Raw genomic sequence first — 225,444 nt, forward strand, 5'->3', positions numbered from 1 at the left:
GCGCAGGGCCTCCGGGGTGTTCACGTCGAGTGCCTTGCCGGCTTCCCGCTTGACGGCCCGTCCGGAGTCCGGGTCGGCGAGGATGCGGGCGATGGTGACGCGGTCGTCCTCGGCCTGGGCGAGGCGGTGGCCGGTCTCCAGGAAGGCGCGCAGGGCCTCCGGGGTGTTCACGTCGAGTGCCTTGCCGGCTTCCCGCTTGACGGCCCGTCCGGAGTCCGGGTCGGCGAGGATGCGGGCGATGGCGACGCGGTCGTCCTCGGCCTGGGCGAGACGGTAGCCGGTCTTCAGGAACTCCCGCATGTCCTCCACGGTCCCGTCGAGCGCCGCGTTGGCCTCACGGGTGACTCCGCGGCCGCTGTCCTCGTCGGCCAGGATGCGCAGGATCGCGATCCGGAGGTCGTGCTCGTCCATCTCGTCCACCGGCGTGCCGTCCGTCTGCGACGTCGCCGTCACCGCGGTGGACGGGGACGGCGTGCCGACGGCGAAGGCCGGGGCGGTGAGCAGGAGGGCCGGCGTCAGGGCGCCGGCGGCGACGATCAGGGCACCGCGGGTGAGTCTCATGTGTGAACCTGCCTTGGGTCGAGGGAATTCGGATGATCGGGGGGCACCGGACGGGTGCCGTGGCCGGGGGTGCGGGCGTGCTCGCCTTTCCGGGCCGGTGGATCACGGCCAGGGGCGGGCAGTGTTCGGGTTGTGCCGTTGCCGGGTCGTGGCCCGGGGCCTCCGGCACATCCGTCACTTCGCACTGCGCAGTGCCGCCCACGTTTCGGGTCCGACCTTGCCGTCGGGGCTCAGTCCCGCGGCACGCTGGAACTTCCGCACCGCCGTGTCGGTGCCCTTGCCGAACTGGCCGTCCACGCCCGTGCCGCCCAGGCCGTAGCCGCGTTCGGTCAGCATGCACTGCACCTGCACGACGCGCGGGCCGCGGTCGCCGCGCCGGGTGAGTTCGGTGCCGGAGTAGTGGGTGCACCGGGCGATCCAGGGCGGGGTGTCGGGTTTCGTCGCGGTCTGGGTGGGGGTGGGGGCCGGGGCGCTGCCGCCGCTGTCGGTGTCGCCGCCGTCGGAGGCCGCGGTGCCGCCGCCGTCGGGGGTCGCTCCTGCTGCGCCGGCACGCCCCGCTGACCCGGACGCGTCGCCGCCGGCGTCTTCCCGCGCCTGCTCCTTCACCTCCTCCGCGCCGGGCTTGCTCTCCTCTGTGGTGGAGGGCGAGGCGGCGGAGCCGGGCCGGACCGAGGCCGGTCCGTCGAGGTGGGTGACGTCGGTGGGGGCTGGCGGCGAGGCCGACGCGGTGTCGTCGAGGTCCGGGCGGGTGAGGAAGAAGGCGCCCGCGGCCACGACGGACACGGCGATGACGCAAGCGATGGCGAGATAGGACGCCTGTCGCTTACGGCGGTCGGCGTGCTCGCCGGTGGGGGCCGCGGCGGAGGGGGTGTCCTGAACGGGCGGCGTCGCCGGGCCGCCGTGCCCTGCCGGCGGTGTGGGCGCACGGACGTGGCCGGCCTCCTCGGCGGAGGAACGTTCCAGCAGCCGACAGCCCCGCTGCCGGGCGAACAGCCGGGTGGCCAGCGGTTCCTGCCAGGAAGAGGTGGGGCCGTGACCGGCCGCCGCGGCCGCGCCGATCAACTGCTGCGGGGTGGGCCGCCCGCCCGGGTCCTTGGCGAGGCAGGCGGACAGCAGCGCGGCCAACGCGGGATCCGCGGCCGTCAGTTCGGCCATGACGTCCTGCTTGGGCTCTTCGAAGGCGACCCGGTGCATGACGTCCACGCCCGTCCCGTCCCCGAAAGGGGCGTGCCCGGTGGCGGCGTAGACGATCGTGCACGCGAGAGAGAAGACGTCGGAGGCGGTGTCGCAGCGGCCCTCACGCAGGTACTCGGGCGCCATGTAGGCCGGCGTGCCGACCCGGTTGCCGCTGATGGTGATCGAGCTGCTGTCGACGGCCTGCGCGATGCCGAAGTCGATGACGTGCGCGCCCTGCGGCGACAGGATCACGTTGGACGGCTTGAGATCCCGGTGTACGACCCCGGCGGCGTCCAGCGCCGACAGCGCCCGCCCCAGCTCCGCCACCAGCCGCCACACTCCGGCCGGCTCGAGCGCGCCGCAGTCGCGGACGGCGTCGGCGAGGTTGAGGCCGGGCAGGTACCGGGTCGCCATCCACAGCAACTCGTCCTCGAACCCGCTGCCGAGCAGGGGTGGCGCGTGCGGCGTACGCAGCCGGGCGTGCACGGAGGCCTCCCGCTCGAAACGCCGCCGGAACCGGGGGTCTTCGGCGTACTCGGGGCGGATCACCTTGACGGCGGCGAGACCGGGGGTGTCGTCGGCGGGGCGGGCGAGGTAGACGCGGCCCATGCCGCCGCTGCCGAGCAGCCCGAGCGGTAAGTAGGGGCCGATCCGTCCCGGGTCCCTGGCACGTAATGGACTCGCGCCGGCCTGCTCCAACGCGGCGTCCCCGGACGCCGGAGAGTGCGGCGGCACAGGCCGTTGGTCTGACATGGCTCCCCCGATGTGCTGCGGTCTCGCAACGAGCAATCGCACGGCAGTTTGGCCGAAGGCTACCGTCCAGGGGAACGGCCCGCCGGACATCCGGCAGGCCGCAGATCACTTGTGCGCTCGGGCACTTGTGCCGTCAGCCGTGGACCGAGCCGGCCTGGTCCTCCTTGGAACCCAGGTCGCTCACGCAGCCCTTCGCGCTGTACCCCTTGGATCAGGTCAGTTCGCGCAGGTGGGTCAGCCGGCGGGGCGTGGCCGTCCCGGTGGGCAGGAACTTCAGCGCGGCCGCGGGCGGCAGTTCGGTGCCGTCACCGATGCGCCGGGCCGCGTACACGCTGCCGAAGGCGCCCGTCGCGATGGGCTCGCGCACCTCCCGGACGCCGACCCGGTAGCCCTTCGGTACGGGCACGGCGTAGGGCTCGGTCACCGGGTCACCGGGTCACCTCACCGGGCGGGACGGCCGGTACCGGGGCGCAGCGGTGGGCAACGTTGTCGGACGCGCTCCGGCCGAAGGTGGGGCGTTCGCCGGGCGCGAGTGGGATCCGGGTGCGGTTTCGCTCGTCCTCCGTGGTCGGCGGAGGTACCACGATGATGCTGTACAAGGTGCTCTCCCCGTGCCTGAACAGCTACCACCGTCAGACCAGGGCGACGCACCAGGGCCGTGCCCCCCCCTCGTACGGGTGAGACACGGCCCTTGGATGTGAATGGCGTGAACCGGTCCGGTCGGCCGGGACCGTTCAGTAGCGGGGGCGGTTGAACCAGGCCTTGCCGGCCGCGTTGCCGACGAAGACGGCCACCAGGATGGCGAGGATCGTGTGCACCAGGCCCACGATGACGAACGGGTAGATGCCGAGGACCGCCGTGATGATGGCGAAGACCAGGAGGGTGACCCGGGCGCCGTTGCCGCCGTTCTTGAACTTCGTCGCCAGGACGGCCGCGAACACCAGCCAGGCCAGGCCGAACACCACGTAGCCCCAGATCAGGCCGGTCGAGTCACCGACGAGGTCCTGGAAGGCGGTGTTGTCCTTGAGGGACTCGTCGTCCTTCGCGGCGTTGAGCGCGATGGCGGAGAAGGCGAAGATGGCCACGCCGACGACCTGCAGACCGACGATGACCCACATCATCACGCGGGCCGCGCTCACCGAGCCGGGCATCGTGGTCGGCGCGGCGGGGCCGCCGTAGGGGGAGACCGGAGGGGCCTGCGGGTAGCCGTAACCGGGAGCCTGCCCCTGGTCCTGCGGGTAACCGTAGCCCGGCTGCTGCGGCTGCTGTCCCTGGGGAGCGCCGTAGGGGTTGTTGGGGTCGCCGTAGCTCATGGGGGACTTTCCTCCGTTGGTCCGAGTGCGGGGACGACGCGTGACATCCGCACGGAGGAAAATCTTCAGTATTGCGACCGTCCCCCCGTTGAACTGCCCGCGGCACTTGTCGGGTCATCGTTCTTCACCACTGACCGGCTTGTCCAGCCGCATTCCCGATGTGTTGTGCAAGTGCAACATCGCTGATCATGGGCGGATACGGGAGGACGGGCCCCGCGGTGCCCGGATTGCGGTCGGATTGGAACCACGGCGGGGTCATCCGCGAGGATGGGGTCATGACCGCCCAGATTCTCGATGGCAAGGCCACCGCAGCCGCGATCAAGTCCGATCTGACCGCCCGCGTGGCGGCGCTGAAGGAGAAGGGCGTCACGCCCGGCCTCGGCACGATCCTGGTCGGGGAAGACCCCGGCAGCCAGAAGTACGTCGCCGGCAAGCACCGCGACTGCGCGCAGGTGGGTATCGCCTCCATCCAGCGCGAACTGCCCGCCACGGCGACCCAGGAGGAGATCGAGGCGGTCGTCCGCGAGCTGAACGAGGACCCGGCCTGCACCGGGTACATCGTGCAACTGCCGCTGCCCAGGGGCATCGACGAGAACCGCATCCTCGAGCTGATGGACCCGGACAAGGACGCGGACGGGCTGCACCCGATGAACCTCGGGCGCCTCGTCCTCAACGAGCCCGCCCCGCTGCCCTGCACCCCGAACGGCGTGCTGACGCTGCTGCGCCGCTACGGCGTGGAGATCAAGGGCGCCGAGGTTGTGGTCGTCGGACGCGGTGTGACCATCGGCCGGCCGATGCCGCTGCTGCTCACCCGCCGCAGCGAGAACGCGACCGTGACCCAGTGCCACACCGGCACGCGGGATCTGTCGGCGCACCTCAAGCGCGCCGACATCATCGTGGCCGCCGCCGGTTCCGCCCATCTGATCCGCGCCGAGGACGTGAAGCCCGGCGCGGCCGTCCTCGACGTCGGCGTCTCCCGGAGCGCCGAGGGCAAGATCGTGGGCGACGTCCACCCCGACGTGGCCGAGGTCGCCGGCTGGATCTCCCCGAACCCCGGCGGAGTCGGCCCGATGACCCGTGCCCAGCTGCTCGTGAACGTGGTCGAGGCGGCGGAGCGCAGTGTCGGCTGAGCACGGCGCCCCGAGCGAGCGGGAGACGCCGAGCGGGCAGGAGACCCCGAGCGGGCATGACTCGCCGGAGGGCCTCACCGTCCGCGACCCCATCAGCGCGCCCGACGCCCAGGGGCGGCCGCGGCGGGTCACCCGGCGCTTCCCGCTGTTCACCAAGGACACCGCGCGGCCCGAGGGCGGCGGCCGGGCCGCGTCCGGGGACGCGCCCGCGCCGGCGCGGCAGTGGCCCGTGCTCGCCGTGCTGGGTCTGGCCGGGCTCGGGCTGCTGGTGACCGCGTTCGGCCAGTTCCGGTTCGGGACGCTGTTGATCGGCGCCGCCCTGCTGGGCGGCGGCGCGATGCGCTGGCTGCTGCCGGACGTCGGCATGCTCGCCGTCCGCTCCCGCTTCACGGACATCGTCACCTGCGGCCTGCTGGGCACCGTGATCGTCCTGCTGGCGTTGATGGCGCAGCCGCATCCGCTGCTGCAGATCCCGTTCCTGAAGGACACCCTGCACTTCACGGTCACCAACGAGTGACGAGACGGCGGCCCGTCCCCTCCCCCGAGGAAGGACGGGCCGCCGTCACGCCCCACCCTCCAACACGGCGAACGGCCTGTTCAACGGCTGTCAGTGCGCTGTGGCACGGAAGTGACGGTTCCGCTACGTCCTGCATCCGATTCGGCATGAAGTGGTGCAAGCGCGGGGTTGGCGTGGACAATCGGGACGGTCCAGGGTGTATCGCGCGCGGTCACCATGCTCCTGTGCGCCCCCCGTCAGGGAACTGAGATCCTGAGTGGGCGCATCCCTGTGGGTATCCAGAACGGGGACTCGGCCGAGGCCGCCACGCGCGGGGCGAACAGCGCGAGAAATATCAGCACGTACCGGGGGGAAGAGGGGGAGCAATGCCTCGTTGGAAGGCCTTGCCGGATGAGCTCGATCCACAGATCAGGGAGTTCACCAGTCAGCTGCGCAGGCTCGTGGACCGCAGCGGCCTGAGCATCGCGTCGGTGGCGGACCGCACGGGCTACAGCAAGACGTCGTGGGAGCGTTACCTGAACGGCCGGCTGCTCGCGCCGAAGGGCGCGATCGTGGCCCTTGCCGAGGTCACCGGCACCAATCCGGTGCACCTGACCACCATGTGGGAGCTCGCCGAGCGTGCCTGGAGCCGCTCGGAGATGCGGCACGACATGACGATGGAGGCCATACGGATCTCCCAGGCGCGCGCCGCGCTCGGCGAGTTCGGCGGGCAGGACTTCACCGACCCCTCGGCCGGTGGCAGGACGTCCTCCTCGGGCGAGGGCAGAGCGGCCTCCGCGGGCAGCGGCAAGCCCGCCCGCCGCGGTGGCACCACCGTCACGCCGGGCATCGCGGGACCGGCCGGTGTGGCGCCGTCCGTGCCGCCGCAGCCGACGGCCCCCGAGGTCCAGGACTCCACCGGCGCGGGTGTGCGGGAGGAGAGCCGCGGCGCCGAGCCCGAGGTCAACTCGTGGGGGATGGCCGGGTACCAGGGCCCGTCGCCGACGGGCGGGCGCTCCGCCGGTCCCGGCACCGGCAGGGGCTCCCGGCCCGGCTCGGGGCCCGCTACCCCCGTCGGCTCGCCCGGCGGCCCCGGCCGGACCGGCGCGGGGGCGGGCTCGTACGGCGAACCGCAGGACGCCGTCCCGGCCCGGACCGGCCAAGCCGCCGGTGCCGGCGGTGCTTCCGGTGGTTCCGGCGGGACCCGTCGCGCCGCCTCCGCCTCCGCGGGCAAGAAGCGGACCGCGACTTTCCTCGCGGGTGTCGTGGGCGTGCTCGTGGTGATCGCCGGCGCGTTCTACCTCACCGGCGGCGGTGGCGGCGACGAGAACAAGGGCAGTGACACGTCGCCCTCGCCGACCGTCAGCGCCGACCCGAAGCTGCCGCCCGGCGTGAAGTGCAGCGGCGACGGCTGCACCGGCAAGGACGCGGAGGCCATGGGATGCAGCGGTGATCTGGTGACCACCGCGCAGACGGCGACCGTCGGCGTGGCCACGGTCGAGGTCCGCTACAGCAAGACCTGCAAGACGGCCTGGGGGCGCATCACCCAGGCGGCACAGGGCGACGAGGTGCAGATCAGCGCGGGCAAGGCCAAGCAGTCCGGCAGCATCACCGCGGCCGGGGACACGATCGCGTACACCCCGATGGTGGCTGTGAAGAGCGCCGCCGACGCCAAGGCCTGCGCGACGCTGGCGGCCGGGCAGAAGGGCTGCACCGAGTAGGCGCGTGGAGCGGCCCGCCCGGGCCCGGCGAGGATTTTCGGAAAGGGAGGAATGCCCACCGGAATCGGGGGCACGCGAACCGTACCCCCACGGGAGTCCGGCATGGTCGGTATCCCCCAGGCGGCCGCCTACGTCCTCCTCTCCCGGACGGGCGGCCGCCTCTCGCATGGGCAGGGAGCGGGGTTGTGGGCCGGGCCACACCGACCCGGACGTCCGGGATCCCGGATGCGCGATAGCCTGACCGCTGGATGGATCTCTTGACGCCAAGAGATCGATCAAACGTCCGGGGCAGGGACCCCGCCCCACCGCCAGCTGTCATACGGAGAACGCCATGACCCGCACTCCCGTGAACGTCACCGTCACCGGCGCGGCCGGCCAGATCGGTTACGCCCTGCTCTTCCGCATCGCCTCCGGTCAGCTGCTCGGCGCGGACGTGCCGGTGAAGCTGCGCCTGCTGGAGATCACGCCCGCCCTGAAGGCGGCCGAGGGCACGGCCATGGAGCTGGACGACTGCGCGTTCCCGCTCCTCCAGGGCATCGAGATCACCGACGACCCGAACGTCGCCTTCGACGGCGCCAACGTCGGCCTGCTCGTCGGCGCCCGCCCCCGCACCAAGGGCATGGAGCGCGGCGACCTGCTGGAGGCCAACGGCGGCATCTTCAAGCCGCAGGGCAAGGCCATCAACGACCACGCCGCGGACGACATCAAGGTCCTGGTCGTCGGCAACCCGGCCAACACCAACGCCCTGATCGCCCAGGCCGCGGCGCCGGACGTCCCCGCCGAGCGGTTCACGGCCATGACCCGCCTGGACCACAACCGCGCGCTGACCCAGCTCGCGAAGAAGACGGGTTCGACGGTCGCCGACATCAAGCGCCTGACCATCTGGGGCAACCACTCCGCCACCCAGTACCCCGACATCTTCCACGCCACGGTCGCCGGCAAGAACGCCGCCGAGGTCGTCAACGACGAGAAGTGGCTGGCCGAGGACTTCATCCCGACCGTCGCCAAGCGCGGCGCCGCCATCATCGAGGCCCGTGGCGCCTCGTCGGCCGCGTCCGCCGCCAACGCCGCGATCGACCACGTCTACAGCTGGGTCAACGGCACCGCCGACGGCGACTGGGTCTCCATGGGCATCCCGTCGGACGGCTCCTACGGCGTCCCGGAGGGTCTGATCTCCTCCTTCCCGGTCACCACCAAGGACGGCAAGTACGAGATCGTCCAGGGCCTGGAGATCAACGAGTTCTCCCGCGCCCGGATCGACGCCTCCGTCAAGGAGCTCGAGGAGGAGCGCGAGGCGGTCCGCGGCCTCGGCCTCATCTGACCGGAGTCTCTCCGCGTTCGCGCGCAGGCCTCGCACCGGTGGTTTCCGGTGCGGGGCCTGCGGGCTTTCCCGAGGTCTGCGGGGACCCGCCGTATCCGGCGAGAACCGCCGCCGTGGCGGCCAGGACGACCAGGCCGACCGTGCGCAGGGCCGGTGCCATGCCCGAGTGGAGGTCACCGTGGGAGGCCAGGACCGTGCCGGTGACCGCGACGCCGAGGGCCGCGCCGATCTCCCGGGCGGAGGTGCCGAGGCCGGAGCCCAGGCCCGCCTGGTGGGGCGGCAGGGAGGTGACGACGCCCAGGGTGAGGGCGGGCATGCACAGCCCGGTACCGGCCGAGATGACCAGCAGCCAGCAGGCGTACAGCGGGTAGGGCGTGCCCGCGCCGGCCGTGGACACCCCGAGCAGGCCGAGGCCTATGAGGGCCAGCCCGCCGCCGATGACCGGGCGGGGGCGATCCGCCCAGCGCGCCGCCAGCCTCGGCACGAGGGCCATGCCGACGATGAGCGGGACGATGGCGACACCGGCCCGGGCGGGGCCGTAGCCCTTGACGCCTTGCAGGTACTGCGAGTTGACGTAGAAGAGACCGAACAGACCGAAGAAGCCGGTCGCCATGCCGAGGCAGGCGGCGCGCAGCCGGGGGGCGGCGAAGACGCGCGGGTCGAACAGCGGGGTGCGCGAGCGCAGGGACCGGGCCGTGAACAGGGCGATGAGCAGCACGCCCGCGGCGAAGGCGAGCAGGATGCGCGGCGCGGTCCAGCCGTACTGCGGCCCTTCGATGATGCCGAAGAGGACGGCGACGAGCCCGGCGGTGAGCAGCAGGGTGCCGACCGGGGCGAGGTGGCTGTGCGGGGAGCGGTCCGTGCGCGGGGTGGTGACGACCACCGCGAGGGCGAGCAGCGCGGCCAGCGGGACCATGACGGCGAACAGGGCGCGCCAGGACAGGAACTGGCCGGCCAGCCCGCCGCCCAGGTTGCCGGCCAGCCCGCCCAGGCCGATCGCCAGCGTCCAGGAGGCCATGGCCCGGGCGCGCCCACCGGGTCCGGCGAGGTGCATCAGGATCGACATCGTCGCCGGTGTGATCAGCGCGGCTCCGGCTCCTGAGACACCGCGGCCGGCGATGAGCAGCGCCGGGTCCCGGGCGAGGGCGCTGAGGGCGGCGCCGACGGCGAACAGGGCGAGGCCGGTGAGCAGGGCGCCCTTGCGTCCGTAGCGGTCGCCGAGGGCGCCGGCCGGGATGAGGAGTCCGGCGAAGACGATGACGTAGGCGTCGACCGTCCACAGGATCTCACTGGACGAGGGGTGCAGGGACGACGCGCTCAGCTGGGGGATCAGCAGGTTGATCGCGGCGACCATGCTCTGGGCGACCAGGACGCAGGCGCACAGGGCGAGCAGGGTCGGCCGTTTCAGGGCGTGCGAGGGCACGGCTCCTCCCGGGAGCTCGGTGGATGGGGTTGCTCTGCCGACCGTAGGCTCGACGCGTACCTGCACTCCAGTGCAACCTTTGCAAGGGATGGATGCGTGTGACGCAATCAGGCGGGCTGGATCTGAATCTGCTGGTCGCGCTGGACGTGCTGCTGGAGGAGCAGAGCGTCGGCGGTGCGGCGCGGCGGCTGCATCTGTCCGAGCCGGCGATGAGCCGCACGCTGGGGCGGATCCGCAAGGCGCTGGGTGATCCGGTGCTGGTGCGGGCCGGGCGGCGGATGGTGCCGACGCCCCGTGCGCTCGCGGTGCGGGCCGAGGTGAGCGCGGTGGTGGAGCGGGCCCGGGCGTTGTTCGCGCCGGTCGGTGACACCGACCTGAGGACGGTGACGCGTACGTTCACCGTCCTCTGTCACGACGCCGTGGCCGCCGCGTGCGGCCCCGACCTGTTCACCCGGATCGCCCGTGACGCCCCCGGGCTCCGGCTCCGCTTCCTCACCGAGAGCCATGTGGACGCCCCGTTCCTTCGCGAGGGCACTGCCGACCTGGAGGTCGGGGTGATCGACACCGTCGCGCCCGAGGTGCGGGTGGAACCGCTGCACGAGGACCGGATGCTGGGGGTCGTACGGGCCGGGCACCCGCTGCTGGAGGGCGAATTGACGCCCGAGCGGTTCGCCCTGCGGGCCGATCACCTGACCGTCTCCCGCCGCGGCAGGCTGCACGGCCCGGTCGACGAGGCCCTCGCCGCGCTCGGGCTGAGCCGCCGGGTGGTGGGCTCGGTGGGCTCCTTCCCCGCGTCCCTCTTCGTCATCCGCTCCACCGACCTGGCCGGCCTGATCAGCTCCTGGAGCGTCCCCATGGCCCGGGCTCTGGGGCTGGTCACCTTCGAGGTCCCCCTCCCGCTGCCGCCGGTCGAGGTCGGGCTGGCGTGGCACCCGCGTCACGACGTGGATCCGGCGCACGCCTGGTTGCGCGGGGCGGTCGGGGACGTCCTCCGTGCCCGGCCGCGGGCGCAGTGACCCGCAGTGTGCCCACGCGGCTGGGGGGCGGTCGCGGACCGCACTCACCAACAGTGCGGTATGGGGGGATTTGACCGCATCTCCCGTGACACAGCGCACTTTCGGCCATCGGCGCGCATGCATCCGGGGGAGTCGGGCAGGCGAACTCGGTCTCTTAGTGACACGGATGTGACACAGGGGCGCTGATCAGGAACGGAAGGCGAACAGCGATCATGGCGGAAAGTACCGAACTTCAGGCACGTGAAACCATCCACGCGGGAGGAAAATGGCGCGCGGCCCTCTCCGGCGCCACGCGCGAGATCCTCGACCCCGCGGATGCCCTGCCCTTCGCCGTGGTCGCGGAGGGTGACGAGAAGGACACCGATCTGGCGATCGCCGCCGCCCGGCGCGCCTTCGACGAGGGGCCGTGGCCGCACACGCCGGCCACCGAGCGGGCCGCGCTGCTGAGGCGCGTCGCCGATCTCCTCGTGCGGGACCGCGAGAAGCTCGGCCGGCTGGAGGCCCAGGACGCGGGCAAGACCGTCGAGGAGGGCCGCGTCGACATCGACTGTGTCGCCGACGCCTTCCGCTACTTCGCCGACCTGGTCGCCGGCGAGGCGCCCGGCCGGGTCGTGGACGCCGGCTCGCCCGACATCCACAGCGTCGTCGTGCACGAGCCCGTCGGCGTCTGCGGGATGATCACGCCCTGGAACTACCCGCTGCTCCAGGCCAGCTGGAAGATCGCCCCCGCCCTCGCCGCCGGCAACACCTTCGTCATCAAGCCGAGCGAGATCACGCCGATGACGACGATCGCGGTCATCGAACTGCTCGTCGAGGCCGGACTCCCCGAAGGTGTCGCCAACATCGTCACCGGCCCGGGTCACTCCGTCGGCGCACGCCTGTCCGAGCACCCCGACGTCGACCTGGTCTCCTTCACCGGCGGCACGGTCAGCGGCATCAAGGTCGCCGAGGCCGCCGCCCCGACCGTCAAAAAGGTCGCCCTCGAACTCGGCGGCAAGAACCCCAACGTCGTCTTCGCCGACGCGTGCGCCACCGAGGAGGGCTTCGACACCGCCGTCGACCAGGCCCTCAACGCCGCCTTCATCCACAGCGGCCAGGTCTGCTCGGCCGGTGCCCGCCTCATCATCGAGGAGTCCGTCCGGGACCGCTTCGTCACCGAACTCGCCCGGCGCGCCGAGAAGATCCGCCTGGGCCGCGGCACCGAGGACGGCGTCGAGTGCGGCCCGCTCGTCTCGGAGCAGCAGCGCGCCAAGGTCGAGATGTACGTCGAGTCCGCCCTCAAGGAGGGCGCCGTGCTGCGCTCCGGCGGCAAGCGCCCCGAGCCGTCCGAGCAGCGTCCGGAGAACGGCTACTTCTACGAGCCGACCGTCCTCGACCACTGCCACCGCGAGATGCGCGTCGTACGGGAGGAGGTCTTCGGGCCGGTCGTCACCGTCGAGACCTTCCGGACCGAGGACGAGGCCGTCGCCCTCGCCAACGACACCGAGTACGGACTGGCGGGCGGCGTCTGGACCTCCGACGCGGGCCGCGCCCGCCGCGTGGCCGGGCGGCTGCGCCACGGCACCATCTGGATCAACGACTTCCACCCCTACCTGCCGCAGGCGGAGTGGGGCGGTTTCGGCAAGAGCGGAGTGGGCCGCGAACTCGGCCCGGCCGGACTCGCCGAATACCGGGAGACCAAGCACGTCTACCAGAACCTCGCTCCGAAGCCGGTGCGCTGGTTCGCGGGCTGACCCCCGCCCTTCGCCGGGCCGCCGACTCTCCATCCCGGGTTCACCCCCACATCCCGGGCTGATGTCCCCGTCCCCCGAGCCCGTTCACTTCATCCCCACTGGAGCAAGCACGTCATGTCCCACACCAGTCATGAGTACGACTATGTCGTGATAGGTGGCGGAACCGCAGGTTCCGTGATCGCCTCTCGCCTGACCGAGAACCCGGACGTCACCGTCGCCGTCATCGAGGGCGGCCCCAGTGACGTCGGCCGTGACGACGTACTGACCCTGCGCCGCTGGATGGGCCTGCTCGGCGGCGAGCTCGACTACGACTACCCCACCACCGAACAGCCACGCGGAAACTCGCATATCCGGCACAGCCGGGCCCGTGTCCTGGGCGGCTGCTCCTCGCACAACACCCTGATCGCCTTCAAGCCGCTGCCCGCCGACTGGGACGAGTGGGAGGCCGCCGGCGCCAAGGGCTGGGGCGCGGTGCAGATGGAGGCGTACTTCGCCCGGCTCCTCAACAACATCGTCCCGGTCGACGAGAAGGACCGGAACGCCATCGCCCGGGACTTCGTCGACGCCGCCCAGGAGGCGCTGGGTGTGCCGCGCGTCGAGGGCTTCAACAAGAAGCCGTTCACCGAGGGCGTCGGCTTCTTCGACCTCGCCTACCACCCCGAGAACAACAAGCGGTCCTCGGCGTCGGTGGCCTACCTCCACCCGGTGATGGACGAGCGGCCCAACCTGACGATCCTGCTGGAGACCTGGGCGTACAAGCTTCAGCTGGACGGCAATCGCGCCGAGGGCGTGCACGTGCGCACCAAGGACGGGGAGGAGATCCTCGTCAAGGCGCGGGGCGAGGTCCTGCTGTGCGCCGGCGCCGTCGACTCACCCCGGCTGCTGATGCACTCCGGCATCGGCCCCAAGGCCGACCTGGAGAAGCTCGGCATCCCCGTCACGCACGACCTGCCCGGTGTCGGCGAGAACCTGCTCGACCACCCCGAGTCGGTCATCGTGTGGGAGACCAACGGCCCCATCCCGGAGAACTCCGCGATGGACTCCGACGCGGGCCTGTTCGTGCGCCGCGACCCCGAACAGCCGCACCCCGACCTGATGTTCCACTTCTACCAGATCCCCTTCACGGACAACCCGGAGCGACTGGGCTACGAGCGGCCGGAGTTCGGCGTCTCCATGACACCGAACATCCCCAAGCCGAAGAGCCGCGGCCGGCTGTACCTGACCAGCGCCGACCCCGAGGTCAAGCCCGCGCTGGACTTCCGCTACTTCACCGACGAGGACGACTACGACGGCAAGACCCTCGTCGACGGCATCAAGATCGCCCGTGAGATAGCCAAGACCGAGCCCCTGGCCGGCTGGCTCAAGCGCGAGGTGGCCCCCGGCCCGCACGTCACCGGTGACGAGGAGCTCAGCGAGTACGCGCGCAAGGTCGCGCACACCGTCTACCACCCCGCCGGCACCTGCAAGATGGGCGACGCCGGCGACCCGAGCGCCGTCGTCGACCCCGAGCTGCGCATCCGCGGCCTGGAGGGCATCCGCATCGCCGACGCCTCCGTGTTCCCCACCATGACCACCGTCAACCCGATGATCGGCGTGCTCATGGTCGGGGAGAAGGCCGCCGAGCTGATCGGTGGTGGTTCCCGATGACCGCGACCCTCGAACCCCCCACGGAGCAGACCATGGACACCACCCCCGTCTTCTCGGTGGAGGGCCTGTGGAAGGTGTTCGGCCCCAAGGCCGAGCGCGTTCCCGCCGACCCCGAGCTCACCGCCCTCGACCCCGCCGAGCTGCGCTCCCGCACCGGCTGCACGGCCGCCGTCCGCGACGTCAGCTTCGACGTGCGCAAGGGCGAGGTCTTCGTCGTCATGGGCCTGTCCGGCTCCGGCAAGTCCACGCTGGTGCGCTGCCTGACCCGGCTGATCGAGCCGACCGCCGGCACCATCGCCATCGACGGCGAGGACGTCCGCGCCATGGACCGCTCCCGGCTGCGCGAACTGCGCCGCCACCGTGCCGCCATGGTGTTCCAGCACTTCGGCCTGCTGCCGCACCGCACGGTCCTCGACAACGTCGCCTACGGCCTGGAGATCCAGGGCATGGGCAAGGCCGAGCGGCGCGAACGGGCCGCCGAGGTGGTCGCCAAGGTCGGACTGGAAGGCATGGAGCACCGCCGCCCCGGCCAGCTCTCCGGCGGCCAGCGCCAGCGCGTCGGCCTGGCCCGCGCGCTCGCCGTCGACCCCGAAGTCCTGCTGTTCGACGAGCCGTTCAGCGCGCTCGACCCGCTGATCCGGCGCGACATGCAGGAGGAGGTCATCCGGCTGCACCGCGAGGAGGGCCGCACGATGGTCTTCATCACCCACGACCTCCAGGAGGCCCTCAAGCTGGGCGACCGCATCGCCCTGATGCGGGACGGCCGGGTCGTGCAGCTCGGCACGCCCGAGGAGATCGTGGGCTCGCCCGCCGACGACTACGTCCGCGAGTTCGTCCGGGACGTCCCGCGCGAGCAGGTCCTCACCGTCCGCTCGGCCATGCGCCGGCCCTCGACGGACCAGGACGGCAGCGGACCGGCGGTGCGGCCCGACGCGACGGTGTCCGAGGCGATCGAGGCGGTCGCCCGCGCCGGCGCTCCGGCCCGGGTCGTCGACAAGGGCCGGTGCGTGGGCGTGGTCGACTCCGACACGCTCCTCGGCGTCGTCGCCGGTACGGAGCAGCCTGCTCCACCGGGGACGGAGCAGCCCAAGGAGGCGGTGTGATGGCGACCATCACCGCGTCCCCGACGCGTATCGGCCTGCCCGCCTTCCTCAAGCACCACGCCGTCCGCAAGCTGCTGCTGCTCGGCCTCGCCGCCGCGATCCTCGTGCCGCTGGCCAACGCCCGCTGGGCGAGCGGCACCTGGCCGAACGCGCTGACCGTCGACTTCTCCGAGCCGCTCGCCAAGGCCAGCGACTGGATCATCGACAACCGCGACAGCCACCCGCTGTTCCTGTACTTCCTCGGCCACGTCAGCAACGTCGTCGTCATCGCCGTACGGGCCGTCTACCTCACCCTCCTGGCCGTCGGCTGGGCGGGCGTCACGGCCCTGGGCGCCCTGGTCGCCTGGCGTGTGGCGGGCGTGAAGCTGGCCCTCGGCACGGCCGCCGCGTTCCTCGCCTGCGGGCTGCTCGGCATGTGGGTGCCGACCATGCAGACACTCGCCCTCATGGTCGTCGCGGTCCTCGCGTCGGTCGCGGTGGGCGCGCTGCTCGGGCTCGCCGCCGGGCTGTCCGACCGGATGGACCGCATGCTGCGCCCGGTCCTGGACACCATGCAGGTGCTGCCGGCCTTCGCCTACCTGCTGCCGGTCGTGCTGATCTTCGGCATCGGCGTCCCGGCGGCGGTGCTGGCCACCGTCATCTACGCCGCACCCCCCATGGCCCGCCTGACCTCGCTCGGTCTGCGCGGTGCCGACAAGGAGGTGCTGGAGGCCGTCGAGTCGCTCGGCTCCACCGCACGCCAGCGCCTGCTGACGGCCCGCATCCCGCTGGCCCGCAAGGAACTCCTCCTCGGCCTCAACCAGACGATCATGATGGCGCTGTCCATGGCCGTCATCGCGGCCGTCATCGGCGCGGGCGGTCTCGGTGACCGCGTCTACCAGGCCCTGGCCTCGGTCGACGTCGGTGCCGCGCTCGCCGCCGGTATCCCGATCGTGCTGCTGGCCGTCGTCCTGGACCGCGTCACCGGCGCGGCGGGGGAGCGGCTCGGGGCCGAACCCGAGCCCCACAGCGGCCGTGGCTGGCTCTACGCCCTCGCCGGCGTCGTCGCCGTGGCGGTCGCCGGGCGGCTCGCCGGCCGCCTCGACTGGCCCGACACCTGGGTCGTCGGCATCGCCGAGCCCGTCAACCGTGCCGTCGACTGGATGACCGCGCACCTGTACTCGGGCGTCCCCGTCATCGGCGGCACCGCCGACTGGGCCGGCCACTTCACGACCTGGGTCCTCGACCCGATGCGGGACAGCCTGCAGGCGCTGCCGTGGTGGGGGGTCCTGCTGATCGTCGCCGCCCTGGCCTGGGTGATCGGCACCTGGCGCACCGCGCTCACCGCCGTCCTCGCCATGGCCGCGATCGGCGTCCTCGGCGTCTGGAAGCCCTCCCTCGACACCCTCTCCCAGGTCCTCGCGGCCGTCGCCGTCACCCTCGTCGTCGGGTTCGCCGTCGGTATCGCCGCGGCCCGCAGCGACCGCCTGGAGCGAGCCCTGCGCCCGGTCCTGGACGTGTTCCAGACGATGCCGCAGTTCGTGTACCTGATCCCGGTCGTCGCCCTGTTCGGCGTCGGCCGCGCCCCGGCCGTCGCCGCCGCGATCGTCTACGCGCTGCCGGCCGTCGTCCGCATCACCACCCAGGGCCTGCGCCAGGTCGACCCGGCCGCGCTGGAGGCCTCCGGCTCGCTCGGCGCGACCAGCTGGCAGCAGCTGAGGCAGGTACAGCTGCCGCTGGCCCGCCCGGCGCTGCTGCTCGCCGTCAACCAGGGCCTCGTCCTGGTCCTCGCCGTCGTCGTCATCGGCGGCCTGGTCGGCGGTGGCGCCCTCGGCTACGACGTCGTCTTCGGCCTCGCCCAGGGCGACCTGGCGACCGGTCTGGTGGCCGGCGCGGCGATCGTCTGCCTCGGCCTGATGCTCGACCGGGTGACCCAGCCCACCGAACGCCGCGCGAAGAAGGGAGCCTGACATGCGCGTCCGTACCACTGCCGCGGTCGCCGCGGTGAGCTCCCTGGCGTTGCTCACCGGCTGCGGTGCCGCCGACATGACCAAGCAGGCCTCGCCCTTCGCCAACGCGCAGGGCGCGAAGACGGTGACCCTGTCCGTGCAGTCGTGGGTGGGCGCCCAGTCCAACGTGGCCGTCGCCCAGTACATCCTGGAGCACGAGCTGGGCTACCGCGTCGACACCGTCCAGGTCGACGAGGTGCCCGCCTGGGACGCCCTCAGCCAGGGCCGCGTCGACGCGCTCCTGGAGGACTGGGGCCATCCCGAGCAGGAGCAGCGCTACGTCAAGGACAAGAAGACGATCGCGCGCGGCGGCGAACTCGGCGTCACCGGCCACATCGGCTGGTTCGTCCCGACGTACCTCGCCAAGCAGCACCCCGACATCACGAACTGGAAGAACCTCAACAAGTACGCCGACCTCTTCCGCACCCCGGAGAGCGGCAGCAAGGGCCAGCTGATGGACGGTTCGCCGTCCTACGTCACCAACGACAAGGCGCTGGTGAAGAACCTGAAGCTGGACTACCAGGTGGTGTTCGCCGGGTCCGAGGCGGCGCAGATCACGCAGATGCGGCAGTTCGCCAAGGAGAAGAAGCCCTTCCTCACCTACTGGTACTCGCCGCAGTGGCTCTTCAAGAAGGTCCCGATGACCGAGGTGAAGCTGCCGCCGTACAAGGAGGGCTGCGACGCCGACCCGGACAAGGTCGCCTGCGCCTACCCGCACACCCCGCTGCAGAAGTACCTCAACGCGGACTTCGCGAAGAACGGCGGCAAGGCGGCGGCCTTCCTGAAGAAGTTCAGGTGGACGACCGAGGACCAGAACGAGGTCTCCCTGATGATCGCCGACAAGAAGATGACGCCGGAGGACGCGGCGAAGAAGTGGGTGGACAGCCACAAGTCCACGTGGAAGAAGTGGCTGTCCTGACGTTCACCGGCCCAGTCGGTCGGCGATCTCCCGCAGGGCCCGCGTGGCCCGTCGCTGGAGCCCCGGCCCGAAGGTGATCCGGGTGGCCCCTCTCGCGCCGAGTTCGGCGGGCGAGGGGCCACCCTCCGTCGGGGCCCCCACGTTGATCGGCCCCTGGATCCCGGCCCGCAGCAGCGGCAGCACCTCCGGCGGGGCGCCGATCGGGTACACGCAGTCGGCGCCCGCGGCCACGTACAACGCGGCCCGCTCGATGGCCTGTCCGGGATCGCCGACCCCGCGGACGAAGGTGTCGATGCGCGCGTTGACGAACAGCCGGTCACCGGCCGCCTCGCGCACCTCGGCCAGCCAGCCGGCGTGCGCGCGGGGGTCCTTGAGCACCCCGTCCGCGGAATCCTCCAGGTTGCAGCCGACCACCCCCACCTCCAGCAGCCGCTCCACCAGTTCCTTCGGCGCGAGCCCGTATCCGCCCTCCACGTCCGCCGAGACGGGCACGTCGACGGCCCGGGCGATCCGGGCGACCGCCGCGAACATCTCGTCGGCCGGGACCTGCCCGTCCTCGTGGCCGAGGGAGGCGGCGACCCCGGCGCTGGGCGTGGCGAGCGCGGGGAACCCGGCCTCGGCGAACACCCGCGCACTGGCCGCGTCCCAGGGTCCGGGCAGCACCAGCGGATCACCCGGCGCCCGGTGGTGGTGCAGGGCGCGGAACGTCTCGACCTTGCTCACGGCGTGTATCCCCCTGGCGGAATCCGGCGAGCGACCATCACCCGGTTCCAGTTGTTGATGGCGACGACCAGACCGATCAGATGGGCCAGCCGCGTCTCGTCGAACTGCTTGGCCGCCTGCTCGTAGACCTCGGCCGGCACGAAGCCTTCCGTCAGGACCGTGATCGCCTCCGTCAGCGCCAGCGCGGCCCGCTCCCGCTCGTCGAAGACCTCCTCGGCCTCCTCCCACGCCGCCAGCAGGTCGAGCTGCCGCTCGCTCACCCCGTACTCGCGGGCGAGCGCGAGATGCATGTCGAGGCAGAACGCGCAGTGGTTGAGCTGCGAGGCGCGGATGACGACGAGTTCGGCGAGGGCCGGGTCGCCCAGGCCCTTCTTCGCGGTGGCGCTGAGAGCCGCCATGGCGCGGGCGACCGCCGGGTCCAGCAGCCGGGTGCGGGGCGTCACTTGTACTGGCCCGGCTGGTAGTGCCCGGGCGTCATACGGCAGGTCACCCCGAACCGGTTCCAGGCGTTGATGACCGTGATCGCCGCGATGAGCTGCGCCAGCTCCGCCTCCTCGAAGTGCTTGGCCGCGTTGTCGTAGACCTCGTCCGGCACGAACCCGTCCGTCAGGACCGTCACCGCCTCCGTCAGCTCCAGTGCCGCGATCTCCTTCGCGGTGTAGAAGTGCCGCGACTCCTCCCAGGCGCTGAGCTGCACGATCCGCTCGACGGTCTCGCCCGAGGCGAGGGCGTCCTTGGTGTGCATGTCGATGCAGAACGCGCAGTGGTTGATCTGGGAGGCGCGGATCTTCACCAGCTCGTACAGCTTGTGGTCGAGGCCCTTCCGGGCGGCGGTGTCCAGCCGGACCATCGCCTTGTAGACCTCGGGCGCGTGCTTGGTCCACTCCAGCCGCGCGGGCTGCTCGGGGGCGTACTCCACGGTCTTGGTGTCTTCGGTGTGCGTCGTCATGGCCTCGACCCTAAGAAGGAAGTCGCCCAGGAGTATGGTCCATTTCCATGGCGGAACCTTGGGCCACTCTGGGCATCGACCTGCATGTGGAGCCGACCGGGCCGGGCCTGCGCCGGGGGCTGACGGACGCCCTGCGCGAGGCGGTGCGCTCCGGCCGGCTGGCCCCCGGCACCCGGCTGCCCTCCTCCCGCGCGCTCGCCGCCGACCTGGGCATCGCCCGCAACACGGTCGCCGACGCCTACGCCGACCTGGTCGCCGAGGGCTGGCTCACCGCCCGGCAGGGCTCGGGCACCCGGGTCGCCGCGCGCGCGGTCGTCCCGCCGTCCGGCACGGCACCCAACCCCCGCGCGCACAGCCGCCCGGCCTACGATCTGCGCCCCGGCAGCCCCGACCTCGCCTCCTTCCCGCGCGCGGAGTGGCTCAAGGCCGCCCGCCGCGCCCTCGCCGCCGCCCCGTACCACGCCCTCGACTACGGCGACCCCCGTGGCCGCCCCGAGCTGCGGGCCGCGCTCGCCGCGTACCTCTCGCGCGCCCGGGGCGTGCGCGCCGCACCCGACCGGATCGTGGTGTGCGCCGGGTTCGCGCACGGCCTGAAACTGCTCGGCACGGTGCTGCGGGCGCGCGGAGCACGGATGGTCGCGGTCGAGTCGTACGGACTCGACGTGCACTGGAGCATCCTGGCCGGCTGCGGCCTGGACACCGCCCCGCTGCCCTTCGACCGGCGGGGCACCGACCCGGGCGGCCTGTCCGGGGCCGACGCGCTGCTGGTCACCCCCGCCCACCAGTTCCCCATGGGCGTGCCCCTGCACCGCGACCGCCGCGCGGCCGTCGTGGACTGGGCGCGGCGCACCGGCGGGCTGGTGCTGGAGGACGACTACGACGGCGAGTTCCGCTACGACCGGCAGCCCGTCGGCGCGCTCCAGGGCCTGGACCCCGACCGGGTGGTCTACCTGGGCACCGCGAGCAAGTCCCTCGCGCCCGGGCTGCGGCTGGCCTGGATGGTGCTGCCGCCGGGCCTCGCCGAGGAGGTCACGGCGGCGAAGGGCGGTGTCGACTCCTGCGGGGCGCTGGACCAGCTGACCCTGGCCGAGTTCCTCACCTCCGGCGCCTACGACCGGCACGTGCGCGCGACCCGCCTGCGCTACCGGCGCCGCCGGGACGCCCTGGTCGCCGCCGTGACGGCCCGGGCACCGGAGGCCCGCGTCACCGGCATCGCGGCCGGTCTGCACGTCCTGCTGCGGCTGCCGCCCGGCACCGAGCAGTCGGTGATCCAGGCGGCCCACTGGCGGGGCCTCGCGCTCCACGGACTCGCCCGCTACGGCAACCCCGCCGCGCGGGTCGAGCCGCTCGACGCCCTGGTCGTCGGATACGGGACACCCCCGGACCACGCGTGGTCCGGCGCGCTGGACGCGCTGTGCGCGGTACTGCCCGGGTGATCGCGCGCGTTCCCCCGCCCGGACAAGGCTCCGGTGGCCCACCAGGCAGCAGGAGGGCTCTCCGGAAGGTGAGGACTCTTCGCCGAGGGCACAGCCCTTCCGCTCACCGCGTCACCGCCGTGCGACGACGCTCTCCTCCGCCTCCACCGGCGCCTCCCCGAACCGCGACAACGCCAGCGCCCCCGCCACCGCCACCGCGAAACCGAGGATCGCCAGCCACCCCAGCCCCGGCCGCGTACGGTCCCCGAGCCACACCACACCGATCAGCGCGGGCGCCACGGTCTCCCCGAGCACCAGCCCGGCCGTCGCCGTGGTCACCGACCCGCGTTGCAGGGCCGAGGTCAGCAACAGGAACGCCGCCCCGCCGCCGAGCAGCAGCGCGTACGTCGCCGGATCGGGGAACAGCTCACCGGGGGACAGCCCGTCGATGAGCCGCACCGACACCTCCACCACGCCGAACCCGAGCCCCGCCCCCAGGCCGAGCGCCAGGGCCCGCCCCCGCTCGGGCAGCCGCCCGCCCGCCGCCCCGAGCAGCAGCACCCCGGCCGCCGCGCCGAGCATCGCCCACTGCAGCCAGGCCGGTCCGGCCTCGTCGCCCTCCGCGCCGGACGCCAGCCCCAGCAGCGCGAGCCCGGCGCACACCACCGCCACCGCCACCCACTCGACGCGGCTCAGCCGCACCTCGAGCAGCCGTGCCGCGACCACGGCCGTCACCGCGAGGCTCGCGGCCAGTGCCGCCCCGACGGCGTAGATCGGCACCGACCGCAGCGCGAGGATCTGGAGCACGAAACCGATCCCGTCGAGCGCGAGACCGGCCAGGTACCGCCACTGCCGCAGCGCCCGCCACAGCAGTGCGACGTCCCCGCCCGGGCCGGTCGCGGCCGCCGAGCGCGCGGCGATCGCCTGCAACACCGTCGCCGTACCGAAACAGACCGCCGCACCAAGGGCGCACAGCATTCCAAACATCACAAATCGACAGTAGGGGAACGGTCGTGGGCGGGGGGTCATGCGCGCCCGTTCACACCGATCTCTAGGCTGACCGTCTGTCAGTGCACAACGGGGAGACCGGGGGAGACACGCATATGGCTGAAACACGGCGAAAGCTGCGTTCGAGCACGGTGGTGCTGGGCGGCATGGGCGTCCTCGCGGCGGCCCTGTCCGCGTGCGGCTCCGATCCCGACCGCCGCTGTGTGGACCGGGACAGCTACGACTACATCAACGGCTACAAGATCGTCGCCGACAAGAACTGCTCGTCCGGCGCCTCCTCCTCCGGCAAGGGCCGCAAGAAGAGCGGCAAGACCAGGGCCACCGACGCCGACTGGTACTACGACGCCGACGTCAGCGGCGGCTACGCCGAGGACGGCACCTTCAGCCGCAGCGAGGCCGTCGACCGGGGCGGCTTCGGCTGCTCCGGCTCCGGCAGCGGCGGCGGCTGACCGGGCGGGCGCGACAGATGGAACGCCGGACCACCGAGCCCCGCCCCGGCTGGCAGCAGACCGTCGAGGAACAGGGTCTGATCTACCCCCTGACCCGCTACCCCGACGACTCCCTGCGCCCCTACTGGGACGAGAGCGCGTACTACGTCTTCTCCCTGGAGGAGATCGAGGCCCTCGAAGAGGTCGTCGAGGACCTCCACCGCATGTGCCTGGCGGCGGCCGACCACATCGTCACCGCGGACCGCTTCGCCGACCTGGGCATCACCGACCCCCGCGTGGCCGACGCGGTCGCCGAGGCCTGGCATCGCCGCGCCGAACTCCCCTCCGTCTACGGCCGTTTCGACCTCCGCTACGACGGCACCGGTCCGGCCAAGCTCCTGGAGTACAACGCCGACACCCCCACCTCACTGGTGGAGGCCGCGTCGCCCCAGTGGTTCTGGATGGAGGACCGTTTCCCCGGCGCCGACCAGTGGAACTCCCTCCACGAACGCCTCATCGACGCGTGGAAGAACCAGGCCGCCCTGCTCCCGCCCGGCAGCCCCCTCCACTTCGCGTACTCCTCCGCCGACGAACTCGGCGAGGACATGATGACGGTGGCCTACCTGAAGGAGACCGCCGAGCAGGCGGGCCTCGCCACCGACTGGATCTCCATGGAGGAGATCGGCTGGGACCGTCTCTCCGGCCGCTTCGTCGACCAGCGCCTGCGCTTCATCCGCAGCGTCTTCAAGCTCTACCCCTGGGAATGGCTCACCACCGACCGCTTCGCCGGCCACGTCCTGGACACCCTCGACAACGGCGGCGGCACGGGCTCCACGCTGTGGATAGAACCGGCCTGGAAGATGCTCCTCAGCAACAAGGCCCTGCTGGCCGTTCTCTGGGAGCTCTACCCCGGCCACCCCAACCTCCTCCCGGCCTACCTGGACGGCCCCCGGGACCTCACCACCACGGGCTGGGCGGCCAAGCCCCTCCTCGGCCGGGAGGGAGCGGGTGTCACGATCCACGAGCCCGGATCCGCCCCCGCCCTCCGCGACGAACCGTGCTGCTACCAGCAGCTGGCCCCCCTGCCCGACTTCGACGGCAACCGGGTGGTCCTGGGCGCGTGGGTGGTGGAGAACGAGTCGGCCGGCCTGGGCATCCGCGAGTCGTCGGGCCTGATCACGGACGAGTACGCGAGGTTCCTTCCCCACGTGATCCTCTAGAAGCGCTTGAGGGGAGTCGCCCCTCACCCGGTAGGCTGACCGAGGGCCGTGACTGGCGCGCTGGGATGGACGAACCATCGGGGAGCGGCCCGAAAGACGAGAGCCGTGCGCCTGGGCCGTACCGTGAACGCTGAACGCAACGTCCGGAGGTCCACACATGTCAGCCGCGCCCCTCTCCCCCGCTTCCACCGCCTACCGCGCCGCCCTCGACGTGATCCGCGCCGTCGAGCCCCGCGTGGCCGACGCCATCGGCCAGGAGGTCGCCGACCAGCGCGAGATGCTCAAGCTGATCGCCTCCGAGAACTACGCCTCCCCGGCCACGCTGCTGGCGATGGGCAACTGGTTCAGCGACAAGTACGCCGAGGGCACCATCGGCCGCCGCTTCTACGCCGGCTGCCGCAACGTCGACACCGTCGAGGGCCTCGCCGCCGAGCACGCCCGGGAACTCTTCGGCGCCCGCCACGCCTACGTCCAGCCGCACTCCGGCATCGACGCCAACCTGGTCGCCTTCTGGGCCGTCCTCGGCGCCCGCGTCGAGGTGCCCTTCCTGGAGAAGACCGGCGTCCGCCAGGTCAACGACCTGACCGACGCCGACTGGGCCGAGCTGCGCCAGGCCTTCGGCAACCAGCGCATGCTCGGCATGTCCCTGGACGCCGGCGGCCACCTCACCCACGGCTTCCGCCCGAACATCTCCGGCAAGATGTTCGACCAGCGCTCCTACGGCACGGACCCCGCCACGGGCCTCATCGACTACGAGGCCCTGCGCACCTCCGCCCGCGAGTTCAAGCCGCTGATCATCGTCGCCGGCTACTCCGCCTACCCCCGCCTGGTGAACTTCCGGATCATGCGCGAGATCGCCGACGAGGTCGGCGCGACGCTCATGGTCGACATGGCGCACTTCGCCGGCCTGGTCGCGGGCAAGGTCCTGACCGGCGACTTCGACCCGGTGCCGCACGCCCAGATCGTGACGACGACCACCCACAAGTCGCTGCGCGGCCCCCGCGGCGGCATGGTCCTGTGCGACGACTCCCTCAAGGACCAGGTCGACCGCGGCTGCCCGATGGTCCTCGGCGGCCCGCTGCCGCACGTCATGGCCGCCAAGGCCGTGGCCCTCGCGGAGGCCCGCCAGGAGTCCTTCCGGGACTACGCGCAGCGCATCGTGGACAACTCCCGCGCCCTCGCCGAAGGCCTCATGCGCCGCGGCGCGACCCTCGTGACCGGCGGCACGGACAACCACCTGAACCTCATCGACGTCGCCTCCTCCTACGGCCTCACCGGCCGCCAGGCCGAGGCCGCCCTGCTCGAGTCGGGCATCGTCACCAACCGCAACGCCATCCCCGCCGACCCGAACGGCGCCTGGTACACCTCCGGCATCCGCATCGGCACCCCCGCCCTGACCACGCGCGGCCTGGGCACCGCCGAGATGGACGAGGTCGCCGGCCTCATCGACCGCGTCCTCACCACCACGGAGCCGGGCACGACCAAGTCGGGCGCCCCCTCCAAGGCGGCCCACGTCCTCGACGCCAAGATCGCCGACGAGATCTCCCACCGCGCCACCGACCTCGTGGCCGGTTTCCCGCTGTACCCGGAGATCGACCTGGGCTGACGCCCTCGGCCCGTCACTCGTCCAGATCGATCAGCACCCGACGCGGCTCCTCCCGCGGCGGTCCGGCTTCCCGCCGAGCCGCCGCGCGGCGTATCAGCAGCGTGCCGCCGGCACCGGCCACGAGCCCCAGGGCCCCTCCCGCCACGGCCCACCGGACATCACCGCGCACCGGGCCGGTCAGGTCCGCCCCGGCCGTGCTCCCGAGGGTCCCGCCCTCCGGGTCACCGAGCAGCCGCGCCGTGTCCAGCCGCTCGAAGACCCACCGCGGGGCCCGGTGCCAGCGGATGTCGTCGTCCTCCACGGCGGGCGTCGGATCCGACCGCACCCAGGGAACGCCGTCCTCGGCCACGACCAGCTGGTCCTGCCGTTCGACGGCCACGTCCCCGCCCGGCGGCCGGTTCGTGCTGGGCCAGCCGCCGACCCCCGACAGCCCCCACACCACCGTGAGCCGCACCTGCGGGAAATCCCCCTCCGCCCAGTCCTCCGGCACCCGCTCCGTCCCCGTGTGCGTGGGCTGCAGCAGCTGCCACAGGCGGGCGAAGGCCGGATCGCCCGAGCGCACCGCCGTCGTCCGCCCCGTGCCCCCGGCGACGACCATCGCCACGTCCGGGACGTCCCGCCCCCGCGCCGGAAGGGCCGCGGCGGCCGTCGCCGTCGCACACCCGGCGAGAACGGCCGCCACCGCCACCCCCAGCACCCGCCGCACCACCCCGCCCCGGCCCGGCCCTCTCCCCGCCCCGCCTCGTGCCCGCATCGGTCCCCCTCCTCGTCCGCACCGCCCGGGGCACGGCCGGGGACAGCCCCCTCCCGTGTCCTCACACCCTTGTTACACCGCCGGGGCCGAACGGGGTCCCCCCTGTTCCCGACCCGTTCCGGATCGGGCCGCGAGACCTGAGAGAATGGTGAGCATGGCCTCTGACCGACCTCGCGTGCTCTCCGGGATCCAGCCCACCGCCGGCTCGTTCCACCTCGGCAACTACCTCGGCGCCGTCCGCCAGTGGGTGGCCCTCCAGGAGACCCACGACGCGTTCTACATGGTCGTCGACCTGCACGCGATCACCATCCCGCAGGACCCGAAGGACCTGCGCGCGAACACGCGGCTGGCCGCGGCCCAGCTCCTCGCTGCGGGTCTCGACCCGGACCGCTGCACGCTCTTCGTGCAGAGCCACGTCCCCGAGCACGCCCAGCTCGCCTGGATCATGAACTGCCTCACCGGCTTCGGCGAGGCCGGCCGGATGACCCAGTTCAAGGACAAGTCCGCCAAGCAGGGCGCCGAGCGCGCCTCGGTCGGCCTGTTCACCTACCCGATCCTCCAGGTCGCGGACATCCTGCTCTACCAGGCCCACGAGGTCCCGGTCGGCGAGGACCAGCGCCAGCACATCGAGCTCACCCGTGACCTCGCGGAGCGTTTCAACGGCCGGTTCGGCCCGACCTTCACCGTCCCGAAGCCGTACATCCTCAAGGAGACGGCGAAGATCTACGACCTTCAGGACCCGTCGATCAAGATGAGCAAGTCGGCGTCCACGCCGAAGGGCCTCATCAACCTCCTGGACGAGCCGAAGGCCACCGCCAAGAAGGTCAAGAGCGCCGTCACGGACACGGACACGGTGATCCGCTACGACGCCGAGAGCAAGCCGGGCGTCAGCAACCTCCTCACGATCTACTCGACCCTCACCGGCGAGAGCATCGCCGAGCTGGAGGAGAAGTACACCGGCAAGATGTACGGCGCGCTCAAGACGGACCTCGCCGAGGTCATGGTCGAGTTCGTGACGCCGTTCCGGGAGCGCACCCAGCAGTACCTGGACGACCCCGAGACGCTCGACTCGATCCTCGCCAAGGGCGCCGAGAAGGCCCGCGCGGTCGCCGCCGAGACCCTCGCGCAGGCGTACGACAAGGTCGGCTTCCTGCCCGCCAAGCACTGAAACCGCTCCCGCGCACAGCCGTACCACCGAACAGCGCTGTACATCACTCCGGTTGCGCCTGCCCGTAACCCGGCCGTGGCCGTACAGTCGATAACCGGGTGGTCGTATCAGCGGCCACACTGACACGACAGGAGACGACGTGGGGACCGTAACGATCGGTGTCTCGATCGCGGTCCCGGAGCCTCACGGCAGCGAGCTCCAGCAGCTGCGCGCGGGCTTCGGCGACGCCGCGGCTCACGGCATCCCCACGCACGTCACCCTGCTGCCGCCGACGGAGGTCGACGCGACCGCCCTGCCGGCCGTCGAGGAGCATCTGGCCGAGGTCGCCGCGGCCGGCCGCCCGTTCCCCATGCGGCTGTGCGGCACCGGCACCTTCCGGCCCCTGTCACCGGTGGTGTACGTCCGGGTCGTCTCGGGCGCGGAGGCCTGCACCCGGCTCCAGCAGCAGGTCCGCGACCCCGCCGGGCCGGCCGCGCGCGAACTGCAGTTCCCGTACCACCCGCACGTCACCGTGGCGCACGGCATCGACGAGGCGGCCATGGACCGTGCCTTCGAGGAGCTCGCCGGCTACGAGGCCGAGTGGCCCTGCACCGGCTTCGCCCTCTACGAGCAGGGCGCCGACGGCGTCTGGCGCAAGCTGCGCGATTTCCCCTTCGGCGGCTCAGTGGTCCCCCCGCAGGCCGGGCGGGTGGAGCGCGGCTCGGTCCCCACCCGCTGACCCGCCCGCGCCTCAGACTGGCAGCCGCCGGAACACCCCGCGCGGCAGGTGCCGCAGCGCCGCCATCACCACCCGCAGCGCCCCCGGCACCCACACCGTCTCCGTGCGGCGGCGCAGGCCCAGCTCCACGGCCGTCGCGACCGCCTCGGGCGTGGTCGCGAGCGGCGCCTCGGGCAGACCGGCGGTCATCCGCGTCCGGACGAAGCCGGGGCGCACCACCATGACGTGCACGCCCGTGCCGTGCAGCGCGTCGCCCAGGCCCTGCGCGAAGGCGTCGAGGCCGGCCTTGCTGGAGCCGTAGATGAAGTTGGCGCGGCGGGCCCGCTCGCCCGCGACGGAGGACATCACGACCAGCGAGCCGTGCCCCTGCGACTGGAGCGAGCGGGCGCACACCAGCCCCGCCGAGACCGCGCCGGTGTAATTGGTCTGCGCGACCCGCACCGCCGCCTCCGGCTCGCGCTCGTCGCGGGCCTGGTCGCCGAGCAGCCCGAAGGCGAGCAGCACCATGTCCACGTCGCCCTCGGCGAAGACCTTGCCGAGCACCGCCTCGTGGGAGGCCGGGTCGAGCGCGTCGAAGGCGACGGTGTGCACATCGGCCCCGAGCCCGCGCAGCTGCCCGGCGGCCTCCTCCAGGGCGGGGGAGGGGCGGCCCGCCAGCCAGACCGTGCGGGTGCGGCGGGCGATCAGCCGGCGGGCGGTGGCCAGCGCGATCTCGGACGTACCGCCGAGGACGAGCAGGGACTGGGGGAGGCCGAAGGCGTCCTTCATGACAGCAGCTCCTTGAGGTTGCTCACAGACTGAGGCGGCGGGCCAGGTCGGACACGAACACCCCGCGCGGATCCAGCGCGGCGCGCAGCTCGCGGAAGTCGTCGAGACGCGGATACATGGTCGCGAGCAGCTCCGGTCGCAGCCGGGCGTCCTTGGCGAGGTAGACGCGCCCGCCGGCGGCGGCGACCTCCTCGTCGAGTTCGTCGAGGAACGCGCCGAGGCCGGGCAGCCCCGCCGGGATGTCCAGCGCCAGCGTCCAGCCCGGCACGGGGAAGGACAGCCAGCCCGGGTCGGACTCCCCGAAGCGCTTGAGGACGGCCAGGAAGGACGGGCAGCGGCGTTCGGAGATGCGGCGCACGATGCGGCGCAGGGCGTCCTCCCGGCCGTAGCCGACGACGAACTGGTACTGCACGAAGCCGCCGCGGCCGTAGACGCGGTTCCAGTGCGGCACGCCGTCCAGGGGGTGGAAGAAGGCCGAGATCCGCTGGAGTCGGCCGGTCCGCGCGCGGGGGGCCTTGCGGTACCAGAATTCATTGAACAGGCCCACGGTCGTCCGGCTGAGCAGGCCCTCGGGGAGGATCGCGGGCGTCGCCGGCAGGCGGGGGGTGCGGAAGGCGAGCGGGTCCCGGCGCAGACGGGCGGGGAGCGCGTCCAGCGGCGCGTGGTCGCCGCGGGTGAGGACCGCGCGGCCGGTGGCGGCGCCTCGGGCCAGCAGGTCGATCCAGGCGACCGAGTAGCGGTAGCGGTGGTCGGTCGCCGCCAGCCGGGCCATCAGGTCGTCCAGGTCCGTCGCCCGCTCGGTGTCGACCGACATCAGCGACGTCTCGACGGGCTGGAGCCGGATGGTGGCGGTGAGGATCACGCCGGTCAGGCCCATGCCGCCCGCGGTGGCGTCGAAGAGCGGCGTGCCGGGGACGACCGTGCGGATCTCACCGTCGGCGGTGAGGAGTTCGAGGGCGAGCACATGGCGGGCGAAGGAGCCGGAGACATGGTGGTTCTTGCCGTGGATGTCGGCGCCGATCGCCCCGCCGACGGTGACGTAACGGGTGCCCGGGGTGACCGGCACGAACCAGCCGAGCGGCAGCAGCACCTCCATCAGCCGGTGCAGGGAGACGCCCGCGTCGCACAGCACGGTCCCGCCGTCGGCGTCGATCGCGTGCACACGGTCCAGGGCCGTCATGTCGAGCACGGAGCCGCCCGCGTTCTGCGCCGCGTCCCCGTACGCCCGCCCCAGGCCCCGGGGGATGCCGCCGCGGGCCCCGCAGTCCCGGACGGCCGCCGCGGCCTCCTCGTACGTCCGTGGGCGGATCAACCGGGCGGCGGTGGGGGCGGTGCGGCCCCAGCCCGTGACGGTGGTGTGGTCCAGGCCCATGACGTCCGGGTCGTAATCGGTGTCGGCAGACATGTTCGCGACCGTATCGCCCCACTGTGAGCGATTAGTTAGCGAACATGGCATCCCTCCCCGAAATGGGTGATTAATGGGATGTCGCTCAATATTGCCGGAGTTCAGGCCTGCTGGGCGTGAACAGTGAGTCCACATGGACGACCTCGACGACCTGCACGACATGGACCACCGGATCGTTTCGGCGCTCAGGGCGTGCGGTACCGACCCGCGCGTCGCCGGTGCCGCGCGTGCCCTGTCCTGGGCGGGGGAGCACGCGGCACTGTGGCTGGTGGCGGGGCTCGCCGGAGCCGCCGTCGACGGCGGCAGACGCGGCGTCTGGCTGCGCGGCACCGCCCTCACCGCCGGGGCGCACCTCGTCAGCATGGGGGTGAAACGGGTCGTGCGCAGGCCGCGCCCCGCGCACGTCGAGCCCCTGGTGCGCACCGCCGGCCGGCACTCTTTCCCCAGCTCGCACGCCACCTCGGCGGCGGCCGCCGCCGTCGCCTTCGGCGCCCTGGGGGCACACGCGATCCCGCCGCTCGCCGCCGCCGTGTGCGTCTCGCGCCTCGTGGCCGGTGTCCACTACCCCTCCGACGTCGCCGCGGGCGCGGCGCTGGGCGCCCTCACGGCCCGGCTCGGCGCCCGCTGGATGCGAGGAGGCGCCCACCATGGCTGAGACGGCCGTCCTGCGGCAGCGCACCCCTCAGGAGCGGCCGGCACCACCCCGCAAGGGCGGTCTCCCGGCCGGTCTCCTCAGGACCGCGCGCCCCAGACAATGGATCAAGAACGTTCTCGTGGTCGCCGCCCCGGCCGCCGCCGGCGAGCTCTTCTCCCGCCACGCCCTGATCCGACTCGCCCTGGTCTTCGTCCTCTTCACGGCCTGCGCCGCCGCCGTCTACCTCGTCAACGACGCCCGCGACGCCGACGCCGACCGCGCCCACCCCACCAAACGGCACCGCCCGGTCGCCGCCGGGCAGGTCCCGGTGCCCGTGGCCTACGCCGTCGGAGGCACCCTCGGCGTCCTCGCGCCCGCCGCCGCTGCCTGGCTGTGCGGTCCTGCCGTCGCCGCGCTGCTGACCGCGTACCTCGGCATGCAACTGGCCTACTGCATCAGCCTGAAGCACGTCCTCGTCGTCGATCTCGCCGTCGTCACCACCGGGTTCCTGATGCGGGCCATGATCGGCGGACTCGCCCTCGGCATCCCGCTGTCGCGCTGGTTCCTCATCACCACCGGCTTCGGCGCGCTGTTCATGGTGTCGGCCAAGCGCTACTCGGAAGCCGTCCAGATGGCCGGAAAGGCGGGCGCCACACGGGCGTTGCTCACCGAGTACACCACCGGCTACCTCCGCTTCGTCTGGCAGCTCGCGGCCGGTGTCGCCGTCCTCGGCTACTGCCTGTGGGCCATGGAGGAGGGCGGCGTCCCGCACACCAGCGTGCTGCCCTGGCGGCAGCTGTCCATGGTCGCCTTCATCCTCGCGATCCTCCGCTACGCCGTGTTCGCCGACCGCGGCACGGCCGGCGAACCCGAGGACGTCGTCCTGCGCGACCGCGCCCTCGCCCTCATCGGTGTGGTGTGGATGGCGATGTACGGCCTGGCAGTGGCCAATTGGTGACCACGCGCGCGGGGCGAAGCCCCGTGCTCCCGTGCCGCCGGGAACTGATCGGCTTCGCCACCGCCGGTCTCCTCGCCTACGCCGTCGACCTCGCCCTCTTCACGTACCTGCGGGGCCCCGCCGGACTCGACCCGCTCACCGCCAAGTCCGTGTCCTTCCTGGCCGCCTGCACGGTCGCCTACGCCGGCAACGCCCTCGGCACCTACCGGGCCACACGACGCCGGGGCCTGCGCCCGTACGCCGTGTTCTTCGCGGTGAACCTCGCCGGAGCGTGCGTACAACTGCTCTGCCTGGCCGTCAGCCACTACGGCCTCGGTCTCACCTCGCAGCGCGCAGACACCGTCTCCGGCGGAGTCGTCGGGATGGCGCTGGCCACAGTCCTGCGGTTCTGGGGTACCCGTACATGGGTGTTCCGGGCGGAGGGCAGAGTCGGATCATGGACTGGCTGAAAAGACTCCCGGTGGTCGGGCCGTGGGCGGAGCGGCTGATGATCACCCACGCGTGGCGGTCGTACGAGCGGCTGGACCGCGTGAAGTGGACGCGGCTGGCCGCCGCGATGACCTTCACGAGTTTCGTCGCGCTGTTCCCGCTGCTGACGGTGTCCGCCACCATCGCCGCCGCCACGCTCAGCACGGAGCAGGAGGACAAGCTGCGGGACAAGCTCGCCGAGCAGGTCCCCGGCATCTCCGACCAGTTGGACATCGCCGGTCTGGTGGACAACGCCGGCACGATCGGACTCATCGCGGGCGCCCTGCTGTTCTTCACCGGCGTCAGCTGGGCCGGCTCGATGCGCGAGTGCCTGCGGGCGGTGTGGGACTTGTCCGACGAGGAGGAGAACCCCGTCCTGCGCTACGGCAAGGACGCGGGTGTCCTGCTCGGCCTCGGCGGCGCCCTCCTCGTCACCATCGCCGCCTCCGCCGTCGCCTCCGCGCTGATCGGCTGGGTCACCCGGCAACTCGGTGTCGACGAAGGCGGCTGGGGCGGGGTCCTGCTGCACGTCGTCGCGTTCCTGGTCGCCGTGCTGGCGAACTTCCTGCTGCTGCTCTACGTCCTGACGCTGCTGCCCGGCGTCGAGCCGACGCGCCACCGCCTCATCGTGGCGGCGCTGACCGGCGCGATCGGCTTCGAACTGCTGAAACTGCTGCTCAGCGGCTATCTCCAGGGCGTGGCCGCGAAGAGCATGTACGGCGCGTTCGGGGTGCCCGTCGCGCTGCTGCTGTGGATCAACTTCACCTCGAAGCTGGTGCTGTTCTGTGCCGCCTGGACGGCCACGCAGAGCAAGGAGGACGAAGTCCCGGGTCTCACGGGCGAGTCCGGCGGCGCACCAGATCCGGCAGCGGCCAGCGGCGGTTGACCAGGAAGGCGCCGCCCGCGAGCAGCACCAGCACCCCGCCCACGATGCCGAGCGCCGTCCCCATGCCGCTGGAGCCGTCCGCGGCCGGGGCGCTGGCCACCGGCTTCGCACCGGTCCCTGCCGTGCCGCCGCCGTCCCCGGAGCCGCCGGCCTCGCCGGAGGGGTTCGCGCCGGGCTGCGCACTGGCCTGCGCGGCGCTCCTGGGCGGCACCAGCTCACCCACCGGCTGCACCTTCCCGGCCGCCTTGAAGCCCCAGTCGAACAGCCGGGCGGTCTCCTTGTAGACCTCGTTGTGCTCGGGCTTCTCCGGGTTCATCACCGTCACCAGCAGCACCTTGCCGCCGCGCTCGGCGACACCGGTGAAGGTGGCGCCCGCGTTGGTGGTGTTGCCGTTCTTGACGCCCGCGATGCCCTCGTAGACAGGCACGTCCAAGTCGCCGGCCAGCAGCCGGTTGGTGTTCTGGATCTCGAAGGACTCGCGGACCTTCTTGCCCTTCTTGCCCTTCTTCGTCTTCCCCGGGAACTTGGCGCTGACCGTCGAGGCGTACTCGCGGAAGTCCTTCTTCTGCATCCCGGAGCGGGCGATCAGCGTCAGGTCGTACGCCGAGGAGACCTGCCCCTCGGCGTCGTAACCGTCCGGGCTGACGACGTTCGTGTCGAGGGCCTGGAGCTCCTCGGCGTGCTCGTTCATCTCCTTGACGGTGTTCTCGACACCGTTGTTCATGGCGGACAGCACGTGCACGGCGTCGTTGCCGGAGCGCAGGAAGACGCCCAGCCACAGGTCGTGAACCGTGTACGTCTCCTCCTCCTTTATCCCGACCATGCTGGAGCCCGAGCCGATGCCGGCCAGGTCGGAGGGGACGACCTTGTGTTTGGTGTCCCTCGGGAACTTCGGCAGCAGCGTGTCCGCGAACAGCATCTTCAGGGTGCTCGCCGGGGCGAGGCGCCAGTGCGCGTTGTGCGCGGCCAGCACGTCGCCCGACTCGGCGTCGGCGACGATCCAGGAACGGGCGCTGACGTCCTTCGGCAGCACCGGGACGCCGCTCGCCAGATTCACCTGCGTCCCCGGCCTGCCGAGCCGGGCGCCGCCCACGCTCGACATCGACGCCGGGGGAGTGGCCGACGGGCTCGCCGAGGGACTGCCCGAAGGGCTGCCCGAGGGGCTCGGGGCGGCGACGGCGGCGGGCGCGGCCAGGGCGAGGGACGACAGGGCGGCGGTGGTGACCAGCAGGGATCGCCTGGTGGTCTTCTGCGGAGCGGGCACGGTCGGAAACGTACATGCCATACCGGAGGAAGTCCCGCCTGCGGCCCCACCCCGGGAACGGAACCGGACACGGCCTGGCGATACTGGGTGCATGAAGCTCAGCCGCCCCGTCTCCTGGTTCCTGCTCGCCTTCGGGGTGTGGAGCTGGGTCATCTGGATCACTTTCGTCAAGAACCTGGTCAAGGACGGCAGCGGGCTCGCCTTCGACGACGGTCGTCCCACGGCCTACTTCTGGGTGCACCTGCTGCTCGCCGTCGTTTCCTTCGTATTGGGGACGGTCATCGGGGCCATCGGGTTGCGTGGTCTGCGCGCACTGCGCCGGACGTCATAACGGCGATCGGGAGACACGACACCGTGGTCATCGTTTTCGTAGTCGTCGCCGTGCTGGTCCTGGCCGTCGTCGTGACGGCCAACTGGTACGTGTGGCGCCGCCTGTTCCGCGACACGACCAGCGGCCCGGGCCTCGTGCGCCGCGCGGGCGCGGTCCTGATCGCCGGCGGCTGGGTCCTGGCGATCACGGCCCTGGTCGCCGAACGCTCGGGCGCCCCGTTCCGGCTCCAGCAGGTCCTGGCCTGGCCGGGCTTCCTGTGGCTTGCGCTGTCGATATACCTGCTGCTGGCGGTGCTGGCGGGAGAGATCGTCCGCCCGCTCCTGCGCCGCTTCCTCGACCACCGCGCGAGACGAACGAACCAGGACCGGCGCCCGGCGGCCGCCGAGCAGTCCGCTGCCTCCGAGCCCGGCCCGCACGCCTCGGCCGGAGCCACGGCGCCGACCACGGCACCCGACTCACCCGCGGACCGCACCCCCACCGCGAGCGCCTCCCCGGGGGCGGACGGCCCCCAGGGCAACGGCAGCGGCGCCGGGACTCCGACGGCCGCGCCGCAGGAGAACGGCAGCGACGCGCCCACCGCACCCGCGACCGCCTCGCAGGCGGGCGGCTCCGGTGGAGAGGCTGCCTCCGGGACGGCGCCCGCGACCGCCTCGCAGCCCGGCCGCGCCCGTGGCGCGACCGCCCTTCACCCGCAGGCCGACCCCGCGCCGGACGCCCCCGAGGCCTCCCCCCAGCCGCCTGCCACCCCTCCCTCGCCCTCCCGTCGGCTCTTCGTCTCGCGGGTCGTCGCCGGGGCCGCCGCGGCCGCCGCCGTCGGGACCGTGGGGTACGGGACGTACGGCGTGCTGCGCGGGCCGCGGGTCAAGCGGGTCACCGTGCCCCTCGCCAAGCTGCCGCGCGCCGCGCACGGGTACCGGATCGCCGTGGTCAGTGACGTGCACCTCGGCCCGGTCCTGGGACGCGGCTTCGCGCAGAAGGTCGTCGACACGATCAACGCGACCCAGCCCGACCTGATCGCGGTCGTCGGCGACCTGGTCGACGGCAGTGTGAAGGACCTGGGACCCGCGGCGGCCCCGCTCGCCCAGCTGAGGGCCCGTCACGGGTCCTACTTCGTCACCGGCAACCACGAGTACTTCTCCGGCGCCGAGCAGTGGGTCGAGGAGGTCCGCCGCCTGGGCATCGACCCCCTGGAGAACGCCCGCCGGGAGATGCCGTACTTCGACCTCGCCGGAGTCAACGACGTCGCGGGCGAGGACGAGGGCCAGGGCCCCGACTTCGCGAAGGCGCTCGGTGACCGGGACACCGCACGCGCGTGCGTGCTGCTCGCCCACCAGCCCGTCCAGATCCACGACGCCGTCGAGCACGGCGTCGACCTCCAGCTCTCCGGCCACACCCACGGCGGCCAGCTCTGGCCCGGCAACCTCATCGCCTCCGGCGCGAACCCCACCCTCGCGGGCCTGGAGCGCTACGGCGACACCCAGCTCTACGTCTCGCGCGGCGCCGGCGCCTGGGGCCCGCCCACCCGGGTGGGAGCGCCGTCGGACATCACCGTGATCGAGCTCGCGTCGAAGCAGGCCTGAGCGCGCACACGCTGTGAGAGAGCTGTGAAACCGGACCGAAACGCGCATCGGTAAGAACTTCCCCAACTCATCGGATCTCCCTTCCCCCTGGTCAAAACCCTGTGATTGGGTGAGCCCGCCACGAAGGGTGTGGCATACGCACAAGGGCCCCAACGGGCCTCAAAGGGCCTGGGGAGGGCACAGCCGATGCGATCGGTTCGCATACGGATACTCGCGGGGCTGCTGGTCCTGGCCGCCGCGGGCGTGGGCGCCTGGCAGCTCCTGCCGTCGAAGGGCGACGGGAAGACCATCACGGTCGGCACGACGGACGGCGTCACCTCGCTCGACCCGGCCGGTGCCTACGACGCGGGCTCCTGGGCGCTGTTCAGCAACGTCTTCCAGTCGCTGCTGACCTTCGCGCCGGGCGGCACCGCCCCCGTGCCGGACGCGGCCAAGAGCTGCGCCTTCGCGCACGGCGACCTCACCACCTACCGCTGCGAGCTGCGCGAGGGTCTCACCTTCCCCAGCGGCCGCGCGATGGACGCCGAGGACGTGAAGTACTCCTTCGACCGGATCCTGAAGATCAAGGCCCCGGTCGGCCCGGCCTCCCTGCTGGGCACGCTCGGTTCCGTGGACGCCGACGGCATGACCGTCACCTTCCACCTGACCTCCCCGGACGCGACGTTCCCCTTCAAGGTGGCCACCGGCGCCGGCTCGATCGTCGACCACACCGCGTACCCGGCCGGGAAGCTGCGTACCGACACCGGCGTCGACGGCACCGGCCCGTACACCCTCACCTCGTACACCAAGGACCGCGACGCGGTCCTCACGCCCAGCCAGCACTACCGGGGGGCCGTCACCGGCGGCCCCGGACGGCCCGTCGACCTGCGCTACTACGCCACCCCCGAGGCCCTGGACACCGCCTGGAAGGACAAGCAGGTCGAGGTCGCGACCGACCAGCTGCCGCCCGGCGTCCTGGCCGGCCTCAACCCCAGCGACCCCGGCCAGCGCGTCTACGAGGCGGACGGCTCCGAGACCCGGAACCTGTACTTCAACACCCGCGCGGGCAACCCGCTGCACGAGGCGAAGGTCCGCCAGGCCATGGCCTGGCTGATCGACCGCGAACAACTGGCCGCCACCGTCTACGACGGCACCGTCGACCCGCTGTACTCCCTGATCCCCGCCGGCCTCACCGGGCACACCACCTCGTTCTTCGACGACTACCCGAAGCCCGACCCGAAGAAGGCCCGGCAGCTGCTCACCCAGGCCGGCGTCAGCCTGCCCGTGCACTTCACCTACGGCTACGCCAAGGGCCGCGGCGCCGGTGAGCAGGAGGCGGCCGAGATCAAGAAGGAGCTGGAGGCGAGCGGCCTGTTCCAGGTCACCCTCAAGGGCTACGAGTGGACCGCCTTCCAGAAGCAGTGGGCGACCGGCAAACTCGACGCGTACGCCGTCGGCTGGGTCGCCGACTTCCCCGACCCGGACACCTTCGGCGCCGCGCTCGTCGGCACCGGCAGCGCCATGAACACCGGCTACAGCAGCAAGACCGTCGACCGGCTCATCAAGGACAGCCGGCGCTTCGCCGAGCGGACCGAGGCCGACCAGGACTTCCGTTCGGTGCAGCAGACCGTCGCCGAGGACGTGCCGGTGCTGCCGCTGTGGCAGGCCAAGGAGTACGTCGTCACCACCGAGGACGTCGGCGGCGGCCAGTACCTGTCGGACGGCACGGGTGTGTTCCGCCTGTGGAGTCTCACCACCCTCTGAACCTCTGAACCCTGGACGACCCGCTCCGCTCGCCTCTCAGGGCTCGGAACGCCGCCGGGCCGCCGGATCCGGGATGGCGTGCGTCATCCCCGGCAGGAAGTCCGTGAACAGCTCGTGCACCTCGCGCACGAGCGGCCGCAGCACCCGGAAGCGGGCCAGGGCCACGCCCCGCGCGGTGAGCCGGGCACCGCGTTCGGCGAGCCGGTAGCTGCGCTCGCGGCCCTCGGTCCGGTCGAAGATCCAGTACAGGCACAGTCCCATCTGGGACAGCCACATCAACTCGGGCAGGATGTCGCGCAGTTCCTCGGGCACCTTGGTCTTCGTCGCCCCGGCCAGCACGTCCCGGTGGACGCTGATGGCCTCCTCGCGCGCGTGCTCCGACTCCGGGGAGAAGGGGCTGAGCGGGCTGTCGGGGTCGGCGGCGTTCTTGAAGAACTGCACCGCGAACTCGTGGTAGGGCGCGGCGATGTCCAGCCAGGCCCGCAGCACCCCCGCGAGCCGGGCCTCCAGGTCGGTCTCCCGGTCCAGGATCTCCCGGACCGCCACCTGGTGCTCGGCGGCGATCCGGTCGTAGAAGCCCTGGATCAGGTGCTCCTTGCCCGCGAAGTAGTAGTAGGCGTTGCCGACGGAGACCCCGGCCTCCTTGGCGATGGCCCGCATCGTGGTCTTGTCGTAGCCACGCTCCTGGAACAGCCGCATGGCCGTCTCCAGGATCAGGGCGCGGGTCTGCTCGGACTTGGTCGGGGTGGCGCCGTCGTCGGGGCCGTCGTTCTTCGCGGGCACGGGAAGAGAGCCTAACGTCAGTACCGGTGCGGTCACCGAGGGGCGCATCTGCCGTCGGCGCAGCCCGGCGCGGTGTAGCTCCAGCCGCTGTCCGGGGCGTACGACCATCCGTCCGCCCGCCGGTACACCCGGCCGCCCCACTGCGCCCCGCCGCGCTGCCCCCGGTGCCACTGCGCCCCGCGCCACTTGGCGGCGGCGAGCACCGCGCCCCTGGCGAGCAGAGCGCCGGACGGGGTGCTCAGCCGGTGGGCCAGCGGCCGGTGTTCGCGCAGCGCCCACAGGGTCACCACCCAGGCGGCGGGTCCCTGGTAGATCTGCCCGGCGTCACCGACGACGGTGATCTCGTCGAGGGTGGCGCCGTGGTCGAGGCCGGGAAAGCGCCGCCGGGCCTCCTCGGAGGCGGCCGGGACCAGCTCCAGCGGCACCAGCTTGGGCTGCCGCAGGAGCCAGTCGCGCAGGAACGCGCACAGGGAGCACTCGGCGTCGTACAGGACGGTGAGCCGGCGGAGCGGTGCGGGTGTGTCCATGCCGGTCGCGTCGGTGCCGGTGGCGTTCACCTGGGCCTCCGCTCAGGCCCGCGCCGACGGGGCGACCCAGCCCTGCGGCGGCACCGGCGGCACCTGCTCCCGCTCCATGGCCCCCCGGCGCCGGATCCGGTTCAGCACGTAGACGTTGGCCAGGTGCATCACACCGAGCACCAGCAGCACCACGCCGAGCTTCGTCGACAGGGCCTCGAAGATGCCGCGGGCGTCGGTGATGGTCCCGTCACCGCTCAGGTACAGCGCGACGAACCCGAGGTTGACCAGGTAGAAGCCGACCACCAGGAGGTGGTTGACGGCATCGGCGAGCTTCTCGTTGCCGTGCAGCACGTCGGCGAGGAAGACCCTGCCGTTCCGGCTGAGCGTGCGGGCCACCCAGACGGTCAGACCGATGCTGACCAGCAGGTAGATGACATAGGCGATGACCGTGCGGTCCATTGCCCCACCCTTCTTGAACACGTTCAAAACGCTGTCGGGGATGACTCTAGACCTACTTTTGAACATGTTCAACACAAGGTCCGGGGTGATTGTCAGTGGTGCCCCGTACTGTCCTCGGCATGGGAATCGTGACGTTCGTCGACGAGACGACGACGGGGGAGCGGCGCACGGCCTGGGGGCTGGAGATCGCCGAAGAGCGGCTGACCGTACGGGAACTGATCCGGCGCCGGGTGTTCCAGGAGGTCGCGGAGTACAACGCCCGCAGGCCGGAGGTCTTCCAGGGCCTGGTACAGCCGCAGGACACCGAGCGCGTGCTGAACGGGTACGCGGTGCGCACGCCCCGCCGCATCGACCCCGAGGCGCAGACGGCCCTGGCCGAGCGGGCCTTCGCGGGCAACGGCTTCCTGGTGCTGGTGGGAGACCGTCAGGTCACCGACCCGGACGAGGAGATCGAGCTGACGCTCGGCACCGAGGTCACGTTCCTGAAACTCGTCCCCCTGGTGGGTGGCTGATGAGCGCCTCCGGTACCCCCCGGTCGCACCTCGACCGGCTGCGCGACCCCATCGCCGGCGGCGACATGGAGCAGGTCGCCGACGAGGTCCTGAGCGTCCTGGACTCCCGCCGCGGCATCTGGGGCGGAGAGTGGGAGCAGGTGCTCGACCGGCTCCGCGAGCTGCCCGCCGACCGCCGCCGCGAGCTGCTGCACGCCCTGGCCGACCGCTTCCACCGGGCCGGTGACGACACGGAGGCCCGCTGCCGCCATCTCGTCCTGTGCGGCATGATCTCCGAGGGCCTCGCCGACGATCCGCTGGCCGCCGAGCGCCGCAAGGCCCTGGACGACCTCGGCCGGCGACAGTCCTTCTTCTACGCGTTGCGCTTCGAGGTCCTGATCCGCGCCGAACTGGCCGCCGGCCGCCCCCTGCCCGCGCCCGTCGTGGCCGTCGTCCGCCGCGCGGCCCTGGACGCCTACCGCGCGAGCGACCTCGTCGGGCTGGCCCGGCAGCTCACCGACCCCGTCCTCAGCGTCGGCGAGGCATGGGCCGATCAGGCCCTGAGCGACGCCACGACCCCCGACTGGCAGGCCCTCCTGCGGTACGCCATGACGGCCACCGCCTCCAAGCCGAACGCGAAGTGGGACAAGGGCGCGCTGGCCCTGCTGGACACCCTCGGCGCGGACGCCGTCCGCGAGACGGTCCTGACCTGGCTCGCGCTCGTCGGCCGCCCCCGCACGCTGCCGCTGGAGCGTCGCGAGTGGGAGACGGACGTCAACAACGCCTACGACCCGTACAACGCGACGGCCCTGCGCGGCCTGGCCTGGCTGCTCTCCCTGCTGCCGCCCCGGCCCGAGGTCGCGCGGGCCCTGGGCCTCCTGGTCGAGACCTCCCTGAAGAAGGTCGCGGGCATCGGCCCCCGCAACCCCAAGGTCGCCAACGCGGGTGTCGTCGCGCTGGCCCGCATCGACTCCGAAGCGGCCCTGGCCGAACTGGCCCGGCTGGGCACGCGGGTGACGTACAAGAACACGGCCAAGCTCCTCGACACGGCCCTGGAGGCCCGGGCCACCGCGCTCGGCCTCAGCCGCGAGGAGATCGAGGAACTGGCGGTCCCGGCGTACGGCCTGACGGAGGTCGGCCGGGCCACGCACCGCCTCGGCGAGGCGACGGCCCTGCTGGAGATCCACGGCACCCGGGCCGTGCTGAGCTGGCGCAACGCGGCCGGCAAGCCGGTCAAGAGCGTCCCGGCAGCGGTCAAGCGCGACCACCCCGACGCACTGAAGGACCTGAAGACCGCGGTCAAGGACATCGACAAGATGCTCTCGGCGCAGAGCGAGCGCCTGGACCGCCAGTTCCTGGCCCGCCGCGCCTGGCCGTACGCCGTCTGGCGCGAGCGCTACCTCGACCACCCCCTGGTCGGCACACTGGCCCGCCGCCTGCTGTGGACGATCGACGGCAGGCCGGCCGGCTACGCGGACGGGGAACTGCGCACCCTCGCCGACGACCCCCTCACGGAGGGCACGAGGGTCGAACTCTGGCATCCGGTCGGCCGCGAACCAGCCGAGATCGTCGCCTGGCGCGACTGGCTGGAGCGGCACGGCATCACCCAGCCGTTCAAACAGGCCCATCGCGAGATCTACCTGCTCACGGACGCCGAGCGGGCCACACGCACCTACTCCAACCGCTTCGCGGCGCACGTCCTGCGCCAGCACCAGTTCAACTCCCTGGCGGCGCTGCGCGGCTGGCGCAACAAGCTGCGCCTGTGCGTCGACGACTCGGCACCGCCCGCCACCCGCGAGCTGCCCCAGTGGGGCCTGCGCGCCGAGTACTGGATCGAGGGCGACGGCGAGGAGTACGGCATCGACACCACCGAGTCCGGCAGCTATCTGCGCCTGCGCACCGACCAGGTCCGCTTCTACCCGATCGACGCCCCGGAGAACTCCGCCCACTGCTGCGGCGGCGAGTACGCCATGTGGCTCCGCGACGGCCAGGAACCCGTCGAGCCGCTCCCCCTGGAGGACATCCCGCCCCTGGTCCTCTCCGAAGTCCTGCGCGACGTCGACCTGTTCGTCGGCGTCGCCAGCATCGGCAACGACCCGACCTGGCAGGACGGCGGCCCGGGCGGCCGCTTCCGGGAGTACTGGACGTCGTACGGCTTCGGCGAACTGAACGCGAGCGCCGAGACCCGCAGGCTCCTGCTCGAACGCCTCGTCCCGCGCCTGGCGATAGCCGACCGCTGCACCCTGGAGGGCCGCTTCCTCCACGTCCGCGGCGACCGCCACACCTACAAGATCCACCTCGGCTCAGGCAACATCCTCATGACCCCGAACGACCAGTACCTCTGCATCGTCCCGAAGTCCGACCCGACGGCTCGGGGGACGGGCTACCTCCCCTTCGAGGGCGACCGCATGCTGGCCGTCATCCTCAGCAAGGCGATGATGCTGGCGGCCGACACGAAGATCACGGACCCTACGATCCTGAGCCAGCTGTGAACGAAGCCGGGGTCGACTCTTCCGAAGCCGACCCCGGCTCATGGCGGCGTCACCCGATGTCTGTACGGGTCTTCCAGTAGTCGGCCCGGGCGATGACCTCCGTACCCGAGCCGCTCGGCGCGGTCTTGCTGCCCGCATGGAATCGAACCGATCCATCGGCCAGGACGGCCCAGATGTCAGGAATCGTGTCGCCGTTGGCGCTCGGCGTGCCCATCAGATGAGGCATGGCGCTGCTCGACCAGCCGGAGCCGCCGTATTCGTTGTCCTCACCGCCCGAAGAGTTCGCCGCTGTGGCCAGCGAGCTGAGATCGACAGGAGCAGTGGACGGCGTGGACATCAGGGTCATTTATGAACCTGCAACGGACCGAGTTGTGACCGGCTTCCCGTATCGACCCTGATGGAGGCGCAGTGGAAGCCGTAGAGTACGTCGCCAAGATCGAAGAACTGCTAGAGGAGTCTCCCATCACTGCGCCTTCAGTTGCAGTCGATGTGCGCGACCTTCTCGCCGCCGGAGAGTACGCCCTGGCTTTCGACACGATGTGCTCATGGATTTACGAAGACGAGTTGTCGATCAGCGAGGAGTATCACGAGCGGCTTGTTCGTCTGTCGGGAGACCTCGGATCTCGTGATCTAATCGCGCGAATGCGTGAGCTGGTAACGGGATAAGCGAGTGCGTGCGCTCCTGCCGCCGTTTCGGACAGGGGTGCGTCGTGATCGTCTGATGCAGACCGCGGCAATCGCAGAACGATGAACGAAGCAGGGTCTGCAGGAAATGCATGCGGCAGACCCTGCTGGTTGGGGTCGATCACGCCGGTTCCGTGCTCAGCCCTGACAGCCCCCCACCCGCCGCGTACTCAGCGCGATGTCGTCCATCCGCACCTCGTACGACGACGGGCTCGGGTCGGCCTGGTACAGCTGCCAGCCCAGCTTGAGCCGGTCGAAGGACGGGAAGACGAACGGGTCCGACGTGCCGCCGTGTTGGTCGGTGGAGACGGTCAGATCGGGCTGGGGCACGCCGTCGAAGTAGACGGTGACGCGGTTGTCGGTGGCGTCCAGATGGAACTCGACGCACTGCCAGACACCCGCCCGCGCGGGCGCCGAGGTCTTCCAGGACGTCCAGTCGCCGGTGGGGCCGAGATCAGAGCCGACGCCGTAGAAGTTGCCCTTGTCCGTGGGTGCGTACTGCCCGCCGAGCGGGCGGACCAGGGTGGGGGAGTCGGAACCGGACGCCTCCGCGAGGGTCCAGTGCGCCCAGTCGGGAGCGGTCGGGAAGGCGTCCACGCGCAGCCGCAGCCGGGCCCAGAAGCTGTTGCCGGGCGGCTTGAGGTCGGGGAAGACCAGGAAGGCGCGGCCGTTGCCCTGGGTGCGGATGCGGAGTTCGCGGCCGTGGCCGGACGACGAACGGGCGATCGTCAGCGTGCCGTCGGACGTGTCAGTGGTCCACCCGCGGCCTTCGGTGACCGGGCCGAGGGGAAGGCGGTCGAAGGTCTCGCGTGCGAGGACGGGGGAGGGGCTTGCCGAGGCTGTGGGGGATACCGGCAGCAGCGTGGCGGCCGTGGCCACGAGCGCGACGACGGCTTTCCTCAGGGGCGTCATGGGCGTCAGTCTGGCCACACCCGGCCACATCAGTCACAGGAGCCCTACGATGGGTGGCCGGAACCGGCCTGAATCTGGCCGGTTCCGAGGCCCCGCGACTCAGTCGCTCGTTCTCGCCTGGCCGGCCTTGAGAATCTCCGCCACGTCGAGGGTCACCTTCGCGCCGATGGAGTCCGGGAGAGTAACGAGCTCGCCGGAGGCGTGCGGGCGGTGGTTCTCGTAGGTGCTTCCGGCCGGGTCGGTCAGGACATGGAGGCGCTGGTGCTTGCGGTCCACGACGACGTAGACCGGGACCTTGGCCTCGGCGTAGGCGGCGACCTTGGTCTTCAGGTCGTCCTTCCAGTTGCCGGAGGTGACCTCGAGAACGAGACGGAAGCAGGCGGGGTCGTACGCGTTGTTCTCGACGAGGTGGTCGTCGATGTCGGCGTCCACCACCACGAGGTCGGGAATGGCGTAGTCCTCGCCACCGGTGGGGAGCCAGAGCCCGACGTTCTGGAGAACCTCGGTCTCGCCGTCGTCCAGCCCTGCTGCGATGAACGGGCGCATGAGTTTGGTCAGGGCACGGGCATGAGGTGCATCCGGGGACGGGGTCACGAGGAGATGGCCTCCGATGATCTCGACGCGGTAGCCCGGATGGCGCTCCATGATCTCGTCGGCGATGGTCGTCAGGGTGACCGGCTCTTCTTCGTGGAAGGGCTGCTCGACGGAAGCTGCGGACATCAGGTGCCTCCTGGGGGGCTGGTGTCGAGAGCATCATCGTAGGCAGGACGACGTCCGTGCGGCCCGTTCCGCCGCGTTCACCCGATGGTGTGGCATATGCCGGAGGGCCCTGTTTCCAGCGGAAACAGGGCCCTCAAGCGCAAGCGGCCGACCTCAGTAGCGGCGCGTGATCAGTGCACGCTTCACTTCCGCGATCGCCTTCGTGACCTCGATACCGCGCGGGCAGGCGTCCGTGCAGTTGAAGGTCGTGCGGCAGCGCCAGACGCCGTCGCGGTCGTTGAGGATCTCCAGGCGCTGCTCGCCGGCCTCGTCACGCGAGTCGAAGATGAAGCGGTGCGCGTTGACGATGGCGGCCGGGCCGAAGTACTGGCCGTCGTTCCAGAAGACCGGGCACGACGTGGTGCAGGCCGCGCAGAGGATGCACTTCGTCGTATCGTCGAAGCGCTCGCGGTCCTCGGCGGTCTGGAGACGCTCACGCGTCGGCTCGTTCGTGTCCTTCGTGATGAGGAAGGGCATGACGTCGCGGTACGCCTGGAAGAACGGCTCCATGTCGACCACGAGGTCCTTCAGGACCGTGAGGCCCTTGATGGCCTCGACCGTGATCGGCTTCTCGGGGTTGATGTCCTTGATCAGCGTCTTGCAGGCAAGGCGGTTCTTGCCGTTGATCCGCATGGCGTCCGAGCCGCAGATGCCGTGCGCGCAGGAACGGCGGAACGTCAGCGTGCCGTCCAGGTCCCACTTGATCTTGTGGAGTGCGTCGAGGACACGCTCCTTGGGGTCGATCTCCACCTGGAAGTCTTCCCACACCGCCTCCGCCGCGACCTCCGGGTTGAAGCGGCGGATGCGGAAGGTGACCGTGATGTAGGGGGAGTCGGCGAAACCGGGCTCGGGCTTGCCGGCCGCGTCTTCCTTGTCCAGAACAGGGGTAGCCATCAGTACTTACGCTCCATCGGCTGGTAGCGGGTCTGGACGACCGGCTTGTAGTCGAGACGGACGGTTTCGGAACCGTCGGCGCCGACCTCGCGGTACGCCATGGTGTGCCGCATGAAGTTGACGTCGTCGCGGTTCGGGTAGTCCTCGCGGTAGTGACCGCCGCGGGACTCCTTGCGGGCGAGCGCGGAGACGGCCATGACCTCGGCGAGGTCGAGCAGGTTGCCCAGCTCGATGGCCTCCAGCAGGTCCGTGTTGAACCGCTTGCCCTTGTCCTGGATCGACACGTTCCGGTAGCGCTCGCGCAGCTCCGCGATCTTCTCGACCGCCGTCTTGATCGTCTGCTCGGTGCGGAACACCATGACGTTGGCGTCCATGGTCTCCTGCAGCTCGCGCCGCAGCTCCGCCACCCGCTCGGTGCCGGTGGAGTCGCGCAGCCGCTCCACCTGCGAGATCACGAGCTCCGCCGGGTTCTCCGGCAGCTCGACGAACTCCGCCTTCTGCGCGTACTCCGCGGCGGCGATGCCCGCGCGCTTGCCGAAGACGTTGATGTCCAGCAGCGAGTTGGTGCCGAGGCGGTTGGCGCCGTGCACGGACACGCAGGCGACCTCGCCGGCCGCGTACAGGCCCGGGACGACGGTGGTGTTGTCCGCCAGGACCTCACCCTCGACGTTCGTCGGGATGCCGCCCATGGCGTAGTGCGCGGTGGGCTGGATCGGGATCGGGTCCGTGTAGGGCTCGATGCCGAGGTAGGTGCGGGCGAACTCCGTGATGTCCGGGAGCTTGGCGTCCAGCTGCTCCGGCGGGAGGTGGGTGAGGTCGAGGTAGACGTGGTCGCCCTCGGGACCGCAGCCGCGGCCCTCACGGATCTCCGTGTAGATGGAGCGGGACACGACGTCACGCGACGCCAGGTCCTTCATGACCGGCGCGTACTTCTCCATGAAGCGCTCGCCGTCCTTGTTGCGGAGGATGCCGCCCTCACCGCGGGCGCCCTCCGTCAGCAGGATGCCCATGCGCCAGATGCCGGTCGGGTGGAACTGGAAGAACTCCATGTCCTCCAGCGGCAGACCGCGGCGGTAGACCGCCGCCTGGCCGTCACCGGTCAGCGTGTGCGCGTTGGACGTCACCTTGAAGAACTTGCCGCAGCCGCCGGAGGCGTAGATCACGGACTTCGCGTGGAAGACATGGATCTCACCGGTGGCCAGCTCGTACGCCACGACACCGGCCGACTTCTTGACGCCGTCGACCTCGGTGATCAGCTGGTCCAGGACGTAGAACTCGTTGTAGAACTCCACGCCCTCCTTGACGCAGTTCTGGTACAGCGTCTGGAGGATCATGTGGCCGGTGCGGTCGGCCGCGTAGCAGGAGCGGCGGACCGGGGCCTCGCCGTGGTTGCGGCTGTGACCGCCGAAGCGGCGCTGGTCGATCGTGCCGTTCGGGGTGCGGTTGAACGGCAGGCCCATCTTCTCCAGGTCGAGGACGGAGTCGATGGCCTCCTTCGCCAGGATCTCGGCGGCGTCCTGGTCGACCAGGTAGTCACCGCCCTTGACCGTGTCGAAGGTGTGCCACTCCCAGTTGTCCTCCTCCACGTTGGCGAGCGCGGCGGCCATGCCGCCCTGCGCGGCGCCCGTGTGGGAGCGGGTGGGGTAGAGCTTGGTCAGGACGGCGGTGCGGCTGCGCTTCGTGGACTCGATGGCCGCGCGCATGCCCGCGCCACCGGCGCCGACGATGACGGTGTCGTACTTGTGGATCTTCATGATTCTCGCAGCCCCGTGCCTAGCGGATGTTCGGGTCGAAGGTGAAGATCACCAGCGTGCCCAGCAGGATGGTGAACACCGTGGCGGTGTAGAGCAGGCCCTTGAGCCACAGCCGGGTGTTCGCGCGCTCCGCGTAGTCGTTGATGACCGTGCGCAGGCCGTTGGCGCCGTGCAGCATGGCGAGCCACAGCATCAGCAGGTCCCAGACCTGCCAGAACGGGGACGCCCAGCGGCCCGCCACGAAGGCGAAGCCGATCTTGGATACGCCGCCGTCCAGCACGAGCTGGATCAGCAGGTGGCCGAGGACGAGCACGACCAGCACGACGCCCGACAGGCGCATGAACAGCCAGGCCGCCAGCTCGAAGTTGCCACGGGTGCTCTTCGGGCTCTTGCGGGTGCGCTGGCGCGGGGCCTCGATGAAGGGCGCCGGGTTGTCGACGGTGTAGACGGCGCCGCCCTCGACGGGGCCGACGCCGGCGGCGGTCTTCTCAGACGTGGACATTGGCGTCAGCTCCCGAAGAGTTCACGAGCGGCGTGGCCGAGGACGGGGTAGATGGCCCCGAGCATCAGCACGACCCACAGGGCGACGACGGTCCAGAGCATCTGCTTCTGGTAGCGGGCGCCCTTGATCCAGAAGTCGACAGCGATGACGCGCAGACCGTTGAGCGCGTGGAAGAGGATGGCGGCGACGAGGCCGTACTCCAGCAGCGCGACGATCGGCGTCTTGTACGTGGCCACGACGGTGTCGTAGGCCTCCGGGGACACACGGACGAGGGCGGTGTCCAGCACGTGAACGAACAGGAAGAAGAAGATGAGGACGCCGGTGACTCGGTGAGCCACCCAGGACCACATTCCTTCCCGGCCGCGGTACAGCGTTCCAGCCGGCACGGAAGTTTCCTCCGGGAGCGGGGATTGGGGCCGCGCCGGCTTGGTGTGTCGGTCGGGCCCGGCCGGGTACGGTCCACCGGCCCCCAGCATCGTAGCGATGCGCTGCCGCCGGGCTGAGCGGGGGTCCCCTGGTGTGATCAAACTGGCACGCAAAGAGGTACGGGTGGGCTAGTGCGGCCACAGGGGCGGGAGGTGTCTCCGGGACAGCGGGGTGCGGGCCGTCAGTGGTTGATCGCGCAGTTCCCCGCGCCTTTGAGGGCGTTCAGCAGCCGCCCCCTGGCGAGGCGCCGGAGCTCCTCCACCGTCACCACCCGCTCTTCCTCCGGATCGTTGGTCAATCGTGACCGGATGGCTGCGAGGAGACGGTCCAGGGTCTCGGACGGGGACAGGCCGTCCAGGCAGATGACGAACACGTGCCCGAAGCGGGCCTCGTAGGCGGCGTGGGCCGCGCTGAGGGCTGTATGGGCCGCGGAGTAGGCGTCCGGCGGAAGGGTGGGCAGCGGCTCCGCCGCCAGGGCCTCCGCGAGGTCGGGCCAGGTCAGGTCGTAGGCCGCCTCGTCCGCGGCGGCCAGCAGGGAGTCCAGGTCCGGGTAGGGGCGGTGCTCCGCGACACGCCGGGCCCAGCGGAGGCTGCGCAGGCAGGAGAGGAGGGCCTGCTCCAGGTCCTCCTCGGAGGCTGCGTTGAAGTGCTCCACCGGTATGGCGAGCCGACCGGGGAGATCTGGGAGACGGTGCGCAGGCAGCGTGGGTCCTCGTGGGCGTCACGTGTGTCGGCAGGGCAAGTTGTGAGAGATGTGACGTCACGCTATCGAGTACGACCATGACGTGTCCGAAGGATGCCTGAATTTCACCCGGGAGAGAGAGTTTCGGAACGCGTGGTGGACGCGCGCCATGGGGCCCCGGGTCTTAGGTTGGCCGTGTGAGTCAGCACAGGCGCCGGGCTTCGGCGAAGCAGGAGAGCAAGCGACAGGTGCTGGTCGTGGCCATGGCGGTAGCCCTGGTCGTGGTCGCGGCCGGGGTGAGTCTTGGGCTCTGGGCGGCCTCGGGCGGTGACGGCGGGTCCACGGGCCAGGAGGCAGGGGCCTCGCAGGGGGCCACCGCGGCGGCGCCCCCGGACAGAGCGCCGGAGGCGAGCCCGACCCCCAGCCCGACCCGCTCCTACCCCCTGTCCGAGGCGCCCCGCACCATCCCCGCCGTGCGCGAGCACGAGCCGGCGCGCGGCCCGGGCTGGCGTCCCGAGAAGGGCAACCGCGTGGTCGTGGACGACCCGGCGCTGGCCGACGAGGGGCGGCTGGTCGCCGGCGAGCTGGGGATGGCGTACGCGGGCGAGAAGGACGACCGGCGAGCCGGGGACCTGCGGCTGGCGCTCAACGACGGCAAGGGCGCGAACCCCGAGTCGTACGTGATGACCGTGCGCGACGGGCGGGTGGAGATCAAGGGGCCGTCCGACACCGGGGTCTTCTACGGCACCCGCACGCTCAAGCAGGAGACGCACGACGGCGGTACGGCGCCCGAGGGCGTCGTGAAGGACGAACCGGCCAAGGCGCAGCGCGGGTTCATGCTGGACATCGCGCGCAAGTACTTCACGGCCGGCTGGATCGAGGACCGGATCCGGGAACTGGGAGACCTGAAGTTCAACCAGCTGGGACTGCACTTCTCCGACGACCAGGGGTTCCGGATCGAGTCCAGCTCGCACCCCGAGATCGTGTCGCAGCAGCATCTGACCAAGGCGCAGGTGCGGAAGATCATCGACCTCGCGCGGAGCCGGCACATCACGATCGTGCCCGAGATCGACTCGCCCGGACACCTCGGCGCGGTCATCGACGCCCACCCCGACCTGCAGCTGCGCAGCGCGCAGGGGTCGGCGGTGCAGGGCGCCATCGACATCTCCAAGGCCGAGAGCGCCGACATCGTCGACGACCTGCTGAACGAGTACGCGGACCTCTTCCCCGGCGGGCCCTGGCACCTCGGCGGCGACGAGTACCAGGCACTGACCCGGTCGAACCCGGAGGCCTCGTTCCCGCAGCTGGCCGCCGCGGCCCGGGAGAAGTACGGCTCCGGCGCGACGGTCGCCGACCTCACCACCGGCTGGCTGAACGACCGGGCCGACACCGTCCGCAGGCATCAGCGCGTCCCGCGGGCGTGGAACGACGGCTTCTTCCGCGGCACCTCCGTCCAGGCCGCCAAGGACATCCAGGTCGCCTACTGGACCGGCAAGGAGATCGGCGCCCGGGCGCCCCTGGAGTACCTCCAGGCGGGCCGCAAGGTGATCAACTACAACGACGAGTTCCTGTACTACGTGCTCGGTGAGCCGCAGACCTTCGTCTATCCGACGGGGCAGCGCATCTACGAGCAGTGGACGCCGCGGGTGCTGCGCGGCACCGCGGCCGTCCCGGCGCGTTACGACGGCCAGATCCTCGGCGGGTCGTTCGCGGTGTGGTGCGACCTCGCGAACTCCCAGACGCAGGAGCAGGTGGCGGCCGGGATCCGGATGCCGCTGCGGGCGACCGTCCAGAAGCTGTGGGACCCGGACAAGCCCGAACTGTCCTGGGCGGAGTTCCGGACGCTGGCGGACAGGCTCGGCTGACCCGGCACGAATTGCCCCATACGGCTGCGAACTCCCGTACGACTGTGGTGGTGTTCTGACCGCAGCGGGAATCGAATATGCCGGGGGGAACCGGAACATGGGCTACTGGGGATACTTCGTCGTGGGCCGGGGGGAGCGGCCGCTGCCGGAGCTGGACGCGCTGGCGGGGGCCGCGGAGGGCCTCGTGCGGCACTCCTCCGCGCCGGGCGGCTGGCAGGTGTGGGAGTACCCGAGCGGCGACGGCGACATCGGGAACATGAACGCCCTCGCCCGGGAGACCGGGGCGCCCGCGCTCTTCGGGTACGTCATGAACAGCGAGTGCGTGGTGCTGGAGGCCGCGGCTCCCGAGAGCGGGGCGTGGACGACCTGCCTCGCGCGCTCCGCCATGGCCGGGTATCTGGGGGCGGGCCGCGAGGGCCTCACGCTGGAGGACTACTTCCTGGAACCCGGCGACGCCGCCGAGCGTGCCGTGCGCTGGGCCGCCGAGGCCGGGTGCGAAGTGAACGCCGAGTCGCTGCTGGACGTACTCACGTCAGACCCCGATCTCCTGGCCGAAAACCTGTTGTTCCGCTTCCTCGACAGGCTGGGCGTGGTGCCCCTGTGACACTCCGGGGCCGTTGCGCGCAGTAAGGGGAAGTGCGGGTTCCGTGAGGGGTGAAGGCCGGTAGCGGCCTGATCGGGCCCCCGAGACGGCCCGCGGAGGGAGACGTGGATGAGCCTGGTGGAGTTGATCGCACAGGCCGACGAACGCGGGCTGGCCGCGAGCGGGCTGGCTTGTTTGGATCGGTGCGTGCCCCTGCTGGGCGGCGACGACGAGATCCTGCGGCCGGTGTGGGCGAGCCTCGGCGACGGCGCGGACGCCGGTGAGTGGGGCGAGCGGCTGGAGCAGGTGCGCGCCAAGCTGGACGCGGCCGGCCCCGGCGACGAGGCCGCCGTGCTCGCCCACCGGATGCTCGAGGCCGCTCCCGCCGAGCGGTCCGCCGCCGGAGTGCGGGTGTGGGCCGACGCCTGCTCCGTCGCCTCGCTCCAGATCCACCGGCTCCTGGACACCGCCGAGGACGAGGCCTCGTCCGTCGACTCCCGCCGCGAGGGCCGGACGGAGGGCATGTCGCCCCTCGTCGCCGCCGAACTGCGCCGCCAGATCACCGTCCTGGAGGTCCTGGCCGGACACGGCCCGGCCGGTCTGCGCCGGGCGCTGGAGGTGTCGGTCGAGGGGCGTCGGGTGCTGCGCGCGGTGGTGTCCCGCCGGAGCCGCCGGCAGGGCTGAAGGTGCGACGGGCCGATGGGTCCCGACCGGCCTAAACCCGCTTCCTGGAAGAGTCCTGTGACTGTCCCTTGAGCGAGCTGGGGCGGTCCTGCGCCGCTTCGGGGGAGCCGCCGAATCCGGGTGACGAAACGCTTCGCCGCAGCGCTTTCCGGGATGTGACGACTCAAGCGGAGACCAGGCCATCGGCGGCTGCCAAGCCGCTGCGGTGGGCGGCGGACACGGTGGCGACGATGCGCGAGGGAGCACGGCTGCGCCTCGACTACTCGGCGCAGAGCCTGTGGAGCATCGACCGGATGATCGAGGGGATACGGCGGGAAGGAGCGCCCGACGCCGCCGTCCAGGAGGTACTGCGCGGCTTCGGCGCCTATGCCGGTGAGGTGATGGCGCGTCAGACCGGCGCCGAGTGGTGGGCGACCGGCGGCGACCACTGGATCCGCACCCCCGACGGGCGCCTGTGGGACCCCATCGAGGAGGCCCGCCGCTGCTACGCGGGCCATGGATCGCTGCGGTTGCTGTGCCGGGACGCGGGGAGAGCCGCGCCCCGGCGATAGCGTCAGCGCGCGAGCACGTCCACGTCCTCGCCCTCGTCCACGACCTCGTCCCAGAGTCCCGGTGGCTCCGGCGAGGTCACGGCGGGCTTGGCGGCGTTCGCGGCCAGGGTACGGATCTCGGGCAGGTCGTCGTAGAGGTGCTGCCCGGGGCACGCGGTCGGGTAGCCGTCGCGGTGGCCGGAGATGCGGGAGAACGTGACCTTCTGACCCAGCTTGTACTTGCCGTTGTCGGCACCGGAGGTCAGCACGACCGTCCCGGTCGGGTCGATGCCGTAGAGGCCGAGCTTCCAGGCCGCGACCTTCGCGACCGACTCGCGCACGACGGCATCGGTGGCGGCCGTGGAGTAGTCGCCGAGCACCGAGACGCTGCTGGTGGCGGTGTTGAACCCGTAGGTGTGTGCGCCGAGGACGGGCTTGTCGATGCCGCCCGCACGGCCCTCGAAGACGGTGCCGCACTTGTCGACGAGGAAGTGGTAGCCGATGTCGTTCCAGCCGTTGCTCTTCACGTGGTAGAGGAAGACGCCGCGCACGATCGACGCCGACTCGGAGCACGTGTAGTCGTTGGTGCCCGCCGTGTGGTGGACGAACATCGCCTGGGTGTCACCGGTGTAGGTGGGCGGGTCCTTCACCAGGGACTCGTCGGCGCCCCAGGAGGAGCGCGCGGTCACGACGGGCCGCTCGGCGGAGAGCGGACCGGCGGCCGGCCCGGCCTCCTCCGGCTCGACGACCGCGGTGTGCACGGCGCCCGACCCGGCCTCGGGGTCGACCAGTTCGACGCGCAGCCCCGCCGGCAGGCGCGAACCCGAGACCCGCACCTGGACGCCGTCCGAGGGTCCGGTCCACAGCGGCTGGGTGCTGCCGCGCACGCCGGCCCGGTCACGGTCGGGGCCGGCCTCGGGCGTACGGACGTCGGTCTCCAGGGGACGCCACGTGCTCCAGGCGCCGCTCTCGCGCGAGCGGGTGCGCACCTGTGCGGTGCCGTCCAGCGTCGCGTCCGGATCGTCCCAGGTGACCCCGACCAGGCTGAACGGTTCGGTGGTGCGCGGGGCGAGGGACCGCTCGTGCGGGTCGCCGTCCGGCACGCGGACGGTGTGCACACCGTCCGAGGAGGAGGCCCGGGCGGGCTGGTTCAGGCCGAGGGCACCGAGGGTCAGGACGGTGGCGACGGCGGTGCGCAGGAGGCGGGGTGTCATACGGCGCTCGCCTTTCGTGGGCGGTTGCATCGCGAGCAGAGCTCCCCGGTGCCGAACTCGGCCGAAACCTCCGCGGGGCCGGGCTCCCGAGGACGGCGGGCCGGGTTGACCCGAACGGTCGCGGGCCCCCGGCATCCGGCGCGCTGTGACACTTCCGCGCGGACCGGCGCTGATCACCGTGGGAGGGCGCGCACTCGGCACGGACGAGGACGGTACTTGGGTCAGGGAGCGGAACCCCGGCGCGGGCAGGCGTACGACGGGGAACTGGGCGCGGCCGTCGCGCGGGCCCAGCAGGGTGACGAGGCGGCCTTCGCGGTCGCCTACCGGTTCGTGCAGCCCGGGCTGCTCGGCTATCTGCGCGGCCTGGTCGGGGACGACGCGGAGGACGTGGCGTCCGACGCCTGGCTGGAGATCGCCCGGGACCTCGGCCGGTTCCGGGGCGACGGGGCCGGCTTCCGGGGCTGGACGGCGACCATCGCCCGGCACCGGGCGCTGGACCACCTGCGCCGTCAGCGGGTACGGCCCCGGTCGTCCGCGCTGGAGCAGGACGTCCTGGAACTGCCCGGGCCGCAGAGCACGCACGACCAGGCGCTGGAGGCCATGTCCACCGAGCGCGCCCTGGAGCTGGTCCGGGGGCTGCCGCGCGACCAGGCCGAGGCCGTGCTGCTGCGTGTCGTGGTCGGCCTCGACGGCCCGGCCGCCGCGCGGGTCCTGGGCAAGCGGCCGGGCGCGGTACGCACGGCCGCCTACCGGGGACTGAAACGCCTCGCCGGGCAGCTGGGCGTGGAGAGTGTGACGGATGAGGCCCCCCGGACGCTGGGTGAGTCGACATGAGCGGAACCGGCGGTTTCGCTCACGGTCCGGGCGGGTCGCGCGGACCCCGCGCCCTGAACAGGGCGGACCGGCGGGACGTACTGGTGGGACCTGGGGGCCCGGGCGGCGCCACCGGGGCGGACGGATCGATCGGATCGAGCAGGGACGGATACGGACATGGGTGAACGGCAGAGCGGCGGCGGGCTGTCCGGCCGTGGTTGCCGTCACACCCTCCTGGACTCCGACGTCGAGGCGCTGCTCATCGCCTCCCTCATCAGGGACGGTGTCGACGCCGAGGCCGAGCAGCGGGCCGTGGCCGCCTTCCGGGCCGCCCGGGACGCCGGGGCCCTGCGCACCCGCGGCCACCGCCGGGACGACTGGCGGTCCGGGGAGCGGCGGCACCGGGGCCGGTCCCTGAAGACCACGCTCTCCGTGCTGCTCGCCAGTCTCACGCTGGGCGGTGTCGCCGTGGCGGCGATCGGCGCGGCGGGGTCGCCGCAGGAGGGCACCACGGACGCCCCCGACCGCAAGCCCGCCCCGAGCAGCGCCCCGCACGACCCGGCCGGGAAACCTCCCCGTGGCAGCCACAGCCCCGGCTCCGGCACCGGCTCGGCCCCGGCCCACCCCGGCCGGCCGTCCCCCGCGCAGGACACCGAGGCCCACTGCCGCGCCTACGAGCGGGCCGGGAGGCACGGCGAGGCCATGGAAGCGACGGCCTGGCAGCGTCTGGTGACCGCCGCGGGTGGTGAGAGGAACGTCACGGCGTACTGCGCCGAACAACTGACCGAGCCCAAGAGCGGGAGCGGTGGCTCCGGGAACGGCGATCCCGACCGGGGCGGCGGCTCTTCCACGGCGGACAACGGCGGGGCGAACCAGCCCGGCCATGCCGGGAGCGGCGAGTCGGGCAACGGCGCGGGCAAGAACCGGAGCGACTCCAAGCGCTCCGAGCCCAAGGGCCGTCACCAGTAAGGGATTTCTGCGAGCGCCGGATGTCACCGCTCGGCGGTGCCGCGAGCCGGCGGTACCCGCCATGGCAACGGCCGGAGCCGCCACCCCCCACAGGAGAGGCCCCGGCCGTCGCGCGGCACGGGCCGCGCGGCGGCCCGTACTCCCTACAGCGCCCGGTGTGCGTTTTCTGTCACACCCCGCCGCGTCACGGCTTAGTTGCATCCCGGGCGGACATGGACGGGGAGTGGTTTCAGGTCGTAACGTGCCATTCGCGCCAACGGCGAAGGCGGCAAGACCACCGCAACCACCTGCGGCCTTGTAACCGCAACCACCAATTGAGCAACCACGACGGCGAGAACCCGGTCCGCGAAAGCGGCGCCGGTTTAGGCGCAGAAGGGCGCGCGGTGCTGGGGGACGACGCGGAGCTGACCGCCGCGGTGCGCGCGGCACAGGACGGAGACGAGAACGCGTTCCGGACTGTGTACCGCACCGTGCATCCGCGGCTGCTCGGGTACGTACGCACGCTGGTCGGCGACCCCGACGCCGAGGACGTGACGTCCGAGGCGTGGCTTCAGATAGCCCGCGATCTGGAGCGGTTCACCGGCGACGCGGACCGGTTCCGCGGCTGGGCCGCCCGGATCGCCCGCAACCGCGCGCTGGACCACATACGCATGCGCGGGCGCCGGCCCGCGATCGGCGGAGACGAGACCGAACTGACCGGCCGGGCCGCCGAGTCCGACACCGCCGGCGAGGCCATCGAGGCGCTCGCCACCGACGGCACGTTCTCCCTGATCTCCCGACTGCCCCAGGACCAGGCCGAGGCGGTCGTGCTGCGCGTGGTGGTGGGGCTCGACGCGAAGACCGCCGCCGAGACGCTCGGCAAGCGCCCGGGCGCGGTCCGCACGGCGGCGCACCGGGGTCTGAAGCGGCTCGCCGAACTGCTCGGCGACGATCCGCAGGCCGATCCGGAATCGGCCGGGGTGCTCGACGCCCTGCCGCCCCAGAGAGAACCGCGCGGCGGTGCCGTGACGTCCGCAGGTGTGACGCGTAGCGTTACGCGGACGCAGAAGGATGTGTGATGGCCGACGAGCAGTACAGGTGGCTGGACCGCGAAACAGCGGAGCGTTTGCTGAGCGGAGAGCCACTCGAAGCTGTTGACGGCGACGGCGGCGACCAGGCCGAACACCTCGCCAGAACCCTTGGCGCACTGTCCGCCACACCCCCGCTGACCAGCGATGAACTCCCCGGTGAGGCCGCGGCGGTGGCCGCTTTCCGCAAGGCCCGCGCGGAACGCGCCGACGCGGTCGCGGCCCGTGCGGCCACCGGCGGTCAGGACGCGCCCGGGGTCACCGACGCCGGCTTGGTCCGGATCGGGAGCCCCGGCGACGGCGGCACCGGCACCGCCCGGCGGCCTCGCCGGGCCCGTCCCGCGCGTCTCGCCCTGGCCGCCGTGCTGGCCGTGGGCATGGTCGGCGGGGTCGCCGTCGCGGCCGGAACCGGAGTCCTGGGGACACCGTTCGGCGGCGACGAACCCGACCCCGGCGCCTCCGTCTCGGCCGACGTCACTCCTCCCGAACGCCCGCTGGTGTCGCCCTCGCCGAACGACGACGCGCAGCGCGGAACCACCCCCGGGGACGTCCCGGACGGGAGCTCGACGGGCGGGGCGGACGCCCAGGGGCGCGAGGAGCCGGACGGCGAAGCGGACCGGAAGCCCGACTCCGGCGGCGGGGCGGACCGCCCCGGCGACGACCACGGCGCGATCGCCTCCGCCTGCCGCGACCTCCGCGACGGCAAGCGGCTGGACGCCGACCGCAGGCGCGCCCTGCGGGACGCGGCGGGCGGTGCGCGGGTGTGGAAGTACTGCGAGGGTGTCCTATCCTCGGCCGACTCCCGCTCGGGGCAGCGGAGGAACGACGAGCGCACGGACCAGGGCCGGCACCACGGCAACGGCAACGGCACCGGCAAGGGCGCGGGCCGGAGCGGCCACCACGACCGCGGCCAGGACCGCGAGCAGGACGAGGCCGACCGGAAGGCCGGCCAGCAGGCAGGCGAGCAGGGCGGGAAGAAGGGCGACAAGGCCGACGCGGACCGCGGCCGGTGACGGAGCTCCCGACACCGCTGTGACCTGCGGTTTCGCACGCTGCGAAAAACTCCTCGCCGAGGGTGTGACGTTTTCGGCGGCCCCGGCGCAGTAATGAGTGAGCCGACTGGTCATCGGCCGTCGCACAGAGCCGGGGTTCCCCCCGTACCTACGGCTCGTGCACCTGAGCGCGGGCGGGACACGTTCCCCCGGTCCCGCCCGCGCCCCTACCCTCTCTCCCGCCGTCACCAGGACACGACGACTCTGTCGCCGTTGCGGACCTGCGCGAACAGCTCGGCGATCGCCGCCTCGTCCCGTACGTTGACGCAGCCGTGCGAGGCGCCCGCGTAACCCCGGGCGGCGAAGTCCGCCGAGAAGTGCACGGCCTGGCCGCCGCTGAAGAACATCGCGTAGGGCATGGGCGAGTCGTAGAGCGTCGAGACGTGGTCGCGGGACTTCCAGTAGACGGAGAAGACGCCCTCCCGGGTCGGCGTGTACTGCGAGCCGAAGCGGACCGCCATCGTCGACACCGTCCGCCCGTCGACCATCCAGCGCAGCGTCCGGCTGGTCTTGTCGATGCACAGCACCCGGCCCGTTCGGCAGCGCGCGTCCGGCGGATCGGCCGGCTGGCCGCCCATCAGATACAGATCCCAGCGGCCCGGCTCCCGCGTCATGCGCAGCAGCCGCTGCCAGGTGACGGCGTCCGCCTTCCCGGTGCGCGGCAGCCCCCGCTTGCCCTGGAAGCCGCTGACCGCCCGCTCCGTCGGCTCGTCGTACGTTCCGGTCGGCCCCTCGAACAGCCAGGCGACCTGCCGCAGCCTGGCCTGGAGCTCCCGGACGTCCCGGCCGGTGTCACCGCGGGACCACAGCACGCGGGGCGGGGCGGGAGCGGCACGGGGCTTGTCGTCGCCCGACGGCGGCACGGAACGCGGCGTGGCGCCGCCACCGGCGGGCGTACGGCCCTGCGACGGGGTGCTGCCGGGCAGCTCGATGTGCACCGGCGAGCGGCCCTTCCCCTCACCGTCGGGGGCCTGCACCGTGCAGCCGGTCAGCGCGGCCACCACGGCGAGTCCCGCTGCGAACGCTCTCCCCATGCCCGTAGTACGCACACGGCCCCCCGCTCGTCTCACCGGTATGCCCGGACGTCACCTGAGATGCTTCCCCGGGCGTGACCCGCCGCGAACCAGGGGGCATGGTGGTGAGCGAGGTCACTGCTCTGCGGGAGGCAATCCACCATGGCGCGTGAGTCGGAGTCCGGACTGCCCATCGAGCCGGTCTACGGGCCGGGGGTCCTCGAGGGCTGGGATCCGGTGGAGAGGCTGGGGGAGCCGGGGGCGTACCCGTACACGCGGGGTGTGTATCCGTCGATGTACACGGGCCGTGCGTGGACGATGCGCCAGTATGCGGGGTTCGGTACGGCGGCGGAGTCCAATGCCCGTTACCGGCAGCTGATCGCGCACGGGACGACGGGTCTGTCGGTGGCGTTCGACCTGCCGACGCAGATGGGTCATGACTCCGATGCGGTGATCGCGCACGGTGAGGTCGGCAAGGTGGGGGTGGCGGTCGACTCGGTCGAGGACATGCGGGTGCTGTTCGGCGGGATTCCGCTGGACCAGGTGTCGACGTCGATGACGATCAACGCCCCGGCGGCGCTGCTGCTGCTGATGTACCAGCTGGTCGGCGAGGAGCAGGGCGTCAGTGCGGATCGGCTGACCGGGACGATCCAGAACGATGTGCTGAAGGAGTACATCGCGCGGGGGACGTACATCTTCCCGCCCAAGCCGTCGCTGCGGTTGACCGCGGACATCTTCGAGTACTGCCGGGCCGAGATCCCGAGGTGGAACACCATCTCGATCTCCGGCTACCACATGGCCGAGGCGGGGGCTTCGCCCGCGCAGGAGATCGCTTTCACCCTCGCCGACGGCATCGAGTACGTGCGCACGGCGGTCGCGGCCGGTATGGACGTCGACGACTTCGCGCCGCGGTTGTCGTTCTTCTTCGTGGCCCGCACCACGATCCTGGAGGAGGTCGCCAAGTTCCGTGCCGCGCGCCGTATCTGGGCACGGGTGATGCGCGAGGAGTTCGGCGCGACGAACCCGAAATCGCTGATGCTGCGTTTCCACACGCAGACGGCCGGGGTGCAGCTGACGGCCCAGCAGCCGGAGGTGAACCTGGTCCGGGTGGCGGTGCAGGGCCTGGCGGCGGTGCTGGGCGGTACGCAGTCGCTGCACACCAACTCCTTCGACGAGGCCATCGCCCTGCCCACCGACAAGTCCGCGCGCCTGGCGTTGCGCACCCAGCAGGTCCTCGCCCACGAAACCGACGTCACCGCCACCGTCGACCCGTTCGCCGGGTCCTACGCCGTCGAGAAGATGACCGACGACGTCGAGGCCGCCGCCGTGGAGCTGATGAGCAAGGTCGAGGAACTGGGCGGCGCCGTCGAGGCCATCGAGCGGGGCTTCCAGAAGAACGAGATCGAACGCAACGCCTACCGCATCGCCCAGCAGACCGACTCCGGCGAACGGGTCGTGGTCGGCGTCAACCGCTTCCGCCTCGACGAGGAGGAACCCTACGAACCCCTGCGCGTGGACCCCGCCATCGAAGCCCGCCAGGCCCAACGCCTGGCCACACTGCGCGCGGAACGCGACCAGCCGGCCGTCGACACCGCACTGGCCGCGATGAAGAAGGCCGCCGAAGGCGACGACAACGTCCTCTACCCGATGAAGGAGGCCCTGCGCGCCCGGGCCACCGTCGGCGAGGTCTGCAACGCACTGCGCGAGGTGTGGGGGACGCACGTCCCGTCGGACGCCTTCTGACCGGCGGGGAGCGTCCCGCACGCCCTACCCGGCTGTCGGACCCGCGTGCGACACTCCTTCGCATGCTCGGTGTCGTCGATCTGCCCACTTATTTGGCGGGCCTCGTCCTGATCATTCTGCTGCCCGGCCCCAACTCGCTGTACGTGCTGTCCGTGGCCGCCCGGCGCGGCGTGCGCGCCGGGTACACCGCCTCCGCCGGCGTCTGGTGCGGTGACGCGGTGCTGATGACGCTGTCCGCGGCCGGGGTGGCCTCGCTGCTGCAGGCGAACGCCGTGCTGTTCGCCGTGGTGAAGTACGCGGGGGCCGGATATCTGACGTGGCTGGCCATCGGCATGCTGCGGGCCGCGTGGGGCATGTGGCGGACGCGTGCCGAGCGGACCGCCGACGGTGAGGCTCCCGCGCCCGCCGAGGAGCGGCCCTTCCGCCGTGCCTTCGTCGTCAGCCTGTTCAACCCCAAGGCGATCCTGTTCTTCGTCGCCTTCTTCGTGCAGTTCGTGGATCCGCAGTACGCCTACCCCGCCTTGTCGTTCGTCGTCCTCGGCACCCTGGCCCAGCTCGCCAGCGTGCTCTACCTGAGCGCGCTGATCTTCGGCGGCACCCGGCTGGCCGCCGCCTTCCGCCGCCGCAGGCGCCTGTCGGCGGGGGCGACCTCGGCGGCGGGCGCGCTGTTCCTGGGCTTCGCGGTGAAGCTGTCCTTGGCGAGTTCGTAGGGCGGGCGCGCTAGCGCCGGCCGAAGCGGGCCAGGTAGTCCGGGAGTCCGGCCGGCGTGTCCCCCGCCCAGCCGACGTAGCCGTCGGGGCGGACGAGGTACAGGCCGGGCCCGTACGTCCCGGGTGCCGGGCCCCGGACGAGGCGCGTTCGCCCGTCGGGCTCCGGGGCCTCGACGTCCCCCAGGGCCAGCAGGGTCCAGTGCGGGCCGCGGAAGGCGTCGAAGAGACGGATCCCGGCCACCCTCGCGTCGGGAGCGCGGTCGCCCGCCCGGAGCGGGCCCGGGTGGGTCCGGGTCTCGCGGGTGAGCGGCGAGTCCCGGTAGCCGAGGCCGAGCTGGCGGGTCGCCTCGCCGCGCCTTGTCTCGCCGCGGTGCACCCGGGTGGACAGCCCGAGCATGTCGGCGGCGACGGGCCGCCGCTCCTCGTCGTAGGAGCCGAGCAGGGCCGCGTCCGCGCCGTCGCGCAGCACCGCGCCCAGCTTCCAGCCCAGGTTGTAGGCGTCCTGGACGCTGGTGTTGAGGCCCTGGCCGCCCGCGGGGGAGTGCACATGGGCCGCGTCGCCGGCGAGGAAGACCCGCCCGGAACGGAAGCGGTCCGCGAGGGCCGCACGGGGGCGGAAGTCCGAGGCCCAGCGCAGCTCCGTCACGGACTCCGGCGCGAGGTGTGAGCGGGCCGCGACGACCTTGCGCACGCCCTCAAGGGAGAGGTCCGGTGCCGTCGCCTCCGGGAACCGCGCCACCAGCTGGAAGTCCTCCGTGCCGGGCAGCGGGCAGATCGCGAGGTAGTCGTCGCCCGCACCGCCGGGCGGGAAGATGTGCCAGTTGTCCCGGTCCAGGCCGCTGATCCGGACGTCCGCCACCAGCGTCGGGTACGGGTCGACGGCCTCGCCCGTCATACCGATGCCGAGGAGCCTGCGCACGGTCGAGCGGCCGCCGTCCGCCGCGACGGCGTACCGGGCGGTGACCACCTCGCCCGAGGCGAACCGCGCGCGCACCCCGCCCTCGTCCTGGTCCAGGCCGACGACCTCCCGGCCGAAGGCCACCTTTCCGCCCAGTTCCTCCAGACGCGCCCGCAGGATCTGCTGCGTACGCCACTGCGGCACCATCCACGGCTCGGTGTACGGCGCGTCCTCGCTCGGCTCGACCGCGTCGAACATCCGGTACTCGCCGGTCCGCCTGCCGTCCTGCCAGAGCATCCCCACCGGGTAGAGCCCGCCCGCCGTCCGGATCGCGTCGAGCACGCCCAGGTCGTCGAAGACCTCCATCGTGCGCGGCTGGAGCCCTTTCCCGCGCGAGCCGGGGAACAACGCCTCCGCCCGCTCGACGACCAGCGCGGCCACGCCCCGCCGGGCGAGGTCGATGCCGAGCGCCAGACCCGTCGGGCCCGCGCCCACCACCAGCACATCCGTTTCCATCGGCCACCTCTCCTTAACGCTGTTAAGTAACTTCGTCCACGAGCGTGGCCTTAACGGTGTTAAGTTGTCAAGCGTGAGTACGGAACGACGCGAGCCCCTGGACCGCCGCCGGGTCGCGGACACCGCGCTGCGGCTGCTGAACGAGACCGGCCTGGACGGCCTGACCCTGCGCGCCATCGCCCGCGAACTGGACGTGAAGGCGCCCGCCCTCTACTGGCACTTCAAGGACAAGCAGGCGCTGCTCGACGAGATGGCGACGGAGATGTACCGCCGGATGGTCGCCGGTACCGCTCTCGAGGCGGCCGACACCTGGCGGGACCGGTTGCTGAAGGCCAACCGGGGTCTGCGCGCGGCCCTGCTCGGCTACCGGGACGGCGCGAAGGTGTTCAGCGGCTCACGCTTCACCGGCATCGAGCACGCCGCGCCGATGGAGGACAACCTGCGTCTGCTCACGGCCGCCGGCTTCACCCTCGCCCAGGCGGCCCGCGCGCTCACCACGGCGTACCTGTACACGCTGGGCTTCGTCACCGAGGAGCAGGGCGTCCAGCCGCTGCCCGGCGAGCGCCGCGAGGGCTACGACATGGACGAACGCGCCCGCCTGATGGCCGACTTTCCCTTGTCGGCCCAGGCGGGCGCGGAGATCTTCGAGGACTACGACCGGCACTTCGAGGAGGGACTCGCCCTCGTGATCGAGGGGATCGGGGCGCGCTACGGGGTCTCATGACGCCGTCCGGCGGATCAGGCCCGCTTCTTCGCGCGAGCCCGCCGCACGGCCCGGGTCACCAGGGGCGGCAGCAGGTCCTTGGCGAGCCGGCGGGCCCGGGACGGGGCGGGACGGGCCGGGCGCGCCGCACGCGACTCGCTGACCTCGGGACGGGCCTGCACGGGCACGGGCTCCACGTAGTGCCGTGAGCGCGGGAAGGACGGTGGCTTCATGCTCCGGGAACGGGCCCGGACCAGCCGGTGCCCGGCCGCCTCCTGCACGCTCAGCCCGACGTCCGTGCGCTGGCGCAGCATCTCCAGCAGTTCCTCCTGGAGCGGCTCGGGATCGCCCCAGGTGGCGTACATCTTCTGCGTACTGAGGCAGATCGGGCGCAGACCGCGGTTGAGGACCGCCTCCCAGGCGGCGACCGAGACACCCGGGGTGTGCTCGGAACGGAAGTCGTCGAGGACGACGACGCCCTCGGGCAGCAGGAGGTCGTGGGCCGCGCCGATGTCGCCGTAGACGTGCTCGTACAGGTGCGAGGCGTCGATGTGGACGAAGCGGCAGGTGCCGGGGGCCACCTTCCCGGACACCAGGGAGCTGGGGCCGGTGATCACCGTCGGCAGGGTGTCGTGGAAGGAGAGGTAGTTCCGCTCGAACGCCTGCTGGGTCAGCGAGGCGTACGACTTGGCGGCCTCCGCCTGGTTGGCCCCGTCCGGGGCGTCGCCCTCGAAGAGGTCGCAGACGGTGAACCGTTCACCGTCCTGGAGGTGGTGGCCGAGGAGGATCGCGCTCTTGCCCATGTAGACGCCGAGTTCCAGCAGGTCACCCTTTATCCCGGCCGTCTTCTGCCGGTCCAGGAACCAGGTGAACAGCATCTGGTCCAGTGCCGGGAACCAGCCGGGGACGTCGGCGAGTTCGCCGGGGTGCGTGTCGGTCGCTTGTGCGTTGGTCATGAGACGAGCCTTCTCTCTGAGCGTTGCCCGAACCGACGACCGGTTGAACGTCCGGTGAACGGATCAGCGGGCCTTCGCCAGCGCCGCCCGCAGCCGGGGCGTCAGCGGCTTCTCCACATATTTGTTCAGCAACCACGCCAGCAGCAGCATTGACGCCACCGTCAGCGCGAAGGTCACCCCGGACGCCAGTCCCAGACCGCGGTGCAGGGCGTGGATCACCACCCAGCCGAGGTGCTCGTGGACCAGGTAGAAGGGGTACGTCAGCGCCCCCGCGACCGTCAGCCACCGCCAGTTCACCCGGTCGAGCAGGCCCAGCGCGATCGCGGCGACCGCCACGAAGCCGAACGTCACCACGGCGATGATCCCGAACGCGGAGCGGTAGGAGAAGGCCTCCGGGTCGGGGGCGTGCCAGAGTCCCTGCACCGCGTAGTGCTGGCCGATCAGCCAGCTGACGGCCACGATGCCCCACCCGTAGACGTCCCGCCGGTCGCGGTGCACGAGGTAGAGGCCGACGCCGCCGATGAAGAAGGGCGCGTACTCGGGCATCAGGACGATGTCGAGCAGCGGCATGTCCGCGTTCTCGGCGATCACCGCCGCCAGCGTCCAGCCCGCGCAGAACATGATCACCCGGCGGCGGTTCGCCCCGGGCAGCACCACGCACAGCGCGAACAGGGCGTAGAAGCGGACCTCGGCCCACAGGGTCCAGCACACGCCGAGCACCCGGTCCACGCCGAGCGGCATCTGCAGCATGGTCAGGTTGACTAGGGCGTCGCTGGGCGAGACCGCCTCGTAGGCCACCACCGGCAGCGCGAACACCGCCGTGACGACGAGCACCGCCACCCAGTAGGCGGGCAGCAGCCGGGAGGCGCGGGAGGCGAAGAACGACTTCAGGGGCCGGCCCCAGCCGCTCATGCAGATCACGAACCCGCTGATCACGAAGAAGGCCTGGACGCCGAGGCAGCCGTAGGCGAACAGGGAGTGCAGGGTCGGGAACTGGTCCCTGGGCGAGGTGCCCCAGGCCTGGGCGACCTCACCGCCGCGCCCGCCGTAGTGGTACAGCGCCACCATCAGCGCGGCCACCAGCCGCAGTCCGTCGAGGGCGCGCAGCCGCCCGCCGGAGTCCTTTCCGCGCCGTGGGACGGTCGTGGCGCCCGGCGGTTCGACCAGCACGGCGACGCCGGGCCGGGGCTTACGGGTGCTGACGACCGTCTCGGTCACGCTGAAAACCTCTGTGTGGCTCGTATGTCCTTTGCCTGAGCCGCCTGTGGGCGGGCGCCTGTCACCCTAGGACGAGAGTTGACGCAATCACGTTCGATGGCGACAGGCTTCGCCCGCCGGTCTCCATGGGTTCATCTGGATGTCGCCGGGGGAGGGCGGGCCGCCGGGCGGACCGGCTCAGCGGCGTACCGCCTTGCGCAGCGCCCGGGCCCGCCGGACCACCCGGCGTGCCGTGGAGTTGCGCGGCAGGAACGCCAGCCGCTGCGGAATGCCGCCGGGCAGCCCGAGCGCGGTGAGACGGCGCTTCTTGAAGTAGCGCCGGGTGCGCGGGCCGAGATGCCGGGCGAGGAACTGCTCGGCCTGCGGGCGCAGATCCGGGTAGATCTGCGGCTGCATGGTGAACCCGAGGGCCGTGAGGAGCGCGGACAGCCGCTCGGCCGGCAGGAGGTCACCCTCCTTGCCGCTCTCCAGGTCGGGCAGCAGCGCGTCCGCCAGGGTGGTCGGCACCCGGTTGCTGTTCTGGTACGGCGTCAGCCGCTCCAGCAGCAGTTCGGTGCCGATGCGGGCGACCGGCAGGTCGTAGAAGACGGACGCCGTGAACAACGCGGTCGAGAAGCAGCCGACGACCAGTGCGGGCCGGGCCCGGTCGAACAGCACCTCGGCGAGCACCGGCGTGTCCAGCACCGTGAGCTCCACACCGAGCTGCTCGGCCTCGGCCTCCAGGGCGCGGCTGTAACGGGCCGGTGCGGTCGGGTGCGGTTTGAAGACGACCGTGCGGTGGCCGCGGGCTACGGCGCCCCGCATCATCCGCACGTGCAGGTCCTCCTCCTCCTCGGGGGAGAGGATGTTCAGCGCGGACAGGTACTGCCCGAGCAGCAGCGCCGAATCGTCGGGCAGGGCGGGCAGTTCGGGCACGGTCTCGGTGACCTCGTCGAGCACCTTCAGGAAGGCGGGCGTCGGCACCAGGTGCGCCGGCACGCCGAACTCGGTCAGCAGCATCGGCGTGAGCCCCGGCACCAGATCGAGATGCAGCAGCCGCCGCACGCGCGTGCCCACCAGCGGGTCGAGCTTGTTGCGGGTGGGGCCGTAGCTCATCAGCCCGTCGGCGTAGACGTCGATGGGCGCGTCGGTGAACAACTGCGCCACCGTCAGGGCGGGCGCCACCTGGATGGACTCCAGCACCAGGCTCACCCGGTCGTCGCCGAGGCCCCACAACAGCCGCAGATAACGCTCGAAGAGGGGGATGTCGTCGGCGCGCGGCGCCCAGGCCCCGGGGTGGAAGGGGCGGATGGCCTCGTTCCAGGACAGCACCTCGTCGAAGTGCTCGCGCAGCGGCGCGAAGCCCGGCATCTCGTCGAGGGCCGGAGCCGTCTCCGGAGTGGCGGTGTTGTTGAACACCAGCAGCACCCGGCGGTCCGGCTCCTCGAAGAAGCCGGAGTCGATCGCGGCGGCCAGGGTGGCGACGCCGTACAGCGTCGAGGCGCAGAAGATCTGAGTGGTCCCGGGCATCAGGCGGCCGCTCCCGTCGTGGTCACCCGGCGCCGCAGCCGCCGCAGCTTGGACGAGCGGTCCATGTCCATGGCCTCCAGTGCGTCGGCGAGTGCGTCCTGCGGCATGCGCCTGATGGCCGCCGCGCTCATCGACCGCAGCTGTCTGGCCACGGCCGGTTCGAACCGGTCCTCGTTGGAGAGGTGGTGGGCGATGATCGCGCAGTAGGTCCGCACCGCCTTGGGCAGCAGCCGGTCGGCGTCGCGGTCCGCGGCCGTCTCCTCGATCACCTGGTCGAAGGCGCGGATGAAGTCGAGCTGGCGGACATCGCCGATCTGCGTCAGGGACGAGGCGACCCCGCGCCGGTAGAACACGCCCAGCAGGCTCACCACGGCGAACGACTCCGCCTCACGGTGCAGTTTCCAGATCCACGGCCGGTCCTCGGCCGTGCGCAGCCCGTCGGTGAAGTGGAGCACGCCCTGGTCGACGAGGCGCCGGTGGTAGGCGCCGGCCCAGGCGTAGGCGTAGTCGACGGAGGTGGAGCGGTGGGCGGGGAGGATCGCCTCCCGCGGGTCGAACGCCTCCCAGCGGCGGCCGACCGGGACCCGGTGCACGGAACGGGCGCGCGCGGTGGCCTGCACATGGTCGGTGCGCACGAAGTCGCACCCCAGGTCGTCCATCGCGGCCACCAGTTCGGTGAGGTAGCCGGGGGCCAGCCAGTCGTCACCGTCCAGGAACGTCAGGTACTCGCCCTGCGCGGCGTCCAGGCCGGTGTTGCGCGCGGTGGCGAGCCCGCCGTTCCGCTCGTGGCGGATGTACCGCACCCGGGCGACATCCGAAAGCTCCTCTGCCGCTCGTTCGAGAATGGCCGGAGTTCCGTCCTTCGAATGGTCGTCGACCAGGATGAACTCGAAATCGCGGTCGGCGTTCAACCGCAGGCTTCTGAGGGTGTCCGGGGCATATTGCTGCACGTTGTAGAACGGCACGATCACGGAAAGCTTAGGCACCCGCAAAACGTTAGGAGGCGGCCCGGCAGCGGAACTTTCCGATGAAGGTACACCGGGTGAACTCCATGTGTCAGAACGGTGCACCCCGTGTACTTTCCGCCTTCCAGCAGGCCAGTTCGGCTCTCGGTGGGCTGTTGTTAACTTTTCGTTGAGTCGTGGTTCCGCCATACCTAGGATTCGCTTCCTAGCGTCTTCGGCGTGCCAGTAAGTACACCGAAGCGCCCGCGAATCGCGGTCCTCGCGGACAGCGACACCCGATGGAAATGGGGTGCGCTGACCGCCGACCGCATCGCCCCGCGACCGTCCATGGAAGCCGCACCGCGCGAAAGCGCGCAAGCCGGCCCCCTCCTCGACGGATTCCTCCTGCGCGGCCGGGCCACGCCCACCCCGCGCCAGCTGGAGGAAGTGGGCGTACGCGCCGACTCGCTGCGGGAGGTCACCGCCGTCGAGTTCCTGCGCGCCATGGCCGAAGGGTCCTACGACGTCCTGGTCCTCTCCCTGGTCGGCGGCGGTGTGCAGGCGATGCTCCACGGCCTGGCGCGCGTGTGGGAGAACCGCACCGAGCGGCCTGTCGTCGTCACCGGCTACGTCGGCGTCGTCTACGAGAAGCTCGCCGACGGCCTGCTGCTGCGGCACGGCGCGGACCTGGTCCTCGCCAACTCCCGCCAGGACGCGGAGCGTTTCCGCGCCGTCTACGAAGGAGTCGGCGCCGACGCCTCCGCGGTGACCGAGGTGGCCCTGCCGTTCCTCGGCGGTGCCCCCTACACCGGCGAGCACGACCCGTACACGGTCGTCTTCGCCGCCCAGCCCTCCGTCCCGGACAGCCGCAAGGACCGCACGTACCTGCTGGACCGGCTGGTGCGGCACGCCCGCAGGCACCCCGAGCGCGAGGTGCTGCTGAAGCTGCGCTCCAAGCCGGGCGAACACACCACCCACATCGAGGAGCTGCCGTACCAGAAGCTGGTGCAGCGCCTCGATCCGCCCGCCAACTTCCGTCTGGTGTACGGGAACATGGGCGAGGTCCTGGACCGCACCGACCTGCTGGTGACGGTCAGCTCCACGGCCGCCCTGGAGTCGCTGCACCGCCGCATCCCGACCGTCGTGCTGACCGACCTCGGCATCCGCGAGTCCCTCGGCAACCACCACTTCGTGGGCTCCGGCTGCCTCGCCTCCTGGGACCAGCTCGACGCCGGGCACCGGCCCGCGCCCGACGAGGAGTGGGTCTCCCGGCAGGGCGTCGTCGCGGGGGGCACCTCCCGGACGGAGTCCGGGGGAGGCTCCTACGACTCCGCCTTCGACACGGCACGCGAACGCATCACCGAGCTGCTCGACCGGCCCGGCGGCATGCCCCCGCTGACCCCGTACTACACCCCCGCCACCGCGCCCGGCTATCTGCCCGGGATCCTCGCCCGCCACCACCTCGGCCCGGACGGCACCCCGCTGCCCGGGGCGGCCGCCGCCGACAAGGAGCCCGGACCGGTCCGGCAGATCGTGCGCCGGGCGGCGCGCGGCGCCTACCGGCACGGCGTGCAGCGCGTGGCGCCCGTCATCCGGCGGATGGGCGAACTGTGAGCCCCCCCGAGACCCCTGCCCAAGGAGTAGACCCCATGTCCCACCCGGAAGCGGGCAAAGGCGCCTCGGTGCGCCGCGTGCTCGCGGTGATCCCCGCGCGCGGCGGCTCCAAGGGCGTGCCCGCCAAGAACCTCCTCCCCGTCGGCGGCGTCCCGCTGGTGGCGCGGGCGGTGCGCGAGTGCCGGGCCGCGCGGCTCGTGACGGACGTCGTGGTCTCCACCGACGACCAGGCCATCGCGGCCGCCGCCCGCCAGGCCGGTGCCGAGGTCGTCCTGCGTCCCGCCGCCATCGCCGGCGACACCGCCACCTCCGAGGCCGCCGTCCTGCACGCCATGGACGCCCACGAGGCCCTGCACGGCGCGCCGGTGGACGTGGTCCTGCTCGTGCAGTGCACCAGCCCCTTCATCGTCCGCGAGGACATCGACGGGGTGGCGGGCGCGATCGCCGAGAACGGCGCCGACACCGCGGTGACCGTGGCGCCCTTCCACGGGTTCATCTGGCGGGACGCCGAGTCCGCCGAGGCCGGCACGGCCGTCGGCGGCGGCTACGGCGTCAACCACGACAAGTCCTTCCGGCCCCGCCGCCAGGACCGTCCCCAGGACCTGCTGGAGACCGGCGCCGCCTACGCCATGGAGGCGACCGGCTTCCGCAAGCACCAGCACCGCTTCTTCGGCCGCATCGAGCTGGTCCGCACGGACCCCGCGCGCGTGCTGGAGATCGACGACCCGCACGACCTCGCCCGCGCCCGGGCCCTCGCCCCGATCTTCGACGCGAACCGCCCCGGCGCCCTCCCGACCGCCGACGACATCGACGCGGTCGTCCTCGACTTCGACGGCACCCAGACCGACGACCGGGTGCTGATCGACTCCGACGGACGGGAGTTCGTCTCCGTGCACCGCGGGGACGGACTCGGCATCGCGGCCCTCCGTGCGAGCGGTCGCCTGAAGATGCTGATCCTGTCCACGGAACAGAACCCTGTGGTCGCCGCCCGGGCCCGGAAGCTCAAGCTCCCGGTGCTGCACGGGATCGACCGCAAGGACCTCGCGCTGAAGCAGTGGTGCGAGGAGCAGGGCATCGCGCCGGAGCGCGTGCTCTACGTCGGCAACGACGTCAATGACCTCCCGTGCTTCGCCCTCGTGGGCTGGCCCGTGGCGGTCGCGAGCGCCCACGACGTCGTGCGCGGCGCCGCACGCGCGGTCACCACCGTCCCCGGTGGCGACGGCGCGATCCGAGAGATCGCCAGCTGGATCCTCGGCCCCTCTCTCGATTCCCTCACCAAGTAAGGACATCTCTGCCATGAGCACCAACTCCCGTATCCGCCGGTTCGGTTCGCGCGAGGTCGGCCCGGGCCGTCCGGTCTACGTCTGCGGTGAGATCGGCATCAACCACAACGGCGAGCTCGAGAACGCCTTCAAGCTGATCGACGCCGCCGCCGAGGCCGGCTGCGACGCCGTCAAGTTCCAGAAGCGCACCCCGGAGATCTGCACCCCGCGCGACCAGTGGGACATCGAGCGCGACACCCCCTGGGGCCGGATGACCTACATCGACTACCGCCACCGCGTGGAGTTCGGCGAGGACGAGTACCGCGCGATCGACGACTACTGCAAGTCGAAGAACATCGACTGGTTCGCCTCCCCGTGGGACACCGAGGCCGTCGCCTTCCTGGAGAAGTTCGACGTGCCGGCCCACAAGGTCGCCTCCGCCTCCCTCACGGACGACGAGCTGCTGCGCGCCCTGCGCTCCACCGGCCGCGCGGTGATCCTCTCCACCGGCATGTCGACGCTGAAGCAGATCCGCCACGCGGTCGAGGTCCTCGGCTCCGACAACATCCTGATGTGCCACGCCACGTCGACCTACCCGGCGAAGGCCGAGGAGCTCAACCTCCGTGTGATCAACACGCTGGAGAAGGAGTTCCCGAACGTCCCGATCGGCTACTCCGGCCACGAGACCGGCCTGCAGACCACCCTCGCCGCGGTCGCCCTGGGCGCCACCTTCGTCGAGCGTCACATCACCCTCGACCGCGCCATGTGGGGCTCCGACCAGGCCGCGTCCGTGGAGCCGCAGGGCCTCACGCGCCTCGTCCGCGACATCCGCACCATCGAGGCCTCCCTCGGCGACGGCGTCAAGAAGGTCTACGAGTCCGAGCTGGGCCCGATGAAGAAGCTGCGCCGCGTCAGCGGTGTGGTCGCCGAGGCGGAGATCGCCACGGCCGCGGGCGAGCCGGTCGGCGTCTGAACGCACCACCCACACCACCCCCCTTACGACGGGACGGTCGTACGTCGATGAGCCCCCGCGCCGGGAACGCCGGCCCCCACACTCTCGCCTTCGTCGAGAGCCCGGTACAGCTGCTGAACGTGCTGGAGTGGGCGCATGCGCACGCCCCCGGCGTGGGGCTCACCCTCGTGGTGCTGTCGCCCGTCGACCCGATGACGCGCGGCCAGTTGCGGCGGATGTCCGACCTGGCCCGCGACGAGGGGCACCAGGTCCGCTGGGAGGAAGCGCGCGGCGGACCGCTGGCGCCCTTCCAGACCATCGGCGGCCTGAGCGGCCTGCTCCGCAGGGCGCACCGGGTCGTGCTGGGGGACCCCTTCTCCCGCTACGTCCAGCTGCTGCTGACGATCACCCGCGCCCGTGACCTGGTCGTCGTCGACGACGGCACGGCGACGATGGAGTTCGTCGGGCAACTGGCCCGGGGCGAGCGACTGGTGCGCTGGCACCGCAAGGGCGGCCGCCCGGGCCCGCGGGACGTGCTCTTCGCGCCGGTGTCGTCCTCGGCGCGGCGCCGGCTGACCCCCGGCGACCGCCGCCGCATCGCGATCTTCTCCTCCATGCCGATGGAGGAGGCCCCGGCGGGCGTCACGGTCAGCGCCAACACCTTCGCCTGGACCCGGTCCCGCTTCGGCCCGCCCCGTATCACCAAGGGCGCCGACATGGTCGGCACGTCCCTGGTGGAGACCGGTGTCGTGGACGACGGCCGCTACCTGGAGGCCGTCCGCGCCCTGGCCGAGGCCCACGGCGCCACCCGCTATTTCGCCCACCGCCGCGAGAGCACGGACAAGCTCCACCGCCTCGCGGTCGAGACGGGCCTGGAGATCGTCCGCCCCGAGCTCCCCCTCGAACTGATCGCCCGCCGCGGTCCCATCGGCCGGACGATCCTCAGCTTCCCCTCCACGGTCGTCCACACCCTCCCCCTCGCCCTGTCCGGCACGGAGGTCCGCGTCGCGGTCTGCGACATCGACCCGGCCTGGCTGACCGAGAACGCCTCCCCGCGGGCCCAGGGCTTCCTGTCCGGGGTCACCGGCACGGCCCGCGACGTCCACCGGCTGCCTCCGACGTCCGCGCCCGATCCGACGGCGCCGCCGCGGCCGGACCCGCTGCACCCGCCGCATCCGGCCGATTCGACGGCGCCGCCGCGGCCGGACCCGCCGAATCCGCCCGACCCCACGGAGTCGGCGGGCACGGCGAGCTGCACGGCCCCGCCCGGGGCCACCGGGGCGGTGGCGGCCGGCTGAGGCGCGTCCGGCGGCCGGGCCACAGGGGCCTGCGGGTGCGGGCGCCGGGCGCAGGCCGGGCGTACCGGCCGCGGGGCGACGGGCCCAGTGGATGCGGCGGCGCCGGCTCCGGCTCCGTAGGCGCCCCTGCCGAGCGTGCGGAGACGGGGACGATGACCGGGCGCGCTCCTGGCGAAGCCGGGCCGACCCGGCCGGTCGGGCAGAGGGGCACTCCCCCCGGCGTCAGGTCTCGCCCGCTCTCCCGCTGCGCGGCGTAGCCGACGCGGCGAGTGTGCGGTGGCCGCGAGCCGGTCGCATCGCCAGGGGCCAGAGGCCAGGCCGGCTGTCGTTCCACTCGACGCGGGCACCGAGCTCCGCCGCCCCGGGGACCGGCGGACCGCACCGGCTGTGCGGGCGTGAGAGGTGCCCGGCTGGTCGCGCCGGACGCGTCGCCGGGCCCCCGGGCGCCCGGCGGGCCCGGCACGGACAGCACCCTCCGCTGCCGCACCGGCCCGCCGACCCGTGCAGGCGCGCGTACGGCTTCCCCGGGCGGGAGCCCAGTGGTCGCGGAGGCCCGTCCGGGGGACTCCGCACGCACGGCGTTCTGCCCGGCCAGTCGAACAGAACCGGCTGCCTAGCCCGCGGCAGGTTCCCCGGCCTCCACCGGCCTGCGCGCCAGCAGGAACGCGCGGGGCATCTTCTCCCCGGGCTCGGGCTCGCGCAGGACGCGCGCGTACAGGTGCAGACCCGCCCGCGTGAGGTGCCCGGCGACGGTGTCCGTAGTGCGCCAGTAGTAGTCGAGCGAGATCTCCTGGCCGAAGCGCTCGGTCAGGCGCTGGTGTCCGTCCTGCTCTCCGGACTGGAAGCCGAGCAGGACGGGCGCGCCCGGCCGCAGGACGCGGTGGAACCCGGCGAAGACCGACGGCAGGTGATCATCCGGCACGTGGATGATCGAGTAGAGCGCGACGATGCCGCCGAGCGTCTCGTCCGGCAGGTCCAGGGCCGTCATCGAACCGACGTGGAACCGCAGCTCCGGGTGGGCCTTGCGGGCCAGGGCCACCATGCGGGGCGAGGCGTCGACCCCGAAGACCGGCAGCCCGGCCTCGTGCAGCCGCGCCGTCACGTACCCGGGGCCGCTGCCGATGTCCGCGACCGGGGGCCGCGTGGCACCACCGGTGGCCCGGGCCAGGTCGACGAAGGCCGCGAGCAGCGCCTGCTCCAGCGGTCTCCCGGCCAGGCTGTCCGGGTGCTCGGCGGTATAGGCCTCGGCGATGGCGTCGTACGAGGACTGCGTGGACTGTAAGAACTCGGGGGCGCGCACGGGCGCACACTAGTGGGGGTGCGCGTCCGGCAGATGAACTAACCCGTGTTCACCGCGCAGGGCGTGGTATCCGTGGAGAAGATGGAGGGATACCGGAGTCGTGACGCCGGCGTGATCGAAGTCACACTCCGGGAGATGGGTGGCCCGGTCCGGCCCAAAAGGCAGGCCAGTTTACCCATCTCGCCCGATAGCTATGCGCCCGGCGGTCATATTTTCTTCCCCTATCAGGTTGAAGTTTTGTTGATCCAGGGTCAGTCGACCGCCTCGGCGCCCTACCCTTCAAAGGGTGAAGCCACTGATGTCACTGGAGTCCGAGGTCGACCTTCCCGGAGGAGCCGTACTTCCCGGTGCCCTGCCCGACGCTCTGCGGGCCGAGCTCATCGCGTTCCGACGCGACATGCACATGCACCCGGAGCTCGGCAACCAGGAGTTCCGCACGACCGCCGCGATCAAGGAGCGGCTCGAGCAGGCCGGCCTCAAGCCACGCGTCCTCCCCGTAGGGACCGGACTCGTCTGTGACATCGGCGTGGAAGGGGAGCAGTGGGACGGCGGTCCCAGCATGCTCGCGCTGCGGGCCGACATCGACGGCCTGCCCATCCCGGACACCAAGACGGAGTGCCCGTACCGCTCGACCGTGCCCGACCGGGCCCACGCCTGTGGTCACGACGTGCACACCACCGTCGTCCTCGGTGCCGGCCTGGTCCTCGCCGAGCTGCACCGCCAGGGCGCGCTGCCCCGCCCCATCCGGCTGATCTTCCAGCCCGCCGAGGAAGTGCTGCCCGGTGGTGCCGCCGACGCCATCAAGGGCGGGGCGCTGGAAGGCGTCGGCGCGATCATCGCCGTGCACTGCGACCCCCGGGTGGACGCGGGGAAGATCGGTCTCCGGGAGGGGCCCATCACCTCGGCGTGCGACCGGCTGGAGATCGGCCTCGACGGCCCGGGCGGCCACACCGCACGCCCGCACCTCACGACCGACCTGGTCACCGCCGCCGCCCGCGTCGTCACCGACGTGCCGGCGCTGGTCGCCCGGCGCTTCGACAGCCGCAGCGGGCTCGCCATCACCTGGGGCCGCGTCGAGTCGGGCCACGCGCCGAACGTGATCCCCCAGCACGCCGAGCTCTCCGGCACCGTGCGCTGCCTCGACATCGACGCGTGGCGGCAGGCCCCCGACGTCGTCGTCGCCGCCATCGACGAGATCGCCAACCTCCACCGCGCCAAGTCGGAGATCAACTACGTGCGCGGCGTCCCGCCCGTCGTCAACGAGCCCGGCGTCACCGAACTGCTGCGCGACGCCATGGTCGCCCGGCGCGGCGTCGAGTCCGTCGAGGGCACCGAGCAGAGCCTCGGCGGCGAGGACTTCTCCTGGTACCTGGAGCACGTCCCCGGCGCCATGGCCCGCCTGGGCGTCCGTACCCCCGGCGAGCGTCATGTGCGCGACCTCCACCAGGGCGACTTCGACGTCGACGAGTCGGCCATCACGGTCGGCGTGGAACTCTTCACGGCCGCAGCCCTGGTCAACGGCCTCCGCTAGCCCTCTCGCCAGCGACGCAGAAAACCGCAGAACCAGCCCCCGACGGCGCCGCACAGGGGGCGCCCCAGGGGCGCGGGGAACTGCGCGACCAGCCCCGACGGCGCCGCACGGGGGTCGTTCTGGGGGCGCGGGGAACTGCGCGACGAACCCCGACGGCGCCGCACGGGCCTTCAGGGGCGCGGGGAACTGCGCGACCAGCCACGACGGCGCCGCACGAGGACGACGACCCCGCACCCCCGGGCGGGCGACCCGGGGGGGGCGTCACCCCCGGCCCCCCGACCACCCACCCCGCCCAAGCCTCCGGTTGCGAGCGGCGCAGCCTCACGGCAGCCTGGTGCGCGTCACGAGGTAGGCACACGCCGTGTTCCCGAGTACACCTTTCGACCCCGTTCGATCCCGTGGTTCACAAGGGCGTAACCGGCCATCGGCACGAATGGATAACGGCCCCGCGGCGAACCGTTCCCAGGAGTGTCTACGCGCGTTAATGTGCGCCGAACCGAGCACCCACTGCGGGGCTTTGGAGAATGGGGAACTTCAGATGCGTCGGATTTCCAAACTGACCCGCGTCGCGGTGGGGGTCGCGTCGCTCGGGCTCGTCGCCACGGCCTGCGGCGGCACCAGCAGTGACAGCGGCGACAGCGACAGCGAAGACCGCGGCGTCGCCATCGCGTACGACGTCGGCGGCAAGGGCGACCAGTCCTTCAACGACGCCGCCTACGCGGGCCTGACGAAGGCCAAGGACGAGTTCGGCTACAAGACGGCCGACATCGAGCCCACCGAGGGCGAGACGAACGCCGACAAGGAGCAGCGTCTGGCGTCGCTGGCCAAGCAGGGCTACAACCCGGTCATCGGCGTCGGGTTCGCCTACGGTCCCGCGATGAAGGCCGTGGCCGCCAAGTACCCGAAGACCACCTTCGGCATCGTGGACTCGGTCGTCGAGGGCAAGAACGTCGCCTCCCTCGTCTTCGCCGAGGAGCAGGCCTCGTACCTGGCCGGTGTTGCCGCCGCCAAGGCCACCAAGACGAACACCGTCGGCTTCGTGGGCGGTGTGGACGTCCCGCTGATCCACAAGTTCGAAGCCGGCTACAAGCAGGGCGTGCAGGACACCAACTCCAAGGTGAAGGTCCTGTCGCAGTACCTGACGCAGACGGCCGAGGAGGGTGGCTTCTCCAGCCCCGACAAGGGCAAGGCCGCCGCCGAGGGCCAGATCGAGAAGAAGGCCGACGTGCTCTACGCGGCCGCCGGTCTGTCCGGTCAGGGTGTCATCGAGGCCGCCGCCAAGGCGAAGGTCTGGGCGATCGGCGTCGACTCCGACCAGTACAAGCAGGCCGCCCTGGCCCCGTACAAGAACTACATCCTCACCTCCGCGCTCAAGGACGTCGGCGGCGCGGTCTACGCGCTGTCCAAGTCGGTCCACGACGACAAGCCGCTGGCGGGCACCCAGACCTTCGACCTGAAGGTCAACGGTGTCGGGCTCTCCGACTCCAACCCGGAGTACGCGAAGGTCGCGGGACTCCAGGACGCGGTGAACAAGGCCAAGCAGGAGATCATCGACGGCAAGATCAAGGTCAACACCGAGTGAGCCGACCGGTCTGAGCAGCCGAAGCGGGCGGGCACCCATGGGGTGCCCGCCCGCTTCGCGCGTTCCGGAAGCGGATCACCCAGAGCCACGCCCCGTTTGCGGTCGGCAACACCCGGACCAAGACCCGGTGATGGCTTGGCCACGGGCGCATAACAAGGTGGACAGAAGGGGTTTTCAGGCAGGTCTACGCGCGTTAATCTGCGGCGAAGCCAGCGCTGAAGCTGAACCGTCCCGGCGCTGTGCGACCTCGTTGTACGACAGGAGCACCCAGACATGCGCCGGATTTCCCGGATCACGGTCGCAGGCGCAGCGACCGCCTCCCTGGCCCTCGCCCTCTCCGCCTGCGGCAGCACCTCGACCTCCGGGTCGTCCGACTCGAAGGGCGACAAGGGGCTCGCCATCGCGTACGACGTCGGCGGCAAGGGCGACCAGTCCTTCAACGACGCCGCCTTCGCGGGCCTGGAGCAGGCGAAGAAGGAGTTCGGGTACCAGACGGCCGACGTGGAGCCCACCGAGGGTGAGACGAACGCCGACAAGGAGCAGCGCCTGGCCTCCCTGGCCAAGCAGGGCTACAACCCGGTCATCGGCGTCGGCTACGCGTACGCCGCTGCCGTGAAGGGTGCCGCGGAGAAGTTCCCCGACACCACCTTCGGCATCGTCGACGACGCCACGATCAACACCAAGAACGTGGCCGACCTGGTCTTCAGCGAGGAGCAGGCCTCCTACCTGGCCGGTGTCGCCGCCGCCAAGACCTCCAAGTCGAAGGTCGTCGGTTTCGTCGGCGGTGTGGACATCCCGCTGATCCACAAGTTCCAAGCGGGCTTCGCACAGGGCGTCAAGGACACCGACCCGAAGGTCAAGGTGCTCTCCCAGTACCTCACCCAGACGGCCGAGGAGGGCGGTTTCGCCAGCCCCGACAAGGGCAAGACGGCCGCCGAGGGCCAGATCGAGAAGAAGGCCGACGTCGTCTACGCGGCCGCCGGCCTGTCCGGTCAGGGTGTCATCGAGGCCGCCGCCGCCAACAAGGTGTGGGCCATCGGTGTCGACTCGGACCAGTACCAGCAGGAAGCCCTTGCCAAGTACAAGGACTCCATCCTGACCTCGGCGATGAAGGACGTCGCCAAGGCGGTGTACAACCTGGCGAAGTCGGTCGAGGACGGCAAGCCCGAGACCGGTATCGTTCGTGGCGATCTGAAGACCGGCGAGGTGAGCCTGTCGAACTCCAACCCGAAGTTCGCGGACGACGCCGAGCTCCAGGCAGCCATCAAGACGGCCAAGGAGAAGATCATCAGCGGCGAGATCAAGGTCAAGAGCAGCTGACGAGCGACTGCCTCGAAGCAGGCGGTAACCCCCGGGGTTACGTCCGCTCGACGGGGCACGGGGAGCTGCTCCTCGTGCCCCGTCGGCGCGGGGCGTCGGCCCCTTTGTATGCCGTAGGGGCGCTACGCGCGTAGACGGCCCCCGTCCCCAGGAGAGTGCGCCATCAACGCGTCCAGCAGCCCTCCGGCCGGAGCGGCGGTCAACGAATCGGTGACCGCCGTCGAACTCGCCGGGATCACCAAGCGTTTCCCCGGAGTCGTGGCCAACCACGACATCCACCTCAGCGTCCGCAAGGGCACCGTGCACGCCCTCGTCGGCGAGAACGGCGCCGGCAAGTCCACGCTGATGAAGATCCTCTACGGCATGCAGAAGCCGGACGAGGGCACCATCGCCGTCGACGGGCAGCAGGTCAGCTTCTCGTCCCCGGCCGACGCCATCGTCCGCGGCATCGGCATGGTCCACCAGCACTTCATGCTCGCCGACAACCTCACGGTCCTGGAGAACGTGGTCCTCGGCAGCGAGAAGCTCTACGGCATCGGCGCCAAGGCCCGCCGCAAGATCAAGGAGCTCTCCGAGCGCTACGGCCTCGACGTCGAGCCCGACCTCCTGGTCGAGGAGCTCGGCGTCGCCGCACGCCAGCGCGTGGAGATCCTCAAGGTCCTCTACCGCGGCGCCACCACCCTCATCCTCGACGAGCCGACCGCCGTGCTCGTCCCGCAGGAGGTCGACGCCCTCTTCGCCAACCTGCGCGAACTGAAGTCCGAGGGCCTGTCGGTCATCTTCATCTCGCACAAGCTCGGCGAGGTGCTCTCCGTCGCCGACGAGATCACCGTCATCCGCCGCGGCACCACCGTCGGCACGGCCGTGCCCGCCGAGACGACACCCCGTCAGCTCGCCGAGATGATGGTCGGCAGCGAGCTGCCCACGCCCGAGACGGCCGAGTCCACGGTCACCGACCGCCCGGTCATCAGCGTCGACAAGCTGCGCCTCGTGGCCCCCGGCGGCAAGGCCCTCCTGGACGACATCAGCTTCACCATCCACGCGGGCGAGGTCCTCGGCATCGCCGGTGTCGAGGGCAACGGCCAGACCGAGCTCGTCGACGCCCTCATCGGCCTCCGGTCCGCCGACAGCGGCACCATCCGGCTCGCCGACGAGGAGATCACCGCCTGGCCCACGCGCAGGCGCCGCGAGCAGGGCATCGGCTACATCCCCGAGGACCGGCACCGCCACGGTCTCCTCCTGGAAGCACCCCTCTGGGAGAACCGCATCCTCGGCCACGTCACCGAGAAGCCCCTCGCCAAGGGCGTCTGGCTGGACCCGAAGGCGGCCCAGGAGGACACCCGCCGGATCGTGACGGAGTACGACGTCCGCACCCCCGGCATCGACGTCACCGCCGCCTCCCTGTCCGGCGGCAACCAGCAGAAGCTGATCGTCGGCCGCGAGATGAGCCACAAGCCGCGCTTCCTCATCGCCGCGCACCCCACCCGGGGCGTGGACGTCGGCGCCCAGGCCGCCATCTGGGACCACATCCGCGACGCCCGCCGCGAGGGCCTGGCCGTGCTGCTGATCTCCGCCGACCTGGACGAGCTGATCGGCCTGTCCGACACGCTGCGCGTGATCTACAACGGCAAGCTGGTCGCGGACGCCGACCCGGCCACCATCACCCCCGAGGAGCTCGGCTCGGCCATGACCGGTGCCGTCACCGGGCACCTCGAGCACGACGACACCCCCGAGACCTCGAAGGCCGACGCCCCCGAGTCTCCGGAAGACGAGGCCCGCTGATGAAGAAGTTCGACAAGGAGCGCGTGCTCCTCGCGGTGGCCGGACCGGTCATCGCGCTGGCCGTGGCCTTCGTCCTGAGCGCGATCGTGCTGCTCGCCTCGGGCAAGAGCCCCTTCGAGCCGTTCGCCCTGATGTTCGAGCAGATCGGCTTCTCGGACATCCAGGTGCTGGTCATCAACCAGGCCTCGATGTACTACATCGCGGCCCTGGCGGTGGCCATCGGCTTCCGGATGAATCTGTTCAACATCGGTGTCGACGGCCAGTACCAGCTCGGCGCCATGATGGCCGCCGTCGTCGGCGCCCACGTGAACCTGCCGGCCGCCCTCCAAGTCCCGCTGCTGCTGCTGACCGCCGTCCTCACCGGCGCCTTCTGGGCCGGCATCGCCGGTGTCCTCAAGGTCACCCGCGGTGTCAGTGAGGTCGTCGCCACGATCATGCTCAACGCGATCGCCACCTCCGTGATCGCCTACCTGTGGCTGCCGAACGTCTTCGGTGTGAAGGCCGGCAACAACAACACCACCGGCGAGATGTACGAGTCCGGCTGGATCCCCGGCATCCCGATGGGCGACGCCGGTGAGATCTACGGCCTGGTGCTGCTCGCCGTCCTGCTCGGCATCGGCTACTGGATCGTCCTCAACCGCACCCGCTTCGGCTTCGACCTGCGTGCCTCCGGCGCCTCGCAGACCGCCGCCGCGGCCAGCGGTGTCGACCCCAAGCGCATGGTGCTCAGCGCCATGCTGATCTCCGGCGCCATCGCGGGCCTGGCGGGCCTGCCGATTCTGCTCGGCGACAGCCACACCTACGACCTGAACTTCCCCACCGGCATCGGTTTCCTCGGCATCGGCATCGCCCTGCTCGGCCGCAACAGCCCCGTCGGCATCGCCTTCGCCGCCCTGCTGTGGGCCTGGCTCGACAAGGCCTCGCCCGAGCTGGACTTCCACGGCTACGACAAGGAGATCGCGGTCATCATGCAGGGCCTGATCGTGCTCTCGGTCGTCGTCTCCTACGAGGCCGTCCGCGAATGGGGTCTGCGCCGCCAGCAGCGTCGCGTCGGCGCCGAACTCGCCGCCGGACACGTCCTCGGCGCTCAGAACACGAAGGAGGTGGCTGGCCGATGACCACCGCGACCGACGTCAACCAGCCCACGCTGCAGCCCGCGGCGCCGACCGGCCGCCGCCTGTCGTGGCCCGTCCTGCTGCTCGTCATCGCCGGAGGCCTGGCGCTCACCTCGATCGTCCGCCTCATCACCGGCGCCGACGGCATCACCAACGTCAGCCAGATGTCCACCGCGCTCCAGCTCGCCGTGCCGATCGGCCTCGCCGGTCTCGGCGGTCTGTGGGCCGAACGCGCGGGCGTGGTGAACATCGGCCTCGAAGGCATGATGATCCTCGGCACCTGGTTCGGCGCCTGGGCCGGCTTCCAGTGGGGCCCGTGGACGGGTGTCCTGGTCGGCATCCTCGGCGGCGCGATCGGCGGTCTGCTGCACGCCTTCGTGACCGTCACGTTCAACGTCAACCACATCGTCTCCGGTGTGGCCATCAACATCCTCGCCCTCGGCGCCACCCGCTACCTCGCGCCCCTCGCCTTCGAGGGCCACACGGGCGGCTCCGCCAAGCAGTCGCCGGCGGTGGAATCCCTCGGCCACTTCACCGTGCCGGGGCTGTCCGACGCGCTGCGGGACCTGAACAATCAGGGTTGGTTCTTCGTCTCCGACATCGCCGGTCTGCTCGGCGGCCTGGTCACCAACGTGTCCTGGCTGACCCTGATCGCCATCGCGCTGATCCCCGCCACCTGGTGGATCCTGTGGCGCACCGCGTTCGGCCTGCGCCTGCGCTCCTGCGGAGAGAACCCGGTGGCCGCCGAGTCCCTCGGTGTCAACGTCTACAAGTACAAGTACATCGCTGTCGTCATCTCCGGCGGTCTGGCCGGCCTCGGCGGAGTCTTCCTGTCCATCGTGGCCAACCCCTTCTACCTGGAGGGCCAGGTCAGCGGCCGCGGCTTCATCGGCCTCGCGGCGATGATCTTCGGCAACTGGATGCCGGGCGGCCTCGCCCTCGGCGCGGGCCTGTTCGGCTACACCGACAGCCTCAACCTGCGCGGCGGCTCCGCCAACGTCCACGCCCTGCTGCTGCTCGGCGCGCTCCTGCTGATCATCGGCGCCATCTGGCTGGCCGTCCGCAAGAAGTACGTCCCCTCGGTGATCACCGCGGTCGTCGCGGCCCTGGTGTTCGCCTGGTACGCGACCACCGACGAGGTCCCGAACCAGGTCGTCTCCGCGACGCCGTACGTCATCACCCTGGTGGTCCTCGCGATGTCCGCCCAGCGGCTGCGGATGCCGAAGGCGGACGGACTGCCCTACCGCAAGGGGCAGGGCAAGTGACCGGCACCGGCCCGGCGGTCGACTGGGAGAAGCTGCGCGCGGTGGCCCGGGACGCCATGTCCCGGGCGTACGCCCCGTACTCCGGTTTCCCGGTCGGCGTGGCGGCCCTGGTCGACGACGGGCGGATCATCTCCGGCTGCAACGTCGAGAACGCCTCGTACGGACTCGGCCTGTGCGCCGAGTGCGGCCTGGTGTCCGAGCTGCACAACACCGGCGGCGGCCGGCTGACGCACTTCACCTGCGTCGACCGTGACGGCGACACGCTCGTCCCGTGCGGCCGCTGCCGCCAGCTGCTCCACGAGTTCGGCGGCCCGGACCTGCTGCTGGAGACCCCGGCGGGGATCCTGCCGCTGTCTCAGATGCTGCCCCAGGCCTTCGGCCCGGACCACCTCAGCAAGTAATCTCCGTGCGGCCCCTCTGAGTTGCTCACGCGACCGGCTCAGAGGGGCCGTACGGCTTCTGGAACCCTCGGAAGGAAGCCAAGCCATGGCCATGGACGTCATCTCCGTCATCCGCACCAAGCGGGACCGCGGCGAACTCAGCGACGAGCAGATCGACTGGGTCATCGACGCGTACACCCGCGGGGAGGTCGCCGACGAGCAGATGTCCGCTCTCGCCATGGCCATCCTGCTGAACGGCATGAACCGCCGCGAGATCGCCCGCTGGACGGCCGCGATGATCGCCTCCGGCGAGCGCATGGACTTCTCGTCCCTGTCCCGCCCGACCGCCGACAAGCACTCCACGGGCGGCGTCGGCGACAAGATCACCCTCCCGCTGGCCCCCCTGGTCGCCGCCTGCGGCGCGGCCGTCCCTCAGTTGTCGGGCCGCGGCCTCGGCCACACCGGCGGCACCCTCGACAAGCTGGAGTCGATCCCCGGCTGGCGTGCGCTGCTGTCCAACGAGGAGATGCTGCACGTCCTCGACACCACCGGCGCGGTGATCTGCGCGGCGGGCGACGGCCTGGCCCCCGCCGACAAGAAGCTCTACGCCCTGCGGGACGTCACCGGCACCGTCGAGGCGATCCCGCTGATCGCCTCCTCGATCATGTCCAAGAAGATCGCGGAGGGCACGGGCTCGCTGGTCCTGGACGTGAAGGTCGGCACCGGCGCCTTCATGAAGACGATCGAGGACGCCCGCGAGCTGGCCTCCACGATGGTGGGCCTGGGCACCGACCACGGCGTGAAGACGGTCGCGCTCCTCACGGACATGGCCACGCCCCTCGGCCTGACGGCCGGAAACGCCCTGGAGGTCCGCGAGTCGGTGGAGGTCCTGGCGGGCGGCGGCCCCGCGGACGTGGTCGAGCTGACGATCGCCCTGGCCCGCGAGATGCTGGACGCGGCCGGCGTGAAGGACGCCGACCCGGCGAAGGCCCTGGCCGACGGCTCGGCGATGGACGTCTGGCGCCGCATGATCGCGGCCCAGGGCGGCGACCCGGACGCGGCGCTGCCGGTGGCCCGCGAACAGCACGTGATCAAGGCCCCGGCCTCGGGCGTCCTGACCCGCCTCGACGCCTACGACATCGGCGTCGCGGCCTGGCGCCTCGGCGCGGGCCGGGCCCGCAAGGAGGACCCGGTGCAGGCGGGCGCCGGCGTCGAGATGCACGCCAAGCCGGGCGACACCGTGACCGAGGGCCAGCCGCTGCTGACCCTGCACACGGACACCCCCGAGCGCTTCGAGTACGCCCTCCAGGCGGTCGAGGGTTCCTACGACGTGGCGGCCCCCGGCACGGACTTCACGCCGTCGCCGGTGGTGCTGGAACGTATCGCCTGACCAGGCGGTTTCCCTTTCGGGTGAACGGGACCGGTGGACCCCCGCCGGTCCCGTTCGGCATGCTGGCATCGGTGACGCACTGATTGGAGAACCGCCATGGGCGCACTCACCGTGAGCCAGGACCCCGACCAGCACTGGGACGACCTCGTCCGGTTCTGGGAGGAGATGGAATGGCCCGAGGGCAGCAAGGTGGAGATCATCGAGGGGATCATCACCGTGTCACCTGCTCCCGCGTCCCGCCACAACGTGATCGCGGCCCGTATTCAGCGTCGCCTCTACTCCGCGATTCCCGAGGACTGGGAGATCTTCCAGACACAGGCGATCGCCGTGCCGTCCCGACTGGGCATGCTCATCCCGGACCTGCTGGTGGCTCCCGTGCTGGAATGCGCGGAGGCGGAGTCACACATCCCGGCGGCCCTGGCCGAACTGGTGGTCGAGGTGACCTCCAAATCCAACGCCCGCCACGACCGCGTCAGCAAGCCCGCCGCCTACGCCACTGCCGGGATTCCGCTCTACCTCCTCGTCGACCGCTGGGCTCCCCGGGGGCCCGACGACGACGCTGTACGGGGAGCCGAAGGGCGAGGTCTACCGCGTCCTGAGCGCCGTGAAGTTCGGCGATCCCATCAAGCTGCCGGACCCGTTCGACGTGACGATCGACACTGGTGAGTTCCCGGTCGACTGACCGTCACCCCAGCACCGCCGCCACCACCACCAGAACCGGCACCGCCAGCACCGTCGACAGCAGGATCGCCTCCCTCGCCAGCACCTCGCCCACCCGGTAGCTGCTCGCGTACGTGAACAGGTTCTGGGCCGCCGGGAGTGCCGATGTCACCACCACGTCGAGCAGGGACGCCCCGTGGATGCCGAAGACGCCCGCCGCGAGGGCCCAGGCGGCCAGGGGCTGGACGACGGACTTGAGGGTCACGGCGAGGAGCACAGGGGCCCGCTCGGCGCCCCGCAGGGGAAGGGTGCTGCCCCGCAGGGAGATGCCGAAGGCCAGGAGCACGGCGGGCACCGACATGTTGCCGATCAGGGTCAGGGGGTCCATCAGCGGGCCCGGCACCGTGAGGCCCGACGCCGAGACCGCCACACCGGCCAGGGAGCCCAGGGCTATCGGATTGCGCAGCGGTGTGAGCAGCCGCTGCCACAGGGGCCGCTTCTCCCCGCCGCTGGCCAGGTCCAGGACCGTCAGCGCCACCGGTGTGACACCGACCAGTTGGAACAGCAGCACCGGCGCGACCAGGGACGCGTCGCCCAGCACGTACACGGCGATCGGAATGCCCAGGTTCCCGGAGTTGACGTAGCTGGAGCACAGCGCGCCGATCGTCGTCCGGCCCACGCCCCAGCCGCGCGCCGCACCCACCGCCACGAAGACACCCGCCGCCGCTGCCGTGCTCAACGCCGTGACCAGCAGCCGGTCGGAGAAGATCACCGACAGGTCCGCCCGCGCGAGAGTCGTGAAGAGCAGCGCCGGGGACGCCACATGGAAGGCGAGCTTGGTCAGGACCTCCCGGCCGCCGTCGCCCAGATACCCCCGGCGCCCGATCAGATAGCCGACGCCGATGACGACGGCGATGACCGCGAACCCGCTCAGCACCCCCTGCACGGCGCCTCCTCACCGGCGAAACGGGCATCGGGCAGCGCGGGAGGCGCAGATGGTTGGGGCATACAGCCAACCCTCCGGGGAAGGCGTCGCCCGGGTCAATGTGATCCTTCCGGCGCCGAGTGATCCGCACGGCACCGACGGGACGGACAGGCCCGATGAGTTACGGCCGCCCGCCCGGTCTACCGATCGTGGACGCCATGACACCGCCCGTACTCGTACTCCCCGGCCCCGCCACCCGGGACGAGGTGAGAGGGCTCAGCGACGATGTGCGGGCACTGCTGCACGGCAGCGGTGCCCGGGTCGTGGTGTGCGATGTCGCGGGCCTGGGGCCGCCGGGGCTCGCGGCCGTCGACCTGCTGGCGAGGCTCCAGCTGGCCGCCCGCCGGGCCGGGGGCCGGATCCGGCTGCGCGACCCCGACCCCGCCCTACGCGCCCTGCTCGACCTGGTCGGTCTCCGCTTCGAGGTGGAGGGGGAGGTCGAAGAGCGGGAACCAGCGCTCGGTGTCGAGGAAGCAGTGGAACCCGGTGATCCTGCCGTCTGAGATCTCCAGCACCTGGACCGCCCACGGCGTGAAGCCGCCCTTCTCCGGGTCCGGCTTGTACTGGGCGAACCCCGGCAGGCCGTTGACCTGCACGGGCACCAGCCGGGAACCCGCACAGGGCGCGCCGAGGGTGGTCATGAAGCCGGTGATGTCCCGCGTGCCGGTCAGCCACAGGTCGAACGGCGGCATCGTCATGACCGCGTCCTCGTGCAGCAGGGCCGTCAGTGCCGTCATGTCGTAGCCCTCGAAGGCCGTCACGTAGCGGTCCAGAAGCTTCTGCTGGTCCTCGTCCAGCGGGTCGGAGACGGCCGCTGCGGCGCCCGGCTCCTGCCGCTCGGCCAGGGTGGCGCGGGCCCGCTGGAGGGCGCTGTTCACCGACGCCACCGAGGTGTCCAGCAGCTCGGCGACCTCACTGGCCTTCCAGGCGAGGACCTCGCGCAGGATCAGCACGGCCCGCTGCTTGGCCGGGAGCTGCTGGAGGGCGGCCATGAAGGCGAGCCGCACGGACTCCTTGGCGACCGCCGCCTCCGCCGGGTCGTCGGTCGTGGGCAGCACACGGGCGTCCGGCATGGGCTCCAGCCAGGTGTTGTCCGGTCGGGGGGAGAGGGCCGCCTGGGCGAGCGGGGTGGACTCCGTGAGGTCCATGGGCCGGGCGCGCTTGTTGCCCGCGGTCAGCATGTCCAGGCACACGTTGGTCGCGATCCGGTAGAGCCAGGAGCGCAGGCTGGAGCGGCCCTCGAACTTGTCGTAGCTGCGCCAGGCGCGGACCATGGTGTCCTGCACCGCGTCCTCGGCCTCGAAGGAGGAGCCGAGCATCCGGTAGCAGTACCCCGTCAGCTCGGTGCGGTGTGCCTCCAGCCTGGTGTCCAGGTCCGTCGATGTCGCCGTGCCGTTCGCCATCTCCACCCACCCCTGTGGACGTTCTGTTCACGCGCCCTTGCGCCCCAGCACTTCGGAAGCTACCGCAGCCCACTGACAACGGCCCCCCGAGCGCACAAAGGCGCAGGTCGCAGCCGGTGATCCAGACCGGCTGCGACAAGCCGGCGGGCCTTCACACGAGCTCCTTGACCGACATGAGCAGGTGCCGGTGCTCCCCGGCCGGTGCTGCCGCACCCGCCTCCCCGTCGCCCGGCACGGCGTGCAGCAGCGCCCGCTGCCCGGCCCCGAGCAGCTCCAGCCGTACCCGCGGGCTCTCGAAGGAGGTCAGCGCGTCCAGCAGGTAGGCGGGGTTGAACGCCACCGGCACCTCGTCGGCGCCGCTCAGCTCGGCCGGGAGCCGCTGGGCCGCCACATCGTCCCCGTAGCCGGCGCGCAGCAGCACGGAGCCCTCGGCCGTGAAGTCGAGGCGCACCGGACTGTTCGCCTCCGCCACCACCGCGACCCGCCGCACCGCCTCCGCGAGCGTCTCGCGTTCCACCTCGGCGACCGCGGCCCCCGCCATGTCGAACAGCGATCTGAAGCCAGGCAGCCGCCCGTCCAGCAGGCGCAGCGCGGTCCGCGTCCGGCCGCCCTCGAATCCGACCAGCCCGCCGCCCCCGCCCGGCTCCCAGCCGATCCGCACGTCCCCGCAACGCGCCAGCGAACGGGCCACGTCCAGCAGCCGCCGTGCGGGCAGCAGGGTCTCCACGACTCCGTCATCGCCGGCGGCCTCCGGCTTCCACTCCAGCCGCCGCACCGCGTACCGGTAGCGGTCCGAGGCCGCCAGGGTCATCTCCCCGCCGTCGAGGCGCAGTTGGACGCCCGTCAGCAGGGGCAGGGAATCGTCGCGCCCGGCGGCGACCGCGACCTGGGCGACGGCGGTCGCGAAGGCGGCGGCGTCCACGGTGCCGTAGGGCGCGGGCGGGGCGGGCAGGGACGGGTACTCGGCGAGCGGCAGTGTCGACAGCCCGAAGCGCGTGCCGTCCGCCTCCACGGTGAACCGCGAGGCCTCCAGGACACAGCGCACCGGCCCGTCCGGCAGCACCCGGCAGACATCCAGCAGCCGCCGCCCCGGGACGAGCACCCGCCCGGGCGCCGCGACCTCCGCGTCGGCCTCCACCCGGACCGCTGCCTCGAAGTCGAACCCCGTCACGGCCAGCCCTCCCGTGTCCGCCTCCAGCAGCAGCCCGCCCAGCACCGGCACCGGCGTCCGCCCGGGCAGCGCGCGGGCCGCCCGCCCCACGGCGTCGGCGAACTCCGTACGGTCGACCCGGAACTCCATGAAAAATCCCCCTGCTCGGTCCGGTGATCAGCAGACGCGGACGGTATCCGCACCCACTGACAACCGGCCCCGAGCAGGGGGGATGTCGCCGATGTTCAGGCAGCCGTGGCCAGTCGCCGGCGTTGCAGCCGGGCCGCCCGGGTACCGAAGACGGTGATCGTCACGACGCCCAGGACCGCCAGCAGCCCGACTCCGACCGTCCCGGCCCAGCCGCCCGCGTGGAAGGCGATCGCGCCGACCGTGCTGCCCGCGCTGGAGCCGATGTAGTACGCCGACTGGTACAGCGCCGAGGCCTGGGCGCGGCCGTGCGTGGCCGTCTTGCTGACCGCCGAGGAGGCGACCGCGTGACCCGCGAAGAAGCCCGCCGTGATCAGGACCAGGCCCAGCAGGACCAGCGGGAGGGAGCCGGCCAGGGACAGCAGCAGACCCGCCGCCGTCGTACCGCCGCCCGCGTACAGCGCGCCCCGGCGGCCCAGCCGGCCGACCAGCCGCCCCGCCGTGGACGCCGACACCGTACCGACCAGGTACACCAGGAAGATCGAACCGATGATGCCCTGCGGCAACGAGAACGGGGCCTCGGTCAGCCGGTAGCCGATGACCGTGTAGACACCGCCGAACACCGTCATGAACAGCGCGCCGATCGCGTACAGCCGGCACAGCAGCGGGTTGGACAGGTGGTCGCGGACCGTCCGGGCCAGGACGCGCGGCCGCAGCGAACCGGCCTTGAAGTGCTTCGGGGCGGGGAGCAGCAGCCGGAAGGCCACCGCACACGCCACCGCGATCACGCCGATGACACCGACGGCGATCCGCCAGCCCCACTCCTGCGCGACCCAGCCGGTGATGACCCGGCCGCTCATCCCGCCGACGCTGTTGCCCGCGACGAACAGGCCGATCGCGGTGACCAGCGCCTTGGGGCTGACCTCCTCGGCGAGGTACGCGGTCGCCGACGCCGGCAGCCCGGCCAGCGCGGCGCCCTGCAGCGCCCGGAGCGCGATCAGCACACCGAGGGAGGGAGCCAGCGGTACCAGCAGCCCGAGCGTCACGGCCACGGCCAGCGAGCCCGTCATGACCGCACGGCGTCCGAAGCGCTCCGACAGGGCGCTCATCGGCAGTACGAACAGCGCCAGCCCGCCGGTCGCCGCCGCCACGGTCCAGCTCGCGTCGCTCGCCGCCACCCCGAACTCGCCGGAGATCAGCGGGAGGAGGGCCTGGGTGGAGTACAGCAGCGCGAAGGTCGCGACACCCGCGAGGAAGAGGGCGAAGCTCATCCGGCGGTAGCCGGGGCCACCCGGGGAGACGCGTGAGTCGGAGGCAGGGACAGAGGCATCGGCGCCCACGACGGTGGACGCCCCGGTACTGGCGGGAGACATGCCTCGAACGTACGGACGCCGCACTCATCCGTCCAATGCATGGAACGGTCATAATCGTTCCCATGGTGCATCAACCGAGCTCACAGGGTCGCCTGTCACCAAGCAGTGACACAGAAGACAGGGCGGAGATGTCGAGAGTGCTGGCGCCGCGCCTGGCGTACTTCGCGGGTGTCGCCCGCACCGAGCACGTCACCCGCGCCGCCCAGGAGATGAACGTCCCGCAGTCGACGCTCTCGCGGTCCATGGCCCGCCTGGAGCAGGACCTGGGCGTCGACCTGTTCGCCCGGCACGGCCGCACGGTCTCCCTCACCCCGGCCGGCCGCACCTTCCTCACCTCCGTCGAACGCGCCCTGGCCGAGGTCGAGCGCGCCGTCGAGGAGGTGCGCGCGGACGCCGACCCGACCACCGGCAAGGTCGCCTTCGGCTTCCTGCACACCATGGGCGCCGAGACCGTGCCGGGCCTTCTGCACGCCTTCCGCGCCGACCATCCGCGCGTCCGCTTCAGTCTCGTCCAGAACTACGGCGAGGCCATGCTGGAGCGCCTGCGCGCCGGTGAGCTCGACCTGTGCCTGACGTCCCCGGTGCCGGACGCGCCCGACCTGGTGGCCCGCCGCCTGGACGAGCAGAAGCTGCGCCTGGTCGTCCCCGCCGACCACTCCCTCGCCGGCCGCCGTCGCATCCGCCTCGCCGAGGCGGCCGACGAAACCTTCGTCACCCTGGAGCCCGGCTACGGCCTGCGCCGCATCACCGACGACCTCTGCAAGGAGGCCGGCTTCAAGCCCCGCATCGCCTTCGAGGGCGAGGAGGCGGAAACCCTGCGGGGCCTGGTGGCGGCGGGCCTGGGCGTGGCCCTCCTGCCCCCGCCGGCCGTCCCCCGTCCAGGAGTGGTGGAACTGACGGTCACGGCCCCGAGAGCCGTTCGGGAAATCGGCGTGGCCTGGCTGGAGGGCCACCCGGACACGCCCCCGGTGGCAGCCTTCAAAAGGTTCCTGCTCTCCAGAAGGGGCGGTTTGCTGCCCACCTGAGGGGCGCGGGGCTGTGTCGATCTGCGGCTCCGCCGCGTGGGCGCGACAAGCCCCATGCAACCCGCACAGGCCGAGGACAGGCACTCCAGTGGCGCTACCGCCGAGAAGGACTGAACCCCGCAGCGAGCGGCATCCGCAGCCCCAACGGCGGCGGTGCCGCGAACGCGTCCCGCACCGGTCGCGACACGGCCCGCCCGAACAGTGCCCCCATCACGAAGTCCTCGGCCAGCGCCAGCACTTCGTCCCGGTACTGGCTCAACCCGTGGCCGTCCGCGTGCACTTCGAACCGGCACACGTCCCGGTTCGCCTTCTTCGCCCGCGCCGCCAGCCGGAACGACAGCTCCGGATCCGTCCGCCCGTCGTTCGTGCCGTGCACGATCAGCACCTGGCGCCCGACCAGCTGCTTCACCGGTTCGGGTGGCGCCGCGACATCCTCCTCCGGCAGCCACGGGGCAAGCGCCAGCACGGAGTTGACGGCCTCGTGCCCGGCCGCCCGCAGCCCCGCCCGGCCGCCCATCCCGAGGCCGACGAGGCAGACCGGGACGTCTCCGTACCGCCGTACGATCTCGTCGGCCGCCCAGGTCGCGTCCTGCGCGAGGCCGGCCTCGCTGCCGTTCCAGCCGCGGCAGTGGTAGTGCACCACGTGCGCGGCGAGACCCTCGTCCCGGCCGGCGCGGGCGAGGCGGCGCCCGACGCCGCGCATGGAGGCGGTCGCCAGCACGGGAGACGGCCTGCGGCCGGAGACCTCGTCGCCGCCCGGGAGCAGCAGCACCACGCCGCTCACCGCTGTCGGCTCCGGACCGAGTGCCCTGCCCAGCCGGGCCCTGCGAACCGGCGTCGCTTGGTGTGCCATGACAGAACAGTGTCAGAAGCGCGGGTGTACTCGACCCGTCCTTGCGGTCACCGTTACGTATCGACGAAAACGTACAGCGGCGGGGAACGCGCCATCTACGCGCGTAGGAGTTAGAGTGCGGAAATGACGAGCCAGACCATCGCGAACACCCCGACACCGGACCAGATCCGCCGGGCGCCCAAGGTTCTGCTGCACGACCACCTCGACGGCGGTCTGCGCCCCGGCACGATCGTCGAACTCGCCCGCGCCGGCGGCTACTCGCAGCTGCCAGACGCCGACCCGGAGAAGCTCGGCGTCTGGTTCCGCGAGGCCGCCGACTCCGGCTCCCTGGAACGGTACTTGGAGACCTTCTCCCACACCGTCGCCGTCATGCAGACCCGTGACGCCCTGGTCCGGGTCGCCGCCGAGTGCGCCGAGGACCTGGCCGGGGACGGCGTCGTCTACGCCGAGGTGCGCTACGCCCCCGAGCAGCACCTGGAGGGCGGCCTCAGCCTCGAAGAGGTCGTCGAGGCCGTCAACGAGGGCTTCCGGGAAGGGGAGCGGCGCGCCCGGGAGAACGGCCTGCGCATCCGCGTCGGCGCGCTGCTCACCGCCATGCGGCACGCGGCCCGCGCCCTGGAGATCGCCGAACTCGCCAACCGCTACCGCGACCTGGGCGTCGTCGGCTTCGATATCGCGGGCGCCGAGGCCGGCTACCCGCCCACCCGGCACCTCGACGCCTTCGAGTACCTCAAGCGCGAGAACAACCACTTCACCATCCACGCCGGCGAGGCCTTCGGTCTGCCGTCCATCTGGCAGGCCCTCCAGTGGTGCGGCGCCGACCGGCTCGGGCACGGCGTGCGGATCATCGACGACATCCAGGTGCACGAGGACGGCCGCGTCGAGCTCGGGCGGCTCGCCTCCTACGTCCGGGACAAGCGCATCCCGCTGGAGCTGTGCCCGAGCTCCAACCTCCAGACGGGGGCCGCCTCCTCGTACGCCGAGCACCCCATCGGGCTGCTGCGCCGGCTGCACTTCCGGGCCACGGTCAACACGGACAACCGTCTGATGTCGCACACCAGCATGAGCCGGGAATTCGAGCACCTTGTCGAGGCGTTCGGTTACACGCTCGACGACATGCAGTGGTTCTCCGTCAATGCGATGAAATCAGCGTTCATTCCTTTCGATGAACGACTGGCCATGATCAATGACGTGATCAAGCCCGGATATGCCGAGCTGAAATCCGAATGGCTGTTCCGTCAGACCGCTTCCACCAGCGGTTCTGCCGCCTCGGAGGACTGATTCGGGGGTATTCGGCGCACAGCGGATGCGGGCGGCGTTCACCATCCGTCCGCATTTCGATGTTTGCGGCGGGCGGGGCCGCCTGATTACGGTCGCTGAACCGCTCACACCCCGTCATCCCGTTACGAGGACGCCTTTCATGAAGCAGTCTGCTGCCAAGACCCTCGGTGTCGCCGCTCTCGGTGCCGCCTTCGCCGCCGCCGGTGCGGGCGCCGCCAACGCCGCCCCGGCTCTCCCGGACACCGCCCAGACGCTGGAGACCGTCACCGCGGCACTGCCGGCGGAGCAGCTCTCCCAGGCGCTGCCGGGCTCGGGCGAGGCGCTGGGCCAGGGGCAGACGGCGGCCGGTGCCGGTCTGGCCGCCGCCCAGCCGGTCGCCGAGCAGGTGCTCGCCAACGGCCCGACGGGCCCCGCCGCCAAGCTGCTGGGCGGTCTCCCGGTGCAGGGCCTGCCCACGCACGGCCTGCCGGTCAACGGCGTGCCGGTCGGCTGACCCTCCCGCCGCGGCGGACACACGCCGATGGGGCGCACCCGCACGGGGTGCGCCCCATCGGCGTTCTCGCGTACGGGCGTCACCAGGCGGTCTGGGCCTTGCCGTGCGTCTTGTCCTCGGAGGGCAGCAGGATCCACAGCGCGATGTAGAGCAGGAACTGCGGGCCGGGCAGCAGGCACGAGACCAGGAAGATCACCCGCATCGTGGTCGCGGAGGTGCCGAAGCGCCGTGCCAGCGCGGCGCACACGCCGCCGATCATGCGGCCGTGGGTGGGGCGGGCGAGGCGGGACATGTGCGACTCCTTCGTGAGGGTGTGTGAGGCCTCTCGTGCGAGTACCCCATCTGCACTCCACGCTACGGAGACGAAGGGGGCAAAGCGTCGCTCCACGGGGCGATCCCGACCCTGGGAATCGTCGGGGTCCGACCCTGAGCCGGCTCCTCCGGAGGGAGGGGCGCACGGAGCAGGCGGGTGGTGGTGGTGCGGCGGCGCAGCCAGGAGCGGCCCGCCGGGACCAGCGCCAGATGCGCGAGGGCCACGCCCGCGGTGTTCAGGAACAGCGAGTCGACGTCGACGACCTGACCGGGCACGCCCGTCTGCAGCAGTTCGATGCCCCACGACAGCAGGGCGCCGGCCGCGACGGTGCGCAGCAGGGACGCCAGTGGCGAGACGACCAGCCTGCCGCTCACCACGGGCAGCAGCACGCCCAGCGGGGCGAGCAGGGCCAGCCCCTCACCGATCCGGCGGGCCGCCTCGGGCCAGCCCAGGGCGAGATCGGCCCGGATACCGGCGAACGGACGCAAGTTGGCGGGCATCACCCAGGGCACGTCCAGCGGCCGCAGCGTGAACCAGGCGACGAACGCGAGGTGGGCGACGAGGAGGACACCTCCTGTCACACGGATGCGGGACGCGGCGCTGCCGCCGATGGAGCCTTGACGCTGCACGCCCCCCAAGACGCGGCCTTCGGCCGGATCGGTTCCGCAAGGGGCCCCGGAAGGCCGGTGAGGCATGCGCCACAGCCCGGGCGGGTCACTCCCCGGCCACGCCCTTCGACGGCGGTTCCGTGCTGCCCGGCCGGGCCCGCACCTCGTCGGTGCACTCGTAGCGGCGCGGAGCCTCGCCGCCGGGTCCGCCCAGGACCACCGAGCCGTCCCCCTGGGCCGCCGCCGAGTCGGAGAAGGTGCAGACGATCTGCGCGAGTGCGTACGAGGTGAGTCCGGCCGGTGCCGTGCTCAGCCGCAGCGTGTCCTCCGGGTCGCCGAGGCGCGGCCCGCCCACGGAGATGCCGCCGCGGACGTCCGTGCTGTAACCGGCCTCCTTCTCGGCGGTCGACGGCTGCCTGGCGAGCTGGTCCAGCAGGCCCTGCGCGACGAGCATGCGCCGCTCGGAGTCGGCCGCGCCGTCCGGGACCCGCACGGTCCGGTCGACGGCCACCAGCGAGGACCCGCACAGCAGGAACACCTGCACCGGCAGTCCCCGGGCGGCCTGCGTCGACACGTCCGTCTCGGAGAGCGAGCACTGCACCCGCGACGGCGCGGGCCCGAAGGTGGTGGGCACCTCCGTGGCCCGGATCCCGCAGCCGGCCAACAGCACGGCGAGCACCGGAACGGCGAGCAGCCGAGGCACGGCCGCGAAACGCGCGGTCATCAGGCGTCCCCCTTCGAGTCCGCGCCCTGGGGCCGGTCGGTGTCGCTCCCGGGCTCCAGCTCGTCCTCGGCCGGCTGCTCCTCCGCCGGGGACGTGCCGCGCGGGAGCCGCAGCGTGAACACCGCCCCCGAGTCGGGCGAGTTGGCCGCGGTGATCTCACCGCCGTGGATGTGGGCGTTCTCCAGCGCGATGGACAGGCCCAGGCCGCTGCCCTCGGAACGCGGCCGGGAGGCGCTGGCCTTGTAGAAGCGGTCGAAGACGTGCGGCAGGACGTCCTCCGGGATGCCGGGCCCGTGATCCCGCACCTCGATGACGATGGAGTCGTCCGCCTCCCGCACGACCACCCGCACCGGGGATCCGCCGTGTTTGAGCGCGTTGCCGATGAGGTTGGCCAGGATGACGTCCAGGCGCCGCGGGTCCAGGCGGGCGTGCAGGCCGCGCTCGGCGTCCAGCTCCACCGCGTCCAGCCAGGCGCGGGCGTCGATGCAGGCGGTGATCTGGTCGGCGAGGTCGACGTCGTCCAGGACGAGCCGGGCGGTGCCCGCGTCGAAGCGGGTGACCTCCATCAGGTTCTCGACCAGGTCGTTCAGCCGCCGCGTCTCGCTGACCACCAGCCGCACGGCGGGCTCGATCATCGGGTCCATGCTGCCGGTCTCCGCCTCCAGCTCCTCCTCGAGCACCTCCGTCACGGCGGTGATCGCGGTGAGCGGCGTCCGCAGCTCATGGCTCATGTCCGCCACGAACCGCCGGGACGCCTCGTCGCGGGCGGCCATGTCGGCGACCCGTTTCTCCAGCGCCTCGGCCGCGTTGTTGAACGTCCGGGACAGATCGGCGAGTTCGTCGGTCCCGGACACCCTCAGCCGGGTGTCCAGCTTGCCCTCGCCGAGCCGCCGCGCGGCCGCCCCGAGCCGCTGCACCGGCTTCAGCACCGTCGTCGCCGCGGCCTGCGCGAGCAGCGCCGAGCCGATCAGCGCGAGCCCCGTGGCGATGCCCAGCGACCAGGCCAGCGAGTTGAGGTCCTTGGCCTCCGGCTCCAGCGACTTGAGCATGTAACCGGTCGGACCACCGCCGATGACGCGCGTGCCCGCCACCAGGTACGGGGTGTCGTGGTCGACGATGCGCTGCCAGTACAGGTGGTACGGGTGCTTGTTGGCCCCGTCGACCTTCTGCGTCCGGTTCACCGCCGTGCGCAGCGAGGCCGGCACGTCGCCCAGCGAGAAGCCGCTGAGCCCGCCGGAGCTGCCGTAGACGGTGCGGCCTTCGGTGTCACGGCCGACCAGCAGCACGCTGAAGCGCTGGTCGCTGCCCGCCATCTGGCCCGCGGTGTGCTGCAGCTCGTCCTGCGTCGGCCGCTCGGGCAGCGCGCCCGCCCGGTTCTGCATCTCCTGCTCGAAGTCGCGCAGCACGGCGTCCTGGGTGCGGGTGAGCACGGCCTCGCGGTTGAGCCAGTACGCGATCCCCGACGCGGACACGGCGGCCGTCAGGGCCACCAGGCCGAAGACCACGACCAGTCGCAGCCGCAGGCTGGTGAAGCGCAGCCCCGACAGAACTCCCTTGCGCGCCCCGGTCCAGCCGTGGGCCCCCCCTTGGTGCGCCTGGGTCACTGAGGGGCGTCCAGCCGGTAGCCGACACCCCGCACGGTACGGATCAGCGTCGGGGACGAGGGCACGTCCTCGACCTTGGCGCGCAGCCGCTGGACGCACGCGTCCACGAGCCGCGAGTCGCCCAGGTAGTCGTGCTCCCACACCAGCCGCAGCAGTTGCTGCCGGGACAGCGCCTGGCCCGGCCGCCGGCTCAGCTCCAGCAGCAGCCGCAGCTCGGTCGGCGTGAGCTGGAGGTCCTCGCCGTTCTTCGTCACGGTCATCGCCGAGCGGTCGATGACGAGGCTGCCGAAGCTCGCCGCGTCGTTCGACTCCCGCTCGCCGCGCCGCAGCACGGCCCGGATCCGGGCGTCGAGCACGCGCCCCTGCACCGGTTTGACGACATAGTCGTCGGCGCCGGACTCCAGCCCGACCACCACGTCGATGTCATCGCTGCGCGCGGTCAGCAGGATGATCGGCAACTGGTCCGTGCGCCGGATGCGCCGGCACACCTCGAACCCGTCGATGCCGGGCAGCATCACGTCCAGCACGATCAGATCCGGCCGCTGCTCGCGCAAGAGCTTCAGACCGTCCTCACCGCTGGCAGCGGTCGCCACGCGGTGACCCTGGCGCGTCAGTGAGAGCTCCAGGGCCGTCCGGATGGCGTCGTCGTCCTCGATCAGCAACAGGGAAGGCACGCGCTCATTCTGGCCCATGGAGGGGTCGGGGTTCGACCGGTGGGGCCCAGTCGTTGTGGCCGGTACCGCCGACGCGTGTGAAGGAGCTGTGGCCGAGCTGTCGCCGGCCCCTGTGACAGGCCTGTGACAGTCGGCGGACACGGCCATGAAAGTGCGGCGGCAAGCTTTTCGGCACAGGCAAGGAAGCCCGCCCGAACAGGCGGGCCGCACACCGGAAGTCCACGACGGGGGGCGCGAGATGAACACGCTGCACGGCATCAGCACCAGCGCAGTTGTCACGCGTCTGCACGACGTACACCGGGGTTCCGAGAAGTCCGGTGCCGTGAGCGGGCGGGGGTGCGCTCGCGGCACCGGGCGTCAGCACACCGCGTTCATGACGGTGGTTGACGCACCCACGGGGGAGATCAACAAGGGGTCCGCGGCGGCAGCCGCCACGGGCACCATCGGGGGAGCAGCGTACGGGGAGGGCTCGGGGGAGCGCCGTTCGCTGACGGAGGCGGAGTTCACCGCCTACGTCCAGGAGCGCCGCGCCTCCCTGTACGCAACCGCCTACCACCTCACCGGTGACCGCTTCGAGGCCGAGGACCTGCTGCAGAGCGCGCTGTTCTCGACGTACCGGGCGTGGGACCGGATCAGTGACAAGGCGGCGGTCGGCGGATATCTCCGCCGCACCATGACCAACCTGCACATCAGCGCCTGGCGGCGCCGCAAGCTCAACGAATACCCGACCGAGGAACTGCCGGAGACGCCCGGCGACACGGACGCGATGCGCGGCACCGAGCTGCGCGCGGTCCTGTGGCAGGCGCTGGCCCGGCTGCCCGAACTCCAGCGCACCATGCTGGTCCTGCGCTACTACGAGGGCCGCACGGACCCGGAGATCGCGGACATCCTCGACATCAGTGTCGGCACGGTGAAGTCCAGCATCTGGCGGTCGCTCCGCCGGCTGCGCGAGGACGAGGTCCTCAGCTTCGGCCGTGACGAGGAGGACGCCTTCGGCGAGCTCGTCGCCTGAAGGTACGGGGGGGAGCACCACAAAGGGGGCCCACGGGGGAAACAAGGGGGCCCACGGGGGAACTGTAGAGGCGCTGGGGGGCGTCTCCACAGGAGAGTGGGGGACTCGGGGGAGGAAACGGGGGAGCACGGAAGCGGGACTGGAGGGCCGGGGGGTCCGTCCAGTCCCGCTTTTTCCTGTGCCCGGCCTAGGCCACCGTGTCGAGGCTCGCGCACCGGCCGGCCGCCGCTGCCGCCAGCCGGCCCAGCGCCTCGTCCCGGTCGCAGGCGTACGCGCCCAGTGCCGTCTGGCGGGCGACGATCGTGCGTTCCTGCCGCATCAGGCGCCAGCCGCGGCGCAGCAGGAACGGCACCGACTTGCGGCCCTCCCTCAGATCCCGCAGGAAGCGGCGGCGGAAGGTCTTCACCGGGCCGCGGCTCAGGCACAGCGCGTCGGCGAGGACGCCGAGTTCGCGGCAGCGCGTGACGATCTCCGCGGCGAAGATGCCCTCCGCGATGAACAGCGGGGTCCGTCCGATGTCGACGGTCTCCTCGCCGGTGCGGGCGCTGAGCGAGATGTCGTAGAGGGGGATTTCCGTACGGCCCGTGCGGCACAGCCGCAGGATCGCGGCGACGGCGGTGTCCGCGTCCCACGAGTCCGGGTGGTCCCAGTCGATGTCGGAGCTCTCCGCCACCAGGGGCAGCGTCGGGTCGTCGCCCTCCTTGTAGAAGTCGTCGAGCCGCAGCACCGGAAGGCCGGAGCGGGCCGCGAGGAGGGACTTGCCGGAGCCGGAAGGGCCGCAGAGCAGCACGACTCGCGTCGGTATGGGCAGTGGAGAACTCACGGGACACCAGTGTGAGGCATCCACCGGGGGCCGTACGCCCTGCGGGTCGGCTTTGATGCGCGCATCACACCTCAACTACCCTCGGTCCCGATCCGATCACCCAGTGCATCAGAAGGTGGCACTCATGGCCCGACACGACTCTTCCAAGAAGCCGGCCGCCCGGCGTGCCCTGGCCGTTCTCGCGACCGCGGGTGTGGCGCTGGGAGCGGGCACGGCGACGGCCGCGGCGGACACCGAGTCGATCCTGGGCGTGGTCAACACCCGGCCCACCTCCCTCGGCACGATCGACCCCGAGTCCGGTCTCCAGGCCGCGACCGGCACCCTCGGCTACGTCACCGGCCCGGTGGCCGGTCTCAAGCCCAATCCGCTCGCCGGCACCGGAGTCGACCCGCTCGACAACGGCATCGGCACCGACCTCGCCGACTTCAAGCCGATGACCTCCCAGGCGCTGACCGGGCCGGTGGCGCAGGCGCAGTCGATCGGGAGCATCCCGGTGGTGGGGCAGGCGGCCGGGCTGCTCTCGCAGTAGCTCAGCGGCCCCGCAGCGGGACCTCCCGGACCAGCCACGACACCGCGAACGCCACGGCGCACAGCACGGCCGTGCCGAGCGCGACCCCGTGCAGGCCGTCCACCACGCCCGTCCGGAACGCGTGCCGGACCGGCTCCGGGAGGTCCCGCAACAGCGCGGGTGTCAGCTCCCCTTCGGTCAGCCGCCCGCCCTCGGCACCGAGCCGGTCCGTCACGCCCGCCGTGAGACGGCTGGTGTAGACGGATCCGAGGACGGCGACGCCGAGGGAGCCGCCGATGGTGCGCAGCAGCGTCTGGGTGCCGCTGGCCGCGCCCATGTCGCGGGGCTCGGCGCTGTTCATCGTGATGAGCATCGCCGGCTGCATCAGACAGCCGATGCCCACGCCCAGCACCAGGGTCAGGCCGGAGGTGACGGGCACCGTCGTGGCCGTGCCCAGTGTCAGCAGGGACAGGGCCCCCGCCGCGGCCAGTGCGCCGCCCGCGATGGGGTAGCCGCGGTAGCGTCCACCGTCGGCGATCCGCCGGCCGATGAAGAGCTGGGCGCCCATCATGCCCAGCATCAGCGGGAGCAGCAGCAGGCCGCTCCCGGTGGACGACATGTCCCGCACGAACTGCAGGTACTGCGGCAGATAGCTCGCCGCCGCCAGCATGGCCGCGCCCGTGACGAAGCTGAGGACCTGCGCCACCGTGAAGTTCCGGTCCCGGAACAGCCGGGGCGGGATCACCGGTTCCGCTGCGCGCCGCTCGACCCGCACGAAGGCGGCCAGTGCCACCCCGCACACCAGGGCGAGCCCGATGATCTGTGGTGACGCCCAGGCGTACGTCGTCCCGGCCCAGCTCGCCAGCAGTGTCAGGGCGAGGATCGCGCCGGTGAGCAGCCCGGCCCCGGCCAGGTCGATCGGCGCCTTCACGCGTGCCGCGCGCAGCCGGACCCCCCATCCGACGAGGGCGAGCGCGACGACGCCGACCGGGACGTTGACGTAGAAGACCCAGCGCCAGTCCAGGTGGTCCGTGAGGAAGCCGCCGGCCAGGGGGCCGCCGATCATCGCCGCGGGCAGCAGTACCCCGATCAGCGACTGGGCGCGTCCGGCCTCGGCCGGGGTGAGCAGGGTGCCGATGAGCGAGAGCGCCCCGACGAACAGGCCGCCCGCGCCGATCCCCTGGAGGGCCCGGAAGGCGATCAACTGCCCCATGTCCTGGGCGAGTCCGCACAGCACCGATCCGGCCAGGAACACGGAGATGGAGGTGAGGTAGCTGCCCTTGTGGCCGTACAGGTCGCCGAGTTTGCCCCAGACCGGGGTGGAGACGGCCGTGGTCAGCAGGTAGGCGGTGAGCACCCAGGAGAGGTGGTCGAGGCCGCCGAGGTCGCCGACGATGGTGGGCAGCGCGGTGCCGACGACGGTTCCGTCGAGTGTGGCGAGCACGATGCCGAGCAGCAGTCCGAGGATGACGAGCCGGGAGGGCGGGGCGGCGGGCCGGGCGGCCTCTTCCGTGGCCGGCCCCGCGATGCGCGCGTCCATGATTCCCCCTGTTTCCGAGGTCGGTGGTCAGGCGACGTAGCGGCGGACGGACTTGGCGTCCCGCAGGGCGTGCCCCCACCAGGCGAGCTGGTCGAGCAGGGCCTTCGCGGCCGTGTCGGCGGCGGGGTCCTTGCAGGCGCCGCCCTCGTCGAAGCGGCTCCACGCGTCGTGGAAGCTGACGGTGTTGCGGATGGTCGTGGCGTTCACCTCGGCCATGACGACCCGCAGCTGTTCCACCGCGCGCAGTCCGCCGGACAGGCCGCCGTACGAGATGAAGCCGACCGGCTTGCCGTGCCACTCCTCGCCGTGCCAGTCGATCGCGTTCTTCAGGGACGCGGGGAAGCTGTGGTTGTACTCGGGCGTGACGAGGACGAAGGCGTCGGCCGCCGCGAGACGGGGTGAGACGAGGGCCAGTTGCTCCTGGGTGCTGGGCGGCGGCTGCCGGCCGAACGCCGGGAACACCGTCGGCAGCGGTGTCTCGGCGAGGTCGACGACATCGGCCTCCAGGTCGTCGCGCTGGTCGAGATGGCCGGTCAGCCACCTCGTCACCACGGGTGCGAAGCGCCCCTCCCGGGTCGAGCCGACGAGGACGGCGACACGGAGCGGTGCGGTGATGCAGGGCATGGGTCCCCCTGGATGTGTACGGCGTATCTAGATGCGTACAACGTACACATCGATGTGTACGGCGTCTACCGGAGATACGCTGTACGCGACGTCGACCGGGAGGAGCGGGCCATGACGGTGGCGAAGAAGGAGGGCAAGGAGAGTGGGACCGAGGGGCCCTCTCTCTGGGAGCGCATGGAGCGGCCCGCTCCTCTCCCGCGCGCCTCACTGACCCTGGAGCGGATCGCCGCCGCAGCGGTCGAGATCGCCGACGAGGAGGGCGGCGCCGCCGTCACCATGCGCCGTCTCGCCACCAAGCTGGGCGTCGCCCCCATGGCCGCCTACCGGCACGTCGACGGCAAGGACGACCTCTGGGCGCTCATGATCGACCGGGTCTCCCGGGACCTGACCGTCCCGGAGGGCACGACGGACTGGCGGGAGGTGCTGCGCTCCTACGCCCTGCAGACCCGGGAGCTGATGCTCGCCCACCCGTGGATGGCGGTCATGCCCACCCCGGTCATCATGCTCACACCGTCCCGGATGGCCGTGGCGGAACGGCAGCTGGCCGCGCTCGCCGTCTGCGGCCTGGACGCCGACTCGGTCATGGCCGCCTTCCGGGCCGTCACCTCCTTCGTGCACGGCTCGGCCCAGACCGAGATCGCCCTGCGCGACTACCAGGAACGCCACGGCTGGACCAGCGGCGACGAGACCCGCGAGGCGCTCGCCCCGCAGATGCGCTACCTGATGAGCACGGGCCGCTACCCGGTCTTCGAGCGGTACGCCCTCGGCGCCACGCGCAAGGACGACCGGGCCTGGGAGTTCGCGTTCGGCCTCGACTGCGTGCTCGACGGCATCGGGCAGCGGCTCGGGATCTGAGGCGGAGCGAAACGCAAAGAAGCCCCGGGCCTCCTGGACGGAGGAGGACCGGGGCTTCCGTATCGAGGGGGGCGGGCTAGTACGAGGAACCCGACGCGCCCAGTGACCCCGTGGGGTGCCAGACCGTTTTGGTCTCCAGGAACGCCGTCAGACGGTCGATGCCGGGGGTCTCCGCGTAATCCACAGGCTGTGGACGGAGAACGCGCTTGAGGTTGTCGGCCGCCGCGATCTCCAGCTCCTTCGCCAGGACCTCGTCGGCGCCCGCGAGGTCGATCGCGTTGACGTCCTGGTGGGCGGCGAGCGGGGTGGCGATCTCCGCCGTGCGGCCCGACAGGACGTTGACCACGCCGCCGGGGACGTCCGAGGTGGCCAGCACCTCGGCCAGGGAGAGGGCGGGCAGCGGGGCCTTCTCGCTCGCCACCACGACCGCCGTGTTGCCCGTCGCGATCACCGGGGCCAGCACCGACACCAGGCCCAGGAAGGACGACTCCTGCGGCGCGAGGACCGCGACCACGCCCGTCGGCTCCGGGGAGGACAGGTTGAAGAACGGGCCCGCGACCGGGTTGCCGCCGCCGACCACCTGGGCGATCTTGTCGGTCCAGCCCGCGTACCAGACCCAGCGGTCGATCGTGGCGTCCACGACCGCCGCCGCCTTGGACTTCGACAGCCCCTCCGCGTCGGCCACCTCACGGGTGAACTGGTCGCGGCGGCCCTCCAGCATCTCGGCGACGCGGTAGAGGACCTGGCCGCGGTTGTAGGCCGTCGCCCCGGACCAGCCGCCGAACGCCTTGCGCGCCGCGACGACCGCGTCACGGGCGTCCTTGCGGGAGGACAGGGGCGCGTTCGCCAGCCACTTGCCCTTCGAGTCCGTCACCTCGTACACCCGGCCGCTCTCGGAACGCGGGAACTTCCCGCCGACGTACAGCTTGTAGGTCTTGAGGACACTCAGTCGCGTGTCAGACATCGAGGTACGCCTCCAGGCCGTGGCGGCCGCCCTCGCGGCCGAAGCCCGACTCCTTGTAGCCGCCGAACGGCGACGTCGGGTCGAACTTGTTGAACGTGTTGGACCAGACGACACCCGCGCGGAGCTTGTTGGCGACCGCCAGGATGCGCGAGCCCTTCTCCGTCCAGATGCCGGCGGACAGGCCGTACGGCGTGTTGTTGGCCTTGGCGACCGCCTCGTCCGGAGTGCGGAAGGTCAGCACCGACAGCACCGGGCCGAAGATCTCGTCCCGGGCGATGCGGTGCGCCTGGGTGACGTTCGTGAACAGCGTCGGGGCGAACCAGTAGCCGCTCTCCGGCAGTTCGCACGCCGGTGACCAGCGCTCGGCGCCCTCCGCCTCACCCAGCTCGACGAGCGAGGTGATGCGCGTCAGCTGCTCCTCGGAGTTGATCGCGCCGATGTCGGTGTTCTTGTCCAGCGGGTCGCCGAGGCGCAGCGTGGACAGGCGGCGCTTCAGGGACTCCAGGAGCTCCTCCTGGATCGACTCCTGCACCAGCAGGCGGCTGCCGGCGCAGCAGACCTGGCCCTGGTTGAAGAAGATGCCGTTGACGATGCCCTCGACGGCCTGGTCGATCGGGGCGTCGTCGAAGACGATGTTGGCGCCCTTGCCGCCCAGTTCGAGCGTGACCTTCTTGCGCGTCCCGGCGACCGTGCGGGCGATCTCCTTGCCGACGGCCGTGGAGCCGGTGAAGGCGACCTTGTTCACGTCCGGGTGCGCGATCAGCGCGGCACCCGCGTCGCCGTAGCCGGGGAGGATGTTGACGACGCCCTTGGGCAGGCCCGCCTGGCGGCAGATGTCCGCGAAGAACAGCGCCGAGAGGGGGGTCGTCTCGGCCGGCTTCAGCACGACCGTGTTGCCGGTCGCCAGGGCCGGGGCGATCTTCCACGCCAGCATGAGGAGGGGGAAGTTCCAGGGGATGACCTGGCCCGCGACGCCGAGCGGCCTGGGGTTCGCGCCGAAGCCGGCGTGGTCGAGCTTGTCGGCCCAGCCCGCGTAGTAGAAGAAGTGCGCGGCGACCAGGGGCAGGTCGGCGTCGCGCGTCTCCTTGATCGGCTTGCCGTTGTCCAGGGTCTCCAGGACGGCCAGCTCACGGCTGCGCTCCTGGATGATGCGCGCGATGCGGAACAGGTACTTGGCGCGCTCCGAGCCGGGCAGCGCCGACCACTTCTCGAAGGCCCTGCGCGCGGCCTTCACCGCACGGTCGACGTCCTCGGAACCGGCCTGGGCGATCTCGGAGAGGACCTCCTCGGTGGACGGGGAGACGGTCTTGAAGACCTTGCCGTCCGCCGCTTCGACGAACTCGCCGTCGATGAACAGGCCGTACGAGGGCGCGATGTCGGCGATCGCGCGCGACTCGGGGGCCGGGGCGTATTCGAATACGGGTGCCATGGTGATCAGTCCACCGTCACGTAGTCGGGACCGGAGTAGCGGCCGGTGGCCAGCTTCTGGCGCTGCATCAGCAGGTCGTTCAGCAGCGAGGAGGCGCCGAAGCGGAACCAGTGGTTGTCCAGCCAGTCCTCGCCCGCGGTCTCGTTGACCAGCACGAGGAACTTGATGGCGTCCTTGGAGGTCCGGATGCCGCCGGCCGGCTTCACGCCGACCTGGATGCCGGTCTGCGCACGGAAGTCACGCACCGCCTCCAGCATGAGCAGGGTGTTCGCCGGTGTCGCGTTGACGGCGACCTTGCCGGTGGACGTCTTGATGAAGTCCGCGCCCGCCAGCATCCCGAGCCAGCTCGCGCGGCGGATGTTGTCGTACGTCGAGAGCTCGCCCGTCTCGAAGATGACCTTCAGGCGCGCGGAGGTCCCGCAGGCCTCCTTCACGGCGGTGATCTCCTCGTACACCTTCAAGTATCGACCCGAGAGGAACGCCCCGCGGTCGATGACCATGTCGATCTCGTCCGCGCCGGCGGCGACGGCGTCGCGCACGTCGGCCAGCTTGACGTCGAGGGCGGCGCGGCCGGCCGGGAACGCCGTGGCCACCGAGGCGACCTTCACGCCGGAGCCGGCGACGGCCTCCTTGGCCACGGCCACCATGTCGGGGTAGACGCACACCGCCGCGGTGGCGGGCGTCGTACGGTCCGTCGGGTCGGGCTTGACCGCCTTCGCGCCGAGCGCCCGGACCTTGCCCGGGGTGTCCGCGCCTTCCAGCGTCGTCAGGTCGACCATCGAGATGGCGAGGTCGATGGCGAACGCCTTCGCGGTCGTCTTGATCGAACGCGTGCCGAGGGAGGCCGCACGGCCTTCGAGCCCGACCGCGTCGACGCCGGGGAGCCCGTGGAGGAAGCGGCGCAGCGCGCTGTCGGACGCGGCGACGTCCTTGAGGGGGTGAGCTGCGGTGAGTGCAGAACTGGGCATGGTCACCAGACGAGCATATCTACGCGCGTAGCGGCTGTACAGCCCTCCGGTTTGTCCCGGGCGGATGACGGACCCGCGGGACCGGTCCGGCAGAATCGAGACATGACGAGCCCCGAGTCCCAGTCGCCCGCGCCGCAGCCTCCGGAGCCCGAGTCCCAGGACCGGGTCTACCGGTCGGTCCCGGCCATCGCCGGTGGTGTGCTGCTGCTCGCCATCGCCGGGTGGCTCGGTATCGACGCGGTGCTCTCCGGGGAGGGGCGCACCCCGTGGCTGGCGCTCGCCGTGCTGCTTCTCGTCGTGCCGCTGGTCGTCGCCTTCACCCTGCGGCCCGCCGTGTACGCGGGCGACGACCGGCTGCGGATCCGCAACCCCTTCCGCGTCGTCGTCCTGCCCTGGGGACAGGTCGCCTCGCTGCGCTCTTCGTACTCGAACGAGGTCCTCACCGACTCCGGTGCGAAGTACCAGCTGTGGGCCGTGCCGGTCTCGCTGCGTGCGCGCAAGAAGGCCGCGCGGCGCGAGATGCGGGCGACGGCGCAGGCGCGGCGGGAGATGGGGCGGGACGAGAGCCGCGGCAGCGCGCTCGGAATGACCGCGGGGCTGGGACAGGGCCTGAGCCGGGAGCCGATGTCGGACGGGCCCGTCCGGGCGGAGACCGACCGGATCATGGACGAGCTGCGGGCGCTGCGCGAGGCGCGGCACGAGGCGGAGTCGGCGCGGGGTGAGGTGACCGTGCGGTGGGCCTACGAGGTGCTGGCGCCGGCGGTCGCGGGGGCTGTGCTGGTGCTGATCCTGGTGGCGGTGGGCTGACGGGGCCGCGGCGCGACGCCCGGGGCCGGGGGTTCCGGCCTCCCGGTCCGGGGGTGCGGGGCTCCGGTCTCTCCGCCTGCGTCGTGGTGCGGGCCTCCCGTTCCGTGTCGTGAGGTCCGGCTTCTCGACGGGGTGGTGGGGTCCCGGCCTTTTGTCTGTGCGGTGAGGCCCCGGATTGCGGTTCTGTGCCTCGGGCCCCGGCCTGCGGTTCTGTGCCTCGGGCCCCGGCCTGCGGTTCTGTGCCTCGGGCCCCGGCCTGCGGTTCTGTGCCTCGGGCCCCGGTCTTCGGTTCCGTGCCGCAGGGCCCCGGTCTTCGGTTCCGTGCTGCGGGGCCCCGGTCTTCGGTTAGGTGCTGCGGGGCCCCGGCCTTCGGTTCCGTGCCGCGGGATTCCGGCCTCCCGGTCTGTGCCTGCGGGCTTCGGCCTCTCGGGGCGTGCCGGAAATCCGGTGGCTGATCGAGGGGCCGCGCGCCTAGGTTCGGGGGATGAGCAGCCGTACCTTTCGTGTCACCGTCCGGGGCGTCTTCGACGGGCTGAGCGCCCAGCAGCGAACCGAGCTGCTGGAGCGGGCGGCGGAGCACGACGTGCTGCGCGCCGCCTTCACCCCCGAGGGGACCCTCACGTACGACGTGGCCGTGCGGCCCGCCTTCACCTTCCGGTTCCTGGACTACGGGGAGGCCGAGGAGGACATCCTGGAGGCCGCCGAGCGGGCCGAGGAGTCGGCGCGTGCGTGGCTGGAGCAGCGCGGGTACGGCTACAAGAACCTCAGGTCCGCCGCCGAGGACCTCTCCCAGGCGCCTCTCGGCAAGCGGCAGCGGCGGGAAGCCGCCCGGAAGAGTTCCTGAGTCGTCGGCGGGGGCGGTGGTGCGGGGCCTCGGCCTCAGATGCCCGCTGCCGCCGACAGGTCGCGCTTGATCGACTCCAGCAGCGCCGTCGCCTTCGCGCGGGCCGCGGGGAGATCCTCGTGGGACCCGACCGGGATCACGACCTCCAGGTAGCACTTCAGCTTCGGCTCCGTGCCGCTTGGGCGGACGATCACCCGGGCGCCGTCGAGGGTGTAGCGCAGACCGTCCGTGGGCGGGAGTTCGGCCGTGCCCCGGGTGAGGTCGTCGGTACGGGTGACCGGCAGGCCGGCCAGTTCCGTCGGGGGCTGTTCGCGCAGGCGGCGCATCGCGGCGGCGATGAGGGAGAGATCCTCCACGCGGGCCGAGAGCTGGTCCGTCGCGTGCAGGCCGTGCTCCACCGCCAGGTCGTCCAGCAGGTCGAGGAGCGTGCGGCCCTCCTCCTTGAGCTGCGAGGCCAGTTCCGTGATCAGCAGCGCGGCCGTGATGCCGTCCTTGTCGCGCACGCCGTCGGGGTCCACGCAGTAGCCGAGGGCCTCCTCGTAGCCGAAGCGCAGGCCCTCGGCGCGGGCGATCCACTTGAAGCCGGTGAGGGTCTCGACGTGGGGGAGGCCCGCCTTCTCGGCGATCCGGCCGAGGAGGGACGACGAGACGATCGACTCCGCGAACGTGCCGGTCGCTCCGCGACGGACCAGATGGGCGGCGAGCAGGGCGCCGACCTCGTCGCCGCGCAGCATGCGCCAGTCGGTGCCGTCCTGAACGGCGACGGCACAGCGGTCCGCGTCCGGGTCGTTGGCGATGATCAGGTCCGGGGCGGTCTCGCCGGCGCGTGCCGTCGCGAAGGCCAGGTCCATCGCGCCGGGCTCCTCCGGGTTGGGGAACGCGACGGTCGGGAACTCCGGGTCGGGCTCGGCCTGCTCGGTGACGAGGACCGGTTCCGGGAACCCGGCGCGGGCGAAGGCGGCCAGGAGGACGTCCTTGCCGACGCCGTGCATCGCCGTGTACACCGTGCGGGCGGTGCGGGGGGAGTCCTCGGACAGGACGGCGTCCGTGCGGGCGAGGTAGGCGTCGAGGACGCTGTCGTCGAGGATGTCCCAGCCTTCGGTGGGGCGCCGGACGGTGGTGAGGGACGGGACCGCGGCGATCTCCGCCGCGATGTCGATGTCCGCCGGGGGGACGATCTGCGAGCCGTCGCCGAGGTAGACCTTGTAGCCGTTGTCGCGGGGCGGGTTGTGGCTGGCGGTGACCTCCACACCGGCGACCGCGCCGAGGTGCCTTATCGCGAAGGCGAGGACGGGGGTGGGGAGCGGGCGGGGGAGGATCGCCGCGCGCAGGCCGGCGCCGGTCATGACGGCGGCGGTGTCCTGGGCGAAGTCGTGCGACTTGTGGCGGGCGTCGTAGCCGATGACGACGAGGCCGTCGTCGTGCCCCTGCTTCTTGAGGTACGCGGCGAGGCCTGCGGCGGCGCGGATGACGACCGAGCGGTTCATGCGCATGGGGCCGGCGCCGAGTTCACCGCGGAGGCCGGCGGTGCCGAACTGGAGGGTGCCGCCGAAGCGTGCGCCGAGTTCCGTGTGGTCTCCGGCGTCGATGAGGCGGGCGAGCTCGGAGCGGGTCTCCGGGTCGGGATCCTCGGTGAGCCACGCCTGGGCCTGAGCGATGAGTTCGTCGTGCACGGTCGGTGTCAGCCTCTCGATTGTGGGTGGTGCCGGGTGCCTGCGGCGGCCTGTGCGGGGCCGCGGGAGTGCGCGTAGCGCCTGCCGGGGTGCGGTGGGCCGAGCCGCGCCGGGGGGTGTCCGTCCTCGGAACGGCGCGATGGGGTCGCGTACCGACTGACCGTTCGCCGACGCGCCAACCGCTGCGGGCGGACACCCTCCGACACGTCCCCTTCCGTGCGTACGCGGGTGCGGCGGCGCGGTGGCCCCGCTCGGCTGCGGGCAGTCGTGCCGCTGGGGGCGGTGGGGGCATCCCCGGCTCGAGCGACGCCGAGAGCTTGGGACCGCACCCCGCTACGCCGGCCGCGGTCCCACCCGGGCCCCAGCAGCGACGCCGGGTCGCCTACAGGCGTCCCAGGACCTGCGCGAGCAGCGAGCCCATCCTCGCCGCGGAGTCACGCCCGGCCTGGAGGACTTCCTCGTGGTTCAGGGGCTCGCCCGTCATGCCCGCGGCGAGGTTCGTGACCAGGGAGATGCCCAGGATCTCGGCGCCCGCCTCACGCGCGGCGATCGCCTCCAGGACCGTCGACATGCCCACCAGGTCCGCACCGATGACGCGGGCCATGCGGATCTCGGCCGGGGTCTCGTAGTGCGGGCCGGGGAACTGGGCGTAGACGCCCTCCTCCAGCGTGGCGTCGACCTCCTTGCACAGGGCCCGCAGACGCGGGGAGTACAGGTCGGTCAGGTCGACGAAGTTCGCGCCGATGATGGGGGAGGTGGCCGTGAGGTTGATGTGGTCGCTGATGAGGACCGGCTGGCCGGGGCGCATGCCCTCGCGCAGGCCGCCGCAGCCGTTGGTGAGGACGACCGTCTTGCAGCCGGCCGAGACGGCGGTACGGACGCCGTGGGCGACCGCTGCCACCCCGCGGCCCTCGTAGTAGTGCGTACGGCCCAGGAAGACCAGGGCGCGCTTGTCGCCGATCCGGTACGAGCGGATCTTGCCGCCGTGGCCCTCCACCGCCGGCGGCGGGAAACCGGGGAGCTCGGTGACCTGGAACTCGGCCTCGGGGGCGCCCAGGGCGTCCACGGCCGGGGCCCAGCCGGAGCCCATCACGAGGGCGACGTCGTGGGTCTCGGCGCCCGTCAGTTCGCGCAGGCGGGCCGCGGCGGCGTCGGCGGCGGCGTGGGGGTCGCCCTGGATGTCGTCCGGAAGAAGAGATGCGTTCACGCCGAAGAGGGTAGCCGGTGAAAGCCTACGCGCGTAGATGGCAGAGCTCACGGGGTGGCGATCGTTGTCTTGTCGTTTCCGACGAAGCGGCCCGGGCGGGCGCCCGTCAGCAGGGGCGCTTGCGGAGCTCCATCACGTAGTCGTGCGGAGCGCCGGCCGACTCGGCGGCGTCGGCGATCTCGCCCAGGTAGCGGGCGGAGGGCAGGCCGCCCTCGTACGCGTTCAGGGCGAAGGCCCAGGCCGATTCCTCACCGTCCAGGGTGTGGACCCGTACGCGCGTACGACGGTAGATGTCGAGGCTCACGCCCTCCCAGCGGTCGAGGGACTCCTCGTCCATCGGGGCGATGTCGTAGAGGGAGACGAAGACCTGGGAGAGCGGGTCCTCCACGATCGTGGGCAGCGCGCCCTCCCAGCCCATGTGCTCGCCGCCGAAGGTCAGTCGCCATCCGTTCAGCCAGCCGGTGGCGCGCAGCGGCGAGTGCGGGGCGCGGCGGGACATCAGCCGCGCGTCGAGGTTGCCGGCGTACGCGGCGTAGAGCGACATGGGGGAAGGGTACGGCAGGCGGCCCCGGCGTCACTGTCGTAACAACAGGCGCCTCGGCGGGGCCCCGGGGCGGTGGCACCGTGAGCGGTGCGGGACAATGGAGTACGTGACTCGGATCGTGATCATCGGTGGCGGACCCGGCGGATACGAAGCGGCCCTGGTGGCCGCCCAACTTGGCGCGGAGGTGACCGTCGTCGACTGCGACGGTCTGGGCGGGGCGTCGGTGCTCACCGACTGCGTGCCGTCGAAGACCCTGATCGCCACGGCCGAGGTGATGACCACCTTCGACTCCTCCTACGAGGAGCTGGGGATCATCGTCGCCGACGACACCCCGCACATCGAGCAGGCCGCCCGGGTGGTGGGCGTGGACCTGGGCAAGGTCAACCGGCGTGTGAAGCGGCTGGCGCTCGCCCAGTCGCACGACATCACCGCCTCCGTGACCCGTGCCGGGGCGCGTGTCATGCGCGGGCGCGGGCGGCTGGAGGGCATGCAGGCGCTCGACGGGTCGCGCAAGGTCGTGGTGCGCACCGCCGACGGGAGCGAGGAGACGCTGACGGCCGACGCCGTGCTCATCGCCACCGGCGGACACCCCCGTGAGCTGCCCGACGCCCTGCCCGACGGTGAGCGGATCCTGAACTGGACCCAGGTGTACGACCTCGACGAGCTCCCCGAGGAGCTGATCGTGGTCGGTTCCGGTGTCACCGGTGCCGAGTTCGCCGGTGCCTACCAGGCGCTGGGGTCGAGGGTGACGCTGGTGTCGTCGCGCGACCGCGTGCTGCCGGGTGAGGACCCGGACGCCGCCGCCGTGCTGGAGGACGTCTTCCGGCGGCGCGGCATGAACGTCATGGGGCGTTCCCGGGCGCAGTCCGCCAAGCGGGTCGGGGACCGGGTCGAGGTGACCCTCGCCGACGGGCGGGTCATCACCGGCTCGCACTGCCTCATGGCCGTCGGTGCCGTGCCCAACACCGCGGGCATGGGGCTGGAGGACGCCGGCGTCCGGCTGCGCGAGTCCGGCCACATCTGGACCGACAAGGTCTCGCGCACGACCGCTCCGGGCGTGTACGCGGCCGGTGACGTGACCGGCGTGTTCGCCCTCGCCTCCGTGGCCGCCATGCAGGGCCGCATCGCCATGTACCACTTCCTGGGCGACGCCGTGGCCCCGCTGAACCTCAAGACGGTCTCGTCGAACGTCTTCACCGACCCGGAGATCGCCACCGTCGGCTACACCCAGGCCGATGTCGACGGCGGGAAGATCGACGCCCGGTCCGTGAAGCTGCCGCTGCTGCGCAACCCGCGCGCGAAGATGCAGGGCATCCGCGACGGCTTCGTCAAGATCTTCTGCCGGCCGGGCACGGGCATCGTGGTGGGCGGTGTCGTCGTGGCGCCGCGCGCCTCGGAGCTGATCCACCCCATCTCGATCGCGGTCGACAACAATCTGACCGTCGAACAGATCGCGAAGGCCTTCACCGTCTACCCCTCCCTGTCGGGCTCGATCGCCGAGGTGGCGCGGCAGTTGCACTCCCGCAAGGAGAACGGCGAGGGCTGAGGCCGAAACCGACTCCTCCCTGGTCACGGGGAGTGTTCGACCATGCGTACGGCATAGGCGGCGGGACTAAGGCTCTATACCACTTCCCGCTGCTCGGTGCGAACATCTTCTGCTATTCAGCGCAAACTGCTGAAAGCAGACGGTCGCTGGCGTTACTGTCAGTTTCGTGTTCGCTGCAGAACGTCGCCAATTGATCCTCGAAATGGTGCGAGCGAACGGGGCCGTGTCGCTCCGTGAGCTCGCCCGCGTCGTCCAGACCTCCGAAGTGACCGTACGGCGGGACGTGCGCGCGCTGGAGGCAGAAGGACTCCTCGACCGCCGGCACGGCGGTGCGGTACTGCCGGGCGGTTTCACGCGAGAGTCCGGCTTTCCGCAGAAGTCCCATCTCGCGACCGCCGAGAAGACCGCCATCGCCGACCTCGCCGCGAATCTCGTGGAAGAGGGGGAGGCGATCGTGGTCGGGGCGGGTACGACGACCCAGGAGCTGGCCCGCCGGCTCGCCCGGGTGCCCGGGCTCACCGTCGTCACCAACTCCCTCCTCGTCGCCCAGGCGTTGGCCCATGCCAACCGGGTCGAGGTCGTGATGACCGGCGGTACGCTCCGCGGTTCGAACTACGCCCTGGTCGGGAGTGGTGCGGAGCAGTCCCTGCACGGGCTGCGGGTGTCGCGGGCGTTCCTGTCCGGAAGCGGGCTGACCGCCGAACGCGGGCTGTCCACGTCCAACATGCTGTCGGCGTCTGTCGACCGGGCGCTGGTGCAGGCCGCGGCGGAGGTGGTCGTGCTCGCCGATCACACCAAGCTCGGCACCGACACCATGTTCCAGACCGTGCCCACGGATCTCATCACACGCCTCGTCACGGACGAGCCGCCCGCGCATGACGACCGTGCCGCCACGGAACTCCAGGCGCTCGCCGACCAGGGCGTGCAGATCGCTGTCGCCGGGGGGCAAGGGGGCTCGGCCGGAGCGGGGGCGGGGGGCCCGGGGGGTGAATCCCTGCCGGCGCGCCAGCAGCGCCGGGACGTGCCGTTGCCCGGGCCTCGACGGCAGGTGCCGGGGGCCGGGGGCCAGTTGCGGTCCGCCTCGATGCTGGGTGAGCAGAGCCCTGGGACGGAGCGGGCGCGGGTGGCGGATCTGCGGCGGCGTTGAGGCCGGCCGCCGGGCGCTCGGCTTCGGTACTCGGGCGGGTGGGTGCGCACCCCGGCGCGACGAGACGCCGCTGCGCCCGCCCTCGCCCAAGCTCTCGGCTCTGTTCGAGCAGCGGGGCACCCCATGGCCCCAGGACACCCCCGACACGTCCCCATCCCGCGGTACGCCGGGTGCGGGCGCGTCGTGACGCCGACGGCGCGGCCCCGATCCGGGGCCGCGCCGTCGGCGTTGTCCGTCCGGACTCCGACCTCAGTCCTTGATCTCGCAGATGGCCGCGCCCGACGTCACCGACGCGCCGATCTCCGCGCTCAGGCCCTTGATGGTGCCCGACCTGTGCGCGTTCAGGGGCTGCTCCATCTTCATGGCCTCCAGGACGACGATCAGGTCGCCCTCCTTGACCTCCTGGCCCTCCTCCACGGCGACCTTGACGATGGTGCCCTGCATCGGGGAGGTCAGGGTGTCACCGGACGCCACGGGGCCCGACTTCTTGGCCGCGCGGCGCTTCGGCTTGGCGCCCGCCGCGAGACCCGTACGGGCCAGGGACATGCCCAGCGACGACGGCAGGGAGACCTCCAGGCGCTTGCCGCCGACCTCGACGACGACCGTCTCGCGGCCCGGCTCCTCGTCCGCCTCCGCATCGGCCGGTGCGGTGAACGGCTTGATCTCGTTGACGAACTCCGTCTCGATCCAGCGGGTGTGCACCGTGAACGGGTCGGACGAGTCCGTGAGCTCGGGCGCGAACGCCGGGTCCTTCACCACCGCGCGGTGGAACGGGATCGCCGTCGCCATGCCCTCGACCTGGAACTCCTCCAGCGCGCGGGCGGCCCGCTGGAGGGCCTCCTTGCGGGTGCGGCCGGTGACGATCAGCTTCGCCAGCAGGGAGTCCCACGCCGGGCCGATGACCGAGCCGGACTCCACACCCGCGTCCAGACGGACACCCGGGCCGGATGGCGGGGCGAACGTCGTGACCGTGCCGGGAGCCGGGAGGAAGTTGCGGCCCGGGTCCTCGCCGTTGATGCGGAACTCGAAGGAGTGGCCGCGCAGCTCCGGGTCGCCGTAGCCGAGCTCCTCGCCGTCGGCGATGCGGAACATCTCCCGCACGAGGTCGATACCGGCGACCTCCTCGGTGACCGGGTGCTCCACCTGGAGACGGGTGTTGACCTCCAGGAAGGAGATCGTGCCGTCGAGGCCGACGAGGAACTCGACCGTGCCGGCGCCGACGTAGCCGGCCTCCTTCAGGATCGCCTTGGAGGCCGAGTACAGCTGCTCCACCTGCGCGTCGGACAGGAAGGGGGCCGGGGCCTCCTCCACCAGCTTCTGGTGCCGGCGCTGGAGGGAGCAGTCACGGGTGGAGACGACCACCACGTTGCCGTGCTGGTCGGCCAGGCACTGGGTCTCCACGTGCCGCGGCTTGTCCAGGTACCGCTCGACGAAGCACTCGCCCCGGCCGAAGGCGGCGACGGCCTCGCGGACCGCCGAGTCGTACAGCTCCGGCACCTCTTCGAGGGTGCGGGCGACCTTCAGGCCACGACCGCCACCACCGAAGGCGGCCTTGATCGCGATCGGCAGGCCGTGCTCCTCGGCGAACGCGACGACCTCGTCGGCGCCGGACACCGGGTCGGGCGTGCCGGCCACCAGCGGGGCACCGGCGCGCTGCGCGATGTGCCGGGCGGCGACCTTGTCGCCGAGGTCGCGGATCGCCTGCGGCGGCGGGCCGATCCAGATCAGGCCCGCGTCCAGGACCGCCTGCGCGAACTCGGCGTTCTCCGAGAGGAAGCCGTAGCCGGGGTGGATCGCGTCCGCGCCCGACTCGCGGGCGGCGTTGAGCACCTTCTCGATGTCGAGGTAGCTGGTGCCCGGGGTGTCACCGCCCAGGGCGAACGCCTCATCCGCCGCGCGGACATGCAGAGCGTCCCGGTCCGGGTCGGCGTAGACGGCCACGCTCGCGATACCGGCATCCCGGCAGGCCCGGGCCACGCGGACAGCGATTTCGCCACGGTTGGCGATGAGCACCTTGCGCACGATTGAGGCTCCCTCCTTGAAACAAGCCGAGTTTAGGGACTGCCGACACGGCACTACGACCCGTCCCCAGTGGTGAGCTTGCCCACACGGAGCGTGATGCGTGGCTCGCTCGACCCGCGTAATCCCTTGTCGCACCGCGGTACGCAGTACTCCTGCGGGAAACCCTAGCCCCCTCCTGTGGTCAAGGTCTCTGTCATCACGTGCTGCGGGCCACTCGGTTTCTTTGTCGAGTCCCTACGAATGGCCCAATGATTCTTTGCCCCCTGCCGGACCCTTGTCCCCCGGTTTACCGGTTAGTAGCGTTCGCGATGTCTTCAGAGGGAAGAGGGTGGGCCCGGTGATACGCAGGCCGGTGGCGTGGGTCGTGGCGGTGGTGCTGTTCGCGGAGGCGTTCGGCGTCGCGGCGCTCAACTGGTTCCTGGGGATGGTCGTGGACCGGCAGGACATGTCGCTGGCCGGCCTGGACCCGCACATGATGTCGGTGTCGTCGAAGATCGGCGGGATCGCCTTCGGCCTCTACTTCGCGCTGTGCGGCCTGGTCGCGCTGCTGGTGGCGCTGCGGGACCGGCCCCCGGCGGGCTTCGGGCGGGTGCTGCTGATCAGCGCGGCCGTCGTGCACGGGCTGCTGGGCGCGTTCACCTGGGGCCCCGTCGGCTGGCCCGCGTTCCTGTTCATGGAGCTGGTGCTCGCCCTGATCGTCCTGCTGCTGATGACGTACGACCGCCCGGCCGAGCCCGCCGACGCCGCGCCCGGGGGCGCGAAGAGCGGCGACGGGTCCCCGGTCACTTCTCCGCCGGCGCCCACAACTCCGTGATGCCGACGCCCAGTTCCGCCAGCAGCCGCCGGACCAGGGGCAGGCTGATGCCGATGACGTTGCCGTGGTCGCCGTCGATGCCGTCGATGAACGGGGCCGAGCGGCCGTCCAGGGTGAACGCCCCGGCGACGTAGAGGGGTTCGCCGGAGGCCACGTAGGCGGCGATCTCCTCGTCGGTGGGTTCGCCGAAGTGGACGACCGTGGAGGCGGTGGCGGACACGTAGCGGCCGGTGAGCGTGTCGTAGACGCAGTGGCCCGTCTGGAGGGTGCCGGCCCGGCCGCGCATCGCCTTCCAGCGGGCGGTGGCCTCCTCGGCGTCCGCTGGCTTGCCGAGAGCCTGGCCGTCCAGGTCGAGCACCGAGTCGCAGCCGATCACGAGCGCGCCCTTGGTCTCCGGCCGGGCCGCCACGACGGAGGCCTTCGCCTCGGCCAGGGCCAGCGCGAGCTCGGCGGGGGTGGGGGCGGTGACGGCGTCCTCGTCGACGCCGCTCACGATCACCTCGGGGGCGAGGCCGGCCTGGCGGAGCAGTCCGAGCCGGGCGGGGGACTGGGAGGCGAGGACGAGTCGGCGACGCGGCTGATCTGTCATGCGTTCAGCGTATCGGCGTCACCCCGGGCGTCTCACCTCACGCCGATCACGATCATCGCCAGGACCATGGCAAGGGCCAGGAGAACGCTCAGCCGCCGCAGCATGTCCTGCGTATCACGCAGTTCTTCGGGCGGCTCGTTCTCGGGGTCGGACCACAGCATGACCCCAGCGTGCGGCCTGGCCCGGCGGGGCGCCTGAGTAGGGGTACTCAAATCGGCGCCCCGCGTTGTTCCGCAGGGCTGGTCTCACCCTGGCCAATAGGTGCGGCCCCACGCCGCCGGCCCCGGCTGGGGCAGGCGGTGGGCCGCGATGCGGGACGGGTCGGACCAGGAGTCGCGGGTGGCCGGCGCGCCGGGCGGCGTTGCCGCAGCCGCCGCGGCGCGGGCCCTGACCACCGCCAGGGCGGCGGCCAGCTCCTCCGGGGTCGGGTTGCCCCGTACGACCTTGATCGTCATGTGGGCCTCCTGGGCTCGATGCGGCTAGAGGGGGATGTTGCCGTGCTTCTTCGGAGGCAGGGATTCCCGCTTCGTACGCAGTTGACGCAGTCCCCGTACGACGTGACGGCGGGTCTCGGACGGCAGGATCACGGCGTCGATGTAACCGCGCTCGGCCGCGACGTAGGGGTTGAGGAGGGCGTCCTCGTACTCCTGGATGAGCCGCGCCCGGACCGCCTCCAGGTCCTCCCCGGCCGCCTCGGCCTCGGCGATGGTGCGGCGGTGCAGGATGTTGACCGCGCCCTGGGCGCCCATGACGGCGATCTGGGCGGTGGGCCAGGCGAGGTTGAGGTCGGCGCCCAGGTGCTTGGAGCCCATGACGTCGTAGGCGCCGCCGAAGGCCTTGCGCGTGATGACCGTGATGAGCGGGACGGTCGCCTCGGCGTAGGCGTAGATCAGCTTGGCACCGCGGCGGATGATGCCGTCGTGCTCCTGGTCGACGCCGGGCAGGAAGCCGGGGACGTCGACGAAGGTGATCACCGGGACGTTGAAGGCGTCGCAGGTCCGCACGAAGCGGGCGGCCTTCTCGCTGGCCTTGATGTCCAGGCAGCCGGCGAACTGCATCGGCTGGTTGGCGACGATGCCCACCGGGTGGCCCTCGACCCGGCCGAACCCGGTGACGATGTTCGGCGCGTACAGCGGCTGCGTCTCGAAGAACTCGGCGTCGTCCAGGACGTGCTCGATCACCGTGTGCATGTCGTACGGCTGGTTCGCGCTGTCCGGGACGATCACGTCCAGCTCGCGGTCCTCGTCGCCGACCTCCAGGTCCGCCTCCTCCGCGAAGACCGGGGCCTCGGAGAGGTTGTTGGACGGCAGGTACGACAGCAGCTGCTTGATGTACTCGATGGCGTCCTTCTCGTCGCCCGCCATGTGGTGGGCGACTCCCGAGGTCGCGTTGTGGGTCCTGGCGCCGCCCAGCTCCTCGAAGCCCACGTCCTCGCCGGTGACGGTCTTGATGACGTCGGGGCCGGTGATGAACATGTGCGAGGTCTGGTCGACCATGACCGTGAAGTCGGTGATGGCCGGGGAGTAGACCGCGCCGCCCGCGCACGGTCCGACGACGAGGCTGATCTGCGGGATCACGCCGGAGGCGTGGGTGTTGCGGCGGAAGATCTCGCCGTAGGCGCCCAGCGAGGCCACGCCCTCCTGGATGCGGGCGCCACCGGAGTCGTTGATCCCGATGACCGGGCAGCCGGTCTTCAGGGCGAAGTCCATGACCTTGACGATCTTCTGGCCGTACACCTCGCCGAGGGCACCGCCGAAGACGGTGAAGTCCTGGGAGAACACGGCGACCGGGCGGCCGTCGACGGTGCCGTACCCGGTGACGACCCCGTCGCCGTACGGGCGGTTCTTGTCGAGGCCGAAGTTGGTGGAGCGGTGCCGGGCGAACTCGTCGAGCTCGACGAAGGAGCCCTCGTCGAGCAGGAGCTCGATCCGCTCACGGGCCGTCAGTTTGCCCTTGGCGTGCTGCTTTTCGACGGCACGAGCGGAGCCGGCGTGTGTCGCTTCCTCGATGCGTCGCTTCAGATCCGCGAGCTTGCCCGCGGTCGTGTGAATGTCGGGCTGCTGCTGCTCTTCCGGCTCGGACATCGGGATGCGGCTCCCTGCCTGCTCAAAAGGGGGGACGGTTACTCATCCGTAGAGTAGTGGGGTGCCTCCGCATCGGCAGTGCGGCGTTTACCACACCTAGGGTGGCTTGCATGACGCCGCGAGATGCATCAGAGCCGAACGGAAGCCGGTGGTCGGACCTGGACCGTCCGCCCCTCAACATCACCGCCCTGCGCCGGGGTCTGGTACGGCAGGGAGGGCTGTGGTCGGAGGTGGACGTGGTGCAGCGCACCGGCTCCACCAACTCCGATCTGGTGGCCCGGGCGGCGAAGGGCGAGGCGGCCGAGGGCGCGGTGCTGGTCGCCGAGGCGCAGACGGCGGGCCGCGGCCGCCTCGACCGGCAGTGGACGGCACCGCCCCGCTCCGGCCTCTTCTTCTCCGTCCTGCTCACGCCGAGCGAGGTGCCGATGGCGCACTGGGGGTGGCTGCCGTTGCTGACCGGGGTCGCGGTGGCGACGGGGCTGTCCCGGGCGGCGGGCGTGGACACGGCCCTGAAGTGGCCGAACGATCTGCTGGTCACGGTGGGGGGAGCCGAACGCAAGGCCGGAGGGATCCTGGCCGAGCGGGCCGGCGACGACGGGGTGGTCATCGGGGTCGGCATCAACGTCTCCCTCAGGGACGACGAGCTGCCCGTGCCGACGGCGGGTTCGCTGGCGCTGGCCGGGGCGGTGAGCACGGACCGGGACCCGCTGCTGCGGGGCGTGCTGCGCTCGCTGGAGGACTGGTACGGCAAGTGGCGCGCGGCGGGGGGCGACGCGGGAGCTTGCGGGTTGCACGAGGCATATGCGGCCGGCTGTGCGACGCTCGGCCGGGTGGTCCGGGCGGAGCTGCCGGGGGACCGGGCGGTCGTGGGGGAAGCGGTGGCGGTGGACGGGGACGGGCGGTTGGTGCTCGCCACCGCGGAGGGCGTGCAGGAGCCGGTCGGCGCCGGGGACATCGTGCACCTGAGACCGGCGTGAGCTGAGGCCGGGTGGGCCCGCAGCCCGGCGGCACGCATGCCCGCAGCCAACGCTGAGGCCGGACACGGGCCAGCTTCCAGCCCGTCCGGCGATGGAGGACGAGGCCGTCCAGGCCGAAGCGGAGGTCTGGGGGCGGCAGCCCCCAGTAGGGCCGCGGCACCGATGCCGAGTGGCATGAAAACGCGGGGCACCCCACCCGTCGGCTGAACCAACGGAGTGAGCTGGCGCACACCTGCCGTAGAGTTGAGGCCGGTCGATACATGACCGTGACAGATCGGAAGGGCAACACGCGTGACCGTCGACGACTCGGGTTCCGGCGAGGACGCGCAGGGCGCCGACTCCGGCGAGGATCCGCTCGCCCTGCGCCTCGAAGGGCTCATCCTGGGCGCCGAGCGCCGCTACACCCCGTTCCAGGCGGCCCGCAGCGCCGGCGTCTCCATGGAACTGGCCTCCCGCTTCTGGCGGGCCATGGGCTTCGCCGACATCGGCCAGGCCAGGGCCCTCACCGAGGCGGACGTCCTCGCGCTGCGGCGTCTGGCCGGTCTCGTCGAGGCGGGTCTGCTGAGCGAGGCGATGGCCGTGCAGGTGGCCCGGTCCACGGGGCAGACCACCGCGCGGCTCGCCGAATGGCAGATCGACTCCTTCCTGGAGGGGCTGACCGAGCCGCCCGAGCCGGGCATGACCCGCACCGAGGTGACGTACCCGATCGTCGAGCTGCTCCTGCCCGAGCTGGAGGAGTTCCTGGTCTACGTCTGGCGCCGGCAGCTCGCCGCGTCGGCCGGGCGGGTCGTGCAGGCGGCCGACGACGACGAGATGGTCGACCGGCGCCTGGCCGTCGGCTTCGCCGACCTGGTCGGGTTCACGCGGCTGACCCGCCGCATGGAGGAGGAGGAGCTCGGCGAGCTGGTCGAGGCCTTCGAGACCACGGCCGCCGACTTGGTGGCCGCGAACGGCGGGCGGCTGATCAAGACCCTCGGTGACGAGGTGCTGTACGCCGCCGACGACGCGGGCACGGCCGCCGAGATCGCCCTGCGGCTGATCGAGACCATGGCGCACGACGAGACGATGCCGGAACTGCGTGTCGGCATGGCGTTCGGCACGGTGACCACCCGTATGGGTGATGTGTTCGGTACGACCGTGAATCTGGCCTCCCGGCTCACCTCGATAGCTCCGAAGGACGCCGTCCTCGTCGACACCGCCTTCGCCGAGGAGCTGATCCGTACGCAGGACGCCCCGACCTCGGAGGCGGAGGCGGCCGAGGAGGCCGCGGCGGCGGAGAAGGAGGGCGAGGAGCCCCCCGTGTACCGGTTCGGGCTCCAGCCGATGTGGCAGCGGCCCGTGCGTGGGCTGGGCGTGGTGGAGCCGTGGCTGCTCACCCGGCGGGACGGCGCGCTGTAGCCGGTTGTCCGTGGGGCGTCACCGGTCCCCGAGGGGCGAGTCCACGCAGAGGCCGATGACCGGCACGCACAGGCCCGGGTCCTGCGGCTTCGCAGGCGCCTCGGGCCGGGGGGCCGGGGTGGGTGCGGTCCGGCTCGGCCGTGCGGACGGGGCCGGTGGCGGGCCCGGGACGTCGCCCTGCGACGCCGTCGGCGCCGGGGCCGGACCCGGAGTGTTCGGCGTGTCGGGGATGGTCGTGGGTGCGGAGCCGGTGGCCACGCCGGTCGCGGGGGCGCCGGTCGCGGTGGACGGAGGCGGCTGTGGCCCGTCGGTGCCCGCGGACGGGGTCAGGTCGCCCGGGGTCGTGGGCGGCGAGGGGCTCGCCTCGGGCGCGGCCGGGAAGGTCGCGGCGGTGTGGGCGGCGTCATCGGTGACGGTGGAGACCGGTTCCGGACGGGGCCCTGCCCCGACGGGACCGGCGTCGGCGTCCGGACCGGAGGCCAGGCGCAGGAGGCTCAGTGCGCCCGTGGCGAGGACGAGGCCGCCGGCGGCGAGCAGGACCTTGCGGGGACGGGGCTTGCGGTGCCGCCCCCGGACGCGGGGAGCGAAGGGGCCGGTCTCGGCCGGGACCGGCTCGAGGGGCGCGGGCGGCTCACGCCGGTGGGGTGCCGTGGTGCTCCCGATGTCCCCTCGCGGCCTCGCCTGTGTGTTCGTCGTCATCACGGTCCTCCCCGAAACGGTCCCTCCCCGAAGCACCTGCGCCCCCTGCGCGCCATGGCGGACGCACGCTATGCGCTCCCATGGGCGGTTGGGCCGGAGTTGGGGTGATGTCACTCGAACGGGTGGGCGGGGGTGGAGGGGGAACCGGACGCGTCCGGCCTTTCGCGGGTGGGGTGCGGCTGCGATGATCGGAGCGTCGACCTTGTTAACCCGCGTTAACCGGAGGGTGTCATGAGTGAGGAACGGTTCGGGGAGTTCGTGCTGGTGCGGCGGCACGAGCAGGGGCATGTCGCGGAGCTCGTCCTCGACCGGCCCAAGGCCATGAACGCGGTGTCGACCCAGATGGCGCGGTCCATCGCCGGGGCGTGCACGGCCCTGGGGGAGGACCGGGACGTGCGGGTGGTCGTGCTCACCTCGACGCACGAGCGGGCCTTCTGTGTGGGAGCCGACCTGAAGGAGCGGAACTCGTTCAGCGACGCGGATCTGCTGCGGCAGCGGCCGGTGACGCGGGGGGCGTACACCGGGGTGCTGGAGCTGCCGGTGCCGACGGTGGCGGCGGTGCACGGGTTCGCCCTCGGCGGCGGATTCGAGCTGGCCCTGGCGTGTGACGTGATCGTGGCGGACCGGACGGCCGTGGTGGGGCTGCCGGAGGTCTCGGTCGGGGTGATCCCCGGGGGCGGGGGGACGCAGTTGCTGCCACGACGGGTCGGGGCGGCCCGGGCGGCCGAGCTGATCTTCTCCGCGCGGCGGGTGGAGGCCGTTGAGGCGGGGGAGTTGGGGCTGGTCGACCAGGTGGTCCAGGAGGGACGGGACCGCGAGGAGGCGCTGGCGCTGGCGGCCCGGATCGCCGGGAACTCGCCGGTGGGGCTCCGGGCGGCGAAGCGGGCGTTGCGGCTCGGGCAGGGGCTGGATCTGCGGGCCGGGCTCGAGGTCGAGGACGCGGCGTGGCGGGCCACGGCGTTCTCGGGGGACCGGGCGGAGGGTGTCGCGGCCTTCAACGAGCGGCGCAAGCCGCAGTGGCCGGGAGAGTAGAGGGCCGGAGCGGCGGTCCGGGCCGAACAGGTCGTCCCCGTTCGCGTCGTAAACAGGTCAGTCTGGCTGGAAACTCCCTAGCCTGGAGTGATGGGTGAGGACAGACGGCTGGCGGCCGTCGTCGCATTGGCTCAGGGGATGGCGGCCGCGCACGGGTCGCGTGAGGCGTGGCGTGCGGCGGCCACCGGGGCGTGCCGGGCGCTGGGCGGGAGCTTCGCCGCGCTGTCGGTGTGGGAGCGGGAGCTCGGGCGGCTGAGGGTCCTCGTGAACGTCGGCGAGCTGGCCGAGGGGGAAGAGGAGTTCCCCGAGGACGAGGCCTATCCGGTGCACCAGTTCGCGGAGATCACCGAGTTCCTGCACGAGCAGTGGGCCGGTGGCGGCGAGCCCGACGCGTGGGTGGAGACCGCCGAGGGACCCGCGGCCGGGCAGCCCGGGTACTGCCATCAGCGGGTGGCCGCCCTGCGGCGCCGGGGCCGCGGCTGCTGTGTGGTCGCGCCCATCGTGCTGCACGGGCGGGCCTGGGGCGAGCTGTACGTCGCCCGGCCGGCCGGCGAAGCCGTCTTCGGCCGGGGTGACGCCGACTTCGCCACCGTCCTGGCCTCCGTCGTGGCCGCCGGTATCGCCCAGACCGAGCGGCTGGAGGAGGTCCGGCGGCTCGCCTTCACCGACTCCCTCACCGGACTCGCCAACCGGCGTGCCGTGGACGTGCGCCTGGAGCAGGCGATCGAGCGGCATCGCGGTGACGGGGCCGTCGTCAGTCTCGTCGTCTGCGACCTGAACGGGCTCAAGCGGGTCAACGACACCCACGGGCACGCCGCCGGTGACCGGCTCCTGGAGCGGTTCGGCTCGGTGCTGTCGCTGTGCGGGGCCATGCTGCCGGGGGCGCTGGCGGCGCGGCTAGGCGGGGACGAGTTCTGTCTGCTCGCGGTCGGGCCGCCCGCCGACCAGGTCGTGAAGGCGGCCGGCGAACTGTGTCGCCGAGCCGCCGAGTTGGAGCTCGGGGACGGTGTGGCCTGCGGGGTCGCGTCCACCGAGGACCCGATCGGGCCCGTGCGCTCCGCCCGGCGGCTGTTCCGTCTCGCCGACGCCGCCCAGTACCGGGCCAAGGCCGAGCGGGCGAGCCGGCCGGTCGTGGCCGGGCGGGCCGGGCCGGACGATCCCGTCGTGCGGCTCGCGGACCAGCCGTCCCAGGAGGCGGGCGGTGAGCGCCGGAGGTTCCGGGGCCGGCACGCACCCTGACCCCGGGGCCGGACGGTGTGACCCATTCGGTAAGGGGTGAACGCCGTCCCCAGTGGTGACATCATCGAATTCACTGCGTACGCTCCTGAATATGGATATGCACACTGTGGTGGTGGGGACGTCGGGAGTGACCGCGTCCGACGTGCTCGCCGTGGCGCGCGGCGGCGCCCGCGTCGAGCTCTCCGAGGAGGCCGTGGCCGCCCTCGCCGCGGCCCGCGAGATCGTGGACGCGCTGGCGGCCAAGCCGGACCCCGTGTACGGCGTGAGCACCGGCTTCGGTGCCCTGGCGACCCGGCACATCAGCCCGGAGCTGCGCGCCCAGCTCCAGCGCAACATCGTCCGCTCGCACGCCGCCGGGATGGGTCCGGCCGTGGAGCGCGAAGTCGTCCGCGCCCTGATGTTCCTGCGGCTCAAGACCGTCTGCTCCGGGCACACCGGCGTACGGCCCGAGGTCGCGCAGACCATGGCCGACCTCCTCAACGCCCGGATCACCCCGGTCGTGCACGAGTACGGCTCCCTCGGCTGCTCCGGCGACCTCGCGCCGCTGTCCCACTGCGCGCTGGCGCTCATGGGCGAGGGCGACGCCGAGGGCCCCGACGGTGTCGTGCGCCCGGCCGCCGAACTCCTCGCCGCGCACGGCATCCAGCCGGTCGAACTGCGCGAGAAGGAGGGCCTCGCCCTCCTCAACGGCACCGACGGCATGCTCGGCATGCTGGTGATGGCCCTGGCCGACCTGGACACGCTCTACCGGTCCGCCGACGTCACCGCCGCCCTGTCGCTGGAGGCCCTGCTCGGCACCGACAAGGTCCTCGCCCCCGAGTTGCACGCCATCCGCCCGCACCCGGGGCAGGCCGCCAGCGCCGCCAACATGCTGGCCGTGCTGAAGGGGTCGGGCCTGACCGGGCACCACCAGGACGACGCCCCGCGCGTCCAGGACGCCTACTCGGTGCGCTGCGCCCCGCAGGTCGCCGGCGCCGGGCGGGACACCATGGCCCACGCCCGGCTGGTCGCCGACCGCGAGCTGGCGGCCGCCGTGGACAACCCCGTCGTCCTGCCCGACGGCCGGGTGGAGTCCAACGGCAACTTCCACGGGGCGCCCGTCGGCTACGTGCTGGACTTCCTCGCCATCGCCGTCGCCGACCTCGGCTCGATCGCCGAGCGGCGCACCGACCGGCTGCTCGACAAGAACCGCAGCCACGGCCTGCCGCCGTTCCTCGCCGACGACCCCGGTGTGGACTCGGGCCTGATGATCGCTCAGTACACACAGGCCGCGCTGGTGAGCGAACTGAAGCGGCTCGCCGTACCCGCGTCGGCCGACTCGATCCCGTCCTCCGCCATGCAGGAGGACCACGTCTCGATGGGCTGGTCGGCGGCGCGCAAGCTGCGCACGGCCGTCGACAACCTCACCCGTGTCATCGCCATCGAGCTCTACGCCGCCACGCGCGCCGTCGAGTTGCGCGAGGGGCTGACCCCGGCACCCGCGACGCGGGCGGTCATCGACGCCGTGCGGGAGGCGGGGGTTCAGGGCACCGGACCGGACCGGTTCCTCGCCCCCGACCTCGCCGCGGCGGACGCGTTCGTGCGGGACGGGCGGCTGCTGGCCGCGGTGGAGAAGGTCACCGGGCCGCTCCAGTAGGGCGGCAGGGGCCCTGCCGCCGGCGGGGCCCCGCGTCAACGGCCGTCAGAAGCCGAGCCGTTCCCGGCGGACCGAGTACACGACGAACCCGGCGCCCAGCGTCAGGCAGAAGGTCCCGCCGATCACGTACGGCGTGCTGTCGAAGCTGCCGGTGTCGGCGAGACGGGTGCCGGTGACGGAGGCGTCCGCGGTCGTGGCCGCGATCCGAGCCTGCTCCGTGACCTGCGGCGACGGGCTCGTCGAGACCGCGTCTCTCACCGGCGAGTCCGACGTCGCGTTCGCGGACGGGACGAACCACAGGGCGCCCAGCAAGGACGCCGCGGCGGTGGCGGTCAGCAACGGACGGCGAGCGGATGACACGGAATATCGATCCCCTTGTGGCGCTGGCGAATTGGCCGTGTGGGGCGATGTTAGTGAAAGTCGCGGGTCACGGGAAAGTCACGGGAGGACCTGGACGTACGCTCGCGCCATGAGCACTCCAGAGACATCACGTTTTGTACGGGTTCGGGTGGAAGTCGTTCTCGAGGTCGACGACGCGGACGCGGTCACCAAGGCCGCGCTGCGCCGGATCGCCGACGAGGCAGAGATGCCGGCGGCGGAACGGGCCCACGCCGAGGGCGCTGTGACGGAAGACACCGCGGAGGCCCTGGCCTACCTCGTGGACCCGTTCGACCTGGTCAGCCAGGTACCCGGGGTGGAGCTCCAGCAGGCCTCCTGGAGCAGCGAGCGGATCGACTACGACCCCGATTCGCCGGAGTGGGACCTCGACGAGGATGATGGCCACGACAACGACGGCTGAGCTGTTCGGGAAACTCGTGACCCCGGGCGGCAACCGCCGCCCGGGGTCTTCGCGTCTCAAACGGCGCACCGACCGCACCCGTATCGACGGGCACCGTCCGTCACGGACGTGGTGATCCCCACACCTGCGCGACCTGGGGAACCGGGCGAACCGGTCGTAGCGTTGAACGTTCCGGACGAGGACTCACGGGTCCCGACGGGGGCACTCAGATGTGGCGGGGGCACTCAGGTGTGACGGGGACACTCGGGGTTTTGGGGAAATCGGCAACGATGGAGAAGCGTGTGATGACGGTCAGTAAGCGGCGCAAGGGCCTGACGGTCGCGTCCGCACTGCTCGGCGGAGTGCTGATGCTCTCGGCCTGCTCCGGAGGCGACGACAGCGCCGGGAGCGACGGAGGGGACAGCTCCCAGTCGAAGGTCGACGAGGCGGCGGCGAAGAAGACCTCCGAGGCCCAGATCAAGATCACGCCCGAGGACGGTTCCGACAACGCCTCCATCAACAACTCCGCCGCCGTCACCGTGAGCAAGGGCACGCTCACGGACGTGAAGATGACGACGTCGGAGGGCACCGAGGTCAGCGGCCAGATATCCGCCGACAAGACCAGCTGGAAGCCCACCACGCAGCTGGAGCGGTCCACCACCTACAAGCTGGCGGCCGAGGCGAAGGACTCCGACGGTCGCGTCGCCCACGAGAACGCCTCGTTCACCACGGTCTCCCCGGCCAACAGCTTCATCGGCAACTTCACGCCGGACGACGGCACCACGGTGGGCGTCGGCATGCCGGTCTCGATCAACTTCGACAAGGCGATCACCAACAAGGCGGCCGTCCAGAAGGGCATCAAGGTCAGCACGACCGGCGGCCAGGAGGTCGCCTGCCACTGGTTCAACGCCAACCGCATGGACTGCCGGCCCGAGGACTACTGGAAGGAAGGCTCCACCGTCACGCTGAAGCTCGCGCTCGACGGTGTCGAGGGAGCCAAGGGCGTCTTCGGTGTCCAGCAGAAGACGGTCACCTTCAAGATCGGCCGCAACCAGGTCTCCTACGTCGACGCGAAGACCAAGCAGATGAAGATCACGCAGGACGGCAAGGTCGTCCGCACGATCCCGATCTCCGCCGGCTCGCCCGAGAACAAGACCTACGAGGGCATCATGGTGATGTCCGAGAAGTTCAAGGAGACGCGCATGAACGGCGCGACCGTGGGCTTCACGGACGACGACGGCAAGGGCGAGTACGACATCAAGGACGTGCCGCACGCCATCCGCCTCTCCAGCTCCGGCACGTTCATCCACGGCAACTACTGGGGCGCGAAGTCCATCTTCGGCAGCGTCAACACGAGCCACGGCTGTGTGGGCCTGCAGGACGCCAAGGGCGCCAATGACCCGAACACGCCGGGCGCGTGGTTCTACAACAACTCGATCATCGGTGACGTCGTGGTCGTCGAGAACACCGGCGACAAGACGGTCGCGCCGGACAACGGCCTCAACGGCTGGAACATGAGCTGGGCCGACTGGAAGGCCGGTTCGGCGGCCTGACCACTCGCCGCCTCCACTGACGAAAGGCCGCCGCCCACCCCCGCCGGGGGTGGGCGGCGGCCTTTCGCCTCTTCTCATCCGGCTCTTATGCGCGGCTCAAGCCCTCATCACAGACCGTCCCTAACTTGCGGCCATGTTCTTCACCTATCTGAGGCGCGAGTTGCGCCGCCGCAGAAAGGCGGCCCTCGTCGTCGCCTCCGGACTCGCGCTGGGCATCGCGCTTGGAAGAACGTCTCGGGCACGACGGTCACCACCTCCGCCGACCTCGCCGACACCGTCTCCGGCTCCCTGTCCACGGCCTCGTCGCTGGCCGCGAGGGTCGGCACGTGGCTGTCGACCGTGGTGCTCGTGGCCGCCTTCCTGGTGGCGGGCCTGCTGACGTCCTCGGCGGTCTCCCGCCGGGTGCGTGAGTTCGGCACGCTCAAGGCGCTGGGCTGGACGTGGGCCGGGTGACCCGGCAGGTGGTCGGAGAGGCGGTGGTCAACGGCCTGGTGGGCGGGGCGCTGGGGATCGCGCTGGGGCTGGCGGGGGCGTATGCGGTGACCGCCGTGAGCCCCACGCTCCAGGCCCAGTTGGGTGGTGGCGGGACCGGAGGTGCGGGCTTCGGGGGCTTCCGGGGCGGCCCGGGCCGTGAGGCGGCGGCCACGACCCTCGATGTCGCCCTCACCGCCCCGGTCGCCCTGACGACGATCGCGCTCGCGGTGGGGCTCGCCGTTGCGGGCGGCCTGATCGCGGGCGCGTTCGGTGGGTGGCGGGCCTCCCGGCTGCGCCCGGCGGACGCACTGCGGCGGGTGGAGTAGGCGCTCCCCTCAGGCCGACGGCACAACGCACCTCAAGGGCGCGGGGAACCGCGCGACAAGCCCCCACCCGCCCGCACTCACAGACGATTCAGGAGCTCCCACCATGTACGAACTGAGAGCCGTCACCAAGCACTACACCCGGTCCAAAGACACCGTCCCCGCACTCGACGGCATCGACCTGACCATCCCCGACGGGGACAGGCTGGTCATCCAGGGCCCCACCGGCGGCGGCAAGTCCACCCTGCTGCAGATGCTCGGCGGTCTCGACCGCCCCACCTCCGGCCAGGTCGTCCTGGACGGCACCGACCTCGCCGCACTGCCGGAGGCGAGACTCACCCGCGTGCGGAGCGAAAGCATCGGTTTCGTCTTCCAGTCCTTCAACCTCATCCCGACGCTCTCCGCGCAGGAAAACGTGGAGACCGCCCTCGTCCCCCTCGGCGTGAAGCCGAAACAGCGACGCGAACAGGCCGCCGAGGCACTGAAGTCGGTCGGTCTCGGCGAGCGTCTGGCGCATCTGCCCGGCGGTCAGCAGCAACGTGTCGCCATCGCCCGAGCCCTCGTGAAACAACCGAAAGTGCTCCTCGCCGACGAACCCACCGGAAATCTCGACGAGTCGACACGCGACGAGATCATGGATGTACTCGAGCGCATGTGGAAGGAACTCGGCCTGACCTTCGTGATGGTCACCCACGACTCGGCGATCGCGCAGAAGGCTCCGCGCCTGGCGACGATCCGCAAGGGCCGGATCAGCGTCAAGGAGAACACGCGTGCGTAACCACCCCGTCCTGTAACGGAGTTCCGACGGCCGTGTAACAGTCGGCCGACGGAATTCTTACCCTCCTCTCATCTATTGAGCACCTGATCACCCCTCGGCATACTGCGTATTCCGGGGGGTGTACGGGCATGCGTACGAGACCACCCCCGGCCGGGTGAACGGGGAATTCACCCGGTTCTTCTGCAAGGGGGAAACTTGCGCAGACAAGTGAAAAGGGCGTACGCCGCCACAGTCGCCACCGCGGCGGCCGTGGCCCTGGCGGCGGGCATGACCAGCCCGGCGTCGGCCGACGGCGAGCAGGCGGCAGCGGCCGCCAAGCCGGCGTCCCTTACCGCCAAGCACCGCGTCACACTGATCACCGGCGACCGGGTCGTCCTGGACGCCAAGGGCCGTGTCATCGGCCTGGAGCACGCCAAGGGCCGGGAGCACGTCCCCGTCCAGATCCGCAAGCTCGACGGCCACACCCTCGTCATCCCGGCCGACGCGGCCCGCCTGGTCGCCACCGGCAAGCTGGACCAGCGGCTCTTCGACGTCACCGAGCTGAACAAGTCCACCACCCGCAAGGCCCAGAAGAAGGGCCTGAAGGTCATCGTCGGCTACCGCGGCAGCGCAGCGGCCACCAAGGCCGACGTCCGCGACGCGGGCACCCTGAGCCACGCGCTGAAGTCCGTGAACGCGGACGCGGTGCAGACGCCGCAGAAGGACACGCCCGAGCTCTGGGACGCGCTCACCAACGGCGAGAAGACCGCCTCCGGTATCGCGCACGTCTGGCTCGACGGCGTCCGCAAGGCCAGCCTCGACAAGTCCGTCCCGCAGATCGGCGCGCCCACGGCGTGGTCGGCCGGTTACGACGGCAAGGGCGTCAAGATCGCCGTCCTGGACACCGGTGTCGACGCCACCCACGACGACCTCAAGGGTCAGGTGATCGGCGCCAAGAACTTCACCACCTCGCCCGACGCCTCCGACAAGGTCGGCCACGGCACGCACGTCGCCTCCATCGCGGCCGGCACCGGCAAGAAGTCCGGCGGCAAGTACAAGGGCGTCGCGCCCGGCGCGAAGATCCTCAACGGCAAGGTCCTCGACGACGGCGGATTCGGCAGCGACTCCGAGATCCTCGCCGGCATGGAGTGGGCCGTAGCCGAGGGCGCCGACGTCGTCAACCTGAGCCTGGGCGGCGGCGACACGCCCGCGATCGACCCGCTGGAAGCGGCGGTGAACAAGCTGTCCGAGGAGAAGGGCGTCCTGTTCGCCATCGCGGCGGGCAACGAGGGCGACTTCGGCGAGCAGACCGTCGGCTCCCCGGGCAGCGCCGCCGCGGCCCTGACCGTCGGCGCGGTCGACGACAAGGACAAGCTGGCCGACTTCTCCAGCCGCGGCCCCGGCATGGACGGCGCCCTCAAGCCCGACGTGACCGCGCCCGGCGTGGACATCACCGCGGCCTCCGCCCCGGGCAACCAGATAGCCCAGGAGGTCGGCGAGAAGCCGGCCGGCTACATGACGATCTCCGGCACGTCGATGGCGACCCCGCATGTCGCGGGCGCGGCGGCGATCCTCAAGCAGCAGCACCCGGCCTGGAAGTACGCCGAGCTGAAGGGCGCCCTCACCGGCTCCACCAAGGGCGGCAAGTACACCCCCTTCCAGCAGGGTTCGGGCCGCATCCAGGTCGACAAGGCCATCAAGCAGTCCGTGATCGCCGAGCCGGTCTCGGTGAGCTTCGGTGTGCAGCAGTGGCCGCACACCGACGACAAGCCGGTCACCAAGGAACTGACGTACCGCAACCTCGGTACGAAGGACGTCACGCTGAAGCTGACGTCGACGGCCACCAACCCCAAGGGCCAGGCCGTCCCGGCCGGCTTCTTCAAGCTCGGCGCCACCTCGGTGACGGTCCCGGCCGGCGGCAAGGCCACCGTGCCGTTCACCGTCGACACCAAGCTCGGCGGCACGGTCGACGGCGCGTACTCGGCGTACGTGACGGCGACGGGCGGCGGCCAGACCGTCCGCACGGCGGCCGCTGTGCAGCGCGAGGTCGAGTCGTACGACGTCACCCTGAAGTTCCTCGACCGCGACGGCAATGCGGCGAAGAACTACAGCGCCGACCTGACCGGGATCGCGGGCCTGGGCAAGGGCAAGGGGGCCATGCCGTACGACGAGGACGGCACCGTCACCGCCCGTGTCCCCAAGGGCACCTACATCCTCAACACGAGCATCTACGCGGGCGACGACCCGGAGAAGTTCGAGGGCGCCGACTGGCTCGCGCAGCCCAAGCTGAACGTCGGCAAGAACACGACGATCACGCTGGACGCCCGCAAGGCCAAGCCGGTGGACATCACCGTTCCCGCCACGGGCGTCAAGTCGGAGTTCGCCTCCGCCGACTACACGGTGGAAACCGCTGACAGCAGCTACGGCTACGGCTGGTGGCTGGACTCGTACGACAACTTCCGCACCGCCCACATCGGCCCGCAGATCACCGACGGTTCGGTGACCCAGCAGTGGGACGGCCACTGGTCCAAGGGCGACAAGGAGGAGTACGACGTCGTCGCCGGCGGCCCGGTCAAGCAGCTCGCCACCGGTTTCACCAAGCACTACAAGGCGAGTGAGCTCGCCACGGTGAAGGCCGGCCTCGGCGCCGCGGCGAGCGGCAAGAAGGGCGCGATCAACGCGGTGGGCTGGATGCCGTGGAGCTCCGGTGCCTCCTCGATCGGCATTCAGCAGACCCTGCCCGGTACCCGCACGCTCCACCTGTCCGCCCAGAGCGGCGTGAAGTGGCAGCTGGAGTTCAGCCAGTACGGCGGTGTGGACGCGGACGGCTTCCCGGTCGACGAGGCCGCCTACACGCTGGGCACGCACTCGTTCGCCGCCGGCAAGAGCTACTCGAAGACCGTGAACACGGCCGTCTTCGGACCGCGCCTGACCAGCGACTTCGGTGTCATCCGTGAGGGCAACCAGATCTACGGTTCCCTGCCGCTGTTCGCCGACGGCAAGGGCAACGTGGGCTACTCGAAGTTCTCGTCGGTCAACACGACCCTGTACCGCAACGGCACCAAGGTCGGCAGCAACGACGACCCGCTGTTCGGTGACAAGCAGTTCAAGGTCCCGGCCGGTGAGGCCGAGTACAAGCTGACGACGTCGGTCAAGCGCAGCGTCAAGGTCGCCGCGGCCTCCACCCGCGTCGACGCCAGCTGGACGTTCCGCTCGAAGAAGACCAACGACATCACGAAGCTGCCCGTCTCCACGGCCCGCTTCCTCGCGACCACGGGCCTGGACAGCAAGGTCCCGGCCGACAAGACCGTCAAGGTCCCGGTCACCGTCGAGGGCGCGGCCAAGGGCAGCAACCTGAAGTCGCTGTCGGTGTACGCGTCGTACGACTACGGCAAGACCTGGAAGAAGCTCACCGTCAAGGACGGCAAGGTGAGCGTCAAGAACCCGGCGAAGGGGAAGGCCATCTCCTTCCACGCCAAGATCGCCGACAAGAAGGGCAACAAGTCGACGATCTCGATCTACAACGCGTACTACGGCAAGTAAGCGGTAGCGCACGCGCGTTGAGGGCCCGTCGGGAGCTTCGGCTTCCGGCGGGCCCGCCGCGTCGGTAGGGTCCTCGCATGACCGCCGCAGTGACCGCCATGATCACCGCCGTGGTGGGCGTCCTCGGAACGCTGTTCGCGCCGGTGCTCGGCCAGCGGCTCTCCGCCCGGCAGCGGGACGAGGAGACCCGGGCCGACGAGCGGCGACGGCGCTTCGAGGAGCGCAGAGACGCGTACACGGCGATGAACAGAGCCTCACGCCAGTTCCACACGCTCCTGAAGGACGCCCTGCACCGCCTCCGCGACGGGGTCTACGGCGATGCCGAGCGCGACCAGCTCGAAGAGACCCGGCGCGACTACCGGGACCGGTACGCCGAGGCCCAGATGATCGTGCCGGAGCGCATCCTCGACGCCTCGCGGTCCGTCAATGAGGTCCTCGCGGGCATCGACGCGGCGGTCAAGCGGCTCGACCGCGGTGTGGCCCGCGACGGGGAGAGCGCGCAGGGCGCCCTTCGCGAGCTGAAGGAGGCCGAGCCGAGGCTGTCGGCGATGCGCAGGCTCATGCGGGAGGACCTCGGCGTACCGGACTGATACGCCGGCGCTCACTCCGACGGCGTCGAAGCCCTGGCCCCCGAGCGCGTCGCGTCCGCCCCCCAGCTCGCCAGCAGGCGCAGGGCCTCCGCCGACGGTGTGCCCGGTTCCGCGTGGTACGTGATCAGGGACTGCTCGGCGTCGTCGACCAGGCGGAACGTCTCGAAGGACAGCGTCAGGTCGCCGACCAGGGGGTGGCGCATGCGCTTGACGCCGTAGCTCTTCTCCTTGACGTCGTGCGCGGCCCAGAGTCGGCGGAACTCCTCGCTCTTCACCGACAGCTCGCCCACCAGGGCGGACAGCTGCGGGTCGTCCGGGTGGCAGCCCGCGTCCATACGAAGGTAGCCGACGATGTCGGCCGCCTTCTGGTCCCACTCGACGAACAGCTCGCGGTAGTCGGGCCGCAGGAAGACCATCCGCGCCCAGTTCCGCTCCTGGGCCGGCAGCTCCGCCCAGTCGCCGAAGAGGGCCGCCGCCATCCGGTTCCAGGCCAGGATGTCCGAGCGGCGGCCGACGACGTACGCCGGGACGCTGTCGATCGAGTCCAGCAGGTGCCGCAGCGCCGGCCGCACCTGCTGGCTGCGCGCCACCGGCTTCTTCTTGTGCTGCTTCGGCTTCGCCAGATGCATCAGGTGCGCGTGCTCGGCGTCACTCAGCCGCAGGGCGCGCGCGATCGCGTCCAGCACCTCCGCCGAGACGTTGCGGCCGTTGCCCTGCTCCAGCCGTGTGTAGTACGCCACGGACACCCCGGCCAGCTGCGCCAGCTCCTCCCGGCGCAGTCCGGGCACCCGTCGCCGCCCGAAGTCGGGCAGTCCCACGTCCTCGGGCTTCAGCCGGGCCCGCCGGGTGCGCAGGAACTCACTGAGCTCCGCGCGCCGGTCCAGGCCGCCACCGGCCGTCGGTGCGAGTTCGGGCTGTTCGTCCATGCCGTCCAGTATTCACGGTCGTACGCACACGAGCCTGACCCCGCCAGTGGTACGCACCGTGTGCGTACGCAAAAGCGTGGTCTGGGTGAGTGCCCGCGGATCGGGCAGGCTGGTGATCGTGCCCGGTCAGAAGATCCAGAAGGCAGCCGGGCGCACGACCCCCGCTAGGAGAACCCCCGGCATGACCACTGTTGCTGCGTACGCCGCTCCCGCTCCCAAGGCTCCGCTGGAGCGCACCACCATCGAGCGCCGCGAGGTCGGCGAGTTCGACGTCCTGATCGACATCAAGTTCGCCGGCATCTGTCACTCCGACATCCACCAGGCCCAGGAGGGCTGGGGTGAGGCGATCTTCCCGATGGTCCCCGGCCACGAGATCGCCGGTGTCGTCTCCGCGGTCGGCCCGGGCGTCACGAAGTTCGCCGTCGGCGACCGCGTGGGCGTGGGCTGCATGGTCGACTCCTGCCGCGAGTGCGAGAACTGCAAGGCCGGCCGGGAGCAGTACTGCGTGCAGGGCAACGTCCCGACGTACAACGGCATCGGCAAGGACGGCGAGCCCACCTACGGCGGCTACTCGGAGAACGTCGTCGTCGACGAGAACTTCGTCGTCCGCATCCCCGACGGCCTGTCCCTCGACGTCGCGGCCCCGCTGCTGTGCGCCGGCATCACCCTCTACTCCCCGCTCAAGCGCTTCGGCACCGGTCCCGGCAAGAAGGTCGCGATCGTCGGCCTGGGCGGCCTCGGCCACATGGGCGTGAAGATCGCCCACGCGCTGGGCGCCGAGGTGACCGTGCTGTCGCAGTCCCTGCGCAAGCAGGAGGACGGCCTGCGGCTGGGCGCCGACCACTACTACGCCACCAGCGACCCGAAGACCTTCGAGGAGCTGGCCGGCACGTTCGACCTCATCGTGTCCACGGTGTCCGCCCCGCTCAACTTCAACGCCTACCTGTCGCTGCTGAGGACCGAGGGCACGCTGGCGAACGTCGGCGCCCCCGAGGAGCCCGTCTCCCTCAACCTCTTCTCGGTGATCGGCGGCGGCAAGACCCTCGCCGGCTCCATGATCGGCGGCATCGCCGAGACCCAGGAGATGCTGGACTTCTGCGCCGAGCACGGCCTCGGCGCCGAGATCGAGCTCATCAGCGGTGACCAGATCAACGAGGCGTACGAGCGGGTCCAGGCCAGCGACGTGCGCTACCGGTTCGTGATCGACACGGCGACGATCTGACGCCCGGCCTCCCGTGCAGCAGCCCTGAGGGCCCCGGCCGCGCGCCGGGGCCCTCAGGGCATTCCCGGTGCACGACGGGGCGCACGCGGGGTACACGTGGGGGAGTGCACCAGAGGGGTTCGCCAGGTACGTCAGGGGAGGCCCGCCATGACCGTGCAGCTGAACCACACCATCGTCGCCGCACACGACAAGCGCGCTTCCGCCCGCTTCCTCGCCGATCTCCTGGGCCTCGACGTGAGTCCGCCCTACGGCCCCTTCCTCCCGGTCGAGATCTCCAACGGAGTGACTCTCGACTTCATGGACAGCTCCGAAACCATCTCGCCGCAGCACTACGCCTTCCTCGTCTCGGAGGACGAGTTCGACGAGATCCTGGGCCGCGTCCAGAAGGCCGGCCTGACGTACTGGGCGGACCCGTTCCACAGCCGGCCCGGCGAGATCAACCACAACGACGGCGGCCGCGGAGCCTACTTCAACGACCCCGACGGACACCGCCTGGAGATCATCACGCGGCCCTACGGCAGCGGCGGCTGAGCCTGCCGCACCCCCGCTCGTCACATCGTCGCGCCGCCGCGCGTCATACCGGCGAAAGCGACACCAAAGAGCTGGGGAGCAGACATGACAGCACCGATCCTGGTCACCGGCGGCACGGGCACCCTGGGCGGCCACGTCGTCCCGTTGCTGCGCGCCTGCGGCCACGACGTACGGATCCTCACCCGGCACGCCCGCCCCGCCGCGGACGGCGTCGAGCACGTCACCGGCGACCTGCTGACGGGCGAGGGCGTGGAGGCGGCCGTCGACGGCGCGGAGACCGTGCTGCACCTGGCGGGCGGCCCCAAGGGCGACGACGAGGCCACCCGCGCCCTGGTGCGCGCCGCGTCCCGGGCCGGCGTTCGGCATCTGCTCTACATCTCGGTCATCGGGGCCGACCGGGTCCCGCTGGCCTGGATGCGGACGAAGCTGGAGTCGGAGCGGGCCGTCGCCGACTCGGGCATTCCGTGGACGACCCTGCGCGCGGCCCAGTTCCACGACCTCACGCTCACCATGGTCGAGAAGATGGCGAAACTGCCGGTGTTCCCTGTCCCCGGCGGCCTCCGGCTCCAGCCGGTCGACGCGCGCGAGGTCGCCGCCCGCCTCGCGGAGCTGGCCCTCGGCGCCCCGTCCGGCCCGGTCCCGGACCTGACCGGGCCGCACGTCCACGACCTCGCCGCCCTGGCCCGCCCCTACCTCCGCCTGCGCGGCAGGCGCCGCCCCATGCTGCCGGTGCGCATCCCGGGCAAGGCCGGGCGGGCGTACCGGGCGGGGACGAACCTGACGCTGGAGGGAGCGGAGGCGGGGAAGCGGACGTGGGAGGAGTTCCTGGAGGAGAGGCTGGGGCCAGAGGGCGTCCGCTAGGAGCCCTGCCCCGCCCCGCCGGCGCGGTCGGACCCGCTCGGCCCGTTCGGCCGGTCCTGGTCCTCGAAGGTCCACACCGCGCGGGAGCCCGGGCCGACCACAAGGGCCGAGTGACCGATCCGCTCCACGTGCCGGTCCGGCACCGGCCGGTTCAGCGACATCTCGACCCGCTTGAGGCCCACCTGGTCCAAGGGCACGGCGTCGAACCGGATCGTGGTGCCGCCGCCCTTCGCGACGATGCCCCCGCCCGGCAGGGACCGGACGGCGAACCCGCCGGCCTTCAGCAGCGGCACCGTACCGGCGAGGTCGCGTGCGGTCACCGCGAGCCGGACGCCGGTCACGTCCCGCATCAGATGGTCGCGGTAGGCGTCGGACAGATAGCGCTCCCGGCCCACGTCACCGGGGTGGGAGGCGGGCTCGGTGTTGCCGCGCGGGTCGGCGAAGTACTCCGGCCGGTACTCCATCCCCCAGGCGCCGAAGAGGTCGTACTGGTCGGTGGTGAAGACCGCGTCGAACCAGGGCACCGGGACGCCGTCGCCGAAGTCGCGCGTCTGCCGGAACTCGACCGGGTCGCTGATCCCGGCCTTCCGCAGCCGCTCGATCACCGTGGGCAGGTCACCGGCGCGCTCGGTGGACACGCCCAGGCCGGCGGAGCCGAGGGTGCCGTCCTTGCCGGGCACATCACCCACCCCGAACAACTCGAAGTAGGTCTCGCGTCCCATCAGATAGCGGCCGGTCCACGTCTGCCCGCCGGAGCCGGTGGTGGTGCGGACCTGGAAGTCGGCGAAGTCGCGCAGATAGGAGGAGTGCTCGACGGCGTCCGCGGTCGCCCGGTCGAGCACTCCGTAGGCATGGTTGTAGAACAGCAGTTGCCGCCCCGTCGACGTCCCGTTCTCCTCGGCCCGTGCCGTGCTCTCCCCGCCCTGGACCGCCCCCGCGAGGGCCAGAGCGACGACCATGATCAGCTGTAACGCTCGTCTGAGAACCATGCGAGGGAGCGTAGAGCGGGAGGAAACGCTTCCGCTGCGGATTGCGCCCTTCGCGGGGTCAGGCCTTGGTCATCGGGGTGGCCGGTGGTGGTGCCGGCGGAGACGCCGCCGGGGGTTCCTGCCCGCCCTGGTCGAGCCGGAAGGGCGGGTACTGATCCGTCAGCAGCGCGGCGTAGGCCGTCACCCGGGCCGCCCAGCGGGCCAGGCCGATCAGGAAGTCGAAGAGGTGCCGCGGGTAACGGGCGGTGAAGAGCAGGACGACGACGGCGACCAGGGAGAGGAAGGGCATCAGCCCGCCCCGCCAGCCGTCCCGGCTGCCCCATCCGCCCCCGGTGAACAGCGCGACGACGATGTACTGCGGGATCGCCAGCAGCCACCACTTCACCAGGACCAGTCCCCGGGACAGCCGCTCCGGATAGGCGACGTCGAAACGCGCCGGGTAGCCGGGCACGTCGGCGAGGGTGAAGGGCGGGTACCGGTCGGTGCCGAGCGCGGTGTGCGCGTAGTAGCCGACCCGCCAGTTCCAGCGGAGCACGCCGACGTTGAAGTCGAAGAGGGCCCGCGGGTAGCGGGCGGTGAACAGGATGGCGAAGAAGGCGATCACGGTCACGACGACGAACGCGATCCACAGGAACACCAGCACGATGTAGTGCGGGAGGGCGAGCAGCCACTTCACCAGCCACATCCACCGGGACAGGCGGGGATCGACGGACGCCTCCAGACGCACGGGTGACGCGGCGACAGGAATCATGGGGTGGCTCTCCTCTCGCCTGCACACTCGCAAGCGAGGAACGGCCCCGCCACCGGGGCGGGGCCGTTCGCGCGTCAGGAGTCTCCAGGAGGCCGCTGCGCCGCGGCGGCACCTCCGGAGTCCGGACCGTCGGGCCCCGGTCCGCCGGCCGCCGGTTCGCCCGCCGGATCGGCGAGCTGCTCGCGCGCGTAGTTCCACACCACCGCGATCAGCGCGGCCACGGGCACGGCGAGCAGGCTGCCCACGATGCCGGCCAGGCTGCCGCCCAGGGTCACCGCCAGCAGCACGACGGCCGCGTGGAGGCCGAGACCACGGCTCTGGATCATGGGCTGGAAGACGTTGCCCTCCAGCTGCTGCACCACCACGATGATCACCAGCACGATCAGCGCGTCCGTCAGGCCGTTGTAGACCAGGGCGATGAGGACCGCGACGAAACCGGCGAACAGGGCGCCGACGATCGGCACGAACGCCGAGACGAAGGTCAGCACCGCCAGCGGAAGCACCAGCGGCACGCCCAGGATCCACAGCCCCAGGCCGATCAGGACGGCGTCGAGCAGGCCGACGGCCGCCTGGGACCGCACGAAGGCGCCCAGGGTGTCCCAGCCGCGGGCGCACACGGTCGGCACGTCGGTGGCCAGCCGGCCGGGCAGCTGACGGGACAGCCACGGCAGGAACCGGGGACCGTCCTTGAGGAAGAAGAACATGAGGAAGAGCGCGAGGACGGCGGTGACGACGCCGTTCACCACGGTGCTCACCCCGGTGACGACGGCGCCCACCATGCTGCCGAGGCCCTCCTGGGCGCGGGAGACCGCGCTGTCGAAGGCTTTGTTGATCTGCGCGTCCCCGATGTTCAGCGGCGGCCCGGCGGCCCACTCGCGCAGCCGCTGGATGCCCTCCACGACACCGTCGGTCAGCTCCCCGGACTGGGAGGCCACCGGCACGGCGATCAGTGCCACGACACCGGCGGCGACCAGCAGGAACAGCACGGTCACGACCGACGCGGCCAGCGCGGGCGGCCATCCGCGCCGGCGCAGGAGCCGGGCCGCGGGCCAGGTCAGGGTGGTCAGCAGCAGCCCGACCACGAGCGGCCACACCACCGACCACATGCGGCCCAGCAGCCACAACGCCACGGCCGACATGGCGAACACCAGCAGCAACTCGGCGGAGACCCGGGCGGTTATCCGCAGCGCGGCACGGGATCTGTCGGTACTCAGGGGCGCAGTCACGCAGGCACCCTATGGGCTGACAGTATGCCCGGGGCAGCCCGGCCCCCGAAGAACGCCTGTCAGCGAACGGCGTACATGCTGAAGACGTACAGGACCGTTTCGATCCGCGTCCGCGTGCGGTCATCGAGTTCCCCCGTGAGCCGCACGAAGACGACGGACGAGCCGGGATCGTCCGCGACCAGCAGGGTCAGCGGCGTCCGGCCCGACAGCGGGTAGTCGTACCAGCCGTCGGGCTTCTCCACGTCCGTGCCGGGAAGGGCGTTCTCGACGGCCTGCCAGTCCGAGTCGTCGAAGTCGTAGCCCGAGAACTCGGCGACCGACTCGCAGAACGGCCGCAGATTCTCCGCGAGGATCCAGCCTCCGCCGAGGTCCGCGGCAGACGTCGAGGGCTCAGCCATCGGCCCTGGCCACCCCGATCGGGCAGGACACTCCCGTGCCACCGATGCCGCAGTAGCCCGCCGGGTTCTTGTCCAGGTACTGCTGGTGGTAGCCCTCCGCCGGGTAGAAGGGGCGGCCCTGTGCCGTCACGATCTCCGTGGTGATGCCACCGTAGCCGGACGACGTGAGGACCTTCTGGTACGCCTCGCGGGAAGCCTTGGCGGCGGCCTCCTGCTCGGGGGTGTGGGTGTAGATCGCCGAGCGGTACTGCGTGCCCCGGTCGTTGCCCTGGCGGAAGCCCTGTGTGGGGTCGTGGGACTCCCAGAACGTCTTCAGCAGGCGCTCGTACGAGATCTGCTCCGGGTCGAAGACCACGCGCACGACCTCCGTGTGGCCGGTCAGGCCCGAGCAGACCTCCTCGTACGTGGGGTTCTCGGTGTGGCCGCCCTGGTAGCCGACGAGGGTCGTCCAGACACCGGCCGGGAGCTGCCAGAACGTGCGCTCGGCGCCCCAGAAGCAGCCCAGGCCGAAGTCGGCGGTCCGCAGGCCCTCGGGGTAGGGGCCGAGCAGCGGGTTGCCGAGGACGGTGTGGCGGTCGGGGACCGTGAACGCCGGCTCCGGGCGGCCGGGCAGCGCCTGCTCGGGAGTCGGCAACCGGGGCGTGCGGCTGTGCAGGAACATGCGGTCTCCAATCGGGGCGACGGCCCTGTCAACGTGCCGGGCCCCACCGGAATTCCGGTGGGGCCCGGCACGGACGGACCTCAGTGCGGCAGGCTCGCCGGGCTGCCGCCGTTCGCCTCGTAGCCCGCCACCGCCAGCGCCCGGTACACCGCGAACTCCGCCGCCGGGTCGGCGGACAGCGTCCACGGCAGGGCGCCCACATGGCCGTCGATGTGTATCAGCTGGTTCATGGCCTCCGACCAGCGCTCACCGCGGACCAGGAAGAACACCAGCATGTGCCGCACGTGGGCGAGCATCGGGTCGTCCGGGCGGGCCGAGTGCACCGCGTGCAGCGCGCCGTGGACCGCCTTCGTGACGACCTCGCTCTGCCAGAAGTTCGCGACGAGGGTCACCTCGGGGAGGTGCTCGAACACCCCGAAGAGGGGCATCGCCGAGAGGAGGGAGCCCCGGGGGGCCCGGGCCGCCGCGGCCTCGGCGAACGCGTACGCCTCGGCGCGCGAGCCGTGCCACTTCTCGCACCAGTAGTGCAGCGCGGCCAGGTGCGCCCCCATGTGGGCCGGGGCGCGGTCCAGGATCTTCAGCCAGATCTGCTCGAAGTCCTTCTGGGAGTAGCCGAGGCCGCGGGCCACCGACAGCTCGACGATGTACGGGATCGGGTCGCCGGGGGCGAGCAGCGCCGCCTCGCCGCACGCCGTCCTCGCCTCCTCCATGATGATGCGGAACTCGTCCGTCCCCGGGGTCGCCGTCCGCCACGCCTGCTGCACCAGGAACTCGGCGTGCACCGCCGCACCGCCCGCGTCCTTGGGCGCCTCGGCCCGCCACACCCGCAGCCACTGCCCGCCCGGAGCCTCGCTCACCCCGCCGGGGCGCCGGGCGAGCTCCAGCGAGGCCGCACCCGCGAAGGCCTGCACGCGTTGCCAGCGCCGCTCGCCCTCCGTCTCGGTACCCGCCAGGAGCTGCTGTGCCGCTCGGTAGTCCTGGGTGCGCTGCACCACGTCCAGGACGTCCAGCAGGTCCTGGTCGGGGCCGGGCATGCGGATGTCGAGCTCCTCCTCCAGGACGAAGCCGTAGTTCGCCGGGTCCGCCGCGTCCGGGTGGTCCGGCGAGACCAGCCCTATCGCACCGCGCCTGCGCCGCAGGAAGGGGAGCAGCACGAAGCCCAGCATGACCAGGGCGATCAGGACCCAGAGAATCTCCATACGACAAGCGAACCAGACGGCGCCGACAATTGGCCAACCTGCTCCCGGAACCTGTGGAAAACCCCGGCTCGACCAGTCCCCCCGCACTCTTCGCGTCGGCGCACTACCCTCGGTGCTCATGAGCGACAGGCACATCAGTCAGCACTTCGAGACGCTCGCGATCCACGCGGGCAACACCGCCGACCCCCTGACGGGCGCGGTCGTCCCGCCGATCTACCAGGTCTCCACCTACAAGCAGGACGGCGTCGGCGGGCTGCGCGGCGGCTACGAGTACAGCCGCAGCGCCAATCCCACCAGGACCGCGCTGGAGGAGAACCTCGCCGCCCTGGAGGGCGGCCGCCGCGGTCTCGCGTTCGCGTCCGGGCTGGCGGCCGAGGACTGCCTGCTGCGTACGCTGCTCACCCCGGGCGATCACGTGGTCATCCCGAACGACGCGTACGGCGGCACGTTCCGCCTGTTCGCCAAGGTCGTCGCCCGCTGGGGCGTGGAGTGGTCGGTCGCCGACACCAGCGACCCGGCCGCCGTGCGGGCCGCCCTCACCCCGAAGACCAAGGTCGTCTGGGTGGAGACCCCCTCCAACCCGCTGCTCGGCATCACCGACATCGCCGCCGTCGCCCAGGTCGCCCGGGACGCGGGCGCCCGCCTCGTCGTCGACAACACCTTCGCCACGCCCTACCTCCAGCAGCCGCTGTCGCTGGGCGCGGACGTCGTCGTGCACTCGCTGACGAAGTACATGGGCGGTCACTCCGACGTCGTCGGCGGCGCCCTGATCACCGCCGACGCCGCCCTGGGCGAGGAGCTGGCCTTCCACCAGAACGCGATGGGCGCGGTGGCCGGGCCGTTCGACTCCTGGCTGGTGCTGCGCGGCACCAAGACCCTCTCCGTGCGCATGGACCGGCACAGCGAGAACGCGGTCAAGGTCGCCGACATGCTCACCCGGCACGCGCGCGTGAGCAGCGTGCTGTACCCGGGCCTGCCGGAGCACCCGGGGCACGAGGTCGCCGCCAAGCAGATGAAGTCGTTCGGCGGCATGGTCTCCTTCCGCGTCGAGGGCGGCGAGGAAGCGGCCGTCGAGGTCTGCAACCGGGCCAAGATCTTCACCCTGGGCGAGTCCCTGGGCGGCGTCGAGTCGCTGATCGAGCACCCCGGCCGTATGACGCACGCCTCCGTGGCCGGTTCGGCGCTGGAGGTCCCGGCCGACCTGGTGCGTCTGTCGGTGGGCATCGAGAACGCCGACGACCTGCTGGAGGACCTCCAGCAGGCGCTGGGCTGACAAGCCCTCGGCGGAATCACCAGCCGGTGAGGGGTGGAGTCGTGTCGGACGGCGGCTCCACCCACGGGCGGGCCGTCAGCGCCCACACGGTGAACGCCACGGCAGCCGAGAAGAGCAGCAGCCACATCATGCGGCGGGCGAATGTCCTGCGTCGCAGGAGGCGGGCCCCCCGGCGCACCGCCTCCGTGTGGATCTCCGGCGGCAGGGGCCGCGGCGACTGCTCCAGCAGCCGCCGTACGGCCGCGTCGCGGTCGTTCTCCCTCATCGCGCCCTCCGGTCGCCGGCCGTTCTCATGACGGCACCGCCTTCGCGGCCGTCACCGCGGGCGCCGGGTCCCGCTGCCGGTGCAGCAGGGTCGAGGTCGCCCGGTGGCAGATCGCGCGTACGCGTTCCGGGGACAGGCCGAGCAGGGCCGCCGTCTGCTCCTCGGCGACGCCCTCGTAGAGCCTGAGCACCAGGATCAGCCGCTCCTGGGGGGTCAGCGGGGCCATGGGGCTCGCGGGATGCGGCCGGGAGCGGCCGAGTCCGCCGAAGTGGTGCCACGCGCCGCGTGCGAAGCGGGTGGCCAGGTGCGAACGGGTGCGGTCGTAGGGGTCCTCGCCGCGCAGCCGGTCCCAGCGCGCGTACGTGTGAGCCAGTGACAGCGTCAGCAGGCGCCGCGCGCGGGGGTTGTCGTCCGGGGCCTCCGCGGTGAGCAGCGTGGCGGCGTGCAGCAGCCGCCCGGCCGCGCCCGCGACGAACGCCTCGAACTCCCGGGCGCGGCGGGTGGCCCGGGACGCATGCCGCTCCAGCACCGCGCCTCCCGCCCGACGGCGACCCTGAGGATGCGGGCCCCGGCCGCGTACGAACGGGGGCCCGGTCTCATATCAGGCCAGGGACGGCCCCGGGGTCAAGAGCCGCGCACGGCTCGGGCGGCGCCACGCGCGCGTGGTGTCCCGGCCGTCGTGCCGAAGCCGTACGGAGTCCGCGCCGAGCGGCACTCAGGTCGTCGGCTGCGCCTCCGGCCCCGGCACCCCCTGCGCCGCCATCCGGGAGGACAGCGCGGTGTTGAAGCGCGTGAGGAGGTCGCAGAACGCCTCGCGCTCCTCCGGCTGCCAGTCGTGGGTGAGCTCGGCCATCAACTGCCTCCGGGAGGAGCGCACTTCCTCCAGGCGGGCCTGTCCGCGCGGGGACAGCTGGAGCACCACCGCGCGCCCGTCCTCGGGGTGGGAGGTGCGCTTGACCAGACCGGTGTCGACGAGCGGAGCCACCTGCCGGGTGACCGTCGACGAGTCGATCCCCATGCTCGCGGCGAGCGCCTTGACGCCCATCGGGCCTTCCTTGTCGAGGCGGTTGAGCAGCAGATACGCGGCGCGGTCCATGGAGTTGCGCACCTGCCCGACGCCGCCGAGCCGGGTCTGTTCGGCACGGCGGGCGAACAGCGCCACCTCGTGCTGCAGCGTGTCGAGAAGACCGGTGTCACCGACGGTCGTCATGTCCATCGACATTTCAGGTGTTGTGGGCATGGCCGGGGGCTCACTTCGTGGAGGGCTGGCAGATTGGGGGACAGGGTACGCGGCCGGAAGGCGGGCCGTACCGGCGCTGCGCAAAGCGGGTCTCGGAGGTTGGTCACAACGGTCGTTCCCGCCTGTGAACTGCGATGCTGGAGTCATGAGCTACAGCACGGCTGACTCCTTTCGGCCCGTCACCCTCGACGACGTGCGCGGCGCGCAGAAGATGCTCTCGGGTGTGGCACGGGTGACGGCGATGGAGGGCAGCAGGCACCTGTCCCAGATGGTCGGTTCGCCGGTGCATCTCAAGTGCGAGAACCTCCAGCGGACGGGCTCCTTCAAGCTGCGCGGCGCCTACGTCCGGATCGCCGGCCTGCTGCCCGAGGAGCGCGCCGCCGGTGTCGTGGCCGCGAGCGCCGGCAACCACGCGCAGGGCGTCGCCCTGGCGTCCTCCCTGCTCGGCGTGCGCTCCACGGTGTTCATGCCGAACGGCGCCCCGCTGCCCAAGGTCAGCGCCACCCGGGACTACGGGGCCGAGGTGCGGCTGCACGGCCAGGTGGTCGACGAGACACTGGCCGCCGCCCAGGAGTACGCGACCGAGACGGGTGCGGTGTTCATCCACCCCTTCGACCATCCCGACGTCATCGCCGGCCAGGGCACGGTGGGCCTGGAGATCCTGGAGCAGTGCCCCGAGGCGCGCACGATCCTGGTCGGGATCGGCGGCGGCGGGCTGGCGGCCGGGATCGCGGTGGCGGTGAAGTCCGTACGGCCGGACGTGCGGATCGTGGGTGTGCAGGCGGCGGGCGCGGCGGCCTACCCGCCCTCGCTGGCGGCGGGGCGGCCGCTGACGGTCGAGAACCCGGCGACGATGGCCGACGGCATCAAGGTCGGGCGGCCCGGCGACGTGCCGTTCGGGATCGTCGGCGAGCTGGTCGACGAGGTGCGCACGGTCAGCGAGGACGAGTTGTCCGCCGCGCTGCTGCTGTGCCTGGAGCGGGCCAAGCTGGTCGTGGAGCCGGCCGGGGCGAGCCCGGTCGCGGCGCTGCTGAGCGATCCCGGCACCTTCGAGGGCCCGGTCGTCGCGGTGTTGTCCGGCGGGAACGTCGATCCGGTGCTGATGGAGCGGGTGCTGCGGCACGGCATGGCCGCGCAGGGCCGCTATCTCGCGGTCCGGCTGCGGCTGACGGACCGGCCCGGGGCTCTCGCCACTCTTCTGGGCGTGTTGTCGGTGGTCGACGCTAACGTCCTCGATGTGAGCCACGTGCGGACCGACCCACGGCTCGGGCTCACGGAGGCGGAGGTCGAGCTGCACCTGGAGACGAAGGGCCCGGCGCACTGTGCCGAGGTGGGTCAGGCGCTGCGCGAGGCGGGCTACACGGTCATCGGCTGAGCGGTCCTCGAGTCGGCTGAAGATCCTTTCGTCTCACGGAGAGCGACGCGCAAAAACGCATTGTGAGACGCGATACATCGCGTTATGGTGTGTCGGTGGAAAGCCTAGCCGGACGTCTGTCCGGTCATCTACGAAGACGTGGAGACTCATATGCCAGGCGCCATCTACGCCGAAGGGCTGGTCAAGTCCTTCGGTGACGTCAAGGCCTTGGACGGCGTCGACCTCGACGTGCCCGAAGGCACGGTCCTCGGCCTGCTCGGGCCGAACGGCGCGGGCAAGACGACCACCGTCCGCTGCCTGACCACCCTGCTGCGGCCCGACAGCGGACGCGCGGTCGTCGCGGGCATCGACGTGCTCAAGCAGCCCGACGCGGTCCGCCGCTCCATCGGCCTGTCCGGCCAGTTCGCGGCCGTCGACGAATATCTCACCGGCCGGGAGAACCTCCAGATGGTCGGCCAGCTCTACCAGATGCGGGCGAAAGCGGCGAAGGAGCGCGCGGCCGAACTGCTGGAGCAGTTCCACCTCGCGGACGCCGCCGACCGCCCCACCAAGACCTACTCGGGCGGCATGCGCCGCCGCCTCGACCTCGCCGCGGCCCTGGTCGTCTCACCTCCCGTGATGTTCATGGACGAGCCGACGACCGGCCTCGACCCCCGCAACCGCCAGCAGCTGTGGGAGGTCATCAAGCACCTGGTCTCGGGCGGCACCACGCTGCTGCTCACCACGCAGTACCTGGAGGAGGCCGACCACCTGGCGCACGACATCGCGGTGGTCGACCACGGCAAGGTCATCGCCCAGGGCACCTCCGACCAGCTCAAGGCCCGCACCGGCGGCGAGCGCGTCGAGGTCGTCGTCCACGAGCGCGAGCACATCCAGGCCGCCGCCGAGGTCCTCGCCGGCTTCGGCAAGGGCGAGACCAAGGTCGAGGAGCACATGCGCAAGCTCACCGCGCCCGTGACCGGCGGCGCCAAGCTCCTCGCCGAGGTCATCCGCGAACTGGACACGCGGGGCATCGAGATCGACGACATCGGCCTGCGCAGGCCGACCCTCGACGACGTCTTCCTCTCCCTGACGGGACACGTGGCCGAGGTCAAGGACCAGGAGAACGACAAGGAGGCCGCCCAGTGAGCGCCGTCACCGACACCGTGCGGGTCGCGCCGGCCGCGAACCCGGTCAGCCAGTCGATCCGGGACTCGCTGGTCGTCGCCAAACGCAACCTGATCCGCATGTCCCGGATCCCCGAAATGATCATCTACGGGCTGATCCAGCCGATCATGTTCGTGGTGCTGTTCACCTACGTCTTCGGCGGATCCATGCAGATCGGCGACAGCACCAGCGCCGCCGACTACAAGAACTTCCTGATGGCGGGCATCTTCGCGCAGACCGTCACGTTCGCCACCGCCAGCTCCGGCGCCGGCATCGCCGACGACATGCACAAGGGCCTCATCGACCGCTTCCGCTCCCTGCCCATGGCGCGCGGCGCCGTACTCACCGGCCGCACCCTCGCCGACTCCGTGCAGACGGCCCTGACCCTGGTCGTCCTCGCCGTGGTCGCCCTGCTGGTCGGCTGGCGCGTCGGGTCGGACGGTAGCACCAACGCCGCCAAGGTCCTCGCGGCCTTCGGTCTGCTGCTCCTGCTCGGCTACGCGTTCACCTGGATCGGCGCCCTGATCGGCATGTCCGTGAAGACGCCCGAGGCGGCCACCTCCAGCGGCCTGATCTGGCTCTTCCCGGTGACCTTCATCTCGAACGCCTTCGTGGACACCAGCCACATGACCCCGTGGCTGCGCCACGTCGCCGAGTGGAACCCCTTCAGCGCCACGGTCCAGGCCTGCCGTGTGCTGTTCGCCAACCCGGGCCAGTCGCCGTCGGACGCCTGGCCCATGCAGCACCCCGTCTGGGCCTCGCTGATCTACTCGATCCTGATCCTGGTGGTGTTCCGGACACTGGCGGTGCGCAAGTACCGGTCGGCGACGGCATGACAGTGCCCCCGGTGCCGCTGCGGCGCCGGGGGCGGATCAAGGCTCGGAAGGCTGCGGGTCAGCCCTCGTAAGGCTCGGCCTTGAGGATCTTGACCAGAGCCTTCTTGCCGTTCGGCAGCTCGTACTGGGCGTCCTCGCCGACCTTGTGGCCGATCACGCCGGTGCCCAGCGGGGACTGCGGCGAGTACGTCTCGATGTCGGAGCTCGCGTACTCGCGGGAGGCGAGCAGGAACGTCAGCGTGTCGTCCTCGTCGCCGTCGAACGCGATCGTGACGACCATGCCGGGCGCCACCGCGCCGTCCGCCGCGGGCGCCTCACCGACCTTGGCGCTCTCCAGGAGCTGGGTGAGCTGGCGCACACGGAGCTCCTGCTTGCCCTGCTCCTCCTTGGCCGCGTGGTACCCGCCGTTCTCACGCAGGTCGCCCTCCTCGCGCGCCGCGGCGATCTTCGCGGAGATCTCCGCCCGCGCGGGACCAGTAAGGTACTCAAGCTCAGCCTTGAGCTTGTTGTACGCCTCCTGGGTCAGCCAGGTGACGTTCTCGCTGGTCTGGGTCACAGGTGCTCCTCGTAGGTACTGGGAATACAAAGCATCGCCCTACCCAGAAGAATGTTCCTTCACGGAAGGGCGAAACCACGAGCCTAACAATTCAGGGGCCCAAGGGGGAGGACATAAGCGACCAGAATCACGTCAATGCAGGTCAGGCAGTACGTATTCCAGGTGACGCCCGTTGTCGTCAGCCGACGTGGCAGCCCAGCAACTGGGCCGTCGTCCCCGGGGAGGTCGTACGGAGCGTGACGACCTTGTCGATGCGGGTGTCGTCCCCGTCGAAGCGGAAGTCGGCCCGGCCCACCTCGGCCCCGTTCTCGGCCTGCGAGCGCACGGTGCAGTAGCCGTCGGTGCCGGCGTCCTTGCGGACCTCCAGATGCACCTGCACCGACTCCTTGCCCGGCTCGAAGCTGATCACCTCGGCGCTGATCTCGTTCTGGGCGACGTAGTGGTAGCCGAACCAGCCGACGAGCCCCAGCAGCGCCACCGCGAGCACGGCCCCCACGACCTTCAGCGTGCGGTCGGCGCGCTCGTCCGAGGAACGGCCGTATCGGCCCTCGGGCGGTCGCGTGCTCGCCGTACTCATGATCGTCCTCCAGACCGGGCCGGGACGAAGGTCCCGGAAGGGGCTCCAGGACCGGGCCCCGGAATTATTCGCCCCCCGATTCGGTCACTATAGAAGCCGCTGATTGCGCCGACGCACACAGGGCGCCGACTTACTGAGGATTGAGTCTTGACTGACCAGTTGCGACTGATGGCCGTTCACGCCCACCCCGACGACGAGTCGAGCAAGGGCGCCGCGACCATGGCGAAGTACGTGTCCGAGGGGGTGGACGTGCTGGTCGTGACCTGCACGGGCGGGGAACGCGGCTCCATCCTCAATCCCAAGCTCCAGGGCGACGCGTACATCGAGGAGCACATCCACGAGGTGCGCAAGAAGGAGATGGACGAGGCCCGGGAGATCCTGGGCGTCAAGCAGGAGTGGCTCGGCTTCGTCGACTCCGGGCTGCCCGAGGGGGACCCGCTGCCGCCGCTGCCGGAGGGCTGCTTCGCCCTGGAGGACGTGGACCACGCGGCCGGCGAGCTGGTGCGCAAGATCCGCGCCTTCCGCCCCCAGGTGATCACCACCTATGACGAGAACGGCGGCTACCCGCACCCCGACCACATCATGACCCACAAGATCTCGATGGTGGCGTTCGAGTCGGCGGCGGACACCGAGAAGTACCCGGAGGCGGAGTACGGCCCCGCCTATCAGCCGCAGAAGCTCTACTACAACCAGGGCTTCAACCGCCCGCGCACCGAGGCCCTGCACCAGGCGATGCTCGACCGCGGCCTGGAGTCCCCCTACGGGGACTGGCTCAAGCGCTGGGAGGAGTTCGGCATGAAGCAGCGCACGCTCACCACCCACGTCCCGTGCGCCGAGTTCTACGAGATCCGCGACAAGGCGCTCATCGCCCACGCCACCCAGATCGACCCGGACGGCGGCTGGTTCAAGGTCCCGATGGAGATCCAGAAGGAGGTCTGGCCGACGGAGGAGTACGAGCTGGCGAAGGCCCTCGTCGATACCTCCCTCCCCGAGGACGACCTCTTTGCGGGCATCCGCGACAATGCCTGACATGAGCGCAAGCGCAAGCCTGGCAATGACGCACCTCGTCTCCTTCGCCAAGGAGGTCGACGAGGACAAGGTCACCCCCGGCGTCCTCGGCTTCATCGTCTTCGCGGCGATGGCCCTGGCGGTGTGGGCCCTGATGAAGTCCATGAGCCGGCACATGAACCGGGTCGACTTCACCCAGGTCCCCGACCCGAAGGCCGAGCAGCCGGAGTCCTCTGCTGCGGACCCGTCGGGGGCGGACACGGAAACCGCGGAGGCCGAGCCCTCCGGCCAGGGCGGCAAGAAGCAAGGCTGACCCCCCGAGGGGGGCGCCACCCGTCGGTGGCCGGCACCACGCGCCGCCGACGGGTGCGCCACGCGCAGCCAGCAGCGCCGCCGTCGGGTACCCGGCCGTATCGATGAGCGCCGCGGACGGGCCCCGCGCGCACGGGGGAGCGCCGCGGACGGGCCCCGAGCGCACTGAGTGAGCGCCGCGGACGGGCCCCGAGCGCGCGGAGGAGCGCCGCTGACGGGAGCCCCACGCGCCTGCGAGGAGCGCCGCGAACCGGAGCGCACGCGCCTGCGAGGAGCGCCGCGGACGGGTGCCCGGCCGTATCGATGAGCGCCGCGGACGGGCCCCGAGCGCACTGAAGGAGCGCCGCTGACGGGAGCCGCACGCGCCTGCGAGGAGCGCCGCGAACCGGAGCGCACGTACCTGCGAGGAGCGCCGCGGACGGGTGCCCGGCCGTATCGATGAGCGCCGCGGACGGGCCCCGAGCGCGCGGAGGAGCGCCGCTGACGGGAGCCCCACGCGCCTCCGAGGAGCGCCGCAGACGGGGGCCCCGCGCCCGTGGGCCTACGCCTTCGACTCCACGGCCACGCCCATCACCTCGCGCGCATGCCGGTTCGGCACCATGCCGAGACGCCAGGCCTGCCAGCCCGCCTCCAGGGTCACCCCGCGCTCCAGCAGCAGCTGGTACGCGTCGAGGTAGTCGTCCAGCTTCTGGTCGCGCAGACCGTGACCGGCGCGGGACAACTGCGCCAGTTCCTCCTGGGCCACCGCCGTGCCGATCTCCATGCCGCCCGGGGCGGCGTAGGGGAGCAGGGTGCAGCGCAGGAAGCGGGCCCAGTCCTCGCCCCGGCGGTCGCCGTACGAAGCGAACAGCTCCACCGCCTCGTCGCACAGGCCGAGAGCCTGCTGCGTGCGGGCGTTGCCCGCGTCCACGACCGCCAGCTCCAGGCAGGTCCACGCCTCGCCATGGGCGACACCGATGCGCTGGAAGTCCGCCCGGGCGTCGACCAGCAGCTGCCGCGCGAAGCCGGAGTTGCGCAGGGAACCCGTCTGGGCCGCTCGCTGATCGCGGGTGACACGGGCCGAGTGGTGCCGGGCACAGGCCAGGCCGTACACATCGCGCATCCGCGAGAACATCGTGCGGGCGCGTTCCAGTTCACGGACCGCCTGGTCGAGGTCGCCCGTCTCCTCCAGGGCCTGGCCCAGGTAGTACAGCGTCCAGGCCTCGCCGCGCGCGTCCTCGTTGTCGCGGTGCCGGGCGGCAGCCCCGCGCAGCTCCTCCACCGCCGGCGACGCGTCCCCGGCGACCAGCAGCGCCCGGGCCAGCTGCGTCAGAGCCCAGGCCTCACCGCGGGCGTCACGGGTCCGGCCGTACAGTTCGAGAGCCGCCCGCAGCTCCGACTCGGCACGCGGGACGTCCCCCATCCGCAGACCCAGCTGACCGAGCTGGAAATGCGCCCACGCCTGGCCGTGCACGGACTCGCCCCGGCGATGCAGGACCAGCGACTCGGTCAGCAGCTCCAGCGCCTCCGCCAGCCGGGCCCGGTCCCGCTCCACCGCCGCGAGCGCGTGCATCGTCCACGCCCGGTCCACGGCCAGCGCGGGCGAGGCCTGCAGCGCGAGCGCCTCACGCAGCTTCTCCGACGCCTCGGTCAGGTTGCCCTGGTGGTGCAGGGTGATGCCGAGGGAGCACAGGGCGCGGGCCGCACCGGCGTCGTGATGGGCCTCCCGGTAGAGGTCCACGACCGACGCGAGCGTCGTGCGGGCCTTGTCCAGCTCGCCCAGCTGCCGCGCCGCGATACCCGTACGCCACTGCACGGAGCGGACCATCAGACCCTCGTCCACCGCCTGGGCCAGCTCGCTGATCTCGCCCAGGCGGTAGAGGTCACCCCGCAGCAGGCAGTAGTCGCACAGGGCACCCAGCAGGTTCAGCACCGCCGCCTGGTCCACGCCCTCCGCATGCCGCAGCGCCGCCGTGATGAAGCTCGACTCGTCGTCCAGCCAGCGCAGCGCCTCGTCGAGGGACGTGAAACCGTACGGACTGAAGCGGTTGGTGCGGGTCGACATGTTGCCGTCGACCATCCGCAGCACCGAGTCGGCCAGCTCGGCGTAGTTCACGATCAGCCGCTCCTGCGCCGCCGTGCGCTCGGCCGGCTCCTCCTCGTCGAGAAGACGGGCCTGGGCGAAGGACCGCACCAGGTCGTGCAGCCGGTAGCGATCGCCCCGGACGTGGTCGATCAGGCCGGCGCCGGTCAGGGCCTGCAGATGGCGCTTCGCCTCCGCCTCGTCGGTCGCCAGCAGCGCGGCGGCAGCGGCGGCGCCCAGCGAGGCCCGCCCGGCCAGGGCCAGCCGGCGCAGCAGCCGCCGTACCGTCTCCGACTGGTCCGTGTAGCGCAGCCACAGGGCACGCTCCACCGGCTCCACCGGGCCGTACGCGGCCAGGTCCGTGGCCAGCGCGCGCGGGGAGCGCGGGCCCAGGCACGAGCCGGCGATGCGCAGTGCCAGCGGCAACCCGCCGCACAGCTCCCGGACCCGGTCCGCGGACTCCGCGTCGTACGGCCCGGAACGGTCCTGCGCCACCGACCCCAGCAAGTCCTCCGCACCGGCGGCGTCCAGCGGCGCCACCGCCAGCTGATGCACCCGCGCGGGCAGCCCCGCCAGCTCCAGCGGACCCCGCGCGGTCACCAGCACCAGACTGTCGGACCGCTCCGGGACCAGGGCACGGATCTGCTCGGCGCCCGCGGCGTCATCGAGGACGACCGTCACCGGCAGGCCCGTCAGATGCTGGTGATACAGCTCGCTCAGCCGCTTGACCTGCTGGTCGGGGGAGGAGCGCTCACGGAACAGCAGCTGCTCACGGGGCGCGCCGAGCCGGTTCAGCAGATGCAGCAGGGCGTCACGGGTGGACAGCGGGGACTCGCCCGGCCCGTCCGCGCGCAGGTCGACGACGCAGGCACCGCGGAAGTAGTCCTTCAGATCGTGCGTCGCGTGCACCGCGAGCGTCGTGCGGCCGCTGCCGGGCGTACCGTGCAGCACGACGACCGTCGGCTGCGTCTCCGTGCTCGCCCGGGCCGCCTGCACCCACTGCCGGATCTGCGCCAGCTCGTGCCGCCGCCCGGCGAACGGCTCCGCCGGTTCCGGGAGCTGCCCGAAGGACTGCTCCAGCACGTTGCGCCCGCGCGCCGCCGCGCTCTTGTCCGCGCCCCGCAGCCGCGGCCCCGTCTTCTTCGGCCCGGTCGAGGCCGCGAGCACCCGCTGCTGGTCCAGGAACGGACGGATGCCCCGCACCTCCAGCGCGGTCAGCCACTGCAGCCGCAACTGCTCGGGCCCGCCCGGCTGACTCGCGGCCCCGGCGCGACGGCTCGCGGCCGGCAGATGCGAGCCGACCACCTTCACCACCGTCGCCGCCGCCCCCACGACCCCCACCGTCACACCCGCCCCGAGAGCGGTCCCGGTCCCCGTGCCCAGCGCCATGTCGGCGACCACGGCCGCGACCGCCGCCACCCCCGCCACCAGCAGTGCCGTCCCGGCACCCTCCCGGGCGTAGCGCTGCCCGAAGGTGAGCTGACCGGCCGCCGCCTCGTCCAGAGCGCGCGTGTAGGCCTCGTACTCCTCGGACGCGCTCCGCGCCATCACGTCGAGCGCCCCGCGCGCCCGCGCGAGCAGCACCTTCCCGTCGCTGCGCCCGCCCGAGCGGCGCACCTCCTCCTCGACGGCCCGCGCCAACAGCCGCTCGGCCTCCGCCCGATGACTGTCCCGCATGTCACGTCCCCCTCCGGCGGCAACGGCGCTCTCTCCGTCGTCGCGGTCGTTCCTCGGTCGTTTCCTTGGTCAAGTGTGCTGTGGACGGCGCATCGGGGCGAGGGGGCGTACCCGGCCCGATTGTGTGAAGAGCAGGGCGGGTTGGCGTGCCGCCCGCCCGGCGCCCGTGCCGGCGGGGGCTGCGGAGGCGCCCCCGCGGGACGCCTGACAGGTGCGGGGCCGGGTACTGCGGCAGGATGGACACCATGCCGAACCGACTGGCGCACGAGACGTCCCCCTACCTCCTTCAGCACGCCGACAACCCCGTCGACTGGTGGCCCTGGTCGGCCGGGGCCTTCGAGGAGGCCCGCAAGCGGAACGTGCCCGTACTGCTCAGCATCGGCTATAGCAGCTGTCACTGGTGTCACGTCATGGCGCACGAGTCCTTCGAGGACCAGGAGACCGCCGAGTACCTCAACGCGCACTACGTGAGCGTCAAGGTCGACCGCGAAGAGCGCCCCGACGTGGACGCCGTGTACATGGAGGCCGTGCAGGCGGCGACCGGGCAGGGTGGCTGGCCCATGACCGTCTTTCTCACCCCGGACGCAGAGCCGTTCTACTTCGGTACGTACTTCCCGCCCGCCCCCCGCCAGGGCATGCCCTCGTTCCGGCAGGTGCTCCAGGGGGTGCACCAGGCGTGGGACGAGCGGCGGGACGAGGTGACCGAGGTCGCCGGGAAGATCGTCCGGGATCTGGCGGGGCGGGAGATCTCCTACGGGGACGCGCGGACCCCGGGCGAGGAGGAACTCGCGCAGGCGCTGCTGGGGCTCACCCGGGAGTACGACCCGCAGCGCGGCGGTTTCGGCGGGGCGCCGAAGTTCCCGCCGTCCATGGTGCTGGAGTTCCTGCTGCGTCACCACGCGCGCACCGGTGCCGAGGGGGCCCTGCAGATGGCGCGGGACACCTGTGAGCGCATGGCCCGGGGCGGTCTGTACGACCAGCTCGGGGGCGGCTTCGCCCGCTACTCCGTCGACCGTGACTGGGTCGTGCCGCACTTCGAGAAGATGCTGTACGACAACGCCCTGCTGTGCCGCGTGTACGCCCATCTCTGGCGCGCCACCGGCTCGGAGCTCGCGCGCCGGGTCGCCCTGGAGACCGCCGACTTCATGGTGCGTGAACTGCGCACGAGCGAGGGCGGGTTCGCCTCGGCGCTGGACGCCGACAGCGATGACGGCACCGGTCGGCACGTCGAGGGCGCCTACTACGTGTGGACGCCCGAGCAGTTGCGGGAGGTTCTCGGCGAGGAGGACGCCGAACTGGCGGCCCGGCACTTCGGTGTGACCGAGGAGGGCACGTTCGAGGAGGGCGCGTCCGTTCTGCAACTCCCTGTGCGGGAGGGCGTGTTCGATGCGGAGAAGATCGCCTCGATCTCGGAGCGGCTGCTGGCGAAGCGGGCCGAGCGGCCCGCGCCCGGCCGGGACGACAAGGTGGTGGCCGCCTGGAACGGGCTGACGATCGCCGCGCTCGCCGAGACGGGTGCCTACTTCGACCGGCCCGATCTGGTCGAGGCCGCCGTCGCCGCCGCCGACCTCCTGGTCCGGCTGCATCTGGACGAGCAGGCCCGGCTCACCCGTACCAGCAAGGACGGTCATGCCGGCGCCAACGCGGGTGTCCTGGAGGACTACGCGGATGTGGCGGAGGGTTTCCTCGCGCTCGCGTCGGTCACGGGCGAGGGCGTGTGGCTGGAGTTCGCCGGGTTCCTCCTCGATCACGTCCTGGCGCGTTTCACGGACGCCGAGTCGGGCTCGCTGTACGACACCGCGGCCGACGCCGAGCGGCTGATCCGCCGTCCGCAGGACCCGACCGACAACGCCGCTCCGTCGGGGTGGACCGCGGCCGCGGGCGCCCTGTTGAGCTATGCCGCGCACACCGGGTCCGAGCCGCACCGCGCCGCCGCGCACAGGGCGCTCGGGGTCGTCAAGGCGCTCGGGCCGCGGGTGCCGCGCTTCATCGGCTGGGGGCTCGCCGTGGCCGAAGCCGTGCTGGACGGGCCGCGTGAGGTCGCGATCGTGGGTCCGTCCCTCGACCACGAGGCCACAAGGTCCTTGCACCGTACGGCACTTCTGGGCACCGCACCCGGTGCGGTGGTCGCCGTCGGCGCCCCGGAGAGCGATGAGTTCCCGCTGCTCGCGGACCGTCCGCTGGTCGGCGGTGAACCGGCCGCGTACGTCTGCCGTAACTTCACGTGTGATGCCCCGACGACCGAGCCTGACCGGCTGCGTACGGCCTTGAGTGGCTGACGTCACGTATCAACGGAAACATGGTCTTTATCTGAACAGCCCCCGGGTTTCACAGTTCCCCCTTAACCTCTGCACAGTGACGTGGCGAATGGGGCCGCACCGGCCCGCCGTCGCGTCAGGGGGTTCTGGGATCTGGGGGGATCTGTTTGCTGACGTCTGTCTTCATCGCCGCCGTTTCACTTGCTCTGTTCTGGATGGCGGCGTTCACCCTGTGGTGGCAGATGCACGCCTGGCGTACGCCGGAAGTGCTCGCCTCCACCCGGTTCAGCAGTCCGGACGGGGACGAGCACGTCTCCTTCTCGCTGTTACTGCCCGCGCGGCACGAACAGGCCGTGCTGGACCACACGATCCAGCGGCTGCTGGAGTCGAGCCACACCGACTTCGAGATCATCGTGATCGTCGGGCACGACGACCCGGAGACCACCGCGGTGGCCGAGCAGGCCGCCGCGCGTGACGCACGGGTCCGGGTCGTCGTCGACACGCACGAGAAGAAGAACAAGCCGAAGGCCATGAACACGGCGCTGCCGCACTGCCGCGGCGACGTCGTCGGGGTCTTCGACGCGGAGGACCAGGTCCATCCCGAGCTCCTCGCGCACGTCGACCACGCCTTCCGCACCACCGGCGCGGACGTCGTCCAGGGCGGGGTGCAGCTGATCAACTTCCACTCCAGCTGGTACAGCCTGCGCAACTGCCTGGAGTACTTCTTCTGGTTCCGCTCGCGCCTCCACCTGCACGCGCAGAAAGGTTTCATTCCGCTCGGCGGCAACACCGTGTTCGTCCGCACGGACGTCCTGCGGGAAGCCGGCGGCTGGGACCCGAACTGCCTCGCCGAGGACTGCGACCTGGGCGTACGCCTGTCCAGCGTCGGCAAGAAGGTCGTCGTCGCCTACGACTCCGACATGGTGACCCGGGAGGAGACCCCGGGCTCGCTGATGTCCCTGCTGAAGCAGCGCACCCGCTGGAACCAGGGGTTCCTCCAGGTGTACCGGAAGAAGGACTGGAAGCAACTGCCCACCCTCGGGCAGCGGCTGCTCGCCCGCTACACCCTGATGACGCCGTTCATGCAGGCCTTCACCGGTCTGATCATCCCGCTGAACGTGGCGATCGCGCTGTTCCTGGACGTGCCCGTCGGCATCGCCTTCATCACCTTCCTGCCGGCCGTCACCGCCCTGGTCACCTTCGTCTTCGAGGTCGTCGGACTGCACGACTTCGGCAAGCAGTACGGCCTGCGCGTCCGCTTCGCGCACTACCTGAAACTGATCGTGGGCGGCCCCTTCTACCAGGTCCTGCTCGCCGGCGCGGCCGTCCGGGCCGTGTGGCGTGAGCAGCGCGGCCGCAACGACTGGGAGCTGACGACCCATGTGGGCGCGCATCTCGGCGAGACGGCCGTGACCCGGCAGGACGTTCCCGTCACCCGAGAGGACGTTCCCGCGTGACCTCCACCCTTCCCGCGGTGACCCCTTCGAAGGTCCCCGCGCAGCGCCGGCCTGCGTCCCGCACCGGTACGCACCGCCGCGTGGAGCCGCCGAGCCGGCTGCGCTCCTCCCGCGCCGACCTGATCCTGTGCGGGGTGCTCCTCGTGGTGATCCTCGTCGTGCAGGGCTGGAACATCGCCGACTACCCGGCCCTCAGCGACGACGAGGGGACCTACCTCGCCCAGGCCTGGTCCGTGCAGCAGGGCAACGGCCTCGCCCACTACACCTACTGGTACGACCACCCGCCGCTCGGCTGGATCCAGATCGCCGTGCTGACCTGGATCCCCGCGCTGATCAGCCCCGAGTCGATGACGGTGGGCAGCATGCGCGCGGCGATGCTCGTGATCAGCGGCATCAGCGCCGTCCTGGTCTACGTCCTGGGCCGGCGCCTGGCGCTGCCCCGCTGGGCGGCGGCGCTCGGCATGGTGTTCTTCGGGCTCTCGCCGCTGTCGGTCGTGCTCCAGCGGGAGATCTTCCTCGACAACCTCGCGGTGATGTGGACGCTGCTGGCCTTCACGCTGGCCGCCTCCCCGAGCCGCCACCTCTGGCACCACTTCGGTGCGGGCATCGTGGCCGCCACGGCCGTGCTCACCAAGGAGACGATGCTCGTCGTCCTGCCCGCGCTGTTCCTCACCATGTGGCGCCACAGCCACCGGGACACCCGCAAGTTCGCCCTCACCGGAGCTGTCACGGCCTGCGCCCTGATCGGCTTCGCCTACCCCCTGTTCGCCCTGCTCAAGGGCGAGTTGCTGCCGGGCAGCGGGCACGTGTCCCTGTGGGACGGCGTCAAGTACCAGATGACCAGGCCCGGTTCGGGCTTCATCCTGGACCAGGGCTCCGGCTCCTGGGGCGTGCTCCAGTCGTGGCTGTACTACGACAAGATCCTGCCCCTCGGCGGCCTCGCGGGCGCCCTGCTCCTGCTCGTCACCTGGCGCTGGTCGGTCACCGCCCGCGCCCTGGCCGGACCCGCCCTGGCCGTGGCGATCTTCGCCGCGCTGGCCCTGCGCCCCAACGGCTACCTGCCCGCGATGTACGTCATCCAGACCCTGCCGTTCCTCGCGCTCGTCCTGGCCGGAGGAACCGCCTCGGTCGCCCACGCGGTGCTCAGCCGCCGGCGCTCCGAGGCGGAGAATCGGTACGTCGGCGTGGGCCGGTACGCGCTCGCCGCCGTCCTCGCCCTGGCCGCCGGTGCCTACGTCGTACCGCGCTGGTACGACGGCGCCCGCACGGCCGTCACCACCGACGCCAACGCCCCCTACAAGGCCGCCTCCACATGGCTGGCCACCGAGGTCGAGGACCCGGAGCGCACCCGCGTGCTGGTCGACGACGCGCTCTGGCTGGACCTGGTGCACCAGGGCTACCGGCCGGGCCTCGGCGTCATCTGGTTCTACAAGGCCGACCTCGACCCGGCGGTGACGAAGACGATGCCGCGCGGCTGGAAGGACCTCGACTACGTCGTCGCCTCGCCGACCGTGCGGCGTGACGCGGCCGACCTGCCCAACGTCAAGGCCGCCATGGAGCACTCGGACCCGGTCGCCACCTTCGGCACCGGCGAGGACCGCATCGAGATCCGCCAGATCCAGACGTCCGCCGGAGGCGCGCGATGAGCCAGGAGTCCACCGTCCCCGGTGAGGTCGTCGAGACCGCCGAGATCCCCGAGCCGGGCGCCGTCACCATCGTCGTACCGACGTTCAACGAGTCGGCGAACGTCCGGCAGCTGCTGCGCCAGATCACCGAGGCCGTCCCGGCCCGGCTGCCCTGCGAGGTCGTCTTCGTGGACGACTCCACCGACGACACACCCGAGGTCATCGAGAAGGCGGCCCAGGACTGCCCGTTCCCCGTGACCGTCCTGCACCGCGAGGAGCCGGTGGGCGGGCTCGGCGGCGCCGTCGTCGAGGGGCTGAAGGCGGCCACGTCCGACTGGATCGTCGTCATGGACGGCGACTGCCAGCACCCGCCGTCCCTCGTGCCCGACCTGGTCGCCACCGGCGAACGGGCGAACGCCGGGCTGGTCGTCGCCTCCCGGTACATCAAGGGCGGCAGCCGCGCCGGACTGGCGGGCAGCTACCGCGTGTTCGTCTCGCGCGGGGCGACCTGGCTGACCAAGGCGCTGTTCCCGCGCCGGCTGAGCGGCATCAGCGACCCGATGAGCGGCTTCTTCGCGATCCGCCGCAGCGCGGTCACCGCCGAGGTCCTCCAGCCGCTCGGCTACAAGATCCTGCTCGAACTGGCCGTCCGCAGCCGCCCGCGCACGGTCACCGAGGTGCCGTTCGTCTTCCAGGACCGGTTCGCAGGCGAGTCCAAGTCCACCGCGCAGGAGGGCTTCCGGTTCCTGCGCCATCTGGCCGGCCTGCGTGCCGCCTCGCCGGTCGCGCGCATGGTCGGCTTCGGCCTGATCGGGCTCACCGGCTTCGTCCCGAACCTGGTCGGCCTGTGGGCGCTGACCGCCGTCGGCATGCACTACGTACCGGCGGAGGTCCTCGCCAACCAGCTCGGCGTCGCCTGGAACTTCCTGCTCATCGAGCACCTGCTGTTCCGCGAGCGGCGCCGGCACCGGCGCTGGTGGGACCGGGCCGGGCGGTTCGCGCTGCTCGCCAACGCCGACCTGGTGCTGCGTATCCCGCTGATCGCCCTGTTCGTGCACCAGTTCCACCTGGGCGTGCTGTCGGCCACCGCGCTCGCGCTGGTGACGACGTTCGTCCTGCGCTTCGCCGGGACCGAAGCGCTGGTCTACCTGCCGCGCCGGGGCCGTGAGAAGCCCGAGCGCGGGAGCCGCACCGCGAGGAGAGCCGTGTGAACAGATACCGGAGAAGAACCGCACTCGCCGGCGTGGGCGCGCTCACGGCCGGGCTCCTGATGACCGCGCCCCAGCCCGCGTCCGCCGCCAACCTGATCAAGAACCCGGGTTTCGAGACCGCCGGCGCCGGCGACATGCCGTACTGCTGGGAGAAGTCCGGCTGGGGCGACAACGACTTCACGTTCACCACCACGGCCGACGCGCACACCGGCTCCAAGGCCATGAAGGTCGAGCTGACCCGCCGCGTCGAGGGCGACCGCAAGGCGCTGATCACCGAGTCCGCCGCGTGCGCGCCGGTGGTGACGCCGGGCAAGCAGTACGACCTCGGGCTCTGGTACAAGACGACGACCCCGGACGCGGCGATCACCCTGTTCCGGCACGACACCACGGCCGGCTGGCAGTACTGGACCGACCTCAAGACCCTGAACCCGGCCGGGAACTGGACCGAGGCCACCGTCCGCACCCCCGAGGTCCCGGCCGGCACCGACCGCATCTCCTGGGGCGTCTCCGTCTACGGCACGGGCTCCGCCACCACCGACGACTACACGATGGACCAGGTGCCCGACCCGGTCCTGCCCCCGCAGTGCACCGGCACCGCCGAGCAGTGCGCGAACGGCAAGTGGGACGTGCTGCCCACGCGGAACCCGGTCCGCTCCATGCACTCGGTGGTCCTCCACAACGGCAAGGTGCTGCTGATCGCGGGCTCCGGCAACGACGAGTCGATGTTCGAGGCCGGCACCTTCACCTCGGCGGTCTACGACCCGGCGAACGGCTCCTACAAGGTCGTTCCCACACCGAAGGACATGTTCTGCGCCGGCCACGTGCAGCTCCAGGACGGGCGCGTGCTCGTGATGAGCGGCAACAAGGGCTACCCGACGGCGGACGGCCGCGTCGGCTACCAGGGCTACAAGGACTCGTACATCTTCGACCCGGAGACCGAGACCTACGCCAAGACCAACGACATGAACGACGGCCACTGGTACCCGTCGGCGACGATCCTCGGCAACGGTGACGTCATCTCCTTCGGCGGGTTGCGCGAGGACTCCACCGGCTCGGTCGCCGCCGAGCTGTTCTCCGAGGCCGAGCAGCAGTGGCAGCCGCTGTGGAAGGTCAACCAGACCTGGTCGTACTGGGGTCTGTACCCGTCGATGATCCTGATGCAGGACGGCCGCCTCTTCTACTCGGGCAGCCACGTCTTCGGCAACAACATCCCCGGCACGGGCTCGGCGATCTACGACTACGGCGCCAACACCACCACCCAGGTGCCCGGCCTGCGCGACAAGGACGAGCGCGACCAGTCGGCGAGCGTGCTGCTGCCCCCGGCGCAGGACCAGAAGGTCCTCACCCTCGGCGGCGGCAACATCGACTCCAACCCGGAGGCGAACCGCCTGACCGACATCATCGACCTCAAGCAGCCGAGCCCCTCCTACGTGGCCGGGCCGCCCATCCCGCAGGGCACGGTCGACCTCGGCAACGGCCCGGTCCCGCAGACCGGGAACCAGGGCAAGATGTACGTCTCGGCGGTGCTCCTGCCCGACGGCAAGGTGCTGGAGACGGGCGGCGCCCTGCACAACCGCGCCAACCCGGTGTACGAGACGTCGCTCTTCGACCCGCGGTCGGAGACCTTCGACCCGGTGGCCGTGGACCCCGAGGCGCGCGGATACCACTCCTCGGCGTTCCTGCTCCCCGACGGCCGGGTCATGACCACCGGCGACAACCCGGGCAACGGCTCCTGGAACCACGACGTGTCGGTGTTCAGCCCGCCGTACCTGTTCAAGGGGCCGCGTCCCACGATCACCTCGGTGATCGACTCCGAGTGGAACTACGGCGACACCCAGCGGATCACCGTCGACCGGCCCATCGCCAAGGCCGAGCTGATCCGCCCGGCCGCCGTCACGCACTCCTCGGACCCGAACCAGCGGTTCGTGGACCTGCCGCTGTCCGTCGACGGCGCCAACGTCGACCTGAACGTGACGAGCAACCCCAACCTGGCCCCGCCCGGCTGGTACATGCTCTTCGCGGTCGATGCCGACGGGGTGCCGTCGGTGGCGAAATGGGTGCACCTCCAGGGCCCGCAGGCGCTCAAGGCGACGGACGCCTCGGCCCATGTCCACGACTTCGCGGACGCGCCCGAGGGCAAGGTGGTGAAGCCCGGCAAGAAGCGCACCGCGCAGAAGGTCAGCCCGACGATCTCCGGCTGCGACCGGCACTACGGCTCGATCAACGTCTGCGTGCCGACGGACTTCCCGGCGGACGTGAAGAGGACGACGGCCGCACGCTGTGAGTGGCTCAGGACGAACGACTACGGCCGTCTGAAGGTCAACGGCAAGGACGACCCCCTGGGCCTGGACCGGAACCGGGACGGGACCGCCTGCGGCAAGGGCGACGTGAAACGCCGTTAGCCGTTGCTGCGCGACGCCGCCAGGGCGCGCTCCACGATGGCCTCCAGCTGCTCGTGGTGCGCGCCCTTCCAGTACGCCCGGCCGCACGCCGTGCACTGCGCGAACACGTCGTACGTGGCATGCGTGCCGTGCTTCAGCTGGTCGGCGACCTCGTCCTTGGTCGCCTTGCGGAGCAGCCCGTTGCAGGCCGTGCAGCGCGTCCAGGGGAGCAGCACGGGGCGGAAGCGGTCCAGGACGTCGCGCAGTTGCTCCTCGGGCCGGGTGCTGTAGACGAACGCCCCCGCCCACAGCTCCCGGCGCCGCAGCAGACCCCGGTCGCGGCTCAGCATCACCCGCTGCTCGGCCGCCGAGCGCGCCGCGAGGGCCGGGTCGCCGATGTCGGTCGACTCGTAGGCCGTGTCCACGCCGAGCAGGCGCAGCCGGCGGGCCAGCGTGCCGAGGTGCACGTCGAGGAGGAAGCGCAGGGGTGCGCCCGGGACCTGCTGGGGGCGTGCGACGGCCCGTACGGTCACCGCCTCGCCGGCCGACGGGACGTGCGCGAAGGGCACCTCACGGCCGTCCACGACCAGGGCGCCCACCTCGGTCAGCGGCACGCCCAGTGACTCGACGACATGGCCGAGGCTGGAGACGCCGTCGGTGCCTGCCCGCACGGTGCCCGTCCCCCGGGCCCGGGGCACGAACACCGTCAGCTCGGGGGCGAACTCGACCTGGATCTCGGGACCGTTCACCCGGTCAGGATGCCACGGGGGCACCGGAAGAGGGTGGCCGTTTCGGCAGGTCCTTGAGGGTGTCGAGGGTGCGGTCGACCAGTTCCGGCAGGTCGTCCCGGAAGTCCCGTTCGACCCAGTAGATCATCGTCTCCAGCAGGGCGCCCATCAGTCCCATCGCGTAGACCCGCACTTCGAGCTCGTCCTCGTCGCGGCCGCTGCGTTCCGCCAGCGCCCGGCACAGCAGGCGGCCGGTGAGGGACATGCTCTCCATCATCCGCGCGCGCAGCGCGGGAACCTCGACCATCAGCTTGATGCGCAGGATCATGTCGTCCTGCTCGAAGTCCGCGGCGTCGGCGATGGCCATGGTCATTCCCTGGCGGATCGACCAGCGCAGCGATTCCAGGACCGGTTCGTCCTGGGGCCGTGCCCGCAGCAGGTCCTCCACCAAGGGGTCGTACTCGTCCGTCAGGACGATGTCCTCCTTGGTGGGGAAGTAGCGGAAGACGGTGCTCGGCGAGACCTCGGCGCGCTCCGCGATCTGCTCGACCGTGGTGGCCTCGTACCCCTGCTCCTTGACCAGGGCGTACGTGGCGTCCCGGATCGCGATCCGCGTCTTGATCTTCTTGCGCTCCCGCAGGCCCAGATGCCGCGCGGCCTCGGGAACAGGGGTCCGTGCCGTGGTCATGCGGTTCATTGTCGGTCATCGGCCTCCACCCGGGCCACGTCCGGTCCCGAGGCCACCTCGGCCCCCGGCTCGCCGGGCTTCCCGGGTTCCCCGGGGCTCCCGGTCTCCCCATGGCGGCCGGGCCTCCCGGGTTCCCCGGGCCTCCCGGGTTCCCCGGGCCTCCCGGGCCCGCCGGGCTTCCCGGCATTCCCAACCTCCCCAGGGCCGCCGGGCTTCCACGGCCCCCCGGGCCTCCCGGCCTCTCCGGCTTTCCCGGCCTCCTCGGGTCCGCCGAGTCTCCCGGCCTGTCCCGCCGGAGCGGCGGGCCGCGAGTCGGGCAGCAGCAGTGCCGTCAGCGCGGCCGTCACCAGGGCGGCGATGCCGCAGACCACGAGGACCGTGGACATGCCGTCCACATACGCGGCGTCGGCGGAGCGGGCGAGCGCCGGGAGCCCCAGTTGCCCGGCCACGGCGTGGGCGCCGCTGAGCGAGTCGCGTGCCGCGTCCGCCGCCCCCCGGGGCAGACCGGCGGTGTCGAGGCGGTCGTCGTAGGCGCCCGCGACGAGGCTGCCGAGCAGCGCGATGCCGACGGCGCCGCCCACCTGGCGGAGCGTCATCAGCAGTCCGGAGCCGCTGCCCGCCTCCTCGGCGGGGATGCCGCCGAGCGCCGCGTCCATCGCGGGCACCATCGCCAGACCGAAGCCCAGGCCCGCGATCGTCAGCCACAGGGCGGTGAAGCCGTAGCCGGAGCCGGGCTCCGTGCGGGAGCCGAGCAGCGCGGCCGAGCACAGCACCACCAGGCCCGTGGTGACCACCGGGCGTGGTCCCGTGCGCCGCACCAGCGGGGTGCTCAGCCGCGCGGAGACCATCAGCCCGCCCATCATCGGCAGCAGCCGCAGCCCGGTGCCGAAGGCGTCGCTGCCGCCGACCTCCTGCAGATACGTCGGCAGCGTGAACAGCAGCCCGGAGAAGACGAACGTGCCGAGCGTCGCGGCCAGGCTGTTGAACAGGAACCCACGGTGGCCGAGCAGTTTCAGGTCCAGCATGGGCCGCACCGCGCGGCGCTCCCGTGCGACGAGGGCGGCGAGCAGCACGGCGGACACCGTGAACGAGCCGAGCACCGGGCCGCTGCCCCAGCCGCGCTCGGGCGCCTCGATGATGCCGAAGACCAGGGCACCGAGCCCCAGCGCGCTGGACGCGGTCGACAGGGCGTCCACCCGGGGTGAGGACGGGTCGCGGGACTCGGGCAGCAGGAGCAGACAGGCGGCGATGCCGATCGCGGCCATGGGAATGTTGATCAGGAAGATCGAGCCCCACCAGTAGTGGTCCAGCAGCAGCCCGCCGATCAGCGGCCCGAGCGGCATCCCCGCGGCCATGGACGCGGTGACGGCGGCGACGGCCTTGCCGCGCTCCTCCTCGCCGAACATCGACGGCAGCACGGACAGGCCGAGCGGAATCACCAGTGCGGCGCCGAGACCCATCAGGGAGCGCGCCGCGATCACCGGCTCCGGGGTGTCGACCACCGTGCCGGCCAGCGACCCGGCGAGGAACACCACCAGGCCCGTGACCAGCATCCGGCGCCGCCCGAACCGGTCGCCGAGCAGTCCGGCGGGCAGCATCAGCGCCGCGAACACGACGACGTAGGAGTCCACGATCCACTGCAGCTCGCCGGTGGTCGCGTCCAGCTGCGAGGCCATCGTCGGCAGCGCCACGTTGAGGATCGTCAGATCGAAACCGAGCACCAGCATGCTCGCGACGAGGGCGCCGAGCGCCCACCAGCGGCGGGGGTCCCCGGACCTCCGGTCCTGCTGAGTGACAGTAGCCATGAAATGAGAGTTACTCTCAAAAGAGTTCCACTGTCAACGTGCGGGGGCATGAGAAAGGGCCACGGCGCGAAAGCCGTGGCCCTGTGCTGTGCGGCAGCTGCTACCCGTGCTGGTACGCCACCAGCGAGATCCCCACGTAGTGCGCGATGAAGGCCGCCAGGGTGAGGGAGTGGAACACCTCGTGGAAGCCGAACCAGCGCGGCGACGGGTTCGGCCGCTTGATCCCGTAGACCACGCCGCCCGCGCTGTAGAGCAGGCCGCCGACGACGACCAGGACGAGGACGGCGACACCGCCGGTGCGCATGAAGTCGGGCAGGTAGAAGACGGCCGCCCAGCCCATGGCGATGTAACACGGTGTGTAGAGCCAGCGCGGGGCGCCGACCCAGAAGACGCGGAAGAGGATGCCGGCCACGGCCGCGCTCCAGATGCCCCACAGCAGCCACCGGCCCTTGGAGTCCGGCAGGAGCAGCATGGTCAGCGGTGTGTAGGTGCCCGCGATGATCAGGAAGATGTTGGCGTGGTCCAGCCGGCGCAGGACGCCGTCCATGCGCGGGCTCCAGTCGCCCCGGTGGTACAGCGCGCTCACGCCGAACAGCAGGCATGCGGTCAGAGCGAAGACGCCGCAGGCGATGCGCCCTCTGGAGGAGTCGGCGAGGGCGGTCAGCACCAGACCCGCGACCAGAACGGCCGGAAACATGCCGAGGTGCAGCCAGCCACGCAGTTTCGGCTTCACCGGGTGAGGCAGGGAGAGCGCCTGTGGACCGTGGCCGTCGGCCGCCGAGTCCGAGGGCGCGTCGGGGACGAACGCAGTCATGGCCGAATGGTAGCTACGGAACCGTAAGTGACGGATCAGCGCCTCGGCTTGACCGGCGAAGAGTGGCCATCCTCTCACTCCGGCCCGGCGACGGTTACGCAAACGGTCGGTCAGGTGAACGCAACGTACACGTAAAGCGGCGCGGAAAACCGTGGCGAGCCTCACGTTGCTCACCTGTGCACTCCTCTGGACAGATGGGCGCGAACGTCGGATGATCAAATGAGTGCGGTCGGCACCGGATGAGCGCCCAAGATCCTCCGTGAAGCATCCGGGTCGCAGCCCCCACGGGGCCTCCACATCACAAAAAATCCCTCATTTAGGAGCAATCGTGGCGCGCGACATCGCGGCTCCCACCGTCCCCACCACCCATCAGGGGCTGATCTCGTGGGTCAACGAGATCGCTGAACTGACCCAGCCGGACAACGTGGTCTGGTGTGACGGATCCGAGGCCGAGTACGAGCGACTGTGCGAAGAGCTCGTGGAAAAGGGCACCTTCCGCAAACTCGACCCGATCAAGCGCCCCCACTCCTACTACGCGGCCTCCGACCCCACCGACGTCGCCCGCGTGGAGGACCGGACCTTCATCTGCTCCGAGAAGGAGGCGGACGCCGGCCCGACCAACCACTGGAAGGCCCCCGCCGAGATGCGGGAGATCTTCCAGGGCTCCGGAGGGCAGGGCGGTCTGTTCCGCGGCTCGATGCGCGGCCGGACCATGTACGTCGTGCCCTTCTGCATGGGCCCGCTCGGCTCGCCGCTGTCCGCACTCGGCGTGGAGATCACCGACTCGGCGTACGTCGCCGTCTCCATGCGCACCATGACGCGCATGGGCCAGGCCGTCCTGGACGAGCTCGGCTCCGATGGCTTCTTCGTCAAGGCCGTCCACACCCTGGGCGCCCCGCTGGAGCCCGGCCAGGCGGACGTCCCCTGGCCCTGCAACCAGACCAAGTACATCTCGCACTTCCCCGAGGACCGCGAGATCTGGTCCTACGGCTCCGGCTACGGCGGCAACGCCCTGCTCGGCAAGAAGTGCTACGCCCTGCGCATCGCCTCCGTCATGGCCCGTGACGAGGGCTGGCTCGCCGAGCACATGCTCGTGCTGAAGCTGACCCCGCCGCGCGGCGAGGCCAAGTACGTCGCCGCCGCCTTCCCGAGCGCCTGCGGCAAGACCAACCTCGCCATGCTGGAGCCGACCGTCCCCGGCTGGACGGTCGAGACCATCGGCGACGACATCGCCTGGATGCGCTTCGGCGAGGACGGCCGGCTCTACGCCATCAACCCCGAGGCCGGCTTCTTCGGCGTCGCGCCCGGCACCGGCGAGCACACCAACGCCAACGCAATGAAGACCCTGTGGGGCAACTCCGTCTTCACCAACGTCGCCCTCACCGACGACAACGACGTGTGGTGGGAGGGCATGACCGAGGAGTCCCCGGCCCACCTGACGGACTGGAAGGGCAACGACTGGACGCCCGAGTCCGGCGTCCCGGCCGCCCACCCCAACGCCCGTTTCACCGTCCCGGCCTCGCAGTGCCCGATCATCGCGCCCGAGTGGGAGGACCCCAAGGGCGTGCCGATCTCGGCGATCCTCTTCGGCGGCCGCCGCGCCACCGCCGTACCGCTGGTGACGGAGTCCTTCGACTGGAACCACGGCGTCTTCCTCGGCGCCAACGTGGCCTCCGAGAAGACCGCCGCCGCCGAGGGCAAGGTCGGCGAGCTGCGCCGCGACCCGTTCGCGATGCTGCCGTTCTGCGGTTACAACATGGGCGACTACATGGCCCACTGGATCGACGTGGCCAAGGACAAGGACCAGTCCAAGCTGCCGAAGATCTACTACGTCAACTGGTTCCGCAAGGACGACGAGGGCAAGTTCGTCTGGCCCGGCTTCGGCGAGAACTCCCGGGTCCTGAAGTGGATCGTGGAGCGCCTGGACGGCACGGCCGAGGGCGTCGAGACCCCGATCGGCATCCTGCCGACGAAGGACGCCCTCGACACCGACGGCCTGGAACTGGCCGAGTCCGACCTGGAGTTCCTGCTCACGGTCGACAAGCAGGTCTGGCGCGAGGAGGCCGCCCTGGTCCCCGAGCACCTCAACACCTTCGGCGAGCACACGCCGAAGGAACTGTGGGACCAGTACCGCGCGCTGGTGGAGCGCCTCGGCTGATCCCACCCCCTGTACTCCGCGGCCGGCTGGAACCGACAGTGCCCTGACCAGCAACATCGTCACGGCCGGCCGCGGAACCGACTGGCGGGGCCCGCACAACGGCGTGCGGGGTTCCGGGCCCGTCGCCGCTCTCCGTCCGCCCCGACGGAAACCGCCGGCGACAGGCCCACTCCCGCCCGCTTCGGCGCGGCCCGCCCCGCGGGCTCACGAACGTGCCGATGGATGACCGAGCGCTCCGGCCGACTGCCTACGTCGACCGGAGCGCTCGGGCGTTCTCGCGGCGGCCGGCAATCGGGGGACGATCGGGCGATTGCGGGTCTGCGGCAGGCGTGACGAGCTCCGGGTGCGGGTACCCGACGGTCCTCACAGAGGGGTTAGTGGCGCCCGGTCCGCGCGTCGCTGCGGGTGCGCGCGGACCGGGGCCGTCAGGGGGAGCCCCGCGGGGCTCAGCGGGACGCCAGGGTGCGCGGCTCCAGCGCCGCGGTGTGGGCGTCCATCCGCTCGGCGGCCAGGATCGCGGCCGCCGTGTCGGCCCGGGAGGCGGCGACGACCAGCGCGCGACCCGCCAGGGCGTGCGCCCGCCGGTGCAGGGCGGTGGTGTCCCGCTCGGGCCGGCCGCTCATCGGCGCGCGCACCGGGGTGCGTCCTCCGCGCAGCCTGCTCACCTGCTCCGCGAGCCGCTCCGCCGCGGTGTCCAGGTCGGCCGAGGCCCCGGTCGCGCGCAGCTCGTCCGTGACGGCGAGCAGGGCGGCGAGATGGCCCGCGAGCTGGATGTCCAGCTCTTCCTCACGGGAACGGTGGGGGAAGTCCGGGTTGGGGCCGTCCACCGTGCTGTGGACCGACTTGGCGCGGATCGGTTCGTACATGGGAAGGCCTCCTGAGGTTTTACAGGAAACCATCCTAGCTTAGATTTCGTCTAAAGTTGAGTTGTTCACAAAACCGGACTGCCCGCGCACGTAGGGTGAGCGGGCAGGTCGAGGGTCGTCTTCCGTCGGATCAGGGCTGGCTGTAGCCGTCCAGGAAGTGCCCGATCCGTCCCACCGCGTCGGTCAGGTCCCCGACCGTCGGCAGGGTCACCACCCGGAAGTGGTCCGGCTCCGGCCAGTTGAAGCCCGTGCCCTGCACGACCATGATCTTCTCGCGCCGGAGCAGGTCCAGGACCATGCGGCGGTCGTCCTTGATCTTGAAGACCTTCGGGTCGAGGCGCGGGAAGAGGTACAGCGCGCCCTTGGGCTTCACGCAGGTCACACCGGGGATCTGGGTCAGCAGCTCGTAGGCCGTGTCCCGCTGCTCGCGCAGCCGGCCGCCCGGCAGTACCAGGTCGTTGATCGTCTGCCGCCCGCTGAGCGCCGCGACGACTCCGTGCTGCCCGGGCATGTTCGCGCACAGGCGCATGTTCGCCAGGATCGTCAGACCCTCGATGTAGGAATCGGCGTGGGCGCGCGGCCCGGAGATCGACATCCAGCCGACCCGGTAACCGGCCACCCGGTAGGCCTTCGACATGCCGTTGAAGGTGAGGGTGAGCAGGTCGGGGGCCACGGAGGCGGTCGGCGTGTGCGTGGCGCCGTCGTAGAGGATCTTGTCGTAGATCTCGTCGGAGCAGACGAGCAGGTTGTGCCGGCGGGCGATGTCGGTCAGGCCCTTGATCATCGCCTCGTCGTAGACGGCCCCCGTCGGGTTGTTGGGGTTGATGATCACGAGCGCCTTGGTCCGGTCGGTGACCTTGCGCTCGATGTCGGCGAGGTCCGGCATCCAGTCAGCCTGCTCGTCGCAGCGGTAGTGCACGGCGGTGCCGCCGGACAGGGAGACGGCGGCGGTCCACAGCGGGTAGTCGGGCGCGGGCACGAGGACCTCGTCACCGTCGTCCAGCAGGCCCTGCATCGCCATCACGATCAGCTCGGACACGCCGTTGCCGATGAAGACGTGCTCGACGTCCGTCTCTATGCCGAGGGTCTGGTTGTGCATGACCACGGCCCGGCGGGCCGCCAGCAGTCCCTTGGCGTCGCCGTAGCCGTGCGCCGACGACACGTTGCGGAGGATGTCCTCCAGGATCTCGGGCGGGCACTCGAAGCCGAACGCCGCCGGGTTGCCGGTGTTGAGCTTGAGGATCCGGTGACCGGCCGCTTCCAGCCGCATCGCCTCCTCGAGCACCGGGCCCCGGATCTCGTAACAGACGTTGGCGAGCTTGGTCGACTGGATCACCTGCATGCCTGGGAGCTTACGGCCCGGTAACGCGTCCCGGGTCGTGTTTTCCGCCACGTGAGACGCGGGGGTTTGGGGCGATATCGCCGCGCGCTGTCCCACCAGCACCTTCGGTCCCTAGAATGCGCCGCCATGTCCAAGTCATTCGAGTACGCCGACGGAGTGACCGGCAGCGAGCCGCAGGGCGCCCCGAACGTGTACCTGCCGCAGTCCGCCGCGCCTCCGGTCTACGACGCCTACGCCGATCCGGCTGCGGCGCACGGATGGCAGGACGTGTACGACGCGGCGGCCGGCGGCGCCGGGGGGCCGGGGTACGGCGCGGACACCCCGGGCGCGTACCCCGGCGGCACCCCCGGCCGCCTGCACCCCGACGGCACGGGCGGTGCGGACGGCGCCGGTGACACCCGTGAGCTGCCTGCGGTGCCGGCGCGTGGCCGGACGGGTGCGGGCCACCGCGCCCGGCGCAAGCCCGCTCCGCGGCTCCCGCGCCGCGTGGCGGTCGCCGCCGGTGCCGTGGGGGCCGTGTCGGCGGTCGCTCTGATCGCCGGGTTCTCCCTGTCGGGCGGGCCCTCCGGGGGCGCGCGGGGCGGCGAGGGCGGCCGCACGGGTCCGACGGCGGGGGAGACGTCCGCGGCGGAGACCGCGGGTACCGGCCCGGCGCCGACCCCCGACGTTCCGCTCGCCGGCCGGCCGGACGGTTCTGACGGTTCTGACGGGTCGTCCGGAGAGACGTCCGTGCCGCCGTCCTCCGCGGTGGGCCGCACCCCGTCCGCGTCCGGCACGGACGGCGCGCCCCAGGCCACGGGGTCGACGAGCAGTGCCCCGGCGGCCACCGCCCCCACCGCCACGGCCACGGCGCCCGGCAACTCCGGTGACAATCCGGGGCGCGGCCGCGGCGGCACGAAGGGACCCAAGTGACCCTCCGGTAAGGGCGGTTGAGTAGGGTCGGGCCGGACGTCGGCATTCCGGTTGTGGAACGGGTTCTTGTGCCGCCCCCTTGTGACGATCACAATGCACATGACAACAGTGCAGGCGGCCGGAAGATTTCCGGCCGCCTCGTCGCAAGAGGGGACCCCCCATGAGAAAACCTCTCGCCGCCGCGTTCTGCGCCCTGGCGATAGCCGGGGCCGGCGCGGCTCCCGCGACCGCCGCCGACGCCGCCCCCACGGGCGTCGGCAAGGCCGCGGACACGGGCTCGGCCACGTCCGCCGTCTCGGGCGTGGTCACGTCCGTGGAGCAGACGCTGTCCGGGCTCACCAACCCGTCGGCCAAGGCCGTGAACTTCGCCGGCACCGTGGCGCTCAGCAACTGCTCCGGCTCGGTCGTCCGGATGCCGGACTCCGAGGCCGACGACCCGGCGCTCGTGATGACCAACGGCCACTGCCTGGAATCCGGCTTCCCCGGCCCCGGCCAGGTCCTCGTCGACAAGGCCTCCAGCCGCACCTTCAGCCTGCTCAACTCCTCCGGCTCGCGCGTCGCCACCCTGCGCGCCGCCAAGCTCGCCTACGGCACGATGACCGACACGGACGTCGCGCTGTACCAGCTCACCACCACGTACGCGCAGATCAAGAGCTCGTACAACATCAACGCGCTGACGCTGAACGACACCCACCCGGTGGCCGGCACCGCCATCAGCATCCCCTCCGGCTACTGGAAGCGGATCTACAGCTGCTCCATCGACGGGTTCGCGTACCGCTTGAAGGAGGGCGACTGGACCTGGAAGGACTCGGTCCGTTACACCTCCGCCTGCAACACCATCGGCGGCACGTCCGGCTCGCCCGTCGTCGACCAGGCCACCAACAAGGTCGTCGCCATCAACAACACCGGCAACGAGGACGGTGAGCGCTGCACGGTGAACAACCCGTGCGAGGTCGACGCGAACGGCACCGTGACCGTCCGCAAGGGCATCAACTACGCCCAGGAGACCTACGGAATCCCGGCCTGCTTCGGGATCGACAACAAGCTCGACCTGAGCGCGAGCGGCTGCACCCTGCCCAAGCCGTAAGGCAGGGTGCCGGCCGGGCGGTCACGCGGGAGGAGTCCTGCGGACCGCCCGGCCCGCCAGCACGTCCGTGCGCCGGCCGTCCTCGATGACGAACCGGCCGTCGACCAGGACGTACGGAATGCCCGTCGGGAGCGTGCGCGGCTGCGCGAAGGTCGAGCCCGCCGCGACCGTCGCCGGGTCGAAGAGGACCAGGTCGGCCCTGTAACCCTCGCGGACCAGGCCCCGGTCGGGCAGCCGCAGCCGCGCGGCCGGGCGCGAGGTGAGGTGCGCGACGCACTCCTCCAGCGACAGCACCCCCAACTCCCTGACGTAGTGCCCGAGGTAGTGCGGGAAGGTGCCGTAGGCGCGCGGGTGCGGCTTGGCGCCCTGGAGGATGCCGTCCGAACCGCCCGTGTGCACCCGGTGGCGCATGATCGCCCGGACGTTCTCCTCGTGGCCCACGTGCTGGAGGATCGTCGGGGCCAGCCGGTCCGCCAGCAGCAGCCCGCGCGCGGTCACCCAGGGCTCCTCGCGCCGCCGGTCCGCCGACTCCCGGACCGTCCGGCCGACGAAATCGGCCAGGGCCGGATCGTTCACGCCGGAGATCTCGATGGTGTCCCAGTCGACCGGCACGCCGTGGCAGCCGTCGGACCCGGTGACCTCCAGGTGGTGGCGGACGCGTTCCGCGGTCTCCTCGTCCGCCAGCCGCCTGAGGGTCTCCTCCGGGCCGCCCTCGCTCGCCCAGCTCGGCAGCACGGCCGCCAGCGTCGTACAGCCCGGGGTGTACGGGTAGGTGTCGAGGCTGATGTCGGACCCGGCCGCCAGCGCCTCGTCCAGCAGGGTCAGCAGCTCGGGTGCCCGGCCCTCGTTCACGCCGAAGTTCATGGTGGCGTGGGCGAGATGCAGGGAGCAGCCCGCCTCCCGGGTCAGGGCGACCATCTCCTCGTAGGCCTGAAGGGCCCCGGCGCCGTAGGAGCGGTGGTGCGGGCAGTAGTAGCCGCCGTAGGAGGCCACCACCCGGCACAGTTCGGTCAGTTCGGCGTTCCGCGCGTACATGCCGGGCGTGTACGTCAGCCCCGACGACATGCCGACGGCGCCCTGCTCCAGGCCCTCGGCGACCAGCCGGCGCATCCGCTCCAGCTCGGCGGGTGTGGCCGCGCGGTCCTCCCAGCCGACGGCGAGCGCCCGGACCGTGCCCTGCGGAACGAGGTAGGCCGCGTTCACGGCGATCCCCCGGTCCAGCCGGTCCAGGTACTCGCCGACCGTGCGCCAGTCGAAGTCGATGTCGTCGCCCGGGCCGTTCCACCCGGCGATCGCCCGCCGCACCTCGCCGAGCGTGCGGTCGTCGACCGGCGCGTACGACAGGCCGTCCTGGCCGATGACCTCCAGGGTGACGCCCTGCGCGGCCTTGGCGCTGTGGTCGGGGTCGCGCAGCAGCGCCAGGTCGCTGTGGGCGTGCATGTCGACGAAGCCGGGGGAGAGGACCAGGCCCTCGGCGTCCAGCTCCCGGCGCGCCTTCGGCCGCTGACAGCCGGCCGCGGCGGCCTCCTTGACGATGGAGACGATCCGGCCGCCGTCGACCACCACATCGGCCCGGTACGCGTCCGCGCCGGAGCCGTCGACGACGTCGGCGTCCCGGATGACGAGTTCTTCCATCGCGCCTGGCCTCCTAGAAGAACGTGCGGACGTAGTCGACGACCGTGCCGTCCGCCTCCGCGACGGGGATCAGCTGCCACTTGTCGAACGAGGTGCACGGGTGGGACAGGCCGAGGCCCACCCAGTCGCCGACCTCCAGATCCGCCTCCGGGGTGGTGGCGAGCCAGGCGTGCTGGTCGGACAGGGCCGTCACCGACACGCCGGTGGCCGGGCGCTCGGTGCCGTCCCGGCGGATCACCTGGGCGAAGGGCAGGTCGAGGTCGTAGGCCGCGTCCCGCTTGCCCGCGTTGACGAAGGCCTGTTCGGCCGACGGCCGCGAGACCACCTGGGTCCACAGGCGGAACGCCGGCTCCAGCGCGCCCTCCTCGGGGACCCGGTTGAACGGGGTCAGCTTGCGGTAGCGCCCGTCGTCGTGCGAGACGTAGGCGCCGGAGCGGAGCAACTTCAGCACGGGGAGCGACAGTTCCGGGATCTCCGCGAAGACGTCGGCGACCGCGTCGAACCAGGCGCTGCCGCCCGCGCTGACCACGATCTCGTCCAGTCCGGTGAACCGCCCCGCCTCGTCGAACTCGGCGGCGAGCGCGACCAGCCGCCGCAGCCACGCCGTCACCCGCCCGGTGTCGGCCTTCGGCACCTCGCCCTCGTAGCCCGCGACACCGACCAGCCGCAGCGTCCGCGTGCCCGCCACCGCGTCCGCGACCGCCGCGCACTCCGCCTCCGTACGCACCCCGGTCCGGGCGCCCTCGCCGGCCGCGAGCTCGACGACGACGTCCAGGGGCCGCGTGGCGTCCCGGAGGGCTGCGTCCATCAGCTCGACGCCGCGCACGGAGTCGACGTAGCAGACGAACCGGAAGTCCGGGTCGGCGTCGAGCTCGGCGGCGATCCAGCGCAGGGCCGCCGCGTCGACCAGCTCGTTGGCGAGGAACACGCGCCGGGTCCCGAAGGCGCGCGCCACCCGCACCTGGTGCGGCACGGCCAGGGTGATGCCCCACGCCCCGTGCTCGATCTGCCGCTGGAACAGCTGCGGCGCCATGGAGGTCTTGCCGTGCGGCGCGAAGGCCAGGCCGTGCCGGGCCGCGTACGTCTCCATGAGCCTCAGGTTGTGCTCCAGGCGCTCGGCGGACAGTGCGAGCACGGGCGTGGCGAAGCCGCCGGTGAAGAGGTTGCGGCGCTGGCCGGCCAGCTCGCCGACGGTCAGTCCGTCGGCCTCCGGCGGGAGGCCCTTGAACCGGTGGTCGACGCGTTCTGCGGCGAGCCGGGCGAGGGACTCGGCTGCGGTGTCGGCTGTCATGGAGCCTCCTGATCAGCGGTGTTGCATCTCTTGCAACCTTCATTGCGTATGTTGCTCAACGCTGTCTAACATCTCGGCCACCGCCGGTCAATGAAACCGCCACCCACCGACCTCGCCGAGGAGCTACGAGCATCGTGACCCCCACCGGACCCTGCAACGGCCCCGACGTCGTGGACGTCGTCGCGCTCGGCGAGTCCATGGTCACGTTCCTGCCCTCCCGGCCGGGCCGCCTCGCCGACGTGCCGTCGTTCGAGCGGTGCATCGGCGGGGCGGAGTCCAACGTGGCGTGCGTGCTGGCGGCGGCGGGGCACTCCGTGCGGTGGGTCGGCGCGGTCGGCGCCGACGGCTTCGGCGACCACCTCGTCGAGGAGATCGGGTCCTACGGCGTCGACGTCGCGTCCGTACGGCGCGATCCGGCGCGTCCGACCGGCATCTACTTCCGCACGGCGGGGGACCGGGCCACCGACGCCCACGAGGTGGCCTACTACCGGGCCGGATCGGCCGCCTCGGCGATGTCCACCGACACCGTGGACCTGGCGGCCGTCCGGGCCGCCCGGGTGCTGCACCTGTCGGGGATCACGGCCGCGCTCTCCGGGAGCTGCCTGGACCTGCTGTGGGAACTGACCGAGCCGGACCCGCGGCGGCCGCTCGTCTCCTTCGACATCAACCACCGGCCGGGGCTCTGGCCCGACCCCGACGGGCCCCGGGTCCTGCTGGACCTCGCCCGCCGCGCGGACCTCGTCTTCGTCGGCTCCGACGAGGCCCTCGACGCGTGGGGACTGCACGGCGCGTCCGCGGTCCGGGACGCGCTGCCCGAGCCCGAGCTCGTGGTCGTCAAGATGGGCCCGGGTGGCGCCGTCGCCCTCGACAAGGACCTCAGTGACACGGAGGACGCGGACGGCACGGCCACCCTCGCCCCCGCCCCCCGCGTGGACGTCGTCGCCGCCGTCGGCGCGGGAGACGCCTTCGCCGCCGGGTTCCTCTCCGCCACCCTGCGCGGACTGCCCGTCCGGGACCGGCTGCGGCACGGGCATCTGATGGCCGCCGCCGCCCTCACCGTGCCCGGTGACCTCGCCACACCGCCCGCGCGGGAGCACGCCGACCGGCTCGTCGCCCTGGACGACGCGGCATGGGGGAGACTGCGACTCGGCCCGGGCTGGACCGAGCGGACACAGCGGGCCGACGAGGAGGTACGTACGCCATGAGCCAGACCGTCGACCGCGCGCTCAGCATCCTGCCGTTGCTCGCCGAGGGCCCCGCCGACCTGGGGCAGGTCGCCGACCGCCTCGGTGTGCACAAGTCCACGGCACTGCGCCTGCTGCGCACCCTGCACGAGCACGGACTCGTCTACCGCCAGTCCGACCAGCGCTACCGCCTGGGCGCCCGGCTCTTCGCCCTCGCCCAGGAGGCGATGGAGAACCTCGACGTCCGCGAGATCGCCCACCCCCACCTGGTCCGCCTCAACGAGGACTGCGGGCACACCGTGCACCTCGCCGTGTACGAGGAGAACGAGGTCCTCTACATCGACAAGGTCGAGAGCCGCTACCCGGTGCGGATGTACTCCCGCATCGGCAAGCCCGTGGCCATCACCGTCGCCGCGGTCGCCAAGCTGCTCCTGGCCGACCTGCCCGAGCACGAGCGGCGGGCGGTCGCGGAGAAACTCGACTACCCCACCTACACGTCCCGTTCGACACCCAACGCCGGCGCGTTCCTGCGTGAACTGGAGAAGGTGCGCGAACAGGGCTGGGCCACCGACCTCGGCGGCCACGAGGAGTCCATCAACTGCGTCGCGGCGCCCGTCCGCGGCGCCGACGGCCGCGTCGTCGCCGCGATGTCGGTCTCCGCGCCGAACGTCGTCGTCACCGCCGACGAACTCCTCACCCTCCTGCCGCTGGTGCGCCGCACGGCGGACGCCATCAGCGGCGAGTACTCCGGCAGGACACCAGTGAAGGGCACCGTATGACGGACAAGATCGCGCTCACCCCCACGACCCACACCACCCCGCCGGCGAAGTTCTCGCACGGGGTGAGGAAGGGCAACATCCTCCAGGTCGCCGGCCAGGTCGGCTTCCTGCCCGCCGAGGAGGGCAAGGCGCCCACGCCCGCCGGGCCCACCCTGCGCGAGCAGACCCTCCAGACCCTCGCCAACGTCAAGGCGATCCTGGAGGAGGGCGGCGCCTCCTGGGACGACGTGATGATGATCCGCGTCTACCTGACGGACGTGGCCCACTTCGCCGAGATGAACGAGATCTACAACGCGTACTTCGAGGAGCAGGGGCTGACCCAGCCGCCCGCCGCGCGCACGACGGTCTACGTCGGCCTGCCCGCGGGACTCCTCGTCGAGATCGACGCGCTGGCCGTCCTCGGCTGACCCACCCCACCCCGCCTTCGTCGAGGCGCGGCGCCTTCGATGCGCCGCGCCGCGCTCCCCCCTACCCAGAAGCTGTATGCATTTACGCAGAGGACCCCCGAATGTCCCACCCGCTCGCTGCGTCCGCCCCCGCCGAGACCCCGCCGCACACCGGAGGACTGCTCCTCCTCGTCGACGGCACGGCCGGACTCCTGCTCACCGCCGCGCTCGGCATCGTGCTGCTGCTGTTCCTCATCATCAAGGCGAGACTCCAGCCGTTCGTCGCCCTGCTCGCGGTCTCCATAGCCGTCGGCCTGGCCGCCGGTCTGTCGGTCACCGAACTCTTCGGCACCGTCCAGAAGTCGGACGCCGTCTCCACCATCGAATCCGGCATGGGCGGCATCCTCGGCCATGTCGCCATCATCATCGGCCTGGGCACCATGCTCGGCGCGATCCTCGAAGTCAGCGGTGGCGCCGAGGTGCTGGCGAGGCGTCTGCTCGGCCTGTTCGGTGAACGACGAGCCCCGCTCGCCATGGGCCTGACCGGCCTGATCTTCGGTATCCCGGTCTTCTTCGACGTCGGCATCTTCGTCCTAGCCCCGCTCGTCTACGCCGCCGCCAAGCGCTCGGGCAAGTCGATCCTGCTCTACTGCCTGCCGCTGCTCGCGGGCCTGTCCGTCACGCACGCCTTCCTGCCCCCGCACCCCGGCCCGGTGGCCGCCGCCGGTCTGCTGAACGTCGACCTCGGCTGGGTCATCCTGATGGGCATCGTCTGCGGTCTGCCCGCCGTGGTGGCCGCGTGGGGCTACGCAGCGTGGATCGGCCGCCGTATCTTCGTGCCCGTCCCGCAGGACATGGTCGAGGCGGCTCAGGAGGCCAAGCGGGCCGTCGTCGACGAGCAGCGGGCCGCCGGGGCCGCCCCCAGCGAGCAGCCGGTCTCCCTCGGCACGGTCCTCGGCATCATCGGCACCCCGCTGGTGCTCATCCTCGCCGCGACGTTCTCCTCGATCGCCCTGGACCCTCCCCCGAGCTCTCCGACGGGCTCCGAGCAGGGGGTGCCCCCATCCCTCCGCTCGGTGATCGAGTTCTTCGGCAACCCGTTCGTGGCGCTGACGATCGCCCTGTTCCTCGCGTACTACCTGCTGGGCATCCGCCGAGGATGGTCCCGCAAGTCCCTGGAGACGGTGTCGACCGCGTCCCTCAAGCCGGTCGGCAACATCCTGCTGGTGGTCGGCGCGGGCGGCGTCTTCGGCGCCGTCCTCAAGGCCAGCGGCGTCGCCCAGGCGCTCTCGGACACGTTCGACGACGTGGGCCTGCCGGTGCTCGTCCTGTCCTACCTGATCTCCGTCGTGCTGCGCGTCGCCCAGGGCTCGGCGACGGTCGCCATCGTCACGACGGCCGGCATCGTCGCCCCCCTGCTCTCCGAGGGTGACCACTCCCAGGCCTTCGTCGCCCTGGTCATCATGGCCATCTCGGCCGGCTCCATCTTCGCCTCGCACGTCAACGACGGCGGCTTCTGGATGGTCGCGAAGTACTTCGGCATCAGCGAGCGCGACACCCTCAAGACCTGGACCGTTCTGGAGAGCGTGCTGTCGGTGGCGGGGTTCGCGGTGGCGGCGGTTTTGAGTCTGTTCGTGTAGGCGTCTCATAACGATGCCGGGGTCGACTGTGTGCCGCACAGGTTTGTCGACCATACTGCTCCGCTGTGGAGCAGCGCATAGGTTCGAGCAGCCAGCCCCTGGAAGGCGCCGGATTCGACCCGGCCTTCATCCCCGGGCTCACGTCACCCGCGTCCCCACGGACGGAGGACGGCGAGCCGGAGAAGAAGCCCGAGGCCGTGGACGTCGAGGAGGCCGAAGAGGAAGCCGCCGAGGCGGAGGAGACGGCAGAGACGTCCCCCTCCGAGCCGGAGGAGGACACCGAGGCCGACGGCCCCGTCTTCGAGGCGTCCGACCGCCGCGCCAGGCTGGTCGCCGACCACAGAGGCGTACGACTGTCCCTGGACGACCAGGAATGCGAGTTCCGCTGGGACGAGATCGGCGCGGTGGAGACGGAGACGGCCCGTTTCGGCAAGCGGTACACCGTCACCGTCCACACCCCTGACCGGCGCTGGTACCCGATCGAGATCGAGGCGCCGGCCAGGAGCCACTTCAAGGAGTGGGACGCGCAGTTGGACGCGGTGCTGGACGCCTACTTCGAGGAAGACGCCGGCTAGGCGCAGTACTGGCTCTCCTTGCCGATCGACCGGTACATGCAGTCCGCGTTCTCCAGCAGTTGCAGCACCGCATCGCGGTTACGGGAGGTCTCCCGCTCGATCACCTCGTCGGGCGGGTAGAACCCACCCCCACCGGACCGGGGGTACATCTCGAAGGTGTACGCGAAGATCTTGTGCGTGCCCCAGAGATAGTCGTCGATCGACCCGTCGGTGATGTACAGGTCGCTGGACTGCTCCGCCGTGTACCCGTTGCTCGCGGCCATCTTCCGCCCGACCGCCTTGAACGCCGCGTTGTCGTCCGCGGTCATGCCGGTCGCCGTGTCGGAGTACGTGTAGCCGAACGGCCACAGCACCAGCTCGCTGTAGGTGTGGAAGTCGACCCCCGCCTTGATCTGCTGCGTGCCGCCGACGACCCGGCTGCGCACGAAGTCCGCCACGACCTTCACCTCGGGTGCGGACTCGGCGGACGACCCCCGGTAGGTGTCGGACGACGTGGAGCCCGAGGAGCCGCCGCAGCAGCCCCAGCGGTAGTTCCAGTTGCGGTTCAGGTCCGTACCGACGTACGACGAGCCGGAGTTGGGCTGCCGGTTCTTGCGCCAGGAGCGGTACGAGCCGGTGGCGATGTCGTACTCACCGCCGTCCGGGTTGATGTCCGGGATGATCCAGATCTCACGGTTGTTCACCATTCCGGTGACGCGTGAGTCGGAACCGTAGTCGGAGGTCAGCTCGCGCAGCAGGTAGAGCGCCATCTCGACGGTCAGGTGCTCGCGGGCGTGCTGGTGGTGCGTGAACAGCACCTCCGGTTCGGACTCGTCGGAGCCGACGTTGTCGCTGATCTTGATGGCGACGATGTTCCGGCCCTGGTACGACGTGCCGATCACGCGCTGGCTCGCGATGGACGGGTTGGCCGAGACGATCGCGTTGATCTCGCTCGTCATCTCCGCGTAGTTGTGGTACTTCGAGTCGCCCGACGGGAAGTCGAAGAGCCGGACGCCGTCCTCGCCCGCGGAGCGGTCGGGCACCGCGCCGAGCGGGGCGACCTCGTAGCCCAGCGCGCGCAGCTTCTTGATCTGGGCGGCGCGGCCGGAGACCACGACACCGTGGCCGTGGACCTCGTCCACGGTCACGCCCGTGCGCTGAAGTGCCGTGCGGTCCTCGGCCGTCGAGTGCAGATGGACCTCGTACTGGCGGACGTCGTCGGCCGTGGCGGCCGCTTGACGGGCGCTGTCGGCGGTGGCGTCGGTCGTCGTCGCGGACAAGGGCGCCGCGAGGGCGAGGGCGAGGAGGCCGGCGAGGGCGGCGGTGCGTCTGCCGGTGCGGGCACCGGAGCCTCGTATGCGAAGTCGCATGAAATCTCCTTGTGGGAGGTGGGGTTGTTCCGTGCGACGTGCTTGGTGCGGGTGGCGCACATCGTTCTGCTAATGGCATGAGCAGGTCAAGACTGAAAGTGGCCGCGCAGTGTACGCGTGCGGCGCCACGGTCGAGGTGACCCGGCGGAAGTACACCCACAGGGGTGGCCGCGGCGTGCATACGTGTACGCAGGGGGAGAGGGTGAGGGTTCGCGCAAGGGGAGCCGGAGTGTCCGGATCCCCGGACGACACCCCTCAGAGGACTGGCTGATCATGGGCGGATCAGCGCCACGACGGGACCACCACCTGCCGGCCGAGACGACCAGTTTCGTCGACCGGCGTGGCGAACTGACCCAGGGCCGCGAACTGTTGGCCCGCGCACGACTGGTGACGCTGACCGGGCCGGGCGGCGTCGGCAAGACCCGGCTCGCCGCGCGCATCGCGGCCCGGGTGCGGCGGGCCTTCCCGGACGGCGTGCGCTTCGTGCACCTGTCCGGACTGCACGACCCGGCCCTCGTCCCGCTCGCGTCCGCCGACGCGCTCGGGCTCCACGACCACTCCGCCCAGCCGCCCCTGGACGCCCTCGTCGAGCAGGTGAGGGACCGGCGGCTGCTCCTCGTCGTCGACAACTGCGAACACCTGGCGGGTGCGTGCGCCCAGCTCGCGGCGGCCCTGCTGCACGGCACCGAGGGCGTACGGATCCTCGCCACCAGCCGGCACCGCCTCGGCCTCACCGAGGAACACCTGCTGGAGGTACGGCCGCTGCCGGTGCCCGACCCGGACGGCGACCTGGCCGCCGCCGAGGGCTACCCGGCCCTCACCCTCTTCGCCGACCGGGCCGCCGCCGTCGTCCCCGGCTTCCGCCTCACCGCCGCCAACCGCGCCTCCGTCGCCCGGCTGTGCCACCGCCTGGACGGTCTGCCCCTCGCCATCGAACTGGCCGCCGTCCGCATGCGCGTCCTCGACGTCGACCAGCTCCTGGACCGCCTCGGCGACCGCTACCGCTTCCTCACCACCGGCAGCCCCACCGCCCTGCCCCGCCACCAGACCCTGCGGGCGGCGGTCGCCTGGAGCCACGACCTGTGCACCACCCCCGAGCAGACGGTGTGGGCCCGGCTGTCGGTCCTGGCGGGCAGCTTCGACCTGGAGACGGCGGAGGCGGTGTGCGCGGACGGCATCCCGGAGGGCCCGGCCCCTCGGCCCACGGAGGGTTCCCAGCCGCCGGAGGGTCCCTGTGCGTCGGGGGCTTGTCGGTCCCTGGAGGGCCGCTGTGCGTCGGGGGCTTGTCGGTCCCTGGAGGGTCCCTGTGTGCTGGAAGCCTGTCGGTCCCCGGAGGGCTCCCGATCGCCGGACGGCTTCCGTTCACCGGACGGCTCCCGTTCGCCGGAGGGCTCCCGTTCACCGGAGGGCCGCCGGTCCCCGGAGGGCTCCCGATCCACGTATGTCTCCCGGTCCCCGGAGGGCGCCTTCGTGCCTCCGGAAGGCGGGGAGCGGCTCGTCGCGTTGCCGGCCCCGGCCCTGACGGCGCTTCCGCCCGCCAGCCCGACCGCGCTCCCTGCCCGGCTCCCGGACGCCCCGGGATCACAGGCCCGGCTCACGGACGCCCCGGGGTCACAGGCCCGGCTCACGGACGCCCCGGGGTCACAGGCCCGGCTCCCGGACGCCCCGGGGTCACAGGCCCGGCTCCCGGACGACTCGGGGGCACCGGTCCGGCTCACGGACCCCCTGGGCCCACAGGCCCGGCTCACGGACCCCCTGGGCCCACAGGCCCGGCTCACGGACACTCCGGGACCACACGTCCGGCCCCCCGCGGCGTCCACCCGGGCTCCGGCCCCCGGCCTGCGCGCCGACGACGTTCTGGAAGCCGTCGCCGGGCTCGTGGACAAGTCCGTGCTCAGCCGTGAGCCCGGGCCCGGCGGGGTGCGCTACCGGCTGCTCGACACCCTGCGGCAGTACGGGCTGGAGCAGTTGCGGCGGGACGCCGGGGAGGAGGAGGCCGCCCGGCGGCGGCAGCGGGACTGGATGCTGCGGCGGGCCGAGGAGTGCGAGCGCGGCTGGTTCGGGCCCGGGCAGCCGGAGACCGTCGCCCGGCTGCGCGCCGACCGGGACAACCTGCGCGCCGCCCTCGACTTCAGCCTCTCCACCCCGGGCGAGGCCCTCGCCGCACTGCGCCTCGCCGGCACGCTCTGGTTCTACTGGCACGCCTGCGGCGCCTCCCGCGAGGGCCTGTACTGGCTCGACCGGGCTCTGACCGCCGCCCCCGAACCGACCCGGGAACGGGCCCGCGGCCTCTGGGTCGCCGGGCTGCTGGCCGCCGCCACCCGGGACTTCCCCCGGGGCCACCGCCACGCCACCGAGGCCCTCGCCCTCGCCCGTGCCCTCGGTGACACCGCCGAGGGCGCCCACGCCGAGTACGTCATCGGCGTCATCCGGCTGTTCGGCGGCGACCTGCCCGGAGCGCTGAGGCACTTCGAGACCACCGTCGCCCGCGGCCCCGTGCCCGGCCAGCACCTCAGCCTCGTCGGCCTCGACCAGGTCGAACTCGCCTGTGCGCTGGGCTTTCTGGGGGAGGCCGAGCGGGCCGTGCAGGTCTGCGAGCAGGCCCTGACGCTGTGCGAGCGGCACGGCGAGCAATGGGTGCGGTCGTACGTGCTGCGGATGCTCGCCCTCGCGCACACCGTGCACGGCGACTGGTCCCGGGCCGAACGGCACGCCCGCGAGGCCCTGCGGCTCAAACTCGCCGTGCACGACGTCATCGGCATCGCCCTCACCCTCGACCTGCTGGCGTCCGTCGCGGCGGCACGCGACGCCCACCGGCACGCCGCCCTGCTGCTGGGCGGCGCCGACCGCGTCTGGGCCGACATCGACACCGGCCGCTGGGGCGCCCACGTCCTCACCTCCGTACGCCGGGACAGCGAGGAGCGGGCCGCCCGGGCCCTGGGGCGCGAGGCGTTCGAGCGGGCCCACCGGCGAGGCGCGGCGCTCGGTCTCGCGGAGCTGGCCGGCCACGCGCTCCAGGAGCCCGGCCGCCCGCACCCCTCGGAGCCCGCCGTCCCGCCGCCGCACGACGACACCGTGGTGCGTCTGACCCGCCGCGAGACCGAAGTCGCCCGGCTCGTCGCCGAGGGACTCGCCAACCAGCAGATCGCGGACCGCCTGGTGATCGCCCGCCGCACCGCCGAAGGCCATGTGGAACGCATCCTCAGCAAGCTCGGCTTCAGCAACCGCAGCCAGATCGCCGCCTGGATGACGGCACAGCGCTGACCCCCCCCCACGACCCGCACGCGCACCGACCCGAGGGGATCACATGACCACCGGACAACTCCGCCCGTTCGACCACCGCATGGCCGTCTTCGACTCCGACGACGGCTTCGTCGCCGCCGCCCTGCCCTTCCTCGGCGAAGGACTCGGCGCCTCCGGCGAACCGCCGCCGGTGGCCATCGCCGCCCCGCGCAACCTGGACGTCCTGCGGGACGCCCTCGGCCGCGACGCGAAGGACGTCACCTGCATCCCGCACACCGACTGGTACACCGGCTCCGCCGCCAACGCCGTCGCCCGGGCCGCCGCGTACCTCACCGCGCACGCCGGCCCCGGCGGCCGGATCCACCTCGTCATGGAGCCCGTCTGGAGCGGCCGCGCCGGCCGCTCGGCCCGCGAGACCACCGAGTGGATCCGCTACGAGGCCTTCGCCAACCTCCTCTTCGCGCCCATGGCCACGACCGCCCTGTGCGCCTACGACACCCGCACCGCCGGGCCCGCCGTCGTCGCGGCGGCCCGTCGCACCCACCCCGACACGGAGGTGTACGAGGACCCGCTGCGCCTCGCGGCCGAACTCGACGCCGTGCCCCTGCCGTTGCCCCCGGCCGGTGCGCGGCCCCTGAGAGAGCCGCACGCCGCGGCCGTGCGGTGCTGGGCGACGGCCCGGGGACTGCCCGCCGCCGACGCCGAGCTGTTCGCCGCCGCCGTGGCGGAGACCGCGGCGGCCCTCGCGCCCCTCGGGGGTGACGCCCTGCTGTGGGGCGAGGCACCCGCCTGCGTCTGCGAACTGCGCTCGGCCCGCCGTCTCGACGACCCGCTCGCCGGCTTCGTCCCGCCCTCCGCCGCGGGCCCGGAACCGGGCCCGGGGCTCTGGTACGCGCGTCAGGTCTGCGCCTACGTGGACATCCGCGACGACGCCGACGGAGCGACGGTCCGTCTCCAGTACGCATGACGACCCCACCTGCGCGAACAGGTAGAGGATCGGGTAGTCCTCCCCCTGCGCCGGACCGCCCCCGCGGATCACCCTTGACCCATGCTGCAACTCTCCGGGCGGTACCTCCCGGACCCCGACGCCCACTACGGCCCGTTCCCGCAACCACCCCTGGGAGCAGGCCATCTGAGTGTCGAGTACGCACCGCTGCCCTCCGCCGTCCGCGAGGCACGCGCGGAGGTCCGCAGGCAGCTGGAGGCCTGGGGGGTCGCCGAGCGCGGTGAGGTGGCGGACGTGGCCGAACTGCTCGTCGGTGAACTGGCGGCCAACGCACTGGTGCACGCCGGGAGCCGTTTCCGGCTCACGCTCTTCGCCGCGCACGGCGTGCTGCGCTGCGAGGTCGCCGACGGCGAACGCCGCGTGCCGCGGGTGCTGGACGCGGGCACGGGGGAGAGCGGCCGTGGGATGTTCCTGGTGGACGCGCTCGCCCAGCGGTGGGGCTGCCACCGGGACGGGCCGGGCAAGACCGTGTGGTTCGAGCTCGGCACGTGCGGATCGGACGGCTGCGGTCGGCGACAGCCGTGACGCTCCGCCGGCCGGGCCCCGGCGGTGCGTCCAGCCGCCGGGCCCGGCTCCGGTCCGCACGTTCAGCGTGGTGGTTTCGCGCAGGTCTCGCACCCTCAGGGTGATTCCGCTCAGGCCCTCTTGTCGGCCCGGCCTCATTGCGGTTTCTTGACCTTCATGGCGGACACCACGGGAAACACCACGGAAAGCGCGGCCACACATCCCCCACAGCCCCGGAAGGCGAGCTGGAAGTACATCGGGCCGGGCATCGTCGTCGCGGCGACCGGCGTCGGTGCCGGCGACCTGGTCGCCACACTCATCGCGGGCAGCAACTTCGGCTACACCCTCCTGTGGGCCGCGATCATCGGCTGCCTGGTGAAGATCTCCCTGGCGGAGGCGGCGGGCCGCTGGCACCTGTCCACCGGCCGCACCCTGTTCGACGGCTGGGCGAGCCTCGGCCGCTGGACCACGTGGTTCTTCGCGGTCTACGTCGTGGTCTGGGGGTTCGTCTACGGCGCGGCGGCGATGTCGTCGAGCGCGCTGCCGCTGCAGGCGTTGTTCCCGGACGTGATGGACCTCAAGTGGTGGGGCATCGCCTGTGGTCTGGTCGGACTGGTCTTCGTCTGGTTCAACAAGTACGCGGTGTTCGAGAAGGTCATGACGGTCCTGGTGGGCGTCATGTTCGTGGTGACGGTGTACCTGGCGGTCCGCGTCAGTCCGAACATCCCCGACGCCTTCGCCGGGCTCCTGCCGGTGCTGCCGGACGAGAAGGACTCGATCCTCAACACGCTGGGTCTGATCGGCGGTGTGGGCGGCACGATCACGCTCGCGGCGTACGGCTACTGGGTCAACGCCAAGGGCTGGACCGACACCGGCTGGATGAAGGTCATGCGGCTGGACAACCGCGTCGCCTACGCCACGACCGGCATCTTCGTCATCGCCATGCTGTTCGTCGGCGCGGAGCTGCTGCACTCGGCGAACGTCGCGATCGCGAGCGGCGACAAGGGCCTGGTCCAGCTGGGTGACATCCTGGAGGACGAGTACGGCTCGGCGACGGCGAAGTTCTTCCTGATCGGCTTCTTCGCCACGTCCTTCACCTCGCTGATCGGCGTCTGGCACGGGGTGAGCCTGATGTTCGCCGACTTCGTCGCCCGCCTGTCGGGCAGGGGCCAGGCCAAGGGCGCGGAGGTCGCCTCGGGCGAACGCGAGCGTTCCTGGCCGTTCCGCGCCTATCTGCTCTGGCTGACCTTCCCGCCGATGATCCTGCTCTTCGAGGGCCAGCCCTTCCGCCTGATCATCATCTACGGCGTGCTCGGCGCGGCTTTCCTGCCCTTCCTCGCCGGCACGCTGATCTGGCTCCTGAACTCCCCCCGCACGCCCCGCGAGTGGCGCAACGGCCCGGTGAGCAATGTGATGCTCGCCGTCGCGGGGCTGCTGTTCCTGATCCTGTGCGTGAAGCAGATCTGGGACCAGCCGTGGGGGGAGTTCTTCTAGGACGACGGGACGCCGGCTACGGCAGCGCGTCCACGTGCGGTCCCACGACGTTGGACCACGCGTTGCCGGAGGTGGCGTCCCAGTTGGTCGACCAGGTCATCGCGCCGCGCAGGGCCGGGTAGGTCCGCGGCGGCTTGAAGCCGCCGCAGTTGGTGGCCTTGGTCAGGCAGTCCAGGGCGTTGTTGACCACGGTCGGCGACACGTAGCCGCCGCCGGCCGCGCGGGTGGAGGCGGGCACGCCGAGCCCGACCTGGGACGGGGCCAGGCCGTTCTCCAGCTGGATGCAGGCCAGGGCCGTCAGGAAGTCGACCGTGCCCTGGCTGTAGACCTTGCCGTCACAGCCGAGCATCGAACCGCTGTTGTAGTACTGCATGTTGACGACGGTGAGGATGTCCTTGATGTTCAGCGCCGTCTGGAAGTACGAGTTCGACGTCGACTGCATGTCGATGGTCTGCGGCGCCATCGTGATGATCAGCGACGGGCCCGCCTTCGCGGACAGGGCGCGCAGCGCCTGCGTCATGTAGGTCGCGTTGAGGCCGTTCTCCAGGTCGATGTCGACGCCGTCGAAGCCGTACTCCTGCATCACGGACCAGACGCTGTTGGCGAAGTTCGTCGCCGAGGCGGTGTCGTTCACGCTCACCGTGCCGCGCTCGCCGCCGACCGAGATGATGACCTTCTTGCCGGCCGCCTGCTTGGCCTTCACGTCGGCCTTGAACTGGTCGACGGTGTAGCCGTTCAGCCCGGCCGAGTCCAGGGTGAACGACACCGCCCCCGGCGTGCTCGTGGCGTCCGCGAAGGACACCGCGATGATGTCGTAGTGGGCGGGCACGTCCGAGATCCGCTGCACGGCCGCGCCGTTGTTGAAGTTCTGCCAGTAGCCGGTCACCGCGTGCTTGGGGAGGGCGGGGCCGGGACCGGTCGTGTTGTTCGTGGTGCCCGTGACCGTGGCCGACCTGGGCGACTCACCGGCCGCGTTGGTCGCCGTGACCTGGAAGGAGTACGAGGTCGAGGCCGCGAGGCCGGTCACCGTGGCCGAGGTGCCGGAGACCGCCGTGACCTTGCTGCCGTCACGGTAGACGGTGTAGCCCGTGGCGCCGGAGACGGTGTTCCAGGCGAGCGACACCGACGAGGACGTCGTGCCGGAGACACGCAGGCCGCCCGGCACGGCCGGGACCGTGGGCCCCGGGTCGGTGCCGCCGCCCCCGTCGGGGCCGAACACCGACACGTCGTCCGCGTAGTACGCGGCCTGCCCGTACCAGCCGTGCGTGTACACCGTCACCGAGGTCGTCGAGGCACCCGTGGTGAAGCTCGTCGACAGCTGCTTCCAGGAGGCGGAGTCCGGGGTCCAGGTGGACACGTCCGTCGTGCCCGTGCCCGTGACGCCCAGGTAGGCGTAGCCGCCCCGCACCCAGGCGCCCAGGTTGTACGTCGAGTTGGGCTTCACCCGCACGGTCTGGCTGCACCGGGCGTTGTCCTGGCCGGCGGGGGTCGCCTGCAGCGCGGCCGACCCGGAGTGCACCGGGGAGGAGACCGTCGTGCCGCTGCCCGCCGAGCAGGTCCAGTCGCTCAGGCCCGACTCGAAGCCGGCGTTCCTGGCGTTGTTGACGTCGGCGGCGTTCGCCTGGCCGACGGTCGTGACAGTGAGGGCCAGGGCAGCCGTGACGGCACCCGACCACAGCCGCAGGGATCGTCTGTGTCTGGACATGACAAGAAAATGGTCCAGACCAGAGATGGTGTCAAGAGGTCCAGACCAACCTGTCGAGCAGCAGTCCCACCGCGCACCCCGCCAGCAGCACGCCCGTGGACATCCACAACGCGGCACCCGCCGGGTCCAGCACCCCCGGCCGCAGCGCCAGCAGCAGCACCTGTGCCGCCGCCGGAACCGCGCACGCCGCCGCCAGATGCCGCACCGGCATCTGGCGCCACGGCTCCGGATGCACCCGCGCCGCCGCCCACGTGGCCAGCACGACGCACACCAGATTCGGCAGGTGCACCAGCGCCAGGGCGGCCCCGAACGAGCCGACGCCCTCCGGGCCGACCAGCGGGTCGTAAACCAGCGTCATCTGGACGTACTCGGTGAGGACGAGCACCACGATGCCGACGGCCCAGCAGCGGACGAGAGTCATCGATCACCCCCGGTGATCTCGAAGTGGAGCAGGATCGTGAAACCGGCCGCGGCCATCCCGCAGCCCGCGACCAGGGCCAGCGACTGGAGCACCGGGGACCAGCTGCCCCGGCCCGCCACCGTCGCCGTGCCCCCGGGGTCGCGCGGGTCGTAGGTGACGGTGACCGCGGTGCCCTCCGTCGTCGACCGGCCCGCCAGGTCCTCGAACTCGACCCGCGCACCGTCGGCCGTGCGGAAGGCGAAGAAGTGCCGCCGGGCGTCGGAGCGCTGGTACGGCTCCGTCTCCACCCGGACGCACTCGCCCTCCGCCCTGACGCCGCGCCGCAGCACCCGCGTCACCGTCACCAGCCGGCGCCCGTACGTCCACGACAGTGCGCCGAACAGCGCGACGAGCAGCGTGAGTACCACGTAGCTGGCGCCCGGCACCTCCACGGCTAGTGCACCTCGACCGAGTCGATGATCCGGTCCAGGTCGCCGTCCGGCAGGGAGCCCCGCGCGGCGTCGATCCGGATCGCGAAGGTGGTGTCGGCCGAGTCCAGCCCGGTGAGGATCACGCCCTCGACCGGGGTGCCCTTGGCCGGGCCGCCGTCCTCGCCGGTCGCCTCGAAGGTGAAGTCGATCCGCTTCGCCTCGTCCGCACCGGCCAGCTCCACGTCCTTCTGGCCCTCGACCTTCGCGCCCATCTGGATGCCCGCCTCGGCGGCGATCGCGGCCTGCTCCGCCGAGTCCGCCTCGGTGAAACCGAGCTGGACGGTGAGGACGGAGACCTTCTTCCCGCCCTCCGTACGCACCGCCGCCGCCGCATTGTGCTCGCCGCGTTCGGCGGCGCTCTGCTCCTCGTACCCCTTCGGGTACGACACGTCGACGCCCTTCGTCTTCAGCGTCCCCCAGCCGTCCGGCACGGAGGCCGCGCCGGAGTCGGAGCTCCCGCAACCGGTCAGGGCCAGGGCGGTCGTCAGCAGGGCGGCGGCCAGGCAGGCACGGCGGGTCTTCATCGGTCGGGGCTCCCGTCTCGTCAGTTCGCACAGTAGCTGTAGGGAAGGTAGGAGCGGCCGTCCCCGCGGGGGGCGCCCAGGAACCGGGCGTCGGTCAGCGTCTCCGACTTCTTCTCCGTGCTGATCGTCATGCCCAGACTGAGCCCCAGATTCAACTCGAAGCCGTACTCGGCCGCGTTCACCTCACCCGTGTACGTCATCCGGCTCGACTTGCCCTGGTCGAACATCAACTGCCCGAAGGGGTCGTCGGCGCCCGGCCGGGCCGTCGGCGCGTGGTCGTCGAACATGTACTGGAAGGGCGTGGCGACCTGCTCGTTGTTGCTGTCCAGCCACTGCTCGGCGACCGCCCGGTCCTGGTCGCCGGCCGGGCCGGGGTCGAAGGTCAGGGTGTTGGTGACGATCTCGATGCCGGTCTGCGAGTCGGTGCCCTTCACCCCGGCGTTCCCGCCCCGCTTGTCGCCGTCCTTCCTGCCGTTGTCGCCGCCCGCCTTGGCGCCGTCCTTCTGGCCGCCCTTCTCGACGGTGCGAGTCATGTCGACGCGGACCAGCTCGCCGGTCTTCTTGTCGTAGGTGACCGTGATGGTGCCCGTCTGGGTCGTGTTCGCCGCGTACTCGCCGCTGAGCGGACCCGCCTCGTAGCCCACCTTGGAGCCGTACTCGATGGACGAGGAGTACGTGTACGACTTGGTGTTCTTGTAGGAGTTGTCGGTCCAGGTGACCTCGGGGGAGTACTTGAAGGTGCCGCCGAGCGCGGCGCTCAGCTTCTTCTCGTCACCCGCGGAGATCTTCAGGCCCGCCGACGCCGAGGCCTCCAGGCCCACCTTGCCGTAGGTGATCTTCCGGTTGTCGCCGAGGTTCTCCTTGATCCGGTTCTGGGTGTCCTCCTCGTCCTTGAGGGGGCCCGTGCCGAAGAGGTAGAGGATGCTGTCGCCGACGCTCGCCTCCGCCCCGCCCGGCATGGTGCGCCGCATCTCGTACATCTGGAGCTTCTCGACGTCGTCCCGGAACCGCTGGGCCTCCTCGGGGCTCTGGAACACCCAGGTGTCGCCGTTGGTGACCTTGATGCCGAGTCCGAGCTCCACCTTGTCGGCGCCGAACCGGCCGACCTTCATACCCGGCTTGAAGTCCTTCTTGGCGGCGACCGAGGCGGCGTCCGTGAAGGTCAGATAGACCATCTGGTCGTTGTCGTCGACCTTGCCGTCGCCGTTCACGTCCGTCTTCGCCTTCAGATGCTGCTCCTGGAAGCCGTACTCCTTGCCGATCTCCCAGAAGAAGATCTTCGCCTTGGAGCCCGCCTTGTCGGTGACGGAGGAGACCTGGCACAGCGCCGGCTCGAAGTCGGTGTCGGTGAGCGGCTTGCCCTGCCCGGTCCCGCCCGTCCCGCAGTCGCCGCCACCGGCGACCCGGCAGACCTGCGTGGCGATCCTGTCGTAGATCAGCTGCCCCACCCCGGTCGCCGAGACGGCCAGGACGATCGCCGCGCTGACGACGACCATCCCGAGGTACTCGGTGCCGGTCGCCCCCCGGTCGTCGAAGACCGGTCTGCTGCGCTCGTACGCCCGTATGCCACCCCCGTCGGCCATACGGCACCCCTCCTCGCCCGATCCATGTGCCTTGCGGACCGCGAGCGTAGGTACGCGACACTGCGTCAGGCGTGGGCCTCAGGGCCCAAACGAAGGCCCACCGTCAACACTGGGCCCCCTGGGCCCATCGCCCGGGACCGCCGGAGCCCGTCACGACGACCGCCAAGATGCTCAACCTGCCCCGTTTTGACGCATCTTGTGCAACGACAGTTGCTCTCCAGCTACACAAACGCTGCTCTCCGGTCACAGAGCCGTGGATACAGTGCTGAGGTAGTCACGCAGTGAAGTCGACACGGTGCGCCGGAGTGACACCCGGCGTTCCGACGGGCATGGGGAAAACGGGGAGCTGCGCGTGCCAACTGCCATTGCCGTGACCAGCGCTGACATGGCGCTGCCGCCACAGGACGAACGGACCCTGCCCGCCGTCGTGCTCCGGGACATCGACCGGCGCCCCTTGGAGCAGGCGCTCGCGGAGATGCAGGCCCTGGTCGAGCACCACGGCCATGTGATCGTTGTCTGCTCACAGGCCGCGCCCACCACGGTGCAGCGACGGCTGCACACCCTGCGCTCCCTCATGGAGAGCGACCGCATCGCCCTGTTCCGGCCGGAACTGCCGCCGCTCGGACTGGCCGTCCTGGCACGCCAGTTACGGCAGCTCGCCTCCTGCGACATCAGCCCCGGCGTGCTCGCCTCGGCCGGCCGGCTGCTCGTCCACTACATCCACGCCGGCGCGCTCCTCAACTCCGTCACCCGGCTCGACCGCGTCCCCGTCGGCCTGAAGTCCCACGCCAAGTCCTGGGTGCCCGGCAGTCAGTTCGGCGTCCTCGCCCATCCTGAGCCGCACCTCGTCAGGATCACCCCCGAAGCCCAGCTCCCCGGCCCCGAGTTCGGCACCTGGATGCTGGTCGCCAAGGGGCAGCTTCAGTCCGACTGGGTCACGGGCACCCTCGCCCCCTCCTGGAAGGTGCAGGGACTGCGCGAGGCCCCGCTCCCGGCCGAGTCACCCGGCTGGTGGGGCACCGGCAAGCTCATCGAGTTCTGCAGCTACCTGCCCGACCTGTCCGTCCTCTACCAGCTGGTCACCTCCGTACGCCGAGGCCAGTGCCACTGGTGCGGGATCGACGTCATCGGCGACCGCTGCGTGTTCTGCTCGGCCACGCCACCCGTCCACGACAGCCCGCCCAGCAGGCAGCTCGAGAACCGGACGACCGTCGGGTGAGGCCCGGCACCGCTCGTCAGCACTGTTCCGATCCCGCTCGACCGATATCCCCAACGAGGTTGTACGGTTCATGAACTCCCGTCAGCGCCGCGGCGTGATTCTCCTGCTCCTGTCGGTCGTCTGCGCCCTCGGCGCCTTCGCCGGCGTGCTCTCCGTCATCAGTGACGTGAAGTCGAAAGTCGGCCCCGAGGTCACCGCTTACCGCCTCAAATCCGACGTGCCGCCCTACACCACCCTCAGCACGGGCCAGTTCGAGAAGATCAAGATGCCCGAACGGTGGCTGTCCGGGAACGCGGTCACCGATCTGCGGGAGATCCAGGGCAAGATCGCCGTGACCACGCTGCGCGCGGGCTCCCTGCTCCAGTCCGACATGATCGTCCGCCAGCCGGCCCTCCAGCCCGGCCAGCAGGAGGTCGCCATCATGATCGACGCGGCCACCGGCGTGGCCGGCAAGATCACGCCCGGGGCCTCGGTCAACGTCTACGCCACCTTCGAGGGAGCGCGCGAGGGCGACCCCGACCAGTCGAAGATCATCGTCACCAATGCCAAGGTCCTCGACGTCGGCCGGCTCACCGCGCTGAAGCCCGACGAGGGCAACCGCACCCAGCAGCCCACCGACGCCGTCCCGATCACGTTCGCGCTGTCCGCCCTCGACGCCCAGCGCATCACCTACGCCGAGTCGTTCGCCAAGCGGGTCCGGCTCGCCCTCGTCGCGCCCGGCAGCGACACCACCGTCCCCGAGCGGGACCGGACGTACGAACTCGCGAAAGACAAGTGAGAGGCTGCCATGCCCACGAGGATCCTCCCGGCAGTCGGTGACACGGACGCGGTCCGGTCCGTCACGACACTGCTCAGCCAGCTCCCGGACGCCGAACCCGTCGCGCCGGTGGTCGACTCCACCCAGCTCATCGACACCCTCGCCCGGCTGGCCGCCGAGTCCGTCGACGAGCTGCCCGAGGTCGTGGTCGTGCACGAGCGGATCGGTCCCGTCCCCGCGCTGGAGCTGATCCGCGAAGTGGCCCTGCGCTTCCCGGCCGTCGGCGTCATCCTCGTCACCTCCGACGCGAGCCCCGGCCTCTTCCAGGCCGCCATGGACTACGGCGCCCGCGGCCTGGTCGCCCTGCCGCTCAGCTACGAGGAACTCGCCAGCCGCGTCCAGGCGGTCGCCCAGTGGTCCGTCGGCGTACGACGGCACCTGGGCGCCGGCGGCGACGTCTTCACCGGCGTCGGCGGCACCGTCGTCACGGTCAGTGGCGCCAAGGGCGGTGCCGGGACCACCCTGACCGCGATCCAGCTGGCCCTGGCCGCCCAGGCCTCCGGCCGCAGCACCGCCCTGGTCGACATGGACCTCCAGACCGGCGACGTCGCCTCCTACCTGGACGTCCAGTTCCGCCGCTCCGTCGTCGACCTGGCCGCCATCACCGACATCTCCCCCCGCGTCCTGGCCGACGCCGTCTTCCGCCACGACACCGGCCTCGCCCTGCTGCTCGCCCCCGCCGAAGGGGAACGCGGCGAGGACGTCACCGACCGCGCCGCCCGGCAGATCGTCAGCGCCCTGCGCTCGCGCTACGAGGTCGTCGTCATCGACTGCGGAGCCCAGCTCGGCGGCGCCGGGGCGGCGGCCGTGGAGATGGCCGACCGGGCCCTGCTGGTCACCACCCCGGACGTGGTCGCCGTCCGGGGCGCCAAACGGGCCGTGCGGATGTGGGACCGGCTGCAGATCCGCAAGGCCGAGGAGACGACCGTCGTCGTCAACCGGCACAGCCGCGCCACGGAGATCCAGCCGCCCCTGATCCAGAAGATCACCGGCACGGCGGTCGCGGCCACCGTGGTGCCCGCCAACTTCAAGGAACTGCAGAGCGTCGTCGACGCGGGCCGCATCCACGAACTGGAGAGCAAGAGCTCGGTGAAGCAGGCCCTGTGGGGGCTGGCCGGGGAACTGGGCCTGGTCAAGGCCGCGGACGGTGGCCAGAAGGGGGGCCGGGGGTCGGTGAGCTTTCGGCGGAGGAAGGAGGGATGAACGTGCCGTTGAGGGAGCGGGAGCGGGACCGGGGGCAGGTGACCATCGAGTTCCTCGGGATGACACCGACGATCATCGTGACGCTGATCGCGCTGTGGCAGGTCGTCCTCGTCGGCTACACCTTCATCCTCGCGGGCAACGCCGCGGACGAGGCCGTACGGCGGGCGACCGCCGCGGAACCGGGCGCCCGGCAGGGCGCGTGCGAGGAGGCCGGCCGCAAGCACCTTTCGGAGGCGTGGCGATCCGGCGCCACCGTGACCTGCGGAGGGTCCGGCTATGTGACGGCCGACGTCAGGCTGGAAGTGCCGATCCTCTTCCCGGGCACGCTGTCCTTCCCGTACGCCGTCAAGGGCCACGCCGGCGCGGTCGAGGAGGCGGACTGACATGGCTCGTATGCGAGAGGTCCGCGACCGCGGCCAGGTCGCGATCGAGTTCATCGGTTTCCTGCCGATCCTGCTGCTCGTCGCCCTGGCGGCCGTGCAGCTCGGACTGATCGCCTACACGGCCCAGCAGGCGGGCACGGCGGCCAGGGCGGGGGCACGCAGTGCGTCACTGGAGGGGCCGTACGAGGCGGACTGCCGGGCGGCGGTGAGCAGTTGGCTGAATGTCACTGGCTGCGCCCCCTCCTACGGCGCGGACGAGGTCACCATCACCGCCACGGTGGACATCCCGTCCCTCGTGCCGGGCTGGAAGTTCGACCCGGCCGTCAAGACCGCGACGATGCCGCTCGACCACTGAGCAACGAGCTAGGAGCACCGCACTCATGAGCCTGCGAGCACGTATCAACACCCCCGAGGAGAACGGAAACCGGGGCGAGGACGGCCACATGGTCGCCTCCTACCGGGCCAAGCTCCTGGAGGAGATCGACCTCGCGGAGATGAGTTCGCTGGCCGCCGCCGAGCGCAGGGCCCGCCTGGAGCGGGTGCTCGGGCACATCATCAGCCGCGAGGGCCCGGTCCTGTCGACGGTGGAGCGCTCGCAGCTGATCCGCCGGGTGGTCGACGAGGCGCTCGGCCTCGGCATCCTGGAGCCCCTCCTCGAAGACGCGTCCATCACCGAGATCATGGTCAACGGCCCGGACGCGATCTTCGTGGAGCGCGGCGGCCGGGTCGAGCAACTGCCGTTGCGCTTCGCCTCCAACGACCAGCTCATGCAGACGATCGAGCGGATCGTCTCCACGGTCAACCGCCGCGTGGACGAGTCGAACCCGATGGTCGACGCGCGCCTGCCCTCCGGCGAGCGCGTCAACGTCATCATCCCGCCGCTGTCCCTGACCGGCGCCACCCTCACCATCCGCCGCTTCCCGCGCTCCTTCACGCTCCACGAACTGATCGGCCTCGGCTCGCTCGACGAGCACATGCTGTACCTGCTGGCGGGCCTGGTGCAGGCGAAGTTCAACATCATCGTCTCGGGCGCGACCGGCACCGGCAAGACGACGCTGCTCAACGCCCTCTCCGGCCTCATCCCCGAGGGCGAACGCATCATCACCATCGAGGACTCCGCCGAACTCCAGCTCCAGCAGCCGCACGTGATCCGCCTGGAGTCACGCCCCCCGAACGTCGAGGGCAAGGGGCAGATCACCATCCGCGACCTCGTGCGCAACTCCCTGCGCATGCGCCCCGACCGGATCGTCGTCGGTGAGGTCCGCGGCGGCGAGTCCCTCGACATGCTCCAGGCGATGTCGACCGGCCACGACGGCTCGCTGGCAACCGTCCACGCCAACAGCGCCGAGGACGCCCTGATGAGGCTCCAGACCCTGGCGTCCATGTCGGACGTGGAGATCCCCTTCGTGGCGCTGCACGACCAGATCAACAGCGCGGTGGACGTCATCGTGCAGCTGACGAGGTTCGCCGACGGCGCCCGCCGCATCACCGAGATCGCGTTGATGGACAGCCACGGCAGCGACCCGTACCGCCTGGTCACGGCCGCCCGCTTCGCCGCACAGCCCATGACCTCCGACGGCCGTATCCACGGCGCCTTCGAGTACTTCCCGCTGCCGCGCCGAACCGCCGACCGCCTCTACATGGCGAGCCAGCCCCTCCCGCAGGCGTTCGGCATCGCGGGGTCCGCGGACCAGCTAGCCACCCGAGAAGCCAGGTAGGACCGACCGATGGAACTGCAACAGCTCATCACGCTCACCACCGGCATCACCCTGCTGACCTGCGTCCTCGCGGTCGTCGGCCTGCACTCCTACGCCACGGGCAAGGCACAGCGGCAGGCCCTGGTCGACCGCCTGTCCGCCACCGGCCAGATCCCGGTCGGCGGCCGACGCCGCAACTTCCGGGGCATCGACCGCCGCCTGCGACGCACCAAGCTCGGCAAGAAGCTGGAGCTCCGTCTGGCGGCGACCGGCCTGGACATCACCCCGGGTGAGTTCTTCGTCTACATGCTCGCCACGGTGGCGGGCCTGTGGCTGATCGGCCAGGCGGCCCTGGCCCCGTTCTTCGGCCCGCTGGCGGGCCTGCTCGGCATCGGCGTCGCCGTCCAGTTCCTCAACTGGCAACGGCAGAAGCGCATCGAGAAGTTCATCAACCAGCTTCCCGAGATGGCCCGGATCCTCGCCAACGCCACCCAGGCAGGCCTCGCCCTGCGCACGGCGATCGGCATGGCAGCGGAGGAGATGGAAGCCCCCGCGGGCGAGGAACTGGGCAAGGTGTCCAACCAGCTGGCGGTCGGCGCCTCGATGGACGACGCGCTGGGCGAACTGGCCGACCGCCTCCCGTCCCGCGAACTGGTCGTGCTCGTCACCACGCTGGTCCTGTCGAACCGGGCCGGTGGACAGGTGGTGAGCGCCCTGCGCAACCTGACGGTGACGCTGGAGGAACGCAAGGAGACCCGGCGCGAGGTCCGCACGCAGCTCTCCCAGGTCAACATGACGTCGTACGCCGTCCCGGTCCTGGGCGTCGGCTCCCTGTTCCTGATGAACGGGGTGAAGGACGGCGCCCTGGACCGCATGACCGGTTCCGCCTTCGGTCAGGCGGCGGTCATCATCGCCTTCTCGCTCTACGCCGTCGGCTTCGTCCTCATCCGCCGCCTGTCCCGCATCGACGTCTGAGAGCCCGGAGGCAACCATGGGACTGCTCCTCGCCCTGCTGATGGGCCTCAGCGTGTGGGGCGTGTTCGCCGGCATCCGCATGTACCGCGCGGAGGCCAAACTGCCCGGCGACCTCGCCCTGGCCCTGGAGGTCGGCTCCACCCGCACCGGCGCGGTCGACTCCCTCATCGACCGCATGGGCATGCGCTACGCGCCCGGCGTCCTGCGCCTGATGGGCCCCAAGCAGGTGGCCAAGTACCGCCGCAAGATCGACCTCGCCGGCAACCCCGGGGGCCTGACGATCGACAGGTACGCCGCGCGACGGGCGGTCTACGGCTTCCTCGGGGCCGTGGGCTTCCTGGTCTTCCTCATGCGCGGCCAGCTGTTCGTCGCCCTGCTCCTGCTGGCCTTCGGCGCGTTCTGGACGGAGGTCGGCATCTGGTCGGCGATCCGCATCCGCAAGGACGTCATCGAACGGACCCTGCCGGACTTCCTGGACGTCCTGGCGGTCGTGGTGAGCGCCGGCCTCGGCTTCCGCCAGGCACTGGACCGGGTCGCCTCCCGGTACGAGGGCCCCTGGGCCGACGAACTGCGCATCACCCTGCGCCAGATGGACCTCGGCATGAGCCGCCGCCAGGCCTTCACGGAACTGCGCCGCCGCAACGAATCCGAGCAGGTGGCGATGTTCGTGACGGCCCTCCAGCAGGGTGAGGAACTGGGCGCGCCGATCGTCGACACGCTGGTGTCCCTCGCCAAGGACATGCGCCGTACGGACGCGCAGAACGCCCGCCGCAAAGCCGCCCGGGCCGTCCCCAAGGCCACGATGATGATCACGACCTTCATGGTCCCGGCCACGATGCTCCTGCTCGGCGCGGGCCTGATCCTCGGCTCGGGCACGGACTTCGGCTCGGTGACGGGGAAGTAGGGAAGGGGGCGACGGTATGTCGATGACAGGGGAGCGGACGGGGCTGCTGGGGCGGCGCCGCCGCCGGGCCGAGCGGACACCGGAGATCACGACGCCTCCGGCGGGGACGGTGCTGCCGGCGCATGTCCGCACGGGCGCGCCGGACGTACCGGTGACGTCGGTGACGCCTGCGCTGCCGCCCGGGTGGGAGGCGGCCGGGGCCCTTGTCGGCGGAGAGCCGACCCTGCGGATCAAGGGCGGTGGTCGCCGGAAGGCGGGGGCGCCTCACGCGGATGCGGCAACCCCAGCGCAGAGCCCACTGCCGACGGCAGGGGACAGCGGACCGGCCGGGGACGGGACACGCGGTCCGGCAGGACGGTCGAAGGACGGCCGGGCACCGCGGGCCGACGCCGGGCCGCAAGGGCCTGCGGACGGCCGGTGGGCCGGCGCCGCGGCTCCGCAGGGGCCGGCCGCACCCGACGACGACGGCGGCACGGTCGATGTGGCCGGGAACCCGATCCCGACCGAAGTCAGGGCACCCGGCATGGCCGGCATGCCCGCCCACCCCGCGATCGACATCCAGGTCAACGCCCTCCAGGCCATGTGCAGGCAGGTGTTCGGCTTCCGCCTGGCCATGATCGCCCTGGCCACCCCCACCGCCCTGGTCAACGCGAACGACGGCCTGCCCACCCGCCTCGTCGGCGCGGCCGTGGTCGTCACCTTCATGACCTCCTACGTCCTCTTCAGGGACTGGGAGCGCTTCGGCCCGCTCCTCCTCCGCCACCCCTCCCTCCTCGCCGCGGACACTCTCTTCGGGTCCCTCCTCCTCATCGCCGCGGGCCCCGACAGCACCCTCGCCTACGTCAGCGTCTGCACCCCCCTCCTGGCAGGCCTGGTCTACGGCTGGCGGGGCGCCGCGATCTTCGCCTCCGTCCAAGCGCTCCTGCTGCTCCTCATCCACGCGGCACAGGAGAACCCGGCCCCCGGCATCACCGAGTCGGCCCTGCTGCCCGGCCTCTGCGTCATCGCCGGAGCCGTCGGCTCCAGCCTCCGCAACCTCATGCTCCGCTTCGGCGCGGCCACCCAGGCCCTCACCACCGTCCAGGCCCGGCTCGCCGTGACGGAGGCGGTCAGCGCCGAACGCGCCCGCCTGGCACGCGAGATGCACGACTCCGTCGCCAAGACCCTGCACGGCGTGGCCCTGGCCGCCGACGGCCTGACCGGCTCGGCCGGCGCCGACCGCATGGACCCGGCCCTGGTCAGGCAACAGGCGGCCCTGGTCGCCCGTTCGGCCCGGCGGGCCGCCGCCGAATCCCGCGAGCTCCTGGCCGACCTGCGTCGCGAGTCGGACCCCGACCAGGGCACGGACGTCCTGGTGGAACTCGCCGCCCGCACCCGCGACTTCAGCGCCCGCACCGGCCTCCCCGCCGTCTACCGCCCCACCGGCGCCCACGCCGTGCCCCCCGTCCCGCCGGCCGTGGCTCGCCAGCTCCTCACCATTGCCTCGGAAGCCATGGAGAACGCCCACCGCCACGCACACCCGACCCGCGTCGACGTCCGCGCGGGGGTCCACGGCGACCTGCTCCGCATCAGCGTCCACGACGACGGACGCGGCCTCCCGCCCGGCACCACCCTCGAACAGCTGCGCCGCGCCGGCCACTTCGGCCTCGTCGGCATGGTCGAACGCGCGGCCTCCGTGGGCGCCCGCATCCGCATAGGCCGCGGCGGCCACCCCCAGGGCACGGAGGTCCGCCTGGAACTCCCCCTGGCCGCTCTGACCACCCCCACCGCATGACCCCACGACCCGAGAGGAGGCCCCTGATGCCGGACCACACACCCCACCCCACCGGCGCCCCGCAGCCGCCACCGCACGACCCGTTCGCCGACCTCCCGCAGCCGGCCCGGCCGACCCGCCGTCTCCGGGTCGTCGTGGCGGACGACAACCCCGTCGTCCGCGCCGGCCTCACCGCCCTGCTCTCCGGCCGCGCGGACATCGAGGTCGTCGCGGAGGCCGCCGACGGCCGCCAGGCCTACGAGGCCGCCCACCAGCACCGCCCGGACGTCGTGCTCCTCGACGTCCGCATGCCCGGCGTGGACGGCATCTCGGCCCTGCCGTACCTGGTGCAGATCGCCCCGGTGGTGATGCTCACCTACAGCAGGGAGTCGGAGATCGTCCAGGAGGCCCTGCGACGGGGAGCGGGCGGCTACCTCGTCCACGGTGAGTTCACGGCCGACCAGCTGGTCGAGGCCGTACGGGACATCAAGGAGGGCCGGGCCCACTTCACCCCCACGGCGGCGGGCGCCCTGCTGGCCCAACTCCGCCAGGGCCGGGCCCCCGCGCCACCCCTCCCGGAGGGTCTGGGGCAGGCATCGAGTGCGACTGCATACGGAATTTCCCCTTCCGCCCAGTCGTATATACAGACTCAACAACCCTCGTCACCAGTGCATTTCAACACTCCGCCACACTCTTCTCCAGAAAACCTTTCGCAAGTGCAACCGCATGTGGGACAGTCTTCGTCTGGGTGGACGAGTGGCCGTCCGGCCGTTCCCGACAGGTCGCGGTTCCAACTGAGCACGAGGGAGGCGGAGATCATGGACCTCATCGCGTCCGGCATGAACAACCAGCAGATCGCCGCTACGTGCTTCATCAGCGAGAAGACCGTCAAGAACCACATCAACCGCATCTTCGCCAAGCTCCACAGCACCAGCCGGTCCGAAGCCGCCGCGAAGTGGATCGGCACGGCGCCGGACACATACCGGGGACGGGGGTGACCGTCGGTGACACCATGGGGGAACAGCCGTCTGGGCCCGAGCGATTGGGCCCTGAATTGGGCCCAGGGGCCCTCTGGCGGACTGGTCGTATCGCCGTACGTTCCTCGTGTCGAAAGCGACACAGCCGAACCCGGAGGGGAACACCATGAGCGACCTGATGCTGAAGACCGCCGTCGCGACCAAGGTCCGCGTGAACGGCTGGAAGAACACGACGGTCGAGGCGATGCAGCGCCGCGCCGGCGACAAGGGACAGACGGCGGTCGAGTACCTGGGCATCATCGCGGTGGTGGTGGCGATCGTGCTGGCGATCACCGGTACGAACATCGGTCAGACGATCCTGAACAAGATCCAGGCGCAGATCGCCAAGGTCGCTCCTTGACGCGACCCCGTAGGTACGGCGACGCAGGGCAGGCTTTCCCCATCTACATCGTGGTGGTGGGGGGCCTGCTCTTTCTCGCGTTCGCGTACTTCGCGGTCGGCCAGGCCGCGGCGAACAGGAACGGCGCCCAGACGGCCGCGGACGCGGCGGCTCTCGCGGCAGCGCAGGACAGGCGGGACCAACTCGCCGGCGCGTGGGTGAAGGACGTACTCGATCCGGCCAAGTGGCAGGCGATCTTCGAGGGCACCGCTGACGGCCTCAGCCCGTCCTGCTGGCGTGCGTATCAGCTTGCTGAGCAGAACGACGCCAGGGTGAACAGTTGCGGGCCCGAAGGTCCCCTGGGCTTCACGGTCGAGGTCGAGACCAATAAGCCCGTCGGTGAATCCGTCGTCCCCGGAACGGCGGCCCGGAAGTCCAACGCGACCGCCACTGCCGTGATCGAGCCCCGCTGCGACCCGCCCACCGGGGACGCCGGTCCCGACGTTCTGCCGAAGCTCACATGCGAGGACGGCGTGGTCTGGGAGCTGGACCCGGACGATCTCGATGTTCTGCCGGAACCCGAGGACCTCTTCGACGTCCACCTGGCCGACTCACAAGCGAACGACGAGTGATGAAGGAAGCAGAGAGATGAGCATTCGGTTCACTGCGAAGGCCCGCAGGGGGATGGTCGTGCTGACCGTTGCGGCCGGACTGGCCCTGGGCGTGGCCGGCTGTGGGGGCGGTGGGGGCGGTGAGGACAAGAAGCCGAATTCTTCAGCGCCCACCTCCAAAGGTGGATCACAACCGAGTGCTCAGGAGGGGGAGTCGGAGACGCCCTTGACGGAAGTTAAAGGCACCGAGGGTCTGCTTCTTCAGGTCACGTCCGCCACCCGTGACGGAGGCGGATTCGTCACCGTGAACGGAACCTTGAAGAATGATGGGGCGAAGTCGGTAGTTATCCCCTCGCAGATGAGTGGTGACGAGACCGAGGTCATCAAGCACGGTCCTTCGCTTGGAGGCGCCACCCTCGTGGATCCAAAGGGGAAGAAGCGCTACTACGTACTGCGCGACACAGATGGACGGCCACTGACGACAACGGGCTTCGGGACATTGGATGCAGGGCAGACCCTTCCGGTATTCATGCAGTTTCCTGCCCCGCCCACGAGTACGACTGATGTGACTCTGCAGGTCCCGACGTTCTCCAGCGGCACCATCAAGATCTCCGGGTGAGGCCGGCCATGGAAACCCGCACGCGTATCCGACCGGCGACTCCACGCCTCGCCCTGGTCCTCACCGCCGCCGGCCTCATGGTCGCCGCGAACCTCTACGGAGCCGTCGCGGCCCACGCCGACGAGACCCCCGGTGTGCCCCCCGGCACCGAGGCCTCCGCGTCCGCTCCCGTCGAGGTCGACGCCAACGACCCCGACCTCAAGCTGCCCGAAGGCGCGACCCTCGCCGAAGCCAAGGTTCTCGACATCAAGCAGGTCGTCGAAGACCAGAGCGGCGACGAACGTCGCGAAGACACCAACGCCGACGTCAAGTTCGCCCTCCAGGCCGAGGTCCTCTTCGGCAAGGACAGTGCGAAGCTCGGCGGCGCGGCGAAGGCCCGTATCTCCGCGATCGCCGAGGAGATCAAGACGCAGAAGGCGACGAAGATCCGCGTCTTCGGTTTCACGGACAACCTCGGTTCCTCCGCCCACGGCGATGTCCTGTCCCGGAAGCGAGCCGACGCCGTCCAGAACGTCCTCGACCAGGAACTGACCGACTCCAACGTCACGTACGAGGTGCGCGGCTACGGCGAGCAGTACCCGATCGCGGACAACTCCACGGAGACCGGCCGCAAGAAGAACCGACGGGTCGAGGTCTCCTTCCCACGCACGGAGGGTTGAGCCAGAGAAAAGTGGGCCCGGCGTTGGGACCCCGGGCCCATGCGTGAGTGATCGACGTTCCTTAGCCTCGGCTCGGTGCCTGTGTTGAACGGCCGTTCATCGAGCTGAGCTGAGGTCGCGCATGTCCCCTGCCGGTGACCCGATACCCCCGAGCGGGATGTGGGGTGCACAGAACAGCCCTTCCTGGAGCAGGCGTTCGCCGTTGCCGAGGGAACTGGGCTGGGCGCAGGTACTGCTCTGGGTGCAGTTCGCGCTGACGGTGCTGTACGTGATCACCGTGCTGTCGGTGGTGACGTACTACTCCGGGGAGATCTTCGGGATCCTGGTGTACGACTCGCTGCCCAGCGTGGCCGGGGTCTACCTGGCCCGGCGCCTGTGGCGGGGCGGGGTGTGGACGAGCCGCGCGCTGATCGCCGTACAGGCGTGGATCGTGTGGCTGTCGGTCGGCACTCTGTTGCACGGCGATCTGCGGGGCATCACGCAGGCGGCGATGCCGGTGGCGGTCATCGTGCTGTTGCGCCGGGCCCGGTCGCGTGAGTGGTTCGAGAGCGCTCCCGAGGACAGGGAGGAGCGCCGGGCGTTCAGCCTGGCGAGGATGATCCGCTGGCGGCGGGACGAGGGCCAGACCGCGGTGGAGTACGCGGGGCTCATCGCGGTGGTCGCCGCGATCGTCGTCGCACTGTCGGTGGGCGGTCTCGGCGGGCGTATCGCCGACGGCATCCAGTCGGCGGTCTGCTCGGTGACGGGCGCGGCCTGCCCCGCTGCGCAGGGCGACGGTACGGAGACGGGTGCGGCCGGGGACAACGACGCCGGCCAGCTGGGTGGTGCGGACGCCGGTGCCGACGGCGGCAACGGCGCCGACCCGGACGGTGACGCGAACGCGGACGGCGGCGCGGACGGCGGCGCGAACGCGGACGGCGGCGTGGCGGCAGACGGGGGTGCGGGCGCGCACGGCGAGGCGGGTGCCGAAGGCGACTCGGGCACCGAGGGCGACTCGGGCACCGAGGGTGATGCGGGTGGCCAGGGACGCACGGACGCCGGTGGTGGTACGGGCGGTAACAACAGCGGTGGCGGTCCGTCCTGGTCGGCTCGGATCATCACCTATGACGGCGCGGGGACGAACGACACGGTCCCACTCGCTCCGGGGCCGTTCGAAGAGAGGTCGCTCTGGGACGAGGTACATGACCAGGAACGCCACGACAGGTCGTTCATGGACCATGTCCGAGGCTTCTTCGTGGCCCCGACCAAGAGTTTCCTGGCCAGCACCATGGACGTGGTCAGCGACCCCGTCGGCTCGATCAAGGACACCTGGAACGGTCTGAGCGGCTACACCACGAACTGGTGGGGTGACAAGGCCGACGAACTGGGCGAGGAGTGGGACAAGGGGAACTACGTCTCCTCCGTGTGGGGCTGGGTCAACTCGCCCGAGGACTTCGTGTCCGACCTGGCGATCGACACGTTCGTCGACAAGGAGAACTGGGAGAAGGGCAACTACGGCGCCTCCATCGGCAACACCGTGGTCAACGTCGTCGGCATCTTCAGCCCGAAGACCATCACGAAGTTCACCAAGTTCAAGAAGCTGGCCGAGGTCGGCGAATCCCTCGACAAGGCGGCGGACGCGGCGGAGAAGGCCCGCAAGGCTGCCGAGAAGGGCGATGCCGAGGGCGCTCGGAAGGCGGCGAAGGACGCCGACGAGGCGGCGGACGAGGCCGAGAAGCGGGCCCGCGAGTCGGGCTGCACCATCGCGGCGCCGACCCGCCGGATCCCGTACGGCGACGGCCCGCCCGGAACCACCCCTGGCCTCATCACCGGCTCCTCCGGCGCAGGCACCACGGTCCTCGCCGCCGGCCCGTCCGACTCCCGGTACGTCGTCCTCGCCGAGGACGGCTGCGACGAGGAGGCCAAACAGCAGGCCCAGGACGCCCGCAAGAAGGCCGACGAGGCACAGCAACAGGCGCTGGAGGCGCAGGCGGAGGCTGCGAAGGCCGCCATCAAGCAGGGCAGGCTCAGTATTGACGAGCGCAACATCGACGACTTCGTCGAGAACGCCAAGAAGACCCCTGGCAAGAAAGAGATCGGCAAAGACCAGGCGGCGGCCGCGCTCGGCGAGCTCACTGATCTCGCTCGACGCAAGAACGTCGACCGGGCGGGTGCGAGCAAGCTCGGCTCCGAAGTGACCAACGCGCGTACTGCCAGCAGGCTCGAGGAGATGCTTGCTGAGGTGCGCGGTGTGCGGCGCGCCTCGGAGGACGCGGCACCCGACAGCACCGTGCACACCGCCGTCGGCTCGGAACACAACCGGCGTCAGGTCGAGGTCGCGCCGGGAGAAGCCGTGGATGTGTCGAACGTGCCGGACGCCGATGTTCTGTACAAGGGGCGTGACGGCAGGGTGCACCTGGTCGAGGTGAAGAACACGGTGAATCCGACGCGTCAGCCGGAATTCGTCGGGAAGATCAAAACACTCTCCGAGTGGAAGAATGCGAATCCAGGCAGAACGACTCGAGTTGAGATCGACAAGCCTGATAAGTGGACCGAGGTTTTCCGGCCCATCAAGGGGCAGAAGGTCTCTCCGGCCCAGCTCATGAATGAGAAGGGAGTTGACGCTCGTATCGGTGATGCGAACTTCACGGCCAAGCAGCTGGGTGACATGCAGCGGGCGCTGGAGGCGAAGTACAGTCGAGGTGAGGAAATCGACTGGAATCGGTTGAACGATGACCCCAAGGGGGCGTTGGAGTACCTGGGGCTGGAATGACAGCAGGGCCGGGGTGAAGACGAGAAGGAGGGTGACGGCTCGGAAGCCGTCACCCCGTGACGCACGACTGATGCCCCCAGGTCTCCGTTCAGCCGCCGAACCAGACGACGAGGCGGACGTTGTCCTCACCATGGAGTTCGGACAGCGTGCCCATCACATTCCACACCGGTTGCCATGGTCCGTCGGCCGGCACCAGGTCGCGATAGGCAGGGGAGACAGGGCGGTACACCTCGTCGCCCAGCAGGAGCTCCCCGTCGGCGGGCCACCGGGACGGAGCGATGTTGCCTTCCCCGAACTTGGCAGCGGCCGAGTCGTACAGCTCATCCGGGAGTGCGGCCAATCCCTCGGGCACGAGGGATCCTTCAGGAGCACGGGACCAGCGACGGACCCAGTACCGAGACGGGCCGTCGGTGCAGGAGGCGTTCCAGTCGACAGCTGACAGTTCACTCCACGAGAACCACGAATGACTGTGCCCCTCGAATTCGTCCACATCCCTTCGTACCGTGTCCGAAATATCTACAGGGGTTCCGCGGTCAGGGAACAGAGCTCTGACAGGCTCCACGCTCCGGACGTCAAAGAGTGCTGACCATGACATGTAATCACGAGCCCAGTAAAGGTGCCTGAGTTCCGAGAAGGGCTCCCACGGCGCATGTTCAGTGCCATAGCGTCCGGGCTTGGGCCTGCATTCCAGCCATCCATGCAAGTCGGTGCTCATAAGGGCGACTCTAGCCAATGCGACCGTTGAGTGCGCTATGGCTGAACGCCGGTGACGTTCGCCGACACCACCGACGAACCACCGCGCCGCTTCACGCAACTTTCGCCACGCCGTCGTCCTCTACGTCCTGACCCGCAAGGACACCCGCAGAGTTCGAGCCGGCCCGGCACGACGAGCCGGTCAGGATGAGCGACCCGGCCCGTGCCAAGGCGTACCCGGGCATCAACTGAGCGGACGGCGGAGACGAGACACGGGTGGGACACGGGGTTGCGTGAGCCGGGCACGGAGTCGCAGGCCGAGGAGATGTGGGATCGGCGGGTCGCGCGCTGGCGAGGTCGGGCCGCGGTAGACCCTGACCTCCCGACACCGACACGACTACACCGACACGACGACCTCCACCCGCGCCCCTTTCCGGAGCCCCCACTCACCCATCACCCCGGCCTCCGCCTCCACCACATGCCGGGCGCGCAGCCGAGGCATCCCCAGCCGGCCCGGCCGCATGGTGCGGACGGCGATGACGCGAAGGTGCCGATCGAGATAGGCGACATCGATCGGCATGCGCATACGGAAGGTGTGCACGCTGTTGGCCGGGGAGAGCAGGATCGCCCCCTTGACGGAGTCCCGCCCCAACAGCCCCTTCGTCCGGGCCCGATACGAGGAGGCGATCTCCAAGGGCACTGTCACGGGCGGCTCGTCATCACCCGCGTGCACCATCAGTTCTCCGCTTCCGTCCCGCCAACGCCGCCCCATCCGGGCCCCCTTCGACCGTGCCCTGTCACATGGCTCTCCGTCTCGAACGTATCCGCAGCGGACAGCCCGTCACATGGGCCCAGGGGCCCATGCCAAGTCCAGGCCGGACGGCCTGCATTTGCTTATTCCTGACTGGAACGCCGCGATCCGCGCCCATGTTGTCCACCCCATTGGCGCGTTATGCAACCGTTACGGCCCGAACAGGTCGGTGGATCGTCGATTCCTCCCCATACACCCCGCCTGTTGACAACCATCACCCTGGTGCGGCCGCACCCCGCTGTATAGCTTTGGTTCGCTCAAGAGAAGCCTCGCCTCTGACCGGGAGCCGACCGTGAACCGCCGCCCCACCCTCCTCGCAGCGCTCACGCTGACCGCCGCTGCGGCCCTGACGCTGTCCGCGTGCGGGAGCGATGACAGCTCCAAGGACAAGGACAAGATTGCCGGAGTCGATGCCGGCGGAGCCAAGGCCGCATCGCCCAGCGAGTCGGCCTCGCAGGCCGCCGGTCGCCCAAAGATCAAGTTGCCGTCCGACCTGACCATGAACTTCGAGGGCGGTAAGACGGGGGACGCCGTCAAGGACGCAGTGCTTGCCGACAACGCCGAGCGCATGCGCTCGGTCAACGCGGCGATCGCGGGAACCGACCCCAAGGCGGACGCGATGAACTTCTACAACACTGGCAGGGCGCTGGAGGCGGCCGCTGTCTGGGTGGAGAAGTTCAAGAAGGCCAACCTCGGCATCACGGGCACCATCCGGTACTACGACCGGACGGTGACGCTCGCCGGCAACAAGACGGCGACGGTCCTGTTCTGTGCCGATGAGAGCAAGGGCTACGCAAAGGACCTCAAGACGAACAAGCCCAAGGTCACCGCCCCCTCCGACGAGGACTTCATCCTCTACAACACCCGGCTGGAAAAGAACAGCGACGGAGTCTGGCGGACCACGCGTATCGTTTCGACCGCAGGAGCGAAGCAGTGTCTGAAGTGAAGCGGAGAGCGCTGGCAGGCCTCGCTTTGGCCGTGGCCCTTGTGACTTCCGGCGCACCGAATGCCTGGGCCAAGGTCACCCCGGACGGCACCACTGAGAGCGATTCGAGCACGTCGAATCCCTCAGGCTCCGTGAAGGGCGACACGCTCGCGTCGTCGGCCAGTGGCGTGATCGTCTTCGACCGTTCGAAGAACGGCTCGGGTGAATCCGCCGGGGGCGTCACATCCACCGGTTCGTGGACCCCGCCCCCCTGCTACTACGCCCCCAAGTACACGCCTGAGCAACTCCAGAAAGCCCTGGAACCCATCTGGGAGGCCGAGTCCACGGGGTACCAATGGGACGCTCAGCAACGTGATCGCTACGTCAACGGGCACCCGTACAAGGACTTCAACAAGGAGAAGGCCGACAAAGGCTATTGGTGGGACGCCTATGTCCCTGAGAGCCAGGTAGGCTCACCGGGATCACTCGACTGCACCAAGCCGATCTTCTGGGTGGACAACGGCGACCCGCCACCCGCGGACGTCCCGGAAGCGATCACCCCCGAAATACTCGCCCAACTCGCTTACGCCGAGATCCGCGTCCCGTCGACCACGGTCGAACTCGCGCCTCAGCAGGCCACGAAGGTGAACCTGCCGACCTGGGCCTGGCTGGACGCGGCCAAGTTCAAGCCGGTGTCTGTGACGGCCAGCGTCCCGTTGCTGGACATCCAGGCGACGACTACGGCCGAACCGGTCTCCCTCAAGATCGATCCGGGCACGGGTGACTCCGTGACCTATCCCGCTTCGGGTGAGTGTCAGATCAATGCGGATGGCTCGATCGGTGAACCGTATGCCAAGGGTAAGGCCGAGAGGACTCCACCATGTGGAGTGAAATATCTGCGCTCATCCGGTGACTCTTCGTACAAGCTCAGGGCGACGATCACCTGGAAGATTCACTGGACTGGCACCGGTGTCCAGGGTGAACAGCGCCTGCCTGACGGCACGTTCGGGGCCGAGCAGGATGTCGTCGTCCAAGAGGTCCAGGCCGTCAACCGCTGACGATCTTCAGGCCCGGGCCGGGCGATCGCTCTCCACCGGGGGGCGGTCGCCCGCCTTGCTTCAAAGGCGATATGGGTAGAGTCGCTGCCTCACGCACGCGTATCGAATGAGGAGAGGGCAGCGGTACATGGCTGACCGGCTGGCCGTGGACGGCGGCGAACTCGCACATTTCATGAAGCTTTTGAAGAAATCGAGCGATTCGTTGAAGGGTCTGCGCAAGGCCTTGAGTGATGCCACCGTCACCGGTCTGGGCACGGATGATCTGGACTCTGCGTGCGAGGACTTCCAGGAGGATTGGAAGTACGGCACGGAAGAAATCGGTAAGCAGACCGAGGATCTCGCCAAGATTGTCGGGCAGAGCAAGGACAGCTACGAGGAAGTCGACAAGGCATTGGAAGAAGCCTTGAAGAAGGCCAGGAGTGGAAAGTCCGGGGGGAAGAAGTGACGGCCACGCCTGGTGTCGAACAGTCTCCGTACGCCGACTCGCCGGCCGCCCGCAATGGCGGCGTGCCCCAGGGGCTCAAGTCCTCTCCGTCCATCCCTAATCCCGACTATTCCCACTTGGGGTTCAACCCGACGCCGGGTGACATCGACACGGTTCGCGACCTGAGTAAGAAACTCGGGAACTGTGCAAAAGTCCTGGACGAGACGCATGAGCTGGTCACCAAGCTCATGGACGGCAGCTATTGGAAGGGCGATGCCGCCGTCGCCTTCCGTGAAGAACTCGAGGACGGACCTCTCCCGCTCAACCTGAAGAACGCCGCGCACTCCGTTCGCAAGGCCGCACGGCAACTCGACCGCTGGGAGGGTGAACTCGACGACTTCCAGCGTCGTGCCAAGAAGCTGGAACGGGAAGCCAAAGACGCGCAGGACGCCGTGGATGCGGCGAAGGGGCACGCCGACAAGGCGAAGAACGATCCCGGCCTCGACGGCAAGGGGGGCCGCCACGACCAGGCGGAGAAGCGGTTGAGCAGTGCGAACACCGCTGTGGAAGAAGCCCAGGCCGAGCTCGACAAAATCATCGGCAGGGCGAAGAGGCTGGCCGAGGAACACGAGACCAAGGCCCGGTACCGCGCTGGCAAGATCCGCGATGCCACGAAGAAGCTGGCACCGCATGAGCCGGGAGCACTCGAGAAATTCGGCGATTGGTTCGTCGAGAATCTTCCTGACATTCTTAGCTTCACCGCAGGCGTCATCGGCTTGGTCGCGTTGTTCGTGGCCACTGGTGGCCTGGCGGCAGCGGTCCTCTTGCTTGCGGCAGCCGCGTTGAGCGCCTCGGCGCTCGCGATGCGACTGTCCGACCCCAAAGTCCTTTCCTCCCTCAAGGACGGCTTCACCAAGGGCGAATTCGACTCCGACTTCTGGGGGAATGTCGTCAGCCTCGGCGGGGACCTCCTGGGAGCCGTTCCCGGCGTGAGCGCCGTCGGCATGGGTGTGCGTGGAACGATGACCGCCCTGCGCGCCGGCGAGGAAGCGGTCACCCTCGGAAAGGTGCTGACGACCTTGGGCAGCAAGACCGTCGGCGAAGCAAAGGCCATCTCCAACCTCGGTAATCCGGCCCTGAACCTGGTGGTGCGCGGGGCTCGTGACTCAGCCCGTGTCGGAGAGGTCGTCGAGATCACATCTGCTTCACTCGGCGTCGCGACCGCCGGATACGGTCTCGTTTCCAGCGCGGTGGACGAACTGGACAATGACGGAGCGAAGGACACCGGCACCGGCATCGACGGTGCACGGAGCATCCTCGATGGCGGGGCTCTGATCGATCTCGCCCAGTACGTGTTCTGACCCGGAGGACAAGAGAGCTCATATGAACCCCACGGATCATTCGACTGCCTGGGATCATCCGCCGACCCGGCGCGCCTGGTCGAAACAGTTGGCCGCGAACGCGCTCGCTCTCCTCGGATGGATTGCCTTGTGGGTCGCTCTGCTGGCGGTTCTGGTGGTGTTCCTCTCCCCCGGATACACGATTCTGTTCGTGCCGTTCCTGCTGTACAGCTTCTACCGTGCGTTCTTGCAGCTCTTCCTCCTGCCCGCCGGCCTTCGTATGAAGCGAGTCCTGCAGGAGTACCCATGGCGTCAGTTCGGCGATGCCCCGCACGGGCTTGCCGACCGGCCTGACATCGTCGGCAGGCAGTTCGGGTGGTTCGAGTTCCCGAACCCATCCCGCCCAGAGGAGCGACTGCCCATGGTGTTTCCCCGGCACTGGGGAGTGGGATGGTGGCACCGCCGGATGGCTCCTCGCGCGACACCAGAGTTGAAGGCGCAGATCGGCGTGGTGTGGCTCGCGGGAGATCCTCGCTTCATCGGCGTGATCGCCGCGCCCACCTCGGACGCGTCGGCCCCCCGTCGGTTCCGCTTCCTGAACCAGCAGACGGGATCGGAGGGAGGTCGCCCTTCCGTCGAGGAATGGGGAGCGACCTCCGAGGACATTGCGCGTGGCCGCCGCGTCGGCGTCCGCTCGGACCGCACTTGATCCTTCACCCGGCCACCCTCTCCGGAAATGCCCGACATGACATCTCGCGTCGTCATCGCTGATTCCGTCAGTGACCCCCGTGCCGGTATCTGGTTCGCCGTGCCCGGCGGGTTCACCGAGCTGCCGCTCGACGTTCTCCTAGCCCCCTCCGCTTCCGCAGAGGCGAGCCGGCTCCGGGAAGCACTCGCTCCGATGCTGGAATCCATTCCTGACGGCATCACCCGTCAGCAGTTCATCGCTCACTTGGCATCGGGCCAGCAACTGCTGGCTGCACTGCGCGAGGTGGGCACCGTCCATTGCTCCCTGGGTGTGCACCGCGACGATGTGGAGGGAGGCAGCGGAAAGATCCTCCACTCCCTCTTCACCGTGTCCTGGCGAGACATCGCTTGGTCCCCACGGCCGGTGAGCGCGGCGCGGGCCGTGGCCACAGCCGAGCAGCACTCCCACATCGAGTACCTGGACCTGCCCAGCGGTCCCGCGTCCATGGGAGAGACGGTGCGCACGCCGACTGCCGAGTCGGGCCTTCCGCCGACACCACTGCTTCAGATCTCCGCCTACCTCCCGCACCCGGACTGCAAGCGCATGGCGATCTTGATGTTGAGCACACCGGAGGTGGAGCGGCGCGAGCAGTACCGCGAGATCCTGAGGCAGATTGTGGAGCTTACGAGCTTCGAGTCGCCGTTGATGGACATGCCGAAGGACTGAAGCGGCGTCGACCGCGCGTCGACCGCGTGGTGGTTGGCTCGTATGGAACGTGCGGGGCGCGAAACGCCTTGTCCGACGCTTCGCGGCCCGGGTAGGAAGACCCCATGACCCCCCTAGGTGCAGTCTTCCGCCCCCAGTTGGCCCCCGAGCGTCTGCGTTCGGTCTGTGAAGTCGCCGAAGACGCCGGGCTCGAGGAGCTCTGGCTCTGGGAGGACTGTTTCAGAGAGGGAGGCATCTCCACCGCCGCCGCTGCCCTCGCGTGGACCGAGCGGGTGCGGGTCGGGGTCGGGCTGTTGCCCGTGCCCCTGCGGAACGTCGCCATCACGGCCATGGAGATCGCCTCGCTGCACCGGATGTTCCCGGGGCGGGCGATCGTCGGCGTGGGACACGGCGTGCAGGACTGGATGGGACAGGTCGGTGCCCGGGTCGAGTCGCCCGTCACCCTGCTGCGGGAGCATCTCCTCGCGCTGCGCGCCCTGTTGGACGGGGAGCGGCTCTCCGTCGACGGGCGGTACGTCAAGCTCGACGACGTCGCTCTCGACTGGCCGCCTCAGGGCGCCCAGGGCGGGGTGCTGGCCGGGGCCACCGGCCCGCGGTCGCTGCGGCTCACCGGCGAGGCCGCCGACGGGACCATTCTCACCGCCTCCACCAACGCCGACGGTGTGCGCGAGGCGCGCCGGCTCGTGGAGGAGGGGCGGACGGCGGCCGGTCGCGCGGCCGGGCCGCACCGCGTCGTCGTCTATCTGCTCACCGCCACCGGGCCCGGCGCCGACGCCCGGCTGCGCGCGGAGCTGGCCGCCGAGGGGCTCGACTCCGTTCCGGATCTCGGGGTCGCCGGGGACGCCGGCGCCGTGGCCAAGGCCGTCGAGCGGCTGGTCGAGGCCGGCGCCGACAGCGTCGTACTCCAGCCGACCGCGGACGAGCCCGACCCGGAGGGGTTCGTGCGGTTCGCGGCCGAGGAGGTGCGTCCCCTGGTTCCCTGAGGGCCGCTGTTCGTGGTGGCTGCCGCACTCCGGGTGGGGGACGTCGACGTGGACGTACGTCTGCGTGACGTGGTCGAAGCCGACCTGGAGTTCTTCCCGGCGCACCAGCACGATCCGGAAGCCGTGCGGCGGCCGGGGTTCACACCCCGGCCGCGAGAGGCGTTCCCGCGGAACTGGAAGGCCGACATCCTCGGGGACGACACCGTCCTCGTGCGGAGCGTGACCGTCGACGGAGACGTCGCCGGCAACCTCGTCGCCTGGTGGGACGGGGACCGACGCTTCCTCGGGTACCGGCGGGGAAGGACCTCCTGGGGCCGCGGCTCGGAAGCCGGACCCTCGCCCCCTTCTGTCGTGGTCGTCCGCTTGTCAGAGCACCCGGTGAGGCCCCCGCCCGGGCTCGGCGACCGCCCTTCGAGCAGGGAGGGAAGCCGCACTCCACTACCGGCGTGAAAATACGAGCGCCCCCGCACGGCCCCCTGCCACCATCTCCCCATGGCAGTGCATCAGGAACCACACCCCCCACACCTCGCCACCTTCGAAGAACTCCTCGCCGAGGGCGCCTCCGTCCCGACGGAAGGCTGGGACTTCTCCTGGTTCGAAGGGCGGGCGACGGAAGCACGCCCCTCCTGGGGCTACGCCGTGTCGATGGCCGAGCGGCTGGGCCGGGCGAGTGCGGTGCTGGACGTGCAGACCGGGGGAGGGGAGGTGCTGGACTTCGCCCTCGCGAGGGTCACCGACACCAGCGAGGCCCCCGCCGGCACCTGTGCCGCTGCCGAGGCCACCACCGTGAACGCCCCCGAGCCACCCCGGCTCACCATCGCCACCGAAGGCTGGCCCCCCAACGTCGCCAAGGCCACCGCCCTGCTCCGCCCGCGCGGCGTCGCCGTCGTGGCCGTTGCCGAGGACGACCCGCTGCCCTTCGCCGACGGTGCCTTCGACCTGGTCGTCAGCCGCCATCCCGTCCGCCCGCACTGGCACGAGATCGCCCGCGTCCTCCAGCCCGGCGGGACGTACTTCGCCCAGCACGTGGGCCCGGGGAGCGTCTTCGAACTCGTCGAGTACTTCCTCGGGCCCCAGCCGGACGACGCCCGCAGCGCCCGCCACCCCGACCGTGAGCGGGCCGACGCCGAGGCCGCCGGGCTCGACGTCGTCGGTCTGCGGGCGGAGCGGCTGCGCGTGAAGTTCCACGACATCGGCGCGGTCGTGCACTTCCTGCGCAAGGTGGTCTGGATGGTCCCCGGCTTCACCGTCGAGGCGTACGAGCCGCGGCTCCGGGAGCTGCACGAGCGCATCCAGGCCGAAGGCCCCTTCGTCGCCCACAGCACCCGCCACCTGGTCGACGCACGCAAGCCGGGCGGACGCACGCCGGCCGCGTGATCACGCGTGCGGGCCCACCGTCACCTCTCCCACCACCAGCTCCGCCGCCGCCTCCAGCACCTCACCCACCCGCTCCGCCTGCTCGCCCAGCTCCCGCTTCTGCCGTGCCGTCAGCCGGACGAGCGGCTCGACCGTGACGGTCGTACGACGGCCCCGGCGCCGCTGGTGCCACACCCCCGCCACCACGCCGTCGACCAGCAGCACCGGGTAGTTGCCCGCCTGGCCGCCGCCGAGGGCGCGCTGGTACGCCGTCCCGGGGAACAGCCGCTCGCGGGGCTGTCCGGCGATGACGTACGCGTCGAAGTAGGGCAGCAGGCGCACTCCCCGCGGCGGACCGTCCGGGAAGTCCGTGTCGCCCGCCGCCACCCACGCCGGTGTCCCTTCGAAGTCGACCTCCTCGATACGGCCCGCGGCGGCCAGTTCGCCGAACAGGGCCGTCGCCCAGCCGGGTGGCGCCGCCAGCCAGCGGGCGAAGTGCTGCGGGGTGGCGGGGCCGTACGCGTGCAGATAGCGATGGACGAAATCGGCCGGCACGCCCCCGGCGCTCTCCCCGCGGTCGGTGCCCGGCACGGGCCGAGCCTCCCGCGCGCTCTCCCCGGGGCCGGCCCCCGGCAGGGGCCGCGCGGCCCCTGCCCCGGCGTCCTCCCGCGGCGGGCGGGTGTACGTCGCCTTGCGGCCGCGGTTCGGGCCGAAGCACAGCGTGCCCGCCCATCCGGCGCGGTGCATCACCTGGCGCCAGCGCGGCCACAGGTCCTGGAAGGCCGGCATCACGCGGTCACCGGCCCAGGGGCCCGTGCGGGCGACGACCTCCTCGGACAGCTCGTCGAGGGTCAGGCACCTGCCGTCGAGCGCGTCACCGATCGCCGTCACGACCTGGCCGGCCTGTTCCCCGGTGAGCCGCACATCGGGCGGGAACGGGCTCGGCCCGCTCGGGGCCGCGCTCAACGCCGCGGAGAAGAGGGACAGTTCACGGGCCGGGAGGAGATGGACCGTGCCGCGCGGGCCGTAGGTCTTGATGAGGGACCGTTCCTCCCAGAGCGCGGCCCGTACGTCCGCCCGCGTCACGCCGTCCGTCCGCATCCCCACCGACACCTCGGCCGCGGAGAGCACCTGCGCGTGGGCGCCCCGCATCGCCCCGACCACCTCGGCGACCGGCGTGCCGGGCGCGGCCGGTCCAGCCAGGAACTGCCGCTCCGCCCGGCGCGCGCTCACCGCGTCCCACCTGATCCTCAGCGTCGTCGTCATGAGGCGACGGTAGACGGGAATGAGGACAGATTCCGTCCTAGTCGTCGACCGCGTCACTCGTCTCCCTCACTGCACTTGCTCATCTTCCGACGAGAGTTTTCACATCGTTATCGCTCGCGGCTCGCCTCTCGGCCGCCGCTCACGTAAATTCGGACGAGGGAATTCGCGTGAGCAAAGCTGCGCGGGAGGTACCGCGCAGTGGAGGGGGCTGCGCGGTGCCCGGTCCCCGTCGAGCCGGTGCGGTGGCGCTGTCCAGGGCGACGCGGTGGCAAGGGGGCGGTCCGGGCGGCGACTCGGGGTCAAGCGGCCGTGCGCGGCCCGGTTCACCCGTCGGGGGGATGTCGGGACAAGTCACCCGACTGGTCCACAAGGTGCGGCAAATCCGCCGGATCCTGTCGCGGAGCATCCCGTTTCCCCTGCACAGGGGCCATGTTTCGGCCAGAAGCCGGCCCGGAGCGAAGGCTTCCGTGGGCACCGCCGCGTCGCCGGGTGGCTCCGGAGAGTAGTTGTGGCACGCCGATGCACGCAGCATCACTTACAAAGGGTTATGGTGGAAACCCCCCCTCGGGCCGGTCCGTCTCCCCCCCACGGACCGGCCCGTTTTTTCTTTCCCGCCGGGCGGCTCGAACCACCGGCCGGAACCGTTCGTTCCGCCCCTGTTGGCGGCCCACGGCCGCAGCGGGGGTAGGCTTCGCCTCCGGGGACCGCCATACGGGCAGGGACCGCCCGCGGGCCACGACCGGGCCGCACGCCGCGGCCTGTCCGATCCGTACGGAGGGGCTGACAATCACGTGAACCTGCGCGACAAGCTGCGTGGCCTGCTGGTCAGGCTGTACGCACGCCGGGTGGAAGGCCACCTGGACCACGCTCAGGTGCCCAAGCACATCGGCGTCATCATGGACGGCAACCGGCGCTGGGCGAAGGCCGCCGGTTCCAGCACCGTCCACGGCCACCGGGCCGGTGCCGAGAAGATCGAGGAGTTCCTCGGCTGGTGCAGTGAGACCGACGTCGAGGTCGTCACCCTCTGGCTCCTGTCCACGGACAACTTCGACCGGCCGCAGGAGGAACTCGGCCCGCTGCTCGGCATCATCGAGGACGTCGTCCGCACCCTGGCCGCCGACGGCCGCTGGCGCGTGCACCACGTCGGCACGCCCGACCTGCTGCCCTCCGGGATGCAGACGGTCCTCAAGGAGGCCGAGGAGGCCACCGCGCGCGTCGACGGGATAGTGGTCAACGTGGCCATCGGCTACGGCGGCCGCCAGGAGATCGCCGACGCCGTGCGGTCGATGCTGCTCGACGCCCAGGACAAGGGCACCTCGATGGAGGAGCTCGCCGAGGCCGTCGACATCGACATGATCGGGCGTCACCTCTACACGAGCGACCAGCCCGACCCCGACCTGGTGATCCGCACCAGCGGCGAGCAGCGGCTGTCCGGATTCATGCTCTGGCAGACCGCGCACTCCGAGTACTACTTCTGCGACGTGTTCTGGCCGGCGTTCCGCAAGGTCGACTTCCTGCGCGCCATGCGGGACTACGCGGCCCGCCACCGGCGGTTCGGCGGCTGACGCACCTGTCCCCGGACCCCGCGGACGCGGGACGTCCCACGTCACAACACCTCCCGGTACCCCGCCGAAGGCGCGCGTAACACGGAGTTCACCGGCTCGCCGTCATATGCCGTGGCATGGCGACGCTCGTTCGAGGGCATAACCCAGTCAGGTCGACGCCCGAACCACGGGTGTCGGATCTCAGCGGACGGCACGGGGCCGTCCGCCCGGGAGGCCCTTTGCACCAGCCCGATCCGTGCGGTCACAGCACGGACGAAGAGGCGGAGGGCCGGTTTTCGGCCCGCGCAGGGCGGCCGACGACCGGTCCAGCTCCATACCGTCGCTCCCCGACCTCATCCGAGGGGGTACGTCCTTCCGTGGTGACCAGTGCAAAGCGCCACAAGCCAGACCGGCGCACCTATGTTCTCGACACCAGCGTCCTGCTGGCCGACCCGAACGCCCTGAACCGCTTCGACGAGCACGAGGTCGTGCTGCCCATCGTCGTGGTCACGGAGCTGGAGGCCAAGCGGCACCATCCCGAGCTCGGCTACTTCGCCCGGCAGGCCCTGCGCCTGCTCGACGAGTTCCGGGTCCGGCACGGTCGCCTCGACGCCCCCATCCCGATCGGGGATCTGGGCGGGACCGTCCGTGTCGAGCTCAACCACTCGGACCCCAGCGTGCTGCCCAGCGGCTACCGCCTGGGGGACAACGACTCCCGCATCCTCGCGGTCGCCCGCAATCTGCAGGCCGAGGGGTTCGATGTCACCGTCGTGTCCAAGGACCTCCCGCTCAGGATCAAGGCGTCCTCCGTCGGACTCCTCGCCGAGGAGTACCGCGCGGAGCTCGCCATCACGGACTCCTCCGGCTGGACCGGCATGTCCGAACTGACCCTGCCCGGCGAGCAGGTGGACATCCTCTTCGAGGAGGGCCACGTCTACGTCCCCGAGGCCGCCGACCTGCCGGTGCACACGGGCCTGATGATCCAGTCGGAGCGCGGCAAGGCGCTCGGGCGGGTCACGCCGGAGGGCAGCATCCGTGTCGTGCGCGGGGATCGTGAGGTGTTCGGCATCAAGGGCCGCAGCGCCGAGCAGCGGATCGCGCTCGACCTGCTGCTCGACCCGGACGTCGGGATCGTGTCGATGGGCGGCCGGGCCGGCACCGGCAAGTCGGCGCTGGCGCTGTGCGCGGGTCTGGAGGCGGTGCTGGAGCGCCGTCAGCACCAGAAGGTGATGGTCTTCCGTCCGCTGTACGCGGTCGGCGGGCAGGAGCTGGGCTATCTGCCGGGCTCCGAGGCCGAGAAGATGAGCCCCTGGGCCCAGGCGGTCTTCGACACCCTCTCGGCGGTCACGTCCCGCGAGGTCATCGAGGAGGTCACCGCGCGCGGGATGCTGGAGGTCCTGCCGCTCACCCACATCCGCGGCCGCTCGCTGCACGACGCGTTCGTGATCGTGGACGAGGCACAGTCGCTGGAACGGAATGTGCTTCTCACCGTTCTGTCCCGGATCGGGGCCAATTCGCGGGTGGTTCTCACCCATGACGTGGCCCAGCGGGACAACCTCAGGGTCGGCCGGTACGACGGTGTCGTCGCCGTCGTCGAGAAGCTGAAGGGGCATCCGCTCTTCGCGCATGTGACCCTGACACGGTCCGAGAGGTCCCAGATCGCCGCTCTTGTGACCGAAATGCTCGAAGACGGGCAGGTCTGACCGTCCCCAGTAAGTAGGGCCGGTTATGCGATAGTTGGCGCCGTCCGGAAAAGGCGAAGAGCCTAGCCGGGCGGCGCCTTCGCATGTGGGCGTTCCTGTGAATCTCCCGCACCAAACGGGATGTGAGCTTTCACACGCAACTCAGAATTGCCTTGCCCCGTCGGGTTACGGCAGAGTCTCAGTCCTGTCAGGCCCCGCATACGACACACCTGTACCCCCAGCGGTACGGCACCACCAAAGCAACAGCATCAACTGCATAGCGATGTCGTATGCCGCCCGAGCAACACGCGGCGCTCCCCTCGCGGGAGTTGCCCACCGGGCCCGCGCCTCCCGTGACCCCGCAGTTGGGGAGGCCAGTGCCAGGGGCACGATTGCGTCCGCGAGGGTCACCGAAGCGGGCGATGCTGGAAGGAAAACCGTGTGAGCCGGATCTCGGTCCGGGGATTCGCAGTGGCTTCGGCCACGGCGGTCACCGCTGTCGGAAGCGTCGTCGGAGTTGCCTCGGGCAGCACCGCGCAGAACAACGACGCCGAAGCGACGGCCAGCGGCGCCACCCTGCTCGCGGACATTCCCGCGGGCCAGCAGGCCCAGGTGCAGACCGCGTCCCTGACGCAGCAGGCCGACGCGCAGGCCATCCAGGCGGACGCGAGCGCCAAGAAGGACGCCGAGGAGGCCGCCCGCAAGGCCGCCGCCGAGACGGCCATCGCCAAGAAGGAAGCCGCCGAGAAGGCCGCCAAGGCCGCCGAGGCGGAAGCCAAGGAGCGCGCGGAGGTCAAGGCCGCCGCCAGCCGCTCCAAGGACATCTCCGACTTCCCCGTCGCGAGCTCCTACAGCATCGCCCAGATCCAGGCGATGGCACGGCAGATGGTGCCGTCGGGTCAGTTCCAGTGCTTCAGCAACATCGTGGACCACGAGTCCGACTGGAACTACAAGGCGGTCAACCCCTCGTCCGGGGCCTACGGCATGTTCCAGGCGCTGCCCGGTTCCAAGATGTCGTCCGCCGGCGCGGACTGGC

The 225,444-nt window shown here is 71.3% G+C and carries 211 protein-coding genes, 4 pseudogenes and 1 riboswitch (1 of these 216 only partly in view); of the genes and pseudogenes, 126 read left to right on the forward strand and 89 right to left on the reverse strand.

Features of this window, described 5'->3' with window-relative positions:
- From ACFY9E_RS25760 to ACFY9E_RS25780, 5 genes and pseudogenes are all read right to left on the reverse strand, one after another.
- Positions 1-561, reverse strand: a 561-nt coding sequence (locus ACFY9E_RS25760) for an ALF repeat-containing protein (protein ID WP_390987862.1), incomplete at its 3' end; no start/stop codon positions are given.
- A gap of 174 nt (positions 562-735) precedes the next feature.
- Positions 736-2,490 carry a protein kinase gene (locus ACFY9E_RS25765; RefSeq protein WP_390987864.1) on the reverse strand — a complete coding sequence of 585 codons (1,755 nt, stop codon included), beginning with the start codon at positions 2,488-2,490 and terminating at the stop codon, positions 736-738.
- A gap of 217 nt (positions 2,491-2,707) precedes the next feature.
- Positions 2,708-2,914: pseudogene (locus ACFY9E_RS25770) on the reverse strand (protein kinase); the annotation flags it as partial.
- Positions 2,915-2,978: 64 nt separating this feature from the next.
- Positions 2,979-3,089, reverse strand: a pseudogene (locus ACFY9E_RS25775) (FHA domain-containing protein); the annotation flags it as partial.
- A 135-nt stretch (positions 3,090-3,224) separates the two neighbouring features.
- On the reverse strand, positions 3,225-3,803 hold the full coding sequence (locus tag ACFY9E_RS25780; RefSeq protein ID WP_390987866.1) for a hypothetical protein: 579 nt from the start codon (positions 3,801-3,803) through the stop codon (positions 3,225-3,227).
- Positions 3,804-4,078: 275 nt separating this feature from the next.
- Between ACFY9E_RS25780 and ACFY9E_RS25785 the strand changes: the two genes are divergently transcribed.
- The 4 genes from ACFY9E_RS25785 (at position 4,079) to ACFY9E_RS25800 (ending at position 8,471) form a co-directional block, all read left to right on the forward strand.
- A complete protein-coding gene (locus tag ACFY9E_RS25785) occupies positions 4,079-4,933 on the forward strand; it encodes a bifunctional methylenetetrahydrofolate dehydrogenase/methenyltetrahydrofolate cyclohydrolase (protein WP_390987867.1) in 855 nt (284 codons plus the stop codon).
- Between the two features lie 91 nt (positions 4,934-5,024).
- Complete coding sequence (locus ACFY9E_RS25790) at positions 5,025-5,450, forward strand: DUF3017 domain-containing protein (protein WP_390988382.1); 426 nt, start codon at positions 5,025-5,027, stop codon at positions 5,448-5,450.
- Positions 5,451-5,833: 383 nt separating this feature from the next.
- Positions 5,834-7,150, forward strand: a complete 1,317-nt coding sequence (locus ACFY9E_RS25795; RefSeq protein WP_390987868.1) for a DUF2690 domain-containing protein — start codon at positions 5,834-5,836, stop codon at positions 7,148-7,150.
- Between the two features lie 331 nt (positions 7,151-7,481).
- Positions 7,482-8,471, forward strand: a complete 990-nt coding sequence (locus ACFY9E_RS25800) for a malate dehydrogenase (protein WP_390987870.1) — start codon at positions 7,482-7,484, stop codon at positions 8,469-8,471.
- On the opposite strand, the gene ACFY9E_RS25805 is transcribed toward ACFY9E_RS25800, so the two are convergent.
- Positions 8,464-9,894, reverse strand: a complete 1,431-nt coding sequence (locus tag ACFY9E_RS25805) for an MFS transporter (protein WP_390987872.1) — start codon at positions 9,892-9,894, stop codon at positions 8,464-8,466. The two genes, ACFY9E_RS25800 and ACFY9E_RS25805, sit on opposite strands and share 8 nt — an antisense overlap.
- A 92-nt stretch (positions 9,895-9,986) precedes the next feature.
- Between ACFY9E_RS25805 and ACFY9E_RS25810 the strand changes: the two genes are divergently transcribed.
- The 6 genes from ACFY9E_RS25810 to ACFY9E_RS25835 all read left to right on the forward strand — a co-directional run bounded on the left by ACFY9E_RS25810 (position 9,987) and on the right by ACFY9E_RS25835 (position 18,300).
- A complete protein-coding gene (locus ACFY9E_RS25810; RefSeq protein WP_390987874.1) occupies positions 9,987-10,910 on the forward strand; it encodes a LysR substrate-binding domain-containing protein in 924 nt (307 codons plus the stop codon).
- 212 nt (positions 10,911-11,122) lie between these two features.
- Positions 11,123-12,643, forward strand: a complete 1,521-nt coding sequence (locus ACFY9E_RS25815) for an aldehyde dehydrogenase family protein (protein ID WP_390987876.1) — start codon at positions 11,123-11,125, stop codon at positions 12,641-12,643.
- 114 nt (positions 12,644-12,757) lie between these two features.
- The gene (locus tag ACFY9E_RS25820) at positions 12,758-14,290 is read left to right on the forward strand and encodes a GMC oxidoreductase (RefSeq protein WP_390987877.1); all 1,533 of its coding nucleotides are present in this window, start codon (positions 12,758-12,760) and stop codon (positions 14,288-14,290) included.
- Positions 14,287-15,393 carry a betaine/proline/choline family ABC transporter ATP-binding protein gene (locus ACFY9E_RS25825; RefSeq protein WP_390987879.1) on the forward strand — a complete coding sequence of 369 codons (1,107 nt, stop codon included), beginning with the start codon at positions 14,287-14,289 and terminating at the stop codon, positions 15,391-15,393. The genes ACFY9E_RS25820 and ACFY9E_RS25825 overlap by 4 nt, the downstream gene beginning before the upstream one ends.
- Positions 15,393-17,342, forward strand: coding sequence for an ABC transporter permease subunit (locus ACFY9E_RS25830; protein ID WP_390987880.1), 1,950 nt, complete (start codon positions 15,393-15,395; stop codon positions 17,340-17,342). The genes ACFY9E_RS25825 and ACFY9E_RS25830 overlap by 1 nt, the downstream gene beginning before the upstream one ends.
- 1 nt (position 17,343) lies before the next feature.
- Positions 17,344-18,300 carry a glycine betaine ABC transporter substrate-binding protein gene (locus tag ACFY9E_RS25835; RefSeq protein WP_390987882.1) on the forward strand — a complete coding sequence of 319 codons (957 nt, stop codon included), beginning with the start codon at positions 17,344-17,346 and terminating at the stop codon, positions 18,298-18,300.
- A gap of 3 nt (positions 18,301-18,303) precedes the next feature.
- On the opposite strand, the gene ACFY9E_RS25840 is transcribed toward ACFY9E_RS25835, so the two are convergent.
- Genes ACFY9E_RS25840 through ACFY9E_RS25850 form a run of 3 tightly spaced genes read right to left on the reverse strand, consistent with a single transcriptional unit; the run spans position 18,304 to position 19,972 of the window.
- Positions 18,304-19,023, reverse strand: a complete 720-nt coding sequence (locus tag ACFY9E_RS25840; RefSeq protein ID WP_390987884.1) for an isocitrate lyase/phosphoenolpyruvate mutase family protein — start codon at positions 19,021-19,023, stop codon at positions 18,304-18,306.
- Positions 19,020-19,466 carry a carboxymuconolactone decarboxylase family protein gene (locus ACFY9E_RS25845; RefSeq protein WP_390987886.1) on the reverse strand — a complete coding sequence of 149 codons (447 nt, stop codon included), beginning with the start codon at positions 19,464-19,466 and terminating at the stop codon, positions 19,020-19,022. Before ACFY9E_RS25845 ends, ACFY9E_RS25840 begins: the two co-directional genes overlap by 4 nt.
- Entirely contained in the window at positions 19,463-19,972 is a 510-nt protein-coding gene (locus tag ACFY9E_RS25850; protein WP_390987888.1) for a carboxymuconolactone decarboxylase family protein, read from the reverse strand. Before ACFY9E_RS25850 ends, ACFY9E_RS25845 begins: the two co-directional genes overlap by 4 nt.
- Positions 19,973-20,019: 47 nt before the next feature.
- Between ACFY9E_RS25850 and ACFY9E_RS25855 the strand changes: the two genes are divergently transcribed.
- On the forward strand, positions 20,020-21,408 hold the full coding sequence (locus ACFY9E_RS25855) for an aminotransferase class I/II-fold pyridoxal phosphate-dependent enzyme (protein ID WP_390987890.1): 1,389 nt from the start codon (positions 20,020-20,022) through the stop codon (positions 21,406-21,408).
- 111 nt (positions 21,409-21,519) lie between these two features.
- Here the strand turns inward: ACFY9E_RS25855 and ACFY9E_RS25860 are convergent, their stop codons facing one another.
- Positions 21,520-22,365 (reverse strand): hypothetical protein, encoded by an 846-nt coding sequence (locus ACFY9E_RS25860; protein WP_390987892.1) that lies wholly within the window; start codon positions 22,363-22,365, stop codon positions 21,520-21,522.
- Positions 22,366-22,490: 125 nt separating this feature from the next.
- Here ACFY9E_RS25860 and ACFY9E_RS25865 point away from each other — a divergent pair, with 125 nt between their 5' ends.
- From ACFY9E_RS25865 to ACFY9E_RS25875, 3 genes are all read left to right on the forward strand, one after another.
- Complete coding sequence (locus ACFY9E_RS25865) at positions 22,491-22,844, forward strand: hypothetical protein (protein WP_390987894.1); 354 nt, start codon at positions 22,491-22,493, stop codon at positions 22,842-22,844.
- Positions 22,845-22,861: 17 nt separating this feature from the next.
- The gene (locus ACFY9E_RS25870; RefSeq protein ID WP_390987895.1) at positions 22,862-24,043 is read left to right on the forward strand and encodes a glutathionylspermidine synthase family protein; all 1,182 of its coding nucleotides are present in this window, start codon (positions 22,862-22,864) and stop codon (positions 24,041-24,043) included.
- A gap of 38 nt (positions 24,044-24,081) precedes the next feature.
- Positions 24,082-24,167, forward strand: a riboswitch (ZMP/ZTP riboswitch).
- A gap of 33 nt (positions 24,168-24,200) precedes the next feature.
- On the forward strand, positions 24,201-25,649 hold the full coding sequence (locus tag ACFY9E_RS25875) for a glycine hydroxymethyltransferase (protein WP_390987896.1): 1,449 nt from the start codon (positions 24,201-24,203) through the stop codon (positions 25,647-25,649).
- 13 nt (positions 25,650-25,662) lie between these two features.
- On the opposite strand, the gene ACFY9E_RS25880 is transcribed toward ACFY9E_RS25875, so the two are convergent.
- The gene (locus ACFY9E_RS25880) at positions 25,663-26,403 is read right to left on the reverse strand and encodes a hypothetical protein (RefSeq protein ID WP_390987897.1); all 741 of its coding nucleotides are present in this window, start codon (positions 26,401-26,403) and stop codon (positions 25,663-25,665) included.
- A 154-nt stretch (positions 26,404-26,557) separates the two neighbouring features.
- Here ACFY9E_RS25880 and trpS point away from each other — a divergent pair, with 154 nt between their 5' ends.
- Complete coding sequence (gene trpS / locus ACFY9E_RS25885) at positions 26,558-27,571, forward strand: tryptophan--tRNA ligase (RefSeq protein ID WP_390987899.1); 1,014 nt, start codon at positions 26,558-26,560, stop codon at positions 27,569-27,571.
- 139 nt (positions 27,572-27,710) lie between these two features.
- Positions 27,711-28,289: a 2'-5' RNA ligase family protein gene (locus tag ACFY9E_RS25890; RefSeq protein WP_390987901.1), complete on the forward strand. Its 579-nt coding sequence runs from the start codon at positions 27,711-27,713 to the stop codon at positions 28,287-28,289.
- A gap of 12 nt (positions 28,290-28,301) precedes the next feature.
- Here the strand turns inward: ACFY9E_RS25890 and ACFY9E_RS25895 are convergent, their stop codons facing one another.
- Positions 28,302-29,057, reverse strand: a complete 756-nt coding sequence (locus ACFY9E_RS25895; RefSeq protein ID WP_390987902.1) for a decaprenylphospho-beta-D-erythro-pentofuranosid-2-ulose 2-reductase — start codon at positions 29,055-29,057, stop codon at positions 28,302-28,304.
- A gap of 22 nt (positions 29,058-29,079) precedes the next feature.
- Positions 29,080-30,462 (reverse strand): FAD-binding protein, encoded by a 1,383-nt coding sequence (locus ACFY9E_RS25900; protein WP_390987904.1) that lies wholly within the window; start codon positions 30,460-30,462, stop codon positions 29,080-29,082.
- A gap of 133 nt (positions 30,463-30,595) precedes the next feature.
- On the opposite strand from ACFY9E_RS25900, the gene ACFY9E_RS25905 reads away from it, so the two are divergent.
- From ACFY9E_RS25905 to ACFY9E_RS25920, 4 genes are read left to right on the forward strand one after another with little or no spacing between them, the layout of a single operon-like run.
- Entirely contained in the window at positions 30,596-31,117 is a 522-nt protein-coding gene (locus tag ACFY9E_RS25905; RefSeq protein WP_390987905.1) for a phosphatase PAP2 family protein, read from the forward strand.
- Entirely contained in the window at positions 31,110-32,054 is a 945-nt protein-coding gene (locus ACFY9E_RS25910; RefSeq protein WP_390987907.1) for a decaprenyl-phosphate phosphoribosyltransferase, read from the forward strand. The genes ACFY9E_RS25905 and ACFY9E_RS25910 overlap by 8 nt, the downstream gene beginning before the upstream one ends.
- A 23-nt stretch (positions 32,055-32,077) precedes the next feature.
- On the forward strand, positions 32,078-32,503 hold the full coding sequence (locus tag ACFY9E_RS25915; protein ID WP_390987908.1) for a GtrA family protein: 426 nt from the start codon (positions 32,078-32,080) through the stop codon (positions 32,501-32,503).
- Positions 32,491-33,408: a YhjD/YihY/BrkB family envelope integrity protein gene (locus ACFY9E_RS25920; protein ID WP_390987909.1), complete on the forward strand. Its 918-nt coding sequence runs from the start codon at positions 32,491-32,493 to the stop codon at positions 33,406-33,408. Before ACFY9E_RS25915 ends, ACFY9E_RS25920 begins: the two co-directional genes overlap by 13 nt.
- Here the strand turns inward: ACFY9E_RS25920 and ACFY9E_RS25925 are convergent.
- Positions 33,356-34,672: a D-alanyl-D-alanine carboxypeptidase family protein gene (locus tag ACFY9E_RS25925; protein WP_390987911.1), complete on the reverse strand. Its 1,317-nt coding sequence runs from the start codon at positions 34,670-34,672 to the stop codon at positions 33,356-33,358. The genes ACFY9E_RS25920 and ACFY9E_RS25925 overlap by 53 nt on opposite strands.
- A gap of 91 nt (positions 34,673-34,763) precedes the next feature.
- Between ACFY9E_RS25925 and ACFY9E_RS25930 the strand changes: the two genes are divergently transcribed.
- The 3 genes from ACFY9E_RS25930 to ACFY9E_RS25940 all read left to right on the forward strand — a co-directional run bounded on the left by ACFY9E_RS25930 (position 34,764) and on the right by ACFY9E_RS25940 (position 38,326).
- Positions 34,764-35,003 carry an SCO4848 family membrane protein gene (locus ACFY9E_RS25930; RefSeq protein ID WP_003992504.1) on the forward strand — a complete coding sequence of 80 codons (240 nt, stop codon included), beginning with the start codon at positions 34,764-34,766 and terminating at the stop codon, positions 35,001-35,003.
- A gap of 23 nt (positions 35,004-35,026) precedes the next feature.
- Entirely contained in the window at positions 35,027-36,583 is a 1,557-nt protein-coding gene (locus ACFY9E_RS25935; protein WP_390987913.1) for a metallophosphoesterase, read from the forward strand.
- A gap of 186 nt (positions 36,584-36,769) precedes the next feature.
- The gene (locus ACFY9E_RS25940) at positions 36,770-38,326 is read left to right on the forward strand and encodes an ABC transporter substrate-binding protein (RefSeq protein WP_390987915.1); all 1,557 of its coding nucleotides are present in this window, start codon (positions 36,770-36,772) and stop codon (positions 38,324-38,326) included.
- Between the two features lie 36 nt (positions 38,327-38,362).
- Here ACFY9E_RS25940 and ACFY9E_RS25945 read toward each other — a convergent pair whose 3' ends face one another.
- The 3 genes from ACFY9E_RS25945 to ACFY9E_RS25955 are packed head-to-tail and all read right to left on the reverse strand — an operon-like array spanning position 38,363 to position 40,086.
- The gene (locus ACFY9E_RS25945) at positions 38,363-39,109 is read right to left on the reverse strand and encodes a TetR family transcriptional regulator (RefSeq protein WP_390987916.1); all 747 of its coding nucleotides are present in this window, start codon (positions 39,107-39,109) and stop codon (positions 38,363-38,365) included.
- 32 nt (positions 39,110-39,141) lie between these two features.
- The gene (locus tag ACFY9E_RS25950; protein WP_390988384.1) at positions 39,142-39,636 is read right to left on the reverse strand and encodes a DCC1-like thiol-disulfide oxidoreductase family protein; all 495 of its coding nucleotides are present in this window, start codon (positions 39,634-39,636) and stop codon (positions 39,142-39,144) included.
- A 42-nt stretch (positions 39,637-39,678) separates the two neighbouring features.
- Positions 39,679-40,086: a hypothetical protein gene (locus tag ACFY9E_RS25955; protein WP_390987918.1), complete on the reverse strand. Its 408-nt coding sequence runs from the start codon at positions 40,084-40,086 to the stop codon at positions 39,679-39,681.
- Positions 40,087-40,205: 119 nt separating this feature from the next.
- Here ACFY9E_RS25955 and ACFY9E_RS25960 point away from each other — a divergent pair, with 119 nt between their 5' ends.
- Together ACFY9E_RS25960 and ACFY9E_RS25965 are read left to right on the forward strand one after the other, a co-directional pair.
- The gene (locus ACFY9E_RS25960) at positions 40,206-40,598 is read left to right on the forward strand and encodes a hypothetical protein (RefSeq protein WP_390987919.1); all 393 of its coding nucleotides are present in this window, start codon (positions 40,206-40,208) and stop codon (positions 40,596-40,598) included.
- Entirely contained in the window at positions 40,598-43,069 is a 2,472-nt protein-coding gene (locus tag ACFY9E_RS25965) for a DUF4132 domain-containing protein (protein WP_390987921.1), read from the forward strand. Before ACFY9E_RS25960 ends, ACFY9E_RS25965 begins: the two co-directional genes overlap by 1 nt.
- Positions 43,070-43,118: 49 nt before the next feature.
- Here the strand turns inward: ACFY9E_RS25965 and ACFY9E_RS25970 are convergent, their stop codons facing one another.
- Complete coding sequence (locus ACFY9E_RS25970) at positions 43,119-43,415, reverse strand: hypothetical protein (RefSeq protein ID WP_390987922.1); 297 nt, start codon at positions 43,413-43,415, stop codon at positions 43,119-43,121.
- 62 nt (positions 43,416-43,477) lie between these two features.
- On the opposite strand from ACFY9E_RS25970, the gene ACFY9E_RS25975 reads away from it, so the two are divergent.
- A complete protein-coding gene (locus ACFY9E_RS25975) occupies positions 43,478-43,735 on the forward strand; it encodes a MafI family immunity protein (RefSeq protein ID WP_390987923.1) in 258 nt (85 codons plus the stop codon).
- Positions 43,736-43,891: 156 nt separating this feature from the next.
- On the opposite strand, the gene ACFY9E_RS25980 is transcribed toward ACFY9E_RS25975, so the two are convergent.
- The 7 genes from ACFY9E_RS25980 to ACFY9E_RS26010 all read right to left on the reverse strand — a co-directional run bounded on the left by ACFY9E_RS25980 (position 43,892) and on the right by ACFY9E_RS26010 (position 49,655).
- Positions 43,892-44,665: a hypothetical protein gene (locus tag ACFY9E_RS25980; protein ID WP_390987924.1), complete on the reverse strand. Its 774-nt coding sequence runs from the start codon at positions 44,663-44,665 to the stop codon at positions 43,892-43,894.
- A gap of 99 nt (positions 44,666-44,764) precedes the next feature.
- Complete coding sequence (locus tag ACFY9E_RS25985; RefSeq protein ID WP_390987925.1) at positions 44,765-45,385, reverse strand: Uma2 family endonuclease; 621 nt, start codon at positions 45,383-45,385, stop codon at positions 44,765-44,767.
- 153 nt (positions 45,386-45,538) lie between these two features.
- Positions 45,539-46,318 (reverse strand): succinate dehydrogenase iron-sulfur subunit, encoded by a 780-nt coding sequence (locus ACFY9E_RS25990; protein ID WP_390987927.1) that lies wholly within the window; start codon positions 46,316-46,318, stop codon positions 45,539-45,541.
- Entirely contained in the window at positions 46,318-48,072 is a 1,755-nt protein-coding gene (gene sdhA, locus ACFY9E_RS25995; RefSeq protein ID WP_390987929.1) for a succinate dehydrogenase flavoprotein subunit, read from the reverse strand. The genes ACFY9E_RS25990 and sdhA overlap by 1 nt, the downstream gene beginning before the upstream one ends.
- Before the next feature lie 19 nt (positions 48,073-48,091).
- Complete coding sequence (locus tag ACFY9E_RS26000) at positions 48,092-48,574, reverse strand: succinate dehydrogenase hydrophobic membrane anchor subunit (RefSeq protein ID WP_390987931.1); 483 nt, start codon at positions 48,572-48,574, stop codon at positions 48,092-48,094.
- A 5-nt stretch (positions 48,575-48,579) separates the two neighbouring features.
- On the reverse strand, positions 48,580-48,960 hold the full coding sequence (sdhC, locus tag ACFY9E_RS26005) for a succinate dehydrogenase, cytochrome b556 subunit (protein ID WP_031107855.1): 381 nt from the start codon (positions 48,958-48,960) through the stop codon (positions 48,580-48,582).
- Between the two features lie 221 nt (positions 48,961-49,181).
- Positions 49,182-49,655 carry a 2-oxo-4-hydroxy-4-carboxy-5-ureidoimidazoline decarboxylase gene (locus tag ACFY9E_RS26010; RefSeq protein WP_390987933.1) on the reverse strand — a complete coding sequence of 158 codons (474 nt, stop codon included), beginning with the start codon at positions 49,653-49,655 and terminating at the stop codon, positions 49,182-49,184.
- A gap of 290 nt (positions 49,656-49,945) precedes the next feature.
- Between ACFY9E_RS26010 and ACFY9E_RS26015 the strand changes: the two genes are divergently transcribed.
- The 4 genes from ACFY9E_RS26015 to ACFY9E_RS26030 all read left to right on the forward strand — a co-directional run bounded on the left by ACFY9E_RS26015 (position 49,946) and on the right by ACFY9E_RS26030 (position 53,365).
- Positions 49,946-51,547: a family 20 glycosylhydrolase gene (locus tag ACFY9E_RS26015; RefSeq protein WP_390988386.1), complete on the forward strand. Its 1,602-nt coding sequence runs from the start codon at positions 49,946-49,948 to the stop codon at positions 51,545-51,547.
- Positions 51,548-51,644: 97 nt separating this feature from the next.
- Positions 51,645-52,151 (forward strand): hypothetical protein, encoded by a 507-nt coding sequence (locus ACFY9E_RS26020; protein WP_390987934.1) that lies wholly within the window; start codon positions 51,645-51,647, stop codon positions 52,149-52,151.
- Between the two features lie 108 nt (positions 52,152-52,259).
- On the forward strand, positions 52,260-52,814 hold the full coding sequence (locus ACFY9E_RS26025) for a hypothetical protein (protein ID WP_390987936.1): 555 nt from the start codon (positions 52,260-52,262) through the stop codon (positions 52,812-52,814).
- Positions 52,815-52,969: 155 nt separating this feature from the next.
- Positions 52,970-53,365 (forward strand): hypothetical protein, encoded by a 396-nt coding sequence (locus tag ACFY9E_RS26030; RefSeq protein WP_390987938.1) that lies wholly within the window; start codon positions 52,970-52,972, stop codon positions 53,363-53,365.
- Positions 53,366-53,367: 2 nt separating this feature from the next.
- Here ACFY9E_RS26030 and ACFY9E_RS26035 read toward each other — a convergent pair whose 3' ends face one another.
- A complete protein-coding gene (locus tag ACFY9E_RS26035) occupies positions 53,368-54,558 on the reverse strand; it encodes an N-acetylmuramoyl-L-alanine amidase (protein WP_390987940.1) in 1,191 nt (396 codons plus the stop codon).
- 216 nt (positions 54,559-54,774) lie between these two features.
- On the opposite strand from ACFY9E_RS26035, the gene ACFY9E_RS26040 reads away from it, so the two are divergent.
- The 4 genes from ACFY9E_RS26040 to ACFY9E_RS26055 all read left to right on the forward strand — a co-directional run bounded on the left by ACFY9E_RS26040 (position 54,775) and on the right by ACFY9E_RS26055 (position 58,420).
- Positions 54,775-55,392, forward strand: coding sequence for a sigma-70 family RNA polymerase sigma factor (locus ACFY9E_RS26040; protein WP_390987942.1), 618 nt, complete (start codon positions 54,775-54,777; stop codon positions 55,390-55,392).
- Between the two features lie 156 nt (positions 55,393-55,548).
- On the forward strand, positions 55,549-56,340 hold the full coding sequence (locus ACFY9E_RS26045) for a hypothetical protein (protein ID WP_390987943.1): 792 nt from the start codon (positions 55,549-55,551) through the stop codon (positions 56,338-56,340).
- A 383-nt stretch (positions 56,341-56,723) separates the two neighbouring features.
- Entirely contained in the window at positions 56,724-57,398 is a 675-nt protein-coding gene (locus ACFY9E_RS26050) for a sigma-70 family RNA polymerase sigma factor (protein WP_390988387.1), read from the forward strand.
- Positions 57,398-58,420, forward strand: a complete 1,023-nt coding sequence (locus ACFY9E_RS26055) for a hypothetical protein (RefSeq protein WP_390987945.1) — start codon at positions 57,398-57,400, stop codon at positions 58,418-58,420. The genes ACFY9E_RS26050 and ACFY9E_RS26055 overlap by 1 nt, the downstream gene beginning before the upstream one ends.
- Positions 58,421-58,644: 224 nt before the next feature.
- Here the strand turns inward: ACFY9E_RS26055 and ACFY9E_RS26060 are convergent, their stop codons facing one another.
- Complete coding sequence (locus ACFY9E_RS26060; protein WP_390987947.1) at positions 58,645-59,493, reverse strand: L,D-transpeptidase family protein; 849 nt, start codon at positions 59,491-59,493, stop codon at positions 58,645-58,647.
- A gap of 141 nt (positions 59,494-59,634) precedes the next feature.
- On the opposite strand from ACFY9E_RS26060, the gene ACFY9E_RS26065 reads away from it, so the two are divergent.
- Both ACFY9E_RS26065 and leuE read left to right on the forward strand, forming a co-directional pair.
- Positions 59,635-61,215 carry a methylmalonyl-CoA mutase family protein gene (locus tag ACFY9E_RS26065; protein WP_390987949.1) on the forward strand — a complete coding sequence of 527 codons (1,581 nt, stop codon included), beginning with the start codon at positions 59,635-59,637 and terminating at the stop codon, positions 61,213-61,215.
- 62 nt (positions 61,216-61,277) lie between these two features.
- Complete coding sequence (gene leuE, locus ACFY9E_RS26070) at positions 61,278-61,925, forward strand: leucine efflux protein LeuE (RefSeq protein ID WP_390987951.1); 648 nt, start codon at positions 61,278-61,280, stop codon at positions 61,923-61,925.
- 10 nt (positions 61,926-61,935) lie between these two features.
- On the opposite strand, the gene ACFY9E_RS26075 is transcribed toward leuE, so the two are convergent.
- Positions 61,936-63,339, reverse strand: a complete 1,404-nt coding sequence (locus tag ACFY9E_RS26075; protein ID WP_390987952.1) for an FAD-dependent monooxygenase — start codon at positions 63,337-63,339, stop codon at positions 61,936-61,938.
- Positions 63,340-63,412: 73 nt separating this feature from the next.
- Between ACFY9E_RS26075 and ACFY9E_RS26080 the strand changes: the two genes are divergently transcribed.
- Entirely contained in the window at positions 63,413-64,063 is a 651-nt protein-coding gene (locus ACFY9E_RS26080; RefSeq protein WP_390987954.1) for a TetR/AcrR family transcriptional regulator C-terminal domain-containing protein, read from the forward strand.
- Positions 64,064-64,077: 14 nt separating this feature from the next.
- Here the strand turns inward: ACFY9E_RS26080 and ACFY9E_RS26085 are convergent, their stop codons facing one another.
- From ACFY9E_RS26085 to ACFY9E_RS26100, 4 genes are all read right to left on the reverse strand, one after another.
- Complete coding sequence (locus ACFY9E_RS26085; RefSeq protein ID WP_390987956.1) at positions 64,078-64,998, reverse strand: class I SAM-dependent methyltransferase; 921 nt, start codon at positions 64,996-64,998, stop codon at positions 64,078-64,080.
- A 63-nt stretch (positions 64,999-65,061) separates the two neighbouring features.
- A complete protein-coding gene (locus ACFY9E_RS26090) occupies positions 65,062-66,216 on the reverse strand; it encodes an acyltransferase family protein (RefSeq protein WP_390987958.1) in 1,155 nt (384 codons plus the stop codon).
- A 177-nt stretch (positions 66,217-66,393) separates the two neighbouring features.
- Complete coding sequence (locus tag ACFY9E_RS26095) at positions 66,394-67,725, reverse strand: polysialyltransferase family glycosyltransferase (protein ID WP_390987959.1); 1,332 nt, start codon at positions 67,723-67,725, stop codon at positions 66,394-66,396.
- Positions 67,725-68,711: a glycosyltransferase gene (locus ACFY9E_RS26100; RefSeq protein ID WP_390987961.1), complete on the reverse strand. Its 987-nt coding sequence runs from the start codon at positions 68,709-68,711 to the stop codon at positions 67,725-67,727. The genes ACFY9E_RS26095 and ACFY9E_RS26100 overlap by 1 nt, the downstream gene beginning before the upstream one ends.
- A gap of 198 nt (positions 68,712-68,909) precedes the next feature.
- Between ACFY9E_RS26100 and ACFY9E_RS26105 the strand changes: the two genes are divergently transcribed.
- Genes ACFY9E_RS26105 through ACFY9E_RS26120 form a run of 4 tightly spaced genes read left to right on the forward strand, consistent with a single transcriptional unit; the run spans position 68,910 to position 73,795 of the window.
- Positions 68,910-70,283: a DUF6716 putative glycosyltransferase gene (locus ACFY9E_RS26105; RefSeq protein WP_390987963.1), complete on the forward strand. Its 1,374-nt coding sequence runs from the start codon at positions 68,910-68,912 to the stop codon at positions 70,281-70,283.
- A gap of 35 nt (positions 70,284-70,318) precedes the next feature.
- Positions 70,319-71,566: a cytidylyltransferase domain-containing protein gene (locus ACFY9E_RS26110; RefSeq protein WP_390987965.1), complete on the forward strand. Its 1,248-nt coding sequence runs from the start codon at positions 70,319-70,321 to the stop codon at positions 71,564-71,566.
- 13 nt (positions 71,567-71,579) lie between these two features.
- Complete coding sequence (locus tag ACFY9E_RS26115) at positions 71,580-72,518, forward strand: N-acetylneuraminate synthase family protein (protein ID WP_390987967.1); 939 nt, start codon at positions 71,580-71,582, stop codon at positions 72,516-72,518.
- 47 nt (positions 72,519-72,565) lie between these two features.
- Positions 72,566-73,795, forward strand: coding sequence for a hypothetical protein (locus ACFY9E_RS26120; protein WP_390987969.1), 1,230 nt, complete (start codon positions 72,566-72,568; stop codon positions 73,793-73,795).
- A 613-nt stretch (positions 73,796-74,408) separates the two neighbouring features.
- Here the strand turns inward: ACFY9E_RS26120 and ACFY9E_RS26125 are convergent.
- The gene (locus ACFY9E_RS26125) at positions 74,409-75,095 is read right to left on the reverse strand and encodes a methyltransferase domain-containing protein (RefSeq protein ID WP_390987971.1); all 687 of its coding nucleotides are present in this window, start codon (positions 75,093-75,095) and stop codon (positions 74,409-74,411) included.
- Between the two features lie 298 nt (positions 75,096-75,393).
- Between ACFY9E_RS26125 and ACFY9E_RS26130 the strand changes: the two genes are divergently transcribed.
- The 9 genes and pseudogenes from ACFY9E_RS26130 to ACFY9E_RS26170 all read left to right on the forward strand — a co-directional run bounded on the left by ACFY9E_RS26130 (position 75,394) and on the right by ACFY9E_RS26170 (position 86,142).
- On the forward strand, positions 75,394-76,626 hold the full coding sequence (locus ACFY9E_RS26130; RefSeq protein ID WP_390988389.1) for an amidohydrolase: 1,233 nt from the start codon (positions 75,394-75,396) through the stop codon (positions 76,624-76,626).
- 538 nt (positions 76,627-77,164) lie between these two features.
- Entirely contained in the window at positions 77,165-78,208 is a 1,044-nt protein-coding gene (locus ACFY9E_RS26135) for a BMP family ABC transporter substrate-binding protein (protein ID WP_390987973.1), read from the forward strand.
- A 273-nt stretch (positions 78,209-78,481) separates the two neighbouring features.
- Positions 78,482-79,528, forward strand: coding sequence for a BMP family ABC transporter substrate-binding protein (locus tag ACFY9E_RS26140; protein ID WP_390987975.1), 1,047 nt, complete (start codon positions 78,482-78,484; stop codon positions 79,526-79,528).
- A gap of 210 nt (positions 79,529-79,738) precedes the next feature.
- Positions 79,739-81,310 (forward strand): ATP-binding cassette domain-containing protein, encoded by a 1,572-nt coding sequence (locus ACFY9E_RS26145; RefSeq protein ID WP_390987977.1) that lies wholly within the window; start codon positions 79,739-79,741, stop codon positions 81,308-81,310.
- Positions 81,310-82,428: an ABC transporter permease gene (locus ACFY9E_RS26150; protein ID WP_390987979.1), complete on the forward strand. Its 1,119-nt coding sequence runs from the start codon at positions 81,310-81,312 to the stop codon at positions 82,426-82,428. Before ACFY9E_RS26145 ends, ACFY9E_RS26150 begins: the two co-directional genes overlap by 1 nt.
- A complete protein-coding gene (locus tag ACFY9E_RS26155; RefSeq protein WP_390987980.1) occupies positions 82,425-83,690 on the forward strand; it encodes an ABC transporter permease in 1,266 nt (421 codons plus the stop codon). Before ACFY9E_RS26150 ends, ACFY9E_RS26155 begins: the two co-directional genes overlap by 4 nt.
- Positions 83,687-84,091, forward strand: a complete 405-nt coding sequence (locus ACFY9E_RS26160; protein ID WP_390987981.1) for a cytidine deaminase — start codon at positions 83,687-83,689, stop codon at positions 84,089-84,091. The genes ACFY9E_RS26155 and ACFY9E_RS26160 overlap by 4 nt, the downstream gene beginning before the upstream one ends.
- Before the next feature lie 85 nt (positions 84,092-84,176).
- Positions 84,177-85,460, forward strand: coding sequence for a thymidine phosphorylase (locus ACFY9E_RS26165; protein ID WP_390987983.1), 1,284 nt, complete (start codon positions 84,177-84,179; stop codon positions 85,458-85,460).
- A gap of 96 nt (positions 85,461-85,556) precedes the next feature.
- A pseudogene (locus ACFY9E_RS26170) lies at positions 85,557-86,142 on the forward strand (Uma2 family endonuclease).
- Between the two features lie 3 nt (positions 86,143-86,145).
- On the opposite strand, the gene ACFY9E_RS26175 reads toward ACFY9E_RS26170, so the two are convergent.
- The gene (locus ACFY9E_RS26175; protein ID WP_390987984.1) at positions 86,146-87,066 is read right to left on the reverse strand and encodes an AEC family transporter; all 921 of its coding nucleotides are present in this window, start codon (positions 87,064-87,066) and stop codon (positions 86,146-86,148) included.
- A 155-nt stretch (positions 87,067-87,221) separates the two neighbouring features.
- Between ACFY9E_RS26175 and ACFY9E_RS26180 the strand changes: the two genes are divergently transcribed.
- The gene (locus ACFY9E_RS26180) at positions 87,222-87,608 is read left to right on the forward strand and encodes an STAS domain-containing protein (RefSeq protein ID WP_390987986.1); all 387 of its coding nucleotides are present in this window, start codon (positions 87,222-87,224) and stop codon (positions 87,606-87,608) included.
- Here the strand turns inward: ACFY9E_RS26180 and ACFY9E_RS26185 are convergent.
- From ACFY9E_RS26185 to ACFY9E_RS26195, 3 genes are all read right to left on the reverse strand, one after another.
- Positions 87,492-88,508, reverse strand: a complete 1,017-nt coding sequence (locus tag ACFY9E_RS26185; protein ID WP_390987987.1) for an RNA polymerase subunit sigma-70 — start codon at positions 88,506-88,508, stop codon at positions 87,492-87,494. The genes ACFY9E_RS26180 and ACFY9E_RS26185 overlap by 117 nt on opposite strands.
- A gap of 151 nt (positions 88,509-88,659) precedes the next feature.
- A complete protein-coding gene (dnaN, locus tag ACFY9E_RS26190) occupies positions 88,660-89,808 on the reverse strand; it encodes a DNA polymerase III subunit beta (protein ID WP_390987989.1) in 1,149 nt (382 codons plus the stop codon).
- Between the two features lie 95 nt (positions 89,809-89,903).
- The gene (locus ACFY9E_RS26195) at positions 89,904-91,178 is read right to left on the reverse strand and encodes an MFS transporter (RefSeq protein WP_390987990.1); all 1,275 of its coding nucleotides are present in this window, start codon (positions 91,176-91,178) and stop codon (positions 89,904-89,906) included.
- A gap of 62 nt (positions 91,179-91,240) precedes the next feature.
- Here ACFY9E_RS26195 and ACFY9E_RS26200 point away from each other — a divergent pair, with 62 nt between their 5' ends.
- On the forward strand, positions 91,241-92,203 hold the full coding sequence (locus ACFY9E_RS26200) for a LysR substrate-binding domain-containing protein (protein WP_390987991.1): 963 nt from the start codon (positions 91,241-91,243) through the stop codon (positions 92,201-92,203).
- 94 nt (positions 92,204-92,297) lie between these two features.
- Here the strand turns inward: ACFY9E_RS26200 and ACFY9E_RS26205 are convergent, their stop codons facing one another.
- Positions 92,298-93,056, reverse strand: a complete 759-nt coding sequence (locus tag ACFY9E_RS26205; RefSeq protein ID WP_390987993.1) for an alpha/beta hydrolase — start codon at positions 93,054-93,056, stop codon at positions 92,298-92,300.
- A 123-nt stretch (positions 93,057-93,179) separates the two neighbouring features.
- Between ACFY9E_RS26205 and ACFY9E_RS26210 the strand changes: the two genes are divergently transcribed.
- On the forward strand, positions 93,180-94,337 hold the full coding sequence (locus ACFY9E_RS26210) for an adenosine deaminase (RefSeq protein ID WP_390987995.1): 1,158 nt from the start codon (positions 93,180-93,182) through the stop codon (positions 94,335-94,337).
- A gap of 139 nt (positions 94,338-94,476) precedes the next feature.
- The gene (locus tag ACFY9E_RS26215) at positions 94,477-94,830 is read left to right on the forward strand and encodes an ATP-binding protein (protein WP_390987997.1); all 354 of its coding nucleotides are present in this window, start codon (positions 94,477-94,479) and stop codon (positions 94,828-94,830) included.
- A gap of 79 nt (positions 94,831-94,909) precedes the next feature.
- Here the strand turns inward: ACFY9E_RS26215 and ACFY9E_RS26220 are convergent, their stop codons facing one another.
- The 5 genes from ACFY9E_RS26220 to afsQ1 form a co-directional block, all read right to left on the reverse strand.
- Positions 94,910-95,122, reverse strand: coding sequence for a PspC domain-containing protein (locus tag ACFY9E_RS26220; RefSeq protein ID WP_390987998.1), 213 nt, complete (start codon positions 95,120-95,122; stop codon positions 94,910-94,912).
- Between the two features lie 62 nt (positions 95,123-95,184).
- Positions 95,185-95,772, reverse strand: coding sequence for a VanZ family protein (locus ACFY9E_RS26225; protein WP_390987999.1), 588 nt, complete (start codon positions 95,770-95,772; stop codon positions 95,185-95,187).
- An 85-nt stretch (positions 95,773-95,857) separates the two neighbouring features.
- Entirely contained in the window at positions 95,858-96,475 is a 618-nt protein-coding gene (locus ACFY9E_RS26230; protein ID WP_390988000.1) for a hypothetical protein, read from the reverse strand.
- Positions 96,475-98,079, reverse strand: coding sequence for an ATP-binding protein (locus tag ACFY9E_RS26235; protein ID WP_390988002.1), 1,605 nt, complete (start codon positions 98,077-98,079; stop codon positions 96,475-96,477). The genes ACFY9E_RS26230 and ACFY9E_RS26235 overlap by 1 nt, the downstream gene beginning before the upstream one ends.
- Entirely contained in the window at positions 98,076-98,753 is a 678-nt protein-coding gene (afsQ1, locus tag ACFY9E_RS26240) for a two-component system response regulator AfsQ1 (RefSeq protein WP_053675520.1), read from the reverse strand. Before afsQ1 ends, ACFY9E_RS26235 begins: the two co-directional genes overlap by 4 nt.
- A gap of 238 nt (positions 98,754-98,991) precedes the next feature.
- Here afsQ1 and ACFY9E_RS26245 point away from each other — a divergent pair, with 238 nt between their 5' ends.
- Positions 98,992-99,765, forward strand: a complete 774-nt coding sequence (locus ACFY9E_RS26245) for a SigE family RNA polymerase sigma factor (RefSeq protein ID WP_390988004.1) — start codon at positions 98,992-98,994, stop codon at positions 99,763-99,765.
- A 187-nt stretch (positions 99,766-99,952) separates the two neighbouring features.
- Here ACFY9E_RS26245 and ACFY9E_RS26250 read toward each other — a convergent pair whose 3' ends face one another.
- Positions 99,953-100,588, reverse strand: coding sequence for a uridine kinase (locus tag ACFY9E_RS26250; protein WP_390988006.1), 636 nt, complete (start codon positions 100,586-100,588; stop codon positions 99,953-99,955).
- A 124-nt stretch (positions 100,589-100,712) separates the two neighbouring features.
- Between ACFY9E_RS26250 and ACFY9E_RS26255 the strand changes: the two genes are divergently transcribed.
- On the forward strand, positions 100,713-101,117 hold the full coding sequence (locus ACFY9E_RS26255; RefSeq protein WP_390988008.1) for a hypothetical protein: 405 nt from the start codon (positions 100,713-100,715) through the stop codon (positions 101,115-101,117).
- 1 nt (position 101,118) lies between these two features.
- On the opposite strand, the gene ACFY9E_RS26260 is transcribed toward ACFY9E_RS26255, so the two are convergent.
- Together ACFY9E_RS26260 and ACFY9E_RS26265 are read right to left on the reverse strand one after the other, a co-directional pair.
- A complete protein-coding gene (locus tag ACFY9E_RS26260) occupies positions 101,119-102,636 on the reverse strand; it encodes a DHA2 family efflux MFS transporter permease subunit (RefSeq protein ID WP_390988010.1) in 1,518 nt (505 codons plus the stop codon).
- A gap of 27 nt (positions 102,637-102,663) precedes the next feature.
- Positions 102,664-103,260: an NAD(P)H-dependent oxidoreductase gene (locus tag ACFY9E_RS26265; RefSeq protein WP_390988012.1), complete on the reverse strand. Its 597-nt coding sequence runs from the start codon at positions 103,258-103,260 to the stop codon at positions 102,664-102,666.
- A 111-nt stretch (positions 103,261-103,371) separates the two neighbouring features.
- Here ACFY9E_RS26265 and ACFY9E_RS26270 point away from each other — a divergent pair, with 111 nt between their 5' ends.
- Positions 103,372-104,115, forward strand: coding sequence for a TetR/AcrR family transcriptional regulator C-terminal domain-containing protein (locus tag ACFY9E_RS26270; RefSeq protein WP_390988013.1), 744 nt, complete (start codon positions 103,372-103,374; stop codon positions 104,113-104,115).
- 76 nt (positions 104,116-104,191) lie between these two features.
- Here ACFY9E_RS26270 and ACFY9E_RS26275 read toward each other — a convergent pair whose 3' ends face one another.
- Genes ACFY9E_RS26275 through deoC form a run of 3 tightly spaced genes read right to left on the reverse strand, consistent with a single transcriptional unit; the run spans position 104,192 to position 107,476 of the window.
- Positions 104,192-105,079 carry an aldehyde dehydrogenase family protein gene (locus ACFY9E_RS26275; RefSeq protein ID WP_390988015.1) on the reverse strand — a complete coding sequence of 296 codons (888 nt, stop codon included), beginning with the start codon at positions 105,077-105,079 and terminating at the stop codon, positions 104,192-104,194.
- On the reverse strand, positions 105,072-106,508 hold the full coding sequence (locus tag ACFY9E_RS26280; protein WP_390988017.1) for an aldehyde dehydrogenase family protein: 1,437 nt from the start codon (positions 106,506-106,508) through the stop codon (positions 105,072-105,074). Before ACFY9E_RS26280 ends, ACFY9E_RS26275 begins: the two co-directional genes overlap by 8 nt.
- A 5-nt stretch (positions 106,509-106,513) precedes the next feature.
- Complete coding sequence (gene deoC, locus ACFY9E_RS26285; RefSeq protein ID WP_390988019.1) at positions 106,514-107,476, reverse strand: deoxyribose-phosphate aldolase; 963 nt, start codon at positions 107,474-107,476, stop codon at positions 106,514-106,516.
- 102 nt (positions 107,477-107,578) lie between these two features.
- Here deoC and ACFY9E_RS26290 point away from each other — a divergent pair, with 102 nt between their 5' ends.
- Both ACFY9E_RS26290 and ACFY9E_RS26295 read left to right on the forward strand, forming a co-directional pair.
- Positions 107,579-108,283, forward strand: a complete 705-nt coding sequence (locus ACFY9E_RS26290) for a PH domain-containing protein (RefSeq protein ID WP_390988021.1) — start codon at positions 107,579-107,581, stop codon at positions 108,281-108,283.
- Positions 108,284-108,767: 484 nt separating this feature from the next.
- Positions 108,768-109,127 (forward strand): DUF6204 family protein, encoded by a 360-nt coding sequence (locus tag ACFY9E_RS26295; protein WP_390988023.1) that lies wholly within the window; start codon positions 108,768-108,770, stop codon positions 109,125-109,127.
- 35 nt (positions 109,128-109,162) lie between these two features.
- On the opposite strand, the gene ACFY9E_RS26300 is transcribed toward ACFY9E_RS26295, so the two are convergent.
- The 3 genes from ACFY9E_RS26300 to ACFY9E_RS26310 all read right to left on the reverse strand — a co-directional run bounded on the left by ACFY9E_RS26300 (position 109,163) and on the right by ACFY9E_RS26310 (position 112,551).
- Positions 109,163-110,800, reverse strand: a complete 1,638-nt coding sequence (locus ACFY9E_RS26300; protein ID WP_390988025.1) for a phospho-sugar mutase — start codon at positions 110,798-110,800, stop codon at positions 109,163-109,165.
- A 382-nt stretch (positions 110,801-111,182) separates the two neighbouring features.
- Complete coding sequence (locus ACFY9E_RS26305) at positions 111,183-112,007, reverse strand: purine-nucleoside phosphorylase (protein WP_390988027.1); 825 nt, start codon at positions 112,005-112,007, stop codon at positions 111,183-111,185.
- A 106-nt stretch (positions 112,008-112,113) separates the two neighbouring features.
- Positions 112,114-112,551: a gamma-glutamylcyclotransferase gene (locus ACFY9E_RS26310; RefSeq protein ID WP_390988029.1), complete on the reverse strand. Its 438-nt coding sequence runs from the start codon at positions 112,549-112,551 to the stop codon at positions 112,114-112,116.
- Between the two features lie 97 nt (positions 112,552-112,648).
- On the opposite strand from ACFY9E_RS26310, the gene ACFY9E_RS26315 reads away from it, so the two are divergent.
- Together ACFY9E_RS26315 and ACFY9E_RS26320 are read left to right on the forward strand one after the other, a co-directional pair.
- Positions 112,649-114,097 carry an NAD(P)H-quinone dehydrogenase gene (locus tag ACFY9E_RS26315; RefSeq protein ID WP_390988030.1) on the forward strand — a complete coding sequence of 483 codons (1,449 nt, stop codon included), beginning with the start codon at positions 112,649-112,651 and terminating at the stop codon, positions 114,095-114,097.
- Between the two features lie 166 nt (positions 114,098-114,263).
- Entirely contained in the window at positions 114,264-115,244 is a 981-nt protein-coding gene (locus tag ACFY9E_RS26320) for a DeoR family transcriptional regulator (protein WP_390988032.1), read from the forward strand.
- 249 nt (positions 115,245-115,493) lie between these two features.
- On the opposite strand, the gene ACFY9E_RS26325 is transcribed toward ACFY9E_RS26320, so the two are convergent.
- Positions 115,494-117,266, reverse strand: coding sequence for a biotin carboxylase N-terminal domain-containing protein (locus tag ACFY9E_RS26325; protein WP_390988034.1), 1,773 nt, complete (start codon positions 117,264-117,266; stop codon positions 115,494-115,496).
- 337 nt (positions 117,267-117,603) lie between these two features.
- On the opposite strand from ACFY9E_RS26325, the gene ACFY9E_RS26330 reads away from it, so the two are divergent.
- Entirely contained in the window at positions 117,604-118,080 is a 477-nt protein-coding gene (locus tag ACFY9E_RS26330) for a hypothetical protein (RefSeq protein WP_390988035.1), read from the forward strand.
- On the opposite strand, the gene ACFY9E_RS26335 is transcribed toward ACFY9E_RS26330, so the two are convergent.
- From ACFY9E_RS26335 to ACFY9E_RS26350, 4 genes are all read right to left on the reverse strand, one after another.
- Positions 118,049-118,669: a Maf family nucleotide pyrophosphatase gene (locus ACFY9E_RS26335; RefSeq protein ID WP_390988037.1), complete on the reverse strand. Its 621-nt coding sequence runs from the start codon at positions 118,667-118,669 to the stop codon at positions 118,049-118,051. The two genes, ACFY9E_RS26330 and ACFY9E_RS26335, sit on opposite strands and share 32 nt — an antisense overlap.
- A 32-nt stretch (positions 118,670-118,701) precedes the next feature.
- Entirely contained in the window at positions 118,702-118,830 is a 129-nt protein-coding gene (gene mmpB / locus ACFY9E_RS26340; protein ID WP_107062905.1) for a morphogenic membrane protein MmpB, read from the reverse strand.
- 84 nt (positions 118,831-118,914) lie between these two features.
- Positions 118,915-119,124, reverse strand: a complete 210-nt coding sequence (locus ACFY9E_RS26345; protein WP_031132777.1) for an acyl-CoA carboxylase epsilon subunit — start codon at positions 119,122-119,124, stop codon at positions 118,915-118,917.
- Between the two features lie 24 nt (positions 119,125-119,148).
- Positions 119,149-120,753, reverse strand: a complete 1,605-nt coding sequence (locus tag ACFY9E_RS26350) for a carboxyl transferase domain-containing protein (protein WP_390988039.1) — start codon at positions 120,751-120,753, stop codon at positions 119,149-119,151.
- A 110-nt stretch (positions 120,754-120,863) separates the two neighbouring features.
- On the opposite strand from ACFY9E_RS26350, the gene ACFY9E_RS26355 reads away from it, so the two are divergent.
- Complete coding sequence (locus ACFY9E_RS26355; protein WP_390988040.1) at positions 120,864-121,730, forward strand: biotin--[acetyl-CoA-carboxylase] ligase; 867 nt, start codon at positions 120,864-120,866, stop codon at positions 121,728-121,730.
- A 291-nt stretch (positions 121,731-122,021) separates the two neighbouring features.
- Positions 122,022-123,128 (forward strand): adenylate/guanylate cyclase domain-containing protein, encoded by a 1,107-nt coding sequence (locus ACFY9E_RS26360; RefSeq protein WP_390988042.1) that lies wholly within the window; start codon positions 122,022-122,024, stop codon positions 123,126-123,128.
- 18 nt (positions 123,129-123,146) lie between these two features.
- Here ACFY9E_RS26360 and ACFY9E_RS26365 read toward each other — a convergent pair whose 3' ends face one another.
- A complete protein-coding gene (locus ACFY9E_RS26365; RefSeq protein ID WP_390988044.1) occupies positions 123,147-123,827 on the reverse strand; it encodes a hypothetical protein in 681 nt (226 codons plus the stop codon).
- Positions 123,828-124,058: 231 nt separating this feature from the next.
- Between ACFY9E_RS26365 and ACFY9E_RS26370 the strand changes: the two genes are divergently transcribed.
- From ACFY9E_RS26370 to hutH, 3 genes are all read left to right on the forward strand, one after another.
- Positions 124,059-124,859, forward strand: a complete 801-nt coding sequence (locus ACFY9E_RS26370; protein WP_390988046.1) for an enoyl-CoA hydratase-related protein — start codon at positions 124,059-124,061, stop codon at positions 124,857-124,859.
- A gap of 90 nt (positions 124,860-124,949) precedes the next feature.
- Entirely contained in the window at positions 124,950-126,098 is a 1,149-nt protein-coding gene (locus tag ACFY9E_RS26375) for a diguanylate cyclase domain-containing protein (RefSeq protein ID WP_390988048.1), read from the forward strand.
- 97 nt (positions 126,099-126,195) lie between these two features.
- On the forward strand, positions 126,196-127,734 hold the full coding sequence (gene hutH, locus ACFY9E_RS26380) for a histidine ammonia-lyase (RefSeq protein WP_390988390.1): 1,539 nt from the start codon (positions 126,196-126,198) through the stop codon (positions 127,732-127,734).
- Positions 127,735-127,779: 45 nt separating this feature from the next.
- Here hutH and ACFY9E_RS26385 read toward each other — a convergent pair whose 3' ends face one another.
- Positions 127,780-128,094, reverse strand: coding sequence for a hypothetical protein (locus ACFY9E_RS26385; RefSeq protein ID WP_390988049.1), 315 nt, complete (start codon positions 128,092-128,094; stop codon positions 127,780-127,782).
- Between the two features lie 148 nt (positions 128,095-128,242).
- Between ACFY9E_RS26385 and ACFY9E_RS26390 the strand changes: the two genes are divergently transcribed.
- The 6 genes and pseudogenes from ACFY9E_RS26390 (at position 128,243) to ACFY9E_RS26415 (ending at position 135,752) form a co-directional block, all read left to right on the forward strand.
- Positions 128,243-128,533, forward strand: a complete 291-nt coding sequence (locus ACFY9E_RS26390) for a hypothetical protein (RefSeq protein WP_390988051.1) — start codon at positions 128,243-128,245, stop codon at positions 128,531-128,533.
- Between the two features lie 284 nt (positions 128,534-128,817).
- Entirely contained in the window at positions 128,818-130,065 is a 1,248-nt protein-coding gene (locus tag ACFY9E_RS26395; protein ID WP_390988053.1) for an Ig-like domain-containing protein, read from the forward strand.
- 225 nt (positions 130,066-130,290) lie between these two features.
- Positions 130,291-130,865, forward strand: a pseudogene (locus ACFY9E_RS26400) (ABC transporter permease); the annotation flags it as partial.
- A 103-nt stretch (positions 130,866-130,968) separates the two neighbouring features.
- Complete coding sequence (locus tag ACFY9E_RS26405) at positions 130,969-131,640, forward strand: ATP-binding cassette domain-containing protein (protein WP_390988054.1); 672 nt, start codon at positions 130,969-130,971, stop codon at positions 131,638-131,640.
- Between the two features lie 267 nt (positions 131,641-131,907).
- A complete protein-coding gene (locus tag ACFY9E_RS26410) occupies positions 131,908-135,162 on the forward strand; it encodes a S8 family serine peptidase (protein ID WP_390988392.1) in 3,255 nt (1,084 codons plus the stop codon).
- Between the two features lie 77 nt (positions 135,163-135,239).
- The gene (locus tag ACFY9E_RS26415) at positions 135,240-135,752 is read left to right on the forward strand and encodes a hypothetical protein (RefSeq protein WP_390988055.1); all 513 of its coding nucleotides are present in this window, start codon (positions 135,240-135,242) and stop codon (positions 135,750-135,752) included.
- Between the two features lie 11 nt (positions 135,753-135,763).
- Here the strand turns inward: ACFY9E_RS26415 and ACFY9E_RS26420 are convergent, their stop codons facing one another.
- The gene (locus ACFY9E_RS26420) at positions 135,764-136,678 is read right to left on the reverse strand and encodes a helix-turn-helix domain-containing protein (protein ID WP_390988057.1); all 915 of its coding nucleotides are present in this window, start codon (positions 136,676-136,678) and stop codon (positions 135,764-135,766) included.
- Positions 136,679-136,859: 181 nt separating this feature from the next.
- Here ACFY9E_RS26420 and ACFY9E_RS26425 point away from each other — a divergent pair, with 181 nt between their 5' ends.
- The 3 genes from ACFY9E_RS26425 to ACFY9E_RS26435 all read left to right on the forward strand — a co-directional run bounded on the left by ACFY9E_RS26425 (position 136,860) and on the right by ACFY9E_RS26435 (position 139,292).
- Positions 136,860-137,900: an alcohol dehydrogenase catalytic domain-containing protein gene (locus ACFY9E_RS26425; protein WP_390988059.1), complete on the forward strand. Its 1,041-nt coding sequence runs from the start codon at positions 136,860-136,862 to the stop codon at positions 137,898-137,900.
- Between the two features lie 147 nt (positions 137,901-138,047).
- On the forward strand, positions 138,048-138,431 hold the full coding sequence (locus ACFY9E_RS26430; RefSeq protein WP_390988061.1) for a VOC family protein: 384 nt from the start codon (positions 138,048-138,050) through the stop codon (positions 138,429-138,431).
- Between the two features lie 84 nt (positions 138,432-138,515).
- Positions 138,516-139,292, forward strand: coding sequence for an NAD(P)H-binding protein (locus ACFY9E_RS26435; RefSeq protein WP_390988063.1), 777 nt, complete (start codon positions 138,516-138,518; stop codon positions 139,290-139,292).
- On the opposite strand, the gene ACFY9E_RS26440 is transcribed toward ACFY9E_RS26435, so the two are convergent.
- From ACFY9E_RS26440 to ACFY9E_RS26465, 6 genes are all read right to left on the reverse strand, one after another.
- Positions 139,289-140,257, reverse strand: coding sequence for a DUF5829 family protein (locus ACFY9E_RS26440; protein WP_390988394.1), 969 nt, complete (start codon positions 140,255-140,257; stop codon positions 139,289-139,291). The genes ACFY9E_RS26435 and ACFY9E_RS26440 overlap by 4 nt on opposite strands.
- 82 nt (positions 140,258-140,339) lie before the next feature.
- Positions 140,340-141,032, reverse strand: coding sequence for a DUF4389 domain-containing protein (locus tag ACFY9E_RS26445; protein WP_390988065.1), 693 nt, complete (start codon positions 141,030-141,032; stop codon positions 140,340-140,342).
- A gap of 74 nt (positions 141,033-141,106) precedes the next feature.
- On the reverse strand, positions 141,107-142,258 hold the full coding sequence (locus tag ACFY9E_RS26450) for an AI-2E family transporter (RefSeq protein ID WP_390988066.1): 1,152 nt from the start codon (positions 142,256-142,258) through the stop codon (positions 141,107-141,109).
- Positions 142,259-142,317: 59 nt separating this feature from the next.
- Complete coding sequence (locus ACFY9E_RS26455; protein WP_390988068.1) at positions 142,318-142,656, reverse strand: hypothetical protein; 339 nt, start codon at positions 142,654-142,656, stop codon at positions 142,318-142,320.
- Entirely contained in the window at positions 142,649-143,317 is a 669-nt protein-coding gene (gene msrA / locus ACFY9E_RS26460; RefSeq protein WP_390988069.1) for a peptide-methionine (S)-S-oxide reductase MsrA, read from the reverse strand. The genes ACFY9E_RS26455 and msrA overlap by 8 nt, the downstream gene beginning before the upstream one ends.
- A gap of 80 nt (positions 143,318-143,397) precedes the next feature.
- A complete protein-coding gene (locus tag ACFY9E_RS26465) occupies positions 143,398-144,516 on the reverse strand; it encodes a hypothetical protein (RefSeq protein ID WP_390988071.1) in 1,119 nt (372 codons plus the stop codon).
- A 118-nt stretch (positions 144,517-144,634) separates the two neighbouring features.
- On the opposite strand from ACFY9E_RS26465, the gene ACFY9E_RS26470 reads away from it, so the two are divergent.
- A complete protein-coding gene (locus tag ACFY9E_RS26470; protein ID WP_390988073.1) occupies positions 144,635-145,789 on the forward strand; it encodes a cystathionine gamma-synthase in 1,155 nt (384 codons plus the stop codon).
- 16 nt (positions 145,790-145,805) lie between these two features.
- On the opposite strand, the gene ACFY9E_RS26475 is transcribed toward ACFY9E_RS26470, so the two are convergent.
- The 3 genes from ACFY9E_RS26475 to ACFY9E_RS26485 all read right to left on the reverse strand — a co-directional run bounded on the left by ACFY9E_RS26475 (position 145,806) and on the right by ACFY9E_RS26485 (position 147,276).
- Positions 145,806-146,054, reverse strand: a complete 249-nt coding sequence (locus ACFY9E_RS26475; RefSeq protein ID WP_390988075.1) for a hypothetical protein — start codon at positions 146,052-146,054, stop codon at positions 145,806-145,808.
- Between the two features lie 25 nt (positions 146,055-146,079).
- Positions 146,080-146,583 (reverse strand): sigma factor-like helix-turn-helix DNA-binding protein, encoded by a 504-nt coding sequence (locus ACFY9E_RS26480; RefSeq protein WP_390988076.1) that lies wholly within the window; start codon positions 146,581-146,583, stop codon positions 146,080-146,082.
- Between the two features lie 186 nt (positions 146,584-146,769).
- Positions 146,770-147,276 (reverse strand): MarR family transcriptional regulator, encoded by a 507-nt coding sequence (locus tag ACFY9E_RS26485; protein WP_390988395.1) that lies wholly within the window; start codon positions 147,274-147,276, stop codon positions 146,770-146,772.
- A 163-nt stretch (positions 147,277-147,439) separates the two neighbouring features.
- On the opposite strand from ACFY9E_RS26485, the gene ilvA reads away from it, so the two are divergent.
- The 3 genes from ilvA to ACFY9E_RS26500 all read left to right on the forward strand — a co-directional run bounded on the left by ilvA (position 147,440) and on the right by ACFY9E_RS26500 (position 150,651).
- A complete protein-coding gene (gene ilvA / locus ACFY9E_RS26490; RefSeq protein WP_390988077.1) occupies positions 147,440-148,669 on the forward strand; it encodes a threonine ammonia-lyase in 1,230 nt (409 codons plus the stop codon).
- 150 nt (positions 148,670-148,819) lie between these two features.
- Positions 148,820-149,797, forward strand: a complete 978-nt coding sequence (locus ACFY9E_RS26495) for an ATP-binding cassette domain-containing protein (protein WP_390988079.1) — start codon at positions 148,820-148,822, stop codon at positions 149,795-149,797.
- Positions 149,794-150,651, forward strand: coding sequence for an ABC transporter permease (locus ACFY9E_RS26500; protein WP_390988081.1), 858 nt, complete (start codon positions 149,794-149,796; stop codon positions 150,649-150,651). The genes ACFY9E_RS26495 and ACFY9E_RS26500 overlap by 4 nt, the downstream gene beginning before the upstream one ends.
- 58 nt (positions 150,652-150,709) lie before the next feature.
- Here the strand turns inward: ACFY9E_RS26500 and greA are convergent, their stop codons facing one another.
- Positions 150,710-151,207, reverse strand: coding sequence for a transcription elongation factor GreA (gene greA, locus ACFY9E_RS26505; protein WP_390988082.1), 498 nt, complete (start codon positions 151,205-151,207; stop codon positions 150,710-150,712).
- 178 nt (positions 151,208-151,385) lie between these two features.
- Positions 151,386-151,784: a DUF4307 domain-containing protein gene (locus ACFY9E_RS26510; RefSeq protein WP_390988084.1), complete on the reverse strand. Its 399-nt coding sequence runs from the start codon at positions 151,782-151,784 to the stop codon at positions 151,386-151,388.
- Positions 151,785-151,931: 147 nt separating this feature from the next.
- Between ACFY9E_RS26510 and mca the strand changes: the two genes are divergently transcribed.
- Together mca and ACFY9E_RS26520 are read left to right on the forward strand one after the other, a co-directional pair.
- On the forward strand, positions 151,932-152,813 hold the full coding sequence (gene mca / locus ACFY9E_RS26515; RefSeq protein ID WP_062928787.1) for a mycothiol conjugate amidase Mca: 882 nt from the start codon (positions 151,932-151,934) through the stop codon (positions 152,811-152,813).
- Positions 152,806-153,105, forward strand: a complete 300-nt coding sequence (locus ACFY9E_RS26520; protein WP_390988086.1) for a hypothetical protein — start codon at positions 152,806-152,808, stop codon at positions 153,103-153,105. Before mca ends, ACFY9E_RS26520 begins: the two co-directional genes overlap by 8 nt.
- Positions 153,106-153,645: 540 nt before the next feature.
- On the opposite strand, the gene ACFY9E_RS26525 is transcribed toward ACFY9E_RS26520, so the two are convergent.
- The gene (locus ACFY9E_RS26525) at positions 153,646-156,843 is read right to left on the reverse strand and encodes a tetratricopeptide repeat protein (RefSeq protein WP_390988088.1); all 3,198 of its coding nucleotides are present in this window, start codon (positions 156,841-156,843) and stop codon (positions 153,646-153,648) included.
- 245 nt (positions 156,844-157,088) lie between these two features.
- On the opposite strand from ACFY9E_RS26525, the gene ACFY9E_RS26530 reads away from it, so the two are divergent.
- From ACFY9E_RS26530 to ACFY9E_RS26550, 5 genes are all read left to right on the forward strand, one after another.
- Positions 157,089-159,122, forward strand: coding sequence for a DUF255 domain-containing protein (locus ACFY9E_RS26530; protein WP_390988090.1), 2,034 nt, complete (start codon positions 157,089-157,091; stop codon positions 159,120-159,122).
- 146 nt (positions 159,123-159,268) lie between these two features.
- Positions 159,269-160,558, forward strand: coding sequence for a glycosyltransferase (locus ACFY9E_RS26535; RefSeq protein ID WP_390988091.1), 1,290 nt, complete (start codon positions 159,269-159,271; stop codon positions 160,556-160,558).
- The gene (locus tag ACFY9E_RS26540; protein ID WP_390988093.1) at positions 160,555-162,204 is read left to right on the forward strand and encodes a glycosyltransferase family 39 protein; all 1,650 of its coding nucleotides are present in this window, start codon (positions 160,555-160,557) and stop codon (positions 162,202-162,204) included. The genes ACFY9E_RS26535 and ACFY9E_RS26540 overlap by 4 nt, the downstream gene beginning before the upstream one ends.
- Positions 162,201-163,394 carry a glycosyltransferase gene (locus tag ACFY9E_RS26545; RefSeq protein ID WP_390988095.1) on the forward strand — a complete coding sequence of 398 codons (1,194 nt, stop codon included), beginning with the start codon at positions 162,201-162,203 and terminating at the stop codon, positions 163,392-163,394. The genes ACFY9E_RS26540 and ACFY9E_RS26545 overlap by 4 nt, the downstream gene beginning before the upstream one ends.
- 59 nt (positions 163,395-163,453) lie before the next feature.
- The gene (locus tag ACFY9E_RS26550) at positions 163,454-165,796 is read left to right on the forward strand and encodes a galactose oxidase-like domain-containing protein (RefSeq protein WP_390988397.1); all 2,343 of its coding nucleotides are present in this window, start codon (positions 163,454-163,456) and stop codon (positions 165,794-165,796) included.
- On the opposite strand, the gene ACFY9E_RS26555 is transcribed toward ACFY9E_RS26550, so the two are convergent.
- The 4 genes from ACFY9E_RS26555 to ACFY9E_RS26570 all read right to left on the reverse strand — a co-directional run bounded on the left by ACFY9E_RS26555 (position 165,793) and on the right by ACFY9E_RS26570 (position 169,810).
- Positions 165,793-166,524, reverse strand: coding sequence for a Mut7-C RNAse domain-containing protein (locus tag ACFY9E_RS26555; RefSeq protein ID WP_390988096.1), 732 nt, complete (start codon positions 166,522-166,524; stop codon positions 165,793-165,795). The two genes, ACFY9E_RS26550 and ACFY9E_RS26555, sit on opposite strands and share 4 nt — an antisense overlap.
- Before the next feature lie 4 nt (positions 166,525-166,528).
- Positions 166,529-167,191 (reverse strand): TetR family transcriptional regulator, encoded by a 663-nt coding sequence (locus tag ACFY9E_RS26560; protein WP_390988098.1) that lies wholly within the window; start codon positions 167,189-167,191, stop codon positions 166,529-166,531.
- A gap of 5 nt (positions 167,192-167,196) precedes the next feature.
- Positions 167,197-168,996: a DHA2 family efflux MFS transporter permease subunit gene (locus ACFY9E_RS26565; protein ID WP_390988100.1), complete on the reverse strand. Its 1,800-nt coding sequence runs from the start codon at positions 168,994-168,996 to the stop codon at positions 167,197-167,199.
- Between the two features lie 100 nt (positions 168,997-169,096).
- Positions 169,097-169,810, reverse strand: a complete 714-nt coding sequence (locus ACFY9E_RS26570; protein ID WP_390988102.1) for a hemolysin III family protein — start codon at positions 169,808-169,810, stop codon at positions 169,097-169,099.
- A 328-nt stretch (positions 169,811-170,138) separates the two neighbouring features.
- On the opposite strand from ACFY9E_RS26570, the gene ACFY9E_RS26575 reads away from it, so the two are divergent.
- Positions 170,139-171,968, forward strand: coding sequence for a phosphoenolpyruvate carboxykinase (GTP) (locus ACFY9E_RS26575; protein WP_390988104.1), 1,830 nt, complete (start codon positions 170,139-170,141; stop codon positions 171,966-171,968).
- A gap of 446 nt (positions 171,969-172,414) precedes the next feature.
- Here ACFY9E_RS26575 and ACFY9E_RS26580 read toward each other — a convergent pair whose 3' ends face one another.
- Positions 172,415-172,834 (reverse strand): hypothetical protein, encoded by a 420-nt coding sequence (locus ACFY9E_RS26580; protein ID WP_390988106.1) that lies wholly within the window; start codon positions 172,832-172,834, stop codon positions 172,415-172,417.
- A gap of 130 nt (positions 172,835-172,964) precedes the next feature.
- Positions 172,965-174,176, reverse strand: a complete 1,212-nt coding sequence (locus tag ACFY9E_RS26585; protein ID WP_366712153.1) for a pyridoxal phosphate-dependent aminotransferase — start codon at positions 174,174-174,176, stop codon at positions 172,965-172,967.
- Between the two features lie 126 nt (positions 174,177-174,302).
- Here ACFY9E_RS26585 and ACFY9E_RS26590 point away from each other — a divergent pair, with 126 nt between their 5' ends.
- Both ACFY9E_RS26590 and ACFY9E_RS26595 read left to right on the forward strand, forming a co-directional pair.
- A complete protein-coding gene (locus ACFY9E_RS26590) occupies positions 174,303-175,088 on the forward strand; it encodes a hypothetical protein (RefSeq protein ID WP_390988108.1) in 786 nt (261 codons plus the stop codon).
- 160 nt (positions 175,089-175,248) lie between these two features.
- The gene (locus ACFY9E_RS26595) at positions 175,249-176,175 is read left to right on the forward strand and encodes a trypsin-like peptidase domain-containing protein (RefSeq protein ID WP_390988109.1); all 927 of its coding nucleotides are present in this window, start codon (positions 175,249-175,251) and stop codon (positions 176,173-176,175) included.
- A 21-nt stretch (positions 176,176-176,196) separates the two neighbouring features.
- Here the strand turns inward: ACFY9E_RS26595 and ACFY9E_RS26600 are convergent, their stop codons facing one another.
- Both ACFY9E_RS26600 and ACFY9E_RS26605 read right to left on the reverse strand, forming a co-directional pair.
- Positions 176,197-177,810, reverse strand: a complete 1,614-nt coding sequence (locus tag ACFY9E_RS26600; protein WP_390988111.1) for an amidohydrolase family protein — start codon at positions 177,808-177,810, stop codon at positions 176,197-176,199.
- Positions 177,811-177,823: 13 nt separating this feature from the next.
- Positions 177,824-179,101 (reverse strand): alanine racemase, encoded by a 1,278-nt coding sequence (locus ACFY9E_RS26605; RefSeq protein WP_390988113.1) that lies wholly within the window; start codon positions 179,099-179,101, stop codon positions 177,824-177,826.
- A gap of 134 nt (positions 179,102-179,235) precedes the next feature.
- On the opposite strand from ACFY9E_RS26605, the gene ACFY9E_RS26610 reads away from it, so the two are divergent.
- From ACFY9E_RS26610 to ACFY9E_RS26630, 5 genes are all read left to right on the forward strand, one after another.
- Positions 179,236-180,306, forward strand: a complete 1,071-nt coding sequence (locus tag ACFY9E_RS26610; RefSeq protein WP_390988115.1) for a PfkB family carbohydrate kinase — start codon at positions 179,236-179,238, stop codon at positions 180,304-180,306.
- Complete coding sequence (locus ACFY9E_RS26615) at positions 180,303-181,064, forward strand: IclR family transcriptional regulator C-terminal domain-containing protein (protein WP_390988117.1); 762 nt, start codon at positions 180,303-180,305, stop codon at positions 181,062-181,064. The genes ACFY9E_RS26610 and ACFY9E_RS26615 overlap by 4 nt, the downstream gene beginning before the upstream one ends.
- Positions 181,061-181,471: a Rid family hydrolase gene (locus tag ACFY9E_RS26620; protein ID WP_390988119.1), complete on the forward strand. Its 411-nt coding sequence runs from the start codon at positions 181,061-181,063 to the stop codon at positions 181,469-181,471. Before ACFY9E_RS26615 ends, ACFY9E_RS26620 begins: the two co-directional genes overlap by 4 nt.
- 101 nt (positions 181,472-181,572) lie before the next feature.
- Positions 181,573-183,090 carry a gluconate:H+ symporter gene (locus tag ACFY9E_RS26625; protein ID WP_390988121.1) on the forward strand — a complete coding sequence of 506 codons (1,518 nt, stop codon included), beginning with the start codon at positions 181,573-181,575 and terminating at the stop codon, positions 183,088-183,090.
- A 65-nt stretch (positions 183,091-183,155) separates the two neighbouring features.
- Positions 183,156-183,665, forward strand: a complete 510-nt coding sequence (locus ACFY9E_RS26630) for a hypothetical protein (protein ID WP_390988123.1) — start codon at positions 183,156-183,158, stop codon at positions 183,663-183,665.
- On the opposite strand, the gene ACFY9E_RS26635 is transcribed toward ACFY9E_RS26630, so the two are convergent.
- Positions 183,662-185,014 carry a M14 family zinc carboxypeptidase gene (locus ACFY9E_RS26635; RefSeq protein WP_390988124.1) on the reverse strand — a complete coding sequence of 451 codons (1,353 nt, stop codon included), beginning with the start codon at positions 185,012-185,014 and terminating at the stop codon, positions 183,662-183,664. The genes ACFY9E_RS26630 and ACFY9E_RS26635 overlap by 4 nt on opposite strands.
- A 273-nt stretch (positions 185,015-185,287) precedes the next feature.
- Between ACFY9E_RS26635 and ACFY9E_RS26640 the strand changes: the two genes are divergently transcribed.
- The 4 genes from ACFY9E_RS26640 to ACFY9E_RS26655 all read left to right on the forward strand — a co-directional run bounded on the left by ACFY9E_RS26640 (position 185,288) and on the right by ACFY9E_RS26655 (position 191,261).
- On the forward strand, positions 185,288-188,278 hold the full coding sequence (locus tag ACFY9E_RS26640) for a LuxR C-terminal-related transcriptional regulator (protein WP_390988126.1): 2,991 nt from the start codon (positions 185,288-185,290) through the stop codon (positions 188,276-188,278).
- Between the two features lie 43 nt (positions 188,279-188,321).
- Positions 188,322-189,224 carry an anti-sigma factor RsbA family regulatory protein gene (locus tag ACFY9E_RS26645; RefSeq protein ID WP_390988128.1) on the forward strand — a complete coding sequence of 301 codons (903 nt, stop codon included), beginning with the start codon at positions 188,322-188,324 and terminating at the stop codon, positions 189,222-189,224.
- An 81-nt stretch (positions 189,225-189,305) separates the two neighbouring features.
- Entirely contained in the window at positions 189,306-189,788 is a 483-nt protein-coding gene (locus ACFY9E_RS26650) for an ATP-binding protein (RefSeq protein WP_390988129.1), read from the forward strand.
- Positions 189,789-189,944: 156 nt separating this feature from the next.
- Entirely contained in the window at positions 189,945-191,261 is a 1,317-nt protein-coding gene (locus tag ACFY9E_RS26655; RefSeq protein ID WP_390988131.1) for an Nramp family divalent metal transporter, read from the forward strand.
- Between the two features lie 16 nt (positions 191,262-191,277).
- On the opposite strand, the gene ACFY9E_RS26660 is transcribed toward ACFY9E_RS26655, so the two are convergent.
- Genes ACFY9E_RS26660 through ACFY9E_RS26680 form a run of 5 tightly spaced genes read right to left on the reverse strand, consistent with a single transcriptional unit; the run spans position 191,278 to position 195,964 of the window.
- Positions 191,278-192,966 (reverse strand): glycosyl hydrolase family 18 protein, encoded by a 1,689-nt coding sequence (locus tag ACFY9E_RS26660; RefSeq protein WP_390988133.1) that lies wholly within the window; start codon positions 192,964-192,966, stop codon positions 191,278-191,280.
- Between the two features lie 31 nt (positions 192,967-192,997).
- Complete coding sequence (locus ACFY9E_RS26665; protein WP_390988134.1) at positions 192,998-193,387, reverse strand: hypothetical protein; 390 nt, start codon at positions 193,385-193,387, stop codon at positions 192,998-193,000.
- A complete protein-coding gene (locus ACFY9E_RS26670; RefSeq protein ID WP_390988136.1) occupies positions 193,384-193,818 on the reverse strand; it encodes a DUF3592 domain-containing protein in 435 nt (144 codons plus the stop codon). The genes ACFY9E_RS26665 and ACFY9E_RS26670 overlap by 4 nt, the downstream gene beginning before the upstream one ends.
- 2 nt (positions 193,819-193,820) lie before the next feature.
- Positions 193,821-194,381 carry a hypothetical protein gene (locus ACFY9E_RS26675; RefSeq protein ID WP_390988138.1) on the reverse strand — a complete coding sequence of 187 codons (561 nt, stop codon included), beginning with the start codon at positions 194,379-194,381 and terminating at the stop codon, positions 193,821-193,823.
- A 20-nt stretch (positions 194,382-194,401) separates the two neighbouring features.
- Positions 194,402-195,964: a hypothetical protein gene (locus ACFY9E_RS26680; protein ID WP_390988139.1), complete on the reverse strand. Its 1,563-nt coding sequence runs from the start codon at positions 195,962-195,964 to the stop codon at positions 194,402-194,404.
- Positions 195,965-196,316: 352 nt separating this feature from the next.
- Between ACFY9E_RS26680 and ACFY9E_RS26685 the strand changes: the two genes are divergently transcribed.
- From ACFY9E_RS26685 to ACFY9E_RS26755, 15 genes are all read left to right on the forward strand, one after another.
- Positions 196,317-197,183 (forward strand): hypothetical protein, encoded by an 867-nt coding sequence (locus tag ACFY9E_RS26685; protein WP_390988140.1) that lies wholly within the window; start codon positions 196,317-196,319, stop codon positions 197,181-197,183.
- A 70-nt stretch (positions 197,184-197,253) separates the two neighbouring features.
- On the forward strand, positions 197,254-197,961 hold the full coding sequence (gene cpaB / locus ACFY9E_RS26690) for a Flp pilus assembly protein CpaB (RefSeq protein ID WP_390988142.1): 708 nt from the start codon (positions 197,254-197,256) through the stop codon (positions 197,959-197,961).
- A gap of 9 nt (positions 197,962-197,970) precedes the next feature.
- Positions 197,971-199,203, forward strand: a complete 1,233-nt coding sequence (locus ACFY9E_RS26695) for an AAA family ATPase (protein WP_390988143.1) — start codon at positions 197,971-197,973, stop codon at positions 199,201-199,203.
- Positions 199,200-199,586, forward strand: a complete 387-nt coding sequence (locus ACFY9E_RS26700; RefSeq protein ID WP_390988145.1) for a pilus assembly protein — start codon at positions 199,200-199,202, stop codon at positions 199,584-199,586. Before ACFY9E_RS26695 ends, ACFY9E_RS26700 begins: the two co-directional genes overlap by 4 nt.
- 1 nt (position 199,587) lies before the next feature.
- The gene (locus ACFY9E_RS26705; protein ID WP_390988147.1) at positions 199,588-199,941 is read left to right on the forward strand and encodes a TadE/TadG family type IV pilus assembly protein; all 354 of its coding nucleotides are present in this window, start codon (positions 199,588-199,590) and stop codon (positions 199,939-199,941) included.
- Between the two features lie 25 nt (positions 199,942-199,966).
- Positions 199,967-201,304: an ATPase, T2SS/T4P/T4SS family gene (locus ACFY9E_RS26710; protein ID WP_390988149.1), complete on the forward strand. Its 1,338-nt coding sequence runs from the start codon at positions 199,967-199,969 to the stop codon at positions 201,302-201,304.
- Between the two features lie 9 nt (positions 201,305-201,313).
- A complete protein-coding gene (locus ACFY9E_RS26715) occupies positions 201,314-202,258 on the forward strand; it encodes a type II secretion system F family protein (RefSeq protein ID WP_390988151.1) in 945 nt (314 codons plus the stop codon).
- 16 nt (positions 202,259-202,274) lie between these two features.
- Positions 202,275-203,162 carry a DUF5936 domain-containing protein gene (locus ACFY9E_RS26720; RefSeq protein WP_390988153.1) on the forward strand — a complete coding sequence of 296 codons (888 nt, stop codon included), beginning with the start codon at positions 202,275-202,277 and terminating at the stop codon, positions 203,160-203,162.
- A 16-nt stretch (positions 203,163-203,178) separates the two neighbouring features.
- Complete coding sequence (locus ACFY9E_RS26725; RefSeq protein WP_390988155.1) at positions 203,179-204,936, forward strand: histidine kinase; 1,758 nt, start codon at positions 203,179-203,181, stop codon at positions 204,934-204,936.
- 26 nt (positions 204,937-204,962) lie between these two features.
- A complete protein-coding gene (locus tag ACFY9E_RS26730) occupies positions 204,963-205,913 on the forward strand; it encodes a response regulator (RefSeq protein WP_390988156.1) in 951 nt (316 codons plus the stop codon).
- Between the two features lie 145 nt (positions 205,914-206,058).
- Positions 206,059-206,292 (forward strand): hypothetical protein, encoded by a 234-nt coding sequence (locus ACFY9E_RS26735; RefSeq protein WP_356436841.1) that lies wholly within the window; start codon positions 206,059-206,061, stop codon positions 206,290-206,292.
- A complete protein-coding gene (locus ACFY9E_RS26740; RefSeq protein WP_390988158.1) occupies positions 206,289-206,903 on the forward strand; it encodes a pilus assembly protein TadG-related protein in 615 nt (204 codons plus the stop codon). Before ACFY9E_RS26735 ends, ACFY9E_RS26740 begins: the two co-directional genes overlap by 4 nt.
- A 16-nt stretch (positions 206,904-206,919) precedes the next feature.
- Positions 206,920-207,501, forward strand: coding sequence for a hypothetical protein (locus ACFY9E_RS26745; RefSeq protein ID WP_390988160.1), 582 nt, complete (start codon positions 206,920-206,922; stop codon positions 207,499-207,501).
- Positions 207,502-207,509: 8 nt separating this feature from the next.
- The gene (locus ACFY9E_RS26750; RefSeq protein ID WP_390988162.1) at positions 207,510-208,160 is read left to right on the forward strand and encodes an OmpA family protein; all 651 of its coding nucleotides are present in this window, start codon (positions 207,510-207,512) and stop codon (positions 208,158-208,160) included.
- A gap of 202 nt (positions 208,161-208,362) precedes the next feature.
- Positions 208,363-210,912, forward strand: coding sequence for a hypothetical protein (locus ACFY9E_RS26755; protein ID WP_390988163.1), 2,550 nt, complete (start codon positions 208,363-208,365; stop codon positions 210,910-210,912).
- Between the two features lie 88 nt (positions 210,913-211,000).
- Here ACFY9E_RS26755 and ACFY9E_RS26760 read toward each other — a convergent pair whose 3' ends face one another.
- Both ACFY9E_RS26760 and ACFY9E_RS26765 read right to left on the reverse strand, forming a co-directional pair.
- Entirely contained in the window at positions 211,001-211,264 is a 264-nt protein-coding gene (locus ACFY9E_RS26760; RefSeq protein ID WP_390988165.1) for a hypothetical protein, read from the reverse strand.
- A gap of 738 nt (positions 211,265-212,002) precedes the next feature.
- Positions 212,003-212,377: a DUF192 domain-containing protein gene (locus ACFY9E_RS26765; RefSeq protein WP_390988167.1), complete on the reverse strand. Its 375-nt coding sequence runs from the start codon at positions 212,375-212,377 to the stop codon at positions 212,003-212,005.
- A 331-nt stretch (positions 212,378-212,708) separates the two neighbouring features.
- Here ACFY9E_RS26765 and ACFY9E_RS26770 point away from each other — a divergent pair, with 331 nt between their 5' ends.
- The 9 genes from ACFY9E_RS26770 to ACFY9E_RS26810 all read left to right on the forward strand — a co-directional run bounded on the left by ACFY9E_RS26770 (position 212,709) and on the right by ACFY9E_RS26810 (position 219,937).
- On the forward strand, positions 212,709-213,362 hold the full coding sequence (locus tag ACFY9E_RS26770) for a hypothetical protein (RefSeq protein WP_390988169.1): 654 nt from the start codon (positions 212,709-212,711) through the stop codon (positions 213,360-213,362).
- Positions 213,363-213,493: 131 nt separating this feature from the next.
- Positions 213,494-214,399, forward strand: a complete 906-nt coding sequence (locus ACFY9E_RS26775) for a hypothetical protein (protein ID WP_390988399.1) — start codon at positions 213,494-213,496, stop codon at positions 214,397-214,399.
- Between the two features lie 127 nt (positions 214,400-214,526).
- A complete protein-coding gene (locus ACFY9E_RS26780; protein ID WP_390988171.1) occupies positions 214,527-214,844 on the forward strand; it encodes a hypothetical protein in 318 nt (105 codons plus the stop codon).
- Complete coding sequence (locus tag ACFY9E_RS26785) at positions 214,841-216,184, forward strand: putative T7SS-secreted protein (RefSeq protein WP_390988172.1); 1,344 nt, start codon at positions 214,841-214,843, stop codon at positions 216,182-216,184. The genes ACFY9E_RS26780 and ACFY9E_RS26785 overlap by 4 nt, the downstream gene beginning before the upstream one ends.
- 22 nt (positions 216,185-216,206) lie before the next feature.
- Positions 216,207-216,872 (forward strand): hypothetical protein, encoded by a 666-nt coding sequence (locus ACFY9E_RS26790; RefSeq protein WP_390988173.1) that lies wholly within the window; start codon positions 216,207-216,209, stop codon positions 216,870-216,872.
- Between the two features lie 27 nt (positions 216,873-216,899).
- Positions 216,900-217,577, forward strand: a complete 678-nt coding sequence (locus ACFY9E_RS26795) for a hypothetical protein (RefSeq protein WP_390988175.1) — start codon at positions 216,900-216,902, stop codon at positions 217,575-217,577.
- A gap of 104 nt (positions 217,578-217,681) precedes the next feature.
- A complete protein-coding gene (locus tag ACFY9E_RS26800; RefSeq protein ID WP_390988176.1) occupies positions 217,682-218,560 on the forward strand; it encodes an LLM class flavin-dependent oxidoreductase in 879 nt (292 codons plus the stop codon).
- A gap of 15 nt (positions 218,561-218,575) precedes the next feature.
- Positions 218,576-219,010 (forward strand): GNAT family N-acetyltransferase, encoded by a 435-nt coding sequence (locus ACFY9E_RS26805; RefSeq protein WP_390988177.1) that lies wholly within the window; start codon positions 218,576-218,578, stop codon positions 219,008-219,010.
- 42 nt (positions 219,011-219,052) lie between these two features.
- Entirely contained in the window at positions 219,053-219,937 is an 885-nt protein-coding gene (locus tag ACFY9E_RS26810; protein ID WP_390988179.1) for a methyltransferase domain-containing protein, read from the forward strand.
- Here ACFY9E_RS26810 and ACFY9E_RS26815 read toward each other — a convergent pair whose 3' ends face one another.
- A complete protein-coding gene (locus ACFY9E_RS26815; RefSeq protein ID WP_390988180.1) occupies positions 219,938-221,182 on the reverse strand; it encodes a DNA glycosylase AlkZ-like family protein in 1,245 nt (414 codons plus the stop codon).
- Positions 221,183-221,973: 791 nt separating this feature from the next.
- Between ACFY9E_RS26815 and ACFY9E_RS26820 the strand changes: the two genes are divergently transcribed.
- The 3 genes from ACFY9E_RS26820 to ACFY9E_RS26830 all read left to right on the forward strand — a co-directional run.
- Positions 221,974-222,747 carry an isoprenyl transferase gene (locus tag ACFY9E_RS26820; protein ID WP_390988181.1) on the forward strand — a complete coding sequence of 258 codons (774 nt, stop codon included), beginning with the start codon at positions 221,974-221,976 and terminating at the stop codon, positions 222,745-222,747.
- Positions 222,748-223,103: 356 nt separating this feature from the next.
- The gene (locus ACFY9E_RS26825) at positions 223,104-224,429 is read left to right on the forward strand and encodes a PhoH family protein (protein ID WP_390988183.1); all 1,326 of its coding nucleotides are present in this window, start codon (positions 223,104-223,106) and stop codon (positions 224,427-224,429) included.
- Positions 224,430-224,849: 420 nt separating this feature from the next.
- A protein-coding gene (locus ACFY9E_RS26830) for a transglycosylase SLT domain-containing protein (RefSeq protein ID WP_390988185.1) crosses the window boundary here: on the forward strand, positions 224,850-225,444 show its 5' portion. The gene runs 107 nt beyond the window's last position; 595 of the gene's 702 nt are visible here — the first part of the coding sequence; the start codon lies at positions 224,850-224,852; its stop codon lies beyond the right edge, outside the window.

Source organism: Streptomyces sp. NPDC012466, from assembly GCF_042955215.1.
Lineage (GTDB): Bacteria > Actinomycetota > Actinomycetes > Streptomycetales > Streptomycetaceae > Streptomyces.

Bases quoted from the DNA above. Each gene is read 5' to 3' on its own strand.
- ACFY9E_RS25765 (WP_390987864.1), bottom strand. From the start codon at position 2,490: ATGTCAGACCAACGGCCTGTGCCGCCGCACTCTCCGGCGTCCGGGGAC.
- ACFY9E_RS25780 (WP_390987866.1), bottom strand. From the start codon at position 3,803: ATGAGCTACGGCGACCCCAACAACCCCTACGGCGCTCCCCAGGGACAG.
- ACFY9E_RS25785 (WP_390987867.1), top strand. From the start codon at position 4,079: ATGACCGCCCAGATTCTCGATGGCAAGGCCACCGCAGCCGCGATCAAG.
- ACFY9E_RS25800 (WP_390987870.1), top strand. From the start codon at position 7,482: ATGACCCGCACTCCCGTGAACGTCACCGTCACCGGCGCGGCCGGCCAG.
- ACFY9E_RS25810 (WP_390987874.1), top strand. From the start codon at position 9,987: ATGCGTGTGACGCAATCAGGCGGGCTGGATCTGAATCTGCTGGTCGCG.
- ACFY9E_RS25815 (WP_390987876.1), top strand. From the start codon at position 11,123: ATGGCGGAAAGTACCGAACTTCAGGCACGTGAAACCATCCACGCGGGA.
- ACFY9E_RS25820 (WP_390987877.1), top strand. From the start codon at position 12,758: ATGTCCCACACCAGTCATGAGTACGACTATGTCGTGATAGGTGGCGGA.
- ACFY9E_RS25825 (WP_390987879.1), top strand. From the start codon at position 14,287: ATGACCGCGACCCTCGAACCCCCCACGGAGCAGACCATGGACACCACC.
- ACFY9E_RS25830 (WP_390987880.1), top strand. From the start codon at position 15,393: ATGGCGACCATCACCGCGTCCCCGACGCGTATCGGCCTGCCCGCCTTC.
- ACFY9E_RS25835 (WP_390987882.1), top strand. From the start codon at position 17,344: ATGCGCGTCCGTACCACTGCCGCGGTCGCCGCGGTGAGCTCCCTGGCG.
- ACFY9E_RS25850 (WP_390987888.1), bottom strand. From the start codon at position 19,972: ATGACGACGCACACCGAAGACACCAAGACCGTGGAGTACGCCCCCGAG.
- ACFY9E_RS25855 (WP_390987890.1), top strand. From the start codon at position 20,020: ATGGCGGAACCTTGGGCCACTCTGGGCATCGACCTGCATGTGGAGCCG.
- ACFY9E_RS25860 (WP_390987892.1), bottom strand. From the start codon at position 22,365: ATGCTGTGCGCCCTTGGTGCGGCGGTCTGTTTCGGTACGGCGACGGTG.
- ACFY9E_RS25865 (WP_390987894.1), top strand. From the start codon at position 22,491: ATGGCTGAAACACGGCGAAAGCTGCGTTCGAGCACGGTGGTGCTGGGC.
- ACFY9E_RS25870 (WP_390987895.1), top strand. From the start codon at position 22,862: ATGGAACGCCGGACCACCGAGCCCCGCCCCGGCTGGCAGCAGACCGTC.
- ACFY9E_RS25875 (WP_390987896.1), top strand. From the start codon at position 24,201: ATGTCAGCCGCGCCCCTCTCCCCCGCTTCCACCGCCTACCGCGCCGCC.
- ACFY9E_RS25880 (WP_390987897.1), bottom strand. From the start codon at position 26,403: ATGCGGGCACGAGGCGGGGCGGGGAGAGGGCCGGGCCGGGGCGGGGTG.
- trpS (WP_390987899.1), top strand. From the start codon at position 26,558: ATGGCCTCTGACCGACCTCGCGTGCTCTCCGGGATCCAGCCCACCGCC.
- ACFY9E_RS25895 (WP_390987902.1), bottom strand. From the start codon at position 29,057: ATGAAGGACGCCTTCGGCCTCCCCCAGTCCCTGCTCGTCCTCGGCGGT.
- ACFY9E_RS25900 (WP_390987904.1), bottom strand. From the start codon at position 30,462: ATGTCTGCCGACACCGATTACGACCCGGACGTCATGGGCCTGGACCAC.
- ACFY9E_RS25905 (WP_390987905.1), top strand. From the start codon at position 30,596: ATGGACGACCTCGACGACCTGCACGACATGGACCACCGGATCGTTTCG.
- ACFY9E_RS25910 (WP_390987907.1), top strand. From the start codon at position 31,110: ATGGCTGAGACGGCCGTCCTGCGGCAGCGCACCCCTCAGGAGCGGCCG.
- ACFY9E_RS25920 (WP_390987909.1), top strand. From the start codon at position 32,491: ATGGACTGGCTGAAAAGACTCCCGGTGGTCGGGCCGTGGGCGGAGCGG.
- ACFY9E_RS25930 (WP_003992504.1), top strand. From the start codon at position 34,764: ATGAAGCTCAGCCGCCCCGTCTCCTGGTTCCTGCTCGCCTTCGGGGTG.
- ACFY9E_RS25940 (WP_390987915.1), top strand. From the start codon at position 36,770: ATGCGATCGGTTCGCATACGGATACTCGCGGGGCTGCTGGTCCTGGCC.
- ACFY9E_RS25950 (WP_390988384.1), bottom strand. From the start codon at position 39,636: ATGGACACACCCGCACCGCTCCGCCGGCTCACCGTCCTGTACGACGCC.
- ACFY9E_RS25955 (WP_390987918.1), bottom strand. From the start codon at position 40,086: ATGGACCGCACGGTCATCGCCTATGTCATCTACCTGCTGGTCAGCATC.
- ACFY9E_RS25960 (WP_390987919.1), top strand. From the start codon at position 40,206: ATGGGAATCGTGACGTTCGTCGACGAGACGACGACGGGGGAGCGGCGC.
- ACFY9E_RS25965 (WP_390987921.1), top strand. From the start codon at position 40,598: ATGAGCGCCTCCGGTACCCCCCGGTCGCACCTCGACCGGCTGCGCGAC.
- ACFY9E_RS25970 (WP_390987922.1), bottom strand. From the start codon at position 43,415: ATGACCCTGATGTCCACGCCGTCCACTGCTCCTGTCGATCTCAGCTCG.
- ACFY9E_RS25980 (WP_390987924.1), bottom strand. From the start codon at position 44,665: ATGACGCCCCTGAGGAAAGCCGTCGTCGCGCTCGTGGCCACGGCCGCC.
- ACFY9E_RS25985 (WP_390987925.1), bottom strand. From the start codon at position 45,385: ATGTCCGCAGCTTCCGTCGAGCAGCCCTTCCACGAAGAAGAGCCGGTC.
- ACFY9E_RS25990 (WP_390987927.1), bottom strand. From the start codon at position 46,318: ATGGCTACCCCTGTTCTGGACAAGGAAGACGCGGCCGGCAAGCCCGAG.
- sdhA (WP_390987929.1), bottom strand. From the start codon at position 48,072: ATGAAGATCCACAAGTACGACACCGTCATCGTCGGCGCCGGTGGCGCG.
- ACFY9E_RS26000 (WP_390987931.1), bottom strand. From the start codon at position 48,574: ATGTCCACGTCTGAGAAGACCGCCGCCGGCGTCGGCCCCGTCGAGGGC.
- ACFY9E_RS26015 (WP_390988386.1), top strand. From the start codon at position 49,946: ATGGCGGTAGCCCTGGTCGTGGTCGCGGCCGGGGTGAGTCTTGGGCTC.
- ACFY9E_RS26020 (WP_390987934.1), top strand. From the start codon at position 51,645: ATGGGCTACTGGGGATACTTCGTCGTGGGCCGGGGGGAGCGGCCGCTG.
- ACFY9E_RS26025 (WP_390987936.1), top strand. From the start codon at position 52,260: ATGAGCCTGGTGGAGTTGATCGCACAGGCCGACGAACGCGGGCTGGCC.
- ACFY9E_RS26035 (WP_390987940.1), bottom strand. From the start codon at position 54,558: ATGACACCCCGCCTCCTGCGCACCGCCGTCGCCACCGTCCTGACCCTC.
- ACFY9E_RS26045 (WP_390987943.1), top strand. From the start codon at position 55,549: ATGGGTGAACGGCAGAGCGGCGGCGGGCTGTCCGGCCGTGGTTGCCGT.
- ACFY9E_RS26055 (WP_390987945.1), top strand. From the start codon at position 57,398: ATGGCCGACGAGCAGTACAGGTGGCTGGACCGCGAAACAGCGGAGCGT.
- ACFY9E_RS26060 (WP_390987947.1), bottom strand. From the start codon at position 59,493: ATGGGGAGAGCGTTCGCAGCGGGACTCGCCGTGGTGGCCGCGCTGACC.
- ACFY9E_RS26065 (WP_390987949.1), top strand. From the start codon at position 59,635: ATGGCGCGTGAGTCGGAGTCCGGACTGCCCATCGAGCCGGTCTACGGG.
- leuE (WP_390987951.1), top strand. From the start codon at position 61,278: ATGCTCGGTGTCGTCGATCTGCCCACTTATTTGGCGGGCCTCGTCCTG.
- ACFY9E_RS26075 (WP_390987952.1), bottom strand. From the start codon at position 63,339: ATGGAAACGGATGTGCTGGTGGTGGGCGCGGGCCCGACGGGTCTGGCG.
- ACFY9E_RS26085 (WP_390987956.1), bottom strand. From the start codon at position 64,998: ATGACCAACGCACAAGCGACCGACACGCACCCCGGCGAACTCGCCGAC.
- ACFY9E_RS26095 (WP_390987959.1), bottom strand. From the start codon at position 67,725: ATGCCCGGGACCACTCAGATCTTCTGCGCCTCGACGCTGTACGGCGTC.
- ACFY9E_RS26110 (WP_390987965.1), top strand. From the start codon at position 70,319: ATGTCCCACCCGGAAGCGGGCAAAGGCGCCTCGGTGCGCCGCGTGCTC.
- ACFY9E_RS26115 (WP_390987967.1), top strand. From the start codon at position 71,580: ATGAGCACCAACTCCCGTATCCGCCGGTTCGGTTCGCGCGAGGTCGGC.
- ACFY9E_RS26120 (WP_390987969.1), top strand. From the start codon at position 72,566: ATGAGCCCCCGCGCCGGGAACGCCGGCCCCCACACTCTCGCCTTCGTC.
- ACFY9E_RS26130 (WP_390988389.1), top strand. From the start codon at position 75,394: ATGTCACTGGAGTCCGAGGTCGACCTTCCCGGAGGAGCCGTACTTCCC.
- ACFY9E_RS26135 (WP_390987973.1), top strand. From the start codon at position 77,165: ATGCGTCGGATTTCCAAACTGACCCGCGTCGCGGTGGGGGTCGCGTCG.
- ACFY9E_RS26140 (WP_390987975.1), top strand. From the start codon at position 78,482: ATGCGCCGGATTTCCCGGATCACGGTCGCAGGCGCAGCGACCGCCTCC.
- ACFY9E_RS26150 (WP_390987979.1), top strand. From the start codon at position 81,310: ATGAAGAAGTTCGACAAGGAGCGCGTGCTCCTCGCGGTGGCCGGACCG.
- ACFY9E_RS26155 (WP_390987980.1), top strand. From the start codon at position 82,425: ATGACCACCGCGACCGACGTCAACCAGCCCACGCTGCAGCCCGCGGCG.
- ACFY9E_RS26165 (WP_390987983.1), top strand. From the start codon at position 84,177: ATGGCCATGGACGTCATCTCCGTCATCCGCACCAAGCGGGACCGCGGC.
- ACFY9E_RS26180 (WP_390987986.1), top strand. From the start codon at position 87,222: ATGAGTTACGGCCGCCCGCCCGGTCTACCGATCGTGGACGCCATGACA.
- ACFY9E_RS26185 (WP_390987987.1), bottom strand. From the start codon at position 88,508: ATGGCGAACGGCACGGCGACATCGACGGACCTGGACACCAGGCTGGAG.
- dnaN (WP_390987989.1), bottom strand. From the start codon at position 89,808: ATGGAGTTCCGGGTCGACCGTACGGAGTTCGCCGACGCCGTGGGGCGG.
- ACFY9E_RS26195 (WP_390987990.1), bottom strand. From the start codon at position 91,178: ATGTCTCCCGCCAGTACCGGGGCGTCCACCGTCGTGGGCGCCGATGCC.
- ACFY9E_RS26200 (WP_390987991.1), top strand. From the start codon at position 91,241: ATGGTGCATCAACCGAGCTCACAGGGTCGCCTGTCACCAAGCAGTGAC.
- ACFY9E_RS26205 (WP_390987993.1), bottom strand. From the start codon at position 93,056: ATGGCACACCAAGCGACGCCGGTTCGCAGGGCCCGGCTGGGCAGGGCA.
- ACFY9E_RS26210 (WP_390987995.1), top strand. From the start codon at position 93,180: ATGACGAGCCAGACCATCGCGAACACCCCGACACCGGACCAGATCCGC.
- ACFY9E_RS26215 (WP_390987997.1), top strand. From the start codon at position 94,477: ATGAAGCAGTCTGCTGCCAAGACCCTCGGTGTCGCCGCTCTCGGTGCC.
- ACFY9E_RS26220 (WP_390987998.1), bottom strand. From the start codon at position 95,122: ATGTCCCGCCTCGCCCGCCCCACCCACGGCCGCATGATCGGCGGCGTG.
- ACFY9E_RS26230 (WP_390988000.1), bottom strand. From the start codon at position 96,475: ATGACCGCGCGTTTCGCGGCCGTGCCTCGGCTGCTCGCCGTTCCGGTG.
- ACFY9E_RS26245 (WP_390988004.1), top strand. From the start codon at position 98,992: ATGAACACGCTGCACGGCATCAGCACCAGCGCAGTTGTCACGCGTCTG.
- ACFY9E_RS26255 (WP_390988008.1), top strand. From the start codon at position 100,713: ATGGCCCGACACGACTCTTCCAAGAAGCCGGCCGCCCGGCGTGCCCTG.
- ACFY9E_RS26260 (WP_390988010.1), bottom strand. From the start codon at position 102,636: ATGGACGCGCGCATCGCGGGGCCGGCCACGGAAGAGGCCGCCCGGCCC.
- ACFY9E_RS26265 (WP_390988012.1), bottom strand. From the start codon at position 103,260: ATGCCCTGCATCACCGCACCGCTCCGTGTCGCCGTCCTCGTCGGCTCG.
- ACFY9E_RS26270 (WP_390988013.1), top strand. From the start codon at position 103,372: ATGACGGTGGCGAAGAAGGAGGGCAAGGAGAGTGGGACCGAGGGGCCC.
- ACFY9E_RS26275 (WP_390988015.1), bottom strand. From the start codon at position 105,079: ATGTCTGACACGCGACTGAGTGTCCTCAAGACCTACAAGCTGTACGTC.
- ACFY9E_RS26280 (WP_390988017.1), bottom strand. From the start codon at position 106,508: ATGGCACCCGTATTCGAATACGCCCCGGCCCCCGAGTCGCGCGCGATC.
- deoC (WP_390988019.1), bottom strand. From the start codon at position 107,476: ATGCCCAGTTCTGCACTCACCGCAGCTCACCCCCTCAAGGACGTCGCC.
- ACFY9E_RS26290 (WP_390988021.1), top strand. From the start codon at position 107,579: ATGACGAGCCCCGAGTCCCAGTCGCCCGCGCCGCAGCCTCCGGAGCCC.
- ACFY9E_RS26295 (WP_390988023.1), top strand. From the start codon at position 108,768: ATGAGCAGCCGTACCTTTCGTGTCACCGTCCGGGGCGTCTTCGACGGG.
- ACFY9E_RS26310 (WP_390988029.1), bottom strand. From the start codon at position 112,551: ATGTCGCTCTACGCCGCGTACGCCGGCAACCTCGACGCGCGGCTGATG.
- ACFY9E_RS26315 (WP_390988030.1), top strand. From the start codon at position 112,649: ATGGAGTACGTGACTCGGATCGTGATCATCGGTGGCGGACCCGGCGGA.
- ACFY9E_RS26335 (WP_390988037.1), bottom strand. From the start codon at position 118,669: ATGACAGATCAGCCGCGTCGCCGACTCGTCCTCGCCTCCCAGTCCCCC.
- mmpB (WP_107062905.1), bottom strand. From the start codon at position 118,830: ATGCTGTGGTCCGACCCCGAGAACGAGCCGCCCGAAGAACTGCGTGAT.
- ACFY9E_RS26345 (WP_031132777.1), bottom strand. From the start codon at position 119,124: ATGACGATCAAGGTCGTACGGGGCAACCCGACCCCGGAGGAGCTGGCC.
- ACFY9E_RS26350 (WP_390988039.1), bottom strand. From the start codon at position 120,753: ATGTCCGAGCCGGAAGAGCAGCAGCAGCCCGACATTCACACGACCGCG.
- ACFY9E_RS26355 (WP_390988040.1), top strand. From the start codon at position 120,864: ATGACGCCGCGAGATGCATCAGAGCCGAACGGAAGCCGGTGGTCGGAC.
- ACFY9E_RS26365 (WP_390988044.1), bottom strand. From the start codon at position 123,827: ATGACGACGAACACACAGGCGAGGCCGCGAGGGGACATCGGGAGCACC.
- ACFY9E_RS26370 (WP_390988046.1), top strand. From the start codon at position 124,059: ATGAGTGAGGAACGGTTCGGGGAGTTCGTGCTGGTGCGGCGGCACGAG.
- ACFY9E_RS26375 (WP_390988048.1), top strand. From the start codon at position 124,950: ATGGGTGAGGACAGACGGCTGGCGGCCGTCGTCGCATTGGCTCAGGGG.
- hutH (WP_390988390.1), top strand. From the start codon at position 126,196: ATGCACACTGTGGTGGTGGGGACGTCGGGAGTGACCGCGTCCGACGTG.
- ACFY9E_RS26395 (WP_390988053.1), top strand. From the start codon at position 128,818: ATGACGGTCAGTAAGCGGCGCAAGGGCCTGACGGTCGCGTCCGCACTG.
- ACFY9E_RS26405 (WP_390988054.1), top strand. From the start codon at position 130,969: ATGTACGAACTGAGAGCCGTCACCAAGCACTACACCCGGTCCAAAGAC.
- ACFY9E_RS26410 (WP_390988392.1), top strand. From the start codon at position 131,908: ATGACCAGCCCGGCGTCGGCCGACGGCGAGCAGGCGGCAGCGGCCGCC.
- ACFY9E_RS26415 (WP_390988055.1), top strand. From the start codon at position 135,240: ATGACCGCCGCAGTGACCGCCATGATCACCGCCGTGGTGGGCGTCCTC.
- ACFY9E_RS26420 (WP_390988057.1), bottom strand. From the start codon at position 136,678: ATGGACGAACAGCCCGAACTCGCACCGACGGCCGGTGGCGGCCTGGAC.
- ACFY9E_RS26425 (WP_390988059.1), top strand. From the start codon at position 136,860: ATGACCACTGTTGCTGCGTACGCCGCTCCCGCTCCCAAGGCTCCGCTG.
- ACFY9E_RS26430 (WP_390988061.1), top strand. From the start codon at position 138,048: ATGACCGTGCAGCTGAACCACACCATCGTCGCCGCACACGACAAGCGC.
- ACFY9E_RS26435 (WP_390988063.1), top strand. From the start codon at position 138,516: ATGACAGCACCGATCCTGGTCACCGGCGGCACGGGCACCCTGGGCGGC.
- ACFY9E_RS26445 (WP_390988065.1), bottom strand. From the start codon at position 141,032: ATGATTCCTGTCGCCGCGTCACCCGTGCGTCTGGAGGCGTCCGTCGAT.
- ACFY9E_RS26455 (WP_390988068.1), bottom strand. From the start codon at position 142,656: ATGGCTGAGCCCTCGACGTCTGCCGCGGACCTCGGCGGAGGCTGGATC.
- msrA (WP_390988069.1), bottom strand. From the start codon at position 143,317: ATGTTCCTGCACAGCCGCACGCCCCGGTTGCCGACTCCCGAGCAGGCG.
- ACFY9E_RS26465 (WP_390988071.1), bottom strand. From the start codon at position 144,516: ATGGAGATTCTCTGGGTCCTGATCGCCCTGGTCATGCTGGGCTTCGTG.
- ACFY9E_RS26470 (WP_390988073.1), top strand. From the start codon at position 144,635: ATGAGCGACAGGCACATCAGTCAGCACTTCGAGACGCTCGCGATCCAC.
- ACFY9E_RS26475 (WP_390988075.1), bottom strand. From the start codon at position 146,054: ATGAGGGAGAACGACCGCGACGCGGCCGTACGGCGGCTGCTGGAGCAG.
- ACFY9E_RS26485 (WP_390988395.1), bottom strand. From the start codon at position 147,276: ATGTCGATGGACATGACGACCGTCGGTGACACCGGTCTTCTCGACACG.
- ilvA (WP_390988077.1), top strand. From the start codon at position 147,440: ATGAGCTACAGCACGGCTGACTCCTTTCGGCCCGTCACCCTCGACGAC.
- ACFY9E_RS26495 (WP_390988079.1), top strand. From the start codon at position 148,820: ATGCCAGGCGCCATCTACGCCGAAGGGCTGGTCAAGTCCTTCGGTGAC.
- ACFY9E_RS26510 (WP_390988084.1), bottom strand. From the start codon at position 151,784: ATGAGTACGGCGAGCACGCGACCGCCCGAGGGCCGATACGGCCGTTCC.
- ACFY9E_RS26520 (WP_390988086.1), top strand. From the start codon at position 152,806: ATGCCTGACATGAGCGCAAGCGCAAGCCTGGCAATGACGCACCTCGTC.
- ACFY9E_RS26525 (WP_390988088.1), bottom strand. From the start codon at position 156,843: ATGCGGGACAGTCATCGGGCGGAGGCCGAGCGGCTGTTGGCGCGGGCC.
- ACFY9E_RS26530 (WP_390988090.1), top strand. From the start codon at position 157,089: ATGCCGAACCGACTGGCGCACGAGACGTCCCCCTACCTCCTTCAGCAC.
- ACFY9E_RS26545 (WP_390988095.1), top strand. From the start codon at position 162,201: ATGAGCCAGGAGTCCACCGTCCCCGGTGAGGTCGTCGAGACCGCCGAG.
- ACFY9E_RS26550 (WP_390988397.1), top strand. From the start codon at position 163,454: ATGACCGCGCCCCAGCCCGCGTCCGCCGCCAACCTGATCAAGAACCCG.
- ACFY9E_RS26560 (WP_390988098.1), bottom strand. From the start codon at position 167,191: ATGACCACGGCACGGACCCCTGTTCCCGAGGCCGCGCGGCATCTGGGC.
- ACFY9E_RS26565 (WP_390988100.1), bottom strand. From the start codon at position 168,996: ATGGCTACTGTCACTCAGCAGGACCGGAGGTCCGGGGACCCCCGCCGC.
- ACFY9E_RS26570 (WP_390988102.1), bottom strand. From the start codon at position 169,810: ATGACTGCGTTCGTCCCCGACGCGCCCTCGGACTCGGCGGCCGACGGC.
- ACFY9E_RS26580 (WP_390988106.1), bottom strand. From the start codon at position 172,834: ATGTACGAACCGATCCGCGCCAAGTCGGTCCACAGCACGGTGGACGGC.
- ACFY9E_RS26585 (WP_366712153.1), bottom strand. From the start codon at position 174,176: ATGCAGGTGATCCAGTCGACCAAGCTCGCCAACGTCTGTTACGAGATC.
- ACFY9E_RS26590 (WP_390988108.1), top strand. From the start codon at position 174,303: ATGTCCAAGTCATTCGAGTACGCCGACGGAGTGACCGGCAGCGAGCCG.
- ACFY9E_RS26595 (WP_390988109.1), top strand. From the start codon at position 175,249: ATGAGAAAACCTCTCGCCGCCGCGTTCTGCGCCCTGGCGATAGCCGGG.
- ACFY9E_RS26600 (WP_390988111.1), bottom strand. From the start codon at position 177,810: ATGGAAGAACTCGTCATCCGGGACGCCGACGTCGTCGACGGCTCCGGC.
- ACFY9E_RS26605 (WP_390988113.1), bottom strand. From the start codon at position 179,101: ATGACAGCCGACACCGCAGCCGAGTCCCTCGCCCGGCTCGCCGCAGAA.
- ACFY9E_RS26615 (WP_390988117.1), top strand. From the start codon at position 180,303: ATGAGCCAGACCGTCGACCGCGCGCTCAGCATCCTGCCGTTGCTCGCC.
- ACFY9E_RS26620 (WP_390988119.1), top strand. From the start codon at position 181,061: ATGACGGACAAGATCGCGCTCACCCCCACGACCCACACCACCCCGCCG.
- ACFY9E_RS26625 (WP_390988121.1), top strand. From the start codon at position 181,573: ATGTCCCACCCGCTCGCTGCGTCCGCCCCCGCCGAGACCCCGCCGCAC.
- ACFY9E_RS26635 (WP_390988124.1), bottom strand. From the start codon at position 185,014: ATGCGACTTCGCATACGAGGCTCCGGTGCCCGCACCGGCAGACGCACC.
- ACFY9E_RS26640 (WP_390988126.1), top strand. From the start codon at position 185,288: ATGGGCGGATCAGCGCCACGACGGGACCACCACCTGCCGGCCGAGACG.
- ACFY9E_RS26645 (WP_390988128.1), top strand. From the start codon at position 188,322: ATGACCACCGGACAACTCCGCCCGTTCGACCACCGCATGGCCGTCTTC.
- ACFY9E_RS26650 (WP_390988129.1), top strand. From the start codon at position 189,306: ATGCTGCAACTCTCCGGGCGGTACCTCCCGGACCCCGACGCCCACTAC.
- ACFY9E_RS26655 (WP_390988131.1), top strand. From the start codon at position 189,945: ATGGCGGACACCACGGGAAACACCACGGAAAGCGCGGCCACACATCCC.
- ACFY9E_RS26660 (WP_390988133.1), bottom strand. From the start codon at position 192,966: ATGTCCAGACACAGACGATCCCTGCGGCTGTGGTCGGGTGCCGTCACG.
- ACFY9E_RS26665 (WP_390988134.1), bottom strand. From the start codon at position 193,387: ATGACTCTCGTCCGCTGCTGGGCCGTCGGCATCGTGGTGCTCGTCCTC.
- ACFY9E_RS26675 (WP_390988138.1), bottom strand. From the start codon at position 194,381: ATGAAGACCCGCCGTGCCTGCCTGGCCGCCGCCCTGCTGACGACCGCC.
- ACFY9E_RS26680 (WP_390988139.1), bottom strand. From the start codon at position 195,964: ATGGCCGACGGGGGTGGCATACGGGCGTACGAGCGCAGCAGACCGGTC.
- cpaB (WP_390988142.1), top strand. From the start codon at position 197,254: ATGAACTCCCGTCAGCGCCGCGGCGTGATTCTCCTGCTCCTGTCGGTC.
- ACFY9E_RS26695 (WP_390988143.1), top strand. From the start codon at position 197,971: ATGCCCACGAGGATCCTCCCGGCAGTCGGTGACACGGACGCGGTCCGG.
- ACFY9E_RS26700 (WP_390988145.1), top strand. From the start codon at position 199,200: ATGAACGTGCCGTTGAGGGAGCGGGAGCGGGACCGGGGGCAGGTGACC.
- ACFY9E_RS26705 (WP_390988147.1), top strand. From the start codon at position 199,588: ATGGCTCGTATGCGAGAGGTCCGCGACCGCGGCCAGGTCGCGATCGAG.
- ACFY9E_RS26710 (WP_390988149.1), top strand. From the start codon at position 199,967: ATGAGCCTGCGAGCACGTATCAACACCCCCGAGGAGAACGGAAACCGG.
- ACFY9E_RS26715 (WP_390988151.1), top strand. From the start codon at position 201,314: ATGGAACTGCAACAGCTCATCACGCTCACCACCGGCATCACCCTGCTG.
- ACFY9E_RS26720 (WP_390988153.1), top strand. From the start codon at position 202,275: ATGGGACTGCTCCTCGCCCTGCTGATGGGCCTCAGCGTGTGGGGCGTG.
- ACFY9E_RS26725 (WP_390988155.1), top strand. From the start codon at position 203,179: ATGTCGATGACAGGGGAGCGGACGGGGCTGCTGGGGCGGCGCCGCCGC.
- ACFY9E_RS26730 (WP_390988156.1), top strand. From the start codon at position 204,963: ATGCCGGACCACACACCCCACCCCACCGGCGCCCCGCAGCCGCCACCG.
- ACFY9E_RS26735 (WP_356436841.1), top strand. From the start codon at position 206,059: ATGAGCGACCTGATGCTGAAGACCGCCGTCGCGACCAAGGTCCGCGTG.
- ACFY9E_RS26745 (WP_390988160.1), top strand. From the start codon at position 206,920: ATGAGCATTCGGTTCACTGCGAAGGCCCGCAGGGGGATGGTCGTGCTG.
- ACFY9E_RS26750 (WP_390988162.1), top strand. From the start codon at position 207,510: ATGGAAACCCGCACGCGTATCCGACCGGCGACTCCACGCCTCGCCCTG.
- ACFY9E_RS26765 (WP_390988167.1), bottom strand. From the start codon at position 212,377: ATGGGGCGGCGTTGGCGGGACGGAAGCGGAGAACTGATGGTGCACGCG.
- ACFY9E_RS26780 (WP_390988171.1), top strand. From the start codon at position 214,527: ATGGCTGACCGGCTGGCCGTGGACGGCGGCGAACTCGCACATTTCATG.
- ACFY9E_RS26790 (WP_390988173.1), top strand. From the start codon at position 216,207: ATGAACCCCACGGATCATTCGACTGCCTGGGATCATCCGCCGACCCGG.
- ACFY9E_RS26795 (WP_390988175.1), top strand. From the start codon at position 216,900: ATGCCCGACATGACATCTCGCGTCGTCATCGCTGATTCCGTCAGTGAC.
- ACFY9E_RS26800 (WP_390988176.1), top strand. From the start codon at position 217,682: ATGACCCCCCTAGGTGCAGTCTTCCGCCCCCAGTTGGCCCCCGAGCGT.
- ACFY9E_RS26810 (WP_390988179.1), top strand. From the start codon at position 219,053: ATGGCAGTGCATCAGGAACCACACCCCCCACACCTCGCCACCTTCGAA.
- ACFY9E_RS26815 (WP_390988180.1), bottom strand. From the start codon at position 221,182: ATGACGACGACGCTGAGGATCAGGTGGGACGCGGTGAGCGCGCGCCGG.